This window comes from Streptomyces sp. NPDC005931 (assembly GCF_042871235.1).
In the GTDB taxonomy this organism is placed as follows: Bacteria; Actinomycetota; Actinomycetes; order Streptomycetales; family Streptomycetaceae; genus Streptomyces.
Map to the genome: position 1 here is coordinate 489,018 of NZ_JBIAIG010000002.1, position 226,333 is coordinate 715,350.

Below are 226,333 nucleotides of genomic sequence, written 5' to 3' on the forward strand. Positions count from 1 at the left end.
GGCGATCGTGGCGGCCGTGCGGGAGCACGTGTGGCCGCTGATCGCCGGCGGGCACGTCCGTCCCGTGATCGACCGCGAGATCCCGATGCCGGACGCGGCCGCCGCCCACCGGGTGGTGGAGGACAGCGGCCACGTCGGGAAGGTCCTGCTGGTGACTCCGCGCTGAACCCGCACCCGCCGGGTCGGCCGCCGTCCGCGGTGCGCCGGCCGCGCATGCGCCGGGTCGTCCGCTGGTGGCCGTGTGCCGACCGCGTACGCGCCGGGGTCGGCCGCCGGCCGCCCGCGCCGAGTCCGGTCCCGGGCCGGCCGCCGGACCTGTGCGGATGGCCGCCGCGGGTCGGCGGTGGGGCCCCGGGGCGGTCCGTGGCGCGGCCCCGGGGCCGCGTCGCGACCGGTCGGCAGGAAAGCCGCGGTCGGGCGGGGTCCCGGTCGGCCCCGGTCTCAGCTCGTGCCCTGGCGCAGCCGCAGCCCGACGAAGGCGAGGCCGAAGCCGAGTCCGATGAGCATCAGGCCGCTGCCCAGCGGCAGGATGCGCAGGACGGGCCCGCCGGCACTTCCGTTCCCCGCGGCGGCGTTCGGCACGGGTTCCGCCGACCGTGCCGTGGGCACCGGAACGGCCTCTGCCGCCGCGTCCGGGACGGCCTCGCCGACACCGGCGCTCGGCGTCCCGGGCAGCTCGGGCAGGGCGCCCACGTCCGCGGGCTGCCCGTCCGGTAGGGCACCGACCTCACCGGCGTCCTCCTCGGCAGGCTCCCGCCGCCCGGGCCGCTCCCGCCCCTCACCCGGCCGGCTCCCGGCCCGGGACGGCTCGGCGGAGGGCGCGGGGGAAGGGGAACGGAAGGCGGCCCCGGGGCCGGCGCCGGGCGCCACTTCGGAGCGGGAGTGCGGACCGGGGCCGGCGGCAGGGTCCGCAGGGGTGCGGGATCCGGACCACGCGTCGGAGTCCGACTCCGAGCCGGATGCGGGACGCGAGCCCTCGTGGACACGGGAGCCGGGGGCCGCACCCCGACCGGACCCGGGACCGTCCCCCCGGCGCCCGTCCCTGTCCCCGTTGTCGTTCCCGCCCGCCTCCCCCTCAGCCCCCCGGGCCGTCCCCGCCCCGGACCCGGTGTGCGAGACGGAGCCCGTCTCCGCCGCCCCCTGTGCCCCGTACGCCACAAGCCCGCCCCAGGGCACCATCACCGTCCCCGCCCCAGCACCCAGGACAACCCCCACCCGCAGGGCGAGCCCCACCCACGTCGCCCCCGCTATGCGCAGCCATGGAGTCACGACCGTGACCTCCCGCGCCGGCCGGTGCTCGTGCACACCGTCGGCAAGTTGGGCCGAATGGACGTCAAACAGCCTCCCATTTCCGTGCAATCCCGGCATGTCGGATACCCCCGTCGGGTCGACCCCGCCGGGGACGACGGCGGCTCGGCCTCAGTGGGGGGCACCACACGGAGGAGCGGTCCGCGTGCGCGACAATGGCGGCATGGAGATGCCGAGGAACGAACGGTCGCCGGAGAATCCGCAGATCCTGGTCGTCGGCCAGGACGGGATGGCGCTCAGCGGCGGCAACGGAGACGAGGACTCCCGCGAGACGCCGCTGACGGAGCAGGTGGAGCAGCCGGCGAAGGTCATGCGGATCGGCAGCATGATCAAGCAGCTGCTGGAGGAGGTGCGCGTGGCTCCTCTCGACGAGGCCAGCCGGGCCCGGCTGAAGGAGATCCACGCCAGCTCGGTGAAGGAGCTCGAGGACGGCCTGGCGCCGGAGCTGGTGGAGGAACTTGAGCGGCTCTCCCTGCCGTTCACGGACGAGGCGACCCCGAGCGACGCCGAACTGCGGATCGCCCAGGCTCAGTTGGTGGGCTGGCTGGAGGGCCTCTTCCACGGCATCCAGACCACCCTGTTCGCCCAGCAGATGGCCGCCCGCGCCCAGCTGGAGCAGATGCGCCGCGCTCTTCCGCCCGGCGTCGGCGACGGCCACGAAGAGCCCCACCCGGGCGGCCGCTCGGGCGGCCCCTACCTCTAGGCCCTGCCTCTGGTCCCGCCTTGAGCGCCCGGCGTCCCGTGGTCCCGCCCGGGACGCGCGGTGTCCACCGGGCCCCGCCCGGGACGCGCGGGTCTCCGGCCGACAACGCGAAGGGGCCCGGCATCCGGGCCCCTTTCCCGTGCCTGCCGCGCCTGCACCGGCGGTCACGTGCCTGCCGCGCCCGCGCCCTCCGGTACCGCGCGCCCGGCCTGGATCAGGACGGCGGGTTGCCCGTCGAGACCTTGAGGGTGATCTCCGGCATGTCCGCCGGGTCGACGTCCGTACCGGGCGGTGGGAACTGGTCCCTGACCGAGCCCTCGCCGAAGGTGTTCTCGTCGACCTCGACGACCTTCATCTGCCAGCCGGCGGCCTGGAAGCACTCCTTGACCGACTTGATGTACTTGAACTTGAAGTTCGGGAGCTCGATCTTTTCAGGGTCGTTGTACGACTCCTGCGGCTCGGTGCACTCGTCCTTCTCGATCGTTTTCTTCGTGTCCGGCCCGCGGTAGCCCGGCCGCTTGTCGGGCGAGGCCGAGGCGCTGCTGCTGTTGCTGCCCCCGCCCGCCTTGTCCTCGGTGCCGCCGTTGTTGACCAGCAGCGCCGTGATCAGGCCGCCGACGGCCAGGAGCGACACCACGATCGAGCCGATGACGACCGGCCGGTTGCTCTTCCGGCCGCCCGGGGAACCCTGCCCCGGCCCCTGGGGCGAGATGGTGTACGGCGGCGGGGTCGACGGGCCCGGCTGCTGGGCGTACGGCGACGGGTGGGGCGTCTGGTACCCGCCCTGGTGCGGGTAGCCGTACGCCGGGGACTGGGGACCGTACGGGTTCGGTGCCGGGACCGGCTGGTACGGCGTCTGCACGTTGCCCGTTCCCGCCGGGGTCGCCTGGTCGACCGGCGGGAACACCGCGGAGCCGACGCCCGCGCCGCTCTGTCCCTGCGTGCCGGGGACGATGTTCGGCGGGGCAGGCTGGAAGGACTGGGCCACCCGCAGGCACTCGCCGCGCATCGCGTCCGCGCTGGGGAAGCGCTCGTTCGGGTTCTTCTTCAGGGCACGGGCGATCAGCGCGTCCACGGCCGGCGGCAGCGAGCGGTTGATCGAGGACGGAACCGGCGGCTCCTCCTGGACATGCGCGTAGGCGATCGCCAGCGGCGAGTCGGCGTCGAACGGCAGCCGCCCGGTCACCAGCTGGAACAGCATGATGCCGACCGAGTACAGGTCGGAGCGCGCGTCGACGCCGCGGCCGAGCGCCTGCTCCGGGGAGAGGTACTGCGGCGTGCCGACGACCATGCCGGTCTGCGTCATCGACGTCACGCCGGACTGCATGGCGCGGGCGATGCCGAAGTCCATGACCTTGACCACGCCGCGCTTGGTCATCATCACGTTGCCCGGCTTGATGTCGCGGTGGACCAGCCCCATCTCGTGGCTGATCTCGAGCGCGGCCAGCACGTCGGCGGTGATCTTCAGCGCCTTGTCGGCGGGCATCGCGCCGTACTGCCGCACGTCCTCGTCCAGCACCGAGCCGAGCGGACGGCCCTCGACGTACTCCATGACGATGTACGGCGTGGTCATGCCGTCGACGTCGTCCTCGCCGGTGTCGAAGACCGACACGATGTTGGTGTGCGTGAGCTTCGCCACGGACTGGGCCTCGCGGCGGAAGCGCTCGCGGAAGGCCTGTTCCCGGCCCAGTTCGGTGTGCAGGGTCTTGATCGCGACCTGACGGTCGAGCACGCTGTCGTAGGCGAGGTGCACCGACGCCATGCCGCCCTGGCCGAGCAGGTCCCGCAGTTGGTAGCGGCCGCCGGCGAGCGCCCGCCCCGCGTACCGGCCCTGTGCGCCGTCCTGGCTCATGTTCCGCGTCCCCCGCAGCCTCTCCGGCGCCGCCGACTGTGGCTGATCCGTTGTAGATCCAATGCGCTATTCCCGGCCAAGTCTGCCCCAGGCCACTGACACGTCAAGCGCGGTGCCCGTTCCGTGACCGTACGCGAAAGAAGCGTCGCGGAAGCGTTACAGGGGCCGTACGCCCGGCCCACGGAATTTGCACGACGGTGCGGGGTGCGGGTTTCATGGCCGATCCCGTCTCGTGCCCGTCCTGGCGCCCGTCTCGGACCGGAGGCTTGCGCGGAGGCTGTAGCGTGGCCGACGGAGACCGTAACAACACCGCGCGCACCGCGGGCAGAAACGACGGCGAGGACTGATGGCACAGCAGCAGCGCGCTCAGGGCCCGTCCGACCCCGAGGCGACTGGCGGCGGCACGTCGGAAGCGCCGGACAACTGGGGTAACGGCGGGCTTGTCGGCGACGGCCGGTACCGGCTGACCCACAGACTCGGCCGGGGCGGCATGGCGGAGGTGTTCGCCGCGGAGGACGTGCGGCTCGGGCGCACGGTGGCCGTGAAGCTGCTGCGCTCCGACCTCGCGGAGGACCCGATCGCCAAGGCGCGGTTCACCCGCGAGGCGCAGTCGGTGGCCGGTCTCAACCACCACGCGATCGTCGCCGTGTACGACTCCGGCGAGGACGTCGTGGGCGGCCAGTCGGTGCCGTACATCGTGATGGAGCTGGTCGAGGGCCGCACCATCCGAGACCTGCTGATCAACGCCGAGGCCCCCGGCCCGGAGCAGGCGCTGATCATCGTCTCGGGCGTGCTCGAGGCGCTGGCCTACTCGCACCAGCACGGCATCGTGCACCGCGACATCAAGCCGGCCAACGTCATCATCACCAACAACGGCGCCGTGAAGGTGATGGACTTCGGCATCGCCCGCGCCCTGCACGGCGCGTCCACGACGATGACGCAGACCGGCATGGTCATGGGCACCCCGCAGTACCTCTCGCCGGAGCAGGCGCTGGGCAAGGCCGTCGACCACCGGTCCGACCTGTACGCGACCGGCTGCCTGATGTACGAACTGCTGGCACTGCGGCCCCCGTTCACCGGTGAGACGCCGCTGTCGGTGGTCTACCAGCACGTCCAGGACATCCCCACGCCCCCGTCGGAGGCCTCGGACGCCTGCCCGCCGGAGCTGGACGGTCTGGTCATGCGCTCCCTCGCCAAGGAGCCCGACGACCGGTTCCAGACGGCCGAGGAGATGCGCGGACTGGTCCAGTACGCGCTCCAGATGCTCTACGACCAGGGCGGCCACACCGGGACCTGGAACACCGGCCCGGTGGAGATGCACGAGGGCCGCCACACCCCGGCGGCGGGCTTCGCCGGTACGGCCGTGATGCCGCACCCGGACGCCGCCGGCACGACGGCGATCCCGCAGCCGATCCTGCCCGCCGGTTACGGCAGCGGGGACGACGGCGGCTTCGAGGGCGGCGGCAACCAGGGCAGCGGCCGGGGCAAGCTGTGGATCCTCGCGGTGCTCGCGGTGATTGCCGTCGCCGCCGGTGTCGCCCTGGCGCTGAACAACGCCGGTGGCGGTGGCGGTGGGGGCAAGACGCCCTCCAAGTCGCCGTCCGTCTCGCAGAGCACCGAGGAGGAGAAGCCCAGCGAGACCCCGAGCGACGACCCGACCGAGGAGCCGGTCGACCCCGGCACGGGCGGCGACACCGGTTCGGGCACCGGCGGCAACTGGCCCCCGTCGTACACCCCGTCCGAGGAGCCGTCCCAGCCGCAGACCGAGGAGCCGACCGACCCGCCGACGGCCTCGCAGCCGACCGCGACGGGCGGCACGGACACCGGCGGCACGGACACCGGTGGCACGGACACCGGTGGCACCGACACGGGCGGCACCGACACCGGCGGTACGGACGCGGGCGGTACGGACGCGGGCGGGACCGACGCGGGCGGGACCGACGCCGGTGGGACCGACGCCGGTGGCGCGGTCAACGGCGGCACCGTCGACGGCGGTGCCGGCTGACCGGCGACCGGGCCACGGTCAGTCCGTGAACGCCCCGCAGACCGCCTCGTACTCCCTGGTCCACCACACCGCCAGGGCCGACGCGGCCGGGAACTGAGGGTCCGCACGGGTGTCACCCCGCTCGTAGTGCCAGCGGAGCATCCAGAAGTCGTTGAGGCGTTCCCACCACACGCGGTGTACCGCCGCGGCCAGCTCGGAGGGCGTGGCCCCGGCGGCGCGCCGGTACGCCCGGGCGTAGGACCGCACCTTCGGCAGGTCCAGCGTGCCGGCGGGCCGGACGAAGAAGATCGCCGCCGCGCGGACCGCCTCCTCCGCGCGGGGCTGCACCCCCAGCCGGTCCCAGTCGACGATCGCGGCGGGCGCGTCACCGCGGTAGAGCAGGTTGAACGGGTGGAAGTCCCCGTGCACCCAGCCCACCGCGCCCCCGTGGGGCGGGCGCCGGTCCGCGTGCCGCTCCAGCAGGGCACGCCGCTCCAGGAGCCGGTGGCGGGCGAGCTCGTCGAAGGAATCGGCGGGGCGGTGCCGACGCACGCGCCCGAGCAGGTCGTCGATCAGCGCGAAGGTGTCCGCCGGGTCCGCGCTCTCCGCCGGGGTGGCCCGTGCGCGCCCGTGCGCCGGCATCACGCGCTCCAGTCCCGCGTGCACCACCCCCAGGAGGGCACCCAGTCGCCCGCACTGTCCCGGCGTGAGCTGCCCGCCGTGCCGGTGCCGTCCGTCGATCCACGGGTGCAGGGCGTAGGCGTGGCCCCCGACGACCGCGACCGTGCGCCCGTCCCGGCCGGGCAGCGCGGGGGCCACCGGAACGCCCAGGGCGGCCAGGCGCCGGGTGGCCCGGTGCTGGCGCACGATGGCCGCCGGATCGGCGGTCTCGGGGTCGAAGTGGTACTTGAGGAAGTAGCGGCCGCGGGTGGTGCGCAGCCGGTAGCCGCGGTTGAGCAGGCCCTCGACGACCGGCTCGCAGGTGAGGGCAGAACCGGCGGCGTACCGGCGGAGCAGGGCGCCCAGTGGGGGCGCGTGAGATACAGGGGGTGGTACACGTAGCGGCGACACGCGCCAGATGCTAGGGGAACGCCCGACCCTGTGAGCTGCGCGTTGTCACAAGCTGTCATTTGTGGTCGCGGAGCGTGCCCGAATCGGCGCTCGCTCGGAATTCCGACTCTTCCCGTGCCAGGGGTGCGCGGGATAACGTGCCGTTGCTCCGGCCTCCTGCAAGGCTGTGACCAGCGCGCCTTCCAGGCCCTTCGGATTTACTTGGATATCCAAGCAAAAACGCAGGTCAGAGGGTGTTTCACAGATATGTGGAGCACTGGGTAACGTGCTTGTTGCAGGGCGCTCGCCGGGGCACCTGTCACGCCTGTTCCCGGTCGAGCGGCACCCACCCCGTGCCCGGTGGTCGAGAAACAGGTGAGCCGCACTGGCCTACCGGCAACCCCGGGGGCCGGACCGACGGAGGAGCACACGTGACCGTGGAGAGCACTGCCGCGCGCACACCGCGACGCAGCGCCGGGACCAAGGCCGGCGCCACCGGCACCAAGCGCACCACCAGCACGACCAAGAAGGCCACCGGCGCGGCGAGGAGCGCCGAGCCCGCCCTCGTCCAACTGCTGACCCCCGAGGGCAAGCGCGTCAAGAACGCCGAGTTCGACCAGTACGTCGCCGGTATCACCGCCGAGGAGCTCCGCGGCCTCTACCGCGACATGGTGCTCACCCGCCGCTTCGACGCCGAGGCCACCTCCCTGCAGCGCCAGGGCGAGCTGGGCCTGTGGGCCTCGCTGCTCGGCCAGGAGGCGGCGCAGATCGGCTCCGGCCGGGCCCTGCGCGACGACGACTACGTCTTCCCCACCTACCGTGAACACGGCGTGGCCTGGTGCCGCGGGGTGAACCCGACCAACCTGCTCGGCATGTTCCGCGGCGTCAACAACGGCGGCTGGGACCCGAACGGCAACAACTTCCACCTCTACACGATCGTCATCGGCTCGCAGGCCCTGCACGCCACCGGCTACGCCATGGGTATCGCCAAGGACGGCGCGGACAGCGCGGTGATCGCCTACTTCGGCGACGGCGCCTCCAGCCAGGGCGACGTGGCCGAGGCGTTCACCTTCTCCGCGGTCTACAACGCCCCCGTGGTGTTCTTCTGCCAGAACAACCAGTGGGCCATCTCCGAGCCGACCGAGAAGCAGTCCCGCGTCCCGCTGTACCAGCGTGCGCAGGGCTTCGGCTTCCCGGGCGTGCGGGTGGACGGCAACGACGTCCTGGCGAACCTGGCCGTCACCAAGTGGGCCCTGGAGCGGGCCCGCAGCGGTGAGGGACCGACGCTGATCGAGGCGTTCACCTACCGCATGGGCGCCCACACCACCTCCGACGACCCCACCCGCTACCGGGGCGACGAGGAGCGGCTGGCCTGGGAGGCCAAGGACCCGATCCTGCGCCTGCGCCGCTACCTCGAGGCGTCCAACCACGCGGACGAGGCGTTCTTCGCGGAACTGGAGACCGAGTCCGAGGCGTTGGGCAGGCGAGTGCGCGAGGCGGTCCGTGCCATGCAGGACCCGGACCACTTCGCCATCTTCGAGAACGTGTACGCGGACGGACACGCCCTCGTGGACGAGGAGCGGGCACAGTTCGCCGCATACCAGGCGTCGTTCGCCGACGCGGACGGGGGTAAGTGACATGGCGGAGAAGATGGCCCTGGCCAAGGCGATCAACGAGTCGCTGCGCCGCGCCCTGGACACGGACCCCAAGGTCCTCGTCATGGGTGAGGACGTGGGCAAGCTCGGCGGCGTCTTCCGCGTGACGGACGGCCTCCAGAAGGACTTCGGCGAGAGCCGCGTCATCGACACCCCGCTCGCCGAGTCGGGCATCGTGGGTACCGCGATCGGCCTCGCCCTGCGCGGCTACCGCCCGGTGGTGGAGATCCAGTTCGACGGTTTCGTCTTCCCGGCGTACGACCAGATCGTCACCCAGCTCGCGAAGATGCACGCCCGCTCGCTGGGCAAGGTCAAGCTGCCCGTCGTCGTGCGCATCCCCTACGGCGGCGGCATCGGCGCGGTCGAGCACCACTCCGAGTCCCCGGAGTCGCTCTTCGCGCACGTCGCCGGCCTGAAGATCGTCTCGCCGTCGAACGCGTCGGACGCGTACTGGATGATGCAGCAGGCCATCCAGAGCGACGATCCGGTGATCTTCTTCGAGCCCAAGCGGCGCTACTGGGACAAGGCCGAGGTCGACACCGACGCCATCCCCGGTCCGCTGCACACCGCGCGCGTGGTCCGCGAGGGCACCGACCTGACGCTGGCGGCCTACGGCCCGATGGTGAAGCTCTGCCAGGAGGTCGCCGACGCGGCGGCCGAGGAGGGCCGCTCCCTCGAGGTGCTGGACCTGCGCTCGGTCTCCCCGCTCGACTTCGACTCCATCCAGGCGTCGGTGGAGAAGACCCGCCGTCTGGTCGTCGTCCACGAGGCGCCGGTGTTCTTCGGCTCCGGCGCGGAGATCGCCGCGCGGATCACGGAGCGGTGCTTCTACCACCTGGAGGCCCCGGTACTGCGGGTGGGCGGCTACCACGCCCCGTACCCGCCGGCCCGCCTGGAGGAGTCCTACCTCCCGGACCTGGACCGGGTGCTGGACGCCGTCGACCGCTCGCTGGCGTACTGAGGAGAAGGTCGTGACGACGATGACGAACGCGTCCGTACGCGAGTTCAAGATGCCGGACGTGGGCGAGGGCCTCACCGAGGCCGAGATCCTCAAGTGGTACGTCCAGCCCGGCGACACGGTCACCGACGGCCAGGTGGTCTGCGAGGTCGAGACGGCGAAGGCGGCCGTCGAGCTGCCCATCCCCTACGACGGCGTGGTCCGCGAGCTGCACTTCCCCGAGGGCACCACCGTGGACGTGGGCACGTCCATCATCGCGGTGGACGTCTCCGGCGGCGCGGCACCGGCCGAGGAGGCGCCCGCCGCCGAGACGGCGGCCCCACAGCAGGAGGAGGAGCCGAAGGCCGAGGGTTCGGGCCGCCAGCCGGTGCTGGTCGGCTACGGCGTGGCGACGTCCTCCACGCGCCGCCGTCCGCGCAGGACCGCGGAGGTCCCCGCCCAGGCGGCGGCGGCCGTCCCGACGGAGCTGAACGGCCACGGCCCGGCGCCCGCCCCGGCCGCGGCTGCCGCCGCGGCCCCCGCCCAGCAGCGCCCGCTGGCCAAGCCGCCGGTGCGCAAGCTGGCGAAGGACCTCGGCGTCGACCTGGCGTCGGTCGTCCCGACCGGCCCGGACGGCATCATCACCCGTGAGGACGTCCACGCGGCGGTGGCCCCGCCCCAGGCACCTGAGCCCCAGGCACCGGCGCCCGTGTCCGCCCCCGCGGCCCCGGCGGCCCCCGCGCCGGTGTCCTACGACACCGCCCGCGAGACCCGCGTCCCGGTCAAGGGCGTGCGCAAGGCCACCGCGGCGGCGATGGTCGGCTCGGCGTTCACCGCACCGCACGTCACCGAGTTCGTGACGGTCGACGTGACGCGCACGATGAAGCTGGTCGAGGAGCTCAAGCAGGACAAGGAGTTCGCGGGCCTGCGCGTGAACCCCCTGCTGCTGATCGCCAAGGCCCTGCTGGTCGCCATCAAGCGCAATCCGGACATCAACGCGTCGTGGGACGAGGCGGCCCAGGAGATCGTGGTCAAGCACTACGTCAACCTGGGCATCGCGGCGGCCACTCCGCGCGGTCTGATCGTGCCGAACATCAAGGACGCGCACGTCCAGACGCTGCCGCAGCTGGCCGAGTCCCTGGGCGAGCTGGTGGCCACGGCGCGGGAGGGCAGGACCTCGCCGTCCGCGATGCAGGGCGGCACGGTCACCATCACCAACGTCGGCGTTTTCGGCGTCGACACCGGCACGCCGATCCTCAACTCCGGCGAGTCCGCGATCCTCGCGGTCGGCTCCATCAAGCCCCAGCCGTGGGTGCACAAGGGCAAGGTGAAGCCCCGTCAGGTCACCACCCTGGCGCTGAGCTTCGACCACCGCCTGGTCGACGGCGAGCTGGGCTCGAAGGTCCTGGCGGACGTCGCCGCGATCCTGGAGCAGCCCAAGCGGCTGATCACCTGGGCGTGACGTCGGGCCCGGGTCCGCGCCGGACCCGGGCCCGACGACGAGGGGCGGCCCCCACCACCGGTGGGGGCCGCCCCTCGCGTTGCAGCGGGTCACCAGGGCCCGGAACACCATCACGAGCCGGCGCGCGTCCGCGCGGAAACTCTCGTCGCTCGGCAGCGCCGCGCTCACCGCCCGCGAGCCCGTGGGACAGTGCGCGGCCGGCGCCTGCAGGGCCCTGGGCAGATGGGCGGTCATGTCCTCCGGCGGGGCGTCCTCGCGCACGCCCAGGTCGGCCGGACAAGGGCTGACCCGCACCAGCCCGTCCCGGCACTCCACGACCCGGCGGCAGCAGTGCCGGGTCGTCACCCACGCGGACAGCACCTCCCGCGGGGTCACCGCCCCGCCGGTTCCACCCCCACGAGGACGAACAGCCGATTCGGCAGGTCGATCCCCGGGAGCATCGCCGCGAGGCCCGGGAACGGTGGGCGACCCGCGGGCGGGGCTGCCGAATCCTCCACGGCAGCGGCCCGCGGCACCGCACGACGACGTGCTGGACACCGGCAGGCGGGCCGCCCTGCGCGAGGCCACCGAGCAGTTGCCGGCCCGGTCCGCGGTGGCCTGATCACCCCTCGCGTCACGGCGCCCGCGCACCGGCACGCGCCGGAGGCCGCCGACCCCGTCGGTCGGCGGCCCCCGGGCGGATGCGGGCGGGCGGGCCGGCGGCCCGGATCCGCGGGTCTCAGATCCTGGAGAATCCGTAGGTCATGAGCTTCTTGGCGTCCGTCTCGCGCTGGGTGGCGGAGGAGGAGGCCAGGACCGTGCCGATGACCGTCTTGCCGTTGCGGGTGGCGGCGAAGACCAGGCAGTACTTGGCCTCGGGGCCCGAGCCGGTCTTCACGCCGATCGTGCCGCTGTAGTTCTTGAGCAGCGTGTTCGTGTTGGTCCACGGCGCCATCACGCGGGTGCTGCCCGTCTTGGTGATCGTCTTCGCCGTGTACGACTTGGTCTTCACGATCGAGCGGAACGTGGAGCTCTTCATCGCGCTGGAGGCGATCTTCGTCAGATCGCGCGGCGTGGAGTAGTTCGCGCCGTTGCCGATGCCGTCGAACGAGTCGAAGTGGGTGTTCTTCAGGCCCAGGCTCTTCGCGTCGGCGTTCATCTTGCCGATGAAGGACTTCACGCGATCGGCGCGGGTCGTGCCCGTGCCGAACTTGTCGGCGAGCGCGTACGCCGCGTCGCAGCCGGACGGCAGCATCAGACCGTACAGCAGCTGGCGCACGGTCACCTTGTCGCCGACGATCAGCCGCGCGGACGACGCGTTCTTCGACACGATGTAGTCGCTGTACGCCTTCCGGATGGTGACCTTGGCGTCGAGGTTCAGGTTCTTCTGCGCGAGCACGACCTTCGCGGTCATGATCTTCGTCGTCGAGCCGGTCGACCGGCGTGTGTCCGCCGCCTTCGAGTACAGCGACGCGCCGCCCGAGTTGTTCATCACGTAGCCGCCCTTGGCGACGATCGTGGGAGCGGTGGCGGCCTGCGCGGGCGCCGAGTAGAGGGCTCCGGAGGCGAGCATGGCGCCGGTGGTCATGGCGACGCCGGCGGCTCTGCGAAGGCGGACGCCCTGAATGCCGTTCTTCAAGTGAGGTACCCCGATTACGTTGAATGCCCCAGTGCTGCGGCGAAGTTGAGGTGCGACCGCAGACGGCCGCATGAGTCTGACTCGCGGGTGGTGCGGATGGTTGTGCGGGAAGAGGGGTGCAATTGCGCCGACTTAGGGGCCCCGCGGTCCGCATGGCGGACGGATCCGCCCATGCGTACGTGTTGTATCTATCCTGTCGGCATGAGCCTGGCCGCAGTGAAGCAACCCCCCGCCGCCGACCGCGTGTACACCCACGTCAAGGACGGCGTCCTGGAGCGCCGTTACGAGGGCGGGATCCTGCTCACCGAGGGGGAGCTGGCCGAGGCCGTCGGCGTGTCCCGCACCCCCGTGCGAGAGGCGCTGCTGCGGCTGGAGGCCGAGGGACTGATCCGGCTCTACCCGAAGAAGGGCGCCCTCGTCCTGCCCGTCTCCGCGCAGGAGATCGCGGATGTCGTCGAGACCCGGCTGCTGGTGGAGGAACACGCCGCCAGGAAGGCCGTGCCCGCGCCACCCGGACTCATCGAGCGCCTCGAGCACCTGCTCGCCCGGCAGCAGGAACAGGCCGCCGCCGGGGACTTCGCCGCGGCCTCGGTCACCGACCGCTGCTTCCACGCCGAGATCGTCCGCAGCGGCGGCAACGAGATCCTCTCCCGCCTCTACGACCAGCTCCGCGACCGCCAGCTGCGCATGGGCGTCGCCGTCATGCACTCCCACCCCGACCGCATCGCCAAGACCCTCGCCGAGCACGAGGAGATCCTCCGGGCGCTGCGCTCCGGTGACGCGGAGGCGGCCGTCGCGGTCGTCCACCGGCACGTCGGCTGGTTCTCCCACCTGGCCCGCGGGGAGGTGCGGTGAGCGCCGCGAGCGGCACCGCCCCGGCCGGTGATCCCCCGGGCGGGCGGCGCGCCCTCGCCGTGTGGGGGATCGGCGTCTGCGTCTACTTCGTGGCGGTCATCTTCCGCACGTCCCTGGGCGTGGCCGGCCTCGACGCCGCCGACCGCTTCGGTGTCAACGCCTCGGCGCTGTCCACCTTCTCCATCCTCCAGCTGCTGGTCTACGCGGGCATGCAGATACCGGTCGGCCTGCTCGTGGACCGGCTCGGCACCAAGCGGGTGCTGGGCATCGGCGTCGTGCTGTTCACTGCGGGGCAGCTCGGCTTCGCCTTCTCCCCGTCGTACGGCATGGCGCTCGCCTCGCGTGCGCTGCTCGGCTGCGGGGACGCGATGACCTTCATCAGCGTGCTGCGGCTGGGCACCCGGTGGTTCCCGGCCCGGCGCGGACCGCTGGTCGGTCAGCTTGCGGGGCTGGCCGGCATGGCGGGCAACCTCGTCTCCACCCTCGTCCTCGCCCGGTTGCTGCACGGCGTCGGCTGGACGGCGGCCTTCGCGGGCAGCGCGGTCGCGGGCGCCGTGGTGTTCGTGCTGCTGGTGCTGTTCCTGCAGGACCACCCCGAGGGCCACGAGCCTGCCTCCGCCCCGCACCGGGGCGCCGCCTACGTACGCCGCCAGATCACCGCCTCCTGGCGCGAGCCGGGGACGCGGCTGGGGCTGTGGGTGCACTTCACCACGCAGTTCCCGGCGATGGTGTTCCTGCTGCTGTGGGGCATGCCGTTCCTGGTCGAGGCGCAGGGGCTGTCCCGGTCCACGGCGGGTGAGTTGCTCACCCTCGTGGTGCTGTCCAACATGGGCTTCGGGCTGCTCTACGGCCAGATCGTCGCCCGGCACCACGGGGCGCGCCTCCCGCTGGCGCTGGGCACGGTGGCGGCGACGGCGCTGCTCTGGGCGGCCACGCTGGCCTACCCGGCCGACACGGCGCCGATGTGGCTGCTGGTCGTGCTGTGCGCGGTGCTGGGTGCCTGCGGCCCGGCCTCGATGATCGGCTTCGACTTCGCCCGCCCGGCCAATCCGCCCGAGCGGCAGGGCACGGCCTCGGGGATCACCAACATGGGCGGCTTCGTCGCCTCCATGGTCACCCTGTTCGCGGTCGGCGTGCTGCTGGACGCCACGGGCGGGGCGTACTCGGTCGCCTTCTCCGCGGTGTTCGTGATCCAGGCGTTCGGCGTCGCCCAGATCCTGCGACTGCGGCGGCGGGCGGCGCGGCGGGAGCGCGAGCGGCTGGTGGCGAGCCGGGTCGAGACGGTGCACGTGCCCGCGTAGGGAACCGGCGGGGCGGGGGCGTTCCGGGGGCTGCCGCCCCCGGACCCCGCCGGCGGCCCGCACGGCACCTGCCTCGAGCGCCGCACGGGCTGCCTACCCGGGCCGCTGGGGCTACTTGGTCACCGCGAAGTGCCGCAGGATCGCGCCCGCAAGGTCCGGGTCGCCCTCCGTCTTCACGCGGTCGGACACCGCCTCCGGGGTCACCCGGCCGCAGGCCAGGCGGACGTAGGTCTCCCAGTCGAGGGTGAGGGTGGCGGCGGGGCCCAGCGCGGGGGCGGTCTCCAGGGTGCCGCGGCCCTGGATGTCCACGCGGATGGTGCGCAGGAACTCCACCGGGCCGTGCACGTCGACGACCACCGCCGAACTGCGCGGTGCCTGGGCGAGCTCGGCCACCACGCGGGGCAGCTCGGCCAGCAGCACGTCGCGGGCGACGTGGGCGCCGGGGGAGTCGAGGTGGCCCGGGCGGCCCAGGGCGGTGCGCAGGTCCTGCTCGTGCGCCCACACGTCGAAGGCGTGCCGGCGCATGGACTCCTCCAGCGTCAGCTCCGTGCCGAGGGGGCCGCGCACCTTGGCGCCGGGGTCCCGCGACTCGTTGCGCAGCTGGCGGTTGCGGCGGATGATCATGTACTCCAGCTCGGAGGTCATCTCCGGCGCCGTGTGGTGGCGGCGCACGTCGACCTGCATCTCCGTGTACCGCTGGTGGTCGTTGGTGACATGGAAGAGGTCGCGCGGCAGGGTGTGGATGGGACGCGGGTCGCCGAGCATCTCGGAGTCCAGGCCGATGACGTGCGAGACCACGTCACGGACCGACCACCCCGGGCACGGCGTCCGCCGGTTCCAGTCGGCCTCCGCGAGCGGCTGCACGAGTTCGGATATCGCTTCGATGGAGTGGGTCCAGGCGTCGGCGTAGGGCTGGAGGGTGGGATGCAGACTCACGGAACGGGACCCCTCGGCGGTCGGTACACGGGCAGGTTGTGGCGGCGGTGCCAGTGGGCGGTGGCTGCACTCGGCGGGTGTCTCGGGAGGCTAAGTTACGCTGCTGCGAGGCACCCCGGCAGTGCTTTCGTGTGACGATCGTAGGCCCGTGTGGACGGCTCGAATGCCAGGACGGTGGTAGTGTGCGCGCCTCTTTGCTCCAGATCTCCGTGGACGAGGGCGAATCGGTCGCATCGCGCCGGCGCCGGACAGCGGATCTGGTACGGGATCAGGCCGCGTCCGACCTGGTGGTGCTGCCGGAGCTGTGGACCACGGGCGCCTTCGCCTACGAGCAGTTCGGGCGCGAGGCCGAGCCGCTCGAGGGGCCGACCTTCGAGGCGATGGCCGGGGCCGCGAGCGACGCGGGCGTGTGGCTGCACGCGGGCTCGATCCCCGAGCGGGACCGGGACGGCACGCTCTACAACACCTCGCTCGTCTTCTCCCCCGCCGGTGACCTGGCCGCGCGCTACCGCAAGATCCACCGCTTCGGCTTCGACAAGGGCGAGGCCGTGCTGATGGGCGCCGGCGAGGCACGGGTGACGGTGCGTCTGCCGCAGACCACGCTGGGCGTGGCGACCTGCTACGACCTCCGTTTCCCCGAACTCTTCCGCTCTCTCGTGGACGACGGCGCCGAGACCCTGGTGATCCCGGCGGGCTGGCCGGAACGGCGCCGGACCCACTGGACACTGCTGGCACGGGCCCGGGCCGTGGAGAACCAGTCGTTCGTCCTCGCCTGTGGAACGGCCGGGACGCACGCGGGGGTTCCGCAGGCCGGTCACTCGATCGTGGTGGATCCCTGGGGCGAGGTCCTGGCCGAGGCGGGCGCCGGCGAGGAGGTCCTCACCGTGGACTTCGACCCGGCCCGCGTGGCGGCGACCCGGGAGCAGTTCCCGGCGCTCAAGGACCGCGTCCTGGGCCTCGAGGCCCCGCGGCGTCAGGACCCCGGCGCTCCCCCCGGCACGTGACGGACAGGCAGAACGGGTGCCCGGCCGGGTCGGCGAAGATCCGCCAGCCGCGGCCCTGCGGCAGACCGTCGTCCAGCACCCTGGCACCGAGGGCCGTGACCTGCTCCTGCGCGCGGTCGAGATCCGGCACGCCGAAGTCCAGGTGGAACTGCTGGGGCACGGCCGGGTCCGGCCAGGTCGGCGGGCGGTGGTCCGCCGCCCGCTGGAAGGCCAGGACCAGCCCCGACGGCGTGTGCAGCGTCGACCAGTCCGCGCCCAGCCCCCACCACCGCGGGTCCGGCCGGTTCACCTCGCCTCCGCACAGCTCACGGTAGAACGCGGCGAGCCGCACCGGGTCGGGACAGTCCAGCACCACGCACTGAAGGTCGGCGATCACGGAGCCAGCCTATGCGGCACACCCCGCCCGGGCCGCTATTCCTCCCGCTCCCGGTCCGCCAGGTGGATCACGCACACCGCCACCGCGAGCAGCAGCGCCGGGTCCGCGTCCTCGCGGACGATGTCGACGCCGTAGGTGTCCCGGACGTGGAGCCACCGGCGGGAGACCACGGCCAGCAGTTCGCCGTCGTACTCCACGGCGAACTCCCGGTCGAGGATCCTGCCGCTGACGTCCAGCTCGGTGCCGTCGGCCAGGGACACGCGGTAGTGGTTGCGCAGCAGGGACAGGTGCTTGCGCCGCAGCGTCGCCAGGGGCTCGCCGCCGCGTTCGATCACCATCGTGTCCCGCAGGGCGAACATCTTCTTGTGGATGTCGACGAGGACGCGCCCGTCGGCGTCCTTCAGCTCGAAGGTGTCCCGCAGCCGCAGCGCCTTGCCGTCGACGAGGAAGACCCTCTCGCCGTGCTCGTCCTCGATCCAGTAGTCGTCGCCGACACCGAGGATCCGTTCCCGCACCAGGAGTCTCATGGGACCAGGGCTTCCCCGCCCGCCGCCGGGAAACGCCGCCGATAGGCCGACGGACTGAGTCCCGTCTCGCGCCGCAGGCGCACGCGGAGGTTCGCCGCGGTGCCCAGACCGCTGCGGGCCGCCACCACGTCCAGCCGCGCCTCGCCCCGCTCGATGAGCCGGCAGGCCAGCGCCACCCGCTCCCCCGTCAGCCACGCCAGCGGAGTCGTCCCGAGCTGCGCACGGAAGCGCCGGTGCAGGGTGGCCGGGCTGACCGCGGCGCGGGCCGCCAGGTCGGCCACGGTCAGTGGTTCGCCGAGGCGTTCCTGAGCCCATGCCAGCAGCGGTCCCAGCGACTCGTCCGGCACCGGCGGAACGGGCCGCTCCACGAACTGCCGCTGCCCGCCGTCCCGGTGCGCGGCGAAGACCAGCCGCCGGGAGACCGCGCCCGCGACCTCGGCGCCGTGGTCCGTCCGCCACAGGTGCAGGCCCAGGTCGAGCGCGGCCGAACTGCCCGCGGCGGTCAGCACGTCACCGTCGTCCACGAACAGCACGTCCGGCTCCAGCAGCACGTTCGGGTGCAGTTCCCGGAAGGACCGCGCCCACATCCAGTGGGTCGTCGCGCGGCGCCCGTCGAGCAGGCCCGCCTCGGCGAGCGCGAACGTGCCGGTGCAGAAGCCGACGACGCGGGCGCCCCGCGCGTGCGTGCGCCGGATCGCCTCGAGGACGGGCTCACCGCGCGGTACGACGTTGTCCGGCCGTCCCGGCACGACGAGCGTGTCGGCCTCGTCCACGGCGTCCAGGCCCGCGATCCCGGTCATCGTGAAGAAGCCGTGGTTCATCGGCACCTCGGGCGTGGGAGCGCACAGCCGCACCTCGTACAGCGGCCGTGGATGTCCCAGTTCGGGCCGCGGCAGACCGAACAGCTCGGTGGCCACGCCGACCTCGAACGGATTGGTGCCCTCGTCGACGATCACGGCGACCCGGTGCGGGCGCGGCGGCTGAGAGGATCCTTGCGGCATACGCGATTTCTAGCACTCGCGGTGCCCGTGCACCACGGCCGACGATGACCGCATGACACGAGAACCCGTCGCTCTCGACCGCGCCCTCGCCTCCTTCGACCAGCGGTGGAGCCCCCGCATCGTCACCACCGTCAACGACTACGACGTACGCGTCGCCAAGGCCGAGGGCGAGCACGTGTGGCACGTGCACGACCACACCGACGAGTTCTTCCTCGTCCTCGACGGCGAACTGCACATCGCCCTGCGGGAGCCCGCCGGCGAGCGCACCGTCGTCCTGCCCAGGGGGTCCCTCTTCACCGTGCCGCGCGGCACGGAGCACAAGCCGTACGCCCCCGTCCCCACCGCCCTGCTCGTGTTCGAACCCACCGGCACCCTCACCGTCGGCGACCGCCACGACGACGTGCCCGGCCACGTGGACGCGACGACGGGCCACGCGCTGGACTGAGCACGGGCCGCGCGCCGGACTGAGCACGGTCCACGCGCTGGACCGAGCAGGGGCACGCGCCGCACTGAGCACGGGGCACCGGTGACGTCCGGGACAACGGCGAGGGCGCGGGAGCCGATCGCTCCCGCGCCCTCGCACTCGACCCCGCCGCCGGGGAAGAGCCGTGGGTCCCGCACGCCGTCAGACGCCGTACCCGTCGCTGTAGCCGTCACGGTGCGGCCGGGTGTCGTCGACGACCGGCGTGGCGGGCGGTACGACGACCCGGCGGCGCCGGGCGATGCTGCTGAAGGTCGCGACGCCGATCAAGCCGACGATCATGAAGATGATGCCGACCAGGTCCAGGTTGACTCCCTGCATGTCCCAGTCGGTCGCGAACGTGAGGATTGCTCCCACGGCGATGAGGATGATGCATCCGCCGAGGCCCATGAGTGTCGCCTCCCTGTCCGGTCTCTCCGGTCGTCACCGGGTACCCGGACCGCCCGCACTCATGCGCCGCGGCGGAGCACGCCGGTCGCCGGCTAGCCGTCCAGGAACGCCAGCAGCGCGTTCGCCAGCAGGAACGGGTCCTGGGCGCCGCACAGTTCGCGCGCACTGTGCATCGACAGGATGGCCACGCCGATGTCGACGGTGCGGATGCCGTGCCGGGCCGCGGTGATGGGGCCGATGGTGGTGCCGCAGGGCATGGAGTTGTTGGAGACGAACGACTGGAAGGGCACGCCCGCCTTCTCGCAGGCCGCCGCGAACACCGCCCGGCCCGAACCGTCCGTCGCGTAGCGGTTGTTGACGTTGACCTTGAGGATGGGCCCGCCGTCGACGCGCGGGTGGTGCGTCGGGTCGTGCCGTTCCGCGTAGTTGGGGTGCACCGCGTGGCCCGTGTCGGAGGACAGGCAGACGGTGCCGGCGAAGGCACGCGCCCGGTCCTCGTACGAGCCACCGCGCGCGAACACCGACCGCTCCAGTACCCCGCCGAGCAGCGGCCCGTCGGCGCCGGTGTCCGACTGGGAGCCGTTCTCCTCGTGGTCGAAGGCGGCGAGCACGGGGATCCCGGTCAGCTCGGCGCCGCGCGCGGCCGCCGCGGCGAGCGCCGCCGTGCCGGCGTGCACGGACAGCAGGTTGTCCATGCGTGGCCCGGCCACCAGCTCCCGGTCGCGGCCGAGGTAGGCGGGCGGCTCCACGGAGTGCACCATCAGGTCCCAGCCGGTGACCTCGCCGGCCGGGAGACCGGCGGTCTCCTCCAGGAAGGCGATCAGGTCGCCGTCACGCACGTCGTCGCCCAGGCCCCAGACCGGCTGCGTGTGGCGCTGCTTGTCGAGCTTGAGGCCGTCGGAGTTCACCGCGCGGTCCAGGTGGATGGCGAGCTGCGGGACGCGCAGCAGCGGCCGGTCCACGTTCACCAGCCGGCTCGAGCCGTCCCGCAGCGACAGCCGGCCGGCGAGGCCGAGATCGCGGTCGAGCCAGGAGTTGAGCAGCGGCCCGCCGTAGATCTCCACGGCGAGCTGGCGCCAGCCGTGTGCCCCGCTGTCGGGCCGCGGCTTGACCCGCAGGTTGGGGGAGTCGGTGTGGGCACCGACGATCCGGAACGGCGTGTGCGGGGCGGCGCCCTCGGGGACGTACCAGGCGACGATCGCGCCACCGCGCAGCACGTACTTGCCGCCGCTGGTCCCGTCCCAGGCGTCCGTCTCGGCGACCTGCCGGAAACCGGCCTTCTCCAGCCGCTCGGCGGCGTTCGCCACGGCGTGGTACGGCGTGGGGCTCGCCGCGAGGAAGGTCATGAGGTCGTCGGTGTGACCGCGGTCGAAGCGGGAGGGTTCGCTCATGGGTTCACCTTAACGAGGACGAGGGCCCGCTCCCCGGTATGGGAGCGGGCCCTCGTGGGCCTGGTGCGGGGCGGGCCTAGAAGGCGGCCTCGTCCAGCTCCATCAGGTCCAGGTCGACACCCTCGGCGACCTTGCGGGCCAGGGTGACGCCGGGCAGCACGTTGGCCGCGAAGAACTTCGCCGCGGCGATCTTGCCGGTGTAGAACGCCCGGTCCTTGGCGGAGGCGGTCTCGAGCTTCTCGGCGGCGATCGCGGCGCCCTTGAGCAGCAGGTAGCCGACGATCACGTCACCGGAGGCCATCAGCAGGCGGGTGGTGTTGAGGCCCACCTTGTAGATGTTCTTGACGTCCTGCTCGGTGGCCGCGAGGTCGGTGAGCATCAGGCCGACGATGGCCTCCAGCTCGACGGCGGCCTTGGCGAGGTGCTCGCGGGCCCCGGCCAGCTCCTCGCCGCCGGTACCGAGCGCCAGGAACTTCTTGATGTCCTCGGCGAGGGAGTTCAGCGCCGCGCCCTGGTTGCGGACGATCTTCCGGAAGAAGTAGTCCTGGCCCTGGATCGCGGTGGTGCCCTCGTAAAGGGTGTCGATCTTGGAGTCCCGGATGTACTGCTCGATCGGGTACTCCTGGAGGAAGCCGGAGCCGCCGAAGGTCTGGAGCGACTGGGCGAGCTGCTCGTACCCCTTCTCCGAGCCGTAGCCCTTGACGATGGGCAGGAGCAGGTCGTTCAGCGCGTGCTCGGTGGAGACGTCCTCGCCCGCGGCCTCCTTGACGGCAATGGCGTCCTGGATCGAGGCGGTGTAGAGGACGAGGGCGCGCATGCCCTCCGCGTACGCCTTCTGCGTGATCAGCGAACGGCGCACGTCGGGGTGGTGGGTGATGGTGACCTTGGGCGCGGTCTTGTCCATGAAGTTGGCCAGGTCCGGGCCCTGGACGCGCTCCTTGGCGTACTCCAGCGCGTTGAGGTAGCCCGTCGACAGCGTCGAGATCGCCTTCGTGCCGACCATCATGCGGGCGAACTCGATGATGCGGAACATCTGGCGGATGCCGTCGTGCTTGTCACCGATCAGCCAGCCCTTGGCGGGGTGCTTGTCACCGAACGTCATCTCGCAGGTGTTGGACGCCTTCAGGCCCATCTTGTGCTCGACGTTCGTGGCGTAGACGCCGTTGCGCTCGCCCAGCTCGCCGGTCTCGAAGTCGAAGAGGTACTTCGGGACGAGGAAGAGCGACAGGCCCTTGGTGCCGGGGCCGGCGCCCTCGGGACGCGCGAGCACGTAGTGGAGGATGTTTTCCGACATGTCGTGCTCACCGGAGGTGATGAAGCGCTTCACGCCCTCGATGTGCCAGGAGCCGTCCTCCTGCTGCACGGCCTTGGTGCGGCCGGCGCCCACGTCCGAGCCGGCGTCCGGCTCGGTGAGCACCATGGTGGAGCCCCACTGCTTCTCGACCGCGATCTGGGCGATCTTCTTCTGGACGTCGTTGCCCTCCTCGTGGAGGATGCCGGCGAAGGCCGGGCCGGAGGAGTACATCCACACGGCCGGGTTGGCGCCCAGGATCAGCTCCGCGTAGGACCAGATCAGCGACGGGGGAGCGGTGGTGCCGCCGATGGCCTCGGGCAGGCCGAGGCGCCAGTACTCGGAGTCCATGAAGGCCTGGTAGCTCTTCTTGAAGGACGCGGGGACCGGCGCGGTGTTGGTCTCCGGGTCGAAGACCGGAGGGTTGCGGTCGGCGTCGGCGAAGGACTCGGCCAGCTCGTTCTCCGAGAGGCGGGTCATTTCTTCGAGGATGCTCTTCGCGGTCTCGACGTCCATCTCCTCGAACGGGCCGGTGCCGTACAGCTTGTCGCGCCCGAGTACTTCGAAGAGGTTGAACTCGATGTCGCGGAGATTCGACTTGTAGTGCCCCATGGCAGACGGCTCCGTTAGAGAAGGATCGGCGAGGGACGGTGCCTCGCGCCTAGTTCACGTACCAAACAAGTGGCTCCGATGATGCTACCCGTCGGTAATAAGAAGCAACCCCGATCCGGACATCTGTGACCCAGCCCTCTCGGGGGTCAGTAGTCTGTGGGGCATGTACGGCTACGACCAGAACGTCGGTGCACAGCAGGGCTACGTCCCGCCGCAGCAGCAGATGCCGGGCGGGTACGGACAGCAGCCGCCGCTGTACCCGGAGCCGTCCCCGCCCTCGCTCGCCGACGCGGTGCGCGCGTTCACCACGGGCCAGATGGCCGCCGAGGACTTCCAGCAGGTCTTCGCGACGTCCAAGGTGTACTGCCCGCGCGGCGACAACCCCGGATTCCTCGCCCTGCACAACACCCAGCAGCCGGTGATCCCCATGTTCACCTCGCTCAAGGAACTGCGTCGGTACGCCGGCAAGGAGTCCAAGTACTTCGTGATCACCGGCGCCGAGGTGATCGACCTGCTGCCGACCGGCTACGGCTTCGTCCTCGACATGGAGGGCGAGCACCGGATGGTGTTCGACGCCAAGGCCGTGGAGCAGATGGTCGAGTTCGCGATGCGGCGGATGTACGGCTAGCCGTCGCGTGCGTGTGGCGGACGGCCGGTTCAGGACGCCCGGCGAACCGTGGAAGCCCGGAGGGAATGCCCTCCGGGCTTCCTCTGTTGGGGGTGGCAGAAAGTTCAACGCTCAACTAAACTGAGCGTACCCGAGGAGGTACCGACATGCCCGCAGTGACCGTCGAGAACCCGCTGACGCTGCCCCGAGTGACCGCGCTCGCCGATGCCCCGGCACGTCCCGTGCTCGCCGTCACGACCGCCCCGAGCGGTTTCGAGGGAGAGGGCTTCCCGGTGCGCCGGGCGTTCGCGGGGATCAACTACCGCCATCTCGACCCGTTCATCATGATGGACCAGATGGGCGAGGTGGAGTACGCGCCGGGCGAGCCCAAGGGCACTCCCTGGCACCCGCACCGCGGCTTCGAGACCGTCACCTACATCATCGACGGGATCTTCGACCACCAGGACTCCAACGGCGGTGGCGGCACCATCACCAACGGCGACACCCAGTGGATGACCGCCGGCGCGGGCCTGCTGCACATCGAGGCCCCGCCGGAGCACCTGGTGACGTCGGGTGGCCTCTTCCACGGCCTCCAGCTGTGGGTGAACCTGCCGGCCAGGGACAAGATGATGCCGCCGCGCTACCAGGACATCCGCGGCGGCAACGTCCAGCTGCTCACCACGCCCGACGGCGGCGCGCTGCTGCGGGTCATCGCCGGTGAGCTGGACGGCCATCAGGGTCCCGGCATCACGCACACGCCGATCACGATGATCCACGCGACCCTGGCGCCGGGTGCGGAGATCACCCTGCCGTGGCGGGAGGACTTCAACGGGCTGGCGTACGTGCTGGCGGGCAAGGGCTCCGTCGGTGCCGAGCGCCGCCCGATCCACCTCGGCCAGACGGCGGTCTTCGGCGCGGGCGGCTCCCTGACCGTGCGGGCGGACGAGAAGCAGGACTCCCACACCCCCGACCTGGAGGTCGTCCTCCTCGGCGGCCGACCCATCCGGGAGCCGATGGTCCACTACGGCCCGTTCGTGATGAACACCAAGGACGAGCTGATGCAGGCCTTCGAGGACTTCCAGAAGGGCCGCCTGGGCACGATCCCCGCGGTGCACGGGATGACCGAGGGCGGACTGTAGGACCTCGCGACCCAGGTGTGGGAAAGCCCCGTCCGGTGCCGACGGGGCTTCTCCCGCTCGTCGGGAGGCCGGTGGAGGAGTGGCGAGCCGTCCGAGGCCGCCTGTCAGCGGGGTGGTCGCAGGTGCTGGGGGCAGGCGCTCCATCCGGACGGCAGGCCCCTAGCGGTCCCCCGGCCCGTCGCCGTCGGGCCCGTCGCCGTCGGGCCTGTCCCCGTCCGGCTCGTACAGCTCGAACCAGATGCTCTTGCCCTCGCCGCGCGGGTCGACGCCCCAGGCGTGGGCGAGGAGGTCCATCAGGACCAGACCACGGCCCGAGGAGGCCAGTTCTCCGGGGCGGCGTTTGTGCGGGAGGTCGTCGCCCGCGTCGGTGACCTCGATGCGCATGCGGCGGCCGTCCCGGTCGCCGGTGACCTCGGCCACCAGCAGCGCGTCGGCGTCGGTGTGGACGAGGACGTTGGTCAGCATCTCCGACAGCAGCAGGACCGCCGAGTCCACCTGGTCCGGCGAGGACCAGTCGTGCAGCAGTTCCCGTAGTTGCTGCCGGGCCGCCGCGACCCGCTCCGGCTCGGCCTGGGCCACGGTCAGCGCGGTGCGCCGCACCGGCGGCCGTACCGTGTCCGCGTCGGCGCCGCAGCCGCACCCCTCGCCCTGCCGGCACAGCAGCATCATCGCGATGTCGTCCTCGCGACGGTCGGCCAGCGGACCGGTGCTGTGGTGGGAGGAGGGGCCGTGCACCGCATGGACCAGGGCGTCGGCCAACTCCTCCAGATTGCCCCGGTGCTCCTCCAGCACCCGGCGCAGCCGCTGCCAGCCGCTCTCCAGGTCGTGGCCTCCGGTCTCGATCAGGCCGTCCGTGCAGATCAGCATGGTCTCGGCGGACTCCAGGATCAGCCGGGTCGTGGGGTAGTCGGCGTCCGGGTCGATGCCCAGCGGCAGCCCGCCCGCCGTCGGCCGGGTCAGCACCGTCGCGTCGGCCATGCGGATCACCGGGTCCGGGTGACCGGCGCGGGCGATCTCCAGCACCCCGCTCACGGGGTCCACCTCGATGTACAGACAGGTCGCGAAGCGCGGCTCCGCGGGGTCCGCCTCGCCGATCCCGTGCAGGAAGCGGGAGGCGCGGGAGAGCACCGCGTCGGGCCGGTGCCCCTCGGAGGCGTATGCCCGCAGAGCTATCCGCAGTTGGCCCATCAGCCCGGCCGCCCGGACGTCGTGGCCCTGCACGTCCCCGATGACCAGTGCGAACCGTCCGCTCGGCAGCGGGATCACGTCGTACCAGTCGCCGCCGACCTGGAGCCCGCCGCCGGTGGGGACGTACCGGGCGGCGACGCTCATGCCGGGGATGCGCTGCGGGCCGACCTTCGGCAGCATCGAGCGCTGGAGCCCGTCGGTCAGCGCCCGCTCGCTCTCGGCCGTGCCCGCCCGGGACAGGGCCTGGGCCAGCATCCGCGCCACGGTGGTCAGCACCGAGCGCTCGTCCGGGGTGAAGGCCACCGGGTAGGCGAAGCCCGCCATCCACGCACCCATCGGCCGTCCGGCCACGGTCAGCGGCAGGAACGCCCAGGACTGGCGGCCGAAACGCTGGGCCAGCGGCCAGGTGAGCGGATAGCGGGCCTTGTACTGCTCGGGCGAGGACAGATAGACCGCACGGCCCGTCCGTACCACCTCGGCGGCCGGGTAGTCCGTGTCCAGCGGCATGTACGTGAAGGGGCCCTCGTCGCCCGGCTCGTGCCCGTGGTGGCCGATGATCGTGAGCCGGTCGCCCTCCACGCCGAACACCGCGAGCCCGTCCGGGGAGAACCCCGGCATCGACAGGTTGGCCGCGACCCGCAGCACCTCCTCGGTCGACCGCGCCTCGGCCAGTGCCCGGCCCGCGTCCAGCAGGAACGCCTCCCGCGACCGGCGCCAGTCCCCGGTGACCGCGCTGCGCCCGGCGGCCGTGCCCGGTCTCGGCTCGGTGACCTCCTGGAGCGTTCCGGTGAGCACGTACGCCTTGCGCCCGGTGTCGAAGGACGGCTTGGAGCGGCTGCGCACCACGCGGACGACCCGCCCCTGGGCGTCCATGACCCGGATCCGTACCTCGGCGAGCGTACCCTCGGCGACGGCGAGCTGGATCACCCCGGTGATCTCGTTCCAGTCGACCGGGTGGAGCCGGGACCGCACCTGGGGTTCGGTGAGCGTGACCCGCGCCGCGGGCAGCCCCAGCAGCCGGGCGGCCTCGGCGTCGACAGTGACCTGCCCGGCCGCGGTGTCCCAGTGCCACAGTCCGGTGTCGAGGGCGGTGAGGACGTCCTCCACCGAGGGCAGGGGCTCAGTGCGCATTGCCCCACTTTATGGAGAGTGCGTCGAACGGTGCCACCGAAGTGGCGCACATGCTCGAAAGAAAGGACGGGGAGGCGATCTTGGGGCGGCCGGTAGGCTTGGGGGGAGTTTCACGTGAAACAACGACCCCGATCCGCGAAGACTGGATGAACGACGATGCATCGGTACAGGTCCCACACCTGCGGCGAGCTCCGCGCCTCTGACGTCGGCACCGACGTCCGGCTGAGTGGCTGGCTGCACAATCGGCGCGACCTGGGCGGCATCCTCTTCATCGATCTGCGCGACCACTACGGCATCACGCAGCTTGTGGCCCGTCCCGGCACGTCCGCCTACGAGGCCCTCGACAAGCTCTCCAAGGAGACCGTCGTCCGGGTCGACGGCGAGGTCGTCTCCCGTGGCGCCGAGAACATCAACCCCGACCTGCCGACCGGTGAGGTCGAGGTCGAGGTCGGTGAGGTCGAGGTGCTGGGCGCCGCCGCCCCGCTCCCCTTCACGATCAACACCGAGGACGGGGTCAACGAGGAGCGGCGCCTGGAGTACCGCTTCCTGGACCTGCGCCGCGAGCGCATGCACCGCAACATCCTGCTGCGCACGGCGGTCATCTCGGCGATCCGCCAGAAGATGACCGCGCTGGGCTTCAACGAGATGGCGACGCCCATCCTCAGCGCCACCTCTCCGGAGGGTGCCCGCGACTTCGTGGTCCCCTCCCGTCTCCACGCGGGCAAGTTCTATGCGCTGCCGCAGGCTCCGCAGCAGTTCAAGCAGCTGCTGATGATCTCCGGCTTCGACCGCTACTTCCAGATCGCGCCCTGCTTCCGTGACGAGGACGCACGGGCGGACCGCTCGCCGGGCGAGTTCTACCAGCTCGACGTCGAGATGAGCTTCGTCGAGCAGGAGGACGTCTTCCAGCCCATCGAGCAGCTGATGACCGAACTGTTCGAGGAGTTCGGCAACGGCCGCCATGTGACGTCCCCCTTCCCGCGGATCCCGTTCCGCGAGGCGATGCTGAAGTACGGCTCGGACAAGCCGGACCTGCGCGCCAAGTTGGAGCTCGTCGACATCACCGACGTCTTCGAGGGTTCGGAGTTCAAGGCGTTCGCCGGCAAGCACGTGCGTGCGCTGCCGGTGCCGGACGTCTCCGCACAGCCCCGCAAGTTCTTCGACCAGCTCGGTGACTTCGCCGTCGCGCAGGGCGCGAAGGGCCTGGCGTGGGTGCGGGTGGCCGAGGACGGCTCGCTGTCCGGCCCGATCGCCAAGTTCCTGACCGAGGAGAACGTCGCCGAGCTGACCAAGCGCCTGTCGCTGGCGCCGGGTCACGCGGTGTTCTTCGGTGCGGGTGAGTTCGACGAGGTCTCCAAGATCATGGGCGCGGTCCGCGTCGAGGCGGCCAAGCGGGCCGGGCACTTCGAGGAGAACGTCTTCCGCTTCTGCTGGATCGTCGACTTCCCGATGTACGAGAAGGACGAGGACACCGGTGCGATCGACTTCTCGCACAACCCCTTCTCGATGCCGCAGGGCGGTCTCGAGGCGCTGGAGACCCAGGACCCCCTGGACATCCTGGGCTGGCAGTACGACATCGTCTGCAACGGCGTCGAGCTGTCCTCCGGCGCGATCCGGAACCACGAGCCGGAGATCATGCTGAAGGCCTTCGAGATCGCGGGCTACGACCGCGAGACGGTCGAGGAGAAGTTCGCCGGCATGCTCCGCGCGTTCCGCTTCGGCGCCCCGCCGCACGGTGGCATCGCGCCGGGTGTGGACCGCATCGTCATGCTGCTCGCGGACGAGCCCAACATCCGCGAAACGATCGCCTTCCCGCTCAACGGCAACGCCCAGGACCTGATGATGGGCGCGCCGACGGAGCTGGACGAGGCCCGCCTGAAGGAGCTCCACCTCTCGGTGCGCAAGCCCCAGCCGAAGTAGTTCCACCGGCGAACGGCCCGGAACCCGCCAGGGATTCCGGGCCGTTCGCCGTGTGCGGCCTAATAAGTCGGGCCATCTTCTTCAGCGAAGAGGTCTTCTGCGCGCTCCACGGTGCCGGACCGGTCGAGCCAGTCGTTGAGGACGTCGAGGTCGGTGCAGGTGGTGATCCGCTGCCGAACGCCGTCGGAAACGGGGAGGCCGCGCACTTCCAGTACGCGCAGGATCCCCTTGGCCTCGCCTCTGGCCTCGCCCTCGGCCACGCCCTCCAGGTACTTCTCCTCGAAGAGCGTTCCGTGTCCCGGGAAGTGGGTGACGACGTTCTGCATCAGCTTCCTCCAGTTCTCCCTGGCCGGAGTGGACTCCAGACCGACTTCCACCACCTCGAACCAGTACTTCGTGATGTCCGGCTCGAAGGACATGAGCCCGCGGGCGACCGTCTCCAGTATGGCGGCCGCCCTCGGACTCTCGCTGTGGACAAGGGCCGAGAGGGCGGCCAAAGCGGGCTGCTGCGCCACCACTGTCTCGTCGGTGACGTGCGGGACGGTCTGTGGCCCCAGGACGAACGGGCGGGTGACCTGTGTCGTCCATGGGCCCACGGCGCAAGGGAAGGGTCCCGTCGCCCAGGCGGCCGTGGACCGATCCCGGCACACCACGACGAGCAGCACGGGCATGTCGTATTTCGCGCGCAAGTACGCGACGTAGTACGACCAGTTCTTGGCCTTGTCCGGATCTCTCTTCGTCTGGGACTCCACCGCCAGAACGAAGCTCTCCCCCGTGTCGGGCTCGAACTTGAGCACCGTGTCCGCGCGGCGCTCGACCGGCCGGATCTCGGTGGTGTCCGGGGACAGCTCGTGGAAGTCGGGCTTCGCGGGCGGCGGCAGGCCCAATGCCTCGAAGACGGGCGCGAGGGCCTCCGGATGGTCCTGGAAGAGCCGGTGGGAGGCCTCGTGGGTGGAGGTGACCATGCGGCAAACATGGCTGGTCGGCGGGCCCGGCGGAGGGCTCTTTCGGTGCGATCACTCGTTCGAGTGGTGCATGAACGTTCTTGCCGGGCTCCGGGCGAAGGCCCTGGTGCACGCGCGTCGCATGATGCGGTTCTCCGGCTCCAGCGCTTCGTCCAGTACGGCGGTCAGCTCCCCGAGAGCTTCTCCGGCGACGGCGGGATCCTCGTCCTCCATCCTGCTCTGCGTGCGCTCGAAACGGGCGGACAGGTCGGGGCGGCGTGCGATCTCGATGTCCCGGCCCAGCGGAGGCCCCAGCTCCGTACGGGGCTCACGGACTGCCACTCGACCGCCTCGGCGAACGCCTCGTCCTTCGTGGCCTGCATCTCCGTGAGCCGGCCCGGGGCCACGACGGCGAGCGCCACGCGAAAGGGCGTCGGGCGTCTGCTCGGGGCGGGGGATCAACTCATCCGGCCACGCTGTACTCGGCCCGGCAGTCGCGGCAGCGGCCTGGAGCCGGTGCGCGGAAGGCACGGTCGCAACCGTCGCAGGTCTGGAGGGGGTGACGGGGGTCGGGGGCCGGTGCGGCCGGGGGCCTGGGCGGCGGGGGCGGCAACTGGGCGGTCAGGCGGTGGGCGAGGAGGGCGGCCGGGCGGATCAAGGGCTCGTCCGGCAGGTTCGCGGTGAGGGCGTGGCGTACGGCGGTGGGGGTGAGGTCGCGTTCCAGCCAGGCGGCGACGCCGGGTGCGAGGTGTTCGGCGTCGGTGGCGGAGAGGAGCAGGCGGGGGTCGTGGCGGCGCAGGCTGCTGAGGACCTCGAGGGCCGTCCGGAGCAGGGCGGGCCAGGGGCGCGACGGCTGGGGCACGGCGGGCAGCCGCTTGCGCGGCGCGGGCTCGTCGGGTGCCGTCCGCCGCGCGGGCCTGCGGGCGGCCTGCTCCCGGGCACCCCGGTGACCTGGCCGGTTGCAGGACACCGTGCGGGTGACGATCCGGCCGGTGGGCGTGCGCTCGCGGGTGCGGCGCAGATAGCCGTGCGCTTCGAGCTCCCGCAGCGCGGCGGCGATGCGGGTGGGGCCCTCGGGGAAGCGGGTGGCGAGCGTCTTGATGTCGACGGCCGTGCCCCGCCGCACGGACTGGATGTAACAGGCCAGTCCGATGGCGAGCAGGGACAGCTCCGGGTGCTGGGCCAGGTCGTTGCCGATCACCGTGAAGTTCTCGGTGTGGCGGACGTGGTCGTGGACGACGCCGGCGACCGGCTGCCCGTCGGGGTGGTTCTTGCCCCGGATACGGGACTGGGCGCGCGCGGGAGCGCTAGGGTTTTCTGTATCCATCGGGAAGCGCCTATCTTCCTCGGTGGTCAGGCCCTCGCACTGGGATGCCAGTCCCGGCGGGGGCCGTCGCATGTCTGGGGTGGTGTGCGTCCTGCTGGCGCTGAGCGTAGGGCAGGCAACCGGTCCCGCATCCAGCTCAGTTGGGCATATTCACTCGCGGGAGTGAGTTTGCCCGGCGGGAGGGAGGGGTGGGGCTTGGTGGGGTGCTTTCTCCCCAGTGGGTAGTACGGAGGGAGGGCAGGTCCGGCCGGAGCGTGGGCGTCCAGGTTCCGGTGACTGCGGGGCGGGGAGGGTGAGTTAGACCGTCTTGCGGGGCGGCAGGTCGTGGGTGACGCCCCAGCGGTCGGCGAGGGCGGCCAGGAGGGTCGGGCCACGGCCGAATTCGGCGGCCGGGTCCGAGGGCCGGATGTGCGGAAGCCGGTCACCGCGCGTGTCCGTGACCTCAATGCGGAGAGTGCCGCCGACCACGTGGAGCAGGAGCCGGAGTTCCGGCCGGGGACGCGGCCGTGGGTGACGGCGTTGTTCGCCAGTTCGGCCACGATGAGCTGGCCGGGTCCAAGGGCAGTCCGCAGGTGCGCAGTTGTTCGGCGGCGAACAGGCGGGCGAGACGTGCGCCCCTTGGGGTGGGGGACAGCAGGACACCGAAGTTCCGGACGGTGTGTCCGGGGGCGGTGATTTTCTGGTTCACGTCACTCAGCGTGGCCGGATGTGCCTACCGTGGGGAGTGACGCCGTGGTTGCGTACGGTGACGGTTCTGCGGTTGTCCGGTGGTGTCCGGGCTTGTCGGGGCGGCGCGTACGGGTAGGGCGTGGCTGGTACGACGCGGTACGACGGAGGGGCGCGCGCATGTCGGTGGACGGCGAGGTTCGGCAGCTGAGGACGGAGGCTGACGAGCCGGGGTGGGAGGTGGACCCCGACGACGAGTGGGGCGTGGCCGTGGTCGCCACCGTGGGGCGGCAGTTGAAGCTGCGGCGCGAGGCGGTCGGGATGCGCGCCGGCGAGTTCGGCAAGGCGGTGGGGTACGGCGAGGACCTCGTCTACAAGATCGAGAGCGGCAAGCGGATTCCCCGGCCGGAGTATCTGGACAGGGCGGACGAGGTGCTGGGGGCGGGTGGGCTGCTCACGGCGATGAAGGAGGACGTGGCCAAGGTCCGGTATCCGAAGAAGGTGCGGGACCTGGCGCAGATGGAGGCCAAGGCGGTCGAGATCGGGGTGTACGAGGTCTGCAACATCCCAGGTTTGGTGCAGACCCCGGACTACACGAGGGCGTTGCTGGAGTCGTGGCTGCCCGCCTACACGCCGGAGGACTTGGAGCGCCGCGTAGCCGCCCGTGTTGCTCGGCAGGCCATCTATGAGCGGTGCCCTGCACCGGCGCTGAGCTTCGTCCTGGAAGAGGCGACGCTTCGACGCAAGGTTGGAGGCACAATGGTCCGGCGGCAGCAATTCGAACGCTTGCTGGAGGTGGGGCGGTTGAGCAACGTCTCCCTCCAGGTGATGCCGATGGACAGTGCGCCACACCCCGGCATGAGCGGCAGGATCGAGTTGCTGAAGTTCGAGGACGGCACTGCTGTGGGGCGCTCCGACGGGGCGTTTATCGGCCGCCCGGTCACTGACCTGAGGCAGCTCCGCGTCCTTGAGCTGCGGTATGGCCATCCGGGCGCAGGCTCTTCCACCAGGAGAGTCGCTGGCTTTCATCGAGCAACTGCTGGGAGAGACATGATCCGCAAGGCCTCCGCCGGGGACGCCTCCGAACCGGCGTGGTTCAAGAGCAGCTACAGCAGTGGCCCGGACGGCGACTCCTGCGTCGAGGTCGCCACCACCCCCGGCACCGTCCACGTCCGCGACTCCAAGTACCGGGACGCCGGCCCTCGCCTCGTCCTCGCACCGGAGGCATGGGCGGACTTCGTGGCGTACGCGTCCGACAGCTGACTGCCCAACCGACGTGCCCCGCACCTGGTTTTCGCCGGGCGCGGGGCACTGCCGTGCGGCAAAGAAGCGCGCGTCGGGCTGAGCGAACAGCGCGCCGTCGTCGAAGCTCTCCGGGGCGGTGCCGGACTTACGCGCGGCAGCACGCCGCCGCTTGGGCATTCCCCGACCTGTCCCCCCCCGAGCGATCCCAAGAGGTCGAAGGGGGGACGTGGACGCCGATGTCCGTCTTTCGGGTCGCCGGGGGTGTCCCCCGGGCGGTTACCTGGCCACGAACTGGGTGAGGATGGCCTGGACCTCGTAGATGTCGACGCCCTTGGTGAAGGTCTTCTGCAGCGGGGCCGGGGAGCCGGAGATCCAGATCTTCAGCTCGGCGTCCAGGTCGAAGGTGCCGGCGGTCTCCACCGCGAAGTGGGTGATGCTGCGGTACGGGACGGAGTGGTACTCCACCTTCTTGCCGGTGATGCCCTGCTTGTCGACCAGGATCAGGCGGCGGTCGGTGAACAGGATGGTGTCGCGGATCAGCAGGTACGCGGCGTGCACCTGCTCGCCGTGGCCGAGCAGGCGCGCGTAGTCCTGCTGCGCCTGTGCCGGGTCGACGGTGTGCGCGTTGCCGAAGAGTGCCATGGATGGTCCCCCCCACGTCAGTGGCGGCGGCCGGACGGCCGCCTGCACGTGATCTTCGCAAAGGGGAGCGGCCCGGGAGAAGGGGGCACCTCCTCCCGGGCCGCTGCTGTAGCGAGCGCGTTACGCGGTCGGCTTCTCCTCGAGACGCGGGAACAGCACCGCGCCCTTGGTGACGGTCGAACCGGCCGGCAGCCGGCCCCAGTCACCGGCCTCCTGGACCCGCTGCTCCGCGAGCGCCCCCAGGGTCGCCTCTGCGCCGAGGGAGTCCCACAGCTTCTGCGAGGTCTCCGGCATGACCGGGTTCAGCAGCACCGCGACCGCCCGCAGGGCCTCCGCCGCCGTGTACAGGATCGTCGCCAGGCGGGCCCTGCCCTCCTCCGACGTGTCCTTCGCGACCTTCCAGGGCTCCTGCTCGGTGATGTAGCCGTTGACCTGCTTGACGAACTCGAACACCGCCAGGATGCCGCCCTGGAAGTCCAGCTCGTCGCCGATCTTCCGGTCCGCCTGCGCGACCGCCTTCGCCAGGCCGTCGTGGATCGCCTTCTCGGCCTCCCCGTCGGCCGTCGACGCCGGCAGCTCGCCGTCGAAGTACTTGCCGACCATCGCCGCCACGCGGGAGGCGAGATTGCCGTAGTCGTTGGCCAGCTCGCTGGTGTAGCGGGCGGAGAAGTCCTCCCAGGAGAAGGAGCCGTCCTGGCCGAAGGCGATGGCCCGCAGGAAGTACCAGCGGTACGCGTCCACGCCGAAGTGCGACGTCAGGTCCTGCGGCTTGATGCCGGTCAGGTTGGACTTGCTCATCTTCTCGCCGCCGACCATCAACCAGCCGTTCGCGGCGATCCTCCCGGGCAGCGGGAGGCCCTGCGCCATCAGCATGGCGGGCCAGATCACCGCGTGGAAGCGGAGGATGTCCTTGCCGACCAGGTGGACGTCGGCCGGGAAGGTCCCGTCGAACTTCTCCTGGTTCTCGTTGTAGCCCACCGCCGTCGCGTAGTTCAGCAGCGCGTCGACCCACACGTAGATGACGTGCTTCGGGTCCCACGGGATCGGGATGCCCCAGTCGAACGTCGAGCGCGAGATGGACAGGTCCTGAAGGCCCTGGCGGACGAAGTTCAAAACCTCGTTGCGCGCGGACTCGGGCTGGATGAAGCCGGGGTTCGCCTCGTAGTGGGCGAGCAGTTTCTCGCCGTACGCGCTCAGCTTGAAGAAGTAGTTCTCCTCGCTGAGGATCTCCACCGGCTTCTTGTGGATCGGGCAGAGCTTCTGGCCCGCGTACTCGCCCTCGCCGTCGAGCAGTTCGCCGGGGAGCTTGTACTCCTCGCAGCCGACGCAGTACGGGCCCTCGTAGCCGCCCTTGTAGATCTCTCCCTTGTCGTGGAGATCCTGGACGAACTCCTGGACGCGGTCGGTGTGACGCTTCTGCGTGGTGCGGATGAAGTCGTCGTTCGCGATCTCCAGGTGCTCCCAGAGGGGCTTCCAGGCTTCGGTGACGAGCTTGTCCGCCCATTCCTGCGGGCTGACGCCGTTCGCCTCCGCGGTGCGCATGATCTTCTGACCGTGCTCGTCCGTGCCGGTGAGGTACCACACCTTCTCGCCGCGCTGACGGTGCCAGCGCGTGAGCACGTCCCCTGCGACGGTCGTGTAGGCGTGGCCCAGGTGAGGAGCGTCGTTGACGTAGTAAATGGGGGTCGAGACGTAGTACGCCTTCGCCCCCTGCTTCTCGGATCCAGTGGCCGCCATGGTCGAAATCCTACTGGCCCGACGAAGATCGACTCACACAGGTTTCAGGGGGTGGACGGGGTCGGAGACCGTCCACCCCCGGTCGCGGCTACGGGCGCCAGGACGCCAGTACGGCCTCGTAGAGCTCCTTGTCCGTGAGCTCGCGCGGGGTCTCGCCGGCGAGGAAGTACGACGTGTTGCCGGTCTTGAGCTTGCGGAGGTAGTCGAACGCCTTGTTCTCCGGGTCACCGAAGGCGACGAAGGAGAAGAACACGCCGGGGTGGGTCTGCGCGGCCTCGGTGAGGGCCTGGGTGGCGGGGGTCTTCGCGTCCGGGGCGCCGTCCGTCTGGAAGATCACCAGGGCGGGGGTGTCGGGGGTGGCGGCCTTGTCGTGGAGGGCGAGGACCTCCGTCACGGCGGCGTGGTAGCTGGTGCGGCCCATGCGGCCCAGCGAGGCGTGCAGGGTGTCGATCTTGTTCTCGTGGTCGGCGAGGGTGAGTTCGCCGGTGCCGTCGAGCTCGGTGGAGAAGAAGACGACCTTGACCGTGGCCTCGGGGTCCAGGTGGGCGGCGAGGGCGAGGGTCTGCTCGGCGAGGGCCTGGGCGGAGCCGTCCTTGTAGTAGGGGCGCATGGAGGCGGAGCGGTCGAGCACGAGGTAGACCTTGGCGCGGGCGCCGGTGAGGTCGTTCTTCTTGAGGGTGGCGGTGGCGGCCTTGTAGGCGGTGGTGAGGGTGGGGGCGGTCGCTCGGACGCGGGTGGCGGGGGTGGCCGGGGCGGGCGTTGCGGCCTCGGCTTCGCCTTCGGCCTTCGTGTTCCCACCCGCACCATCCATGCGGCTCTCGTGGTCGGGTGCGGGTGGCCCCTGCGGGGCGTCCTCGCCGTCGGCGGCCGCGGGTTCGGGGGACGGCTGCTCGTCCGGTTCGCAGGCCGCTGCCGGTGCGGTGGTGGGCTCCGGCGCCGCTTCTTCGACCGCTTCCGGCTCGGCGGCCGCTTCCGGCTCGGGCTCGGGGTTGTCCGTGGGCTCGGCCTTGGCCTCGGGCGCGGAAACCTGCGGCGCGGTGTCCGTCTTCGGCTGCGTCTCGGACTTGGGCTGCGCCTCGGACTTGGGCTGCGCCTCGGACACGGGCTGTGCCGCGGCTTCCGGGTCCGGCTTCTCCTCGGTGACCGCGGCCTTCGGCTCGGGCTCGGGCTCGGTGACCGCGGCGGGCTCGGGCTCGATCACTGCGGCGGGCTCGGGCTTCTCCTCCGCCCCGCGTGGCGCCTCGGCCTCGGGCTCGGGCTCCGGCTCGGTCACTGCGACGGGCTCCGGCTCGGGCTCGGGCTTCTCCTCCGTCACCGGTGCCGCCTCGGCCTCGGCCTCGGCCTCGGGCTGGGCTTCGGGCTCGGGCTGGGCTTCGGGCTCGGGCTGGGCTTCGGGCTCGGGCTGGGCTTCGGGCTCGGGCTGGGCTTCGGGCTCGGGCTGGGCTTCGGCCTTGGGCTGGGCTTCGGCCTTGGGCTGGGCTTCGGCCTTGGGCTCGGGTCCGACCTCGGGGTGGGCTTCGGCCTTGGGCTCGGGTCCGACCTCGGGCTGGGCTTCGACCTCGGGCGCGGCCTCCGCCTCCGGCTCCGTGGTGGGCCGCTCCGCCGTCTCCGTCGGCGCCTTCGGCTGGTCGTGCGCGTCCGAGGGGGTCGGCCTCGGCACCGTCACGTGGTCGAAGGCCGCCGAGACGAGGTCGTGCTCGTCGCGGGGTTCGGGGACGTGGGGCGTGGGGGTGGGAGTGGGTTCGGGAGACGGGGAAGGGAGCTTGGGTGCTGCCGGGGCCGTGGTCGCCGCGGGCTCCGGGGACGTCGTCTCCGTGGGCTCCGGGGCCGGGGCGGACGGGGTCCGGGGGGCGGCCTCGGGCCCGGTGCCCGGCGTCGTGCCCTCCGTCCCGGCGGCCTGCGCCGTACCCTCCGCCTCCGCGGCCCTCGCTTTGCGGGACCGTCCGAACGCGTTCCGCAGGAGAGTGAGAATGCCCATGTGCGCAACCCTTCGCATGAGGTGAAGCCCGTCAATCCCTGGCCAGGACGGACACGTAAGGTTAGCGGCCCCCGTGGGTGATCTTGGGCAGGGTCGGGCGTCCGGTGCCGCACCTGTCAAGGGCGCCATCCGGTCCCACGGGCGACCGCTTCGTGAACCGGGGCAACTTCCTTGGCGCCGCCGCAGGTTCACCCGTCGTTCACGCGGGCGCCCGGCTGCCGCACATATGTGCTCCTACGGTCGCGCTGACACCACGGGCACCCAAGGAGAGAACATCGTGCGCAAGCTGCTGCCGTTGATCGGAACGCCGTCCGGTTCGCATCCTGGCGGCCGGTCCGCCCTGACCTGTCGTTACCGGTGTGGTGACGCCTGCTTCCACGAGGTGCCCAACACCAGTTCGAACGAGTACGTCGGCGACGTGATCGCCGGTGCGCTCAGCCGCCGGTCGATGATGCGGGCCGCCGCGGTCGTCACGGTCGCCGCGGCGGGTGCCGGCGCCGTCGGCGTCGCCGCCGCGCCCGGGGCAGCCGCGGCCACCGCGGCCGGGGCAGCCGCGAACACCTCGGCCAAGGGCGGTCACCACCGGCCGAACGGCGCCCGCGGGCTGCGCTTCACCCCGGTCCCGCCCAACACCACCGACGCCGTCACCGTGCCGGAGGGCTACCGGCAGAACGTCGTCATCCGCTGGGGTGAGCCCATCCTGCGCGGGGCGCCCGCCTTCGACCCGGAGCGGCAGACCGCCGCGGCGCAGGCCGGACAGTTCGGGTACAACTGCGACTTCCTGGCGCTGCTGCCCCTGCGGGGCGAGCGGGGCCGACAGGTGCTCGTCGCCAACCACGAGTACACCGACGAGACCCTGATGTTCCGCGGCTACGACCCCGCGAACCCGACCCGGGAGCAGGTCGAGATCGCCTGGGCCGCGCACGGGCTGTCCGCGGTCGTCGTCGAGGAGGAGCGTGGGAGCGGGAAGCTGACGCCCGTCGCCCGGCACCACCTCAACCGGCGCGTCACCGCCACCTCCGAGTTCCGGCTCACCGGGCCCGCTGCCGGGTCCGACCTGGTGAAGACCTCGGCCGACCCCAGCGGCACCAAGGTGCTCGGCACCCTCAACAACTGCTCCGGCGGCACCACCCCCTGGGGCACGACCCTGCACGGCGAGGAGAACTTCAACCAGTACTTCGCGAACGGCGACCGGGCGACGGACAAGCGGTACGGGATCGGCACCGGAGCCACCGAGCGCAAGTGGGAGCGTTTCGACAAGCGGTTCGACATCGCCCAGGAGCCGAACGAGGTGCACCGCTTCGGCTACGTCGTCGAGTTCGACCCGTACGACCCGGCCTCCACGCCGCGCAAGCACACCGCGCTCGGCCGGTTCAAGCACGAGGCCGCGACGGTGCGGCTCACCCACGACGGGCGGCCGGTCGTGTACTCCGGTGACGACGAGCGCTTCGACTACTTCTACAAGTTCGTCGGCAGCAAGCGGATGCGGCACGGCAGCAGCCGCGCCGTGCGCGAACACAACCTGTCGCTGCTCGACGAGGGCACGCTGTACGTCGCCAGGCTCACCGGTGACTCCCCGGCCATCGAGATCGACGGCACCGGCAGGCTCCCGGGCGACGGCGAGTTCGACGGCAGCGGCGAGTGGATCCCGCTGGCCACCGCCACCGCCGGCGGCGCCGTCTCGCACGTCGAGGGCATGACCGCCGAGGAGGTCTTCGTCTTCACGCGGCTCGCCGGCGACAAGGTGGGCGCCACGAAGATGGACCGCCCCGAGGACATCGAGCCCAGCCCGGTCACCGGCAAGGTCTACGTCGCGCTCACCAACAACTCCAACCGCGGCAAGGCCGGCTACCCGGCCGCCGACGAGGCCAACCCGCGCAGCCTCAACAAGCACGGTCACGTCCTGGAACTGACCGAGCGCCGGAACCGGCCGGAGAGCACGAGGTTCGCCTGGTCGCTGTTCCTGGTCGCGGGCGACCCGCAGGACCCGGCGACCTACTTCGCCGGCTTCCCCAAGGACGCCGTCAGCCCGATCTCCTGCCCGGACAACGTGGCCTTCGACGACCACGGCAACCTGTGGATCTCCACCGACGGCAGCGCCCTCGGCTCGCACGACGGCCTCTTCGGCGTCGCCACGCGCGGCGAGCGGCGCGGTGAGCTGAAGCAGTTCCTGACCGTGCCGACGGGCGCGGAGACCTGCGGCCCGATCATCCAGGACCGCCGGGTGCTGATCGCGGTGCAGCACCCGGGCGAGGTGGACGGGGCGTCGGTGGAGAAGCCGGCCAGCACCTGGCCCGACGGGCCCGGCAGCCACGTACGGCCCGCCGTGGTGGCGGTGTGGCGCGCGGACGGGCGGGACATCGGCGTCTGACCTCGGCGTTCCGGATCCGGTCGCCGGGGTAGGTGTGCGTCACGGAGGGCCGGTACGGGTGACCCCGACCCATCGCGTTCCAGGCCGTCCCGGGTATCCCGGGGTCGTGCCGGCCGTGCGGCGGTCACCGCCGGCCGTGCAGCGTGAGGTCGACGACCAGGGCGCGGTGGTCGGTGTCGGCGAGGTCGAGGAAATGGGCCCGGCGCGCGGCGAACTCCTCGGACACCAGCACGTGGTCGATCTGGGCGCCGAAGAACGGGGCGGTCCGGGCCGGCCACGTCGGTGTCCGGTCGGCCCCGGTCAGCCGGGCGGCGTCGCGCAGACCGGTGTCGAGGATGCTGCGGAAGGCGGCGTGGTCCTGGGTGGCGTTGAAGTCACCGGCGAGCACGGTGGGTGTGGTCCGGTCGGCGGCGGCGTGGTCGCGCAGCCTGCCGAGCTCCCGCTGCCACAGGGCCACCTGTCCGGGGAGCGGCGGCATCGGGTGGGCGAGCTGGAGCCGTACGGCGTGCCCGTCCACGTCGGCGACGGCGCCGGGCATGCCCAGGGTGCCGGGGACGCCGTCGGCCGGACGGAGGGGCAAGCGGCTGAGGATCACGGAGCCCTCGGAGCCGCCGCCCCCCACGGCGCGGCGGTGCGGATAGGCCGCGGCCAGCTCCCGCCGGAGCGTGGCGTCACAGGTGTACTCGCACTCCTGGACGAACACCAGGTCGGGTTTCTCACGGCGCACGGCGTCGACCAGCGCGGGCGTGCCCCGGCCGAACTCGACGTTGGAGGTCAGCACACGCAGATCGGCGACGGGTGGCCCGGAGGGCTCGCCGGTCCTGCCGTAGGGCTCGATGTACCAGGCCAGCAGCCCGAGCAGGACGACGCCCCACACCGCGCCGGTCCACCGGCGGGCGAGCAGGGTGAGCAGCAGCCCGACGCCGGTGGGCACCAGCAGCCAGGGCAGGAAGGCGATGACCTGGGGCACCGGCGTGACGCCGTCGACCCCGGCGACCCGGCAGCCCACGACCACGCTCACGCCGGCGAACAGCAGTCCGGCGCACCAGGCCCGGAACCGCCGCCCGCCGCGGCGGCCGTCCTCGGCCCCGGTGGCCGCGCTCTCGTCAGCCGCACTGTCCACTGTCCCGGCCTTCCCCTCGGGGACGAACGCCCGAATCCTCCCTCCAAGACGAGGGCGGAGGGCGGAAGGTTGCCGGTTTCCGTGCCGGGGGAGCCGGCCGCGACGGTGGGCGGGGTCAGGCGTGGGCCCCGGGCGGATGCACCGGTGGGTCGGGTGCCGGGGGTGCGGGGACCGGGTCGGGGGCGGGGCGCGGGATGCGGCGGCGGGTGGTCAGCCAGGAGGCCAGGGCCACCGTCAGGCCCAGGGCCAGCAGCAGCCACGACGCGGTGCGCAGGGTGGCGGTGAGGGCGTCGTAGACCGCGGCCGCCGCCGGGCGGTGGATCCCGTCGGGCAGGTCGGCCAGGGTGAGCCGGCGGCCGACGGCGACGGCGAGGGCGAGCAGCGCGCCGCCCAGGGCGGCGCCCAGTCCGGTGGCGGCGAGCGCGCGGCGGCGGCACGCGGCCACCGCGATGCCGGTGACGGCGAGGGCGACGGCCGCCAGCGGCAGCCAGAAGGCGGCGGTGTCCAGCGCGCGGTAGCCCCTGCGGAGTCCCGCCACCTCCTGGGCGGGCAGCACCGCGACCTCGGTGCGCGCGACTTGGACCGGGACCCGGTCGGCCGACGGCACCCGGTCGGCGGTGAGGTGCCGCTGCACCACGGCGGCCACGGGGGCCAGGTCCACGGTCACGGGACCCCGGGCGGCCCGTTCCTCGCGCACCGCGCGCAGCACCGCCTCGTGCACGGCACGGTTCCCCGCCACCCAGGCGGTGCGGAACGCCTCGGTACGGGTGAAGGAGCGCACCGCCTCCCGCGCGAACGGGCCGAGGGCGCCGCGCGTCGGCCCGGTGTCCAGCTCCCGCTCGACACCGTCCCCCACGGCTTCGGCGACGGCGTCGCGCACGTCCGGGTCGGTGGCCAGCGGCGCCATGGCGGTGACGTAGCGGCCCGTGTCCGCCAGTCCGTACGCGGCCCACGCCGCCACGGTGGCACAGGGCGCCGACAGACACGCCAGCGCGACCAGGACCGCCGACACGGCGTTGCGCAGGCGCGTGGTCCGGGCCGCGCGGGAACGCGGTCCGGTGGACGTCGGCCGGTGGCGGGGCGGATCCGTGGGGCGGGACACCCCTCCAGGCAAAGTGCCCCGGACGGGCCGCGCGAGCGCAGGGCGTGCGGACGGGTGCGTCCGGTGCCGGCTTCACTCCGACGGGTGCCGGGCCGGTGCCCCTGCCCCGCCGGATCACTCGATGCGGTTGCCCGCGGCGTCCTCGTGCGTGTAGTAGCGGTAGAACATCACCGCGAAGACGCCCGCCGCGACCAGCAGGCCCGTCACCGTGGCCCGCAGCACCGTCGCGGTGCTCTGGCTGTACAGGAAGCCGACCGCGGCGCCGGCGAACGCGGCCCACAGCAGCGCGTGCAGCTCGCGGGTCAGTTTCGGGGCGATTGCGCGCAGGGCCACGTAGAGCACGACGAACGCGAGTGCCGTGAGGAAGCCGAACAGGACGTTCCAGCCGGTGACGGGACCGCCGTGACGGCGGTTGGCCGCGACCCAGTAGCCGAACACGAGGCCGGCGACCACGGGGACCACCCACCTGGCGGCGGTGTGCACCCGGGCACTGAAGACGTCGGTCGTGCCGTCCCGTCCGCTCGTCCCGCGGGGCGCGGGTGCCGCATGAGCCATCAGAGCGCTCCTCTCAGTCCGACCCCCGCATTCCAGGGCACACCTGCCGGGGGCCGCGGGCAAGTCGGCGTCGCGCGCCGTCGTCCGCCGGGGCCTCCCCGGGCCGCCCGCCGACGGGGTGCGGGCCCCGTCACCCCGTGTTTCGCTGGGGCCGTGAGTCGCAGCATCGGGGGGCACGGCCTGCACGACCGGAACCGCCGCGCCCGGCGCCGGGACGTCGCGCACCGGCACGACATGCTGCGGGTACGGGGCCGCAGCGTCGCCTGGGTGCCGCCGCTGCTGCTGCTCGTGGCCATCGCGCTGGTCGACTACAACACCAGCGGCGACATCCGGGTCATCTCCTGGCTCGTCCTGGTGCCGGGGATCTCCGCCGTCCTGTGCGGGGTGTGGGCCACGGCTGTCTTCGCGGTGCTCGGGCCCCTCACCTACGCCGCCGTGGACAGCGCCCTGCCGAACATCGACCGGCTGGGGCTGTCGGACTTCGTCCTTGTCGTCATCGGTGGCGTGCTCGCCACCCTCGCCTGCGTGGTCCGGGTGCGCGAGGAGCACCGCATGCTGCACATGCGGGACGTCGCCGACACCGTCCGCCGCACCGTGCTGCGGCCGCTGCCGTCGGCCTGGGGCGGTCTGGAGCACGCCGGTGTCTACCTCACCGCGGACGTCCAGGCCCGCATGGGCGGCGACTTCTACGACATCCAGCCGGGCCCGCACGGCACCCGCGTCCTGGTCGGCGACGTCCAGGGCAAGGGCCTGGGCGCGGTGGAGACGGCGGCGGCGCTGCTCGGCACGTTCCGCGAGGCCGGCTACCACGAGCCGGATCTGGCGACCGTGGCCGACCGGCTGGAGACCCGGATGCTGCGCCACCGGATCCACAGCACGGCCCTGGGCCGGGGCGACGGCGACCGTTTCGCCACCGCCGTGCTGCTCGCCTTCCCGGCGGACCCGGCGTGGGAGACGGTGCAGGTCGTCGTCTTCGGTCACGAACCCCCGCTGGCCGTCGGCCCCGGCGGCGTGCGGGCCCTGCCGGCGTCCGGCGGCCTCCCGCTGGGCTACGGCGGACTGGCCCCCGGGCCGCCGCCCCTGCACCGGCTGCCGGTGGCGGCCGACGAGACCCTGTTACTGGTCACCGACGGGGTGACCGAGGCCCGGGACGGCGAGGGGGCGTTCTATCCGCTGGCCGAGGAGGTGGCGCGGGCGGTCGCGCGGGATCCCCGGCTCGTCGAGCCGGCGCGTCTGGTGGCCCTGGTGCGGGACGGGACGCTGCGGCACTGCGGTGGCCGGCTGGCCGACGACACCACGGTGTTCGCGGTGCGGCGGGCGCCGGCGGAGGGGGGCGAGGTCCCCGAAGGGGGACGTTCGCCGCACTGAGGCTCCTCTTTGCAGCCGCAGCGGTTACGGTGCTGCCGTGGCTGATCGACAGGGGGAGGGGACCATGCCCGGAACCGTGCTGCTGCTGGCGGCCTCGCCGCTGGGCCGGGGACGGCTGGTGGACGCGGCGTCCGTGCTCCCCGTCCTCGCGGCGGTGCCGCCCGCCGTGCTGTCCGGGGCGGACACCGCGAACGTCGTCGAGCTCGCCGACCCGCTGGAGCCGCAGGCCGTGCTCACCCGGCTGCGCGCCGCCGCGACCGCCTCCGGACCGCTGACCGTGTTCGTCACCGGCCAGCTCCAGCTCGACCGCCGCCAGCGCCTGCCCCATCTGGCACTGGCCCGGACGACCGCGTCGACCGTGCGCTACACCGCCTTTCCCTGGCACTGGCTCCGCGAGGAGCTGCGGTTGCGGCCGGGCGGCGGCACGACCCTGTTCCTGGACCTGCACGCGGACACCGCGACGTGGCAGTGGCTGACCTCGCCGGAGGCGTCCCCGGGGCCTGCGGCCGCGGCACCGCCGAAGGTGCCCTCCCCGGCCGCCGCCCCCATGGCGCCGATGGTGCCCTCCCCGGCCGCCACCCCCGCGGCGCCGATGGTGCCCTCCCCGGCCGCCACGCCCGGGACGGCCGTTCCGTGGTCCCCGCAGGAACCGCCCGTGGAGCCACCCGGCGGGCCCGCCCGGCCGCCCGGTCCGGCGGCCTCACCACCGTCCGGGTCCACTGCCCGATCCGCGCTGGACTGCGGCCGCGACATCGCCGTTTACGGTCGCATCGCCCCGCCGCCGTCCCGCCGTACCGTCGCCGCGCCGGCGTACATGAAGGCCGTCGCGACGATTCTGCGCAGTGGACGGCGTCCGGCCGACGAGGAGCTGCACCAGCAGGCGCTGGCGCGGATCGCGCCGCAGAGCGCGGGCACCGATCTGGTGCTGGCCCGGCCGGGGCCCGCCCCCGGTGATCCCCACGCGGCCATCACCGCCGCCGTGCGCTCCGGCCGGCACGCCGACGCCGACGCGCTTGCCGCCCGGCACGAGCACGCCGCCGCCCTCGCGTACGGGCCCGCCTCCGAGGAGGCGCTGCACTGGACCGAGGTCCGGGCGGACCTGGCGATGCTCGCCGGGGACGCCGCGCGCAGCTGCCGCACCTGGCTTGCGGTGGCCGCGGCCCGGCTGAACGCCGGCCAGACGCCGGACGCGCCCGCGGTGGAGACGGCCGTGGACCGGGCACACCACCAATGGGGACACGTCCGCGACTCCGCGCGGGCCCGCGAACTGGGCGAGGTGCTCGTCGAGTTGCGCGGACGGGTCCCCGGTGGACGGGAGGGGGCGCTGGACCATGTGCAGCGCCGGTTGCGCCGGTTGCGCCCGTTGCAGACACAGGGCTGAGTGGCTGACGAACCCTCCCCAGGAAGCAATGGCGGTGCCATGATGGTGAGTTATGGCTGAGGGGGACGGTGTGGCCAACCAGGGGATCCGGGTACGGCTGGACGGAACGGCCAGCGAGAGGGACGTCGGCGCGCTGCGCAGGTGGCTGGAGCGGGAGCAACCGCTCGACGAACTCGTGCGCGAGGGCCGGCTCCAGATCCGCGAGCGGCGGCGGACGGACGAGACCGGTGCCCCGATGGGTGCCGGCATGGAGATCGTCGTCGTGATCGTCGGGGCGGCCGCGACCGTCGTCTTCCAGGAGCTGCTGGACCGGGTCAAACGGGCCGTGTCGGCCTGGCAGGCCAACCGGCGCGACGTCGAGGACGGCGAGCCGCCCGAGGACAGAGTCGAACCGGTGACCCTCGACGACAGGTAGGCCGGTGAGCCGTTTAGACCCGCGCGGGCTGCAGAACCGGGCGCTGCTGGTCGGGGTGTCCGAGTACGACCTCACGGAGCCGCCGCACGGCGTGCCCGGCGACCTTCCCGCGGTCAAGCACAACCTGAACCGGTTGCGCGAAGTGCTGCCGCGCGGGCGGGTGTTCGCCGAGCACGAGATCACCGTGGCCCCCTCGCCCTCCCTGGACGACTTCGGCCGTGCGCTGCGCAGGGTGTCCGACGAGGCCGAGGGGCTGCTCCTGCTGTACTTCGCCGGGCACGGGGCCATACCCAGCGCGGGCGACGAACTGTTCCTCCAGATGCGCAACGCCAGTGTGGTCGCGGGCGGGCACGCGGTGTTCCCCGGCGCGGAGACGTTCACCACCGTGCTGACCGTGCTCGCGGCCGGCCCGGCCCGCCGCGTCGTGGTGATCCTCGACTGCTGCTTCGCGGGCAACGCGGCCTGGATCTGGGAGACCTTCCGCGAGAAGCGGCGCGTGCTGCTGCTGATGGGCGTGCAGGCCAACCACCGGATCGACGCGGGCGATCCGCGGACGCCGACGCCGTACACCGCGGAACTCGTGCGGCTGCTGGACGAGGAGGGCGAGACCGGTCTGCTCGACCTGTCGACCCGGTTGCGGGGGCGGATGGCCGACCTCGGCCTGTGGACGGTGCGGGGGGAGCCGTGGGTGCCGCAGCACCGTGCGGAGACCGACGAGGACGTCCTCCTGGCGGCGAAGGCACCGCGCCTGCGGGCTGCCCGGTACGGGGATCACGGCGTGCCGGTCGGTCTCGCGGGACCGTGGGGCGGACCGGAGCACACGGGGCAGTCGCGTACCGATGGCGCGGGCAGCGCGGAAGGCACCGGAAGCCGAGGCCCCCACGGGGGCACGGGCACCGGGGGCCACGAGCCCGGGAGCGCGGGTGGCCCGGGGCACTCCCGGGACTCGGACGGCGGCATCGGCGGCCGGGGCGACGCGGGCGGCGATGCGGGCCGCGCGGGCGGCGACGGCGGCGACTTGGGCCGCCGGGGAGTTGCCGCCGGCCTCGATGACGCCGGCAGCCACGGCGACCACCGTGGTGACGCGGGGTCCGGTGGTCATGACGGCACGGGTTCTCGCGACCGTGGTGACGCGGGGTCCGGTGGTCATGACGGCACGGGTTCTCGCGACCGTGGTGACGCGGGGTCCGGTGGTCATGACGGAACGGGTTCTCGGCACCGCGGCGACACGGGACCCGGCCGTCACGACGGCGACGGCACCGGTGCCGGCCCCGACGGTCGAGGCGGCACCGCGGTCGTTCGGTCCGGGTCCGGGTCCAGGTCCAGGTCCGGGGACGGTGCCGGTACGGCGCCCTTGCCGTGGGGTGCCCGCCTCACCGCCCTCCTCGGGGTGTGGCGCGGCCCCTCCCGGCCCTACGGACCGCCGGACCCGCCCGGCACGGGCGACCCGGCCCGGCGCCCGCGTCGGCGGACGGCGGCTCTGGTCGCCGTCGTGGCGGTGCTCGCCCTGCTCGCCCTCGGTGTCTGGGTGGTGCTCCGGCTGATCGGCGGCGGTGACGGCCGGGCCGCCTGCCGCCCGCCGCTGGAGCTGCGCGTACTGACCGACCCCGACCTGGAGCCGACGGTGCGCGCCGCCGCCGACGCCTACCTCACGTCCGACGCCAACACCACCGACGACGGCTGCCGCCGTTCCGGCATCACCGCCTACAGCTCGGGCTCCTCCGACGTGGTCGCCGCCCTGCACAAGGAGACCGGCGCCTGGCAGGAGCCCCGCGACGAGGACACCAATCCCCAGCGGGACATCGGCCCGCAGCCGGACGTCTGGATCCCCGCCTCCCGCGCCGACGCGGCCCGCGTCATGGACGGCCAGGACACGGACGCCGTCGCCACCCTCGAGCCGGCCGGCGAACCGCTCGCCTACTCCCCGGTCGTGCTGGCCGCCCCGCAGAACATCGCCGGCGAAGCCCTGCACGAGCGCACCAACCTCCCGCTGACCGACATGGTCGCCGCCCTGGCCGAGCGGGACGAGAACGCCGAAGTGCGCCGCCCGGACCCGGAGTTCACCGACGTCGGCCTGCTCGCCACGATCGGCCTCCACGGCGAGGACGCGCGCGCCGCCGTCCGCGGGGAACGCCTGGTGGCCCAGCCGGGCCCGCCCTCCCCCACGGCGGCCGAACTGCTGTGCACGCTCCCCGACGACGACGCCGTGGACGACCGCACCGCCGCCCTCGTCCCCGAGTTCCTGATGCGCAGCGGCGTCGGCTGCGACCGCACCACCCGCAGCCCGCGCGTCGCCCACTACCCCGAGGACGTGCCCGGCGTGGAGCCGCTGTTCGTACGGGTCCGCTGGCGCGGCGGCCACCGGGACGCCGACGCCCGCGACGCCGCGGTCGGCGCGTTCCACGCCTGGCTGGCGGGTGAACAGGGCCGTGCGGTGTTCGCCCGGGACGGCTTCCGTTCCGCGGACGACCGGGAACTGCTGGACGGGAAGAACATCGCGCGCGGCGTGCTGCACGCGCCCTCACCGCTGCACCAGTCCGCCGGGCAGAACGCGATGGAGCGGGCGCTGGCGGAGTACCGGGAGGCGGGCGGCCCGGGCCGGGTGCTGTTCCTGCTGGACAGCTCCGGCTCGATGGCCGGGCTGTGGAAGGGCCCGAGTGGTGGGCCCGGGCTGCTGAAGCAGTCGCTGGGCGGCCTCGGCGGGCGGGACGAGTACGGGGTGTGGGCGGTGGCCGGCACCGCGGAACGGCCCTACGGCACCCTGCTGCGCCTCGGCCGGCACCGGCACGCCGACGCAGAGCGCGCCGTCGACACCGGGGCCCGGGTCAAGGACGCGGAGGCCGATCCGCGCGCGGCCCTGCTTGCCGCGTTCGACGCCATGGAGCGGCGGGGCGCCGACGACCGGCCCCAGTTGATCGTGCACATCACCGACGGCGAGGACAACGGCCGGCTGGCCGGTGACCGCCTCGACGCCGTGCTCGCCGCCGCCCGGGAAAGCGGGGTCCCGGTGACCGCGGTGTCCCTGGAGAACGGGGGCTGCGACCGGGACCGGCCGGACCGGCGGATCGCCGACGCGAGCGGCGGGCGCTGCCTGGACACCGGGGACGACCTGGGCGCGGCCCTGCACGACGAGGTGGCCCGCACCGGAACGGGGGAGGGCTGATGCTCCGACGGTTCGCCGTGCTGCTGGTCCTGCTGCTGGTGGCCGCCTGCACCGGGGATGGAACGGCGCGCGACACCCCGTCGGCCGCGGCCTCCTCCGCCGATGTGAAGGGTGTCATCGTGGTCGCCAGCGGCCGGGACGTCACCGGCAAGAACGGCATCCGCCAGCAGCTCATCGACGCCTGGAACGCCCGCCAGCAGCGGGAGGACTCCGGTTTCAGCGCCCGTCTGGTGGAGCTGCCCGGCAGCGCCGACGAACAGCGGGGCCAGTTGCTCGGCGCCCTCCAGTCGGGCAGCGCCGCCTACGACGTGGTCAACCTGGACGTGACCTGGGTGCCGGAGTTCGCCGAGGCCAGGCTGATCCGGCCGCTGTCCGAAAACCTCATCGACGACGACGTCGTCCCGTCCGTCGCCGCGACCGCCCGCTGGGAGGGGCAGGTGTACGCCGTCCCGTTCAACAGCGACGTCGGCCTGCTCTACTACCGGCGCGACTACCTCCGCGCGGTGGGCGTCGAGCAGGCCGATCTGGGCGACGGCCTCTCCTGGAACGGGCTGCGGGCCCTGGTGGACACCCTCGAGAGCCGTCCCGCGCGGGGCGCGTACGACAAGGGCTGGACCACGCAGCTCGCCCCCTACGAGGGGCGGACGGTCAACGCGGTCGAGGCGTTCGCGTCCGCGGTGAAGGACTTCTCGCCGGTCGACGGGGAGGGCCGCTACTCGGCCACGGTCGGGGAGCTGACCGCCGGGATCGCGGAGCTGCGCCGGCGCACCGAGACGTCGTACACCCTGCAGGACGCCGTCACCTCCGACGAGGCGTCCTCGCTGAGCGACTTCGCCGAGGGCCGCACGGCCTTCCTACGGCACTGGCCGTACGTGTATCCAACGCTGTACCGCACCTTCACCGAGGAGCAGCTCGGCGTGGCCCGGCTGCCCGGGCGGGCGGTGCTCGGCGGGCAGAACCTGGCGGTGACCGGGTCGTCGCAGCGGGCGGGCAAGGCGGCCGACCTGATCCGGTTCCTCACCGGGCGGGAGAGCGAGCGCTGCCTGCTGGAGGCGGGCTTCGCGGCGACCCGCACCTCGGCCTACGGCGACGGGGTGCGGTGCACGACGGCCACCGTCGGGACGTCGTCCTCGGGGTCACCGGCCGGGGAGGGCGCCGACCGCGTCCCGCGCGAGGACGGGCGCCCCGCCTACGCCCGCTCCGTCCTCCTGCCGGCGCTCGAGAACGCGGTGCACCGGCCCAGGACCCCGTTGTACGGGGCGTTCACCCAGACGTTCACCGCTCAGCTCTCGCCCCTGTTCGGGGACGATCCGCCCAGCGACGAGAAGCTGGCCGGGAGGCTGGACGCGGCCCTGCGCAAGGTCCTGCCGGACTGATCTCCCCCACCCGTGCGGCGGCCGGGCGGCCGGATCGCCGATGTGCCGCCCGCGCGGGACCGGAGCCCCCGGGCGAGGTCCGCCTGCTCGCTTCCCATGTGATCGATTGCTTCGGTGAGCGCCGCCCGGTCCGACGGTCCCCACTCGTGCCGATGACCGAGCACGGAAACCGAGCACAGAAGCGGCCGACTCGGCCGCCCACCGGCCGACCGCAGCGCCCCATCGCAGCCGGCGTGATGACGATCCACGGCTGGAGTACTAGGGCGCCGCGGCCTCGACCGGCTCGGTGGAAGAGCGGGCGGGTCCGGGGTCGGCCGCCTTCGCCGGGGCGGCGTTGGCCGCCAGGACCAGGGTGGCGACCGCGACGACCGCCGCGGCGACACCTCGGGCACAGCGCGCGGTGAAGCGTGTGCGTTCCAGCACGGCGACCTCGCAACAGCGACGGGTTGAGCACGTTCGATGCGCCGTTCAACCTAGGGGCTGCCGGACTCGAACGGCAAGGGGCACAAGGGGAGTCGGCCGTGGGGCAGCGAGACGGCCCGGCACCCGTCGGGCGACGGCCGCAGGTGCCTGGAACACCGCACCCCACCACGCCGCCGGCCCCCCGGGAGCTCCGTGCCCGGTGCCGCGACCGGTGCGAGGGAGTGAGGAGGCCGGTCACGGTCGTCGCGGCGGAGCCCGCCCGGAGCTTCGACGGTCGGCTCGTGCGCGGTCCGTGAAGGGGCGGTGGGGGCGGTGGGGGCGTGGTTTCGGGGTGACCGGGGCGGGTAGTCGGGGCTCGTTTCCGGCGTGGTTTCCGGGCGTGGCGTGCGAGGGAGGCGGTGGCCGTGCGGCCCAGCGGCGATCCCGGCGGCGACCCGGGTCCGGGCCGCGCCCGAAGTCCCGCCGACCGCGGGTACGAGCGGGCGGCCGACGTGATCGCCGCGGGAGTGCGCGGTGCCGAGCCGGCGGAGGTGCCGGGGCGGCTCTGCTCGGTGGCCGTGGAACTCCTGCCGGTGGACGGCGCGAGCGTGTCGCTGAGCGGCGACGGCATCCCCGTACAGCTCGGCGCGAGCAGCCCGCATGCCGCCCACCTGGCCCAGCTGCAGGCCACCCTGGGCGACGGCCCGTGCCGGCGGGCCCTGGAGACCGGTGCCCCCGTGCTCGCCCGCGACCTCACCACCGGGCACGACGCGCACCGCTGGCCGGTCTTCGCCGAACAGGCGCTCGCCGTCGGCGTACGGGCCGTCTACGCCGTCCCCCTCGGCAGCGACACGGTCTGTGTCGGGACCCTCGACCTCTACCGCGGCACCCCCGGCGGGCTCACCGACGGCCAGCTGCGGGTGGCCCGGCTCGTCGCCGGGGTCATGACGGTGGCGCTGATGGCGCTCCCGCGCGGGGAGGAATCCGGGCTGCCGGGCGGCGAGCCCTGGCTCAGCGGGCTGGCCGCGGACCACGACAGGATCTACCAGGCCGTCGGCATGATCATGGCTCAGCTGGGCGTCGACGCCGACGAGGCCCTGGCCCGGTTGCGCGGCGACGCCTTCGCCCACGGCCGCACCGTGCTCGACGTGGCGCGGGACGTGGTCGCGCACCGCCGGCGCTTCGACACCCCCTGAGCGGAGCGGCGCCGCCGGCCTCCGTCCGGTAGCCCGCGCGACGAGCGGGGCGGGGGCCGCCGCACCGGGGCACCCGGCCTCAGACCTCCACCCTGACCTGCCGTCTGACCTCTGCCAGCCGTTCCGCCCCCAGGTGCGCCACCGCCCGGGTGATCTCGTGGAGGACCTGCCCGAATCCGCCGTTGGTGAGGGTGATGGTGTCCTCGCCGACCCGGACCGCGGCGAGGTCCACCGTGAGGTACGTCTGCTCCCCGTCACCGGTCTCGCCGGCCACGGTGACCCGCAGCGCGGCGCGCGCGTCCCCGGCCTCCGGCAGCGGCAGTTCGTCCACCTCGACCCCCTGCACACCGGCCCCCGTGGTCGTCGCCTCGAAGTGGCCGCACTTCTCCGGCAGGGTGGTCAGCCAGGACAGCGTGCGGTCCACGTCCTCGGGACGGTGCGGGGCGACCTGGTAGCGCATCTGCGTGTCGTTGTACGCGTCGTCGAGCGTGACCGCCGCGCCCGGCCCGGTCGGTGTGCCGAACAGTTCCTCCGTGTAGAGGGCGTCGAGCAGGCGCCGGCAGTCGGTGTTCTCCGTGGTCGCCTTCAGCAGCCCGTCCCGCCAGGTCGCCGCGCCCCGCGACGGCATCCACGGCTCCCCCAGGTCCGTCTCCGTGATCAGCGCGGCCCGGACCTGCGCCTGGGTCAGCGCGGACGCGGCGGGCGGCGCCTGCCCGGTGGCCGTGGCGGAGGCCGACGGTGCCGAAGCGGACGAAGACGCGGAGGCCGCACGGGCCCCCTCGGGTGACTCGGCGGAACAGGCGGCCGAGGTCAGCAGGGCGGTCACCGAGAGCGCGGAGGCGAACAGGACGCGGGTGGCGGCCGGGGGTCGGGTCATCGGGGTGCCTCCTGGTGGGGCCGGGCAGGTCCAAGATCGGGTACCTGCTCCTACGGCACCACCCCGTGGACGGCCCCACCAGCGCGGCGACCCGTCCGGGTGAGGACGGGGCGAACCGGCGGGCGCCGTACAAGCTTTGGGAGATCCGGGCGGTTCGGAGGGCGACGCGTTGCCGACGAACAGGAGATGACGATGAAGGCTTTTCGCGCGGGCGGCGCTCTCGCCGCGATGCTCGTCACCGCCGGGGCCTGCCGGCCGCCCGGGCTCCCGCCGCGCACGCGGCCGGCTCCGGCGTCCGGGCGGAGGTCGACGGGGACGGGTACCGCTCCGTGGATCACCCAGCTGCGCGGTTCCGCCGGCGGGACCACGACCGCCTCGGCCGTCCGGTTCGACGCGACGAGCCCGGAGCGTGCCCTCCACGGGGTGACGAGCGGAACGGAAGGCGGTCCCCACGGGACGGACGGGACGGACGCCGCGCGAACACGGCGCCGCGGAACACCCGGCGGTGCCGCCCGAATACGTTCGCGTGCGGCCCCGTCCACTGTTAGCGTCCACGGCATGAAGCGCGCGCAGCCGTCCCGCACGACGACGCCGGAGAGTGTCCCGGCGCGCTGACCCACGACCAGATGTGAAGCCCCGGGGCGAGTGCCCCGGGGCTTCGTCGCGCGTGGTGCTCGCCTCCCGGACCGCGAGGAGACCACCGTGCACGACCACCGCCGACTCGGCCGCGAACTCGGCCTGTTCGACACCGACCCCCTGATGGGCGCGGGACTGCCGTACTGGCTCCCGGACGGCGCCGTCGTCCGGCACGTCCTGGAGGAGTACATCCGCGAGGCGGAGCGCGCGGCCGGCTACCGGCACGTGTACTCGCCCGTCCTCGGCAAGCGCGAGCTGTACGAGATCTCAGGGCACTGGGACCACTACGCCGACGACATGTTCCCGCCCATGCGACTGGGCGCGGAACAGGTCCTGCTGCGCCCCAGCCTGTGCCCCCACCACGCCCTCATCTACCGCTCCCGCTCCCGTAGCTACCGGGAACTGCCCTTGCGCATCGCTGAGTTGGGAGGCATGTACCGCTCGGAGCCGTCCGGGGCCCTCGGCGGCCTCACCCGGGTACGGGCCATCCAGCTCAACGACGCGCACGTCTTCTGCACCCCGGACCAGGCCGCCGAGGAGGTGCGCGGCGCGCTCGGCCTGATCTCCCGCGCCCACGCCGATCTCGGCATCCGCGCCGCCCGCCACCGTCTGTCCCTGCCCGGCAGCGGGGGCCGGTACGTGCCGGACCCGGCGCTGTGGGAACGGGCCACCGCCCTGCTGCGGGAAGTGCTCGACTCCCTCGGCCTCGCCTACGAGGAGGCCGAGGGCGAGGCCGCCTTCTACGGCCCCAAGATCGACGTGCAGATCGCCGACGCGGCCGGCCGCGAGTCCACCCTGTCGACCGTGCAGGTCGACTTCCACCAGCCCGCACGCTTCGGCCTGCGCTACATCGGGCCCGACGGCCGCCGGCACCGCCCGGTCATGGTGCACCGCAGCGTCGTCGGCAGCGTGGAACGGGCGGTCGCGCACCTGCTCGAGGAGCACGGCGGCGCCTTCCCGGTGTGGCTGGCACCGGTGCAGCTCGCGGTGCTGCCGGTGGGCCCGGCGCAGGAGGAGCGGGCCCACGAGGTCGTGCGGCGGGCGGACGGGCTGGGGCTGCGGGCGGAGGTGGCCGGCCCGGAGCGGGGCAGTCTGGGGGCACGGATCCGGGCGGCGCGGCCGGTGCCGTACCTGGCGGTGATCGGGGAGCGGGAGGCCGAGGGCGACCTGGCGGCCGTACGGCTGCGGGACGGGCGGCGTCCCGGGGTCCTGCCCGTGCGGGAACTGCTGCGACGGATCGCCGACCGGGCGGCCCGACGCGGCACCGGTCTGTGGGACCCCGCGTAGGGTCGCGGACGCGGGCAGGGCGCGGGCGCGCCGCGACCGGTACCCGCGACCGCGAGAGGAGCCCCGCCGTGACGAACGTCCGCCCCATCCCGGTGCTCATGGACTGCGACACCGGTGTCGACGACGCCCTGGCCCTGCTGTTCGCCGCACGGCACCCGGGCATCGACCTGCGCGCGGTGACCTGCGTCGCCGGGAACACGGACGTGGACGGCGTCGTGCGCAACACGCTGACCGTGCTGGAGCGGGCGGGCGCGCCGGACGTCCCGGTGGCCCGGGGCGCCGAGCGCCCGCTGATCGAGGCGCCCCGCTCCGCGCGCCACGTCCACGGTCACGACGGCATGGGCGACCTCGGCCTGCCCGCGCCGGCCCGTACCCCGGCCGACGTGGACGCGGTGACGCTGCTGCGCCGCGAGATCCTGGCCTCCCCGCGCCCCGTCACGCTGGTCGCCACCGCCCCGCTGACCAACATCGCCCTGCTGCTGCGCACGCATCCGGGGGTGACCCGCGGCATCGAGCGGATCGTGTTCATGGGCGGCGCGGCGGGCGCGGGGAACGCCACGCCGGTCGCGGAGTTCAACGTCTGGCACGACCCGGAGGCGGCGGCGGTCCTGCTCACCGCCGGAGTGCCGATCACCATGTACGGCCTGGACGTGTTCACCCGGGTGGTGGTGCCGGGGGCGGACGTGCGGCGGCTGCGCGCGAGCGCCGAGCCGGGGGCCCGGCTGGCCGGGGACCTGCTCGCCCACCGCCCGGCGGGCCCGGGCAGCCGCCCCGGCGACCCCGACGAGAGCGCCGGCGGCCTCGGTGACGCGGGTGCGGTGTGCGCGGTCGCCGACCCGGAGGGCCTGACCACGCACCGCCTCCCGGTGGAGGTCTCCCTGGCCCCCGGCCCCACCCGCGGTCAGACCGTCGTCGACCTCCGCCCCCGCGCCGGCGAGGCCGAACTCCACGAGGGGACCAGGGAACAGCCCCTGGTCGACGTGGGCCTGGACGTGGACGTAGAACGGTACGTGGCGCTGTACCTGGACACGGTGGAGCACGGCCCGGCCGAGCACGGGCCGGTGACGACCGCCCCGGCCGGTGGCGGACCGGTGCACCGCTGAGGCCGGCCGCACGGACCCCGGGTCCCGGGGACGGAGAGGCGGATCCGCCCGTCCCCGGGCTCCGGGGCCCGCCGCCGTCAGGCGCGCTGGGCGCGCTTGCGGCGGGTGGCGACCACGATGCCCGCGCCGCCGGCCAGCAGGACGGCCGCGCCGATGGCGAAGGGGACGGTGTTGCCGTCGGCGCCCGTCTCCGCGAGGTCACTGCCGCCGTTCGACGAGGGCGCGGGGGCCGGGGCCGAGGAGGACGGCGCGGGGGCGGACGGGGTGGCCGTGCCGGTGGCCGGGGGCGACGACGGCTCGCCCGGGGTCTGCGAGGCCGGCGGCGTGGTCTCCTCGCCGGGGGTGGACGGCTCCGGTGCGGAGGGGGTCGGCTCGGGCGGCGGCGTGGTGGCGGTGCAGTCGTTGGTGCCGCCGTTCCAGGCCGCGATCAGCTTGTCCTTGATGACCGGGCGGTCCGGGCCCTTGGGCAGCTCGCCGTGTTCGAAGCCGTCGTGGGCGTCCGGCCTGCCGTCGAATCTCACCGCGCCCCGGTAGAGGTCGATCTGTGCGAAGCAGCCCTTGTCGGGGATGGCGATGTCGAGGGAGTCGGTCTGCCCGGGCCCGACCGTCACCGTGTCGAAGTCGACGAAGACCTGCTCGCCGGGGGTGGCGAAGGTGGCCCCGTGCGCCAGGTAGGAGGCGAGCGAGGCGGTGCAGGTGGTCGCGTCCCCGGCGGTGCGCACGGTGATGTGGACCTTGCCGTCCTCGGTGGGCCTCAGGTTCTGGTCGTCGACCTTGACCGCGTCGGAGAAGGCTGTCCCGTCGAGGGAGAACTGGCAGCGGTCGGTCTCGGTGACCGTGCCCGCGCCCGTGCCGGGCCGGTAGCCGCCCCCCGAGGTCCAGCCCTCACCGCCGGGCGTGCCGGTGGCGGCGGTGGAGGCCGCCGCGGCGACGGAGGCGGCGCAGAGGGCGAGGGTGGCGGCGCCCGTCCCCAGCAGGCGGCGTGCGGGGACCCGTCTCGCAACGGACATGCTCATCCCATTTCTTCGCGTGAAGCCGGAACCGGGCACGGCGGCGGCAGGCAGCGCGCGGCGGCAGGGCAGCACGGGGCGGCCGGACGTGCCGGGGGTGAATTGGTCGAAGAAACAGTGGGCTCATTGGTCACATGAGCCACGTGGGCATCATGGCGCTCGCGCCGCCCAGCCCTGTCAACCTGCGGCGATGCAAGGGGAGTTACCGCGTCTCCACATGTTCGCCACACCGGGAAGCTATGGCTCCGCTTGGTCCGTGTGTTCACTTTTACGGTGGTGTGGACAGATTCCTGCCGTCACCCGCACACGCCCACAGGAGACCGCGTGACCGATCGCACCTTCGCGCCCGATCCGATGCCCGACCCCCGGCCGCCGCACCCCGCCCCCGACGCCACGCCCGACCTCTCCTCCCGCAACCCCGACTGGTGGCGCCAGGCCGTCGTCTACCAGATCTATCCCCGCAGCTTCGCCGACGCCGACGGCGACGGACTGGGCGACCTGCGGGGCATCACCCGGCGCCTGACGCACCTCGCCGCCCTGGGCGTGGACGCCCTCTGGCTGAGCCCCTTCTACCCCTCCGAGCTCGCCGACGGCGGCTACGACGTCGCCGACCCGCGCGACGTCGACCCACGCCTCGGCACGCTCGACGACTTCGACGAGCTGGTCGCCGAGGCCCACCGCCTCGGCCTGAAGGTGATCGTCGACATCGTCCCCAACCACACCTCCGACCAGCACGTCTGGTTCCGGGAGGCGCTGCGCTCGGGGGCCGGCTCCCCGGCCCGCGACCGCTACGTCTTCCGCGACGGCCGCGGCCCGCACGGCGAACTGCCGCCCACCGACTGGCAGTCGGTCTTCGGCGGCAGCGCCTGGAAGCGGGTGCCCGACGGGCAGTGGTACCTGCACCTGTTCGCCGCCGAGCAGCCCGACCTCAACTGGGGCAACCAGGAGGTCCGGGCCGACTTCCGCACCACCCTGCGGTTCTGGTCCGACCGGGGCGTGGACGGCTTCCGCGTGGACGTCGCCCACGCCCTCACCAAGGACCTGGACGAGCCCCTGCGCGACCTCGGTGCCCCCGAGCTCAGCCGGGAGAGCGCCCTGCCGGAGTTCGCGCCCGGCACCCATCCGTTCTACGACCGGGACGAGGTGCACGAGATCTACCGCGACTGGCGCAAGATCCTCGACGCCTACTCCCCGCCCCGCATGGCGGTCGCCGAAGCCTGGGTGCCCGGCGCCCGGCGCGCGCTGTACGCCCGGCCGGACGAACTGGGCCAGGCGTTCAACTTCGAGTACCTCCAGACCCCCTGGGACGCCGGTGCCCTGCGCGAGGTCATCACCGAGTCCCTCGCCACCGCCCATGCGGCCGGCGCCTCGGCCACCTGGGTCCTCTCCAACCACGACGTGGTCCGCCACGCCTCCCGGCTGATGCTCCCGCCGGGCACCGACGAGAACGCCTGGCTGCTGTCCGGCGGCCGCGCCCCGGCCGTCGACACGCGGGCCGGTCTGCGCCGGGCCCGCGCGGCGACCCTCCTGATGCTGGCACTGCCCGGCTCGGCGTACGTCTACCAGGGCGAGGAACTCGGCCTGCCCGAGGTGGCCGACCTGCCCACCGAGGTCCTCCAGGACCCGATCTGGGAGCAGACCGGGCACGTGCGCAAGGGGCGCGACGGGTGCCGGGTACCGCTGCCCTGGACCACGACCGGACCGTCGTACGGCTTCGGCCCGGGCGGTGCCTGGCTGCCGCAGCCGCCGTCGTTCGCCGCGTACGCCGTCGAGGCGCAGGACGATGCCGAGGGCTCGACCCTGGAGCTCTACCGCAGGGCGCTGCGGCTGCGCCGCAAGCTGCTCGGCGGCGAGACGCTGACCTGGGCGCCGGACACACCGGCCGGGGTGCTCCGGTTCGACCGCGGCGACGGCTGGCGCTGCGTGACGAACCTGTCCGCCGAGCCGGTGTCGCTCCCGGCGGGCGAGGTCCTGCTGACCAGCGCACCCCTGGAGGACGGCCGCCTGGGCCCGGACACCACGGCGTGGCTCGGCCTCTGAGCGGCGGCACCCCCGCGCGCTGCCCGGCCGTCGAGGCGCCCCGCGCGTGGCACGGCTGGTCCCGGCCGCCCTCCCCGGGAGGGCGGCCGGGACCCGTGTGTCACGCCAGGTCCCCCGGGCGCCGCGACGCCGGCTGCGGCTCCCGCGCCGGCTGCGGATGGCCGCCGGCCTCCAGCAACGGAGCCAGATGGCGTTCGGGGCGGTGCGGCGCGTCCGCGGGGACGCGGTCGCGCGGAGCGCCGGCCTCGCCCGGCAGCGGCACGGGACGCCGGGCCACCAGCCGGCCGACCCAGTGGCGTCCGCAGTACTCGCAGGGCGGAGCCCCGTCCGGGGTGTACGGGGACGGGGCGGCGGCGTTGTCCCGGTAGAAGTACTCCCACTCGTCCCCGCGCTCGTCCAGACTGCGCTGGACGTCGTAGTCCACGCTCCAGCGGTGCCAGCACCCACCGCAGGTGAACTCGACCCGTTCGACGGCAAGCTCGGTGATCACGTCGGAACACCTCCTGTGCCTGCTTCTCTCCTCCCTGCCCCCACGCCGGCGTGCTCCGCGCCCGGCGGCCGGGGCGGACCGGCGGCGCCGGTCACACGTGGCCCGGGCCTCCGCTGCCGAAGGCGCCGCTGGAGCCGGGGAGCCAGCGCCGCCGGCTCTGGTCCTTGCCGGTCCTGGTACCCGCGTGGTGGAGCTCGTACGGCATGAGCCGTGCACCGTCCTTCGGCATGAGCGGGATCTCGTCCGGCTCGCGCATCTCCCGCGTCTCGCGGACCGCTCCGGTCTCGGGCAGCCTGGGCTGCTCCTCGGGGAGGGGACGGTGCTCCTCCTGGTCCATGACTCTCATACCGACACGTACGGCCCAGATCAGCGCGCCGGCCACGACCAGCCCGCCGATGAAGGCCGCCGTCAGGTTGAGGACGTCCTGTCCCGCGGCCAGCAGTTCATACGTTGCCGTGCTCATGGTCCGATTATCACTCCGAAAAAGTCAGAAAGCGCCCGGAATGTCCGTCCGGCCTCTCGGCCCGTGAGGGGCCCGCGACCTGAGCGGGCACGAACAGCGGGACACCGGCCGCCGGAGGACCCCTCGCCCCCCCGTTCGGCCGCCCCGGCGGGCGGGGTGCCCTGGAGGGTGGCAGATTGCGGCCGGAGGGAAGGCCGGAACGGGCCGTCGCGTCCCCACGTGTGCAGCTCGGGATCCCGTCCCGGCCTTCCCGACCCGAGGAGCAGGCCGCACGCGGAGCCCGGGTTCGTCCCCGAGATCGACGACACCGTCGACCGCTCCGCTCCGGCCCGGCGGCCCCACCGCCGGACGGCCCGTCTTGCCTCACCGCCCCACAGCCGCCCACCCGGACCCACCCGTATGGGGAGATCTGTGTCCGCCGCGGCAGGTTTTCCGGTGAGGCGACTAGAGTTCCGGTGTGGGGAACCCGTTCCCGCGGCGGGCCGTGTCCAGGCGGTCCGCGGAAAGGTGTGTATGCCCTCGGACAGCCAGCCGTACGCCGACGGACGGCAGCCGGACGACCAGCGACTGCCCGTCGCCGACCGGCTCGACGACGACCACTTCCCGGCCTACACGATGGGCAGGGCGGCGGAGCTGGTCGGGGTGACCCCGGCCTTTCTGCGGGCCCTGGGTGACGCGGGACTGATCACACCGACGCGGTCGGAGGGCGGTCACCGGCGCTACTCGCGCCATCAGCTCAAGCTCGCCGCCCGCGCCCGGGAGCTGGTGGACCAGGGGACGCCGGTGGAGGCCGCGTCCCGGATCATCGGCCTCGAGGACCAGCTGGAAGAGGCCGTGCGCACCAACGAGGAGTTGCGCCGCGGGCACGGGACGGCCGTGCACGGGGAGAGATGAAAATCTACGCCCGCCGGAACAGATATTCGCCCATCGCTGTGAAATATCTTTTCCCAAACGTGCTCCCGGCGATTTCCTGCCGTGATTTTCCTCGCTTGCCGCGCATATCTTTCATGCTAGGCTGACGTCAGTTGCAGTTGTGGTTGCCAGTTTGCTACCGGTTCTCCGGGCAGGTGATCATCGCGACGATGAGGGGATTCGTGAAGTGCGAGTTCCCAGCACTGTCTCAGGAGATTTGATATGGCCACCGGTACCGTGAAGTGGTTCAACTCGGAAAAGGGCTTCGGCTTCATCGAGCAGGACGGCGGCGGCGCTGACGTCTTCGCCCACTACTCGAACATCGCCAGCCAGGGCTTCCGTGAGCTGCACGAGGGCCAGAAGGTGTCGTTCGACGTCACGCAGGGCCAGAAGGGCCCGCAGGCCGAGAACATCGTTCCCGCCTGACCTGCCTGACGGCACGCAGGGATTCGGCAGGGGCCCGCACTTCGGTGCGGGCCCCTGTTCTGCTGTTCACCCCTTGTTCGCCGGCGTGTGTTTCCGGGCGCGTCACACGTGAATTCGGCCACGCGAATCCGCCACGGGAATTCCTTCCCCGTCGGCGTCAGCGCGCCCGCAATGCGTCGACCGCGAGGCGTGCCGCCGTTCCGATCACCGCGTCCGCCGCCGGAAGAGTGGCCGCCGTGTGGGCGGTACGGGTGAACACCGCGACGGCGTAGCGGCCCCCGTCCGGGTATTCGACGACGCCCACCTCGTTGCGCACGGTCGGCAGAGTGCCGGTCTTGCCCGCGACATGCACGTCGTCGAAGGGGAAACCGGAGGCCAGCCGGTGCGGCCAGACCTGGAGGCCCAGGATGCGCCGGATGGCGGCGCCGTGCTCCGGCGGGCACGCCTCGTCCCGCCACACCGCCCCCAGCAGCCGGGTCATGTCCCGCGGCGTGCTGCGGTTGGTCCGCTCCGGATCGAGCGCCCGCAGCCGGGCGACGACGTGCGGGTCGGCCAGCGCGCGGGCGCCCTCCGGCCCGGCGTCCTCCCTGATGGTGGCCAGCATCCGCCCGAAGCTGTGGACGGCGCGCGTACGGGTGAGGCCGAGCCGGGCCGTCACCGCGTTGACGGCGTCCAGGCCGACGCGGTCCAGCAGCAGGTCTGCGGCGGCGTTGTCGCTGACCGTCATCATCAGCAGCGCCAGGTCGCGCAGCGACAGCCGGGCCGCGTCGAGCATGGCGGCGAGTCCGGTGGGGCCCTTGGTTCGGTCGGCCCGAGGGCACTCCACCTGCTCGGTGAGGTCCAGGCCCCCCGCCGCGGCCTGCTCGTGCAGCGCGACCAGCACGCACAGCTTGTGGACGCTGGCCGTGCACACCGGCTGGTCCGCGCCGGCTTCGAGCTGCGCGCCGGAGTCGATGTCGAGGGCGTGCAGCCAGCCGGTGACTCCGGCGTCGGCGAAAGCCTCCCGGATGCGGACGGGGGCGTCGATCACCACGCCGCCTCCCCGGCACCCCTGCGGCGTCCCTCGCTCGCGCGCCGTGGGGCCGGATGTGTCCGGTTTCCGGTCGGCGGCCGTGCGCTGTGCCGTGCGTACTGCGCGGTCGCGGGCCGTGCACCTGGTCGTGCGTGGTCCCGGATCGCGGGCCGTGCGGGGTCCCGGTGCGGGCGCGGTGTGTGCTGCCGTGCGTCGTTCGCGGTGGCGGGCGGTGTGTGCTGCCGTGACTCGTCCCTGTTCGCGGGCCCTGCGCCCGGTCGTCCGTGCTCCTCGTTCACAGCCAGAACTCCGATGCCGGGCGCAGGTGGAGCGGACGGGTCGGCGCGTCGGGCACGGCGCCGGCCGTCGCGCGCAGTGCGTGGGTGGCTGCCTCGGCGAAGGCCTGCACGGCGGCGTCCCCGCGGCCCTTGGGCCAGGCCGCGGACTGCCGCCAGGCCGGCGGTGCCCCGGTGAACGGACGCCATACGACGTCCGGGTCCCCGTTGTCCCCGCCCGCCCCCTCCGGCTGGGTGTCCCGCGGGCACAGGGCGACCGCCCCGCCGGACAGGACCAGCCCGCGGACGAAGCTGGCGCCCCTGCCGTGCCGGACCGCGGCCGGGGTCCAGCCGCCGCGGGCGCAGGTGGTCAGCAGGTCGTCGTGGAGCGCGGGGGCGTCGGCGCGGGGGAAGAGGACCAGGTCGTAGGGGGCGAGGGCGCCGAGGGGGACCTCGCGGAGCCCGGCCGCCGCGGCGCCGGGCGGCAACAGCACACCGAGCTCGCGGCGCAGCACCGGGCCGAGATCCAGGCCGGAGACGTCGCACGGGTGGTGGACGATCCCCACGTCCAGTTCGTGCGCGGCGAGCCGGACGAGCTGCTGGGCGGTGGACAGTTCGTGCAGCTCCAGCTCCATGCCGGCGTGCCGGTGCCGGAAGTCCGCGAGCAGGGCGGCGACGGTCTCCCCGGAGATGTCCGGTGGCAGCGCGGCGCGCAGCAGTCCGGTCTCGCCGTCCCGGACGCGGCGCGCCGCGGCCAGGAACGACTCGGAGCGGCCGAGGAGTTCGCGCGCCTCCGCCAGCAGCAGCCGCCCCGCCTCGGTGATGGTCACCTGCCGGCTGGTGCGCTCGAAGAGCCGGACGCCCAGCTCCCGCTCCAGGCGCCGGATGCGCTGCGACAGCGGCGGCTGGGCCATGCCCAGACGGGCGGCTGCGCGGCCGAAGTGTGACTCTTCTGCAACAGCCACGAAGCACTCCAAGTGCCGCACCAGGTCCACGACCAGTCATCATATCGAGTGTTGATCGATCCATGATCGATACGGGACTTGGACGGATCCCCCGGGGCACTGCTGTGCTCGAGGCATGGACACCCAAGTCGACTTCACCCAGCCCGGTCCCCCGAGAAGCCGTCCGCCCGGGGCGGCCAAGGTGCTGACGGCGCTCGCGGTGGTGACCGCGGTCGCCGCGGGCGGAGCCTGGGCGGCCGGGCTCGGTCCCTTCGAGCGGGGCGGGGACGGTCCCGATCCCGAGGCGGTGGCCGAGGCCCGTGCCTTCCTCGCCGACTGGTCCGCCGGGCGCCTGCCGGCCGCGGCGGCCCGTACGACCAGCCCGGACCGGGCCGGCCAGGTGCTGCGCAGCTTCACCTCCGGGCTGGACCTGGGCCGGCCGAAGCTCACCGCCGCCGACGCCGAGGAGCAGGAGGACGGCACGGTCACCGTCCCCTTCACCGCCCGGATGCCCGTGTCGGACCTGGGCACCTGGCGTTACGGCTCCGCCCTGCCGCTGCGGGAGCAGAAGGACGGCTCCTGGAAGGTGGAGTGGAAGCTGTCGCTGGTGCATCCCCGGCTCAGCGGCACGGACAAGTTCCGTCTGGAGCGCGAGGAGACACCGCCCGTCCGGGCCGCCGACCGCAACGGCGTGGCCCTCACGGCCGCCGAGCACCCCTCCCTCGCGCCGCTGCTGGCCCGGCTCGCGGGCGGCCCGGACGGGAGAGGGCCGCGCGGTGCCGTGCAGCTCGTGGACCGGGTCACCGGGGAGGTGCGGCGCACGGAGGCGTCCTTCGGCGGCAGGGCCGCCACCACGTCCGACGGCCCGGTGCGCACCACCCTCGACGCGGCCTGGCAGTCCGCCGCCGAGCGCGCCCTCGCCAGGGCCGGGGGGAAGAACGCCGCGCTCGTCGCCCTGCGCGTCGAGGACGGCGAGATCCTGGCCGTGGCGAACTTCCCGGTCTCCGGTTTCAACCGCGCCCTCTCCGGCACCTACGCATCCGGCTCCACCTGGAAGATCGTCACCAGCAGCGCCCTGCTGCTCAAGGACGCGGTGGCCCCGGACGACGTCGTGGACTGCCCCAAGTACCTCACGGTCGGCAAGCGGTTCCAGAACGTGGAGACCTCGGCGTACCCGGGCGCCACCTTCCGCAAGGACTTCACCGAGTCCTGCAACACCGCGTTCATCAGCCTGCGCGACCGGCTCGGCGACGGCGAGCTCGGGGACGTCGCGCGGAAGTACTTCGGTGTCGGCCAGACCTGGCACGTGGGGGTGCCCTCGTACGACGGCTCGGTGCCGGTGCCGCGCGACGAGACGGAGAAGGCCGCGTCGATGATCGGGCAGGGCCGGGTGCAGGCCAACCCGCTGATCATGGCATCCGTCACCGCGACGGCCGTGTCCGGCACCTTCCACCAGCCCTCGCTGGTGGAGGGCACCGAGGACACGACCTCCACCGCGCCGCTGCCGCGCGGGGTCGTCACCCAGCTCCGGTCGTTGATGCGCGCGACGGTCACCGGCGGCACGGCACGTCTGCTGTCCGGCCTGCCGGGCGACGTCGGCGCCAAGACCGGCACGGCCGAGGTCTCCGACGACCAGGACAACAACGGCTGGTTGGTCGCCCACCGGGGCGGCGTGGCCGTCGCGTGCGTCGTCGAGGAGGGCGTGACCGGGGGCGGCTCGGCGGGTCCCGTCGTCCGCGACCTGCTGACGTCGGTGCCGGGCTCGTAGGCCGGGTCCGGGTCGCCCCCGCGTCGGAACCGGGGGCGACCCTTCTCCTCGAGTCAGCGGGTCAGCGGGTCAGCGCTTCCACCACGCGCCGGTGCCGTCCCTGAGGGTGTTGGTTCCGCAGTGCACCTCGCCCATGCCGAGGTGGTACGTGTACCAGTCGTCGATGTACGACACCTTCATCCCGGCCCGCCGGTACGCCGCCGTGACCGCCTCCGTGAAGACGTCCTTGCCGCCGATCACGGGCCCCCACTGGCGGGGCGCCAGGTACCGGTCCCGGGCGAGCACCACGCCGTTCACCGCGCCCGGCACGTACGCGCTGGTCATCACGGTCTCCGCGGCGCCCGCCCGCTCGCCCCGCGCACGCTCGGCGTCCCGCGCCAGCCACTTCTGCTGGCCGCGCTCCCGGAGCGTGTCCACGAGCGGAGCCTTGCCACCCATGCGGGTCAGGCGCGGCACGGGCACCTCCTGCCCGTTCTCGGCCGTCATCTCCGCCTCACGGGTGTACAGGGCCGGCACCCGCACCACCTCGGTGTCGGTGACGCCCGTCTCGCGCTGGAGGATCTCCAGGTTGGCCGCGATCCGCCGGGCCGCCATCCGGTTGTCGGCGACCAGGTGCCGGGAGGCGAGCGTCTGGTCGATGGTCTCGCGGGGCGCCTGCTGGCCCGCGTAGCCCGGGACCGAGAACATCTTGGTCCGCCCGTGCCCGGCGCGCTGCGCCTCCCGCAGCAGTTCCAGCCCGGCCTCCGGGTCGGCGACGGCGATCCGCCAGCCGCGCGGGGTGTCGGCGGGCAGGAACTGCACGAACTCGTCGACGTGCCCCACGCCCAGCCACGAGGTGTCCAGCAGCAGCGGATCCTGCAGACCCTGGGACTTCAGCAGCGTCCGCACCGCCTTCGACGGCTTCTCCCCGCTGTCCTTGCGCCAGCCCATGATGATCCGGCCGGCCGGGAAGGAACGGCCGTTGTGGGCGTACGGCGGGACGGTCTCCAGGTTGCCCATGGAGTTCAGCGACCAGTCCTCCGGCTCGGAGCGGTCGAAGGCCTGGACGACTCCGACGTCCCGGCCGCGCACCTTCTCGAACAGCTCGCGCCCCGCCGCCCGGTCCGGCTGGGCCGAGCGCAGCATCACCCGCAGCACCTGCCGCTTCCCGCCCGGCCCGGTCATGGCGGTGTACGCCGGCTCGACGAAGTCCTGCGCCCAGGGGTCCCCGTACCTGTCGAAGGTGACCAGCGGCCGCTTGATGCCCGCCCGCTCGACCTCACCGGCCAGACTCTTGACGAACCGCCGCTGCGCCTTCGCCCACGGGTCGTTGCCGGGCACCTTGGTGACCATGACCTGCTGGGCCCGCTGGAGGTGGTGGTGGGTCAGCAGCGGGGCGACGCGCAGGGTCACCTCGTCGGAGGTGGTGCGGCTGCCGGACGTCACGGTCAGCCGGATCACCGCCCGCCCGTCCCACACCTTGCTGTCGCGGATCACGTCGGTGGCCTCGACGCCGAACTCCACGCCCGCGCGCAGTTCACCGGCGGTCAGCCGGGTTCGTGAGGTGACCCGTTCCCAGCCGCCGGACCGCTTCACGAAGACGTGGGTGTGCTTGGCACCGGCGGTGACCTTCACGCTGCCCTTGGCGCCGGACGGCAGCTTCGCCATGGGCACCGACCGGATCCGCGCCAGGTCGGCGGCGTCCGCACCGCCGTTGACCTTGGTGTCGGAGGCGTCGTTGCAGGCGGCGAGCCTGGCGTCGGAGAGCCGTTTGCCGCCCGGGCCCTTGACCGGGCAGCGCCGGGTGTCGTCGTCGATGTTCGGCAGCATCACCGCTCCGCGTCCCACGGACCAGGTGTTCTCGCCGGCCTTGTCGCTGTCGCCGGTGACGTCGACGCGTCCGTCGCGGTTCACGTCCGCGCGCAGGTCCGCGCGAGCGGGGGTCTCCGCGGCGTGCGCGGGGGAGAGCGGTGTCGCCAGGGACCCTGCCGCGACGAGGGCGACGAGCACCGGTCCTGCGGGGTTCGTGCGTATACCCGTACGTCTGCGCACGGCGCATTCCTCCTCAGGTGGGGGGTGGTTGTGTCGCCGTGCAAGAGGAGGAGGACGGGCCGTGCGTTCCCGGTGAGGCGGCGGAAATCGGTCATGTCGCTTCAGCGGACGGTCCGGTGACGGTGCGTCACGTCACGGCCGACCGGCATGGGGACGGCCGGTGCGGGGCGGATGCCGCACCGGCCGCCGGGTGCTCGTGAGGGCGGGGTCAGTCCCGCTTGGGCGCCGCCTGCTGGACGACCTCGAAGGACCACAGCGTCGCGTCCGTCGCCGCGGGCCGGGGACGCTCGGCCTCGGCACCGCCGCCCCCGCCACCGCCGTGCGCCGCCTGGCCGCGGCCGGCCATCCAGCGCTGGAAGTCCTCCTCGGTCCGCCAGCGGGTGTAGACGAGGTAGGTGTCCGTGCCCTCCACCGGGCGCAGCAGTTCGAACCACTCGAACCCGTCCGAGCCCTCCACCGCGCCCGCCCGCGCGGCGAACCGCTTCTCCAGCGTCTCGCGCTGGTCCTCCGGAACCGTGAGTACGTTGATCTTGACGATGCTCATGCCCGCGATTGTTCCGCAGGGCGGACGTCGCCGGGACGCAAGCCCCGCCGTCGATGTCGCACCGGTCCGACGGGGCCGGTCGTGAGGTGCGGCGGTGCCGGTCGTGAGGTGCGGCGGTGCCGGTCCCGGGCGGAACTCACGGCCCGGAACCGGTGCCGGGAGCCGTTACACGTCCGAGTACCCGATGGCCCCCACGGTCCAGGCGCTCACGTCGGCGAGGGCGACCCGGTACATGCCGCCGGTCTCCGGGATGCCGTAGCTCCCCTGGAGGATCTGGGCAACGTGGAAGTGCAGATGGGTGGGCGGTGACGGTTTCCCGCCCCTGCCGTCCTTGGTGAACGGGCGGGCGAAGTGCCCCAGCTGCTCGGAGTCCCGCAGCACTTCGGCCACGCGCTCTCTCCACATGGCCTCGGGGGCCAGCCGTCCCGTGATGACGGCCCCGGGGACCACCACGGTGAGGGACATCTGACTGTCGTGCTCCGCCTCCACCATCGCAGCGATGTCGACGAGCAGATCATCAGGGTGCGACATGGTGGAAGAGCGTAGCCGAGCGCGGGCCCCGCGCGGGGGCCGGGATCACTTCGACGTGCCGGTCGATTTCGCCGCGACGTGACAACCGCGGACCCGTCCGGGCGTGCCGGGCGGGCCCGCGGCCGGGTGCCGGGGCGTCGCTGTCACCGGGGCCGGTGGCTCGCCAGTTGCCCCGAAGGTGACGACCAGGCGGCCGTCCGAGGCGAAGGACCAGTTCAGCGCGCCGGAGCAGGAGGCGCACCGGGAGCCGTTCGAGCCGGTCCGGAGCTGGTTGGTGCCGTCGGCGTTTCCCAGCGTCTTGTCGCTGGTCCGGTCGCCGCGGCGGCACGAGACGTTGCTGCGGAACACCGAAGTGCCCGCGTCGAACGAGAAGTTGTGCTCGGCGATGTCGATCGCGACGTGGCCCAGACGGTCATGGTGCCGGGGTCGCGGTTGTAGGTGACGCCGCGCTTGCCGTTGTCGTAGGCGATGCTGCGCCGGATGACGTGATCGACCGCGATGTCCTCGCCGCCGAGCTTGTAGCCGTTGCGGTCGCCGTTCCCCGCCCGGGAGTCGTCGGAGAGGGTGCCGTTCTCGTGGACGAGGGCGTCAGGACACCGGGGACCGATTCACGTTCCCGGGGTTGAGCGATGGTGACCGGGGCGTCGACCCGGGGTGGCTCGGCCTGGCCCTGTCGGCGCCCTGTCCGGGGCGGGTGGCCCCTTGCCCAAACATACCCCATGGGGGTATATAGTCGCCGCTATACCCCCAAGGGGTACCGGAGGCCGACACCCGTATCGATCACAGGAGGACGCAAATGTCCGGTTGCTGCACCCCCGAGGGAAGCTGCCACACCCCCGCGCGGACCACGACCGTCTATCGCGCGGACGGCATCGCAAGCGCGCACTGCCAGGACGTCGTCGCCCGGGCCGTGGCCGCCCTGGACGGCGTCGTCGCCGTGGAGGTCGAGGTGGGCTCCGGGCTCGTCACCGTGACGACCGACGGCGAGCCCGACGAGGCCCTCGACGCGCTGATCGCCCAGACCGTCGACGAGGCGGGCTACGACTTCGCCGGGCGCGTCCCCGCCTGAGCCGACGGCCCGGCCGGCCGGACGGGCCGGGGCCGGCACCCCCGGCCCGGACCGCGCCCCCGTCACACTCCCTAGTTCCGAGGAGCGGACATGACCACCACCACCCCGGGTGCCGCCGAAGCAGAACTCGCCATCGGCGGCATGACCTGCGCCTCGTGCGCCGCACGCATCGAGAAGAAGCTCAACCGCATGGACGGGGTCGAGGCCACCGTCAACTACGCCACGGAGAAGGCCAAGGTCAGCTTCCGCGAGGGCGTCACCGTGGCCGACCTCATCGCCACCGTCGAGGCCACCGGGTACACCGCGCAGGAACCGGCCCCGCCGGCCCGGGCGGAGAGCGCCGAGGAGGAGGACGGCGAGGAGGGCGAGCCCGCCGAACTTCGCTCCCTGCGCGGGCGGTTGACCACCGCGGTGCTGCTCTCCGTGCCGGTGGTGGCGATGGCGATGGTCCCTGCCCTCCAGTTCGAGTACTGGCAGTGGCTGTCGCTGACCCTGGCGGCGCCCGTGGTGACGTACGCGGCCTGGCCCTTCCACCGGGCCGCCTGGACCAACGCCCGGCACGGCGCCGCCACCATGGACACGCTGATCTCGGTCGGCACCTCGGCGGCGTTCCTGTGGTCCCTGTGGGCGCTGTTCTTCGGGACGGCCGGCACCCCCGGCATGACGCACCCCTTCGAACTGACCATCGCCCGCGGCGACGGCGCCGGGAACATCTACCTGGAGGCGGCGGCCGGTGTCACCGCCTTCATCCTGGCCGGCCGGTACTTCGAGGCGCGCTCCAAGCGGAAGGCGGGCGCCGCGCTGAAGGCGCTGCTGCAGCTGGGCGCCAAGGACGTGACCGTGCTGCGCGGGGGCCGCGAGGAGCGCATCCCGGTCGGCCGGCTGAAGGTCGGCGACCGCTTCCTGGTCCGGCCCGGCGAGAAGATCGCCACCGACGGCACGGTCGTCGAGGGCTCCTCCGCCGTGGATGCCTCGATGCTCACCGGCGAGTCCGTCCCGGTCGAGGTCGGCACCGGGGACGCGGTCACCGGGGCCACGCTCAACGCCGGCGGCCGGCTGGTGGTCGAGGCCACCCGGGTCGGCGCCGACACCCAGCTCGCCCGGATGGCGAAGCTGGTGGAGGACGCGCAGAACGGCAAGGCCGCGGCCCAGCGGCTCGCCGACCGGATCTCCGCCGTGTTCGTGCCCGTGGTGATCGGCCTCGCCCTCGCCACCCTGGGCTTCTGGCTCGGGAACGGCGCAGGACTGACCGCCGCATTCACCGCCGCCGTCGCCGTCCTGATCATCGCCTGCCCGTGCGCCCTCGGGCTCGCCACGCCGACCGCGCTGATGGTCGGCACCGGGCGCGGCGCCCAGCTCGGCATCCTCATCAAGGGCCCCGAGGTGCTGGAGAGCACCCGCGAGGTCGACACCATCGTCCTCGACAAGACCGGCACCGTCACCACCGGCCGGATGACCCTGCTGGCCGTGCACACCGCCGACGGCACCGAGGAGAAGGACGTCCTGCGCCTGGCCGGTGCCCTGGAGCACTCCTCCGAGCACCCGATCGCCCGGGCGATCGCCGCCGGGGCCACCGCCCGCGTCGGCGCCCTGCCCGCGCCGGAGGACTTCGCGAACGTGCCCGGTCTCGGCGTCCGGGGCATCGTCGAGGGACACGAGGTGCTGGTCGGGCGTGAGCAGCTGCTCGCCGTGCGGGGGAGCGCGACGGAACTGCCGGCGGACCTCCGGCGGGCGAAGGCCGAGGCGGAGGCGGCGGGGCGTACGGCCATCGCGGTGGCCTGGGACGGTGAGGCGCGGGCGGTGCTCGAGGTCGCCGACGCGGTCAAGGAGACCAGCGCCGAGGCCGTGAGCCGGCTGCGGGCGCTCGGCCTGACGCCCGTCCTGCTGACCGGCGACAACCGGGCCGTGGCCGAGTCCGTCGCCGCGGAGGTGGGCATCGCGCCGGAGCACGTGATCGCGGAGGTGCTGCCGCAGGAGAAGGTCGACGTCGTCAAGCGGCTCCAGGGCGAGGGCCGTTCGGTCGCCATGGTCGGCGACGGCGTCAACGACGCGGCCGCCCTCGCACAGGCCGACCTGGGCCTGGCCATGGGTACCGGTACGGACGCGGCGATCGAGGCCGGCGACCTGACCCTGGTCCGCGGTGACCTGCTGGTGGCCGCCGACGCGATCCGGCTCGCCCGCCGCACCCTCGGCACCATCCGCACCAACCTGTTCTGGGCGTTCGCCTACAACGTCGCCGCCCTGCCGCTCGCCGCGGCCGGCCTGCTCAACCCGATGATCGCCGGAGCGGCCATGGCCTTCTCCTCGGTCTTCGTCGTCGGCAACTCCCTGCGCCTGCGCGGCTTCCGGGCGGCGGGCCGATAGGCCCGGCCTCCCCGGGGCTGCCGTGCGGACGCCCGGCGTACCGGGCCCGGGCGGACAGCCCACCGGGCGGACACCCGCGGTGTCCGCCCGGTGCCGCGTGAGCGCCGTCCCCTTTCCGTAAGGTCCCCTGCCCCCAGGCCGGACTAGGCTCGCAGTGACGGACACATCGGGCGCATCCGAGGCAGGAGGTACGACCGTGTCGACTCTCGAAGCGCGGCAGGCGCCGCCGGAGCAACCGAAGCAGACGCAGCCACCGGATCAGCCGGTCCAACCGGATCAGCCGGAGCAGGACGCGCGGGAGGCGTTCGCCGGTGAGGTGCTCGACGTGCTGAACAAGAGCGCGCTGGGCCTGCTCACCAGCGTCGGCCACCAGTGCGGCCTGTTCGACACCATGGCCGCCCTGCCGCCGTCGACCGCCGCCGACATCGCCGGGGCGGCGGACCTCGACGAGCGGTACGTGCGGGAGTGGCTGGGCGGCATGACCGTCGGCGGATTCGTCACGTACGACCCGCAGGCCGGCACCTACGCCCTGCCGCCCGCCCACGCCGCCTCGCTCACCACCGCGGCGGGCCCGGACAACCTCGCCGGCATGATGCCGTACATCGCGCTCATGGGAGAGGTGGAGCAGCAGGTCGTGCGCTGCTTCCGGGAGGGCGGAGGCGTGCCGTACTCGGCCTACCCCCGCTTCCAGGCGCTCCAATCCGAGGAGACGGCCCGCGTCTACGACCAGGCGCTGGTGGACGTGATCGTGCCGCTCGTGCCGGGGCTCACCGAGCGCCTGCGCGAGGGCATCGACGTCCTCGACGTGGGCACCGGCCAGGGACACGCGCCGCTCGTGCTGGCGAAGGCGTTCCCCGCCAGCCGCTTCCACGGGCTGGACCGGTCGGAGACGGGTATCGCGGCCGCGCACGCCGAGGCCGCCCGCGCGGGGCTGAAAAACCTCCACTACGTCGTGGCGGACTCCACGGAGATCAGCGGCGCGTACGACCTCGTCACCGCCTTCGACGTCGTCCACGACCTGGCCCGCCCCGCGGAGACGCTCACGGCGATCGCCCGCGCCCTGCGCGACGGCGGCACCTTCCTCATGGGCGACATCGCCGCCTCCAGCCGGCTGGAGCGGAACATCGGCCATCCCTTCGGCCCCGCGCTCTACGGCTTCTCCGTCTTCTACTGCATGACCACCTCCCTCAGCACCGGCGGAGCCGGCCTGGGCACGGCCTGGGGCCAGGAGACGGCCGTCCGGATGCTCCGGGACGCCGGATTCGCCACCGTCGACGTCAAGTCCGTCGAGGGCGACCCGATCAACGCGTACTACGTCGCGGCCAAGGGCTGACCGGGCCCCCGGCCTCCGGTGCCGCGCGTCGCCGGCCGCGGGGACCGACCGCCCCTCACTTGGGCGGTAGGCCCGCCGCGAAGGCGCGCCCCTCGTCGAGCCAGGCGCCGAGCGCGTCGTCCTCCGCGACCGCGGCCCCGTCGACCACCACCCACCCGCGCATCGGCCGGCCGGTCATGTCGAACACCCGCGCCCCCGGCCGGCCGAGCGCCGCGTCCGCCGCCTCCGGACCGACCCGCACCATGAGGTCCTCCCCGGTGACGCCGACGGCCATGTTGCCGCGGTACAGGAAGGCGACACCACCGAACATGTGCCGCTCGGTCACCTCGGGGTCCGTTCCCCACCGGTCCCGGATCCGCCGCGCCAGCCCCTCGTCGTACGCCATCGCCGCGTCAACCCTGCCCTTCGTCGTCCCGCCCGGCCCGTTCCAGGAGTCGCGTCTCCAGATCGTGCAGGTCCCTGACCAGGTTGCCGCGCACCTGCCGGGCCAGCAGCGGCGCCGCCAGCCGGTAGAAGCCGCCCTCGCCGCCGCGCACCCGGATGCGGGCACGGGTGCCGGCGGGGTGCGGCTCGAAGCCGTACGTGACGTGCATGGGCATCGGACCGGCCACGGACACCATGTCCAGCAGCCGCGGGGGCCGGTACGCGACGACCCGCAGCACGTAGTCGATGCGCCGGCCCAGGAAGTACGCCGTACGGGTGACCTCGGCCCCGGTCCCGAAGCCGCCCCCCGGCGCCTCCCGGGTGAGTTCCGCCGAGCGGATGCCCTGGGTCCAGTCGGCGTCGTGGCGCCAGTCCATGGCGTACGCCGCCACGCGCTCCAGCGGCAGCGGGAGGACGCGCTCGGCGGTCACATCGACGGTCACGTCTCCAGCGTGCGTCAGGAACGGCGCGGCGACCGCCCGGGCGCGGGACGACCGGGACCGGGGGCGGGACCGGGGGCGGGGCCGGGACCGGGGGTCAGACCGGGGACGGGGAGGAGCGACGAGGAGGACGGCCGGCCCTCGCCCCGCACCGCCCCTCACAGCCACCGCACCCTCCGCGTCACCCGGTTCACGAGCGTCGCGTAGCCGATGCCGACCAGCAGGGAGGCCAACAGGGCCGTGACCGGGAAGTCGTCCTGGAGGTACGGGTAGACCTGATAGTGCGTCAGGTATATGTACAGGGAACTGCTCGCCAGCACGCCCGCGAGGGCGTTGAGCGGGGCGAGGCTGGGCAGGGAGGGGACCCAGATCAGGAGGGTCACGCCGGTGACCACGACGGCCGTGCGCCAGGGCTGGTCGGGGAACAGGCCGGGCACGCTCAGCAGCGGCACCGCCGTCAGCAGCAGGCGTTGCCGGACGGTGACCGCCCGCGCCGCCGCCCAGCCCAGCGCGAACAGCCAGAACACCACCGTGGGGCTCAGATACGGGCGCGCGGACGCCAGCCCCAGCAGGTCGTAACGGCCGGCCAGGCCGACGGCCGTGAGCGCCAGCGGCACCCCGAACGCGTACCGCCGCTCCAGCCGGTCCAGCAGCGGTACGGACATGAGCGCCACCAGCACGACGAGGAAGTAGACCAGGGCCTCCACGAACCAGTACGCCCATTCGAAGCGGTCGTCGCCCTGGTCCAGCACGCTGTTGAGCAGCACCGCGTTGGCGGGGTCGTAGAAGTCCGTCAGCAGCACCGCCCCGGTGATCCACACCATGCTCGGGACCGCGATGCGGGCGATGCTGCGCCCCATGTGCCGCACCCGCTCACGGCGTGCGGCACCGGTGAGCTGGAAGCGGGCGAAGTTGAAACCCGCGACGCACAGGAGGACGTGGGCGAAGCCCCTGATGTCGAAGAGCAGGATGTGCGACCCGGCGATCATCACGATCCCGACGGCGCGCAGCGCGATGCCGGTCTCCAGGGTGCGGCGGGTCCGCCAGGACCGCGGGGTCACCCAGGCCCGCAGCGCGCTGCCGAGCCCCGGCCCGCCCGGACGCGCCCGCCGGGACGCCGGGGACGCCGGGATCCCCGCGGTGTCCGGGGACCCGGGAGGGCTCACCCTCCCGTGCGGCTCCTCCGCTCCTTCGGGGCCCCGCGCGACGCCTCCGTGTCCCGCGCCGGCGTCCGTGCCCATGCCGCGCAGCTCGCGGATCGTCCGCGTGTGCCAGTCGGGTGGCAGATGGCCGAGCAGCTCCTCCAGGTGGAGGGACATCTCGACGTAGCACAAGGAGTCACCGCCCAGCCCGACGAAGCTGGAGTCGTCGCTGACGTCGTCGCGGTCGAGGATCTCCGCGTAGAGACGGACCAGATCCGTCCCCGGCTGCTCACGGGATTCCTCCCGGGCCTCCTCCGCCGGGCGGGTCAGCCGCCGTACCGTTTCGTAGTCCGGCTTGCCCGTGGCCAGCCGGGGGAGCCGGTCGAGCACCCGGACCCGCACGGCACGGGGCGGCAGCCCGCACTCCTCGGTCACCAGCCGCCGGATCCGCGCCTCCTCACCGGCGCTCCCCAGCGCCGCCACCGCCAGCGCCTCCCCGTCCGCCGCGCAGAACGCGCCGGTCCCGTGCCGCTCCAGCAGCGTCTCCACGCGCTGCGGGTCGATGCGCAGCCCGAGGATCTTCGCGAAGCGGCTGCGGCGGCCCACGATCTCGTACAGCCCGTCGGGCGCCCGGCGGGCGAGGTCCCCGGTGCGCAGTTCCGTCACGGTCCGGCCGAGGGCGAGGTCGGCCGGGTCCTCGGCGTAACCGAGCATGACGTTCGGCCCCGAGTAGACCAGCTCCCCGGTGCCCGGTCCGTGGCCGTCGACCGGCCGGAGCCGGAAGGAGCCGCCGGGGATCGGCACGCCGACCGCCTCGGGACGCTCGGCGGCGAGGTGCGGCGGGAGGTAGGCCATGCGCGCCGTGGCCTCGGTCTGGCCGTACATCACGAACAGTTCCCAGCCCGAGCGGCGGCCCAGTTGCGCGTAGTGCGCGACCCGTTCGGGCGCCAGCCGCCCCCCGGCCTGGGTGACGCGGCGCAGGTGCGGCAGCTCCATCCGGTCGAAGCCGACCCGGTCGAGCAGGTCGAACGTGTACGGCACCCCGGCCAGCGAGGTGCCGCGTCCGGCGCGGAACTCCTCCCAGAAGGCCGCGTCCGACACCGAGCGGTCGGTGAGGATCAGCGCGGCGCCGCACCGCAGATGGCTGTGCACGACGGACAGGCCGTAGCAGTAGTGCATGGGCAGCGTGGTGGCCGCCCGGTCGGTGTCGTCCAGCCCGAGGTACGCGGCGATGGACTCGGCGTTGGCCTGGAGGTTCTCCTGCGAGAGCCGCACCAGCTTGGGGGAGCCGGTGGAGCCGGAGGTGCTCAGCAGCAGCGCCAGGTCCGGGTGCAGGGTGTGCGCACTGCCCGGGTGCCGTTCGTCCAGGGACCACGTCCCGTCGGCGCCGGGGCGGGCCACGACGTCGGGTGCGTACGCCTCGGTCAGTGAGCGCACGGTGTTCTCGCTGTCACCGGGGACGAGCAGCACGGGATGCCCGGCGGACAGCGCCGCCAGATGCGTGACGAGCGCGTCCACCCGATTGGCGCCGGCCAGCAGCACCAGCCGCCGGACCGGGCCGAGACGTTCGGCGGTGCGGGCCACCCGTGCGGCCAGGTCCCGGTACGTCAGCTCACCGTCCGGTGTGACGAGCGCGACCCGATCGCCGTACGCGGCGAGCCGCCGCGCGAAGGGCACGCCGTCCGGCCGCGGCGCGCCGGCCGGGCGGGGAGCCGGCATGGCGGGCAGCGACAGCGGAACCGAAGAGGAAGAAGCGGGGTGGGCGAGGGACGGAGCCGGAGGCAGGGATCCGGAGGTGTGAAGCACGGGGCGCGCCCCTTCCGCGGCACCGTCCGCTTTCGAGCACGGTGGTCTTGACGATTAGGTAAGGATTACCTTATTCATGACTTGGTCATAATCAAGCCACAGCAAAGACACAGGACAGCTTCGCCCACCCGCTCTCGACCGGCACGAACGACGGCACCAAGGCAAGCACCCGCAGGAAGGCACCCACCATGCGACGCCCCTCGCTCCGCCGGACAATCGCGCTGGTCACAGCCGGTTTTCTGCTTCCCTCCCTCGCCGCGTGCGGCGCCGACGAGCAGGCCGGCGGGAGTGAGGGCGGCGACTCCTCCCTCGTCATCTACTCCGGCCGCAACGAAAAGCTGGTTCAGCCTCTTCTGGACAAGCTGGAGAAGGCCGTCGGCACCAAGGTCGAGGTCCGGTACGGCGACAGCGCGGAGCTCGCTGCGCAGATCCTGGAGGAGGGCGAGCGCACCAAGGCCGGGCTGTTCTTCTCCCAGGACGCCGGCGCGCTGGGCGCCCTCTCCAAGGAGGGCATGCTGGAGAAGCTGCCCCAGGCCACCGTCGAGAAGGTCGACCGCGCCTACCGCGGCTCCGACGGCGACTGGGTCGGCCTCTCGGGACGGGTCCGCGTCATCGCGTACAACCCGGACAAGGTCGCCGCGGACGACGTCCCCGACAGCGTCTTCGACGTCGTGGAGCCCCGGTGGAAGGGCAAGGTCGGCTTCGCGCCCACCAACGCCTCGTTCCAGGCGTTCGTCACCGGCATGCGCGTCCTGAAGGGCGACGACGCCACCCGCGCGTGGCTCGAGGACCTGAAGGCCAACGGCGCCAAGACCTACGCCCACAACCTCGCCACCCTGGACGCCGTCGAGGCCGGCGAGGTCTCCCTCGGCCTGGTCAACCACTACTACTGGTACGAGCGGGTCGCCGAGAAGGGCGAGGACAAGGTCGACGCCAAGCTGCACTTCCTGCCGGGCAAGGACCCCGGCGCGCTGATCAACGTGGCCGGCGCGGGCGTCCTGAAGGGCAGCGGGCAGAGCGAGGCGGCCCGCAAGGCCGTGGACTACCTGCTGTCGAAGGACGCGCAGACCTACTTCGCCGACAAGACCAAGGAGTACCCGCTGGCGGCGGGCGTCACCAGCACCGTGGAGGGCCTGCCGGCGTTCGAGTCGCTCGAATCCCCGGACATCGACCTCGGCGAACTGGACTCCCTGCAGGAGACCCTGGCCATGCTCCAGGACGTCGGACTGGTCTGAGCGCCGTGCCCACACCACCGTCCACCCCGCACCCGGGCGGGACCACCGCCCCGGACAGCCCCGGGCGCGGGATGGACCGGGGCCCTCTCCCCGGGACGCTCCCGCCCTCCGGGCCCGCGAGCCCCGGCGCCGCCCGCCGCACCCCCACGGCCGGCCGGCGACCGCCCCTGGTCCTCCTCGTCCCGGCGTGCCTGGCCGCCCTCTTCGCCCTGCTGCCGCTCGGCTACCTGGCCGTCCGCGCGCTGGAGCGCGGACCGGCCTTCGCCTGGCAGGTCGTCGCCGACGAACGCACCCTGGACCTGCTGGCCCGCAGCCTCGGCCTGACCGCCGTGGTCGTCGCCGCCTCCCTGGTCCTCGGGGTGTCCCTGGCCTGGTTGACCGTGCGCACCGCGCTGCCCGGCGCCCGCGCCTGGTCGGTGCTGGCCACCCTGCCGCTGGCCGTGCCCAGCTACGTCGCCGCCTTCGCCTGGCTGTCGGCCGAGCCGGACCTCGCCGGGTTCGGCGGCGCCGCGCTCGCCCTGACCCTGGTCAGCTTCCCCTACGTCCACCTGCCGGTCGCCGCCGCGCTTCGGGGCATCGACCCGGCCCAGGAGGAGGCCGCCCGCTCCCTCGGGCACGGCCCGCTGCGCACGTTCGCCAGGGTCACGCTGCCGCAGCTGCGCCCCGCCGCGGCGGGCGGCGCGCTGCTCGTCGCCCTGTACGTGCTGTCCGACTTCGGCGCGGTGTCCCTGATGCGGTACGACACCTTCACCCGCGCCATCCACACCTCCTACCGAGCCTCCTTCGACCGGACCCCGGCCGCCGCGCTCAGTGTCGTGCTGGTCGTGATGACCATCGCGCTGGTCGCCGCCGAGGCGCGGACGCGCGGACGCGCCGGCCACGCCAGGACCGGCGCGGGCACCGCCCGCCCGCCGGTCCCCCTCGCCCTCGGGCGGTGGCGGCCGCTCGCCCTGCTGTGGTGCGCGGTGGTGGTGGCGGTGGCCGTCGCCGTCCCGCTGGGCACCCTCGGCTACTGGCTGGCCGTCGGCAGCTCGGCCGGGCGGGACCTCGGCACCCTGGTGGAGACGGCCACGGCGACCCTCGGCGTCGCGGCGGCCGGCGCCGCCCTCACCACGCTGCTCGCCCTGCCGGTCGGCGTGATCGCCGCCCGGTACCGGGGGCGCGGCGCCCGCCTGCTCGAGCAGTCGGCCTACGCGGGCCACGCCCTCCCCGGCATCACGGTCGCCCTCGCCCTGGTCTTCTTCGCCGTGCGCTACGCCTACCCGCTCTACCAGCAACTCCCGCTGCTGGTCTGCGCGTACGCCGTGCTGTTCCTGCCGGTCGCGGTGGCCGCCACCCGCGCGGCCGTGCTCCAGGCGCCGCCCGTCCTCGAGGACGTGGCCCGCTCGCTCGGCCGCCGCCCGTGGCAGGTGCTGCGCGAGATCACCGTGCCGCTGGCCGCACCCGGTGTGGCGGCCGGGGCCGCGCTCACCTTCGTGGTGTGCATGAAGGAACTGCCGGCCACCCTGCTGCTCCGCCCCACCGGCATGGACACCCTGGCCACCCGCCTGTGGACCGAGACGGGCGCCGGCTCCTTCGCGGCCGCCGCCCCCTACGCCGCCGCGCTGATCCTGCTGGCGGCGGTCCCGTCGTACGTGCTGGGGAGGCACCGCACATGAACGAACTGCGCGTGGAGGGACTCACCAAGTCCTACGCGGCCGGGGCGCCGATCCTGCGCGGCCTGGAACTCACCGTCCCGGCGGGCGCGCTGGCGGCCGTCCTCGGCCCCTCGGGCTGCGGCAAGACGACGATGCTGCGGATCGTCGCCGGATTCCTGCGCGCCGACGGGGGCACGATCCGGCTCGGCGACCGCCTCCTCGAGGGCCCCGGCGCCCACGTCCCGCCGGAACGCCGCCGGGTCGGCATCGTCCCCCAGGAGGGCGCCCTCTTCCCGCACCTGAGCGTGGCCCGCAACGTCGCCTTCGGCCTGACCGGAGCCGACCGCGCGGAGCGGCGCCGCACGACGGAGGAGATGCTGGAGCTGGTGGGCCTGGCCGGCTACGGCGACCGCATGCCCCACGAACTCTCCGGCGGCCAGCAGCAGCGGATCGCGCTGGCCCGCGCCCTCGCTCCCCGGCCCGACCTGGTCCTGCTGGACGAGCCGTTCAACGCTCTGGACAGCGCCCTGAGGGCCGGGGTCCGGGCGGACGTACGAGCGGCCCTGCGGGCCACCGGAGCCACGGCGGTCCTGGTCACCCACGACCAGCAGGAGGCCCTGTCCACCGCCGACCTGGTCGCCGTCGTCCGCGACGGCCGCGTCGCGCAGTGCGCCACCCCCCAGGACCTCTACCGACGCCCCGCCGACCCCTGGATCGCCGGTTTCGTGGGCGACGCGGTCCTCCTCCCCGCCACGGTCGGCACCGACGGCACGGCACACACACCCCTCGGTACGGTCCCCCTGACCACCCCGCCCGACGGGCTGGGCACCGGTACGGTCCTGCTCCGCCCGGAACAGCTCGTGCTGACCGCCGCGGACGCCGAGGAGACGACCCGCGGCACGGTGACCGACATCGCCTACTACGGCCACGACGCCATGATCACGGTGACCGTCGAGACCCACGCCACCCCGATCACGATCCGCGTGGCGGGCCCGCTGCCGGTCGGGCCCGGGGAGCGGACGGGCATCCGGGTGGTGGGCGAGGCGGCCCTCCACCCGTAGGGGCGGCGCCGCTGCCGGCGCGGACCCGCCCGCTGCCGGCCGGCTCGGCCGGCCCGGTGCGCCGTCGGCCGGCGGGCCGGCGGGCACCTCGTCTTCCCTCCCCCGAGGAGGCGTAGGTGCCGCCCTCCCGTCGCACCACCGCCCGAGCCACCGGGCGGCCCCGCACGGCCGCATCCCCTACACCGCCGCACGCCCGTCGCACGCCCCGGCCCACCCGGCCGGGGCGTAGTCGCGCGCAATTACCCCCTGCGAACTCGCGATGAACGCCCCCATCGGCCGCCCTTTTGCCGGGAAAGCACGCCATTTAGCACGATGAACAATCTACTCGATCATACCTGGCAAACCGGTCAGGCAATTGATACCCATATCAACGCGGCTGTTTTCGCGAAAAAAGGGCGGGCTCCCGTTCTCCGCGGGGCGGCCGCGGGTGGCACTGGCCACGTCGGCGGGCATGGTGGCCCTCGGGTTCCTCGCCGTGCCGGGAGCTCTCCATGCGTCGCCACGGGCGACGACCTCGGTGATCCACGGGCCACGTCCGCACCACGACGCCGTGGGAACCGGGGACCGCGCCGGCGCGCCACCCCGAACCGGTCGCGCCCCGAGTGCTTCCCCGCCCGGACGCGACCCGCGGGAGCGCCCCCGCCTCCGGCCCGCACAACCCGCCCCGTGATCCTTCCGTCTTCCTCTCCCGGCGGGCCGTTCTCCATGGGGAAGAATGCGCCCGGTCGGCACCGCCGAAAAACAACACCATTGACTGTGCGGGCAACAAGAAAAAATGTGGCCAAAACCGAACAAATCGAATAAAGAATGAGTTCAATGCCATCAAGGGAGCTTTCGCGAATACCTCGCACGAGACTCTGGGCCGTGGCAGGCGCGGCGGTCCTCGGGTTCCTCGTCGTGCTGGAGTTCGCCGCGCGTCGCTACGACGTTCCGGGACCGATCACACATCAGGCGAGAGAGGTGGTGTTCGCCCCCACATCAGGGCCGCTGCTGTACGCCAGCATGGCGTTGATGCTGGTCGTGCTCACCTGGCGGCAGCGGTTCGTCGCGCTCGGCGCGGCGATCGGCATCGACGTCGTCTTCGCCCTGGTCCGGTGGGTCACCGGCACCGGGACGCCCGACGGCCACTCCTTCGGCAACGGCGCGCTGTGGGTGATCCTGGGCACCGCGGTCGTCGCCGTCACGCGCCGCACCGGCCGCGAACGCGTTCTGCTGCTGAAGGGCGTCGGGCTGGGCCTGCTGCTGGTCGCCGGCCGCAAGACGGGTGACACCTGGCTGCTGATCACGTCGAAGACCCGCCCGGCGGTGCTCGACCAGTACGTGGCTGTCGCCGACCACGCGCTGGGCAGTCCGTCCTGGGTGGTGGGCCGCCTGGTCGAGGCCGCGGGGCCGGCCGGCGCGCACCTCCTCGACTGGGTCTACACCCAGCTCGCGGTGGCCGCGGTGGCCGTCGCGCTGTACCAGCTGCGTCACGTCGCGGCCGAGCGCCGCTTCCCGCGCCACCACCTGGTCCGCACCTTCCTGACGATCGGCCTCGTCGGACCGGCCGTCTACATGATCTACCCCGTGGTGGGACCGGTCTTCCTCTACGGCACCGGCGCCTTCGGCACGGGCGGCGCGGAGTGGGCGGTGGCCGACCTCTGGCCCCACACCCCACCGCCGATCACCACGCCGCTGCCGGTGACCTACGACGAGGTCACGCCCCGCAACTGCATGCCCAGCCTGCACACGGCCTGGGCCACCGCCATCTTCCTCCACTCGCGCAGGGGGCCCCGTGCCCTGCGTTACGCAGGAACGTTTTGGCTCCTCACCACCCTCGGCGCGACGCTGGGATTCGGCTACCACTACGGCATAGACCTCGTGGCCGGCGTGGTCTTCACCCTCACGATAGAAGCGGCCCTGCGCACGTACGACCGCGGCTGGGACCGCTCCGGACTCTGGTTCGTCGCGTACGGAGCGACGGTCTTCGCCGCGATCCTGCTGTCGTCCCGCCACCTCTCCCTCGAGATGGCACACCACCCGTGGGCCTCCGGCCCCCTCCTCGTCCTGGCGATGGCCTCGGTGATCCACGGCTACGTGCGCACCACGAGCCGCTGGCAGGAACAGCCGACGACGCCGACGCGGCCACGGGAGCCGCAACTGGAGCCGATCTGAGCCGCCTGAGCCGCCCGAGCCGGCACGCCGGCCGCCGGCTCCCGGCCGGCCGGGCGGCTCCACCGCGTCCCCGCGGGCGGCGTGCCCCGGGTAGGCCGGCCTCGGGGAACCGGAACCCGGCGGGATCGCACACCACCCGCGTCGGCGGCCGCGTCGGCTTCGAGCCGCCGACCCTCGCCCTCGTGCGGTGCTGCCGGACCCCGGTCCGCCGCGTCGTGTCGGCCGTGGGCAACTCCATGGCCGGTCGTGACCCGCGTGAGGGCCACGACCGTCGCGAAGGCCCACGCATCACCGGGTTCCCCGGCGGTGACGGCGACGGCCGGGGAGGACCTGGTCCGGTGCCGCCCGCCGAAGGGCCAGAAGGGCCGTGCCACCTCGGTCGGTGGGCAGCCGTCGCGCGTCGGGGAGGGACGACGGCCTGACGGCCGGGCGAGGCCGTCGGGTAGTTCAGATGGCCTCGGGCCGCGCCGCACGCGTGCCCGGAGCGGGCGCCTGCGCATCCTCGGACGAGAAGATCTCGTCGTCTCCGAAGTCCGGGGCCCGGAACGGTTGTGTCGTCGGACGCGGCGACACGGCAGTGGGCCGGCCGGGCTGCCCTTCGGGGGCGGAGAACAGTGACGTCGGGTCGATGGGAGGTCTGCCTTTCGTTACAGGCCCCTGCAGGGGCCTGGGGTGCCCTGACCGGGCACTACGGAGCTACAGCTTGGTCATTTTCGCGTACGGGCTCAGGATGCGCATGCGCGCCGAGCCGAAGTCCACGAGCGCGGCGACTCCCTCCTCGATACCGAGGACCCGGCCGAGGCCGTACACGTCGTGGGTGACCTGGTCGCCCACGTCGAAGTGCTTGGGAGCCGGAATGACCGGTGCCTTGAAGGGGCTGGTGGGCAGGTGACGCTTCGGTGCCGCAGGCTTTGTCATGACTCAGTATGAGCCTACGCCGGTCCTCCTTGCTGTGGCCGGCGGCACAAACCCGACCAGAGCGACCACGTCACGCCGTGGCATCGGGTCTTTCGCGAAGCCGAGAACGGCGGGGGACTCAGCGCCAGTCGTCGATCACGTAGGCGTCCGGGTGGCTGTAGCCGGGTTCGTTGGCCTTGTGCATGGTCACCCCTTGCAGCCAGGTGCGGAAACCGCGGTCGACCATGCGCCGGTAGGCGTCCTGGGGGGCCAGGTTCATGCCGGCGTCCAGTTGCCCGAGTCCCTTCTCGGTGGCCAGTTGCTCGCACGCGCTCAGCAGTCGTTCGAACCGGTCCGCGGCGTCCGGGCCGGGGCGTACGGCGCCGAACTTGACGAAGCACACGTCCTCACCGGCCTCCGACCCCGCTCCGCAGTGGCAGACAGCCAGACCGTCGAAGTCGGAGCCGGTGCCCTCGAGGAAGACGGTGTCACCGAGCCCCTGCGCCTGTGTGGCAATGATCTCGCGCTCCAGGCTCAGGCCCTCGTACACGGCCCCCGTCAGCGCACGACTGAGACCCAGTGCATCGAACTGCTCGGCGGCGGTCAGCTCGCCGTACAGGACGCGCCCGGGGACTGCGGAGCCGGCGGTGACCTGTTTCTTCATGATGGCGGTGAGGAATCGGGGCCAGAAACCGTACCGGCGGTAGAGCTCGAGGTGCTTGGGACTGTGCGAGAAGGTGAACAGGCCGAGGTGGCGGCTCTCCCAGGTGTCGAAGCAGGCCATGACCGGTTCCATGAGGCGGCTGCCGATGCCCCGGTCCCACAGGTCCGGACGCACGGTCAGCGGGCCGAAGAACCCGACGCTGCCCCAGTCGGTGGCGAAGTTCGATCCGACGACCTCGCCCTCGACGGTCGCTGCGAAGGCCGCGTGCGGATCTGCCGCCCAGCGCGTGCGGACGTAGTCGGCGGTCCCGAAGAACGTCTCCGGCTCAGGGGCCCCGAGGAAGGTCCCGAAGGCGACCCTGAAGATCTCGTCGGCCCGGTCCAGGTCCGGCTCGACCAGCGGGCGGACCGACACCGAGGCGGCGACACTCGTGCGCTTCTCCGCGGACATGTTCGCTCTCCTTTCCGCCCCCGGTTCCATGGCACCACGGACGTGCTGAGCGGGCGAAGCGACCGGTCCGGCGGTACCTCAAGGATCGAGCGGCCGCGTTCCCCGACGACCGGGCGGACGTCTTCCCGTCGCTCGACGACCCGCTGGGCCACGGTCCGCCGGGGCCTCCGAGGAGCCGGAGGAACGAGTCTCAGCCATGGTCACTGAACGGCCATGCCGAGTGCCGCACCCCGGGGATTCCGGTGAACCGCCCCAGGCCGAGCTCGTCCAGTACTAAAGTTCCGCCGTGCGCTGCGTGTGCTGCACGTCACACAGGGTCATCCCGCCGGATGGTGAGGAGCGACAGCCTGTCGCCTGGGGCGTGCGTTGTCGGGGTGGGGGGTCATGTACGAGTTGATCAAGGGTGCCAACGTAGGTCTGGCAGCCCTCAGCGGGAGCGTCGACTCCGTGATCGTGAGTCTGGCCTGGACCAGCCCGACGGGAGAGGGCGACGCGGATGTCTCCGTCCTGCTGCTGAACGCAGACGGCAAGGTGCGCAGCGACGCCGACTTCTACTTCTACAACAACCCGGTCGCCGTGGACGGGAGCGTGCAGCTTCTGGGCAAGACGCCGACGGGGAGCGGTAGCAAGGACCGGATCAGCTTCGACCTGACCGCAATCCCGGACGACATCCATCGGATCGTGGTGGCCGCGAGCCGGTACGACGGAGCGGAGTTCGGGGAACTGGACGATCTGCAGCTGACGTTGGCCGACGGCTCCGGCGAGACCCTGCTTCGGTTCGCCATCGAGGATGCCGGCCCGGTGAGCGCGTTCATCTTCGGTGAGCTCTACCGCCGCGGCGGAGAGTGGAAGATACGGGCCGTCGGACAGGGCTACGGCGCCGGACTGGCGGGTCTGGCGACGGATTTCGGCGTGGACATCGAGGACGACGCGGCGGCAGAGGAGTCGTTGGAAGGTGCGGCGGACGACGAGCAGGCGGACACAACGTCCCCCGCTCCCGCCGCCGATCGCGCACCCCGAACGACCCTGGAGGCCATTCCGGCACCCCGGCAGCCTCACGAGGACGCCGAATCCAGGAAGCCGCCTGCACGGCCCCGCACCGCGAAGAAGAAGGTCACCCTGCCCAAGGCGGCCAAGAAGTCCCTGGCGGAGAACGAGTCCTGGAAGGCGGCCAGGCTCTTCCCGGTCTCCGCGCTCAAGAGCGATCGGGACCGCGAAATGCGGGCCACCTCCGTGTTGCTGTCGGTCATGAGCCAGATCCCGGAGTTCGGCCGCAGGCTCACCGCCGCGTTCGGAGCGCCCGCGGGCCGCATGGAGACGTTCACCGAGGTCTCGCTGCCGCACGGCGACAGCCCACGGCGCCCTGACGGGGTGATCCGCGTCGAGCGGGCCGGCAAACTCTGGACGGCGTTGGTGGAGACCAAGACCAACGGCAACGCCATCAAGGCCGAGCAGGTGCAGGCGTACATGGACATCGCTGCCCGCAGGGGCTACGAGGCCGTGATCACCCTGTCGAACGACGTCGCACTGGAAGGCAGCCCGCTGGTCGACGTCAGGATCGACGGGCGGCGCAAGCACAAGGTCGCTCTCTGGCACCTCTCCTGGGCTGAAGTGGCCCACCAGGCACAGATGCTGATCCGGCACGAGGGCGTGGGCAACGCGGCGCACGCGTGGCTGCTCCAGGAACTGCTGCATTACCTGCAGCACGAGAACTCCGGATGCCACGGGTTCCAGAACATGGGCGCGGCCTGGGTCCCCGTACGCAACGGAATCGACGACGAGACCCTGTGCCAGGGAGACCCCCGAGCCCTTGAGGTGGTGGAGAGCTGGGAGCGGCTCATCCGCCAGGTCTGTCTCAGCCTCGGGGGCGAACTCGGGCGCAAGGTGCTGCCGGTCCAGCGCTCCAGGCGCGGAGCCGATCCCGGGGTCCGTCGGACCCACCTGGCCGACCAGCTCTGTCTGGAAGGAAGACTCCAGGCCGAGCTGCGCATCGAGGGCACACCCGGCGTTCTCGCGATCACAGCGGACCTGCGTACGGGCAAACTCCGTACGTCCATCGAGATTCCTGCGCCCGAGCAGGGCTACCCGCTCACGCGGGCGAAACGGCTCGTCCGACGCCTCGCGGACGCTCCCGCCGACCTCCACATCGAGACCTTGGTGGAGGGCGAGGCAGGAGGCCCACGGGGCACACTGGAACGGCTGCGCCCGGAGCCGGCGGACATGCTGCCGAAGAACGGCACACAGATCACCGGTTTCCGCCTGTCCCTGTTCAAGGGCATGGGCAGCAGCCGTGGCAACGCCGAGTCCGGCTTCATCCGCAGTGTCGACGACGCCGTGCACCGGTTCCACGCCACGGTGGTGGCCCACCTGGACCGCCCGGCACTTCGACGACCCCAGCCCTCAGAACGAACTGCCACCGGATGAGAGTGCCCGGTGTGCCCGCTTGCCCGATGTTCCCGACGGTTTCCCGCACCATCCGGCACGCGACTGGGCGCCGCTTCTTCGTCTGAGCCACCTGTCGGCAGGTAGGCCCAACCGATATTTCCGGCGGGGACGTGCGTCGTGTCCTAGCCTCCTGCCTGATGAAGAGACGCCCCCACATCACCCCCTGACGTGAAGGAACATCTACCGCTCTTCCTGAAGCGTGAACAGCAGAGAGGCCCAGGTCTCGACCTGGGCCTTCCTCATGGAGCGGGTGACGAGAATCGAACTCCGCTCTCAGCTTGGGAAGCTGGGATCATTTGCGGTCGGTTCAAGTGCTGACCGTGGGTGAACGGCTTCGGCGTGGCCTCCTCGTGCCCGACCGCTTCAACCGTGGTTCCCCGCTGTTCCCCGCTCGATCTGCTGCGTTTGTGGTGCGGTAGCGGTGCGACGCTCAGTGGGCTGTGCGTCCCTACCACTTCCGCTACTCGTCCGTGAGCTGGTAGCGGCCCAGCGCGTGGCGACCCAAACGGTCACCGGGGCCGAAGCCGATGGATGACCGGCTGTGCATGCAGGGCATTTTGCTTCTTGTACCAGAGATATTGCCTGGCAACGCCTGCTCCACGGATCATGATCGAGTTGCGTGCTCCCAGAAGGCCGGCGTACGACCAGACACACTCGCCCTTACACGTGAGCCGTGCAGAGCGAATACTGTGTTTGCCCTGCACATGGCCGTGGCGCCGGGTAGATTTCCGTGCCTTGGGGATGCCGGGAGCCGTCTGCGCCCGGCCGCACGGGGAGGTGCGGGAGCGGTGGGTAAATCGGCAACTGAGCTCGGCCGGGAGATCGGCAAGACCGGTCGACAGATGAACCTGCTGCTGCACAGGTATGGCTACCTGACGGGCGAGCCAGGCGCGTACTCCCTAACCGACAAGGGAGAGGAGTACGGTACCCAAGAGGATCATTACAGGGGAAACGTCAGGTCCCTGCACTACTACCGTCAGTGGACTACAACGACCTGGAGCGATGAGACTCTCGCGGCTCTGCTGAACGACATGGCCGATGCGCCGACTCCGCCCGAGCCCGCCGAGTCGTTCCCTGACGATGGCGTGACCGTCTTCGAAGCCGAGCCGGTCGATGCCACTGACCGGGGTACATCCGAGAGCACCAGTGAGCGAGTCGATCTGCGAATGATTACGATCGCCGCCGCGCTGCTGGTTGGGGCGAAGGCTGTGCAGATTGCGGCTCCGCACGCGCGACGCTGGTGGTCTGAGACTGCTGCGCCCGCGACATCGCGCGTGTTGAAGCGAGTGAAGCGACAGGACCCGGCGGACAACGACGACGAGACGGAAGCCTAAGACCGCTGTCGCGGTAGAAGGCATCAACAACACGGGGCCCCTCCGAGCCGATCAGGAACGGTACCGCTAGAGGCGGGAGCTCAACGGCGGATGGGAATCTCGTACACGATCTCGCAGACTGCGGCGGGCACGACGATGTCCGCGGTCTTCACGGGCCGCCCCTGGTCGCTGTAGTACGTCCGCCGGATGTGCGTGACGAGCGCGCCCTTGTGAACGCCCAGGAGTGAGGCCTCCTCGGCGGTCGCCTGCCTCGGCTCCGGTTGCTCCACGGCGTGGCTGACGGTGATGCCGATCTCCGCCATGCGGTTCACGACCCCTGTCCCGGAGTGCGGCCCTCCCTCGGGGAGGACGACGAGCGGGCCGGCGGTGAGGTCGTACGGCTCCCAGCTCGTAGACAGCTGCACCAGCCGGCCGTCGGCGAGGAACTCGTACGCCGTCCGCACGCACAGTGCACCCTCGGCGAACCGAGGCGCGTGGCGATCTCCGCCGGTGCCGGAACCTTGGCCTCGGTCCGGCTCTCCCAGTCGCCCTGCTTGCCCACGGCCTGCAGTGTCCACCGCTGTCCGGCCCTGTTGGTGTCAGGTACTGGTGTCAGCGCAGAGCGCCGCCCTTGGCATGCGCAACTCAGCGTACGGGGGCCTGTCGCGAAAGTGGATCGTCTGTCAGACCTGCCTGGGAGGCTCCGAGCATGGAGATGACAGTGCAACTCACGATCGATTGCTCCGATCCGCAGAGAATGGTGACTTTCTGGGCCGAGGCCCTGGGCTACGTGCCTGAGCCTCCGCCGGGCGGGCACGCCACGTGGCGTGCTTACTGGGCGGCGGTGGGGGTGCCTGAGGCAGAGTTGCCGGCCGGTGCTGGGGATATTCCGGAGTCGATCATCGATCCCGCGGGACGTGGACCGAGGGTGTGGTTCCAGCAGGTTCCGGAGCCGAAGGTCGCCAAGAACCGGTGGCACTTCGACCTGAAGGTCGGTGGAGGCCGTGACGTCCCACTGGACGTCCGCACACAGCGGGTCAGGGCTACGGTGGAACGACTGGTCAAAGCTGGTGCCACCGTGCTGCGGATCAAGGATGAGCCGGACATGGGGCTCTATGCCGCCGCCATGCAGGACCCCGAGGGCAACGAATTCGACGTCGTCTGAGGATCGCCGCCGGACTGGACGACCTCGTACGCGCCGAACGTGCGAAGCACCACACCGACGACCGTGCGCACCACAGGGAGGAACTGTCGGCGGGCTAATGGTGCGGTTGTGGTGCGGCACCTGCTCGCCGGTCTGGACAACAAAGAACCCCCGGGTCGATGACCTGGGGGTTTCACATGGAGCGGGTGACGAGAATCGAACTCGCGCTCTCAGCTTGGGAAGCTGATGTTCTACCATTAAACTACACCCGCGTAACACAGCCGCCCGAGCGTCGATCTTCATCGGTGTCCGGACGCCCGCTCACTCTACCTCATGTCAGGCCCTCGGTGCTCGAAGCCCGGGGGCCTGATGGTGTTTCAGGGGATGGATGCGGCTGCGGTGGGCAGAAGTTGGGGCGTACGGTGAAGGGGGTGCGGCAAGGGCCGGGTGGGTGCGGAGTGCCGCCTGGAGGGTCGTCTCTTTGATCCCGTAATGTGGCTTTTGTCGTCAGGGCAGCAAGCCAGACGCGGCTCTTGGGGAAGGGACTCTTGGACTTGATGGAGCGCACCGTCGTCCGCTGTGCCGATGGGCACGTGTTCACCGCCACCTCGTTCCCGATGCAGCAGGCCGAGCGACTCGGTCCCGGTCGGCTTCTGCGGTGTCCGCGCTGTGCGCGGCTCCGCAGTGTCGTTCCGGTCACGCTCGAGAAGCGGTAGGGGGCACAGAGGCAGCGAGCGGGCGGCGAACAGGCAGCACAGCGGCACGCGACCTGGCGCGTGGGGCGGCGCGATGGTGGCCGGTCCGCGCGCCTTGCGTATTCTCGGGGGGTGCTTCTCTCTGACAAGGACATCCGGGCCGAGATCGACGCCGGGCGCGTGCGCATCGATCCCTACGACGACTCCATGGTGCAGCCGTCCAGCATCGACGTGCGTCTCGACCGCTACTTCCGGGTGTTCGAGAACCACCGCTACCCCCACATCGACCCGTCGGTCGAGCAGGCGGACCTGACCCGGCTGGTGGAGCCGGAGGGGGACGAGCCGTTCATCCTGCACCCCGGGGAGTTCGTGCTGGCCAGCACGTACGAGGTCATCACGCTGCCGGACGACCTCGCCTCCCGGCTGGAGGGGAAGAGCTCGCTGGGGCGGTTGGGGCTGGTGACGCACTCCACCGCCGGGTTCATCGACCCCGGGTTCTCCGGCCACGTGACCCTTGAGTTGTCGAATCTCGCGACGCTGCCGATCAAGCTGTGGCCCGGGATGAAGATCGGGCAGCTGTGCATGTTCCGGCTCAGCTCACCGGCGGAGGCCCCCTACGGCAGTGAGCGCTACGGGTCCCGCTACCAGGGACAGCGCGGCCCGACGGCCTCGCGGTCCTACCTCAACTTCCACCGGACCCAGGTGTGAGCGGCAGGAGTGACATGAGCGAGGCGCGGGAGAACCTGACCTACGAGAAGTTCGGCATCGCCGTGCGCGAGCTGGCGCAGACGATCGCCGACGACGGTTACCGGCCCGACGTCGTGCTGAGCATCGCCCGCGGCGGTGTGTTCGTCGCCGGCGGGCTCGCGTACGCCCTCGACTGCAAGAACATCCACCTGGTGAACGTCGAGTTCTACACCGGTGTGGGGACCACGCTCGAGATGCCGGTCATGCTCGCCCCCGTCCCCAACGCGATCGATTTCACCGACAAGAAGGTGCTGATCGCCGACGATGTCGCCGACACCGGCAAGACGCTCAAGCTCGTGCACGACTTCTGCCTCGACCACGTGGCCGAGGTGCGGTCCGCCGTGATCTACGAGAAGACGCAGTCGCTCGTGAAGTGCGAATACGTCTGGAAGCGCACCGACGAGTGGATCAATTTCCCGTGGAGTGTCCTGCCTCCGGTGCACGCGTCGGGCAGCGCGCCGAAGGAGAACAGGGAAGCGATCTGACGCGGGGCTTCGGGTGTCGGCCCGCGCGGGGAGCCTGAGCGGCTCAGGGCCTCGTTGACGCCCTGGTCCCTCCGTGCGTCGACGTCTCCCTCTTTTCCTGCACACGCAGCGGTGCATTGCGGCGGTCTTGTGATGTTTTATCCAGACTTTATGGGTACCCGGGGGTCGATCATTCAGATCGCGAACCCGGGAGACAAGAGTGACCAGTCACACGCAACCCACCATGGAAACGCACCCGGACATCCTCGAGATGCGGGCACGCCACGAGCGGGCGGCCACCACCCCGCGTGCGCAGGCGATCGAGGCACTGGGCGTGGTCACCGGTGTGTACCTGGCGGCCTCTCCGTGGATCGTGGGGTTCAGCGGCTTCTCGACCCTGGCCGTCACGAACCTCATCGTGGGGCTGACGTACGCGCTGCTCATGGGTGGCTTCGGCCACGCCTACGAACGCACGCACAGCATGGCCTGGGCCGCCGCCGTACTTGGCGCATGGACCGTCATCGCGCCCTGGGTGGTGTCCGGCGACGTGGACACCACGAGGACGGTCACCAACAACATCATCGTCGGGCTGATCGCCCTCCTCCTGGCCCTGGCCGCGGCGTCCAGTGCCGGCATGCGCTCCGACCGCGAGATGCGCGGTGCGTCGTCCGGGTACGGAGGCCGCACCACTTCCTAGGCGCGCAGAACCCGCTCAGCCGCAGTGACACGAGAAGGGGCTCCGAAAGGAGCCCCTTGTCCGTCGTGTGCGGTGGCTGGTGCGAGGTGCCTCAGAACGTGCCCAGCTTCACGATCGACAGCAGCGCGATCAGCTGGATCGCCGACGCGCCCAGGGCCTTCGGCCAGGGCAGGTCGTGGGAGCGGCTGACCATCAGGGTCAGCAGGGCACCGGCCGCCACCCAGGTGGCCCAGCCGAGGAGCTGGACGAAGGTCGCGTCGCCGCCGGCGAACATGGCGAAGATCAGGCGCGGGGTGTCCGTGATGGGCATGATCAGCATGGAGAGGCCGACCGTGGGCTGCCAGGCGCCGTCGCCGCCGAGCTGGCGGGCCACGGTGTGGGTCACCACGCCCAGGATGAAGGCGCTGAGCACCATCGCCACGGCCGTCGTCAGGACGATCGGGATCGCGTTCGACAGAGTGGCGTTGATCGCGTCCTCGCGGGCGCCGTCGAAGCCGAAGACGGCGAGCAGGCCGTAGAGGAACGTGACGATCAGGGCGGGGCCCCACATCGTGTAGTCCCGCATCTGGAGGAACGTCCGGGCCGGGGACAGGACGATGCCCTTGAGCAGGTCCTTCCAGTGCAGGCGTGGGCCGACAGGGCCGGGGGGCGGGGCCGAGCCGGCGCGGTACGTGTCGCCCTGGTTGTAGGGGTCCTCACCGACGGAGAAGGCCTGGGTGTGACCCGGGTTGTTGGCATACGGGTCGTGCGGGCCCTGGTGGCCCGACGGGTACGCCCCGTCGCCGCCGAAGTACTCGGGCTCACCGTGACCGCCGTGGCCACCGGGGCCGTGTCCGCCGTGCGCGTGCGGCCATGGGCCGCCGGCACCCCCGCCGGGGCCGCCGCTGTACGGCGGCTGCTGCGGGTACGGCTGCGGCGCCTGCGGGTAGCCGTACGACGGCCCCTGCGGTGCTTGCTGTCCGTACGGGGGGTGTTGCGGTCGCGCGTGAGGAGCGCCGTTGTTGTTGTCCCGGCCGCGTCCGATCCTGAATCCAGCCACGCCTTCGAACGTACCTGGTCCCGGAGGGTGACGTGCCGGGCCTCCGCTTCCGGGCCCGGGTTTGCGGCCGAGCTGTGACATCCCCTAAGGGGTAGTCAGGTTCCCGTGCCCGTGACCCGGGAGGGTTGCGCCCTACGGGTCGTCGCGCGCGGGGAGTTGTCGGAGCCCCGGACCGCCCCGGACCGCCCCGGACCGCCCCGGTCCATGAGCCCGCCGCCGCACTCGGGCGGGGACGAGGCGGCCCGAACCGCCACGGACCAGGGGGACACCCGGACTGCCGCGGACGCCCGAACCGCCGTGAGGATGCGGACGCCCGAACCGCCGCGGACGAGGTGGACGCCGCCCTGGTCCGCCGTGCCCTCGACGTCCGGACGAGGGGGGAACGCGGGGCGCGCCGGCCCGGTGACCGCCGGTCGGCGGGTCCGCCCCGCCGGGCCCCGGGTGGGACGGGGGCCCGGCGAGGCCGGCGGGCGGAGTGCTCCCCGGCGAGCGAGGGCGGTGGTGTGCCGCTCAGTCGGCGAAGTTCGCGCCGAAGTAGGGCAGGCCCGCCGTGGAGACCCCCGAGCTGCTCGGGGAGATCATGCGGGCGCCGGTGGTGACGATCTTCGTGCCGCCGGAGGGCAGGTAGGTCACGGCGCCGTCCCCGGCGTTCTCCGCGGAGCCGACGACCAGGTCGGCCTTCCCGTCACCGGTGAGGTCGTCGAGCTTGACGTCCAGGCCGAACCTGTCGCCGTCCTCGTCACCGCCCGGGACGCCCGTGCTGTTCTGGGTGAAGGACTGGGCGCCGGAGGTGGTGTCGAGGCCGTTCGCGGTGCCGTACAGGAGCGTGACCGCGCCGGTGTCGGCGGCGGCGCCGATGTTCTCGCCGGAGACGCCGACGGCGAGGTCGAGGAAGCCGTCGCCGTTGATGTCGCCGAGGTCGAGTTCGTAGCCGAAGTAGTCGTCGCCCTCGGCGGCGCCGGGGACGTTGCCCGTGTCCTGGGTGATGCCGGTGACCGCGCCGGGGCCGGCGGCCGAGCCGTAGGTGACCCAGACCTTGCCGCCCTTGCCGGAGTCCGGGACGGGGGTGCCGTCCTCGGTGGTGGGGTTCCAGTAGGCGCCGCTGACGATGTCGCCGAAGCCGTCCCTGTCGATGTCGCCGATCGCGGTGATCACGCCCGGCTTGAGCGCTTCGGCCGCGGCGGTGCTCAGACCGCTCGGCGAACCGGGGACGAAGTAGTTCCGGTTCCAGCCGTAGGACGTGTCGAGCTCGAAGCCGTCGACGACCAGGTCGGTGCGGCCGTCGCCGTTGACGTCGCCGGCGGTGAGGTTCAGCGGGCCGTCGGCGTCGCTGCCCATGATCGGGGGCTTGAGGGTGTACCGGCCGCCCGAGGCGCCGGAGGTGGTGAAGCCGCCCTTGAAGACGTGGAGGGTGGCGTTGTCGCTGCCGACGGCCAGGTCGGCCTTGCCGTCGCCGTCGAAGTCGCCGGCGGCGAGGGTCTTGCCCCACAGGTCGTGGGAGGAGGGCGCCGGGTCGACGACGTTGATCGCCTTGCCGGTGATGCCCGACGGCGAGCCCCACAGGATGGCGACACCGCCGGCGTCCCGGTCGGTGCCGACGTCCTCCAGCGGGGAGGAGACGGCGATGTCGTCGTAGCCGTCGCCGTTGAAGTCGGCGTACGCGGCGTCCGTGCCGAAGGCGTCGTCGGCCTCGGCGGTCCCGGGCACGCCGGTGGTGTTCTGGCTGAGCGTGTGGCGCCGGGTGGCGGACACACCGGTGGACGTGCCGTAGAGGACGACGAGCTGGCCGGCCTCGGACTTGCCGCCGACGTAGGCGTTCTGGGCGGAGACGGCCACGTCGCCGCGGCCGTCCCCGTTGAAGTCGGCCTCGGCCACGTGGGTGGAGTCGGCGGCGGTGGCCGGCGTGGCGGCGAACGTGAGCAGACCGCCCGTGAGCGCGCCGGCGGTGGCCGTCGCGAGGGCGAGTCGCAGTGTCTGGTGCATGCGGTTCTCCAGCGGCATGCGGGGGATGCCTGGCGGGCATCCGGCGTCGATGAGGTGCCGGTGCCGTCGGGTTCGCCGGGAGCCGAGCCCTGGTTCACCGTCCGGTCGGCGATCAGGAGACCGTCGGCAACCGGCCAGGGTTGTACGTGACTTCGGCGTGATGCCGGCGCGGTCGGCCGTTCCCGACGCCGCGGAGCTGTGCGGCCGTCGCCGCGGGGTCGTCCGTGGACCGCCGCAGGTGTGTCGGTGCGGTGGCACGACGACGCCCCCGTACCCACGAGGGGCCACGGGGGCGTCGGTCGTGCCGGGGGACCGCAGGAGGGCCGTTACTTCACCGGCTCCGGCTCCGGGGCGTTCTCGGAGTCGGTCGTGCCCGCAGGGGGCTCGTCGTCCGGGACCGGGGTCTTGACGGAGTCCAGCAGCAGCTGGGCCACGTCGACGACCTGGATGGACTCCTTGGCCTTGCCGTCGTTCTTCTTGCCGTTGACCGAGTCGGTGAGCATGACCAGGCAGAACGGGCAGGCGGTGGAGACGATGTCCGGGTTCAGGGAGAGGGCCTCGTCGACGCGCTCGTTGTTGATGCGCTTGCCGATCCGCTCCTCCATCCACATCCGGGCGCCGCCGGCGCCACAGCAGAAGCCGCGCTCCTTGTGGCGGTGCATCTCCTCGTTGCGCAGGCCCGGGACCTTGCCGATGATCTCGCGCGGGGGCGTGTAGATCTTGTTGTGGCGGCCCAGGTAGCACGGGTCGTGGTACGTGATGATGCCCTCGACCGGGGTGACCGGGATCAGCTTGCCCTCGTCGACGAGGTGCTGGAGCAGCTGGGTGTGGTGGATGACCTCGTAGTCGCCGCCGAGCTGCGGGTACTCGTTGCCGAGCGTGTTGAGGCAGTGCGGGCAGGTGGCGACGATCTTCTTCGCCGACTTCGGCTTCTGCGACTCCGCGGTGACCTTCCCGTCGTCGTCCAGCTCCTCGCCGAACGCCGTGTTCAGGGCCATCACGTTCTCCATGCCGAGCTCCTGGAACAGGGGCTCGTTGCCCAGGCGGCGGGCGGAGTCACCGGTGCACTTCTCGTCGCCGCCCATGATCGCGAACTTGACGCCCGCGATGTGCAGCAGCTCGGCGAAGGCCTTGGTGGTCTTCTTGGCGCGGTCCTCGAGGGCGCCGGCGCAGCCGACCCAGTAGAGGTACTCGACCTCGGACAGGTCCTCGATGTCCTTGCCGACGACCGGGACCTCGAAGTCGACCTCCTTGGTCCACTCCAGGCGCTGCTTCTTCGCCAGGCCCCAGGGGTTGCCCTTCTTCTCCAGGTTCTTGAGCATCGTGCCCGCCTCCGAGGGGAAGCTGGACTCGATCATCACCTGGTAGCGGCGCATGTCGACGATGTGGTCGACATGCTCGATGTCCACCGGGCACTGCTCGACACAGGCGCCGCAGGTGGTGCAGGACCACAGGACGTCCGGGTCGATGACGCCGTTCTCCTCGGCGGTGCCGATCAGCGGGCGCTCGGCCTCGGCGAGGGCCGACGCCGGGACGCCGGCGAGCTGCTCCTCGGACGCCCTCTCCTCGCCCTCCATCGTCTTGCCGCCGCCCGCGAGCAGGTACGGCGCCTTGGCGTGGGCGTGATCCCGCAGGGACATGATCAGCAGCTTCGGGGAGAGCGGCTTGCCCGTGTTCCATGCGGGGCACTGCGACTGGCAGCGACCGCACTCGGTGCAGGTGGAGAAGTCCAGCAGGCCCTTCCAGGAGAACTGCTCGACCTGGGAGACACCGAAGACGTCGTCGTCGCCCGGGTCCTCGAAGTTGATCGGTTTGCCGCCGGAGGTCATCGGCTGGAGCGCGCCGAGGGCGGTCTCCCCGGTGGCGTTGCGCTTGAACCAGATGTTCGGGAAGGCCAGGAAGCGGTGCCAGGCCACACCCATGTTGGTGTTCAGACTGACCGTGATCATCCAGATCATGGTCGTGCCCAGCTTGATCATCGCGAAGAGGTAGACCAGGTTCTGCAGCGTGGCCACGCTCAGGCCGTCGAAGGCCAGGATCAGCGGGTACGAGGCGAAGTACGCGGCCTCGTAGTGCTCCACGTGGTGCAGCGCGCCCTCCAGGCCGCGCAGCACGTAGATGGCCAGGCCGATGGTGAAGATGACGTACTCGACGAAGTACGCCTGGCCCATCTTCGAGCCGGCGAAGCGGGACTTGCGGCCCGGGCGCGAGGGCAGGTTCAGCAGGCGGATGACCATCAGCGTGACGATGCCGAGGGTGGTCATCGCGGCGATGAACTCGATGTACAGCTCGTACGGCAGGAAGCCGCCGATCACCGGCAGGGTCCAGTCGGCCTGGAAGAGCTGTCCGTACGCGGTGATGATCGTCGGCGGCAGCGTCAGGAAGCCGATCGCCACGAACCAGTGGGCGACGCCGACGATGCCCCACCGGTTCATGCGCGTGTGGCCGAGGAACTCCCGTACCAGGGTCACGCTGCGCTGGTAGGGATTGTCGGTCCGGGTACCGGCCGGGACCGGCTGGCCCAGCTTGAAGTACCGGACGAACTGGCCGATGGCGCGGGCGAGCAGGGCGACGCCGACCACGGTCAGGGCCAGCGACACGATGATCGCGGCGAGTTGCATGGGGGCTCCTCGGGCCTGCGAGGGGTTTCGTCGGGGGCTCCGTTGCGGGTACCCCGAAATTACTAAGCGGTAACTTATGCAGTCCGTCTGAGACTACCCCTATCTTCGGCCGCACTGTAGCCGGGCGCGGGGTGATCTGAATCGCTGAGGCTTGCCTGAGATGGCATCCGGGTGTGGCGGTCGGGTGGCGCTCGGGATCTGATCGTGTTATTCGCGCTAAATCGTCACATACACCCCTAACTTATATCCGTGCTCTATGGGATCGCCGCCGCCATCGCGGCCCTGTCGCTCTGTGCCCTCCTCGCCGGACTGTTGAGGGGGGTGCCGCTGTCCCGCGGATTCGCCGTCGTGCTGGTGACCGGCCTGGTCGCGGGGGTGGGCGACCGGACCGGGGTCGCGCCGCTCGGCGCCGGTGTCGGAGGCCTGTTGGCCGCCGGGGCCTGCGTGGCCGTGCTCGGGCCGCTCCTGGACGCCGGGCGGCTGCGCTGGTGGGTGCCCGTCGCCGGTACGGCCGTGGCGGCCGCGTGCGTCGTGCCGTATGAGGAGACGGGGGTCGCGGGCGGACTGCTCGCGGTGGCGTGGATCGTGGGGTTCACCACCGCCTTCCGCGGACTCGGCCGCGGGGGTGGTCCGGCCGGTGCCGTGGGGGTGGTGACCGCCTTCGGGCTCGCCGCCTGCGCGGCGGCCGAGTTGATGGACGGGATCGCGGTGCTGCTGACCGTGCTGGGCGCGGCGCTGGCCGGGTTCCTGCTCGCTGCCCGACCGCGCGACCTTCCGCGGGACCGGCCGCACGACCCTCCGCAGGACCGGTCGCACGACCGGCCGCGGGACGGGGCGCACGACGGACCGCACGTCCGACCACCTCACGTCCGGCCGTCTGCCCGGCCGGACGACCGTCCGTACACCCCTCCGCACGCCCGGCCCGCCGCGCGGATCGCCCTCGGGGCGAGCGGCTCCCTGTTCACCGGGTTCGTGCTCGCCGCGGCAGCGGTGTTCGTCCGGGCCGGGCAGCCGGTCGTCCCGAGTGCCGGGGTGCTGTTCGCGCTCGGCGCGGTGGTCTGCGCCGACGGGGTGCTGGTGCTGCTCTCGCGGCGGCTGAACCGGCGACCCCTCACGCGCGGCGCCCCGGATCACCTCCCGCACCGGCTGCGCCGGCTCGGCCTCGCCCCCCGCGCGGTGACCGCGCTGCTCTGCATCGGTGCGCTGGGCGGGGTACTCGTGGCGGTGCTCGCGCACCTCCGGGGGGCCGGCGCGGGCGGGGCGCCGTGGGTGGCGGCGGTGGCCCTGGTGGTCGTGGTCGCGCTGTTGCGCGTCCCGGTGTACGGGAATTTCCGGCCCCGTAGAGGGTCTCCGGTTGCGTCTTCCCAGGTCAGCGCGCGGTTGCGCGTAAGGAGCGGATAAGAGTTGAGTCGAGTGGACTCAGCTCTGTTGACCCTGCGCCGGGCGTCAGGCATGCTTGAGTCCGTTCCACTCAAGTCAGCTGGAGGAATCGAAATGGCACGTGCGGTCGGCATCGACCTGGGCACGACTAACTCCGTCGTCAGCGTTCTGGAGGGCGGCGAGCCCACCGTCATCACCAACGCCGAGGGCGCCAGGACCACGCCTTCCGTCGTCGCCTTCGCCAAGAACGGTGAGGTGCTGGTCGGTGAGGTGGCCAAGCGTCAGGCCGTGACCAACGTGGACAGGACCATCCGGTCGGTCAAGCGCCACATGGGCACCGACTGGAAGATCGAGCTCGACGGGAAGCCCTTCAACCCGCAGCAGATCAGCGCCTTCGTGCTGCAGAAGCTGAAGCGGGACGCCGAGGCCTACCTGGGCGAGAAGGTGACCGACGCGGTCATCACCGTCCCGGCCTACTTCAACGACGCCGAGCGCCAGGCCACCAAGGAGGCCGGTGAGATCGCCGGTCTGAACGTCCTGCGCATCGTCAACGAGCCGACGGCCGCCGCGCTGGCGTACGGCCTCGACAAGGACGACCAGACCATCCTGGTCTTCGACCTCGGTGGCGGCACCTTCGACGTCTCGCTGCTCGAGATCGGCGACGGCGTCGTCGAGGTGAAGGCCACCAACGGCGACAACCACCTCGGTGGTGACGACTGGGACCAGCGCGTCGTCGACTACCTGGTCAAGCAGTTCCAGTCCGGGCACGGCGTGGACCTGTCCAAGGACAAGATGGCGCTCCAGCGTCTGCGCGAGGCCGCCGAGAAGGCGAAGATCGAGCTGTCCTCGTCCACCGAGACCTCGATCAACCTGCCCTACATCACCGCCTCCGCCGAGGGCCCGCTGCACCTCGACGAGAAGCTGACCCGGGCGCAGTTCCAGCAGCTGACCGCGGACCTGCTCGAGCGCTGCAAGACGCCGTTCCACAACGTCATCAAGGACGCCGGCATCTCCATCAGCGAGATCGACCACGTCGTCCTCGTCGGCGGCTCCACCCGCATGCCCGCCGTCGCCGAGCTCGTCAAGGAGCTGACCGGCGGCAAGGAGGCCAACAAGGGCGTGAACCCGGACGAGGTCGTCGCCATCGGCGCCTCGCTCCAGGCCGGTGTCCTCAAGGGCGAGGTCAAGGACGTCCTGCTGCTCGACGTCACCCCGCTGTCCCTCGGCATCGAGACCAAGGGCGGCATCATGACCAAGCTGATCGAGCGCAACACCACGATCCCGACGAAGCGTTCCGAGATCTTCACCACGGCCGAGGACAACCAGCCGTCGGTGCAGATCCAGGTCTACCAGGGCGAGCGTGAGATCGCGGCGTACAACAAGAAGCTCGGCATGTTCGAGCTGACCGGTCTGCCCCCGGCGCCGCGCGGTGTCCCGCAGATCGAGGTCTCCTTCGACATCGACGCCAACGGCATCATGCACGTCACGGCGAAGGACCTCGGCACCGGCAAGGAGCAGAAGATGACCGTCACCGGCGGCTCCTCGCTCCCGAAGGACGAGGTCGACCGCATGCGTGAGGAGGCCGAGCGCTACGCGGAGGAGGACCACAAGCGCCGCGAGGCCGCCGAGACCCGCAACCAGGGCGAGCAGCTCGTGTACCAGACCGAGAAGTTCCTCAAGGACAACGAGGACAAGGTCCCCGGCGAGATCAGGACCGAGGTGGAGTCCGCCGTCGCCGAGCTGAAGGAGAAGCTCAAGGGCGAGGACACCGCCGAGATCCGTACCGCCACGGAGAAGGTCGCGGCCGTCTCCCAGAAGCTGGGTCAGGCGATGTACGCCGACGCCCAGGGCGCCCAGGCGGCCGGCGGTGCCTCCGCCGGTGCCGGCGCGGGTGACGCCAGGGCCGACGACGATGTCGTCGACGCCGAGATCGTCGACGACGAGCGCAAGGACGGTGCCGCGTGACGGAGGAGACCCCGGGCTTCGACGAGCAGCAGCCCGACGTCCCCTCCGGCGCCCCTTCCGACGACGCCGAGCCGAAGGCCGCCTCCACCCCCTCGCGGGAGGAAGGGGCGGCCCCGGCCGGGGACACGGGTCAGAACGCCGGTCTGGTGGCCCAGCTGGACCAGGTGCGCACCGCGCTCGGTGAGCGCACCGCGGACCTCCAGCGCATCCAGGCCGAGTACCAGAACTACCGCCGCCGGGTCGAGCGCGACCGGATCGCGGTCAAGGAGATCGCCGTGGCGAACCTCCTGACCGAGCTCCTGCCCGTGCTCGACGACATCGGCCGCGCGCGGGAACACGGCGAACTGGTCGGCGGGTTCAAGTCCGTCGCCGAGTCGCTGGAGACCACCGTGGCCAAGATGGGCCTGCAGCAGTTCGGCAAGGAGGGCGAGCCCTTCGACCCGACGGTCCACGAGGCCCTGATGCACTCCTACGCCCCGGACGTCACCGAGACGACGTGCGTGGCGATCCTGCAGCCCGGGTACCGCATCGGCGAGCGCACCATCCGCCCCGCGCGGGTGGCCGTGGCCGAGCCGCAGCCGGGCGCGCAGACGGTCAAGCCGGCCGAGGAGGGCACCGAGGCGCAGGCGGACGCCGCGGAGAACAAGGAGAACGGTGGCCCGGAGGAGGGCTGACGTCACGACGCACGCAGGGAAGGAGGGGCGTCGGGGATGAGCACCAAGGACTTCATCGAGAAGGACTACTACAAGGTCCTCGGCGTCCCCAAGGACGCCACCGAGGCCGAGATCAAGAAGGCGTACCGGAAGCTCGCCCGCGAGTACCACCCGGACGCCAACAAGGGCAACGCCAGGGCGGAGGAGCGCTTCAAGGAGATCTCCGAGGCCAACGACGTGCTCGGCGACCCCAAGAAGCGCAAGGAGTACGACGAGGCCCGCGCCCTCTTCGGCAACGGCGGCTTCCGCCCGGGGCCGGGCGCGGGCGGGGGCTCCTTCAACTTCGACCTGGGCGACCTCTTCGGGGGCGCCCAGGGCGGCGGGGGAGCCGGCGGCTTCGGCGGCGGGCTCGGTGACGTCTTCGGGGGCCTGTTCAACCGCGGCGGCGGTGGCACCACGCGCACCCAGCCGCGGCGTGGCCAGGACATCGAGTCCGAGGTCACACTGAGCTTCACCGAGGCGATCGAGGGCGCGACCGTCCCGCTGCGGATGTCGTCCCAGCAGCCCTGCAAGGCATGCTCCGGCACCGGCGACAAGAACGGCACGCCGCGCGTGTGCCCGACCTGCGTCGGCACCGGGCAGGTCGCCCGGGGCAGCGGCGGGGGTTTCTCGCTCACCGACCCCTGCCCCGACTGCAAGGGCCGGGGCCTGATCGCGGAGAATCCCTGCGACATCTGCAAGGGCAGCGGCCGGGCCAAGTCCTCCAGGACCATGCAGGTGCGCATTCCCGCGGGCGTCAGCGACGGCCAGCGGATCCGGCTGCGCGGCCGGGGCGCGCCGGGCGAGCGGGGCGGCCCGGCGGGTGATCTGTACGTCGTCGTGCACGTCGGCAGTCACCCGGTGTTCGGCCGCAAGGACGACAACCTCACCGTCACCGTCCCGGTCACGTTCGCCGAGGCGGCTCTCGGCGGCGAGGTGCGGGTCCCGACCCTGGGCGGGCCACCGGTCACGCTGAAGCTGCCGCCGGGCACGCCCAACGGCCGTACGATGCGCGCCCGGGGCAAGGGAGCGGTCCGCAAGGACGGCACCCGCGGTGATCTGCTCGTCACCGTCGAGGTGAGTGTTCCCGAGCACCTGTCGGGGAAGGCTCGTGACGCGCTGGAGGCGTATCGCGAGGCGACCGCGGACGAGGATCCGCGGGCGGAGCTGTTCCAGGCCGCGAAGGGAGCTTGATCTCAGATGGAAGGCCGTCGACGCAATCCCTACGAACTGACCCAGGACACCCCGGTCTACGTCATTTCGGTGGCGGCCCAGCTCTCCGGCCTGCACCCGCAGACGCTGCGCCAGTACGACCGCCTGGGACTCGTGTCGCCGGACCGCACCGCCGGCCGGGGCCGGCGCTACTCGGCCCGTGACATCGAACTGCTCCGCCAGGTGCAGCAGTTGTCACAGGACGAGGGCATCAACCTGGCTGGAATCAAGCGCATCATCGAACTGGAGAACCAGGTCGCCGCGCTCCAGGCCCGGGTGGCCGAGCTGGAGGACGCCCTCGACGGCGCGGCGGCGGCGATGCGTCAGCGCGAGGCCGCGGTGCACGCCTCGTACCGCCGTGACCTGGTGCCCTACCAGGAAGTGCAGCAGACCAGCGCGCTGGTGGTGTGGCGGCCGAAGCGGCAGCAGCAGTCGGACTGACGCGGAATGTGAAGTTCCGCACGGGGCCCGGAGGTTCGCCGAACCGCCGGCCCCCGCCGCTGTGCGGGGGCACCGTCCGTGACCGGCGTGTGGATGCCCGTCCGGCGGATCCGCGCCGGTCGTGCGCGGGTTCCTCACGAGGTCAGCGCAGCGTGTCGTGTCCATCTCGTTAAGTGGTGGCCCTTGACTCCGGTGGTGGCTGACGCGTTGGCTTTTCAGTCACATGGGCCGCAATGTTGTGCCCACGTCCGGAACGCACCTGAAGTGAGCCCCCGCATGCGTCGTATCGCCATATCCGTGGCCGCCACCTCCATGTCCGTCATGCTCGCCGGATGCGGCGTGCTCAACGCGACGGGCAGCAGTGACGACGCGAGCCCGTCCAAGGGGAACGATGTCACCGTCGGGCTGCTGCTCCCGGAGAAGGCCAACACGCGCTACGAGCAGTTCGACTACCCCATCTTCAAGAAGAAGGTGGAGTCGCTCACCGACGACAGGGGCAAGGTCCAGTACGCCAACGCCGAGGCGAGCGCCGACAAGCAGGCGAGCCAGCTCCAGCAGATGATCGACGACAAGGTCGACGTCATCGTGCTGGACGCGGTCGACGCGCACGCCATCGCGGACGGCGTGCAGAAGGCCAAGGACGCGGGCATCCCGGTCATCGCCTACGACCGGCTGGCCGAGGGCCCGATCGACGCGTACATCTCCTTCGACAACGAGCTGGTCGGCGAGGTCCAGGGGCGTTCCCTGCTGGAGTCGCTCGGCGACGAGCTCAGCATCACCAAGAAGATCGTGATGATGAACGGCTCGTCGACCGACCCGAACGCCAAGCAGTTCAAGGCGGGCGCACTGTCCGAGCTCAAGGGCAAGGTGACGATCGCCAAGTCCTACGACACCAAGGACTGGAAGCCGGAGAACGCCGAGGCCAACATGGCCGGCGCGATCCAGGCGATCGGCGCGGACGACATCGCCGCGGTCTACTCGGCCAACGACGGCATGGCGGGCGGCATCGTCGAGGCGCTGCAGGCCGCGGGCGTCACCGAGCTGCCGCCGATCACCGGCCAGGACGCGGAACTGGCGGCGGTGCAGCGGATCCTGGTCGGCCAGCAGTACATGAGCGTGTACAAGTCCTACCCGCAGGAGGCCGAGAGCGCCGCGGAGATGGCCGTGGCGAAGGTCCAGGGCCGGGACATCCAGTTCGACGCGCTGACCCGCGAGCGGGTGGACAGCCCCACTCACCAGGACATCCCCGCGCAGCTCGTGCCGGTGGTCGCCCTGACCAAGGACAACATCGAGGACACGGTCGTCGCCGACGACATCTACACGGTCGAGGACATCTGCACGGCCAAGTACAAGGCGGCGTGCAGCGCGGCGGGCCTGAAGTAGGCGACTGACCCCCCCGGCGGATTCCGGCTCGAGCGCGGCCCCGGCCGTGGCAGGGCCGGAACCGCGCGGTCATGGGTGGCGGACCCGCTCCGCCTCGGCCGGCTGGAGACTCGGCACGAGAACGGCGCGCCGACTGTCGGCCAAAGCCGGGAGAAGGCCCCGCACTCGGCGAAGGGGATGCGGGTCGAATCCGATCGTCGACCCGTCGAGCGGCCCGTCCTGGGCGCCCACAGGGGAATGACCGGGAGGCTCGTCGGCGAGGAGTGCGAGGATCTGGCGCTCTCGGTCCGTCAGCGGATGCGGATCGGAAGCGTGCGAGCGGCGGGTGCGGTCCTCCTCGTCCTGAGGGGTTCCGGCGTCTCCAGGGGTGGTGGTGCTGCCGGCGCCGGCGTTTTCCTCCGCCGGAGCCGCGCGATCGGCTCTGCCGGTCGACTGGTCGACATCCCACCTGGTCACAGGGGTGTTCCCGGCCCCGGGGTGCGCGTCGGCGCAGCGATCACCGCCATGGCCGCGGCGGTACCAGGCGCCTGGCGGTCCCTGAGTGATCCCGACCATCGCACCTGCGCATGCGGTGCACCGCCCTCATGGTGCTGCGATGCGTCATTCAGAGGGGGTGGCCATGTAAGGAGCAATATGGCCAAACGGGGCGGTGGGGTGCCTGAGCCGTGTTGCGGACCACGTTCCGTCCGCGCATAGTTGCGCTGCGGAAAGTGGCTGAACCGGGGGTGGGATGGGCGATGGCCGGGCACGGGACGGACGAGCATCCGCATGGTGCTGACCGACTGTGCGAGGCCGGGGATCGCGTGTATTCCCGGGCCGTACGGCGCGGAAGGGTGCCACGCCGGGACGCGGAGCCGGTGCCCTGCCTGATGGAGCTGGCGCTCCTGCATCCGGACCCCGACGACATGGACTGGCTGGTGCCGACCTCCCCGCAGGAGGTCATGACCCGGCTGCTGCGCGGGATGTACGACGAGATCAGCGCGAGCCAGCGCAGGGTCGGCTCGGCGGTCGAGGCGTTCGAGTGGTACGCGGGTCTCGGCCGCCAGGTGCGCCAGGCGGCCCTGTCGGCGGCACCGGCGGCAGAGGGTCCGGCGATCCGGGTGCTGGACGGCCTGGCCCGCATCCAGGCCGCGATGGACGAGGCGACGCAGGCGTGCACCACCGAGGTGCTCACCGTCCAGCCCGGCGGCATCCGGCGCGAGGCGGAGCTGGCCGAGGGCCTGCACCGGGCGACCGCGCTGCGCGGCCGCGGCGTGCGGATGCGGGACCTCTACACGCACGTGGCCCGGCACGGCCACGGCCTGCTGACCTACCTGGAGCTGATGGGCGACGCCGTGGAGGCCCGCACCCTGGACGAGGTGATCGAGCGGCTGATCCTCTTCGACCGCACCGTCGCCTTCATCCCGGCCAACGCCGAGCGCACGATGGCGCTGGAGCTGCGCCACCCGGCACTGGTGGAGTACCTGGGCACGGTGTTCGAGCGCCTGTGGCGGCTGGCCATCCCGCTGACCGCCCCGCTGCCCGACACCGGCATCGAGGGCATCTCGCACCGGGAGCAGTCCATCGCGGCGCTGCTGGCGGAGGGCCACCAGGACGCGGTCATCGCGGAGCGCCTGGGCATCAGCGTCCGCACCTGCCGCGCCCACATCGCCCGGCTCTCGGAGACCCTGGGCGCGGCCAGCCGCACGCAACTGGGCGTCCGCATCGCCCAGGCCGGCCTCGACGGCCCGCCCCGCACAGCGGCGTCCCTCACGGTTCCCGAGCGAGGATCCCCGACTGCGCGATGAGGTAGCCCAGTTGCGCCCGGCTCTGACTGCCCAGGGTGGCCGCGAGCTTGGCGATGTGCACGCGGGCGGTGCGGATGTTCATGCCGAGGCGGTCGGCTATGACGGCGTCGGTGTGGCCTTCGACGAGCAGCGCGGCGATGGCGCGCTGGCGGGGGGTGACGCCGTCGACGCTGGGACGGCGGGCGGCGCGTGGGTAGACGGGGGTGGCCAACTGCCACAGGCGGTGGAAGGCGTTCGCCAGGAAACCGACGATGGCCGGCTGGCGGATCTCGATGGCCACGGAGCCGTCCTTGTCGGCGGGGAGGAAGGCGACGGCCCGGTCGATGAGGATGAGCCGCTCCGTGACCTCGTCCAGCGCGCGGACCTCGAGGTCGCCCCGCAGGCGTTCGTGGCGGGCCACGACGGTGGGGAAGTGGTGGACCGTGGCCTGGTACAGGGTGCGTATCCGGCCCCCGCGGTCCAGCAGCCTCCGGTCCCGGTCGAAGGACGCGGCGTCCGCGACCTCGCCCCGGCGCCCGGTGAGCCCCGTGCGCGGCTGCACGGTGAGCACTTCCCGGGCTGCCTGGTCCATGGCCTCCGTGATGGCGTCGTTGATCCTCCTGGTGCCGCTGAGCATGGTGAGCGTCGGTGTCCCGGCCCCCGCGGTGCGGGTGCCGTCGATGAGCATGAGCGGCTGGAACGTGCGCACCAGCTGGTCCTCGCGCTGCCGCACCTGCGTGATGTGCTCCGCCGAGTCACGCAGGAACCGCTGGAGGGCCACGACGGGGGCGACCGGTTCCAGGCGCTGGAGGTCGTCGACGGCCGGGTGCAGCATGCCGGAGTCGACGAGGCACGGGACCGCCTGTGCCTCCCGGGCGTCCACCGCTCCTTCGCGCAGGGCGCGTTCGTACAGTGCCGCGCCGGCGGGGCAGAGTTCGCCCGGTTCGTGCTCGGGGTGCGGCACCGACGTCACTTCAGTGCCCCTTCTGGTCCAGAATTCCCGACTGGGCGATGAGGTACCCCAGTTGGGCGCGGCTGCCGCTGCCGAGGGCGGAGGCCAGTTTGGCGATGTGGGCGCGGCAGGTGCGGACGTTCATGCCCAGACGGCGGGCGATGGCCTCGTCGACGTGGCCCTCCACGAGGAGTTTGGCGATGGAGTGCTGGATGTCGGTGAGGCCGTCCAGGGCCGGTTCGTACGGGGTGCCGGCGTTCAGGGGGACGGCGCGGGTCCACATGAACTCGAAGACCTTGATCAGGTAGCGGACGAGCCCGGGGTGACGCAGTTCCAGGGCGACCTGGCGGTCGTCGCGGGTGGGGATGAAGGCCACGGTCTCGTCGCAGATGATGAGCCGTTCGACGAGTTCGTCGATGGTGCGGTACTCCACCTTGCCGGTGGTGAACCGGGCCACGTAGGCGAGTGTCTCGGGGCTGTGGCGTGCCGTGTGCTGGTAGAGGGTGCGGATGCGTACCCCCCGCTCGGTCAGGTGCTGGTCGCGCTCCAGCGCCTGGGCGAGGGTGTGTTCCAGACGACGGCCGCCCGGCTGGACCGTGAGCATCTCGGACCGGCACTGCGAGGTGGCCAGGTCGAGGGCGGCGTTGATCCGGTCGAATCCCTCCAGCACCGTGAGCGAGTGGGTGGACGCCGTCGCCTGGGCGCTGAGGGCCATGAACGGCTCGAAGGCGTCGGACAGCTCGATCGACATCCGCCTGCGCTCGGTGATCTCCCGTTCCAGGGGGTTGAGCCGCTGGGCCAGGGCCACTGCCGGGGGGACGGGGCGCAGCCAGGTGGGGTCGTCCGGGTCGGGGTGCAGCAGGGCGAGTTCCATCAGGCAGGGGGCGGGCTCCGCGTCCGTGCGGGCGATGCGGCCCGCGCGCAGAGCGTCTGCGTAGAGGCGGCTTCCGAGCTCGCACAGATCGGTCACCGCATGGGGATGTGTCTCGTTTGCCTGATCTATTGTCAAATCTCCACCCCCCAGGGTCCTGAACATGCAGGAACATGATGCACCGATTGTGTGGCCATGACGTGTCTGAATGAGCCATCGTCTTATCGGACGGGGGAAGAGGGGACCTTCAAGTGAGGACGAAGCCGACTATGCGCAAGACAACGCTTCGCTCGGTGCTTGTCGCCGCCTTCTCCGCCGTCGTGGCCTTCGGAGTGCTGAGTGGCCTGACCGGCGAGGAGGGCGACGCACGGGCGGACAGCAGTTGGGGACCGGTTGTGGGCGCCAAGTCCGGCGTCCCGGACAGCAGCTGGGGCCCGTCCGCTCCCGCTGCGACGGACGACAGCAGTTGGGGCTGAGTGATGACCACACCACCCGACGACCGCTCCTTCCGTCGTGAGATGGCCACCGCCTACCGCTCCGGCTGGCACTTCATCGACCTGGTCACCGCCATCCCCCACAGCGGTGACTCGCTGATGGTGACCGTGTTCGGGGAGCCGGTCGTCGTCACGCGGGACGAGGACGGAGACGTACGGGCTTACCGGTGCCTGCGCCGGCCCCGGGGGGCTCCGCGGCCCGTGCGGTGTGCCATCCGGTACGGAATGATCTTTGTGAACCTGGACCAGCGGGACCACCGGCAGGTGGACGTCGACGCACCCGCTGCCCGGACTGTCTCTGCCACCCCCCGCAGTGCCTGACGCGATTCCCCCGTCGTAAAAGATCGCTCAGGTGCTTCCCCCCGCAGCGGCGTCACCGTGACCTGAACACGGTGACGCCGCTGTGCCTTTCCCGGACATGTCCCTGTTTGCGGCGCGCCGGGCGATGGCCGGAAACCGGTCGTCCGGCCGGAGCCGGATCCGCCCCGCGTCAGGCCCGCCCCATCGCCCGGGTGAGGGCGATCTCGATCACCACCCGGGACGGGTTCGGTGACGGCGTGCGCCCGTAGCGCTCCGCGTAGCGCCGTTCCGCCTCCGCGACCCGCTCCCGGTCCGTGCGCACCACGGCCAGGCCCTCCAGCGTCGCCCAGCGCCCGCCGTCCACCTGGCACACGGCGACCGGCGCCCCCTGTTCCCCGGCGGCCAGCACGTGCCGCACCTTCGCGCTGTTCTCGTTGGTGATGACCCGAGCCAGCCGCGCCCCGGGGTCGTATGTCACTCCGACGGGTACCAGGTGCGGGGTGCCGTCCGGGCGAAGGGTGGTCAGCGTGCACAGGTGCTTCTCGCGCCAGAAACCGAGGAACGACGCGTCCGGGTCGCCCGGGTCTACCGAGTACGTGGTGGCCATGCCCCGGAACTTAGCCGCCCCGGATCTCCCGGACCCCGCCTTGAGTGGAATAGACTCAAGTTTATGGACGTTGACCGAGTCAGCACTGAAGGACGCTGAAGGGTCGCCGCAAGGAGGAGAACGGACACGTGGACGCCGAGCTGACCAACCGGAGCCGGGACGCGATCAACGCCGCCGGCAACCGGGCCGTGACCGAGGGACACCCCGACCTCACCCCCGCCCACCTGCTGCTCTCTCTGCTCGAGGGCCAGGACAACGAGAACATCACGGACCTGCTCGCCGCGGTCGACGCCGACCAGGCGGCCGTGCGCTCCGGGGCCGAGCGCGTCCTCGCCGGGCTGCCGAGCGTGACCGGGTCCACCGTCGCGCCGCCCCAGCCCAACCGCGAGCTGCTCGCCGTCATCGCGGACGCCCAGGCCCGCGCCCGCGACCTGGGCGACGAGTACCTGTCCACCGAGCACCTCCTCATCGGCATCGCCGCCAAGGGCGGGGCCGCCGGCGAGGTGCTGGAACGGCAGGGGGCGAGCGCGAAGAAGCTCCAGGAGGCGTTCCGGCGGGCGAGGGGAGGACGCCGGGTGACGACGGCCGACCCCGAGGGCCAGTACAAGGCCCTGGAGAAGTTCGGCACCGACTTCACCGCCGCCGCCCGCGAGGGCAAGCTGGACCCCGTCATCGGGCGGGACCAGGAGATCCGGCGGGTCGTGCAGGTGCTGTCCCGCCGCACCAAGAACAACCCGGTGCTCATCGGCGAGCCCGGCGTCGGCAAGACCGCCGTCGTCGAGGGGCTCGCCCAGCGGATCGTCAAGGGTGACGTGCCCGAGTCGCTGAAGGACAAGCGGCTGGTCGCGCTCGACCTCGGCGCGATGGTCGCCGGCGCCAAGTACCGCGGTGAGTTCGAGGAGCGGCTCAAGACCGTCCTGGCCGAGATCAAGAACTCGGACGGGCAGATCATCACCTTCATCGACGAGCTCCACACCGTCGTCGGCGCGGGCGCCGGCGGCGACTCCGCCATGGACGCCGGCAACATGCTCAAGCCGATGCTCGCCCGCGGTGAGCTGCGCATGGTCGGCGCCACCACGCTCGACGAGTACCGTGAGCGGATCGAGAAGGACCCGGCGCTGGAGCGGCGCTTCCAGCAGGTGCTGGTCACCGAGCCGACCGTCGAGGACACCATCGCGATCCTGCGCGGCCTCAAGGGCCGCTACGAGGCGCACCACAAGGTCCAGATCGCCGACAGCGCGCTGGTGGCCGCGGCGACCCTCTCCGACCGCTACATCACCTCCCGCTTCCTGCCCGACAAGGCCATCGACCTCGTCGACGAGTCCGCCTCGCGGCTGCGCATGGAGATCGACTCGTCCCCCGTCGAGATCGACGAGCTCCAGCGTGCCGTCGACCGGCTGAAGATGGAGGAGCTCGCGCTGAGCAAGGAGACCGACGCGGCCTCCCGCGAGCGCCTGGACAAGCTGCGCCGCGACCTCGCCGACAAGGAGGAGGAGCTGCGCGGCCTGACCGCCCGCTGGGAGAAGGAGAAGCAGTCCCTCAACCGCGTCGGTGAGCTGAAGGAGAAGCTCGACGACCTGCGCGGCCTGGCCGAACGCGCCCAGCGCGACGGGGACTTCGACACCGCCTCGAAGCTGCTCTACGGCGAGATCCCGGCCCTCGAGCGAGACCTTGAGGCCGCGTCCGAGGCCGAGGAGGAGGTCGCCCGCGACACCATGGTCAAGGAGGAGGTCGGCGCCGACGACATCGCCGACGTCGTCGCCTCCTGGACCGGCATCCCGGCCGGCCGCCTGCTGGAGGGCGAGACGCAGAAGCTGCTGCGCATGGAGGACGAGATCGGCAAGCGGCTGATCGGGCAGGGCGAGGCCGTGCGGGCCGTGTCGGACGCGGTGCGCCGCAGCCGCGCGGGCATCGCCGACCCCGACCGCCCGACCGGGTCGTTCCTGTTCCTCGGACCGACCGGCGTCGGCAAGACCGAACTGGCCAAGGCGCTCGCCGACTTCCTCTTCGACGACGAGCGGGCCATGGTCCGCATCGACATGTCGGAGTACAGCGAGAAGCACAGCGTGGCCCGCCTGGTCGGCGCCCCGCCCGGCTACGTCGGCTACGAGGAGGGCGGCCAGCTCACCGAGGCGGTGCGGCGGCGGCCGTACAGCGTGGTGCTGCTGGACGAGGTGGAGAAGGCCCACCCGGAGGTCTTCGACATCCTCCTCCAGGTGCTGGACGACGGCCGGCTGACGGACGGTCAGGGCCGCACGGTGGACTTCCGCAACACGATCCTGGTGCTGACGTCCAACCTGGGCAGCCAGTTCCTGGTCGACCCGATCTCCACCGAGGCGGAGAAGAAGGAGCAGGTGCTGGAGGTGGTCCGGGCCTCCTTCAAGCCGGAGTTCCTCAACCGCCTCGACGACCTGGTGGTGTTCTCCGCGCTGACCAGGCCCGAGCTGGAGCGGATCGCGAAGCTGCAGATCGACCGGCTGGCCAAGCGGCTCGCCGAGCGGCGCCTCACCCTGGACATCACCCAGGAGGCACTGGCCTGGCTGGCGGAGGAGGGCATGGATCCGGCCTACGGTGCGCGCCCGCTGCGCCGCCTGGTGCAGACCGCGATCGGCGACCGGCTCGCCAAGGAGATCCTCTCCGGTGGGATCAAGGACGGCGACACGGTCCGCGTGGACCGCTCAAGCGAGGGCCTGCTCGTGGGACCGGCCACGGGTGCGTCACTCTGAGTCACCCAAGGGCGTGATTCCGGATCCGGGCCCGCCGTCCCCGAGAACGGTGGGCCCGGCGCTCGTGGGGTACCCGCGGATTGACCGGATCGAGTCAGCCCAGGGCTGACAGGCCCCGTCTGGGCTTGCCACCCCCCTCCCCGCATGGGGGAGGATGGCGGGATCCGTACGAAGGGAAAATCACGGTGAGCATCGACCCGTCCTCGATTCCGAATTTCGGGGGCCAGCCCGAGCCGCAGCCCCAAGGACCGGCGGGCCCCGTCGTCCCGGATCAGGACCTCGTGAAGCAGCTCCTCGACCAGATGGAGCTCAAGTACGTCGTCGACGACGAGGGTGACCTCGCGGCGCCGTGGGAGCAGTTCCGCACCTACTTCATGTTCCGTGGGGAGGGCGACCAGCAGATCTTCTCCGTGCGCACGTTCTACGACCGGCCGCACGAGATCGGTGAGAAGCCGCAGCTGCTCGAGTCCGTCGACGACTGGAACCGGCGCACCCTGTGGCCCAAGGTCTACACCCACACCCATGACGACGGCACCGTCCGTCTCATCGGTGAGGCCCAGATGCTGATCGGCATGGGCGTCAGCCTGGAGCACTTCGTCTCGTCGACGGTCAGCTGGGTGCGGGCCGCGATCGAGTTCGACAAGTGGCTCGTCGAGCAGCTCGGCCTGGAGCAGGAGATCAACGAGGCGGACAAGCCCGACGACGAGTAGGCATCGCCCAGCGCGGCGAACGGCGGACCCGCGCCGCTCGCGGGCGGAGCCCGGCCCGGACACCGGCCACCACGGCCGGCGGCCCGGGGCCGGGCTCTTCGCATGCGGTGCCGCGCGCCTGCCGATGCGTACGGGGCGGAACCGGTGGGCGGAACCGGTGGGCCGCACCCACCTGCCCCGGCCGCGGCAGGCGCGGCGGAGACGACTGGTGTGTCCGGCCCTGGTACCCGGCCGGACGGGAGGGACGGAACATGTTCGGCAACAAGGAGACCCATCTGATCGCGCTCAGCGACCTCGACGAGGCGCGGGAGGCCGTGCGGCACGCGCTGGCCGGCGCCTCGGCGACCGACGCCCCCGGACTGCGGGCCGCGCTGAGCATCCTCGACGGGTTCACCGCCTCCGACCCGCGGGTGCGCTGGGTCCGCAGCGTCCTCGAGGAGCGGGGGATCGACCCGCGCACGCACGAGGTCGCCGCTATCAAGGCGGTGCGCGACGAGCTGCCCGGACTCGGCCTGGTCGCCGCCGTGACGCTCGTGCGGGAGGCCAAGCCGGCGCAGACCGCCTGACCCGCGCGGGCGTCCACCGGACCAGGAGATCCGCCGTCCGGCGCGGCCGGCCGTGGCGGCGTTCTCCCCGCCCCGGTCCTGGCGGACGTCGATTCCGGGCAGGAACACGTCCCTCCTGCGTCCCCCCGGCCGACGAACCGCGTCCTTCGGGCGCCGGCCGGACCGTCGCGGCGCCCGCCGTCCGCCGCTCCCCTCAGGCCGCGGCGCCCTTCAGCCGCCGCGCCGCCTCCTCCAGCACGCCCTTGCGCTTGCAGAAGGCGAACCGCACGAAGGGGGCGCCCTCCTCCCGGTGGTCGTAGAACACCGCGGTGGGGATGGCGACGACGCCCGCGCGTTCCGGCAGGGCACGGCAGAAGGCGATGCCGTCGCTCTCGCCGAGCGGGCGGATGTCGGCGGTGACGAAGTAGGTGCCCGTCGGGCGGAAGACCGTCAGGCCCGCCTCCTCCAGGCCCGCCGCCAGCAGGTCCCGCTTGGCCCGCATGTCCTCGCGGAACGCGGTGAAGTACGACTCGGGCAGCGCGAGGGCCTCGGCGACCGCGTACTGGAACGGGCCCGCGGAGACGTACGTCAGGTACTGCTTGGCCGAGCGCACCGCCGTGACCAGCTCCGGCGTCCCCGTCACCCAGCCGACCTTCCAGCCGGTGAACGAGAACGTCTTGCCGGCGCTCGAGATGGTCACCGTGCGCTCCCGCATCCCCGGGAAGGTCGCCAGCGGCAGGTGCTCGGCCCCGTCGAAGACCAGGTGCTCGTACACCTCGTCCGTCACCACCAGCAGGTCCCGCTCCACGGCCAGCTCGGCGATCGCCGCCAGCTCCTCGCGGGTGAGGACGGTGCCGGTCGGGTTGTGCGGCGTGTTCACCAGCAGCAGCCGGGTGCGGTCGGTCACCGCGTCGCGCAGTTCGTCGAGGTCCAGGCGGAAGCGTCCCTCGCGCGGGCGCAGGGTGACGGGTACCCGCCGGCCCCCCGCCATGGCGATGCAGGCGGCGTAGGAGTCGTAGTACGGCTCCAGGGCGATCACCTCGTCGCCGGGCTCCACCAGGGCGAGCAGCGCGGCGGCGATGGCCTCGGTGGCGCCGGCGGTCACCAGGACCTCGGTGTCGGGGTCGACGGACAGGCCGTAGCGGCGCTTCTGGTGCGCGGCGACGGCGGTGCGCAGCTCGGGGACGCCCGGACCGGGCGGGTACTGGTTGCCGCGGCCGTCCCGCAGCGCCCGCACGGCCGCCTCCCTGACCTCCTCGGGCCCGTCGGTGTCGGGGAAGCCCTGGCCCAGGTTGATGGACCCGGTCCGCAGGGCCAGGGCCGACATCTCGGCGAAGATCGTCGTCCCGAACTCGGCGAGCCGGCGGTTCAGCAGGGGGCGCACGCTGGAGGTCATGCCGGCCATCCTCCGCCGAAGCTCTGGAGTTCCTCAACTCTGCTTTGGGCCGCGGGGCCGCCGGGCATCTCCCGCTCACACACGTGAGCGAGGCGCCCACGGGGGGAGCTTCGGGGGATCACGGGGGAACGAAAGGAGGGTGACGCCATGGTCATCGGCATCATCCTGGTTCTGGTCTTCGCGCTGTTCGTCACGGCCGTGGTGGCCGGGGTCCGCAGGGCCGCGCGCAGCACGGCCCGCGTCCGGTCGCCCCGCGGCCGCGGCGGATCGGGCGGCGGTCACCGGAGCGACAGCGGTGACAGCAGCTGGTGGGCCGCCGGCGGAGTCACCGCCGCGGCCTGCTCCTCGTCCTCCGACAGCGGCTCCGAGGGGGGCGACAGCGGGGGCGGGGGGAGCTCCTGCGGAAGCAGCTCGTCCTGCGGAGGCGGGTCGTCCTGCGGGGGCGGGGGAGGCGGATGCGGCGGGGGCAGCTGACAGGGGGCAGCCCGCCCCCGTCACGGGGGACACGCATCCGCGACGGCGGGGCCCGCGCCTGGGGCGGGCCCCGCCGTTCCGTCGCCGTCGGGCGAGCGGCTCGAGGGGCGCCGGGTGCGGGTAGCCGGCCTGGGGGGCGCTCCGCGTTTGAACAGTTGAGCTGAGGGGCCCTCTGAGGGATGGAAAGCCCCCGAAGTTGGGTAAAAACGCTGTGGCGGCGCCACAGTTCATGATTCCCTCTCAATCACCAACGCAGCCCCCGGACTCCGCGCGGACACCATCCCGACCGGCCGGCCGGGCTGCCGGGCCGTATCCCCCGGTGCGACCGGGGAGCGCCGGACCACACCTTCCTCTCCATGTGCGCTTGCTTGCGGAGCCGATCCATGCTCACGACCCTGAACACCGCCTACACCGACACGCGCGCGGACGACCTCGCCTGGGCCCTGGGACGCGAGCCGCTGCCCGCCCTGGCCACGCTCGATCTCGAACTGCTGGGTGCCAAGCTGCAGTTGCGACTCCTCGGCGCGTCCCACCAGGTGCTCGTGGAGGAGGAGCGGGGCGTGTGCTCGGAGACGGTGGCGTGCCTCCCGGGCAGCAGCACCCCCCTCCCGCTGGGCGTCGCCAAGCGGGTGGGCGACTGGGAGTACGAGTTCGCCGCCCGCGTGGAGGTGCTCTCCCCGGGCACCTTCGCGGGCCGCGCCCAGGAGTTGCTCGCCCTGGTCTCCGACCATCCGCACGGCCTGGCCGGGGTGTTCCCCGGCAGCCCGCACGCCTTCACCGCGCTGCTCGCCCACCGCCACGAGGGCCAGCTGCACTGGCGGACCTGGCACGCCTATCCCCAGGACGGGCAACTGGTCGCCACCCGGACCAAGGTGGGCGTGCGCGTCGCGGCGGCGGCGTAACCGAACACCACACGTGTGGGTGACCCTGCGCACGGGAGGCGTGACGTAACGTCTCAGCGTGATCGAACCGCACGCCCCCGCCCCGCCGGGCTTAGCGCAGCCGTCGGAGGCGGTGGGCGGATCCGGCGGTTGTGCCCGGCTGCCCGTCCGGCAGGACACCGGGCGGTTCCTGGTCCTCGCGGGCGTGTTCGTCTGCGCCGCCTGCGGACTCGTGTACGAGCTGGAACTCGTCGCGCTGGCCACGTACTTGATGGGCGACTCGGTCACCCAGTCCTCGGTCGTGCTGTCCGTCATGGTGTTCGCGATGGGCATCGGCTCCCTGGCCGCCAAGCGGTTGCGCCGGCACGCGGCGGCCGGCTTCGGCGCCGTGGAGGCCGCGCTGGCCCTGGTCGGAGGGTGCAGCGCGATGGCGCTGTACGCCGTGTTCGCCTGGACCGGTGACTGGGGCGGTGCGTGGGCCGACGGCTCGCGCTGGCTCCTGGTCGCCTTCTCCCTCGCCACCGGGCTGCTGATCGGCGCCGAGGTCCCGCTGCTGATGGAGCTGATCCAGCGGATCCGGCGCCAGGACGCGGGCGGCGCGGTGGCCGACCTGTCCGCCGCGGACTACGTCGGCGCGCTGGTCGGCGGCCTCGCGTTCCCCTTCCTCCTCCTGCCCTTCCTCGGCCAGTTGACCGGCGCGCTGATCACCGGCGGTGTCAACGCCGTCGTCGGCGGGGCGCTGGTGCTGGGGCTCTTCCACCGGGACCTGTCCCGCCGGGCCCGCCGGCTGCTGGTGGCCGCCAACGTCTGTGTGCTCGCGGTCCTGACCACGGCCGCCGTCCTCGTCGACGACTTCGAGCGGGCCGCGCGCCACGCCCTGTACGGACCGGACGTCCGCGTGGCGGTGCAGACCGACGTGCAGGAAGTGGTGCTCACCGGCGGCCGCGGCGGGCGGCCCCTCGACCTGTTCCTCGACGGCCGGCTGCGGGTCAGCGGTCACGACGAGCTCCGGTACCACGAGGCGCTGGTGCACCCCGCCATGGCCGGACCCCACGCGCGCGTGCTCGTCCTCGGCGGCGGTGACGGACTCGCCGCCCGCGAGGTGCTGCGGTACCCCGGTGTGGACCGGCTCGACGTCGTCGAACTCGACGCGGGCGTGGTCCGGCTGGCCCGCCACGACCCCGCGCTGTCCGCGCTGAATCGTCACTCCCTCGGCGACCGGCGGGTGCGCGTGACGACCGCGGACGCCTTCGACTGGCTGCGCGCGGCGCCCGCGGGGGCGTACGACGTGGTCGTGTCGGACCTGCCGCACCCCGGGATCACCGCGAGCACCAAGCTGTACTCGCAGGAGTTCTACGGGCTGGCCCGGCGGGTGCTGGCCCCCGGCGGGCGGCTCGTGGTGCACGCCGGGCCGGTGGCCTCGCACCCCCGGACCTTCTGGACCGTGGACTCGACGCTCCGCGCGGCCGGCCTCCGCACCGCCCCGTACCGGACCGGCGGCCGACGGGCCGTTTTCGCTGCCGGCCCCGACCGCGGGCCCACGGACGCCGCCGCCCACCGCGACTGGGGTTTCGTCCTGGCCGCGCGCACCCGCCCGGTCCTGCGCCTTGACCCCGCCGGCCCCCGCCCGCGCACCCTCACCGATGCCTCGCTGGCGGCCGGCGCGCGGGCGGTGGCGCACACCCGCGTGGGCGGGTTGCCGGCGTCGACGCTGGTGCATCCGCGCTACGCCGACTGAGCCTCTACCGCACCCGGAACCGACGCGCCGGGACTTCGCGCCGACGGGGGTACAGTCCCGCGTCCCGTGGGTAGGCTCCGCACTCATGGAGCACGAGGTGTCCGTTCCGGTTCCGGTCGAGCTGCTCAGGGAAGTGCTGGACGACCCCGCACGGGTCGCCCGGGCGGTCCCCGGGCTGCAGCACGACGCCGGGTCCGACGACCCGGTCGCGGGCCGCCTGAAGGTGCGTGTCGGCAGTCACTCCATCACCTACCGGGGCGCCGTACGGATCTCCGCGCGGGAGGACGGTTCCTACGCGGTCGAGGGCGACGCGACGGAGACCCGCGGCAGTGGCACGGTGGCACTGGCGCTGCGGCTGACCCCGTGGGCAGCGGAGGGCGGCGCCGCGCTGGCCGTCACCGGCACGGCGACCGCCGACGGCCGGATCACGGAATTCCCGCCGGAGGCGGTGACCTCGGCGGTGTCCCGTCTGTTGACCCGTTTCGCGGAGGGCCTGGCGACGGTGGCGGCGGAGACCGCCGAGACGGCGGACGCGGCGGAGACGGCGGAGGTGGATGAGACGGCGGGCGGTGCTCCGGTCCGGGGGACGCCCGACGGCCCCGAGTCACCCGAACTCCTGGCGGTGGGGGACTTCGAAACCAGGGCCACCACCGACTTCGAGACGACCCCGGACGCGGACGACACCCCACCGCCCCCCGGCCCCACGCAGGCCGCCGGATCCGCCGGGCCCACCGAATCCGCCACGCCCAGCGAATCCGGCCCGCCCGCCGAACCCGCCCCCGACCCCTCCGTCTTCGACACCGACGTCCCCCCGCCCTCCCTCGATCCCTACGCGGACGAGGACCGGAAGGACGCCGACGACGCCGAGGACGACCCGGACCTCGCGGACGACCGGGACCTTGCGGACGGCCGGGACCTTGCGGACGACCATGACCTCGCGGGCGCGAGTGGCGACGCGGACGCGGACGCGGTCGCCGAGGCCGCTCACGCCCGACGGACGATGATCGGCCGGAGCGCGGAGGAGGTGGACCACGCGCCGCCGCGCGGACGGTACGCGCCCGTGCCCGCGCCGCAGACCGTCTCCGCGCCCGCCCCGCTGCGCTGGGCCGCCCCCGCCGCCGCCCTCGCGGTGGCCTCCGCCGTCGTCGTGGTCCGGGTCCTGCGCAGACGGCGCTGACCAGGGCCGTGCGGGCGGGACGCCGAGGCCCCCTTGATCACCCCAGTAGGGTCGTCCCGTGAGTAACGAAGACATCACGCTGACCGCGGGCGACGCGGAGGTGACCGTGCTGCCGGGCCACGGCGGGCGGGTCGGGGGGCTGCGGCTCGGGGGCGTCGAACTGCTGCGGCAGGGCGAGCGGTTCGGCTGTTTCCCCATGGTTCCCTGGTGCGGGCGGGTCCGCGACGGCCGGTTCCGTGACGGCGCCACCGTCCACCAGCTGCCGCTCAACGCCCCGCCGCACGCCATCCACGGCACCGCCCGCGACGCCGCCTGGCGCACCGCCCGTACCGGCACCGACGAGGCGGTGATCACGTACGACCTCGTCGAGCCGTGGCCGTACCCCGGCCGGGTCACCCAGCAGATCGCGCTCGCCGAGGACTCCCTGACGCTGACGATGGCCGTGGAGACGTACCAGTCGTCCTTCCCGGCGCAGATCGGCTGGCACCCCTGGTTCCTGCGCAACCTGGGCGGTGAGGACGTGCGCCTGGACTTCGCGCCCGCCTGGCAGGAGGAGCGCGGGGCGGACCACCTGCCCACCGGCAACCGCCTGGACCCGAAGCCCGGCCCCTGGGACGACTGCTTCGCCATGCCCGGCGGCGTGGACGTCACCCTCACCTGGCCCGGCCAGCTGGAGCTGAAGGTCACCAGCCGTGAGGAGTGGGTGGTGATCTACGACGAGCAGCGGGAGGCCGTGTGCGTGGAGCCGCAGACCGGCCCGCCCAACGGCCTGAACACCCACCCGCGCCTGGTCACACCCCTGGAGCCGCTGGAGGCCACGACGACCTGGTCCTGGCGGCGGCTTTAAGCTGGGCGCCATGACGGACACACGCGGCGCGCTGCTGCAGCAGATCAAGGACAAGGCCGTGGTGCACGGCAAGGTGACCCTCTCCTCCGGTCTGGAGGCCGACTACTACGTCGACCTGCGCCGCATCACCCTCGACGGCGAGGCCGCCCCGCTGGTCGGTCAGGTGCTCCTCGACCTGACCGCGGAGCTGGACTTCGACGCGGTCGGCGGCCTGACCATGGGCGCCGACCCGGTCGCCGCCGCGATGCTGCACGCCGCCGCCGCGCGGGGCCGCCGGCTGGACGCCTTCGTGGTCCGCAAGGCCGCCAAGGCGCACGGCCTCCAGCGGCGCGTCGAGGGCCCGGACATCAAGGGCCGCCGGGTGCTGGTCGTCGAGGACACCTCCACCACCGGCGGTTCCCCGCTCACCGCCGTCGAGGCCGTGCGCGAGGCCGGTGCCGAGGTCGTGGCCGTCGCGACCATCGTCGACCGGGCCACCGGGGCCGCCGAGAAGATCCAGGAGGGCGCCGGCGTGCCGTACCTGTTCGCCTACTCCAAGGATGAGCTCGGCCTCGACTGACGCCCCCGGCGCGGTCCGCTGCTGCCGCGGCCCCGCATTCCGGCATCCCCCGACATAACGACTTGACCTGCGCCGTCGACCAGCCGGACAAGTCTGGGAAGATGGGCCCGACAATGACGTCGCATCCAAGGTTCCAGGTCAGGGCCGACAGCACGCAGTACGCCAACCCGCAACGCTAAGGAGCGGACAGATGCCCATCGCAACTCCCGAGGTCTACAACGAGATGCTGGACCGGGCAAAGGCAGGAAAGTTCGCCTACCCGGCCATCAACGTCACCTCGTCCCAGACCCTGCACGCGGCTCTGCGCGGCTTCGCCGAGGCGGAGAGCGACGGCATCGTGCAGATCTCCACGGGCGGTGCCGAGTTCCTGGGCGGCCAGCACAAGAAGGACATGGTGACCGGTGCGGTCGCCCTGGCCGAGTTCGCGCACATCGTCGCCGAGAAGTACGACGTCAACATCGCCCTGCACACGGACCACTGCCCGAAGGACAAGCTGGACGGCTACGTCCGCCCGCTGCTCGCGGTGTCCGAGGAGCGCGTCAAGGCCGGCCGCAACCCCCTGTTCCAGTCCCACATGTGGGACGGCTCCGCCGAGACCCTGGCCGACAACCTGTCCATCGCCCAGGAGCTCCTGGAGCGCACCCGCGCGGCGAAGATCATCCTCGAGGTCGAGATCACCCCGACCGGCGGCGAGGAGGACGGCGTCTCGCACGAGATCAACGACTCCCTCTACACCACGGTCGACGACGCGATCCGCACCGCCGAGGCCCTCGGCCTGGGCGAGAAGGGCCGCTACCTGCTCGCCGCGTCCTTCGGCAACGTGCACGGCGTGTACAAGCCGGGCAACGTGGTGCTGCGCCCCGAGCTGCTGAAGGAGCTCAACGAGGGCGTCGCCGCCAAGTACGGCAAGCCGGCCGAAGCCCAGCCGTTCGACTTCGTCTTCCACGGCGGCTCGGGCTCCTCCCCGGAGGAGATCCTCACCGCGCTGGAGAACGGCGTCGTGAAGATGAACATCGACACGGACACCCAGTACGCCTTCACGCGTCCGGTCGTGGACCACATGTTCCGGAACTACGACGGTGTCCTGAAGGTCGACGGCGAGGTCGGCTCCAAGAAGACCTACGACCCGCGCACCTGGGGCAAGCTGGCCGAGGCGTCGATGTCGCAGCGCGTCGTCGAGGCCTGCCAGAACCTGCGTTCGACGGGTACGCGCATCAAGTAAGGCCCGCACGTCAGGAGCCCGGCACCTTGCCCGGTGCCGGGCTCCGCGCCGTTCCGTATGCTCCCTGCATGGCCGATGTCCGGCTGGCCTCCGCGCAGGGCAAGTGGATTCTGCTGACCACGGTGCTCGGCTCGAGCATGGTCCTGCTGGACTCCACGGTCGTCAACGTCGCCCTGCCGCGCGTCGGCCGCGCGCTCGACGCCGACCTCGCCGCCCTCCAGTGGACGGTCAACGCCTACCTGGTCACGCTGGCCGGACTGATCCTGCTCGGCGGTGCGCTGGGAGACCGGTTCGGGCGCCGCAGGGTGTTCGTGCTCGGGGTGCTGTGGTTCGCGGTGGCCTCCCTGCTGTGCGGGCTGGCCCCGAACGCGGGGGTGCTGATCGCGGCCCGCGCGCTCCAGGGCGTCGGCGGCGCGCTGCTCACGCCCGGCTCGCTCGCGCTCATCCAGGCCACCTTCCACCCCGAGGACCGGGGCCGCGCGGTCGGCCTGTGGTCCGGCTTCGGCGGGATCGGCGCGGCGGTCGGCCCGTTCCTCGGCGGCTGGCTGGTGGACGGCCCCGGCTGGCGCTGGGTGTTCCTGCTCAACGTGCCCCTCGCGGCGCTGTGCGTCCTCGCCGCGGTGCGCCATGTGCCGGAGTCGGCGAGCGGCCGGGCGCACGGCCGGTTCGACGTCCTCGGCGCCGCGCTGGGGGCGGTCGCCCTGGCCCTGCTGACCTACGCGCTGATCGAGGCGGGCGGGGACTCCCCGGTGGTCGCCCCGACCGCGGTGGCCGGTGTCGCCGCCGCCGTCGCCTTCGTGCACGTCGAGCGGCGGCGCCCGGATCCGATGATGCCGCCGGACATCTTCGCCTCCCGCCAGTTCACGGCCGTCAACCTGGTCACGCTGTGCGTGTACGCCGCCTTCGGCGGCTTCTTCTTCCTGGCCGCGCTCCAGCTCCAGGTCGTCGTCGGCTACTCGGCGCTCGGCGCCGGTGCGGCCCTGCTGCCCACGACCGCGCTGATGCTGCTGCTGTCCGCCCGCTCCGGCGAACTCGGCGACCGGATCGGCCCGCGCGTCCCGCTCACCGTGGGGCCGCTGCTGTGTGCCGCCGGGATGCTGCTGATGCTGCGGGTCGGACCGGGCGCCTCCTACGCCGCCGACGTGCTGCCCGCGCTGCTGGTGCTCGGCCTCGGGATGGTCACCCTGGTGGCGCCGCTGACGGCGACCGTCCTCGCCTCCGTGGACACCGCGCGGGCGGGCCTGGCCAGCGGCATCAACAACGCGGCGGCCCGCGCGGCCGGACTGGTGGCGGTGGCCGCGCTGCCGCTGCTGGCGGGCATGGGCCCGGAGGCGTACCGGCGGCCGGCCGCCTTCGACGGCGCCTTCGAGCGGGCGATGGCCTGGTGTGCGGCCGTCCTGGTGGCGGGCTCGGCGGTCGCCTTCGCGACCGTGCGCCGCCCGGTCCCGGACTGCCGCCACCCGGAGTGCCGCACGCACGGGAGCGTGGCGGTGCCTCCCCTGGAACCGGAGAGCGAGCCGGGGCGCCGGGGCCCTCGGGCGCCCGGCGCCGGGCGAGGGTGAGGTACTACCGCTTCAGCTCGGCGTAGGCCTCGGCGCTGCTGTCCTGGAGGAACTGCCAGCACCGCTCCGTCTCCTCCTTCTCGTCGATCGCGCCCGCGGCGCGGGCAAGTGCGGCGAGGCAGCGCAGGAAACCGCGGTTGGCCCGGTGGCTCCAGGGGATGGGGCCGTGCCCCTTCCACCCGGCCCGGCGCAGCCCGTCCAGTCCGCGGTGATATCCGGTGCGTGCGTAGGCGTACGACTCGACCACGCGCCCCGCCTCGAAGGCGTCGTCCGCGAGCAGTGCCCAGGCGAGCGAGAAGGTGGGGTGCTGCGCCGCGACCTCGGCCGGCGTGAGCGACTCCTCCCCGAGCAGACGGTACGCCTCTTCGTTCTCCGGCAGATACGTCGGCTCCGGGCCGCCGAGCAGGTTCTTGTGCGTCGTCATGGAAGCAGTCTGCCACTTACGGGCCGAGGTCCCCGCGGCACGGAATTTGTGATCTTCACCTGGCGTCCGCTTGACGTGCACATTCTCCTACGGCCATGATCAACTGCGTTTTTGATCTTGTTCTCAGCCCTCCCCCTCGGGGTAAGGGCCACACCCTGGAGCGCTCATGAGCCTCACCCATGCCCGAATACGCCGTGCCGGCGTGACGACCCTGCTGGCCGCGCTGGCCGTCGGCGCGGTCGCCACCACCGCGTCCGCCGCGACGTGGAGCACGTCCAACCGCTACCTCCGCTCCGCGACGGCCGGCGACGAGACGAGCAACTGGTACGCGGTCGGCAGCAACACGCAGTACATCACCCAGAACCTGTGCGTCACCCGCTACGGCGGCCGCATCGCGTACGACTTCAAGAAGTCGGTCACCGGCTTCGACGAGTGGGTCGCCTGGCGGGACTGGTCGTGCGACAACGACCCGTACACCAAGAGCTACGCCGGCAAGGGCAACGGCTACTACTACGCGAAGGTGGCCTCCACCCCCTCCGGCGGCGTGGTCGACGAGCTCAACCTCAAGATCTACCGCGTCACCTCCTGACAAGGAACCTCGATGACAGCCGTTCTCTCCTGCCGCGGTGTGGTCAAGACGTACGGTCGGCGCACCGTGCTGGACGGCGTGTCCCTGAGCGTGGAGGCCGGTCGGGTGACCGGCCTCCTCGGCCTCAACGGGGCAGGCAAGACCACCCTCATGCGCATCGCCACCGGACTCGTCGCCCCCACCGCCGGTGAGGTGCGGGTCCTCGGACAGGCGCTGCCGGTTCGGCCCCCCGTACTGGCGCGCGTCGGCGCCGCCCTGGACGCCCCCGCCTTCTACCGCTGGATGACCGGCCGGGGCATGCTCCGGGTCCTCCTGGACACGGCCGGGCTTCCCGACGACGGCCGCACCACCCGGGCCCTGGAGCGCGTCGGCCTGGCGGATGCCGCGGGCCGCCGGATCCGGACGTACTCGCAGGGCATGCGCCAGCGGCTGGCGATCGCCGCCGCCCTGATGAAGGAACCGGACCTGCTGATCCTCGACGAACCGACCAACGGCCTCGACCCGGCCGGAGTGCGCCTGATCCGCGGGATCATCGCCGCGGAGACCGAACGGGGAGCCGGCATCCTCATCTCCAGCCATCAACTGGACGAGATCGCCCGCCTCTGCGACAGCGTCGTCATGATCTCCCAGGGCGTGGTCAGCGCGTCGGGGACCGTCGAACAGCTCGGGCTGGGAGCGGCGGACGGGCAGCAGAACCTGGAGGACTGGTTCTTCGCCCAGCAGCGGCCCGCGGCCGACGCGTCCACCGGGGAGGGCGCGGCCGTATGAGCTCCTGGCTGCGTCTGTTCGGCAGCGAACTGCGCCGTACCCTCCCCCGGCTCCTCTCCGTGACGCTGCTGCTCCTGCTGGCGGTCGGCATCACCCTCCAGACGCTCAATGTGCAGCGCGTGTCGCACAACAACCTGGAGAACGTCCGCATCGGGCTCGCCAAGCTGACCCCGGAAGGCTGTGCCGAGGACACCAGAAACCGCCCGGCCGACGTCCCCGCCGAGCCGTTCCTCAAGGAGTGCCTGGCCGGCCTGGAGAGAACGCGCGCGGCATACGCGGACATCGAGGCCGGTTTCGCGGCGACCGCGGACCACATGGGACTGGCGCAGCACCCCCTGGGCGCCCTCGGCTGGGCGTTCGGCTGGCTCGCCACCACCCCCGGTCTGATCGCGGTCCTGCTCCTCGCCGCCTTCTTCACGGCCGGTGAGTGGTCACGCGGTACGGCCGTGCCGCTGCTGCTCCACGAGCAGAGGCTGTGGCGCCTGCTGTCCGCCAAGGCCGCCGTGCTGTGGCTGTGGTGCCTGCTGGCCGCCGCCGTCACCTGGCTCGGGGTGTGGCTGCTCGCCGTGTCGCACGCGCGTCGTGCCTTCCCGCTGTACCGGACGGTCACGTCGGACGAGGCCGTGTCCTTCGCCCTCCAGCGCGGCGGCACCGGCGTGCTCGTGCTCGCCGCGGCCTGTGCGGGCGCGGTCGCGGTCGCGGCGGTCGTACGGATGCCGTTGCGCACGGTCCTCGTGGGTGTCCTGCTCCTGGCCGTCGTCACGCTGCCGCTCACCTCGTGGCTGCCCGGTCCCATCGTGGCCGACGGTCTGGACCTGTCGTCGGGGCGCAACGCCTACGACCACCTCTGGACCGCGGTGACGGACTCGTCGGCTCCCGCCGCCGTACGGGCCCTGCCGTGGACGGGGCTGTTCTCGCTGGCGCTGTGGCATGCCTGGCGCACCCGTCCGCGTGACCTGGTATGAGGGGCGGGAGCATGACACGCATCACCGCCCCGCTGCGGGCGGAGCTGCGGCTGGCCGGCCAGCCGGCCGTGGTCCTGACCGTGCTGATCGCCGCTGCCGCCACCGTGCGCGCCGTGCTCTGGTACCTGGACGCCGTCACGCGCGGAGCGGCGCAGGAGGAGCCGGGCCTCGTCGCGCTCACCACTCCCGCCGGAGCCCTGCAGGCGGCCGCATGGCACCATGCGTCCCTGCCGGGCCTGGTGCTCGCCGCGCTGCTCGGCGGTGTGGTGCTGGCCGAGGGGCTGGAGAGCGGAACATGGCCGCTGGTGCGGCTGTACCAGGGCCGCGTGGGCCTGCTCCTGGTGCGCAAGCTCGTGGCCGTCCTGTTCCTCGCGGTGCTCAGCACGGCCGTGACGGCGATCGTGCTGTGGACGGCCGTCAAGATCGGGCACATCGTGGAGCCTCCGGGCGGGCCGCGGCCGCTGACGGCCGCCTCGGAGCCGGGAGCACCGCGGATCCACCCGCCCGGATGGGGGGACGCGTCGGCCGCCTGCGCCAGGGCCCTGCTCGTGGTGTCGTTCTTCGCGGCTGTCACGCTGTGTGCGGCCGCCGCCTCACGCTCCGTCATCACCGCAGCCGTCCTGGGAGCGGGCCCCCTGACGGCCACCCTGCCCCTCGTGACCACGGACTTCCGGACCTGGACGCCGCACTACTGGATCGCGGCGTGGACGGAGTTCCCCGAGGACGCGCAGTGGAATCTGTACTGGTGGAGCTCCACCCCCTCATCGCCGGACACCGGGACGGCACTGGCCGTGCTGTGCGGCTCCGGCGGCGTCCTGCTCGTGGCGGCCTGGCTGCTGCTGCGCGCGGAGCGGTCCCTCTCGGCCCGCCTGTGACCCGGGGCCCGCCTGTGAGCAGGCGGGCCTTGCGGTGGTGGGGGACCATTGCGGAGGATGCACCGTGGGGACCGGGGCCCCCGTGCCGGTAACGGCAGGGGCGGACCGCTACCCGGAGTACATAGCAGGAGACAGCGATGTCCCACCAGGCCCACGAGCCGGAGACCCCGCATCTCGACTTCCAGGGCACGACCCCGTACGAGGACTACGTCAAGGCCGACGTCCTCACCCACCTCCAGCACACCCTCTCCGACGATCCCGGAGAGATGGTCTTCCTGGTCACGACCCAGGTGATGGAGCTGTGGTTCACCGTCATCGTGCACGAGTGGGAGACGGCGGCGACGGCACTGCGGAGCGACGACGTGCCCACCGCGATCGAGGCGCTGCAGCGGTCGGTGCGGGAACTGGAGGCGCTCAACGCCTCCTGGAAGCCGTTGGCCCGGCTCACCCCCGCCCAGTTCAACGCCTACCGCGGCGCCCTCGGCGAGGGGTCCGGCTTCCAGTCGGCGATGTACCGGCGCCTGGAGTTCCTGCTCGGTGACAAGTCCGCGTCCATGCTGGTCCCGCACCGGGGCGCGCCGCGCGTCCACGCCGAGCTGGAGAAGGCACTGCACGAGCCGAGCCTGTACGACGAGGTGCTGCGGCTGCTGGCGCGGCGCGGGTACGCCGTCCCGGAAGCGGTGCTGCGCCGTGACGTGTCGCAGCGGTACGAGCCGTCGCCGGAGGTGGAGGCGGCCTGGACGGCCGTCTACTCGGGTGACGCCCAGGACGAGGTCTCCCGGTTGGGCGAGGTGCTGACCGACGTGGCCGAGCTGGTGTGGCGCTGGCGCAACGACCACCTGGTCGCCACCCGCCGCGCGATGGGCGCCAAGGCCGGCACGGGCGGCTCCGCCGGCGTGGCCTGGCTGGAGAAGCGGGCCCGGAAGAGCGTGTTCCCCGAGCTGTGGACGGCGCGGTCCTATGTCTGAGCTCGCGTCGAAGGCGGAGAAGCTGGACGGGGCCGACGAACTGGCCGCCAAGCGCACCGAGTTCGTGCTGGACGAGGTGGTGTACCTCGACGGCAACTCGCTGGGCGCGCTGCCCGCCGCGGTTCCCGGCCGGGTCGAGGACGTGGTGCGCCGCCAGTGGGGCGAACTGCGCATCCGCTCCTGGACGGAAGGAGGCTGGTGGACGGCGCCGGAGCGGATCGGCGACCTGATCGCCCCGCTGGTCGGCGCGGCGGCCGGGCAGATCGTGGTCGGCGACTCGACCAGCGTCAACGTGTTCAAGGCACTGGTCGGCGCGGTGCGCCTGGCGCGGCTTGCGGACCCCGGGCGGGACGAGATCGTGGTCGACGCGACCACCTTCCCCACGGACGGCTACATCGCCGAGTCGGCGGCCCGGATGACGGACTGCGCGCTGCGACCGGTACCCCCGGCCCAGGTGCCGGGCGCGCTGGGCGAACGCACGGCCGCGGTGCTGCTCAACCACGTCGACTACCGCACCGGCCGGCTGCACGACCTGCCGTCGCTCACGGCCGCCGTGCACGCGGCGGGCGCGTACGCCGTCTGGGACCTGTGCCACAGCGCGGGCGCGCTGCCGGTGGACCTGGACGAGCACGGGGTGGACCTGGCGGTCGGCTGCACCTACAAGTACCTCAACGGCGGCCCCGGTTCACCGGCGTACCTCTATGTACGCGCCGGTCTCCAGGACCGGTTCGACTCCCCGCTGCCCGGCTGGAACTCCCACGTGGAGCCCTTCGGGATGCGTCCGGACTATCAACCGGCGCCGGGCGCGCTGCGCGGGCGGGTCGGCACCCCGGACATCCTGTCCATGCTCGCGCTGGAGGCGGCGCTGGAGGTCTGGGACGGCGTCCCGGTCGACGCGGTGCGGGCCAAGTCCCTCGCGCTGACGGACTTCTTCCTGGAGTGCGTGGAGGCGTACGTTCCGGAGGGCCGGGTCGAGTGCCTGACGCCGCGGGCGCACGCGGAGCGGGGCAGCCAGATCGCCCTGCGCTGCGAGGACGCCGGTGCGGTGATGACGCGGCTGATCGAGCGCGGGGTGGTCGGCGACTTCCGCCACCCGGACGTCCTCCGTTTCGGCTTCACGCCGCTGTACGTCGGGTTCGCGGACGTGGAGCGGGCGGCGCGGGCGCTGGCGGAGGTGCTGGGCGGGACCCCGGGAGCGGGCGGCGCCTGACCCGGTGTTTCCGGGACGGCACGGGCGCGGGGCGGCTCGGCGGGCGCACCGGAACCGGTGCGCCCGCCGTCCCCTCACCGAGCGTGACATCCCCATGTCGGCGCCCGTCTCCCGCCTGATACCGTCCCGGCCAACGGCACCGCATTCCTCTGGTTCGCCGAACTACGTTTCATCGCTGAGAGGTTGGAGCATGCCGGACGACGTCGCCGCAGCCCGGGCAGCCGCCGAGGAGGAGTCGGCCTTCTCCCACCCGCCCGTCGAACCCGACGCCACCGCGTCCTACGGCGACCATCCCGACCAGGTGATCGACTTCTACGCGCCGCGCGGCCCGGCGGGCCCCGGCGGACCCGCGCCCGTGATCGTCGTGCTGCACGGCGGTGCCTGGCGCGCCCCCTACGACCGGCGCCACACCAGTCCGTTCGCCGGATTCCTGGCCCGCAGGGGCTTCGCCGTGGCGAACGTCGAGTACCGGCGCGGTGCGGTGCGCACGGGCGGCCGGGATCCGGTCGCGGGGCGCTGGCCCGAGACCTTCGACGACGTCGCCGCTGCGCTGGACGCCCTGCCGGCGCTGGCCCGTCGGCACCTTCCGCAGGCGGACGCGCGCCGCGTCGTGGTCACCGGGCACTCCGCCGGCGGCCACCTCGCGCTGTGGGGTGCCGCCCGGCACCTCCTCCCGGCGGACGCGGCCTGGCACACGGACGGTCCCGCGCCGCTGCGGGGGGTGGTCGCGCTGGCCCCGATCGCGGACTTCGCGGTGGCCGACAAGCTGGACGTGTGCGGGGGTGCCGTGCGGCAACTGCTCGGCGGGGACGAGGCGTTCGCCGAGCGGCAGCCCTGCGCCGACCCCGCGCTGCTGCTGCCGACCGGTATCGCCACCACGCTCGTCCAGGGCCGCGCCGACATCGACGTCCCGCAGGCGGTCGCCGAGGCGTACGCGGACGCGGCGGCGAAGGCGGGCGAGGTGGTGGGGCTGACGCTGCTGGAGGACGTCGGGCACTTCCCGCTCATCGATCCGGCGGCGGACGCCTGCGCGGTGGTGGCCGAGGAGATCGCCCAACTCGCCTGGTGAGCAAGCGAGTCGACACGTTCGCCGCGCGCGACCCGGTCATACCCGTAGTACCTGAGGACTACCTCGCAGGTGAGTCCCGCGGCGTGACGCGGGCTACCCCCCACGCTCCGTAACTTCCCTTCTCGACAGGCCCGATGGGCGGGCGTACGGGGGAGGGGCGGAGATGACGCCGAGGCTGGGGCCGCGCCGACGGCTGCCGCACGGCACGCGGTCGGCCGGGGCCGCCGGGGGCACGCCGAGGCCGGCCGACACATCGCCGACGGCCGGCGCGCAGTGGGTGACGCCGGGTGGTGAGGGCCTGGCGGGTCCGGGCGGTGGGGGTCCGGCGGGTCCGGGTGGTGAGGGCCTGGTGGGCGGTGGCGTTCGTGTGACCGCACCGGAGGTGCCCGTCGGCGGGGGCGCCGTTGCGGCGGTCGTGTCCGCCGGCGAGCGCACGGTGGCGCCGGCCGTCCCCGTCGGCGGGGGCGTGGCGAGCCCGCTCGCACTCCCCGGCGGGCGTCCGACGCGGAGGCGGCGTCTCCCCGGGCCGGTCCGGGCCGTGCTCGCCGTGCTGGTCGGTGCCGCCGTCGTGGTGCCCCTGGCCGGTGCCGTCCAGCCCCGTACCCCAGCACCGCCGCCCGCCGTCCTCGCCCCGCCGACCGCGGCCACCCTCGACGAGACCTACGCGGCGCACCGGGCCAACGCCCGGGAGGCGGCCCGGATGGCGGAGCGGCACGGTGACCGGGGGCGGGCGGCGGCCGACCGGGCGCTGGCGCGGCCGGAGCGGCACCTGCTGGCCTTCGACGGGCGGGGGAACGGGCTGGTCACCGAGGTGCTGGGCGAACTCGCCGGCGCCGACCGCGTCGCCGTCCTGGTCCCCGGTTCCGACGCCGGGCTCGACACCTACGGCCGGTTCCGCGCCGCCGCCCTCGCCCTGCACGAACGGCTCACCCGGGAGGCACCCGCCGAAACCCGCACCGCCGTCGTCGCCTGGCTCGGCTACGAGACGCCGGGCACGGTCAGCACCACGGTCGCCACCACCGACCGGGCCGACCGCGCGGCACCCGGACTGCGCGCGCTGACGGACGATGTCCGGGCCGTCGCCGGACCGCGGTCGCGCATCTCCCTGCTCTGCCACTCCTACGGCTCCGTCGTCTGCGGACGCGCCGCCCCCGGCCTCGGCGCCGACGACATCGTCCTCCTCGGCAGCCCCGGAACCGGCGCCGGAACCGCCGCCGAGCTGGGCACCCGCGCCCGGATCTGGGCCGCCCGGGGCGCCGACGACTGGGTGGAGCACGTCCCTCACCTCGGCGCCGACCTCTTCGGCACCACCGTCGGCTTCGGCACCGACCCCGTGTCCCCGGCCTTCGGCGCCCGGGTCTTCGCGGCCGGCGACGGCGGCCACAGCGACTACTTCGCCCCCGGCTCCACGTCCCTGACCAACCTGGCCCGGATCGTCCTGGGCGAGACCGGGGCGGTGAGCCATGACTGACTCCACGACCCCAAGGCGCCTGCGCGCCGCGGTGCGTCACGCGGCCGCCCGCGTCGACGCCGCCACCCCCGCCCACCGCGACCGCACCGTGGACGCCCTGCGCGCCGGCGCCATCCTCGGTGTGGTCCTCGGTCACTGGCTGGTCACCGCCCTGGTCAAGGACGGCCGCACCCTGCACACCGCGAGCCCCCTCCAGCACCTGCCGTGGCTCGCCCCCGTCTCCTGGGTGTTCCAGACCCTCGCCGTGTTCTTCCTGGTCGGCGGCCATGTGGCGACCCGCGGGTACGCCCTCGCCCGCGCCCGTGGCGTCCCGTACCACCGCTGGCTGCGCGGCCGGCTGGCCCGGCTGTTCGGGCCGGTCGCCGCCGTCCTCACCCTGTGGGCGGCGGTCACCGTCGCGCTGCTGCTGTCCGGGGCCGACCTCACGACCACCCGGGCGCTGGTCAAGCTGGCCCTGTCCCCCCTGTGGTTCCTGCTGGTGTTCGCGGTCCTCACGGCCGCGACCCCGCTGCTGACCCGACTCCACCCGCTCTGGCCGCTCGCGGTCGTCCTCCACGTGGACCTGCTGCGCTTCGGCCTCGGCGCCCCCTCGTGGCTCGGCTGGACCAACCTCGCCGCCGGCTGGCTGGTCCCCTACACCCTGGGCGCCGCCTGGGCCCGGGGTGAGCTGGAGCGGCGCCGCTCGGGGTGGATCCTGCTCGTGGGCGGTACGGCCGCCACGGCCGCGCTCGTCGCGTGGGCCGGCTATCCGGCGTCGATGGTCGGCGTCCCGGGCGCCCCGGTCTCCAACCTCGATCCGCCCACCCTGGCCGCCGTCACCTTCGGACTCGCCCAGTGCGGACTCGCCCTGCTGCTGCGCGACCGGCTGCGGGGCGCGATGCGCCGGCCGGTCGCGTGGGCGGCGGTGGCGCTCGTGAACCTCTCCGCGATGACCGTCTTCCTCTGGCACCAGACCGCCCTGATGGCGACCACCGCCACTGGACTGCTCACCGGCCGGCGTCTGCCCGGCCTGCACACCGTCCCCGACGACCTCGTCTGGGTCGCCGCCCGCCTCGCCTGGCTCCCGGTGCTCACCCTCGCCCTGGCGCTGTGCTGGTCCGCCTTCCGGTCCCGGGAGCGCGGCCGAGGGCGGCACGGGGGGCGGCGCGGAGGACGGCGCGAACGGTCCCGGGTGGTCCGCCACCACCGGCCCCCGACCACGGAATCGGCGAACGGTGTACCGCGTGTCTAGGCTGAACTCCGTGGCGCACACGGGGGTTGAGACGGTCCTGCGGTGGCTGCGGGTGCTGCGGGACGACCTGTGGACGGTCCGTCCGGACCCGCTGCCCCCGTCGCTGTGGCTGCGCCGGCTGCCGCACGGGATCGTCTGCCTGGCCGCGTTCGGGGCGTTCATCGGCGACCTGCCGCAGCTCCGGGACCACGGCAGGCTTCCCTTCGAGCTCGCCTTCCTCGTCGCCTTCGCCCAGAGCGGCGCGATGGTGCTCGCGCTGCGTCGGCCGATCCCGGCGTGGTGGCTGTCGATGGCGGCCATGCTGGTCGGAGCGATGGCCGTACGGGAACGAATGGTGGTCGACGACTACAAGTTCACCTGGCCCTGGACCTCGTCCGGGGTCGTCGGGCACCTGTTCGTTCTGCTGCTGCTCGCCCTCAGGGTCCGCACCCGGGTGTCGGTGGCGGCGCTGGCGCTGACCGCGCTGGTCACCTATGTCGTCCAGGGCCTGGTGGGCGCGCCGGACTACCAGCCCACCGGGCAGGTCCTCGTCACCCTGGCCGCCGTGGTCGTCGTCCTCGGCACCGCCCTGCGCGGCCGCCGGGAGGCCCGCGCCGAGCTGGTGGAGCAGACCACGCTCACTGCCGAGGAACGGGCCCGGCGCACCCTGCTGGAGGAACGCAGCCGCATCGCAAGGGAGTTGCACGATGTGGTGGCGCACCACATGTCGGTGATCTCCATCCAGGCCCAGGTCGCCCCGCACCTCGTCCCCCACCCCTCCGAGGAGCTGAAGGAGAATCTCGCCGGGATCCGCCAGAACGCCGTGGAGGCGCTGACGGAACTGCGCCGCGTGCTGGACGTGCTGCGCTCCGAACACCCCGGCGGGCAGGAGGCCGACGCCGGTCCGGGCACCGCCCGGCACGCCCCGCAGCCCACCCTGGACCGGCTGGAGGCGCTGGTGGAGAACACCCGGGCCGCGGGACTGAGCGTGACCACCGAGATCACCGGTGAGCGGCGGCCGCTGCCGCCCGGCGTGGAGCTGTCGGCGTACCGCATCGTGCAGGAGGCGCTGAGCAACGTGCTGCGCCACGCCCCCGGCGCCACCGCCCGCGTCGCCCTCGCCTACGACCCGGACGGGCTGCGGATCGAGGTCGTCAACACCGGCCCGACCCGCGAGGCGCCGCCGTCCTCCGGCGCCGGGCACGGGCTGCTCGGCATGCGCGAACGGGCCGCGATGCTCGGCGGCAGACTGACCGCCCATCCCTGGTCCGACAGGGGCTTCAAGGTCTCCGCCCACCTCCCGGCCGCGCCCCGCAGCGGCCCCGCAGAACCGGCTCACCCTCCCAAGGACGGCACCGCATGATCCGCGTACTCGTCGCCGACGACCAGCAGATGGTCCGGCAGGGCTTCACCGTGCTGCTCGACACGCAGCCCGACATCGAGGTGGTCGGCCAGGCGGTGGACGGGCTGGACGCCATCGCACAGGTCGCCGAACTCGCCCCGGACGTCGTGCTGATGGACATCCGCATGCCCGAACTCGGCGGCATCGAGGCCACCGCCCGCATCACCGCCACCACCCCGCACACCAGGGTGCTGGTGCTGACCACCTTCGACCTCGACGAGTACGTGTACGAGGCACTGCGGTCCGGTGCCTCCGGGTTCCTGCTGAAGGACGCGTCGGCGGATCAACTGGCCGACGCGGTAAGGGTGGTGGCGGCCGGGGACGCGCTGCTCGCGCCGGGCATCACCCGCCGGCTGATCACCGAGTTCTCCCGCCTGGACGCCCGCCCCCGCGGCCCGCTCCGGCAGCGCGTCGGCGAGCTGACCGAGCGCGAGACGGAGGTGTTGACGCTGATCGCGCAGGGCCTGTCGAACGCCGAGATGGCGCTGCGGCTGGTGGTGGCCGAGCAGACGGTGAAGACGCACGTGGGCCGCATCCTGGTGAAGCTGGGCCTGCGCGACCGGACACAGGCGGCGGTGTTCGCGTACGAGTCGGGGCTGGTGCGCCCGTCGGGGTACTGACGACGCGGGTACCGACCACGGGGGCAACTGATGTCGCGGGTACCGCCGACGCGGGCAGGGCCGACCACCGACCACGCGGAGCCACGCCGGCACCCCCGCGCGTGGTACCTGGGCGCGCGTAGTACCTGAGACGGACGCCCGGGAACCCTTCTCACCGGGGACGACCGCGACCGTGCGGGGGTCCTACGGTGTGAGCGTGACCGACACGACGCACACCACCCCCGCGGCCCCGGGGCCGGCCGCGGGCGGCGCCAAGCGCCGCAGCCCGGAGTACCGGCTGGCCCAGGACGCCCTGCGCGGACTGCGGCAGGACCTGTTCCACGACGCGTTCGCCTATCGCCCGCTGCCGCCCATGGCCCTGGACGGTCCCCTCACCCGCCGGCTCGGGGATCGCGCGCGGTACGCCCCGCACGCGCTGGTGGCGGTGGCCGCGCTGTTCGCCCTGTGGGGCGGCTCGGTGGCCAGCACCGGCTACGACGGCCCGGTGGCGCTGCTGACCGGTCTGGTGTGCGCGGTGCCGGTGCTGGCCACGCTGGTCCGGCCGGTCGGTGCCTTCTGGCTGTCGATGGCGGCCACCCCGGTGGTGGCGGTGCTCGGCAGCAGCTGGGGCGACTGGCCCTGGCTGCCGGGCGCGTTCATCTGCCATCTGACGGTGCTGGTCGTCGTGGCGATACGCACCCGGCCGCGCACGGCCGCTTGGATGTGGGTGCTGACCGCCGGTTACGGCTTCCTCGCGGAGACCTTCTTCGGCAGCGGCCACTACTACACCAACACCGCGCCGCTGATGGTCGTTTCGGCCCTCGCCCTGCTCGCGATCTCCGTCGGGCACATCCGCCGCGAGGCCGAGCAGGAGGTGACCGCCCAGCAGACGGTCACCGCGCACGAACGCTCCCGGCGCACGCTGCTGGAGGAGCGCACCACCATCGCCCGCGAACTGCACGACGTGGTGGCCCACCACATGTCGGTCGTCGCCATCCAGGCGGAGGCGGCGCCCTACCGGGTGGAGAACCCGCCGCCGGAGCTGGAGCGGGCCTTCGCCACGATCCGCGAGAACGCGGTGGCCGCCCTCACCGAGCTGCGCCGGGTCCTCGGCGTGGTCCGTGCCGAGGACTACGAGGCCCCCGACGCCCCGCAGCCCACCCTCGCCGACCTGGACGCGCTGCTCGCCAATGTGCGCGACGCCGGTCTCGACGTGGAGAAGGCGGTGACCGGCGCGGTGCGCGAACTGCCGCAGGGCGTGGAGCTGTCGGCGTACCGGATCGTGCAGGAGGCGCTGAGCAACAGCCTGCGGCACGCGCCCGGGGCGGGTGCTCGCGTGGAGATCGGGTACGTCCTCGGCGGCTTGGGCCTGCGCGTGGTCAACGGCCCGGCACCCGAGCCGAGCCTGGTGAAGCCCTCCCCGGGGGCCGGGCACGGCATCACCGGCATGCGCGAGCGGGTCGCCATGCTGGGCGGCGAGATGACGGCGGGCCCGACCGGCGACGGCGGCTACGAGGTCGCGGTGTTCCTGCCGGTCGCCGCGGTGGACGACGGGAACGAGGCGGGGGCATGACGATCCGCGTCCTGATCGCGGACGACCAGATGATGGTGCGCGAGGGCTTCTCCGTCCTGCTGAACGCGATGCCGGACATCGAGGTCGTCGGCGAGGCCGTCAACGGCCGGGAGGCGGTGGAGCGGGTGCGCGAGCTCGCCCCCGACGTCGTCCTGATGGACATCCGCATGCCGGAGCTGAACGGCATCGAGGCGACCCGGGAGATCGTCGCCGCCGACGGCGACGCGAAGGTGCTGGTGCTGACCACCTTCGACCTCGACGAGTACGTCTACCAGGCACTGCGCGCGGGCGCCTCCGGCTTCCTCCTCAAGGACGCCTCGGCCCGTCAGCTCGCCGACGGGGTGCGGATCGTCGCGTCCGGCGAGGCGCTGCTCGCCCCGTCGGTGACCCGGCGTCTGATCAACGAGTTCTCCAAGCTGTCCGAGGGCCCGCGCCCGATGACGCCCGCGCAGGGGGCGTACGGCGAGCTGACCGAGCGGGAGACGGAGGTGCTGGTGCTGATCGCGCAGGGCCTGTCGAACGCGGAGATCGCCGGGCGGCTGGTGGTCGCCGAGTCGACGATCAAGACGCACGTCAGCCGCATCCTGGTGAAACTGGGCCTGCGCGACCGCACCCAGGCGGCGGTCTTCGCCTACGAGGCCCGCCTGGTGACACCGGGCTGACCCTGGTCAGTGGGCCGGGTGCCGGGCTACCGTCCGTTCATGGCAGCCCTTCCCGACCTCGCGTTCGACCCCTGGGACCCGGCGTTCGTCGCCGACCCCTACCCCGCCTACGCCGAGCTGCGGGCGCGGGGGCGGGTGCTGTACTTCGAGCCGACCGACCAGTGGCTGGTGCCGCACCACGCGGACGTCTCGGCGCTGCTGCGGGACCGGCGCCTGGGGCGGACGTACCAGCACCGCTTCACCCACGAGGAGTTCGGCCGGACGCCGCCCCCGCCGGAGCACGAGCCGTTCCACACCCTCAACGACCACGGGATGCTGGACCTGGAGCCGCCGGACCACACCCGCATCCGGCGCCTGGTGTCGAAGGCGTTCACCCCGCGCACGGTGGAGCGGCTGAAGCCGTACGTGGAGGCACTGGCCGGCGATCTCGTCGCCACGCTGGTCCACGCGGGCGGCGGGGACCTGTTGACCGATGTCGCCGAGCCGCTGCCGGTCGCGGTGATCGCGGAGATGCTGGGCATCCCGGAGTCGGACCGGGCGCCGCTGCGGCCCTGGTCGGCGGACATCTGCGGGATGTACGAGCTGAACCCGTCCGGGGACGCGGCGGCCAGGGCGGTGCGGGCGTCGGTGGAGTTCTCCGACTACCTGCGTGAGCTGATCGCGGCCCGCCGCAAGGAGCCTGGCGACGACCTGATTTCCGGTCTGATCGCGGCGCACGACGAGGGGGACCGGCTCACCGAGCAGGAGATGATCTCGACCTGCGTGCTGCTGCTCAACGCGGGCCACGAGGCCACCGTGAACTCCACGGTCAACGGCTGGTGGGCGCTGTTCCGCAACCCCGGCCGGCTGGCCGAGCTGCGCGCGGACCACTCCCTCGTCCCGTCCGCGATCGAGGAGCTGATGCGCTACGACACCCCGCTGCAGCTCTTCGAACGGTGGGTGCTGGACGAGATCGAGATCGCCGGCACCGTCCTCCCGAGGGGCGCGGAGATCGCCATGCTCTTCGGTTCCGCCAACCACGACCCGGCCGTCTTCACCGACCCGGAGCGGCTGGACCTGGCCCGCGCGGACAACCCGCACATCTCCTTCAGCGCCGGCATCCACTACTGCATCGGTGCCCCGCTGGCCCGCATCGAACTGGCGGCGTCGATGAGGGCACTGCTGGAGAAGGCGCCCACGCTCCGGCTCGCCGCGGAGCCGGAGCGCAAGCCGAACTTCGTGATCCGGGGCCTGGAGGGCCTGGAGGTCGAGCTCTAGGCGCCCGTGCCGGACCGGATCCCGTGCCCGTCCACGACAGCACGCAGGTGCCGCGCTTGACGGCGACCCCGGCGCGCGTGCCGTCGTGCCGCACGGGCGGCCGGCCGTTCGCCGGGGCGTGGACGCGGCGGCCGGGGCGGCGACCGGCGAACAGCGCTCCGCGGTGCCCTACTTCGTCTCCAGGTCCCGCCTCCGGAACCCCGCCAGGCCCAGCCGCACCAGGCCGGCCGCGACCAGGGTGAGCAGCAGCAGCGGCGTCCAGGACAGCTCCGCCGCGGGGAGCCGGGGGACGTGGCCGAAGGGGGACAGGTTGTTCATCCAGTCCGGGAACCGGAGCAGCTGCCCGAGGTAGCCGACGACGAAGGCGTACACCGGCACGATCCAGGCGGCGGCGCTCGCCCTCGGGAACCAGCCGAACAGCACCGCCGCCACGCCCACGGTGACCCACAGCGCCGGTGCGTAGGCGAGGGACGCGCCCGTCAGCTCCGCCACCAGACCGGCGTCGCCGGTCGAGGCCGCGCCGGAGATGCCGAAGCCGAGCCCGGCCAGCAGCAGGACGAGCGTGCCGCCGACCGCCGCGACGGCGAGGTGGGCGCCGACCCAGCGACCTCGGGAGAGCCCGGTGGCCAGCAGCGGCTCGGCACGGCCCGCGGTCTCCTCGGCGCGGGGCCGCAGGGCCGCCATCACCACGTACACCGCGGCGACGGCCGTGATCACCACCATGACCATCGAGGCGAACGACTCGGCGACGCTCGCCCCGCCGATGCGGTCCAGGACCTCCTGGAGCTGGTCGATGTCCTTCAGCATGTCCTCGGCGTCCCCGAGGATCGACCCGTACATCGCCCCCATCAGGAACAGGCCCGTGCCGAAGCCGACGAGCGTGCCCCGGTGCAGCCGCAGCGCGAAGCCGAGCGGGGTGGCGAGCGCGTCGGAGGCGACCGGGCGGCCCAGCTTCTCCGGGCGCAGCCCCGCGCCCACGTCCCGCCTCGTCGACAGCACGAACCCGGCCGTCGCGCAGGCCGCGGCGCACGCGAGGCACAGCAGCAGCGGCCACCAGTCGTCGTCCACGTAGACGTACGTCCGCTGCACCCAGCCGATCGGGGACAGCCAGGACAGGACGCCGTTCTCGCCGGCGTCGCCCGCGGCGCGCAGCACGTAGGCGATGCCGATGACCGCCAGGGCCGTGCCGCTCGCGCCGCGCGTGTGCCCCGTGAGCTGCACGGTCACCGCGGCCACGGCGGCGAAGACGATCCCGGCGGCGGCGTGGGCCGCGCCGTACAGCAGGGAACCGGAGGCGTCGATGCCGTCGATGCCAGGCCCGGCCAGTCCGGTGGCGAGCAGGAGCGCGAGGACGAGGTTGGCGAGGAGGGCGACGGTCAGGGCGGAGGCGAGGTGGGCGTGCCGGCCGACGACCGTGGAGCGCACCAGTTCGGCGCGGCCGGTCTCCTCCTCGGCGCGGGTGTGCCGGGTGACGACCAGCACGCTCATCAGGCCGACGAGGACGGCCGTGAAGCCGAGCATCTGGTGGCCCAGCATGGCGCCGAAGGTGTAGTCGTCGAGGTAGTGGCGCGGGCCGGACATGGCGAGTCCGGCGGGGCTGTCCATGGTGCCGACGACGTTCGCCCGGTCCTCGGCGTCGGCGTACAGGGTCTGGAAGTTCCGGGCGGTCGAGACGGTGCCGAGGAACAGGGCGAGGAGCCACACCGGGATCCTGACGCGGTCCCGGCGCAGTGCGAAGCGCACGAGGGTGCCGGTCCCGGCCAGGGCGGCGCCGCCGGTGGCCGGTCCGGCGGGTGCGGTCGGCCGGGTGGCGGTCGTGGTGCTCATCGCACGTCTCCGTCGACGTGACCGTTGGCGGCCAGTTCGTCGCCGTAGTGGCGGAGCATCAGCTCCTCCAGCGTGGGCGGGTGGCTGATCAGGCTGCGGATGCCGAACTCGGTGAGCCTGCGGACCGCGCCGTCGACGTGCCCGCCGTCGACGGCGAAGCGCACCCTGCCGTCGGCGCTCTGCAGGTGGTGGACGCCGGGCAGGGTGTCCAGGCCGGTGGCGGGGCGTTCGGTCTCGGCCTCGATCGTGGTGCGGGTCAGGTGCCGGAGTTCGCTCAGGCTGCCGGACTGGACGGTCCGGCCGAGGCGGATGATGCTCACCCGGTCGGCGAGCTTCTCGACCTGGGCCAGGATGTGGCTGGAGAGCAGCACCGTCTTCCCGGCCGCCTTGGCCTCGAGGATGACGTCCTGGAAGACGACCTCCATCAGCGGGTCGAGGCCTGCCGTCGGCTCGTCGAGGAGCAGCAGTTCGGCGTCGGACGCGAGCGCGGCGACGATGGCGACCTTCTGCCGGTTTCCCTTGGAGTAGGCGCGGCCCTTCTTGGTCGGGTCGAGGTCGAAGCGTTCGATCAGGTCGGCGCGGCGCCGTGCGTCCAGGCCGCCGCGGAGCCGTGCGAGCAGGTCGATGGCCTCGCCGCCGGTGAGGCCCGGCCACAGCTCGACGTCTCCGGGTACGTACGCGATGCGGCGGTGGAGCTCCACCGCGTCGGCCCAGGGGTCGCGGCCGAGCACCTGCGCGCTGCCCGCGTCGCCGCGCAGGAGGCCGAGGAGGATGCGGATGGTGGTGGACTTCCCCGAGCCGTTCGGGCCGAGGAAACCGTGGACCTCGCCGGTCTCGACGTCCAGGTCGAGCCCGTCCAGTGCGCGTGTCCGGCCGAAGGACTTGTGGAGCCCGGACACCGTGATGGCCTTCGTCATGCTCCGCAACGTACGCTTCTTTCAGAAATTTGTGAAGTTATAGAACTTCATAAAGGACCGGTTAGACTGGCCGAAAGCGTGTGAGCAGGGAGGATGATCGGGGCATGGCGGAAAGGACCGGGACCGGCCGGGACCCGGAGGCGGTCTCCCGGTTCGTGGAGCACTTCGCCGCGCAGCTGGTGGAGGCGGGGCTGCCGCGGATGCCGGCCCGTGTCTTCGCGGCGCTGCTCGCCTCCGACACCGGCGTCCTGACCTCCGCCGAGCTGGGGGAGCGGCTGCGGATCTCGCCCGCCGCGGTCTCCGGTGCGGTGCGCTACCTGGCCCAGGTGCACATGGTCTCCCGCGAGCGCGAGCCCGGGTCCCGCCGGGAGCGGTACCGGGTGCACGGCGACCAGTGGTACGAGGCGGTCACCAACCGCGAGGCGATCATCAGACGGTGGGAGGACGCGCTGCGCGAGGGCGTCGTCAGCCTCGGCGCGGACACCCCGGCGGGGCGCCGCCTGGCGGAGACGCTGGCCTTCTTCGAGTTCATGGAGAAGGAGGTCGAGGCCCTGATGCAGCGCTGGCGCGACCACCGGGAGAAGACCTTCGGCAGGCCCGAGAGCACGTCGGCCGACGCCTGACGCCGTCGGCGCGCACGGACCTGCGGGGGCGGTCCCGGGCGCGGTCGCCTCGCGCGGTTCAGGTGCGCGGACTTCTCGCGCGGTCCGGCGCAGGGACCTCCGGGACGGTCGCGTGCAGGGCTCTGCGGACGGCCCTGTGCTGGGACTCCGAGCAAGGTCCCGCGTACAGAGCTGCGGGCACGGTCCCGGGCGCGGAGTTCCGGGCCGTGCCCCGTGCCTGGATTGCCGCGCGGTCGGGCGCGCGGTCGCCTTGCGCGGTCCGGCGCAGGGTCGCCTCGCGCGGTCCGGCGAACCCGAGCAGAGACCCGAGCAGGGGACCCGAGCAGGGGACCCGAGCAGGGCCCCCGCGCACGGCCCCGTGCACGAACCTCCGAAGACCGCCGCACCCCCGGCACACGCGCCCGGACGCTCACCGCTCCGGCAGGACCAGTCCCAGCGCCGCCTCCTGGACCGTCCACGTCCGGGTCCGTACCGGCCCCGACACCGTGGCGTCGGCGCGGTAGCGGAAGTGGGCGCCGGAGACGGTCACCGTACGGCCCTCCGCGAGCAGCGGGGACGCCTCCGCACCCACCGACGTCGGGCGGACCTCCACCAGGGCCGTGCCCGGGGCGCCCGGCGTCACCGACACCGCCTCCACCGGCAGGTCCAGGTCGACGAGGGTGCTCCCGTCCACCTCCACCCGCAGCCGTGCCGGGCCCGCCTCGGAGGCCGCGGCGACGCGGGACGGCCGGGCCGGCACCAGCGTGCGCACCAGGGACTGGCAGGTCCGCAGCCAGGGGTGCCCCACCTCCGCCGGTCCCGGGGCCCGCAGCGGCGCCGTCGGCACCGGCGGGATCCGCAGCGCGCCCAGCACCACCCCGTCGCTGTCGTCCACCAGCAGGTCCAGCCGCCGCTCGGTCCCCTCCAGCACGGCCCGCGCCGCCGCCACCGCCCCCGTGGGCACCCCCAGCGACCGGGCGAGACTCAGCGCACCCCCCACCGGGACCAGCGACAGCGCGCATCCGGCCAGCTCCCGCTGCCGGTGCAGCAGCCCCACCGCCCGCACCAGTGCCCGGTCGTCACCGACCACCACCGGCCGCCGCGAGCCGCGCCGGGCCAGTGCGCGGGCGAACTCCTCCGGTCCGTCCGGCAGGCACAGCTTCGTCGCCGCACCCGCGCTGAGCACGTCTTTCGCGATGCGCACGGACTCACCGTCCCCGCGTCGGGCGACCGGATCGATGACCACCAGGAGCTGATCGGACGTCGCGGAAGTCGCCACCTCGGCCATGCCTCGCTTCCTCGGGTAGCATCTTTGTGCAAGAGCCCCTTGCGCTATTGCGCCAGGGGCTTCGTCTATTCCGGGGCATCCGGTCCGACGGTTGGCGGCCAACGGTGGTCGCGGTGCACGCGGCGGAGATCCTCCGTGTGCGCCCCTGACCCTGGACATGCCCCGCCCGGAAGGGGTGTACGCGCGTGCCCGCACTTGTGCTGCTCGGTGCTCAGTGGGGTGACGAAGGCAAGGGAAAGGCGACGGACCTGCTCGGTGGATCCGTCGACTACGTGGTGCGCTACCAGGGCGGCAACAACGCCGGCCATACGGTAGTCGTGGGCGACCAGAAGTACGCCCTCCACCTGCTCCCTTCCGGAATCCTGTCCCCCGGCTGCACGCCGGTCATCGGCAACGGAGTCGTCGTCGACCCCTCGGTCCTGCTCTCCGAGCTGAGCGGTCTGAATGAGCGCGGCGTCGACACGTCCAAGCTCCTGATCAGCGGAAACGCGCACATCATCACGCCGTACAACGTGACGGTGGACAAGGTGACCGAGCGCTTCCTCGGCAAGCGCAAGATCGGGACCACCGGCCGCGGCATCGGCCCGACCTACGCGGACAAGATCAACCGCGTCGGCATCCGCGTCCAGGACCTGTACGACGAGTCGATCCTCACCCAGAAGGTGGAGGCGGCGCTCGACGTCAAGAACCAGATCCTCACCAAGCTCTACAACCGCCGCGCGATCGCCGTGAACCAGGTGGTCGAGGAGCTGCTGGACTACGCGGACAAGCTCGCGCCGTACGTGGCCGACACGGTGCTGGTCCTGAACCAGGCCCTGGAGGACGACAAGGTCGTGCTCTTCGAGGGCGGCCAGGGCACGCTGCTGGACATCGACCACGGCACGTACCCCTTCGTCACCTCGTCCAACCCGACCGCGGGCGGCGCCTGCACGGGCGCCGGCGTGGGTCCGACGAAGATCAGCCGGGTCATCGGCATCCTCAAGGCGTACACGACCCGCGTCGGCGCCGGCCCGTTCCCGACCGAGCTGTTCGACGAGGACGGCGAGGCGCTGCGGCGCATCGGCGGCGAGCGCGGCGTCACCACCGGCCGCGACCGGCGCTGCGGCTGGTTCGACGCGGTCATCGCCCGCTACGCGACCCGCGTGAACGGCCTGACCGACTTCTTCCTCACCAAGCTCGACGTCCTCACCGGCTGGGAGCAGATCCCGGTCTGCGTGGCGTACGAGATCGACGGCAAGCGTGTCGAGGAGCTGCCCTACTCGCAGTCGGACTTCCACCACGCCAAGCCGGTCTACGAGATGCTGCCGGGCTGGAACGAGGACATCAGCAAGGCGAAGAGCTTCTCCGAACTGCCGAAGAACGCCCAGGCGTACGTCAAGGCGCTGGAGGAGATGTCCGGCGCCCCGATCTCCGCGATCGGCGTGGGCCCGGGCCGCGACGAGACGATCGAGATCAACTCGTTCCTCTGAGCCCTCCTTCCCGGGACCCGGGGACCCGGGGACCCGGGATCCCGGGGCTTGAGGGGACGGCCGGCGCGGTGAACCCGGCCGGCCGTCCCGCCCGGGGGAGGCGACCCCTGGTCCGTCGTGGCCGCGCTCGGTGCCCTCTTCACCGCCGTACGCCTGCGGCGCATGTGGCACACCCACGAGCGCCGCACCCTGCCCGCATGGACCCGCTTCCTCGGACTGCTGCTCGCCCTGTACGGGCTGTACGTCGCCTACCGCGTCCTCGACGGGATCACCGGACAGCAGGGCTGCCCGCCGCACCGGTGGCCACGAAGCCGGGCTCGGTCGCCGGGCTTCACCCAGGGGCATAGCCTGAGGTCGTACGCCGCGTGCATCGGCCGGAAGAACCGGAAGAAGGTGAGTGCGATGCGCGTACTGCTCAAAGCCTCCATGGACACGGAAAAGGCGAACCGGGTCATTCAGGAAGGCGGTATGCCGAAGCTGATCCAGGAAACGGTGGAGCAGCTGAAGCCCGAAGCGGCCTACTTCACCTCCGAGCACGGCAAGCGCACCGCTTACCTGGTCTTCGACATGCAGGACAGCTCGCAGATGCCGGTGATCAGCGAGCCGTTCTTCATGCAGCTCGGCGCCGAGATCACGTACACCCCGGTGATGAATCTCGAGGACGTGCAGAAGGGGCTGTCCCAGCTGCACTGATCCTCAGCTGAACACGATCATCGACCCTTGCGCCAGACTCCGCGTCGCCGCCGCGTGCAGGCCCAGCCACACGTGGCGTTCGCGGGCGAAGGGGCTGGGGTCGTACGGGGCCGGGTCGGCCGGCTCCTCCAAGTCGGTGGGGCCGAGCGGGGGTTCGGGCGCCGTCGGGGGATTCGCCGGATCGATGCCGAGGGACGGTGCGACGAATTCCAGTTCCCGCAGCAGGGCGTGCGAGGAGCCCAGGGGGCCACCGCCCGCGAGGAGTTCCTCGCTGGAGAGCGGCTGGGGGAAGTCGACCGGGACGTAGGCGCCGGCGTGGTCGTAGTGCCACACCAGGTGGGACTGCTGGGCCGTCGACTCGAACATCTCCAGCAACTGCTCGTAGTCGCCGCCGAGTTCGTCCACCGGCGTCACCGGCAGGCCGCACACCTGGAGCAGGTAGGCGCGGCGCAGGAAGTGCAGTGCGTCGTAGTCGAAACCGGCGACCGGGGCGACCTCGCCGGACAGCCCCGGCATGTACTGGTACACCGGCACCGGTGGCAGCCCGCCCTCGGCGAGCACCCTGTTGTACTGCGCGAGTTCCTCGGCGAACGGATTGTCGGGCGTGTGGCACAACACGTCGACGAGCGGTACCAGCCACAGGTCACAGGCCAAAGAGGGCTCCTCACACAGCACGGTGGTCAGCACGGTGGTCAGGGAAGGGTATCCGCGCCCCGCGAGGGGGGCGCCCCCCGTGCAGGTCCCATACCCGTACGGCCACGGACGACGCCCGCCCGGCCCGGATCTCCCCGCGCCGGTTCAGCCGGCGGTGACGCGTTCGACGAGGGCGAGGGAGTGGGCGTCGTACGACTCCACGATCGAGCGGGCCGCGTCGGTGTCGCGCCGCGACAGCGCGTCGACCAGCTCGGTGTGCCGGGACCACAGCCGGCCGCGCAGCTCGGGCAGCCGCCGCAGCTGCTGGACCACGCACACCCAGGTCTGGACGCGCAGCCGGTGCAGGAAGTCGGTGAGATAGCTGTTGCCGAACAGCGCGCCCAGCTCCCGCCAGAACCGCAGGTCGTAGCCGATGAGGACGGTGAGGTCCCCGGCGAGCGCCGCCCGCTGGGCCTCCTCGCCCCGCCGCCGGACCCCGGCGAGCGCGGCGGAGACCCGCGTGCCGTCCGGCCGGAGGTGGACCGGGCGGCCGCCGGTGAGGGCCTGGAACATCCCGTCGGTCACCAGGCTGCGGGCCTCGATCATGCCGCGGAAGTCCTCGACGGAGTACTCGTGCACCCGGAAGCCCCGGTGCTGGTCGGCGTCGAGCAGCCCCTGCGCCGACAGGTCGACCAGCGCCTCCCGCACGGGCGTCGCGGACACCCCGTACTGCTCGGCGATCTCCTTGACGGTGAACTCCTGCCCCGGCTGGAGCCGGCCCGCGAGCACCTCGTCACGGAGCGCGTCGGCGATCTGCTGCCGCAGGGTGCTGCGGGTCACGGCGCCGCTGAGGCCGGGCATGGTCGGGGCGTCTCCCTCGTCGCGTTCGAGTGACGTGCACGGACAGGTCCACGGGCACGCCACCTTACGCGTTCCGGTGACCGGCGGGCCGCCGGAGCGGGCGCAGGACGGGGCACCCCGCGCGCACCCCGCGCGCCCGCCTCCGGCCCGGTCACGGCGTGAGCCCCCGCCGGTTACACCACGTAGCCGTCGGCGACGGTCAGTGCGGCGTCCAGCACGGCCAGGCCCTCCTTCAGCTCGGCCTCGCTCACGTTGCACGGCGGCACGACGTGGGTGCGGTTCATGTTCACGAAGGGCCACAGGCCGCCCTCCTTGGCGGCGGCGGCGAAGGCGGCCATCGGGGCGTTCGCCGCGCCGGTGGCGTTGTACGGGACCAGCGGTTCCCGTGTCTCGCGGTCGCGCACCAGCTCGACCGCCCAGAACATGCCGACGCCGCGCACCTCGCCCACGCAGGGGTGCCGCTCGGCCAGTGCGCGCAGTCCGGGGCCGAGGACGGAGGCGCCGAGCCGGGCCGCGTTCTCGACGACGCCCTCCCGCTCCATGACGTTGATCGTCGCCACGGCCGCCGCGCAGGCCAGGGGGTGGCCGGAGTAGGTCAGCCCGCCGGGGTAGGGCCGCTTGCCGAAGGTCTCGGCGATCGCCCCGGAGACGGCCACGCCGCCCAGCGGCACGTATCCGGAGTTCACCCCCTTGGCGAAGGTCATCAGGTCCGGCACGACCCCGTACAGGTCCGCCGCGAACCACTCGCCGGTGCGTCCGAACCCGGCCATGACCTCGTCCAGGACGAAGACGATCCCGTACTTGTCGCACAGCTCCCGCACGCCCGCGAGGTACCCGGCGGGCGGTGTCATGATCCCCGCCGTGCCGGGGATGGTCTCCAGGATGATCGCGGCGACGGTCGACGGGCCCTCGAAGGTGATCGTCGTCTCCAGGTGCTCCAGCGCCCGCGCGCACTCCTGCTCCTCGGTCTCGGCGTAGAAGCGGGACCGGTAGAGGAAGGGGGCCCAGAAGTGCACGACCCCGGCCGTGCCGCTGTCGGAGGCCCAGCGGCGGGGGTCACCGGTGAGGTTGACGGCCTGCTGGGTGCCGCCGTGGTACGAGCGGTAGGCGGAGAGCACCTTGGGGCGGCCGGTGTGCAGCCGCGCCATGCGTATGGCGTGCTCGACGGCGTCGGCGCCGCCGTTGGTGAAGAAGATCCTGTCGAGGTCGCCCGGGGTCCGCCCGGCGATGAGCCGCGCCGCCTCCGAGCGCGCCTCGACGGCGAAGGCGGGCGCGAACGTCGTCATCCGCGCCGCCTGCTCCTGGATCGCGGCGACGACCTCGGGGTGCTGGTAGCCGATGTTCGTGAACACGAGCCCGCTGGTGAAGTCGAGGTAGCGCCGGCCGTCGTAGTCCCAGAAGTACGACCCCTGTGCCCCGGCGACGGCGAGCGGGTCGATGAGCTCCTGCGCGGACCAGGAGTGGAAGACGTGGGCACGGTCGGCGGCCTTGACGGCGGCCCCGGCCTCGGGGTTCGGCTGAGGGGTCATGCGCCCGAGGGTAGGTCGCGGCCGGGCACCGGCGACATCGGCGCCCTGTCTGCGGTCGCGGCCTTTCCGCGACAGTCTGTCGACAGCCGGGCGCCGGGGGCCGCCCCGCAATTGACAGCATGCTGCATTAATGACAGGATGCTGTCATAGCAACGGCGTGAGGAGAGAAGCCATGAGCAGCAGCACTCCCGGCACGACCGGCACCGGTGCCGACGGCGACGCCCGCAAGCCGGTCCACCTGGCCGTCTACGACACCTTCGCCGACTGGGAGACCGGGCACACCACCGCCCACCTGGCCCTCGCCGGCTACGGCATCCGCACCGTCGCGCCCACCCGCGAGCCGGTCACCAGCATCGGCGGACTCCGCGTCCAGCCGGACCTGGCCCTGGCCGACCTGCGCCCCGAGGACAGCGCGCTGCTGATCCTGACCGGCGCGAACCTCTGGGACGAGGGCGACGCGCTCGCCCCCTTCGCCCGCACCGCCCGCGCCTTCCTGGACGCCGGCGTGCCCGTCGCCGCGATCTGCGGCGCCACCGCCGGACTGGCCCGCGAGGGCCTGCTCGACGACCGCGCGCACACCGGCGCCGACTCCGGCTACCTGGCGGCGACCGGATACGCGGGCGCGGACCGTTACGTCGAGGCGGACGCCGTCACCGACGGCGTACTGGTCACCGCCGGGCCCACCGAGCCCGTCGCCTTCGCCCGCGAGGTCTTCCGGCTGCTCGGCGCCTACGACGAGCCGGCGATCGACGCCTGGTACCGCCTGTTCCACGACTCGGACCCGCTGGCGTACGCCGACCTCGAGAAGGCGCTGGGCCGGTGAGCCGGGAGCGTCAGGACCTGCTCAGCCGCAGCGCGCTCGGCGTCTTCCGGCTCAACGGCCAGTTCCTCGCGGTCGCCGACGAACTGGCCCGCCCCGCCGGCCTCACCGCCGCCTGGTGGCAGGTCCTCGGCGCGGTCCTCACCGAGCCGCTGCCCGTCTCCGGGATCGCCCGCGCCATGGGCATCACCCGCCAGAGCGTCCAGCGCATCGCCGATCTGCTGGTGGAACGCGGCCTCGCCGAGTACCGCCCCAACCCGGCCCACCGCCGCGCCAAACTCCTCGCCCCCACCGAGGAGGGCCGCGCCGCCGTCTCCCGCATCGACCCGGGGCACGCGGCCTTCGCCGACCGTCTGGCCGAGGCACTCGGGGAGGCCGACCTGGCGCGGGCGGTGCAGGTCCTGGAACGCCTGTCCGAGACCCTCGACGCGCTGGGTCCGCCTGTTACGGAACCGTAGACGGCATCCCACGCGCCCCGTCGGGACCCGCACTATCCTCGATCTGTTGCTCACTGGGGGGAAGGCGGCGCAGCGATGGAGAAGCTCGGGCCGGGGGACCCGCTGGGCGTCACCGGGAGCATGGGGGCGTACCGGCTGCTCGCGCGGCTCGGGGCCGGGGGGATGGGGCAGGTCTACCTCGCCCGGTCCGACCGGGGGCGCACCGTCGCCGTGAAGCTGGTGCGGCCGGAGCTGGCCCGGGAGGAGGAGTTCCGGGCCCGGTTCCGGCAGGAGGTGCGGGCCGCGCGGCAGGTCGGCGGTGACTGGACGGCACCCGTGCTGGACGCGGACACCGAGGCGCCGGTGCCGTGGGTCGCCACGGGATACGTCGCCGGGCCCAGCCTCCAGCAGGTCGTCGGGCAGGACCACGGGCCGCTTCCGGAGCGGTCGGTGCGCATCCTCGCCGCCGGGCTCGCGTACGCGCTGAAGGACATCCACGCGGCCGGCATGGTCCACCGCGACCTCAAGCCGTCGAACGTCCTCGTCACCATCGACGGGCCCCGCGTCATCGACTTCGGCATCGCACGGGCGCTGGAGACCGTCACCGACGGCGGGCTCACCCGCACCGGCGCGCTCGTCGGCTCGCCCGGTTTCATGGCGCCCGAGCAGGTGCGCGGCGACCGCGTCACCCCCGCCTGCGACGTCTTCTGCCTCGGCTCGGTGCTGGTCCACGCCGCCACCGGCGAGCTCCCCTTCGGCACCGCCAACAGCGGTGTGCACGCCCTGATGTTCCGCATCGCCCAGGAGGAACCCGACCTCGAGCGCGTCCCCGAGGGGCTCGCCGACCTGGTGCGCGACTGCCTGAAGAAGGACCCCGCCGCCCGTCCCACCCTCGACGAGGTCCTGGAGCGCACCGGCGCCGAGGACACCGTCGCCGACGGCCGCGCCCGCGACCCGTGGCTGCCCAGCGCCCTGGTCGCCCAGCTCGGCCGGCACGCGGTGCGGTTGCTGGACGCGGAGGACCCGGAGTCCTCCTCGCGGCCCACACCCACCGCGCTGTCGGAGAACGCGCCCGCGTCCCCGGCCACGCCGGCCGTTGCCCCCGCGTCCCCTGCCGCGTCCCCTGCCGTGTCGCCCGCGGCGCCGCCCCACGCCGCCCCGCACAACGCCGCGCCGTCGAAGGCCACTCCGCCTGCCGGGAGCCCGAACCCCACCCCGGCCGCGACCGGACCGAACGCCACCCCGCACGACCCGCCCGCGACCCCTGCCCCGCCCGCCGGGCCCGCCCCCGCCGCCACCCCCGAACACGCCCCCGCCGCCGACGACTCCGTGCCCGGACCCCCTGCGGCACCCCCCGGTGCAGCTCCGCCCGCGCCGGGGAGGCCGGGCGGCGGTGCCCCGTTCGACCGCCTCCCCACCGTGGTCGTGGGCCAGAACACCCCGCCCCCGGGCCCCACCTCCGCCGCCCCTCCCGGGTACGGCCACCCCCAGCAGCACCCGCAGCCCGCCGCCTACGGTCACCCGTACACCGGTCACGGCGCCCCCGGCTCCACCCCGCCCTACGGGCCTCCGCCGTTCGGTCCCGCCCCGGCCTACCTCCCTGCCCAGGAGCCGCCCCACAGGGCCGGCCGCTCCACCGCCCTGCTCGTCGTGATCGCCCTAGTCGTCGCGCTCGCCGCGGGCGGCACGGTGTACGCGCTCATGAGCGGCGGCGGGGACACCCGGGCCGGCGGCGACCCCACCGCGTCCCCGACCGGTGTCCCGCAGAGCGGGGGCTCCGCCACCCCCGACGCGAAACAGCCGACGCGGACGGACCGTCCGACGTCCTCGGCGCCGTCGGACGGGGCGATTCCCACCGCGTACCTGGGCAGCTGGTCCACCACCATCGACAACGCGGGCGGAACGCACACCCGCCGGCTGACGCTCCAGCAGGGCGGGGCCGGCGACAAGGTCATGTCCCTCGTCGCCGACGGGCCCACGGACAGCGGCACCTACCACTGCGTGTTCGAGGCCGAACTGACCGCCGACCCCGGTGCCGGCGACCGCCTGGAGATCGGGCCGTCCAGGGTGACCGTCGGACAGCCGCGCAGCGCCTGCACACCGGGCGCCGCCACCGAGATCACCCTGCTGCCCGACGGCTCCCTTGAACGCCTGAACACCGGCAACGGCGAGCGGCTCACCTACACGCGGGAATGACCCCGCGGGAATGACCCCGCCGGGCCACCCGGGAGGGAGGCGCCTGCCCGGCGCCGTACGACCCGGTGGGCCGCCCAGGGCGCACGGGCCGGCTGGGGCGCAGGGGCCACCCAAGACGCATGGTCACCCAGGGCACACGGGTCACCCCAGCGCACGGGTCACCCCGAGCGCACGGGCCACCCGCGGCTCACCGCGGCTCGGGCGGCCGCTGCCGCGGCATGTTCGGCCGGGCCGGACCGGGTGGGGCCGGGAAGCGGCCCGGGGGCACGGCCGGGTCCTGGCGGGTCGAGCCCGCCATCGCCGACTGGATGCCCAGCGGCGCGCCCCCGGTGCGGAACTCCAGCATCCAGTCCGCCGTCTCCACCCGCACCAGTTCCGTCACGTCCTCCGAGAACCGCCGCAGCACCGACAGGCACCGCTCCGCCGCCTCGCTCGCCGTGCCCTCCGCCGGGCCCAGCACCTCGCGCACACTCTCCGAGGCCCAGTCGAACTGGAGCACCTGGAGCCGCCGCTGCACCGCCTGGGCCGTCGCCACGTCCCGCATCCACCCGGACGTCATCCCGAAGAACCGGTCCGCGGCCACACACGCCACCCCGAGGAGCAGCGCCAGGTAGCCGTAGGAGGCGGCGCCTCCCGCCACCCCGGTGAGATCGAGCAGCGGCAGCGCCGCCCCGGTCACCGTGCCCAACGCGGCCCCGCCCCGCAGCACCCGCGCGCACCGTCGCTTCCACACCCGGTCCGCGACGTACCAGGCCGCCGTCTCCAGCGCCCCGCGCTCCACCCACCGGTACAGCTCGTCCAGCCGGACCGCCGGCTCGCCCCAGTCCCCGAGCGGGAACGCCCGCCCGGTCAGGTCGCCCGGCCACGTCCCGGCCGCCCCCTCGCCGTGCCCGTCCCGAGGACGGCCCTCGGGCTGCATCTCCGGCTGACCCACCCGGTACTCCCTACTGACCCCTGCTGATCCTGCGGACGCCGACTGCCTCCGGTCGGTCCCCGGCCGACCCCCCGCTGATGTGCCGGACCCTTCCTACCGCCCAATGGGTGGCGGAGTCGGGGGTTCGCTCCCTTTTACGCCCGGATGGTGGCCGTGATCAGGTATAGGGCGCGACCGCAACTCACTCGAAAGAGTGGCGGGGCGACGGCCCTCCCGACCACGTAGGCTCGTGCCGAACGGAAAATCCCGGATCGACGGAGTGAGCCGACCGGCCGACCGACCCGACCGGCCGACTCGACCGACCAAGGAGCTGAATCGTGATCCCCGGTGGTGGCCAGCCCAACATGCAGCAGCTGCTCCAGCAGGCCCAGAAGATGCAGCAGGACCTGGCGAGGGCTCAGGAGGAACTCGCGCGCACGGAGGTCGAGGGCCAGGCGGGCGGCGGTCTGGTGAAGGCCACCGTCACCGGCGCCGGCGAACTGCGTGCACTGAAGATCGACCCGCAGGCGGTGGACCCGGAGGACACCGAGACCCTCGCCGACCTGATCGTGGCGGCCGTCCAGGCGGCCAACGAGAACGCCCAGAACCTCCAGCAGCAGAAGCTCGGCCCGCTCGCCCAGGGTCTGGGCGGCGGCGGCATCCCCGGTCTGCCTTTCTAAGACGGGCCGCGGACCTCTACCGTACGTAGTGCAGGAACCCCAGGAAGGACGGCAGTCCGTTGTACGAAGGCGTGGTGCAGGACCTCATCGACGAACTCGGGCGGCTGCCCGGCGTCGGTCCCAAGAGCGCCCAGCGGATCGCCTTCCACATCCTCCAGGCGGAACCGACCGACGTACGGCGTCTCGCGCACGCCCTCATGGAGGTCAAGGCGAAGGTCCGCTTCTGCGCGACCTGCGGCAACGTCGCGCAGGAGGAGCTGTGCGCCATCTGCCGCGACACCCGCCGCGACCCCGCGGTCATCTGTGTCGTGGAGGAGCCCAAGGACGTCGTGGCCATCGAGCGCACCCGGGAGTTCCGGGGCCGCTACCACGTCCTGGGCGGGGCGATCAGCCCCATCGACGGAGTGGGCCCCGACGACCTGCGCATCCGGGAACTCCTGGCGCGCCTGGCCGACGGCACGGTCACGGAGCTCATCCTGGCCACGGACCCGAATCTCGAGGGCGAGGCCACGGCCACGTACCTCGCCCGCATGATCAAGCCCATGGGCCTGAAGGTCACCCGCCTGGCCAGCGGCCTCCCGGTGGGTGGCGACCTGGAATACGCGGACGAGGTCACCCTCGGCCGCGCCTTCGAGGGGAGACGACTCCTAGATGTCTGACGCCACGCTGCACGCGACCCACCAGAACCCGGACGACTTCGCCGTCCAGATCGCCGACCAGATCGAGAGCTTCCTGGTCGCCGTCACGGAGGTCGCGAAGGGCGACGAACCGGACTCGGCCGTCCCCTTCCTCCTCCTGGAGGTCTCCCAACTGCTGCTGGCCGGCGGTCGGCTGGGCGCCCACGAGGACATCGTCCCCGACGAGCGCTACGAGCCCGACCCCGGCCCGGAGGCCGACGTGGACGACCTCCGCGAGAACCTCGCCCGGCTGCTGGAGCCGATCGACGTCTACTCCGAGGTCTTCGACCCCTACGAGCCGCGCAAGGCGCCCGTCCCGGCCCGCATCTCCGACGACCTCACCGACGTCATCACCGACCTGCGTCACGGCATGGCCCACTACCGTGCGGGCCGCACCTCGGAGGCGCTGTGGTGGTGGCAGTTCTCCTACTTCTCCAACTGGGGCTCCACGGCGTCCGCGACCCTGCGCGCCCTCCAGTCCGTGGTCGCCCACGTCCGCCTGAACCAGCCCCTGGCCGAACTCGACGGCCTGGACACGGACCAGGGAATGGGCGACGACACCCTGGAGTTCGAGGCGGGCAAGGTCATGGCGGAGGAGATCGCGGGTCCCCTGGGCCTGCGCTCACCGGTCCAGTAACGGGCGAGCACCGCACACCGCTCCACACGCGCCCTCTCATCCCCCGGGACGACCTCCCAGCACCGCCAGCAGCCGCTCCGCCGGGACGTACGGCGCGGTGGTCGTGGGTTCGCTGTACCAGCGCAGCGGCCAGGTGTTGCCGGCGAGCGCGGGGACGCCGAGGTAGGTGACCGACCGGCCGTCCCGGCCGCCGAGCTGCTGCACCCCGAGCGGCCAGTCGTGGCGCCGCACGGCCCCCGGCGGCAGCAGGAAGTACACCCAGCGGCTCCGCGCCGCCTCGCACACGATCGGCCCGGCGTCCTCCTCCGTCGCCTCGATCAGATGCTCGGCGACCAGCTCCCCGCGCAGCCCCTCGATCCGCACGGCGTCGAAGTGGACGCCCACGACGTGCAGTTGGTGGCCGAGGAGGGGGACCCATTCGGGTCGGTGAAGTGCGTTCGTCACGGTCACACCATGTCGAGCGACACGCTACGCTCGGTAGCGACTGAGGTGATACACGCCGGGGTGTATCCGTCGGAGGTGCGTGCCGTGTCGGGCCAGTACAACGTCCAGCCCCCCGCCGCCTGGCGCTACAGCGGCAACCAGATGAAGCGCTGGCGCACGAAGGCGAACGTCAGCCGCGAGCAGCTCGCGGCCGCGGCCAACTACTCACCCGACACCATCAAGTCGATGGAACAGGGGGTACGGATGCCGACCCCGCGGGTCCTGGACGTCGCCGACGAACTGTGCCGTGCCGAGGGCTTGTTGAGCGCGGCGAAGGACTACTTGCAGCGGGAGAAGTTTCCGGCGCGGGCGCAGGACTTCATGGAACGGGAGAAGGAGGCGATCAGTCTCTGGTGGTACGAAGTCACCCTGATCCCCGGCCTGTTGCAGACACTGGGCTACGCCCGCACGCTGATCGAGAACCGCTATCCACCGCTGGACGAGGAGACGATGGAGGAGCGGATCGCGGCCCGCATGGAACGGCAGGCGATCCTGACCAGGCGCAAGCCGCCGGTCGGACTGAGCTTCGTCCTGTACGAGGCGGCGCTGCGCAGCCCTTTGGTGGACGAGGAACAGCTCAGTCGTCTGCTGGACGTCTCCCGCCTGCGGAACGTCGCCTTGCAGGTGCTCCCGTTCGACCGGGCAGTCCCCGCGGCTCTCCTGGGATCCATGGTGCTGTTGGAGACCCGTGACCACGAGCGTTTCGCCTTCGCGGAGGGGCCCCTCGCCAGCGAATTGTCGGCCGATCCGGGGGTTGTCAACCGCGTGTCGGAGCGGCTTAGCATGATCCGCACGCAGGCTCTCAGCCCTGCTGAGTCGGTCTGCTTCATCGAGGGGATGGTGGATCACCCATGAGCGACCAGCTGAACTGGATCAAGTCGAGCCACAGCGACGACGAGGGCGGCGCCTGCGTAGAGGTCGCCGTGAGGAGTGCCGTCCACATCCGCGACTCCAAGAACCGCACGGGCCCCGAGCTCCACGTCTCCGCCCCCGCCTGGTCGGCCTTCGTCGCCGCGGTGCGGCCCGGAGCCTGAGCTGCCCGTGACGCCGTCCGTCTCCCTGGTGAGCCTCTCGTGATCCACCAGAGAGGCACTGGCTGATACCTCGTTCGGATCGCGCTGTCAGCAGTGCTCGTCGGCTTGGTCTTCGAGGGACCGCTCCGTGAGAGTTCCGACGAGGGCAGAGGCGACGAGGGCGACGGCGCTGTCGTCGTCGTGGGCCAGCCGGCGCAGGACCTCCCGCGCGGTGGTTCCGGCAAGCTCGACCAGCGCCTGGGTGAGGCGGATCCGCGTCGCGGAATCCGCAGTGGGCGCGGCCAGTTCGTCGACCAGGGCGGCCGTGATCCGATCCGTGCACCCGGGGTCGAGGGACAGCCTTCCCAGAAGCTCCGCGGCCTCCACGTCGTGGGAGCCCTCCACCACCATGCTGACGAGTGTGGGCACGACCGCGGCCACGCCCTGCCTGCCCAGAGCCAGAGCAGCGTGCCTGCGCACCGTCGCGTCAGGGTCCCCGAGGGCGTCCGCGAGCACCGCGGTGGCACCCGGAGCCTCGGGCATCTCGGCGATCGCCAGCACCGCGCGCCGCCGGATGGCGGCGTCCTCCGAGTGGGTGCCGGCGTGCAGCGTCGCCACGCCGTCGCCGCCCGATCGGGCGAGCGCCCAGCGCAGGGCGCCCGCGACGTGCGGGTCGGATTCGGTCAGGACGGCCCCGGCCAGCAGTTCGGCGGGTACGGGCACGTCCTTCGGCCGAGCCAGGACGGCCTGCTGTCGGCGCGCGGCGCTGGTCGAGTTGAGGTCCCGCATGAGTTCGACGATGCGCAGTACTCCCTGCCAGTCGGTGGGCGCCGACGCGTCGATCGCACGGAGCCGCTCGAGCAGCTCCTGTTCTCGCGCCAGGCGGTCCTCCGTCTGCCGGATGAGGTCGCTGACCAGGGCGGACGGCGTGAAGGCGGGGTCCTCGAGCGCACGCCCGATCTGCTTGAGCGAGAGCCCGAGGGACCGCAGGCTCTCCACGTGGAAGATCCTGCGGACGTCCTCGGCCGAGTACTCGCGGTAGCCACCGACAGTGCGGCCCGTGGGCCGCACCAACCCCAGGGCGTCGTAGTGGCGGAGCATCCGGGTGCTCACCCCGGAGCGGCGGGCCACGTCGCCGATCAGCACACCGCGCCCTCCGAGGCATCCCCGGCCTTCGGGGCCTCCGTGGGCTCGGTCTCCGCGGGCTCGGAGGCCTCCGAGGTGTCGGTGCCTGCCGACGCAGCCGCAGCAGCTGGTTCCGGGCCGAGGGCGACCGCGCGCTTGGCCTCGTCGAGGGCGGCGGTCAAGACGGCCTCCGGGTTCTGCCGGAGCAACTCGGTGGCGCGGGCGTGCGCGGCCACCGCCGGGTCGGAACTCCTCGCGGCCCTTTCCAGGGCGGGCTCGATCACGTCACCGAGGTTGGCCAGGGCCCGGCTCAGACCCCGCTGCACAGCGCTGTCGCCGCGCCCGAGCTGCAGAATCAGATCGGCTGCCAGGTCCTTCTCCTCGTCCTCGGGCACGAGGCCGACCGCGACGCGCCAAGCAGTCCGCGCCACCTCGTCGTCGGCGTCCCGCAGCATGTCGCGGGTGATCCAGGCCCACGTACTCCTGTCGCCGATCTTGGAGAGTGTGTGCAGCGCCTGGCTGCGGGCCTGGGTCCGCTCGGAGCCGAGCTCCTGGCGGATCCGGGGCAGGGTGATCTCGGGCGGGAGACGGGTCAGCGCCCAGGACAGCATGTCCCGTACGAAGAGGTCCGGCTCGACCGCGCACCGCTCGACGAGCGCCTCCAGGAACACGGGGTCGGGATTCGAACCGACCGCCATGGCCGCCCGAAGCCGGACCGACGGGTCCTCGGCGCCCAGGGCGTCGGTCACACGGGTGTGGTGCGGGGGTACGTCGGTCGGGTTGATCGGGACCACCTCCTGCGCCCAAGTGAAGACCTTGTCATCGTGTCAAGGTCAAGTCGTCCGGTGAGGCAGGCCCGCCTCCCTCGCCTGCGACGAGGCCTCGACCCCTCACCCACGACCTGGGCGGCGTCGGGGCCCTGGCGACCGCGCCGACCGGAAGCACCTCGTCATCGAGCGTCCGTGAGCGCCCCGGCGTCTTCGTGACACTCCACGAGCCCGTCGGGGTCATCCTCGCCACCGGGTCGGCGTGTGACGCGAATCGCTTTTCCGAGTGCACGGCCGCAGGCTGGGAATGAGCCCCCCTGCACGGGCGCCGGGGTCTCACCATGCGATACCGCGGAAGGGATTTTCGGACGCTCGATAGACTGAGCCGGCCACGTCTCGCACACCTGTGTGCGGAGCGTGGGACAACGACGGACTGAGCGAGGAGCGCACGTGGGCCTTGTCGTGCAGAAGTACGGAGGCTCCTCCGTAGCCGATGCCGAAGGCATCAAGCGCGTCGCCAAGCGAATCGTGGAAGCCAAGAAGAACGGCCACCAGGTGGTCGCCGTGGTTTCCGCGATGGGCGACACGACGGACGAGCTGATCGATCTCGCCGAGCAGGTTTCCCCGATCCCTGCCGGGCGCGAGCTCGACATGCTGCTGACCGCCGGAGAGCGGATCTCCATGGCCCTGCTGGCCATGGCGATCAAAAACCTGGGCCACAACGCCCAGAGCTTCACCGGCAGCCAGGCAGGTGTCATCACCGACTCGGTCCACAACAAAGCCCGCATCATCGATGTCACGCCGGGCCGTATCCGGGCCTCGGTGGACGAGGGCAACATCGCCATCGTCGCCGGCTTCCAGGGCGTCAGCCAGGACACCAAGGACATCACCACGCTCGGCCGCGGCGGCTCCGACACCACCGCGGTGGCCCTGGCCGCCGCCCTCGACGCCGAGGTGTGCGAGATCTACACCGACGTCGACGGTGTGTTCACCGCCGACCCGCGCGTGGTGAAGAAGGCCCGCAAGATCGACTGGATCTCGTTCGAGGACATGCTCGAACTGGCGGCCTCCGGGTCAAAGGTGCTGCTCCACCGCTGTGTGGAGTACGCCCGCCGGTACAACATCCCGATCCACGTCCGCTCGTCCTTCAGCGGGCTCCAGGGCACGTGGGTCAGCAGCGAGCCGATTCAGCAAGGGGACAAGCAGGTGGAGCAGGCCATCATCTCCGGTGTCGCGCACGACACCTCCGAGGCCAAGGTCACGGTCGTCGGTGTCCCGGACAAGCCCGGCGAGGCCGCCGCGATCTTCCGCGCCATCGCCGACGCCGAGATCAACATCGACATGGTGGTGCAGAACGTGTCCGCCGCCTCCACTGGCCTGACGGACATCTCCTTCACCCTGCCCAAGACCGAGGGCCGCAAGGCCATCGACGCCCTGGAGAAGGCGAAGACCGCCATCGGCTTCGACTCCCTGCGGTACGACGACCAGATCGGCAAGATCTCCCTCGTCGGCGCCGGCATGAAGACCAACCCGGGCGTCACCGCGGACTTCTTCACCGCGCTGTCCGACGCGGGCGTCAACATCGAGCTGATCTCGACCTCCGAGATCCGCATCTCGGTCGTCACCCGCAAGGACGACGTCCCGGAGGCCGTCCGCGCCGTCCACACCGCCTTCGGGCTCGACTCCGACAGCGACGAGGCCGTCGTCTACGGAGGCACCGGCCGCTGATGGCCGCAACCGAAGGGTCCGCCCGGTCCGCTCGGGCCGGGCGGTCCGCACGTCCGACGCTCGCGGTCGTGGGAGCGACCGGTGCCGTCGGCACCGTCATGCTCCAGATCCTGTCCCAGCGGGCCGACATCTGGGGCGAGATCCGGCTCGTCGCCTCCCCGCGCTCGGCCGGCCGCAGGCTGGTCGTGCGCGGCGAGGAGGTCGAGGTCGTCGCGCTCACCGAGGACGTGTTCGACGGCGTCGACGTCGCGATGTTCGACGTGCCCGACGACGTCGCCGCGCGGTGGGCGCCCCTCGCCGCCGCGCGCGGCGCGGTGGTGGTCGACAACTCCGCCGCGTTCCGCATGGATCCGCAGGTCCCGCTCGTCGTTCCCGAGGTGAATCCGCACACCGTGCGGATGCGGCCGCGCGGACTCCTCGCCAACCCCAGCTGTACCACCCTGTCGATGATCGTCGCCCTCGGCGCGCTGCACGCCGAGTTCGGCCTGCGCGAGCTGGTCGTCTCCTCGTACCAGGCGGTCAGCGGGGCCGGGCACGCGGGCGTGCGGACCCTGCGCGAGCAGTTGTCCCTGGTCGCCGGCACCGAGCTGGGGACCAGCCCCGGTGACGTGCGGCGGGCCGTGGGCGACAACACCGGGCCGTTCCCCGAGCCGGTCGCGCTGAACGTCGTGCCCTGGGCCGGGACGCCCCGCGAGGACGGCTGGTCCTCGGAGGAGATGAAGATCCGGGACGAGTCCCGCAAGATCCTGGGCCTGCCCGCCCTGCCCGTGGCGGTCACCTGCGTTCGCGTACCGGTGATCACCACGCACTCCCTCACCGTGCACGCCCGCTTCGAGGGCGAGGTCACCGTCGACAAGGCCCGCGAGATCCTCGCCACGGCACCCGGCGTCGTCCTCTTCGACAACCCGGACGCCGGGGAGTTCCCCACACCCGCCGACGTCGTGGGCACCGATCCGACCTGGGTCGGGCGGGTCCGCCGGGCCCTGGACGACCCCACGGCGCTCGAACTCTTCGTCTGCGGGGACAACCTGCGCAAGGGTTCCGCCCTCAATACCGCACAAATCGCCGAACTCGTGGCCGCCGAGGCGTAAAAAGCACGGCGTAAAGAGCATGGGTCATACAGGATTCATTTGTAGGATCTCTGTGAGTCGAGGATTTACCTCCCCGCCCTCCGCAACCACGCGGAGGGCGGGGAGCGTCTTTGCGAACACCTCTCTCGGGGCGTGAGGACGCGGTCTTGCGGACGTGGGGACGTCCGGTCCGGGCGTGGGGACGCCCGTTCACATAGGGCTAGGGGAAGAGCGGGACGCATGAGGGCATTTGCTGCGCTGTCGGTTGTGCTGCCTGACGCCGGAGCGAGACGGGCAGACGGCAGACGGGCGACGCCGGATTGCGCAAAAGTGACGCCCGGCATGTACAACCCTTACGGGGGGAAGCGTGTCCAACTGGCGTGGCAGAGGTTCTCGACTTCACAGCGCCGCGTGGCACGGCCTTCCGGCCGCCCCGCCAGGCCATCCGACCCCGCATGCCCGGTACGCCCGGTGGCATGCCGGTGATCGCGCCCATGCCCGCAGCGCGGCCGGCCCGCATCCCCAGTCAGCGCGACAGCGCCACCGACGACGCCGTGGCGGCCGGTACCACTGTCGACCACCTCACCGAGACCTACCGCGCGCACTACCGCTCGCTGCTCGGCCTCGCGGCGCTCCTCCTCGACGACACCGCCTCCTGTGAGGACGTGGTCCAGGAGGCGTTCATCCGCGTCCACTCCGCCCGCAAGCGCGTGCGCGACCCCGAGAAGACGCTGGCGTACCTGCGCCAGACGGTGGTCAACCTCTCCCGCTCGGCCCTGCGCCGCCGCATCCTCGGCCTGAAGCTGCTGTCCAAGCCCATGCCGGACATGGCGAGCGCGGAGGAGGGCGCGTACGACCAGCTCGAGCGCGACTCCCTCATCAAGGCGATGAAGGGCCTCCAGCGCCGCCAGCGCGAGGTGCTGGTGCTGCGTTACTTCGCCGACATGACCGAGGCGCAGGTCGCCGAGACGCTCGGCATATCGCTGGGCTCGGTGAAGGCGTACGGCTCGCGCGGCATCGCGGCGCTGCGGCTTGCCATGGGGGCGTCGGCATGACCGACGGCCACGACGCGCGGCGCGACGGACGGGAGCAGGGGACCGCGCGGGACGCGGACGCCTCCCGGACGGCGGACCAGGGCCGCAGCGCCGACGGCCCGAGCGGGGCCGGGGACCGGAACGGGACCGCGCCGACGGGGGAGCGGACGGAGCCCACACCGGTCGACGCGCCGGGCCCCACACCGTTCGACGAGCCGGGACCCACACCGGTCGACGAGCCGGGGTCCGCGCGGGTCGACGAGTCGGAGTCCGCGCCGACCGGCACGGGGGAGCGGCCGGCATCCGACGACGAGCCGTCGGAACGCACGTCGGGCGGTGAGCGGAGGGGAACCGCTTCGGCCGACGAGCCGTCGAAACCCACGCCGGGCGGCGAGCGGCAGCAGTCCCCGTCCGGGGGGAAGGGGGATCCGTCCGGTGGGGAGGGGGAGCAGTCCGCGTCCGGCGACGAGCCGGTCGAGGCCGCGCCCGCCGGCGAGCCGTCCGCATCCGCGTCGGCATCCGCGTCCGCGTCCGGTGACGACGCGGCGTGGCTGCGCGGGCTGCTGACGTCGTACGGGCAGGAACCGAAGCCGCACACGCAAGAGCGCAAGCAATCGCACGCTGGGAACGGAACTGTGAACCACGGCCCCGAAGACCAGGGCCCCCAAGGGCTCGACTCGGACGAGCTGGACCTGCGCAGGATGCTGCACCAGGCGGTGCAGGAGGTGGAGCCGAGCGACGGCACGCTGGACTACCTGCGCCGGGCGGTCCCCGCCCGCCGGGCACGCAAGCGGCAGGCCCTCGTGGGCATGGCCGCCGCCGCCCTCTTGATCGGCACCGCCGTCCCCGCCCTCGTCCACGTCTCCACCTCCACCGGCCCCGACGCCAACCCGTCCGCCATCGGTCACGCCTCCGAGGCCCAGGGCGGCACCAGTGAGGGCAAGGGCCCCACCGGCACGGAGAGCGGCGACGCCGGCGGTCCCTCGGACAAGGTCGAGGGCACCGGCAAGGGCAACAAGAAGGGCGACGAGGACAAGGGCACCGGTGCCGGTGCCGGTACGGGCGCGACGGAGGGCGCCGACCCGTCGTCCAGCACGGCCGCCGAGACCCCCGCCTGCACGGCCGCGCAGCTCGGCCCCGCCGCGGCGAGCAGCGCCGCGCCGGACGCCATGGGCACGGTCTACGGCTCGTTCCGGGTCGTGAACGGATCCGGCGGGAGCTGCGCCGTGACAGCCCCGGGCAGCGTGAGCGTGGCTCCGCAGGGCGCGGCGGACCCCGCCAAGGTGGTCGCCACCCGCCATGTCGCCGGGGACGCGGCCGCCGGCCTGCCGGACCCGTCCCTGGAGGCGGCCCGGCTTGTCCTCGAGGCGGGGGAGGCGTACGAGGTGCGCTTCGCCTGGGTGCCCTCCGAGACGTGTCCCACCAGCGGCGGCACCACGGACGGCGGCACCGGCGGCCCCTCGCCCGACCCGACCCCCACCGGCGACCCCACGACCACCAACGGCACGTCCACGGGCGGCGAGACGGGCATGACGACCCAGCTCCGCACCGAGGACGGCACGGTCGACGGCAGCGTGACGGTGACCTACACCCCGGAGACCGGCTCGGGCGCGGCCACCACGACGATCAGCAACGCCTGCGCCGGCACGGTCTACTGGACGGGCCTGCACGCGGCCATGTGATCCGCCCCCGCGCCGGCTCCCGCACGACGGGGCGCCGGCCGGGCCGGGGCGTCACACCCCCGACGGACTCGGCTGCCGCCGCTCGCCCTCACCCTCGCCCTGGTCCTCGCTCGCGTCTGCGCCCTTCGGGTCCTGGGCATTCGCGTCTGCGCCCTTCGCGTCCTGGGCCTCGCCCTCGCCGCCGGGGACGACGAGGCCCAGCTCCGCGTCGCGGGCGAACTCCAGCTCGCGGCGCAGCAGACGGAACCACATGAAGACCACGAAGCCCGCGAAGGCGAACCACTCGGCGGTGTAGCCGAGGTTCTGGAACGCCTTCAGGTCCAGTCCCGTGCCGCTCGGGGCGCTGGCGGGCACCGCCTTCATCCCCGCGTCGCCCCGGTTGAGCGTGACCCACGCGTCGTACACGTCGTGGGGCACGAGGTTCACCAGCGAGGCCGCGCTGATCGCCGCGGTCTGCCCGGCGGGCAGCCCGCTGAGGGCCCTCACGCCGTTGTCGCCGGGCGTCTCGGACGCCTGGAGCGCTCCGGTGACGGTGACCTCACCGGCCGGCGGCGCGGGTGCCTTGCGCGCGTCGGGCTCTCCCGGCAGCCAGCCCCGAACGACGGGCAGCACCTTGCCGGAGTCGGTGCGCAGCAGGGTCAGCACGTAGTGGCCGCGCCTGCCCTCCAGGTCCCGCTCCGGCACCAGCAGCTGGTCGGCGTACCGGCCGCGCGCGGTGACCTGCTTGCCCCAGGTCGCCTTGGTGACCGGCAGCAGCTCGTCCAGCGGCCGGGCAGCCTCCCGCCGGCCGGAGGAGACCTGTTCCCGTGCCGTGCGGTGGTCGTCGACGCGGTCCTCGAACCGGCCCAGCTGCCACGAACCCATGAACACGCAGAAGGGGATGGCGAGCAGCAGGAAGACGTTGATCGCCCACCATCGGGGCGTCAGCAGAAACCGGTACACGCCCTCCACGGTACGGGGCCGCCGGGCGTCGACGGGCCGCGGGGTCGCCCGCCCGGCCGATTCTCGCGCCTCTCCTCCACAGGTACGGGTGAAAGATCCGGTGGAGGTTGTCCACAGGCTGGGGACACCGGCCGCACAAGGTCCCTCCGGCCAGGCAGTATGGGGCCATGACTGAGAGCAACGGGTCCGACGCGCTGGACCGGCGGAACCAGACCGAGCGAGTGGAACAGGGCGAAGGGACGCCCGACTGGGAGAAGCGCTTCCGGGCGCCCCGGGTGTCCCTGCCCGAGTGGGCGGAGGACGCGCCCGACCGCTCCCTGTTCGTGTCGAACGCGACGGGGACGTACGAGCTGTACGCGTGGGACCGCTCGACCGGCGAACAGCGCCAGGTGACGAACCGGCCCAACGGCACCACGGACGGCGTGCTCTCGCCCGACGGCGAGTGGATCTGGTGGTTCGACGACAAGGACGGCGACGAGTTCGGCGTCTGGCGCCGCCAGCGGTTCCCCGGCGGCGAGGACGAACTCGCCGCCCCGGGTCTGGACCCGTCGTACCCGGCCGGCCTCGCCCTCGGCCGGGACGACCGCACGGCGGTCGTCGGCCGCTCCACGGACGAGGACGGCACCACGATCCACCTCGTGCGCACCGGCGAGGAACCGGTGGAGATCTACCGCCACCGCGAGTCCGCCGGCGTCGGCGACCTCTCCCACGACGGCACCCTGATCGCGATCGAGCACACCGAGCACGGCGACGCGATGCACTCCGCGCTGCGCGTCCTGCGCCCGGACGGCACGACGGTCACCGAACTCGACGACACCGAGGGCGGCACCCGCGAGCTGGGCCTGGAGGTGCTGGGCTTCGCGCCCGTCGCGGGGGACACCCGCCTGCTCATCGGCCACCAGCGGCGCGGCAGATGGGAGCCCCTGGTCTGGGACGTGGCGACGGACGAGCGGACGGACCTCGCCCTGGACCTGCCCGGTGACGTCAGCGCCGTCTGGTACCCCGACGGCTCCGGCCTGCTGATCGCCCACAGCTTCGAAGCCCGCAGCCAGCTGTTCCGCTACGACCTCTCCGTCCGTGAGCTGGTCGAGGTCCCCACCCCGCCCGGCACCGTCTCGGGGGCCACGGCCCGCCCGGACGGCAGCGTGGAGTACCTGTGGTCGTCGGCGGCCGAACCGCCGTCGGTGCGTTCCACGGCGGGCGGGGTCGTCCTGGACCCGCCCGGGATGAAGTCGCCCGGTTCGGTACCGGTGGAGGACGTGTGGGTGGAGGGCCCCGGCGGCCGCATCCACGCCCTGGTCCAGAAGCCGCGCGGCACGACCGGCCCGCTGCCCACGGTCTTCGACCTCCACGGTGGGCCCACCTGGCACGACAGCGACTCCTTCGCCGCAGGTCCGGCGGCCTGGGTCGACCACGGCTACGCGGTGGTCCGCGTCAACTACCGCGGCTCCACGGGCTACGGCCGTGCCTGGACCGATGCGCTGAAGCACCGGGTCGGCCTGATCGAGCTGGAGGACATCGCCGCGGTCCGCGACTGGGCGATCACCTCCGGCCTCGCCGACCCCGGCCGCCTGATCCTCACCGGCGGCTCCTGGGGCGGCTACCTCACCCTCCTGGGCCTCGGTACCCAGCCCGACGCCTGGGCCCTGGGCATCGCGGTGGTCCCGGTGGCCGACTACGTGACGGCGTACCACGACGAGATGGAAGCGCTGAAGGCCATGGACCGCACGCTGCTCGGCGGCACTCCGGAGGAGGTCCCCGAGCGCTTCGAGGCGTCGTCCCCCCTCACCTACGTCGACCGGGTCAAGGCCCCCGTGTACATCTCGGCGGGCGTGAACGACCCGCGCTGCCCCATCCGCCAGATCGAGAACTACGTCAAGCGCCTGGAGGCGAGGGGCGCGGTCCACGAGGTCTACCGCTACGACGCGGGGCACGGATCCCTGGTGGTGGACGAACGGATCAAGCAGGTGCGACTGGAGCTGGAGTTCGCGGAGCGGCACCTGGGGATGTAGACCCGCCCGGGCGGGCCTGGGCGCGTCGGGCCGGGTGGGCGTGGCTGCCGGTGCGGGCGGGCGTGGGCGCCGGTCCGGTGCCGGTGTCGCCGCGGGCCCGGCGGGGGCGGGGCCTCCTGTGCGGGTGGGGGCGCGGGCGCCGTGCGGGCGGGGCGGCCGGACTGCGTGGTCGCGCCGGGTGGGCGTGGCTGCCGGTGCGGGCGGGCGTGGGCGCCGGTCCGGTGCCGGTGTCGCCGCGGGCCCGGCGGGGGCGGGGCCTCCTGTGCGGGTGGGGCGGCCTGAACGCGTGAATCGGGGCAGGGGTGAGTGCCACCGCCGGATGGTGCGGGCTGCTGGGTGGTGCCGGGTGCCGGGTGCCGGGTGGCGCGGGGTGCCCGGGTCGTGCGTCACGTGGGTCAAGTGTCGCGCTGGGGCACGTGTGCCGCTGGGGCATGCGTCGCCGTCGGTCAGTTCGAGTGCCGCACGCGCAATCGTGCCGAGCCGGGTGCCGGGCGGCGCGGGGATACGCCGGGATGGGCGGTCAAGGTCCGAGCCCTCGTGCCGGGCCGAGCGCATGCCCGGCCGAGCCTCGCGCCGGGGCGAGCGTCGTGCCGGGCACGGGATGCGCCGGGCACGGGATGCGCCGGGCACGGGAAGCGTCGTGTCCGCGGAGCGCCGTGCCTGGGAAGCGCCGTGCCCGGGAAGCGTGCCCGGGGAGCGGCCGCCGTCACGCCCCGGCTCGCTCCCGCCGTCCCCGTCGGCCCAGGAGTTCCGCGAGGCCGCGGCGGGTGGCGGCGAGGACGACCCGGTCCTCGGGGCGCAGGACGTAGGTGTCGGGCAGGTCCCACACCAGCCCCGGCCGCACCGGCTCCGCCCCCGGCTCCCCGTCGGCCACCGCGCGCCGCTCCTCCGACGCCGCCGTGTCCAGCGCCAGCACCCGCCACGCCCCGGCCCGGAACGCCTCGCCGACCGTCCTGCCCTCCAACTGCGGATGCCCGCCGACCTCCACCGCCGCGAACAGCAGCACCCGTCGCTCCACCGGGATCGCGCCGAGGATCTGCCGGCCCATCATCGCCCCGGCGAACGCGGGCGCCGCCAGATGGGTCACACTCCGGCTCCGGGTCAGCGCCCCGGGGTGCGCGGCGCGCAGGGTGCGGTACACGGCCGTCGCGAAGTCGTCGTCGTACAGCCGCAGCACCACCCGCAGATCCGGCCGCACGGAACGCGCGTACAGCACCGCCTCCAGGTTCGTGGTGTCCGCGCTGGTCAGCGCGAGCAGCGCGTCCGCCCGGTGGATCTTCGCGGCCTCCAGGACGCCCTCCTGGGTGACGTCCCCGACCACCACCGGCACCCTCAACCGCCGTGCCGTGGCCATGCCCCGCGCCTCCGGATCCGCCTCGACGCACACCACCGGGATGTGCAGCTCCCGCAGCCGCGTCAGCACCCGCGTCCCGATCTTGCCCAGGCCCAGCAGCACCACGTGCCCGCTCAGCCCCCGCGGCGGCTTGCGCAGCGCGGAGGCGGTCCGGAAGGTCCCCAGCGCCTCCAGCACCGCCGCCAGCAGTACCGGCAGCAGCAGTAACCCGACCAGGCCGGACAGCAGTTGCAGGACCTGACGGCCGGTGGAATCGTGGTGCGCGGGTTCGTTGATCGCGAAGAGGTCGAGCAGGGTGACGTAGGTGGCGTGCAGCGGATGGTCCCGCGTCACCAGCGTCAGCGCCACGGCGAGCGCGACCACGGCCGCCACCAGCCCCGCCAGCGACCACCGCAGCCGCCGCGAGAACAGCGAGGCGAACGGCGGTACCGATGCCCGCCCGGGCGGCAACGGCGTTCCCGAGTACGAGACCTGCTCCAGCACCACCGTCCCGCGTCCCGTCGCCGCCGCCACGGCCGCCTCGTCCGGCAGCAACTGCGGCCCCTGCTCCCCGCTGTTCTCCGAACCCTCCGCACCCGCGGGGTCGTTGCTCGTCGCCGACAGCAACGCCAGCGTGCACAGCCCCGGATCGGCCACCTCACCCGGCCCCGGTGGCCGCCGTTCCACCGCGCGCAGCAGCAACCCGTCCGTGTCGACGACCTTGCCCGTGCCGACGAGAGCGGTGGCGACCAGCGCGGGCGCGGCCGTGTCCGCGTCCGACAACACGGTCGTCGAGGCGTCGATCCCGGCGCCGCCGTCCCCCGCGACGTCACCACCGGCCAAGTCCGCCGCCTGGTCCAGCAGTTCCTCGATGTGCTGCCCCAGACGCCGGTTGTACAGCCGCAGCACGAGCCGCAGCCGGGGGTTGAAGCGGCGGGCGGTGAGGGCGGCGCGGATGTTGGTCTCGTCGTCGTCGTAGACGAGGGCGAGCGCGGCGGCCCGTTCCACACCCGCCTCGGCGAGCACCGCCTCGGTCGGCTCGGCGGCCTCCACCACCCGTTCCACCGGGGCCGGTTCGGGCGGGGCGCTGCCGCGGTTGACGGCGGCGTTGACGACCCGGTCGAGGAGCGCGGCGGCGGCCCGGGCGCGTCCCACGACCGGCTGCCGCACCCGGCGCCCGGACGGCGGCACGACGAGTGTGACCTGTTCGCCGTACACGTTCCGCAGTTCCGCGGCCAGCCGGTGCACCAGCCCGTCGTCCCCGCACACGACCATGTGCGCGGACGGATCGCCCGGCGTCCCCTGATTCGGAAGGCTCACCACGGGGGGAAAGACTGCCTCATCCGGACGTCGGGTTCCATACATGATCGACAACGGTACGGTGGCGGCAGGCTGAACGCCGGTGCCCTGCCCTCCGTACAGGGGAGGGGGGACCCGAGCACCCCCGGCCGCTCGCGTGCGAAACCCGGAGGTAGCCGGCCCGTGGCCATCACCAAGCCGAATCCGGAACCGGCGTCGGGATCGGCGCCGGCGTCTGCACCGCGGTCGGGGTCGGGGTCCGAGCCGGGGTCGGGGTCGGGGCCGAAGGCGGCGTCCGAGCCGGGAGGGACGCCGGAGCCGGTGTCGGTGTGCGAGCCGCCGTCGGACTCGAGGTCGGCGTCCGAGCCGGGACCGGCGTCGGAGCCGCTGCCGCTGCCGCAGCCGCAGCCGGCGTCCGTGGCCCCGGCGGCCGAGGACTCCCGGCACCAGCTCAACTCCCCGCTCCTCCTCACCCTGCTCCTCCTCACCGGGGTGATGTTCCAGGACCTGATCCGCGGCGCCCTGGCCGCACCGGTGCTGCAGAGCTGGATGACGGTCTTCGTGGCGGTGACCGTCCAGGCCCTCCCCTTCCTCGTGCTCGGCGTCCTGCTGTCCGCCGCGATCGCCGTGTTCGTCCCGGCCTCCTTCTTCGCCCGCGCCCTGCCGAAGCGCCCCGCCCTGGCCGTACCGGTCGCGGGTGCCGCGGGCGCGGTGCTCCCCGGCTGCGAGTGCGCCTCCGTGCCCGTGGCCGGGGCGCTCGTCCGCAGGGGAGTGGCCCCGGCGGCGGCCCTCGCCTTCCTGCTGTCCGCCCCCGCGATCAATCCGATCGTCCTGACCGCGACGGCCGTGGCCTTCCCGGGCAACCCGGAGATGGTCCTCGCCCGCTTCATGGCGAGCCTGCTGGTGGCGTGCGCGATGGGCTGGCTGTGGCAGCGCCTCGGGCGTACGGAGTGGCTGCGCCCACCGGCCCGTTCCGGTCATGAAGGAGACGGCAAGGGGGCGGCGTTCTGGGGCTCGGTGCGGCACGACATCATGCACGCGGGCGGCTTCCTGGTGGTCGGCGCGATGGCCGCGGCGACACTGAAGGCGGTCGTCCCGGCCGAGTGGCTGCGCGCCGCGGCCGACCACCCGGTGCTGTCGGTGCTCGCGCTGGCGGTCCTCGCCGTACTGTTGTCGATCTGCTCGGAGGCGGACGCGTTCGTGGCGGCGTCGCTGACCCAGTTCTCGCTGACGGCCCGGCTCGCGTTCCTGGTCGTGGGCCCGATGATCGACCTGAAACTCTTCGCGATGCAGACGGGCACCTTCGGCCGGTCCTTCGCCCTGCGCTTCGCCCCGGCGACCTTCGCGCTGGCGGTGGCTGTCTCGGCCGTGACGGGGGTGATCCTCCTGTGAACGGAACCCGGACGACCCGAGGAACCCGTCGGCCCCGCCTCCTGCCCCGGCCCCTGAACCACCAGGCCCAGGCAGCCGTCCTGTTCCTCCTCGGGGCGACCGTCCTCCACACCGCACTGACCGACCTGCACCTGCGCTACGTCAAGGCCGGCCTGCGCCCCCTGCTCCTGCTCTCGGGCGCGGTACTGATCGCGACGGCCGCGGCGACGGTCTGGTACGCGTGGCGCCACCGCACGGACGAGGAGCCCCACCAGCAGGCGGACCAGGGGCCCCACGAGCAGGCGGACCAGGAGCCCCACCAGCAGGCGGACCAGGGGCCCCACCAGCACCTGGAACCCCGCGTCGCCTGGCTCCTGACCCTCCCCCTCCTCGCCCTGATCCTGGTGGCCCCACCGGCCCTGGGCTCGTACAGCGCCACCCACACGGGCACGGCCCTCCAGAAACCCCTCGGCTTCCCGGACCTCCCCGCCGGGGGCCACGGCCCGCTGCGGCTGGGGGTGGAGGAGTACGCGGCCCGCGCGGTCTACGACGAGGGCCGCCACCTGCGGGGCCGCGCCATCCGGCTCACCGGCTTCGTGGCCGTGGACCGCACCGGCACCCCGTACCTGGCACGGATGTCGCTCAACTGCTGCGCGGCCGACGCCCGCCCCGTCAAGATCGCCCTGACCGGCGCCGTCCCCCCGGTCCTCCGCCCCGACAGCTGGCTGGAGCTCACCGGCACCTACACCCCGCGCCGCACCAAGGACCCGGTCAACGCCGGCCCCGTCCCGTACTTCGAGGTCACCGGGGCCAAGCCGATACGGCCCCCGCGCGACCCGTACGACGACCCGTGGGCCGGCTGAGGACGCCGGCCCCGAGGACGTACGCCGGCCCTCAGGACTGGTACGGCTGCTGCTGCGGCTGTCCGTACCCGTGGCCGCCGGGCCCTCCCTGACCGCTCGCGGCCTGCGCCTGGAACTGTTCCGCCTGCTCCTGGGTGACCCGCTGTTCCGCACCGCAGAACGTGCACTGCGTGGCGTACTTCGTGGAGACCGGGAAGAGCGGCACGAAGAACAGCGTGAATTTCGTGACCCGCTTCCTGAGGGTGTGCGCGGAGGGATTGCCGCACTGCCCGCAGACCAGTGTGAGGATCGCGAGCTGGTACAGGTACCCCTTGGTGCCAAAGATGATCATGCTGTTCGTCCTTCCCGAGCCGGTGTCCGCCGGACCGCCGCCGAATGGCCGCGCCCCTCAGTGGAACTCGTGCACGACCTCGATCGTGCCGACGATGTGGGCGTTGAACTCGTCGAGCTCCTCCGCGGGTACCCACAGCTCGAGGATCGTCCGCCCACCCGCCCGCTGAACCGGGTACCGCCGCAGGAAGTCCGACTCGACCTCGAACCGGGTGACGAAACCGGCACCGTCGTGCTTGACGTTCCAGTCACGGGCGATCTTGACGGCGTACTCCTCGTTGAGCACGGGATAGAAGATCGGCTGCTCGGGCAGGCGCGGCGGCCAGGCCCGCCACCCGAGTTCGCGCACCAGTTCCAGCTCCTTCGGCCCAGTGGGCCGCCACAGGGTGGTCGTCGCCACCGCACGCGTGCCGTTCACGGTTCCTCACTCCCGTACCACCCGCCCAGCCGCCGCCGATGCCGCACCGCATCCGCGACCAGCGCGGGCCCGAGAACCGGTCGGGTCCGGAGGGACGCCCCGCGCAGAGCCCCCGACGCTATCGACGGACCCCGTGTGGTGACCACCGAGTTCCGAGCGAGCAGCCCACTGGGCAGGGCGTCCCCCCGCCGGGCAGGTCCTCCCGGTCCCGACGAGCCGCCACCGACGGGCGGCCGGCCCCGGCAGGGGGGAGGCACCTCACCGAGGCGGACGGGGCCTCACCGAAACTTCTTGCGCCCGCCGGGGGCGAGCCTGGAAGATCGCTCGGGTATGTCTACCGGACCCCTCAACGGGGCTCCAGCAAAGGGGGGTTCATGCACAACGGACACCGCGCCGCGTTCGTGGCGCTGGGTGCCGCAGTGCTCTCACTGACACTGGGCACGCTGCCCGGTGCCGCCCACGCCGCCGGCCACGAGCACGGCGGCCGTGCCGGAGAGACGGCGCTGAGCAGGGAGGGCTACTGGCCCATGGAAGAGGCGCCCGGCGGGATCGCCCCCAACCTCGAGCCGGGCGGTCTGCCGCTGACGCTGAACGGCGACGCCCGGATCTACCGCGCCGAGGACATCTTCCAGGACGCCGCACTGGTCGACCAGGGCGACCTCAGGCTGGACGGCGACGGCGACTGGGCCGAGACGTCCGCGCCTCCGGTCGCCGGGGACGGCAGCTTCACCCTGGCCGCTCGCGCCCGCCTGACCGCGGCCGACGCCAGGACGCAGACCGTCCTCTCCCTCCCCGGTTCCGAGACCGACCGCCTCGCGATCCGCTACCAGGCGGCGAGCGGGAAGTGGGAAGTCGTGGTGGCCACCAAGGACAAGGCGAAGGCTCCGCGCGTGGTCGTCACCGAGGAGCAGGCCCTGCCCGACGACGACCCCTACGGCGTGGGCGACCACTTGGCCGTCGTCTTCGACGCCCCCGCACACGAGCTGCGCCTCTATGTGAACGGCCAGTTGGCCGACACGTCGGTTGCCGTGGACACGACCTCGTGGACGGCTTCGGGCGGCCTCCAGGTGGGCCGCTCGGCGACGCACGGCGACTACTTCGACGGCACCGTGGACGAGGTGCGCGCCTACTCCGGCGTGGCGAGTCCCACGATGATCAGCCAGATGTCCGCGCTGACGGGGTTGCCCCACCTCTGAGCCCATGGCGGGCGGTCACGCGCGGAGCGTGTGATGCCCGCGGGGCACCCACGGTCGGCACGGGGCCGCCGTATCCACGAGGAGGGCACGGCGGCCACGAAGTGCACGCGGCCACGCGGCCACGCACCGCACCCGGCCACGCACCGCACCCGGCCACGCACCGCACCCGGCCACGCACCGCATGTGGCCACGGCCGCGATCCGCATGCGGTCAGGCTTCCAGCGCTCCCAGCTGCCGCAGCAGCCCCAGATCGTCCAGGTTCCACCAGCTCTCGGCGACCTTGCCCCCCTCGAAACGGAAGGTGGCATGCCCGGTCCCGCTGAACTCGCGGTGGGTGGGCTCCATCCCCTGGTAGGGACCCGTGTGCCGACCCCGGTAACTGATCCGGCAGGTGACCAGGTCACCCTCGGCGATCATGCTCTCGACGGTGAGCCGGGGATTGAAGGCATCCATGACCTCGCCGTTCTCCTGCTTTGCCTGGGCAAGATCCAGGTCGTAGGAGGAGAGACCGGGGTCGTGCTCCCGGTAACCGTCGGTGCACAGCTCGTCGGCCAGGTCGAGGTTCTTGGTGTTGACGACCTCGTCGAAGAAGCGACGGACGACGATCTTGTTGAGCTGTTCGTCCCGTACGACATCGAGGTCCGTGAAGGTGGGCGTCTCCTCGCAGACGGCGACCAGTTCCTCGAAGACGCGGCTGGTCTCGGGGAGTTGGGAGTTCTTCATCGCCTCCTCATAGGACGGGAACTCCACGATCTCGACGACATGGGCCGAGTCCGAGCGGTCCCGCCCGACGATCGAATGCGTGGCGGTCCGCTTGCCCTGGGTCGCCTCGACCCAGGTGTCCATCAGCCGGTTGAGCTGTTCCGTATTGCTGGTCTTGCAGTCGATGAGCTGGACGAAGGTCATGAGCCCTCCCGTCGGACGAGCGACGTACATGGACAAACAGCGCACATGAACAAAAAGGGCCCTTCAATCCTAAGTCCGGCCCTCCCGCCCCGCCTCCCGCGCTGACCTCCCGTGCTGCCGTGGCCGTTCGGCTCGCCCTGCGGAAGGTAATGGTGCACGCCGGGGCGACACGGGGCACCTGCTCGTCGGCGGTGACACGGGCAGAAGGGAGGGCTGCCGGCTTCTCCTGAAGCTCAAACGTGTAGCGGGCGGTGATGAAGGATCCAGATCCCTGAAAACCGCGTAGTTCACCGAGCACCGTGCCGAATGCAACGCTTTGCAAGCGCCCAGGTTGGGCCCCGTGGCGCCCAAAACCGCCGACAAAGGGCTCGCATCTCCTTGGGGTTCTCTGCGAGGTCGTCTCTGATGCCAGGGTCCCTCAGCATTGTGAAGATCCTCCAGCCGGCCGGACGACGCGTCTTCACTGTCCGCTGTGCGCCGTCTCTTTGGATGCAACTGCATCCGGCGTATCTGGTGCCCCAGGGAAGGCGCCGATCCATAGGCGATGTGTCATGCTCGTACACTCAGGCGCCAACCACGCAGGGGGGCTGCATGGTTGGGCCGTGTGATCGCTGAACCATGGGGGCACCAGGTGATCCAATTCGTCGTGCCAGTCGCCATCTCCGTCGGCATGGCTCTCCTGAATCGTGGAAATTCGAGCGGAAATCGCTGGGAGCTTGCTGATAGGGCTGCCTACGGAAACGACCAGGAACTCGACTCGGTTGAGCGTGTTGGTGTGTACGCAAACAGCACCAACGCTGCCATTAGGTTTGAGAGGACGGTTTCGCGACAGTGGCAGCGCTCCGTGGCGTGGGACATCAAGGCGACGGTGCAGGCGGCAGCAAAGGCAAAAATTCCGGTCTCCGAGGCTGAGTTGACGGCCTCTCTTGAACTGCACCGCGGCACGGTGACCACGGAGCAGTACGCCTCGTCCCAGCGAATTGTCGTGGACATTCAGCCTGGCTCATGTGTTGAGATCCTCGTGAACTGGTATCGGCAGATCCAGACAGGCACGCTTTCCCTGATCAAACAGGCGGCCACCTCGTCCAACGCCCGGCCGGCTCACCTGACGGTGCCGTATCGGGAGGTTTCCGGGATGATCGCAGAGGTGCACGTCAGGGATGTTCCCAGGCTCCACTGACTGCACGGCGCAGGCGCCCGTTCACGATCACGTGAACGGGCCTGCCTGTGTCGGAGTGGCGGAATTGAAGCCACAACTTCCGCGCTGAGTCCCAGTCGACCACGCGCTCTCAAGGTTCAGCCGCGCTCTGCCCGCACACGGTTGAAGAAAAATCTCTCCTGGAAGCTGCGACCTGGGCCCACGCCTCCATCAGCAGCTCCACAGTCCTGGCGCGCGTCTCACTACGCTTGCTTGGGTACTGTCCCAAGAGGGCGTTTGCCTCACCAGTGGTGGTTGCTGGAAGCACCCCCTGCGTCCACAGGGGAAGGAACCGACCAACACGCTTTCCAACTGTGGGGTGTGGCCTTGGGCTGGGTGCAGGGGCGTTCAGCCGCGTTCATGGGCGGTCCGATCGTGGGGCGAGTCTGGCCGAACTGCTATCAGGCGTGGACAGTGGGTTCTTTCGATGCGGACACGGACAGGGGTCGCCGGTACGTAAGTTCTGCTACTTGCATTTTGGCGACTTACTGATCGACGATCGCATATCGTGGGAAAAAACCGTGTCGAATTGAACGCCAAAGGCGTATACGGGTGCTTTTCCCTTGCGGGAAGCGTCCCAGTTGACTGGGATGCTCTTCTTGAATGTTTCTGCCCCCTGAGAGTACCAGGCCTGACCTGATCGGTCTTCAAAGTAGGCCACTTGCCCTTTATGGGTAGCGATGAACTTTGTGCCCCACTGATCAAATTCAGGAATTGTGATCCTGGAGCATGCCGGCAGTAGGCGTTGCGCGAGCTCAGGAGGAAGTATTGTTGAGAAGGCTTGCGCTCGGAGTCATAAAAAGCGGCCGACAGGACGACATTGCTGATCGGGAAATCGTTCGGATTCTCCAGTGTCATACTGGCAGAAGGGCCGGGAATGAATTCCACTCTCTGTGCAAAGTCGGCTGCGGCGACCTCTTCATCCTTCGCCTCCTGCTCTTGCTGGTCTTGATAGGTGACGACAGCTACGTAGGATGTTGCTGCGGCGGTAAAGACAGTCATCAAGGCTGCCAGGCCTGTAAATAATGTACCCCATGCGGATAGCCCTGAATGGCGGCGCTCTGAATTGGGGCTGGCATTGTTTGTTACTCGATCCGCTTCTGAATCTTGTGCTGCGTTTTCATCATCTGACGTCGCGCATTCCCTTGCCATATAGCCCCCTCCGTAGACCGTGGTCCTACCCAGGAAGGCGCTGGCAGCAACCTCGGAGTGGGGCTGCAGACGCCGTTTCTTATAGCGTCATCGTTCGTTGAGCAGTACATGACCGATCTGGTGGAGCGGAGGTGCCGGACGAGTTGTGGGCGTTGTTCCGGCGGGTGGTCCCGCCGACAGAGGCATACGTCCGCAGGGCGGCGGGCGGCGGCGGACTGGTGACCGTGAATGCCTGGCGGCGATCGTTTTCGTGGGCCATCTCAAACTGCACCGGGCGGCAGCTGCCACCCGTGTTCGGGCCGACCTGGCCCACGGTCTACCGACGCTGCGCCCAGTGGAGCCGGGCCCGGGACGGCCGTCCAAGGCGCTCCCTTCGCCCGGGCTGAGGCAGTCCTCAAGGCCGCCGAGGGCACCTCGATGCACGCGTACATCGTCATCGCCCTCCTGACGGGTGCACGGACTGAGGAGCTGCGCGCTCACACCTGGGACCACGTCTTCCTCAAGGGGGCCCGGACGCCGATCCGCCGCAGCCCCCGCACATCGCCGTGTGGCGCTCGGTCCGGCGCGGCGGGGACACCAAGACCAGGACATCCCGGCGAGCGCTCGCCCTGCCGGCGCGCTGCGTCGAGGTCCTCTGGCAGCACTTCGAAGACCAGGGCTGGGACCGGCTCGCCGCTGACGACAAGTGGGAGGAACACGGACTCGTCTTCTCGTCGGCCGTCGGCAAGCCCCTTGACGCGACCAACGTCCGCCGCGCCTTCCGCCAGGCGCTCAAGGATGCCAAAGGGATCAACGCCGATGAGTGGACGCCTAGGAAGCTGCGGCACAGCTTCGTGTCCCTGCTCTCCGACCGTGGCGTCCCGCTGGAGGAGATCTCCCGGCTCGTCGGCCACTCCGGTACGGCCGTGACCGAGGAGGTCTGCCCGACCTGCCAAACGCACCTGACCGACGCCGCACCACCTGGTGCCCGGAGGGCTTCGAACTGCCAGATCTGCCGCAGCGCCGGCGCGCATGGAACCTCGTGCCGTCCGAGTTGCGGACCTTAGTCACGCAGATAGACACGCACACAAAACAGGTGAGGCGCCTACCAAAATTGGTAGGCGCCTCACCTGGTGTTTCTCTGTCGGGGTGGCGGGATTTGAACCCACGACCTCTTCGTCCCGAACGAAGCGCGCTGCCAAGCTGCGCTACACCCCGATCGTCGCTGCTGTCGCGGCGACGACGTTTACTTTAGCCCACTGGTGGCTGGAGACGAAATCCGGTTTCGCGGCGGCGACGGACGGGGTTGGGACGCGCGTGGTCCAGGGCCACCAGGAGGACCGCCAGGGCGTAGAGGGCGAGGCCGAGGAGGAGCGCGTTGCCCAGGACGCCGCGGTAGCCGTGCTGGTCGACGTCCAGGAAGGGGTAGAGGTAGCGGGCCGGGGTGCCCGGCAGCAACTCCCCCCGGGCCAGGACGAAGATCAGGTAGACCAGGGGGTAGAGCAGCCAGGGCGCGGTCTGACGGAGGCGCATGCGGCCGGGTGGGGAAAGCAGGAGCCAATCGAGCAGGGCCGCGAGCGGGACGACCGTGTGGATCACGAGGTCGGCGGCCGACGTCGGCCAGGGGGCGGGGTGGGTGGCGTCGGCCGTCGGCGCATAGGCGGGTGCCGCGTCCGCCAGGAGTGTGTGGTGGACCAGGAAGGCGAGCAGGGTGTACAGCAACGCCGCGCCGGCCAGGGAGCCCGGCAGGGGGTGACGGGCCGACCACGCCCGGCGGGCCGACATCAGTAGGACCAGGGCCAGGAAGAGCGTGCTCTGGACCGCGAAGTCGCTCAGGACGCGGGCGGGGCTGCCGCGCAGCAGGGTGATCGTCACCGCGGTCAGGGCCGCCACGGCGGTCAGCATGCGGTACGCCGCGGCCAGAGGGCGACGCACGCGGGGGACCACGGCCGTCGCGGGGACCGGGGAGGGCAGCAGTGAGGAGGCCGTGCCCGGAAGGGCGGGGAGGTCCGGGAGGTCCCTGGGTATCGGGGCGGTCATGTCCCCAGCGTGGGGGCGTGCCCGGTTCAGGGCGATGTGAGTGGGCTGTTCGGGTTACCGGGCCCGGGGTCGTGGGGTACGTCGCCGGTCGCTTGGGTGCCCTCCGGCTTGCCCGTGCCCGTGCCCGTACCCCTCCCACCTTCCACCTTGCCCCGCCTTGCCCTGGCTCGAGTGCCCCCGCCGGGCCGGCCTTCTGTTACTGCCGCCCCACCAACGTCAGCAGCGTCGCCTCCGGGGGACACGCGAAGCGGACCGGGGTGTACCTGTTGGTGCCGCAGCCCGCCGAGACGTGGAGGTACGCCGTCCGCTCGTGCGACGTGTGGGTGGACAGGCCCTTCACCCGGTCCGTGTCCAGGTCGCAGTTGGTGACCAGGGCGCCGTAGAAGGGGATGCACAGCTGGCCGCCATGCGTGTGACCGGCCAGGATCAGGGGGTAGCCGTCGGCCGTGAACGCGTCCAGGACGCGCAGGTACGGCGCGTGGACCACGCCCATCGAGAAGTCCGCGGCGTCGGACGGGCCGCCCGCGACCTGGTCGTAGCGGTCGCGCTTGATGTGGGGGTCGTCCAGGCCGGTCAGCTCGATCGAGGCACCGTCGATCTTGAGGGTGCCCCGCGTGTTGGTGAGGTTCAGCCAGCCCGCCGCGTCGAAGCCGTCCCGCAGGTCCTCCCAGGGGTTGTGGATCGCGCCGACGGCCGGGGCGTTGCCGTTGAGGCCGTGGCGGCCCTGGGCCTTCTCGATCAGGTAGCGGGCGGGGTTGCGGAGCTTGGGGCCGTAGTAGTCGTTGGACCCGAAGACGTACGCGCCCGGGAACTCCATCAGCGGTCCCAGGGCGTCCAGGACCTCCGGTACGCCCTCGGGGTCGGACAGGTTGTCGCCCGTGTTGATGACGAAGTCGGGGCGCAGGCCGGCCAGCGAGCGGAGCCAGCGCTGCTTCTTGCGCTGGCCGCCGACCAGGTGGATGTCGGAGACCTGGAGCACGCGCAGGGGGCGCATCCCTGAGGGCAGAACGGGGACCGTCACCCGCCGGAGGCGGAAGGAGCGGGCCTCGAAGCCCGCCGCGTACACCAGTCCGGCGGTGCCGACCGCCGCAATTCCCAAGGGGATTCCGTATAGCGTGCGCATACGCCCATCGTGTCAGACCGCGCAGGTGTGCCATGCCCGGCGGCGGTCGTCCTCACGGGCCCGTCCCCTCCAAGGCGATACGCCCCCGGCGTCGCCCGTCGCCCGTCATCCATCGCCCGCCCGTCGCCCGTCGCCCGCCCATTGCCCGCCCGTCGCCGGTCCTGCCGGGCGTCCGGACGGTGGCCGCCTTCGTGTCTCACCGTCACGCGCCGGCGCTCCCGTGAGCGCGGCACCGTAAATCGACGGCGCCCTTCCCTTCGTACCTGCGACAATCAAGCCATGACCATGCTCAAGTCGAAGCTGCAGGAAGACCTCAACGCCGCGATCAAGGAGCGCGACGAGCTCCGCTCCTCGACGCTCCGGCTGACGCTCGCCGCGATCACCAAGGAGGAGGTCGCGGGCAAGGAGAAGCGCGAGCTCTCCGACGACGAGGTCCTCAAGGTGATCACCCGCGAGGCGAAGAAGCGCCGGGAGGCCGCCGACGCCTTCGCGCAGGGCGGTCGCAGCGAGCAGGCCGAGCGGGAGAAGGCGGAGGGCGAGGTGCTCGCCACCTACCTGCCCCAGCAGCTGTCCGACGACGAGCTCCAGCGGATCGTCGCGCAGGCGGTCGAGGAGGCGCGGGCGGCCGGTGCAGAGGGGCCGCGTGCCATGGGCCAGGTCATGAAGATCGTGAATCCGAAGGTCGCGGGCCAGGCAGAGGGCGGCCGGGTCGCGGCGGCGGTGAAGAAGGCTCTCGCGGGCTAGCTGCACCGCCCCCCTTGCCGGGGTGCCGACGCGTCCGGGGCCATGCGCGGCGCCGGCCGCGGCGGCGCGCACGCCGCGGCCGGCGTCGTGATCACGGCCCGTACGCACAGTTCGGCCCCTGCTCCCGTACGACGACGGCACCATCGGCCGTACGGAAGCAGGGGCCGATCTCGTCGGCTGCCGGCGGCGTCTTCGCCGCCCATCAGACGCGCCTCAGCGCCCCATCGGTCCCGAGTCAATCGGAGCCAGCCGCGACTCAGCCGCGCCCTCCGTTGCCGTTCCCCCCGTTGCCCGGGCCCTGGAGGAATCCCTCCGGGATGGAGAAGCTCGGTTCCGGGAAGGCACCGTCGTCGCCGTTGCCCCCGTTGCCGCCGCCGATCAGGCCGCCGATGAAGCCGTCGTCGCCGTTCCCGTTGTCCCCGTCGCCGTCGCGGTCTCCCTTGTCCCGGTCGCGGTCCTTCTTGCCGGGGCCGTCCGGGATGTCGACGAGGTTGAAGGACTCGACCGGCCTGCCGGCGAGGGCGCCGGTCATGGCGTCCTTCCAGATGGGGCCCGGGACCGCGCCACCGAAGACCAGGTCGTGCCAGACACCGCCGATCGAGATGCTGGTCATCTTCACGTTCTGCTTGGCGCTGCCGACCCACACCGCGCCGGACAGGTTGGGCGTGTAGCCGACGAACCAGGCGTTCTTGCGCTCGTCGGTGGTACCGGTCTTACCGGCGCTCTCCCGGTCGGTGAGGCCGGCCTGCCGGCCGGTGCCGGAGTCGACCACGCCGCGCAGCAGCGTGTTGATGGTGTCGGCGGTCTTCTCGGACATCGCCCGCGAGCAGGTCGACTTCGGGACCTTCAGCGACTTCGGCCGCTCGCCGACCTTCTGGGTGATCGACTCGATCGCGACCGGGGTGCAGTACATGCCCCGGTTGGCGAAGGCCGCGTACGCGCTCGCCATCGTGAGCGGGGAGAGGCCGGTCGAGCCGAGCGTCATCGACGAGGGCACCTCGGGGATCTTGTCACCGTTGCCCTGGACCGCGCCCAGCCGGTCGGTCATCTTCACCACGGGGCACATGCCGATGTCGCCGATCATCTGCACGAAGTACGTGTTGACCGACTTGGCCATGGCCTCCCGGAGGTCGTAGGGCCCGACCTCCGACTCGTTCTCGTTCGTGAGCTTGTAGTCGCCGTCGTTGACCCAGGGCCTGCCGCTGCACGTCTGGACCGTCTTCGGGTAGGGCATCTCGTACGGGGCGGGATAGACCTGGTTCGCGGGCTTGCCCGCCTCGATCGCGGCGGCGGCCACGAACGGCTTGAAGGTCGAACCGGTCGGGAAGCCGAAGTTGGAACCGCCCATGTCCGCGTCGACCGAGTAGTTGTACTCGGTCTCGTTCTTGCCGTAGCCGTACGGCTTCGACTGGCCCATCGCGAGGATCTTGCCGGTGCCGGGCTCGACGAGGGTGGCCGCCGCGGCGACCTTGTCGGACTTGTAGACGTGGTTCTTGATCGAATCCTGCACGGACTCCTGGGCCTGCGGATCCAGCGTCGTACGGATGGTCAGCCCGCCCTGGTTCCAGATCTTGGCGCGGGCCTCCCTGGTCTTGCCGAAGACGGGATCGCTGAGGAACACCTGGCGCACATAGGCGCAGTAGAAGCTCGCGCCCTTGGTCGCCGTGATGCAGCCGTTCTTCGGCTGGCGGACCTTCAGCCCGAGCGGCTTGCGCTTCGCCGCGTCGGCCTGCTCCTGGGAGATGTCGCCGACCTCGGCCATGCGCTGGAGGACGACGTTGCGCCGCTTCGTGGCCTCCGCCTCGTCGTTCACCGGGTCGTAGCGGCTGGGCGACTGGACGATGCCGGCGAGCAGGGCGGACTCCTGGAGGTTCAGCTCCTTGGCGGACTTGGAGAAGTAGCGCCGGGCGGCGGCCTCCACGCCGTAGGCCTGCTGGCCGAAGAACGTGATGTTCAGGTAGTTCTCGAGGATCTTCTTCTTGCCCAGCTCCTCCTCGACCTGGATCGCGTACTTCAGCTCACGGATCTTGCGGCCGATGGTCTGCTGGGTGGCCTGCGCGACCTTCGTCGGGTCGTCGCCGGCCTCCTCGACGAAGACGTTCTTGACGTACTGCTGCGTCAGCGTGGACGCGCCCTCGGCGACCCCGCCGCTCTGCGCGTTCCGGTTGAGTGCGCGCAGCACGCCCTTGAGGTCGACCGCGCCGTGCTGGTAGAAGCGCGAGTCCTCGATCGCGACGATCGCCTTCTGCATGTGGGGCGAGATGTGCTTGAGGTCGACCACCGTGCGGTCGCGCGAGTAGACGGTTGCGATCTGGCCGCCGTTCGCGTCGAGGATGGTGGTGCGCTGGCTCAGTGGCGGCGTCTTCAGATTGGCCGGGAGCTCGTCGAAGCTCTCGACCGATCCCTTGGCGGCCAGCCCCAGCGCGCCCACGGCGGGCAGCGCGATGCCGGCCAGGACGGCTCCCGCGAGGACACTGACACCGAGGAACTTGGCGGCCTGCTGCGTTGGCGACAGACCACCGGCCGAGCGCTTCTTTGGCATGAGAGCAGCCTACGTTCTCATTCGCCGGACACGCGTATATGCCTTGGCCTAAGCTGCTCTCAACTGTCACAGCAGTGAGGCCACGTATCAATACGTCCGGCGACCCCGAATCGTTCCGGATCTTCTCGACTTTCTTCGTCGGGGTGTGTTGGGCGCGTGTCCACATTCGCCTTGTGTGTCGCTCAGTGTCCCTTGTGACGCCATGGAACTGACCCCATATGCCGGGATTGTCCCACATGTCGCCAGCTCACTCCCCCGGGTGATCTGCCACTAACCCATAGTCCGTTCGGACCATTCAAGATTGGGCCCGCTGGGGGTGTTGCGCCGTGCCCACCTTCCGTAACGTCCTCAACTGGCGGCGGTGAATATGCCGCTGCCGCCGTGGGGGAGCCTCGATTCGGGAGAGGACGGCGCCGGTATGGGCTGGGTTACCGACTGGAGTGCGCAGGCTGCCTGCCGCACTACCGATCCGGATGAACTGTTCGTTCAAGGAGCAGCGCAGAACAGGGCCAAGGCGGTGTGCACCGGGTGCCCGGTACGCACCGAGTGCCTGGCGGACGCGCTCGACAACCGCGTCGAGTTCGGCGTGTGGGGAGGCATGACGGAACGTGAGCGCCGCGCACTGCTGCGCCGGCGACCCACCGTGACCTCCTGGCGCCGGCTGCTGGAGACCGCGCGCACGGAGTACGAGCGGGGGGCGGGTGTCGTGCCCCTCAACGACGACGAGGTCTACGAGAACTACGCGGCGGTGAGCTGAGGACCCTCGGGGGGTCCTCGGTCCCACCCGGTTTGTTCTTCGGGGCGTGAGTGCCTTCGGCATGGACGCGTGCGCCTGCGTCGTGCGCGGGCCCGCAGGGCCGCAGCCGCGGGGTCTGCTGCGCGTCCGCGGGGTGCTTGGGTACTGCCTCGGTAGGTGCTGTCCGGTGCGGTGCGGTGCGGTGTTGTGCCTGCTGCGGTGCCCGGTGCGGTGACGTCTGGTGCGGTGCTGTGTCCGGGTGGCGCGTCGGCCGGTCGACGTGGGCTTCGGTCGGCGTACCGGCTGCGGTCGTCCGCCGTTTTCCGCGGCCCCGGTCGCCGCTTCCGTGACCTCGTTTCGCCGTTTCGGTGACGTCGTTCGTCGACCCTGTGACGCCGTCCACTTTCACGACGTCGTTCGTCGATCCTGTGATGCCGTCCGCCGTTCACGACGTCGTTCGTCGACCTGACACAGTCCCGGTGCCGACAGGTCGCTCGGCGACTGCCCGCTCGCTCGGGCTCTGCCGTCGGTGTCTTCCTGCCGACCTCCTCGGCACCGGTCGTGACGCCGGCCCCGAGCCCACGGGGCACGCACCGCCGCCTACGCCGCCAACACCGCCTACGCCGCACGCACCGCCTACGCCGTCACTCGCCCGTCTCGGGCAGCTCCAGCCGGTTGTTGGCGAGGCGGTCGCCGATGTCGCGCAGGCCCGCCAGGTCGTGCACGTCACCCGGCAGCGCGGCCACCTCGGTCACCGCGACCTCGGGGTGGAGCGCGGTGAAGCGGTCGCGCGTGCGCTGCTCGCGCGCGAGCAGCTGCATACGTTCGGCGTGCAGCCTCAGCAGTCCCGCGGTGAGCCGGTCGACGGCCGTTTCCGCGTCGTCGCCGGTGACGTCGCCGGTGTCGTCCGCGGTGGCGGGGGAGCCTCCGCCGGGAGCCTCACCGGCTGGTGTTCCGGAAGTGGGAGAGCCTGAACTGTCGTACGAGTCGGGAGAGTTACGAACTCCAGCTTTCCCGTCCTCCTGATCCACAATGCGGGGCTCCTCAAGATTTTCCGCGGCGGCGAGCGCCCGCTCGGCCGACAGCCGATCGGCGCCGCTGCCGTGCACCCGGTTGAGGACCAGACCGGCGAGCGGCATGTCCTCGGCGGCCAGCCGCTCCACGAAGTACGCCGCCTCGCGCAGCGCGTCCCGCTCCGGGGCCGCGACCACCAGGAACGCCGTCCCGGGCGCCTGGAGCAGCTTGTACGTGGCGTCCGCGCGCGTACGGAAGCCGCCGAACAGGGAGTCCATCGCCGCGACGAACGTCTGAACGTCCTGGAGCAGCTGGCCCCCGAGCAGCTTGCCCAGGGCGCCGGTCATCATCGACATGCCGACGTTCAGGAACTTCATCCCCGCCCGCCCGCCGACCTTCGCCGGGGCGAGCAGTACGCGGATCAGTTTGCCGTCCAGGAACGAGCCGAGCCGTTTGGGCGCGTCCAGGAAGTCCAGCGCCGAGCGTGAGGGCGGGGTGTCCACGATGATGAGGTCCCACTCGTCCCGGGCCCGCAGCTGACCCAGCTTCTCCATCGCCATGTACTCCTGCGTGCCCGCGAAGCCCGCCGAGAGCGACTGGTAGAAGGGGTTGCCCAGGATCGCGGCGGCCCGATCGGGGTCCGCGTGCGCCTCGACGATCTCGTCGAAGGTGCGCTTCATGTCGAGCATCATCGCGTGCAGCTCGCCACCCGCGGAGTCGTCGATGCCCTTCACCCGGCGCGGGGTGTTGTCGAGCGAGTCGATGCCCATGGACTGGGCGAGCCGGCGGGCCGGGTCGATGGTGAGGACCACGACCTTGCGTCCCCGCTCCGCCGCGCGCAGGCCCAGAGCGGCCGCGGTGGTCGTCTTGCCGACGCCGCCCGAGCCGCAGCACACCACGATCCGGGTGGCCGGGTCCTCGATCAGCGGGTCGACGTCGAGCAGGCGCGAGGGGGAGAGGTGGTGGCGGGCCGGATCGTGCGCGTGCGTCGGTTCCGGACGACGACTCATGACATCCCCTGCTTCCGAAGCTTCCGACGCGTGACAGGCCCGAGGGGGCCGCTGGAGCCACTGCAGTCACTGCAGCCAGTGGGGCCGACGGGGGCGCGGCGGCAGGGACTCACGGGGCGGCCGGGACCGCCCCTGTCCGGCCCGACGTGGCCGTCGTTGACCAGGTGCCCGGTCGCACGGCCCGTGACACGTGCCGACGGGGCGCCCGCCGACGTGACGCTTCCCGCACCCGCCTCATGTCCTGCCCCGCCGCGTCCTGCCGCGCCGTGTTCCGCCATGCCATGTCCGGTGAGGACACGACCCGCCCCGCCACGTCCGGTCATGAGACGTCCTGCTCACGCAGTTCGTTGGCCAGTTCGTACAGACCTGCCAGGTCCATGCCGTCCACCAGGAGCGGCAGTTCGTGCAGCGGCAGCCCCAGCTCGGTGAGCACGGCGCGCTGTTCGGCCTCCAGCGCGTACCGCTCCGCGTACTCCTCCGCCTGCGCGAGCAACGGGTCCACCAGCCGCTCCGCGTGCCCACCGCGCCGCGCCCCACCGAGCCCGGCGGAGGACAGTGCCCGTGCGATGGAGGAACGCGGCACGGCGCCCACGAGTTCCAGCTCGGTCTCGTCCAGCACCCCGGGCCGGACCATGTTCACGATGACCCGGCCCACGGGCAGCCGCGCAGCCCGCAGCTCGGCGATGCCGTCCGCGGTCTCCTGGACGGGCATCTCCTCGAGCAGCGTCACCAGGTGCACCGCCGTCTGCGGGGACTTCAGCACCCGCATCACGGCCTGCGCCTGATTGTGTATCGGGCCGATCTTGGCGAGACCGGCGACCTCGTCGTTGACGTTGAGGAAGCGGGTGATGCGCCCGGTGGGCGGGGCGTCCATCACGACGTAGTCGTAGGTGAACCGCCCGCTCTTGTCCTTGCGTCGCACGGCCTCGCACGCCTTGCCGGTCAGCAGGACGTCGCGTAGTCCCGGCGCGATGGTGGTGGCGAAGTCGATCGCGCCGAGCTTCTTCAGGGCCCGTCCGGCGCCCCCCAGCTTGTAGAACATCTGGAGGTAGTCCAGAAGGGCCTGTTCGGGATCGATGGCGAGGGCGTACACCTCGCCGCCTCCCGGCGCTACGGCGATCTTCCGCTCCTCGTACGGCAGCGCCTCCGTTTCGAAGAGCTGTGCGATTCCCTGGCGGCCCTCGACCTCGACGAGGAGCGTCCGCTTCCCCTCCGTGGCCAGGGCCAGCGCTAGGGCCGCGGCCACCGTGGTCTTGCCGGTTCCGCCCTTGCCACTGACGACCTGGAGCCTGCTCACGCCTTCGAGCCTAATTCCTCCCCGCGTGCCCCGGCGGCTCCGGGGGACGGTTACGGGGATTCGCGTTCCCCGGAGGAGGGCCGCCCCGGGGCGAACACTGGGTCCGGTCGGCCCTCGGACCCGGCAGGGACACGGGCTAGAGTCGGCCACATGACCAAGTGGGAATACGCAACCGTGCCGCTGCTCGTCCACGCCACGAAGCAGATTCTGGACACCTGGGGCGAGGACGGCTGGGAGCTCGTCCAGGTCGTGCCCGGGCCGAACAACCCCGAGCAGTTGGTGGCCTACCTGAAGCGGGAGAAGCAGGCGTGAGCACCGTCGAGGCGAAGCTGGCCGAGCTGGGGCTGAGCCTGCCGGAGGTGGTACCGCCGCTGGCCGCGTACCAGCCGGCCGTGCAGTCGGGGCCGTACGTGTACACGGCGGGCCAGCTGCCGATGGTGGGGGGCAAGCTTCCGGTCACCGGCAAGGTCGGTGCGGAGGTCACGCCGGAGGAGGCCAAGGACCTGGCGCGGACCTGCGCGCTGAACGCGCTGGCCGCCGTCAAGTCCGTCGCCGGCGACCTGGACCGCATCGCGCGCGTGGTGAAGGTCGTCGGGTACGTGGCCTCCGCCGCGGACTTCACCGGCCAGCCGGCCGTCCTCAACGGCGCGAGCGAGCTGCTGGGCGAGGTCCTCGGCGACAGGGGCGTCCACGCCCGCAGCGCGGTGGGCGTCGCGGTGCTCCCGCTGGACGCCCCGGTGGAGATCGAACTCCAGGTGGAGCTCACGCAGGCGTAGTCCCTCGCGGGCGGAGGAACCGTCTTCTCCGCCCCCCGGACCATTTCTCCGCCCCCCGGACCATCCGTCCGGAGCGGTGGGCGGATGGTCCGGGCGGTCCCGACCCGGCCGACGTCGCGTGGGCGCGTGCCGCGCCGCGCGGCCCGCCGTCCCGGGAGGCGGCACGCGCGCTGCGCCTGCGGCAAGCGGCACGCGCGCGGGGCCTGCGGCAAGGGGTGACGTGCCGCGACGTCCCTGGCTGCGCGCCCCAGCGGCGCGACCGGCACCGGACGGGACGCGGACACGATCGTGGCTGCGGCGCGGCCGCACGAACGGGCGCGGCCGCATGGACGCGGTTCCCCCGCGGTGACCCACCGAGGTACGGCTGTTGCGGTGTTCGCGCGGATCACGCCGAGGCGGGTGCTTCAGTGCCGGTGCGGTGTCACGCCGGGCCGGGCCGCCTCCTTGTCCCGGGTTCTCTCACTGTCCGGGCGGGTGACGCGAGGCCGGGCTGTCCGGCGTCTCCTCGCGTGCCGGTGCCCCTACGATGCGACGCGACCGCCGGCCGTACCACCGTTCCCGCGTGGCCACGACGCCAGGCTGTTCGCATCCCCCGCGGGACCCCCGCACCCCCGTCCGGCCGCCTCTCCGCAGTCCCCGACCCCGCGCTCTCACCTCCCGCACCCTGCCCTTCCCCAGCCCGACGCCCCGCCCGGCGTTCCCCTGTCCGCCTCCCTGGCCACTCGAACATCCGCCCGCCACGGGATAGCCTCCGGCCATGGCGAATGCGCAGGCGAATGGGCAGTGGTACCCGCCGGAGTGGCCGGACCGTATCCGTGCGCTGGCGGACGGCAGGCTCACGCCGGCCGTGCCGAAGCGGGCGGCCACCGTCATGCTGCTCAAGGACACCGGCGACGGACCCGCCGTGCACATGCTGCGCCGCCGCGTCTCCATGGCCTTCGCCGGGGGCGCGTACGCCTACCCCGGTGGTGGTGTCGACCCGCGTGACGACGACCGGCACGTCCGCTGGGCGGGCCCCACGCGCGCGTGGTGGGCGCAGCGGCTCGGCGTGGACGAGACGGGCGCCCAGGCGATCGTCTGCGCGGCCGTGCGGGAGACGTACGAGGAGGCCGGTGTCCTGCTCGCCGGCCCGACCCCCGACTCCGTGGTCGGCGACACCACCGGCGAGGACTGGGAGGCGGACCGTGCCGCGCTCGTCGCGCGGCAGACGTCCTTCGCGGAGTTCCTGGACCGCCGCGGCCTCGTCCTGCGCTCCGACCTGCTCGGTGCCTGGACGCGGTGGATCACTCCCGAGTTCGAGCCCCGCCGCTACGACACCTGGTTCTTCGTCGCCGCCCTCCCCGAGGGCCAGCGCACCCGCAACGCCTCCACGGAGGCCGACCGCACCGTGTGGATCGCCCCGCGCGAGGCGGCCGCCGGGTACGACAGGGGCGAGCTGCTGATGATGCCGCCCACCATCGCGACGCTGCGCCAGCTGACGCCGTACGACACGGCCGCGGAGGCCCTCGCCGCCGCCCCCGGCCGTGATCTGACGCCCGTGCTGGCCACCGCCCGTCTGGAAGAGGGCGAGGTCGTCCTCTCCTGGCCCGGCCACGACGAGTTCACCAAGCACATCCCGACCGGTGGAGCCCCGGCATGACGGACGCAGCAGCCCTCCCCGGCCGGCCCCGCGGTGGCGTCCTCTCGGGACCCGCCACTCCACGGGCCGTCAACGTCCTGGCGCCCAACGCCTCCGCGATGACCCTGGACGGCACCAACACCTGGATCCTGTCGGAGCCGGACTCCGCGCTCGCGGTCGTCGTCGACCCCGGCCCGCTGGACGAGGGCCACCTGCGCCGCGTCGTCGACACCGCCGAGCAGGCCGGCAAGCGCGTCGCCCTCACCCTGCTGACACACGGTCACCCGGACCACGCCGAGGGCGCCGGCCGTTTCGCGGAGCTGACCGGAACCCACGTCAGGGCACTGGATCCGGCGCTGCGCCTGGGCGACGAGGGGCTGTCCGCCGGGGACGTCCTCACCGTCGGCGGCCTGGAGCTGAGGGTCGTGCCCACCCCCGGGCACACCGCCGACTCCCTGTCCTTCCACCTCCCGGCCGACCGCGCCGTCCTCACCGGGGACACCGTGCTCGGGCGCGGCACGACCGTCGTGGCCCATCCCGACGGCCGCCTCGGCGACTATCTGGACACCCTGCGCCGACTGCGCTCCCTCACGGTCGACGACGGCGTCCACACGGTCCTGCCCGGCCACGGGCCCGTGCTGGACGACGCCCAGGGCGCGGTCGAGTACTACCTCGCCCACCGCGCCCACCGCCTCGCCCAGGTGGAGACCGCCGTCGAGAACGGCCACCACACCCCCGCCGAGGTCGTCGCCCACGTCTACACCGATGTGGACCGCTCCCTGTGGCCCGCCGCGGAACTGTCGGTGCGGGCCCAGATGGAGTACCTCGAGGAGCACGGGATCATCTAGGGCGTACGCGCCCGCGTCGTCGCGCGTGGGTGCGCCCGGGACCCGGCGTCAGCGGGACCGCTTGGCCAGACGTTCGACGTCCAGCAGGATCACCGCGCGGGCCTCCAGGCGGAGCCAGCCGCGCTGGGCGAAGTCCGCCAGGGCCTTGTTGACCGTCTCGCGGGACGCGCCGACCAGCTGGGCCAGCTCCTCCTGCGTGAGGTCGTGGACCACGTGGATGCCCTCCTCCGACTGCACGCCGAAGCGGCGGGAGAGGTCCAGCAGGGCGCGGGCGACACGGCCCGGGACGTCCGAGAAGACCAGGTCGGACATGGCGTCGTTGGTCTTGCGCAGACGTCGGGCGACGGCCCGCAGGAGGGCCGAGGCCACCTCCGGCCGGGCGTTCAGCCAGGGCTGGAGGTCGCCGTGGCCGAGGCCCAGCAGCTTGACCTCGGTCAGTGCCGTGGCGGTGGCGGTGCGCGGACCCGGGTCGAAGAGCGACAGTTCGCCGATGAGTTCACCCGGGCCGACCACGGCGAGCATGTTCTCGCGGCCGTCGGGAGACGTGCGGTGGAGCTTGACCTTGCCCTCGGTGACCACATAGAGCCGGTCTCCGGGGTCCCCCTCGTGGAACAGGGAGTCGCCCCGTGCGAGAGTCACCTCACTCATGGAGGCGCGAAGCTCCGCGGCCTGCTCGTCATCGAGCGCCGCGAAAAGCGGGTTCCGCCGCAGAACGTCGTCCACGAGTTCTCTCCTTGTCGACCTGCTCAGGGGATGATGCTCCCCCACGTACCAGGGGACCGTGGTGCCCATTTTGCCGGACGGTCCAAACAGTGTGATCTGTCACAAGGATGCCGCACCGGCCTGTCGGGGTAAGCGGCAGGGGTCCAATTGGGCGCCGATCTTCAAGGTCCGGGGCGGATGTCCGCGCCGGGCCGTAGGCTGGCCGGGTGTCCAAATCGCCGGTGAGAGCACAGGCCTAGGGGGCTGCGCGAGTGGTGGTACGTCGCGATTCCGCTGTGGGCGAACAGGGCCCCGATGGCGGTAGGGAAACGGCGAAAGCGGCAAAGCGGGCTCCGGTGAGGGGGAAACCGGCGACGGACGAGGGCACGGGGACTGCGGAGGCCCCCGGGGAGCCGGAGAAGAAGACGGCGGCGAAGCGGGCTGCAGCGAAGAAGCCGTCGGCCAAGACGCCCGCCAAGAAGACGCCCGCCAAGAAGACGTCGGCCGTCAAGGCGGCCGCCCGGAAGACGTCCGTGGGCACGGCAGCCGTCGGCAAGGCGCCCGTCAAGCGGTCCGCGCCCGCCAAGAAGGCCCCGGCCGAGGAGGCCCGGAAATCGCAGGCCGCGAAGGCGCCCGCCGTCAAGAAGGCCCCGGCCGCGAAGAAACCGCTCGTGGCCCCCAAGAAGGCCAGCGCCCCCGTCAAGGGCGTCGGTCCCGTGAAGACCCTCGTCATGCCGCCGAGGGGTGAGACCCGTACCGCCCTGGTGCGGCGGGCCCGGAGGATCAACCGGGAGCTCGCCGAGGTGTATCCGTACGCCCACCCCGAGCTCGACTTCGAGAACCCCTTCCAACTGGTCGTCGCCACGGTGCTGTCCGCGCAGACCACCGACCTGCGCGTCAACCAGACGACTCCTGCCCTCTTCGCGAGGTACCCCACTCCCGAGGACCTGGCCGCGGCCAACCCGGAGGAAGTGGAGGAGATCCTGCGCCCGTGCGGCTTCTTCCGCGCCAAGACCCGCTCGGTGATGGGGCTTTCCAAGGCGCTGGTGGAGGAGTTCGGGGGCGAGGTGCCGCGGCGGCTCGAGGACCTCGTCAAACTGCCCGGCGTCGGCCGCAAGACCGCCTTCGTCGTGCTGGGCAACGCCTTCGGCCGGCCCGGCATCACCGTGGACACCCACTTCCAGCGCCTGGTGCGCCGCTGGCGCTGGACCGACGAGACCGACCCGGACAAGATCGAGGCCGCCGTCGGCGCGCTCTTCCCCAAGAGCGACTGGACCGACCTCTCGCACCACGTGATCTGGCACGGCCGCCGCATCTGCCACGCCCGCAAGCCCGCCTGCGGCGCCTGCCCCATCGCGCCGCTCTGCCCGGCGTACGGCGAGGGCGAGACGGACCCGGAGAAGGCGAAGAAGCTGCTGAAGTACGAGAAGGGCGGCTTCCCGGGCCAGCGTCTGAAGCCCCCGCAGGCCTACCTCGACGCGGGTGGCAAGCCGGCCCCGCCCCTGGGGGCCGGATGACGCGGCGCACACGGCCCGGCCGGCGGCCCGCTCCCGGTACCGGGCACCCCGCCGGTTTCCCTGGGCACCCCGCCGGTTCCGCCTGGCAGCCCGCCGGTTCCCCTGGGCACCCCGCCGGTTCCGCCCGGCGCTACATCCCCGCTCTCCTCCCGGCGGAACGATCTGGGGCACCTCAGGCGTTGGACGCGATGGACTGGGCAGGACGACGGGGGTGGGAATGACGCGTGCGAGCCATACCCGGGGTGGCCGGGTCGCGCTCAGCGAGAAGGGGCTGCCCGCCTGGCTGGACCCGGTGGTGCGGGCCGTGGAGTCCGTCGCGCCCGGCCAGCTGAGCCGCTTCCTGCCCCCGGAGGACGGCGCGGGTCGGCAGTCCGCCGTCCTCGTCCTCTTCGGCGAGGGTGAGCACGGCCCGGAACTGCTCCTCATGGAGCGGGCGAGCTCGCTGCGCTCGCACGCCGGCCAGCCGTCCTTCCCCGGCGGCGCCCTCGACCCCGAGGACGGCGACCCCCAGGGCGACGGCCCGCTGCGGGCGGCCCTGCGCGAGGCCGAGGAGGAGACCGGGCTCGACCCGGCCGGCGTCCAGCTGTTCGGCGTGCTGCCGAAGCTCTACATCCCGGTCAGCGGCTTCGTGGTCACCCCGGTGCTCGGCTGGTGGCGCGAGCCCAGCCCCGTCGGGGTGGTGGATCCGAACGAGACCGCCCGGGTCTTCACCGTCCCCGTGGCGGATCTCACCCATCCGGACAACCGTGCGACCGCGATCCACCCCAGTGGCTTCCAGGGCCCGGCATTCCTGGTCGAATCGACCCTCGTGTGGGGCTTCACCGCGGGGCTGATCGACCGGTTGCTGCACTTCGCGGGGTGGGAGCGGCCCTGGGACCGGGACAAGCGGGTCCCGCTGGACTGGAGGTCATGACAGGGTGGGCGCCGTGCCGTGCGGTCCGGGGACCGGTGGTGACGGCGGTTCCCGCCGTACAGGCGTGCCCCGGGACAGCGGCCGGGCGGGAGCGAGCGGAATGACGAGGCGAGGCTTGAAGCGGTGAACGTGCTGGACATCCTGTTGCTGGTCGCCGCCGTGTGGTTCGCGATCGTCGGCTACCGCCAGGGGTTCGTCGTCGGCATCCTGTCGGTGATCGGGTTCCTGGGCGGCGGTCTGGTGGCCGTCTACGTGCTGCCCGTGATCTGGGACGCGCTGACCGACAACGCGGAGGTCGGCACCACCGCCGCCGTCGTCGCGGTGGTCGTGGTGATCGTCTGCGCCTCGGTCGGCCAGGCGCTGACCACTCACCTCGGAAACAAACTACGCCGCTACATCACCTGGTCGCCGGCCCGCGCCCTGGACGCCACCGGTGGCGCGCTGGTCAACGTCGTCGCCATGCTGCTGGTCGCCTGGCTGATCGGCTCCGCCCTCGCCCAGACCACACTTCCGACGCTGGGCAAGGAGGTCCGCAACTCCAAGGTGCTGCTGGGCGTCTCGGAGGCGCTGCCCGCCCAGGCCGACACCTGGTTCCAGGACTTCACCTCGGTGCTCGCGCAGAACGGATTCCCCCAGGTCTTCAGCCCGTTCTCCAACGAGCCGATCAAGGAGGTCCGGCCGCCGGACCCGGCCCTGGCGAACAGCGCCGTGGCCGCCCGCGCGCAGCGCTCCATCGTGAAGGTCACTGGTACCGCCCCGAGCTGCGGCAAGGTCCTGGAGGGCACCGGCTTCGTCTTCGCCGAGCGGCGTGTCATGACCAACGCGCATGTCGTGGGCGGCGTGGACGAGCCGACCGTGCAGATAGGCGGCGAGGGCAGGAAGTACGACGCGACCGTCGTCCTGTACGACTGGGAGCGGGACATCGCGGTCCTCGACGTGCCCGACCTGAAGGCGCCCGTGCTCCGCTTCACCACCGAGGACGCGGCCAGTGGCGACAGCGCGATCGTCGCCGGCTTTCCCGAGAACGGCGCCTACGACGTCCGCTCCGCGCGCGTGCGCGGACGCATCACGGCCAACGGCCCGGACATCTATCACCGCGGCACGGTCCGCCGCGACGTGTACTCGCTGTACGCGACCGTCCGTCAGGGCAACTCCGGCGGACCACTGCTGACACCCGACGGCCGGGTCTACGGCGTGGTGTTCGCGAAGTCCCTGGACGACGCGGAAACGGGGTACGCGCTCACCGCGGACGAGATCCAGGAGGACATCACCCGGGGCCGCACCGCCAGGCAGCAGGTCGACAGCGACAGCTGCGCTCTCTAGGCCCTGTCCGGCGCCGGACCCTGCCGGCGCGCGCCCTGGTGCCACACGTCGGGCGCGCACCGGTGCGCAGGCGTCGTTGCCGGGAGTCGGTGCGGTGCGGGGAATGATGCGGGCCCTGCCGAGGAAGGGCCCGGGCCCGGGGGAACGGGCTGTGGCTCAGCCGCGCGGGTGGCGCAGGCGCACCGAGACCCAGCGGGCCCGGCGGCGCAGGATACGCGGGATTCCCACCCTGAGTTCCGTACCTGCCATCTGCGGTGCACCGCCTCGCTGGTGGGAACCCACACCGCCCGCCGAACGGCGGTTGCGGCTTGCGTCACTGTAGTCGTGCGTCCAGCCCATACCCCGACGTCTGCCCCCGCCCCAAGGTCGATAACCACCTCACGGGCCCTCAATTGGCCTATGCGCGAGGCAATTGGCCGCTCATGGAACAGGCGTTCACACCAGCGTGCCGGAAGCGCCACCGAGAGCGATGCGGGGGCGCTGCGCAGGGCGACGCGAAGGACGCGGGGAGGACGGTGCGTCGGCCAACCGGTGGCGGTGCGGGGAGTGTTCGCCGGGTGACGGATCAGGTCCGCACCGGTCACCGGTCGGGTTCCGGATCCTTCAGCCAGTTGATCAGTTCTGTGGAGAAGGCGACCGGGTCCTCCTCGTGCGGGAAGTGACCGAGCCCGTCGAACAGCCGCCAGCGGTACGGCGCTTCCACGTACTCCCCGGAACCGGCGGCGCTGCGCGTGCGCACCACGGGGTCGAGCGAACCGTGCAGATGCAGCGTCGGCACCCGCACCGGCCGCTTCATCCGGCGGTTGAACTGGATGCCGTCGGGGCGGGCCAGGGAACGCACCATCCAGCGGTACGGCTCGATCGAGCAGTGCGCCGTGGACGGGATGCACATGGCGCGCCGGTAGTTCTCCAGCGCCTCCTCGTCCGGCGGGCACGGCCCCGACCATTCCTGGATCAGCCTGGCCACCAGCGCCCCGTCGTCCGCGGTGAGCTGCCGCTCGGGGATCCAGGGACGCTGGAAACCCCAGATGTGGGAGAGGGCCGCCGACTGCTTGACGTCGGCGAGGATGGCCGCCCGCCAGCGCCGCGGGTGCGGCATGGACGCGACAGCGAGCCGTCGGACGAGCTTGGGGCGCATCGCCGCCGCCGTCCACGCCAGGTATCCGCCCAGGTCGTGGCCGACCAGCGCGGCGTCCGGCTCGCCGAGCGAGCGGATCACCCCGGTGATGTCCAACGCGAGGTTGGCCGGGTCGTAGCCGCGCGGCGTGCGGTCGCTGCCGCCGACGCCCCGCAGGTCCATGGCGACGGCCCGGAACCCGGCGTCGGCCAGCGCGGTCATCTGGTGTCGCCAGGTCCACCAGAACTGCGGGAAGCCGTGCAGCAGCAGCACCAGCGGCCCGTCGCCCAGTTCCGCGATGTGGAAACGGGCGCCGTTGGCGGCGACGTCCCGGTGGGTCACCTCGGCGCCGCCGGGGACGTCGAGGCGCACGACCGAGGCGGGTTGCGCCGAGGGGGATTGACCCGCAGGGGTGAAGGAGCCCGTCATGAGGACGAGCGTGCCACAGCCTCGATGGCCTCGGGGGCCCGGTCCTGCGGCAGCGCGGGCCGCGGGTGCGGCTTGGCCTTCTGCAGGACACCCGCCGTCTCCTTCATCGAGGCGGCGACCTTCTGCGCCCCACGCCCCTTCTTCGCCTTCTTCGCGAAGACCACGCCGATCAGCGCGAGACCGCCCGCCACCAGCACGTTCGCCGCGAAGGACAGCAGGAAGCAGAGGGCAAGATTCCACTCGCTCCAGGTGCGGATGCCGTAGGCGAGGGCGAAGTTCAGCATCGGCAGCGAGAACAGGAGCAGCAGGCCGGCCGCGGTGAACGCGCCGCCGCTGGTCGCGCCCCGCTTGACGTCCTGCCTGAGCTGCGCCTTCGCCAGCGCGATCTCGTCGTGCACCAGCGCCGACATTTCCGCCGTCGCCGAGGCGAACAGCTGGCCGATGCTGCGTTCGGCGCCGACCGGGCTGCCGTCGGGTGCGCTCATCGCGGTCTCCCTCTTCTGCTTGCGTACTGCGTGCCGCTGCGTACGGTTCAGTCTGCCGTCCGACGGTCCGTGTCCGACTGGTTGCGTCCGACTGGTTGCGTCCGGCTGGCCGCGTCCGACTGCTTGTGCGGGCAGGCGCGGTGCCTTTCTTTTGTACCGTCTCGTCAGATCATGCCGGACCCTCGTGGTCCTCGCCTGCCCCGCCGGTCACTTCGGCAAGCGCGCGTCCCCCTCGGCGGCCTTCTCCCTGGCGATCCGCCGGTGCTCGGCGGCCTTCCGCTCGTGGATGGCTGCCATGCGCAAGTGGTACGCCGGGTCGTCCTCCTCGTAGATGTCCGGGACACCGCTGAGGTCGTCGTCGCGGTTCTCCTCCTCCCACAGCCTGCGGTACTTGGCGTTCCGTACCTTCAGCAGGACCGCCGCCAGGGCGGTGGCGATCAGTGAGCCGCTCAGGACGGCCGCCTTGACGCTGTCGGTCATCGCGGCGTCCCCCTCGAAGGCGAGTTCACCGATGAGCAGGGACACGGTGAAGCCGATGCCCGCGAGGGTGGCCACCGCGAACACGTCCGCCCAGGCAAGGTCGTCACTGAGCGAGGCCCGGGTGAAGCGGGCCGTCAGCCAGGTGCCGCCGAAGATGCCGAGGGCCTTGCCGACGACGAGGCCGAGTACGACCCCCAGCGTCTCCGGCTGGGTGAACACGTCCCCGAGCGCGCTGCCGGAGACCGCCACACCAGCGCTGAACAGCGCGAACAGCGGCACGGCGAGCCCCGCCGAGAGCGGACGCACGAGATGCTCGATGTGCTCGCCGGGGGAGTGGGCCTCGCCCTCGTGCCGGTGGCAGCGCAGCATCAGGCCCATCGCGACACCGGCGATGGTGGCGTGGATGCCGCTGTTGTACATCAGCCCCCAGACGGCGACGGCGAGCGGCACGTACACGTACCAGCCGCGCACGCCCTTGCGGAGCAGCAGCCAGAAGACGACGAGCCCGGCGACGGCACCGCCGAGCGCGGCGAAGTTCAGGTCGTCGGTGAAGAAGACCGCGATGATCAGAATGGCGAAGAGGTCGTCGACGACGGCCAGGGTGAGCAGGAAGGCCCGCAGTGCGCTGGGCAGGGAGGTGCCGATGACGGCCAGCACGGCGAGTGCGAAGGCGATGTCGGTGGCGGTGGGCACGGCCCAGCCGGCCAGGGAGCCACCGCCCGCGGTGCTGGTCAGCGTGTAGACGAGAGCCGGCGCGATCATGCCGCACAGGGCCGCGACGACGGGCAGCGCGGCGGCCTTGGGGTCGCGCAGGTCACCCGCGACGAGTTCCCGCTTGAGTTCGATGCCGGCGACGAAGAAGAAGATGGCGAGCAGTCCGTCGGCGGCCCAGTGCGCCACGGACAGGTCCAGGCCCAGGGCCTCGGGACCGAAGTGGAAGTGGCTGACGCTCTCGTAGCTGTCGTGCAGGGCGGGCACGTTCGCCCAGACCAGCGCCGTGACAGCGGCGAGGAGGAGCAGGACACCGCCGACGGTCTCGGTGCGCAGGGCGTCCGCGACGAACGTCCGCTCGGGCAGGGAGAGGCGTCCGAAAACCTTGCCGGAGGTGGAGGTGCGGGGAGAGCGGGGCGGGGCGGTCACGGGGAGTCCTTCGGTTCGCGGGCAGCGCAAAGCACCGCCGACCAGACTTCCCGGCACACCATGAGATCGCTTTTTCTTAGCTTAGCTAACGTGCTCCGGGGACGCACCCCCTGGCGAGCGGCGCTGGAGCGGCGGGAGTGCCGCGGGACGCCTCGGGGGCACCCGGCGCGTGTGACGCCGGGTGCCCCCGCCGGACGCGATCAGTCGACCCGGCCGACCGCGGCCGCCGCTCAGTCCTCGCCGGGCGCCTGGGGCAGCTTGGCCTGGATCAGATCCATCACCGTGGAGTCGGTGAGCGTGGTGACGTCACCGAGCTGACGGTTCTCCGCGACGTCCCGCAGCAGCCGGCGCATGATCTTGCCGGAGCGGGTCTTCGGCAGCTCGGCCACCGGCAGGATCCGCTTGGGCTTGGCGATCGGGCCGAGGGTGGCGCCCACGTGGTTGCGCAGCTCCGAGACCAGATCCTCGCTCTCGGCGGCCGTGCCGCGCAGGATCACGAACGCGACGATCGCCTGCCCGGTCGTCTCGTCCGCCGCGCCCACGACGGCCGCCTCGGCGACCGACGGGTGGGAGACCAGCGCCGACTCGACCTCGGTGGTGGAGATGTTGTGCCCGGACACCAGCATCACGTCGTCGACCCGGCCGAGCAGCCAGATGTCGCCGTCGTCGTCCTTCTTGGCGCCGTCGCCGGCGAAGTACCGGCCCTCGAACCGTGACCAGTACGTGTCGATGAACCGCTGGTCGTCGCCCCAGATGGTGCGCAGCATCGACGGCCACGGCTCGGTGAGGACCAGGTAGCCACCGCCACCGTTGGGCACCTCGTTCGCCTCGTCGTCGACGACGGTCGCGGAGATGCCGGGCAGCGGGGTCTGGGCGGAGCCTGGTTTCGCCCCGGTCACGCCCGGCAGCGGCGAGATCATCATGGCGCCCGTCTCGGTCTGCCACCAGGTGTCCACCACCGGGGTGCGGTCCGCGCCGATGTTCTTGCGGTACCAGATCCACGCCTCGGGGTTGATCGGCTCGCCCACGGAGCCCAGGACCCGCAGCGAGGACAGATCGAACTTCGCGGGGATGTCGTCGCCCCACTTCATGAACGTCCGGATCGCGGTCGGCGCGGTGTAGAGGATCGTCACGCCGTACTTCTGCACGATCTCCCAGAAGCGCCCCTGGTGCGGGGTGTCCGGCGTGCCCTCGTACATGACCTGCGTCGCGCCGTTGGCCAGCGGGCCGTAGACGATGTACGAGTGCCCGGTGACCCAGCCGACGTCGGCGGTGCACCAGTACACGTCGGTCTCCGGCTTGAGGTCAAAGACCGCCCAGTGCGTGTACGCCGTCTGGGTGAGGTAACCGCCGGAGGTATGCAGGATGCCCTTCGGCTTACCCGTGGTGCCGGAGGTGTAGAGGATGAACAGCGGGTGCTCGGCCTCGAACGCCTCCGGGGTGTGCTCGGTGCTCTGCCGCTCGACCAGCTCGTGCCACCACACGTCGCGGCCCTCGGTCCAGGCGACGTCCTGCCCGGTGCGGCGGACGACGAGGACGTGCTCCACGCTCTCCACCCGCCCGACCGCCTCGTCCACGGCCGGCTTGAGCGCGGACGGCTTGCCGCGCCGGTAGCCGCCGTCGGCCGTGATGACGACCTTGGCGTTGGCGTCCTGGATTCGGGTCGCCAGCGCGTCCGCCGAGAAGCCGCCGAACACCACGGAGTGCGCGGCGCCGATCCGGGCGCAGGCCAGCATCGCGATCGCGGTCTCGGGGATCATCGGCATGTAGACGGCGACTCGGTCGCCCTTGCGCACGCCCAGCTCCAGCAGGGCGTTGGCCGCCCTGGAGACCTCGCCCTTGAGCTCGGCGTAGGTGATCGCGCGGCTGTCGCCGGGCTCGCCCTCGAAGTGGATCGCCACCCGGTCTCCGTGCCCGGCCTCGACGTGCCGGTCCACGCAGTTGTAGGCGACGTTGAGCTCGCCGTCCTTGAACCACTTGGCGAACGGCGGGTTCGACCAGTCGAGCGTCTCGGTCGGCTCCTTGGCCCAGGTCAGCCGACGGGCCTGCTCGGCCCAGAAGCCGAGCCTGTCAGCCTTGGCCTGTTCATACGCCTCCGCCGTGACGTTGGCGTTCGCGGCCAGCTCGGCGGGAGGTGCGAACCTGCGTTCTTCCTTGAGCAGGTTGGCCAGGCTTTCATTGCTCACGGCATCTGCCTTTCCCAGGGTGTCCGTTGTGTCCCACGCCACAGCTCATCAGACCGGGGGGTGCGCTGACAAGGGTCGTCGGCGTATTGGTTTAGACCTGTGCGTCGTAGGGCTGGGCGCGGTTACTCCCTCCCACGGGCACCGGGGCGAGCCGGTTCAAGAGGTGTAACGGCTCTCACACCCGGACACCCGCTCACGTCGCCAGATCCATCGCGCGGACCCGGTCGAACACCTGGCGTCCGTCCGCCTCCGTGAGGAGATAGGCCTGGGCCTCGCCCACGTGGAAGTACAGCCCGTGCAGCTCCAGGGCTCGGGCCGAGAGCGCCCGGGCCACCGACTCGTGGGCACGCAGATGCTCCAGTTGCTGGATCACGTTGGTGAGGCAGAGCTCCTCCACGGCGTCGGCGGGCACCCGCCCGGCCAGCCGGGCTCGGGGTCTGCCCGCGTCGGCCACGCGCTCCAGACTCGGCAGTCCGTGCCGCAGCCACCGTCTCAGCGGGGTCGGGCCGCCCTCCGGCTCGGAGTCGAGCAGGGCCTGCATCGCTCCGCAACCGGAGTGCCCGCAGACCGTGATGGACCGGACCCCCAGGACCTCCACGGCGTACTCGATCGCTGCGGCCACCGAGTCGTCACCACTGTCCCCGCTCTCCTCACCGGGTGCCGGTACGAGGTTGCCGACGTTGCGCACCACGAACAGGTCGCCCGGGCCACTGGAGGTGATCATCGAGGTGACCAGCCGTGAGTCGGCACAGGTGAGGAACAGCTGCGTGGGGCGCTGCCCCTCGCGCGCCAGCCGGGCGAGCTCACCGCGCACCAGCGGCGCGGTGTTCCGCTGGAACGCGCTGATACCCCGCACCAGTTCATCGCCGGCGGAGTGAGGGCCGGAGGCGGAACCGGAGTGAGGGCCGGATGCGGGGCCGAAGGTGATGCCGGTGCCGGTGCCGGTGCCGGTGCCGGTGCCCGTGTCCGTGCTGGTGCTGGTGTCGATGTCCGTGCCGGAGTCGGAGGTGATGGGGGTGTCGGCGTTCGGTTCGGCGTCGTGGCCGGCATCCGTGACGCGGTGGCGCGCGGCGCGGGACGGCTGTGCCTCGCCCTCGTCGTCGGGCGTGCCAGGTGGAACGGCGGGGGGCGTCGCGGGCCGTGGACGCTCGCACTGGTGGTTGCGCCAGGCGGTCCAGGGCCGACAGCGGCAGCCGGCGTCCGGTGGGGTGGGCGCGTCCGCCCCACCGGCCGAGTCGCCGGTGAGGACCGCGGGTTCCGCGATCCGGATTCCGTTGCGGCGGCCGGTGATCTCCACGGTGCCGCCCCGCGCGGTGTGTGTGCTCCGCCAGTCCTGCAACGTCTCGTAGGCCGCGTGGTCCATGAACGATCCGTCCAACGCGACCACGACGCGGGCGCCCTGGGGCACGAGATGCAGGGCCCGGCTGAGCCGTGGCACCGCGAGGAACGTCAACTGTCCCCGAACGTGTACGTAATGGACTCCTTTCTCCTCGTCGTGCGTGATGCGGGTGCGGGTGAGGCGGTGCAGGGCGACTCCGACCGCCATGGCGATCCCGAGCGCGACGCCCTCGAGGACGCCGAGGGAGACCACGCCGAGGGTGGTGACGGCGTAGACCAGCACTTCCCGGTGGCGGGTCACCGTGCGGATGTGGTGGAGGGACACCATCTGGATGCCGACGGCCATCACCAGGGCGGCGAGCGAGGCGAGCGGGATGAGCTCCAGGATCGGGACCATCAGCAGCGCGGCGACTACTACGAGAACGCCGTGCAGCATCGTGGAGTTCCGGCTCACGGCACCCGCGTGCACGTTCGCCGTACTGCGCACGGCCACCCCGGCCACGGGCAGCCCGCCGAGGGAGCCGGAGACGATGTTGGCGGCGCCCTGCCCGAGGAGTTCCCGGTCCAGGTCGGACCGTCCGACGTGCACCGGCCCGGGGCGGGCGGCCGCGAGCTTGTCCACGGCGACCGCGCCGAGCAGCGACTGGACGCTGCACACCAGCGTGGTGGTGAGGACGGCGACGGCCAGGCCGAGCACCGGGCCCTCGGGGAACCCGGCCAGGGCGTGGCTGCTCCAGGAGGGCAGGTCGACCTTGGGCAGGACCAGCCCGGCCAGGGCGGCGATGGCGGTCGACAGCGTGATGGCGACCAGGGCGGCCGGGGCCAGACGCAGCAGGCGACCGATCCGGCCGGGGAGACGTGGCCACAGCAGCAGCGGGGCCAGGGTCAGGATGCTCACCGAAACGGCCGCCGGGTCCAGGTCCGCCAACTGGGTCGGCAGTGCGCGGAGGTTGTCGGGGACGGAGCTCTGCGGGGTACCGCCGAGGACGATGTGCAACTGGGCGACGGCGATGGTGACGCCGATGCCGGCGAGCATGCCGTGCACGATGGCGGGGCTGACGGCGAGGGCGCCGCGCGCCACGCGCAGACAGCCGAGACCCAGCTGGGCCAGACCGGCGAGCACGGTGATGACGCAGGTCGTGCGCCAGCCGTAACGCTGGATGAGGTCGGCGGTGACGACGGTGAGTCCCGCGGCCGGTCCACTGACCTGCAGCGGGGAACCGCCGAGCCGTCCGGCGACGAGACCGCCCACGGCGGCGGCGACCAGACCGGCCTGGAGCGGTGCGCCGGTGGCGAGTGCGATGCCGAGGGACAGGGGCAGGGCGATCAGGAAGACCGCGATCGAGGCCGACACATCGGCGCCCGCGATGCGGAAGCGCCGGTGCCGGACCGGTGGCGGACTCTGGGGTGGACGGGTGCGCTCGGCGCTGTCCGAGTCGGTGGCGCGGGTGGGAACGCAGGCTGACATGTCTTCCCGTCTCCTCCGGGGTGCGCGGTCGCGGAACTGTGGGGGTCCCCGCCGACGGCGGGGCGTGGCGCGGCCGTGGGGCACGGCGTCATATGGCGGGATGCGTCACTATCAGTAAACGAATCGTAATGCAGAGTAAAGGCAAGGCATAGGCTTTTCGGGCGAATGGCCTAATCAACCGCCCCTGCGGGTGAAGCCGGTATTTCGTCGGCTTGTCGTACAAATTTCTTCTCGGCTGCGTGTGAATGTGGCGGCGCGCTGTCGGCACGGCCCGGCACGGCGCGAGACATCGCCCTCATCTGGTTGGCCCGAGAGAAGGAAGAAGGTGGGCCGGACATGGCCGCCACCCACAGGATCGCCGCGGGCACCGTGATCGCCGCGGTCTGCGCCGCCTCGCTCGCCGGCTGCGGAACCGGTGCGGAGCGCTCCGAGGCCGAGCGCCCGGGGCGGGACCCGCTGAGCCAGAAGGAGGCGAAGCCGGCCCCCGCGCCGGAGAACGCGGTCCGGCTGATCGGTGACGGCTCCACCGCGTACACCGGCGCGCAGCCGAGACTGCCCCGCCCTGAGCGGCTGAAGCCGGGTCAGAAGCCCCCGCAGTTCGTCGTCTTCTCGTGGGACGGTGCCGGCGAGGACGGGCAGAAGCTCTTCTCCCACTTCCGCAAGGTCGCCAGGGAGAACAACGCGACCATGACGTACTTCCTGAGCGGCGTGTACCTCCTTCCCGAGGAGAAACGCGATCTGTACCGCCCGCCGCTGCACTCCCCAGGCCGCTCCGACATCGGCTTCAACGATCGGGACGGCATCGCCGCCACCGTGGAACAGCTGCGTCTGGCGTGGCTGGAGGGCAACGAGATCGGCACCCACTTCAACGGCCACTTCTGCGGCAGCGGCGGGGTCGGCGAGTGGTCGGTGGCGGACTGGAAGGACGAGATCGCCCAGGCCAAGCGGTTCGTCAAGAGCTGGAAGACCAACACCGGCATGAGGAACACCGCCCCGCTGCCCTTCGACTACGACAAGGAGCTCATCGGCGCCCGCACCCCCTGCCTCGAGGGCCAGAAGAACTTCATGGCGGCCGCCCGGGACCTCGGCTTCCGCTACGACACCAGCGGCGTCAACAACCAGGTGTGGCCCAGCAAGAAGCACGGTCTGTGGGACCTGTCGATGCAGCTCGTGCCCTTCCCGGGGCACTCGTTCGAGCAGCTGACCATGGACTACAACTTCATGGTCAACCAGTCCGGCACCGCCACTCAGGGAGACCCGGCGAAGCACGAGTTCTGGGGCGACCAGATGCGCGACAGTCTCCTGCAGGGCTTCCGCCGCGCCTACGACGGCAACCGTGCCCCCCTGATCATCGGCAACCACTTCGAGTCCTGGAACGGCGGCACCTACATGCGCGCGGTCGAGGAGGTCGTCGAGACGGTGTGCAACAAGCCCGAGGTGCGCTGCGTCTCCTTCCGGCAGCTCGCGGACTGGCTGGACGCACAGGACCCGTCGACGCTGGAGAAGCTGCGCACCCTGAACGTCGGCGAGCCCCCGAAGCAGGGCTGGAAGGCCTTCCTCTCCGCCAGGCCCGCCCCGGCCCCCAAGGGCGTGCCCGGGGCGAGGGGGGCCAAGGGATGAGCCGCGGGCGGTCGCGCAGGGGCGAGCCGGGGTCGAGGTGAGCCCCGGCCCGCTCGTGAGACGGCGAGCCTGGCGCCACAGGGGCGTGCGGCTCAGGCGGTGGCCGTGACGCTCTCGCCGAGCACGAAACCGGGGTCGACCTGAGCCGCCAGGTCGGCCCCGGTGCGCTCGTTGCCCCATGACCGGGCGTTCTTCAGGTGGAAGTGCACCATCTGCCGCGTGTAGCGCTCCCAGTCACGGAGCCCATAGGTGGTGTCGGCGGCAGTGTGCAGCTCGCGCAGGGCGCGGCGGTTGGGCTCCTCCAGATGCTCGAACCGGGGCGGTCGGCCCTTCTCCATGGCCCGGACCCAGTCCGAGTGCCCCACCGTCACCAGCAGGTCATCCCCGGCCTCCTCGCGGAGGAAGTCGAGGTCGTCCTGACCCTGCACCTTGTTGCCGACGACCTTCAGGGCGACGCCGAAGTCGCGGGCGTACTCCTTGTACTGGCGATAGACGGAGACCCCCTTCCGGGTCGGTTCGGCAACGAGGAACGTGATGTCGAACCGGGTGAACATGCCGGACGCGAAGGAGTCGGAGCCGGCCGTCATGTCCACCACGACGTACTCGTCGGGCCCGTCCACCAGGTGGTTCAGGCACAGCTCCACCGCTCCGGTCTTGGAGTGGTAGCAGGCAACCCCCAGGTCGGCATCCGTGAAGGGGCCGGTGACCATCAAACGGACGGCGCCACCGTCCAGTTCCACCGGCCGGGCACAGGCCTCGTAGACCGGATTGTCCTCGCGCACCCGCAGCAGCCTCGAGCCCTCGCCGGGCGGAGTGGTCTTGATCATCGTCCCGGCGGACGCGATGCGCGGGTTGGTGCCGCGGAGGTAGTCCTTGATCAGGGGCAGGTGCTCGCCCATCGCGGGCAGTGCGGCCGCCTCCGCCTCGTCCAGCCCCAGAGCTGCCCCCAGGTGCTGGTTGATGTCGGCGTCGATCGCCACGACCGGCGCACCCTGAGCCGCGAGATGGCGGATGAACAGGGAGGACAGGGTGGTCTTGCCGCTGCCGCCCTTCCCGACGAAAGCAATTTTCATGTTCACCAAGCGTAGTGGAGCGATAGCGGCAGGTGGCGACGGTGCGTGAAGAAGACCACTCCATCGTGGGGTGGGCGGCCGAGGTGCGTACTGTCGTACTCATGAGTACGACAGGCGCGACCGCCGATCCGCTCGCGGCCCTGGGCTCGCTGCCCGGTGTGGCCGAATCCGTGGAGTCCGTGCGCAAGGCCGTGGACCGGGTCTACGGGCACCGGGTCATGCGGCGGCGCAGCAACGAGATCACCTCCGAGGCGGCGCTGCGCGGCGCACGCGGCTCGGCGGCGCTGGCCGGTGCGGACTGGGCCCTGGAGGAGGTGCGCCGACGCAGTGACTTCAGTGGCGACGGCGAGGACCGCACCATGGGCGCGGCGCTGCGGCTGACGGCGGAGGCGGGCCAGCTGCTGTCCATCTGGCGGCAGTCGCCCCTCAGGGTGCTGGCCCGGCTGCATCTGGTGGCCGCGGCGGACAAGGCCGAACAGGTGGGGCGGCCCCGCCAGGCGGGCGAGTCGGTCGACGAACCCCTGATCGGGCTGCCCCTGCCGAGCGCGGCGGAGGCGCACGGCCGCCTGGAGGGGCTTGCCGAACTGATCATCGCCGGCGGTTCCGCCCCGGCGCTGGTGACGGCGGCCGTCGTGCACGGCGAACTCCTGGCGCTGCGCCCGTTCGTCTCCCACAATGGGCTGGTCGCGCGCACGGCCGAACGCATCGTCCTGGTCGGCAGCGGCCTCGACCCGAAGTCGGTCTGCCCGGCCGAGGTGGGACACGCCGAGCTGGGTGCCGACGCGTATCGGACGGCTCTGGAGGGCTACGTCTCCGGCAGCCCCGAGGGAGTGGCCGCCTGGATCGCCCACTGCGGGCGGGCAATCGGACTGGGGGCGCGCGAGTCGATGGCGGTGTGCGAGGCACTTCAGCGCGGCGCGGCGTGACGCGGGAAGGCGGCACGGCCCAGGGCGTGCGGCGCGGGGTGTGCGGCGTGACAGGCCCGTGAGGGGTGGCGGCGCGCGGGGGTGACCCGTGGGGGGGGGGGGGGGGGGCGGCGAGATCGCCGGTGCGCGGGGCGCCGCGACCTGCGCGTGCCATGGACGGGAAAAGGGGCCCGGTAGGGGCCCGCAGAGATGCGGCGGTACGAGCACTCGTACCGCCGCTGGCACGTCCACCGAGTTACCAAGCGTCCTCGATATGTGCCCATCAGGTCGGGGACTTTGCCCGTCACCTGGTGCGGCTGGCCCGTAATCGACGGGTCGACGTCGCGTGGGTGCCCGGTGTTCATGCTCGGTCCGTGGGGCCAATTGCGTTGTGAAGGTGATCCTCTCGGATGTCCTTGGTCTCGCGGGCCGTTGAGTCCTTTGTACTCCAGGACCGAAGCAAGCGGAAGTGGTGACCGCGCTTCTTTACTTTTGGGTTCACATAAGCGCCAAAGGGGCGCCGATATCCCGAACGGGGCGAGGGGGGTGCCGACGCCCCGCACGGGTGGGAGGTCAGGCCACCGTCGCCCGGCGTCGGCTCGCGTACCAGACCAGCCCCGCGGTGGCGGCCGCGGCGCCTATGGCGGCCGCCGCGACCAGGGCGGGGCGCGGCGGCACGGAGAACGCGGGGATGCGCTGTTTGAGCCGGACCGGCCGGTGGAAGTCCAGGATCGGCCACCCGCGCGCCAGCGCCTCGCGCCGCAGTGCCCGGTCCGGGTTCACCGCGTGCGGATGGCCCACGGCCTCCAGCATCGGCAGGTCGGTCGCCGAGTCGCTGTAGGCGTAGCAGCGGGCGAGGTCGTACCCCTCGGAAGCGGCCAGTTCCCGGACCGCCTCGGCCTTCGTCGGGCCGTACGCGTAGTACTCCACCTCTCCCGTGAAGCACCCGTCCTCGCCCACGACCATGCGGGTGGCCACGACCCGGTCGGCGCCGAGCAGTTCGCCGATGGGCTCGACGACCTCGGCGCCCGATGTGGACACGATCACGACGTCGCGGCCGGCGGTGTGATGCTCCTCGATGAGGGTGGCCGCCTCGTCGTAGATGATCGGGTCGATCAGGTCGTGCAGCGTCTCCGCGACGAGTTCCTTGACCAGCTCGACGTTCCAGCCGCGGCACAGCGCGGAGAGGTACTTGCGCATCCGCTCCATCTGGTCGTGGTCGGCGCCTCCGGCGAGGAAGACGAACTGGGCATATGCGGTGCGCAGGACGGCCCTGCGGTTGATCAGACCGCCTTGGTAGAACGACTTGCTGAAGGTGAGCGTGCTCGACTTCGCAATGACCGTCTTGTCCAGATCAAAGAAGGCCGCTGTGCGGGGCAAGGAGTGGTTTTCCACGACCCTGAGCATAGGCGCAGCCCATTCGGCGTAAGGTGGGCGTGTGGGTTTGCCTGAGAGGGCTCTCGGGTACACCATGGAAGTCACGGATCGTTCGCGACCGTGCTAACCCGGTCCGACTCCTCCCCCCCCGAGTCGGCCGTGGAGACGACCCCCGCTCTCCCCCCCGGCGGGGGTCGTCGCATGTCCGGGTGGGTTTTCTTCTCCTCTGCGCGGCCGTGACGCCGCTTCGCCGCCGACTCGGCCGGACCCCCGCCCTCCCCTTGATCCGTGACCGTCCGTAGCCGCCGGACTGCTCTGCGGGTTTCGTACACAGGATGCGGGCGGTTCCCCTGTTTGGGTGACGGCGATATTCACAGGCCCCGTCCCGTCCACAGATTTCGACCAAGATCCACATCATTTTCCGGATCGCTGCACCGTGATTCCAGCGCGTCCCGCTCGCCGCGAGTTCCGGGCCGGTTCCGTTTGCCGGGTCGCGTATGGCTGGTTTTCGACGCCCGTCCACAAGAGGGCTGCTTGCCGGTTCTTCACACGTTTGGGATTCGCGGGACCGCAGGGGCCGCGCGAGAGAAGCAGCAAAAGGGGATGAAATGGCCGGAACCGTCACACACGACCCGCCGCCCGCCGCGGGAGGAGGCCGCACGGGCTCGCCACTGATCGTCACGGAGGACGCGGGCCTGCTCGACGACCTGCTGCGCCTGTGCGCGGCGGCCGGCGCAACGCCCGAGGTCCACCACGGGATGCCGGAGCGCAGGGGCAGCTGGGAGTCAGCACCGCTCGTCCTCGTCGGCGACGACGCCGCGCGGCGGGTGCGCGGCGCCGCGCGCAGACGAGGGGTGGTTCTGGTCGGGCGCGACCAGGACGACCCCGGGGTCTGGCGGCGGGCCGTCGAGATCGGCGCCGACCATGTGCTGATGCTCCCCGACGGCGAGCAGTGGCTCGTCGACCGCATCGCCGACGTGGCGGAAGGCGTCGGCAGGCCCGCCCTGACCGTCGGTGTCATCGGCGGCCGGGGCGGGGCCGGAGCGTCCACGCTCGCGTGCGCGCTGGCCGTCACCTCCGCGCGGGAGGGGCTGCGCACCCTCCTCGTGGACGCGGATCCACTGGGCGGCGGACTCGACGTGGTGCTGGGCGGTGAGACGGCGGAGGGGCTGCGCTGGCCGGCGTTCGCCGCCTCCCGGGGGCGAGTCGGTGGCGGTGCCCTGGAGGAGTCGCTGCCGGAACTGCACTCCTTGCGGGTGCTCAGCTGGGACCGCGGTGACTGCGTCGCCGTACCGCCCCAGGCCGTACGGGCAGTGCTGGCCGCAGCCCGGCGCCGGGGCGGGACGGTCGTCGTCGACCTGCCGCGCCGGGTCGACGACGGGGTCGCGGAGGTCCTCACCCAGCTCGATCTCGGACTCCTCGTGGTCCCCGCCGAGCTGCGCGCCATCGCGGCGGCGGGGCGTGTCGCCTCCGCCGTGGGCATGGTCCTGGGCGATCTGCGGGTGGCGGTCCGCGGACCCCACGCGCCCGGACTCGACGACCGTGAGGTGGCCCGGCTGCTCGGACTGCCCCTGGCCGGTGAAGTGCCCGTGGAGTCCGGCCTGCTGTCTCCGCACGGGACGGGCCGGCCGCCCGGCGCGGCGGCCCGGGGCCCGCTGGCCCGCTTCTGCAAGGAGTTCTGGGAGCGGGCCCTGCTCGAGGCGAGGGCGGCATGAGGAACACACCGGTGAGCGGATCCGGAATGCCCGCCGGACTGCTGGACGGAGTGCGGCGGTGGCTGGCGGAGAGCGGGGCCGAACCGACGCCCGCGCGGGTGGCGCAGGCCCTGCGGGAGCAGGGGCGGGTGCTCGGGGACGCCGAGGTCCTGGGAGCCGCCGAGCAGTTGCGGTCCGAACTGATCGGCAGCGGACCGCTGGAACCGCTTCTCACCGACCCGTCGGTCACCGACGTGCTGGTCTCGGCACCGGACCGGGTGTGGGTGGACCGGGGCGGGGGACTGGAGCTGACCGACGTCCGCTTTCCCGACGCGGCCGCCGTACGGCGCCTCGCGCAGCGGCTCGCCGCGGTGGCCGGCCGCCGCCTGGACGACGCCCGTCCCTGGGCCGACGCGCGGCTGCCCGACGGGACCCGGCTGCACGCGGTGCTGCCCCCGGTAGCGATCGGCTGCACCTGCCTGTCGCTCCGGGTCGTACGGCCCCGCGCCTTCACCCTCGGCGAGCTGGTGGCCGCGGGCACGGTGCCGCCGGGCGGGGACCGGGTCCTGCGGGCGCTGATGCAGGCACGGCTGTCCTTCCTCGTCAGCGGCGGCACCGGCAGCGGCAAGACGACGCTGCTGAGCGCGCTGCTGGGGTCGGTCGGACCGGACGAGCGGATCGTCCTGGCCGAGGACTCGGCGGAGCTGCGGCCCGATCACCCGCACGTCGTGCGTCTGGAGACGAGGCCCGCGAATCAGGAGGGCGCGGGCCTGGTCACCCTCGAGGACCTGGTGCGCCAGGCGCTGCGGATGCGACCGGACCGGCTGGTCGTGGGCGAGGTGCGTGGCCCCGAGGTGGTCCATCTGCTGGCGGCCCTGAACACGGGACACGAGGGCGGCTGCGGCACTGTTCACGCCAACGCGGCGGCGGACGTGCCCGCCCGGCTGGAGGCCCTCGGCACGGCGGCCGGGCTCGACCGGACGGCGCTGCACAGCCAGCTGGCGGCTGCCCTGTCGGTGGTCCTGCACCTGGCGCGCGACCGGTCCGGGCGGCGGCGGATCGCGGAGGTGCACGTGCTGGAGCGGGACGGATCGGGCCTGGTGCGGACGGTGCCGGCCCTGCGGTGGGAAACGGGGGCCTTCGCCCGTGAGCAGGGGTGGGAGCGGCTGCGGCGGCTGCTTCGGAAGGCGGGGTGCGACGGAGAACCGCGCGAGGGACCCGGCAGGGACGACGGGGTACGGGCGGGCCGGGCCGCGATGGCGGGACCGAGGGGGTCGAGCTGTGACGGTGCTCTACGAGAGGTGTGTGAGGCGTGAACGGGCCGGCGGAGACGTCGACGGGAGTGGCCCTCGTGTGTCTGGGGACCGCGGCGTGGCTGATGGGTGCCAGGCGATCGGGACCCGCCAAACGGGCGCGGCTGCTGCTGGCCGATGGGCCGGTGGTCGGCAGCGGGCCACCGGACCGGCCACCGCTGATGCCCGCGTGGGACCGGATCCGCGGACGGTTGCGGCCCGAGTGGTGGTCGGCGGCCGTCGGAGCGGTGTTGGCGTTACTGGGTTCGTCGGTGCTGCCGGTCGTCGCGGGGGCGGCCGGGGTGCCGCTGCTGCGACGGGTCCGGGTGGCCGCACGGGAGCGCCGGGCGTGTGAGGGCCGAGGAGACGCGGTGATCGCGCTGTGCGCGGCACTCGCCGGGGAGGTGCGCGCCGGACGGCAGCCGGGGGAGGCGTTGCTGCCGGCCGCGCGGGACTCCGGCGGGCTGGGCGACGCCCATGCGGCGGTGCTGGCGGCGGCGCGGTTCGGCGGGGACGTCCCCGGCGCGTTGGAGGCGGCGGCACGGCAGCCGGGTGCCGAGGGGCTCCGGGGACTCGCCGTGTGCTGGCGGGTCGCCGTCGATCAGGGCGCGGGGCTCGCCGCCGGACTCGACCGGCTGGAAGGGGCGTTGCGTGCCGAACGGGACCAGCGTGCCGACCTGCGTGCCCAGTTGGCGGGCGCCCGCGCCACGGCGCTGATGCTCGCCGGGCTGCCGGTCCTCGGCCTCGGTCTCGGTACGGCGCTCGGCGCCGACCCGCTCCGCATCCTGCTGCACACCCCGTCGGGGCTGGGCTGTCTGGCGGCCGGCGGGGTGCTGGAGGGGCTGGGACTGTGGTGGGTGATCCGGATCGTGCGGGGAGCCGAGGAGGCGGCGGCATGAGCGGGGAGATCGTCCACAGGCTGGGGGTGGCCGTGGCGACGGCGCTGGCGCTGGGGTGGCCGGTGCGTTGGCTGGACCAGGCGCGGCACCTGCGGAGGACGCGGCGGAGGCTGGCGGGCGTACTGGGACTGGAGCCGACGGCCCCGGTTCCGCGCTGCACGGCACTGCGTCGTGCGCGGGGGTGGCTGCCCCAGGTGGGTGTGGCCGGTGCGGGCTGGGCCCTGGTCGGTGGAATCGCCGGCGTGGCCGTCGGACTGGCCGCGGCGGTCGGGCTGTGGCGGTGGCGACTGCGCCGGACGGCGTCCGGCGCGCCGGCGCGGGAACGCGAGGCGGCCGCTGCGGCACGCCGGCTTCCGCTCGCCGCCGATCTGCTGGCCGCCTGCATCGCTGCGGGCGCCGGTCCGGTACCGGCCGCGCATGCGGTGGGCGAGGCCCTGGGCGGGCCGATCGGGGACGCGCTGGTGCGGGGCTCCGCGGAGGTGCGGCTCGGGGGTGAACCGGGGGACGCCTGGCGGCGGCTGGCCTCCGTACCGGGCGCCGATCGCTTGGCCCGGCTGCTGGAACGGGCGGACGTGTCCGGGCTTCCCATGGCCGCCCCGGTCGCCCGGCTCGCCGCCGACGCCCGCGCCGACTGGACCCGTGCCGCGACGGCCCGGGCCCGGCGCGCGGCCGTCATGGTCACGGCCCCGGTGGGCCTGTGCTTCCTGCCCGCCTTCATCGCGGTCGGTGTGCTGCCCGTGGTGATCGGACTGGCGGGCGGCGTGCTGGGAGGGGGTGGTGGATGACGTGAGGGACCGGGCCGGCGGCGTGAGCCGGCCGGCGGGCGGTGAGAGGGCCAGCGGGCAGCGAGCGGGCCCGCAGGCAGCGACAGGACATTCAGTGGTTCGACAGGACATTCCTTACGGGGGTCGAGATGTATCAGGCGGTACGGGCACGGCTGCGTGCCCTGGTGTGCAGGGCGCGCGCGGCGCGCAGGGACGCGGGAATGGTGACCTCGGAGTACGCGATGGGAATCGTGGCGGCGGTGGCGTTCGCCGTCGTGCTCTACAAGGTGGTCACGAGCGGGCCGGTGAGCGCGGCGCTGCAGAACATCGTCAAGCAGGCGCTCGATGGCCGGATGTGAGCGGCGCGCCGACCAGGGCTTCGTGACGGCGGAGTCGGCCGTGGTGCTGCCCGTGCTGGTGATGTTCGCGACCGCGCTGGTGTGGGGGCTGCTGGTGATCGCGGCGCAGATCCAGTGCGTGGACGCCGCCCGCACGGGCGCGCGGGCTGCTGCCCGCCAGGATCCGACCGACGCCGTCGTCGGGGTGGCCCGTGAGGCGGCGCCGCCCGGCGCGCGGGTCACGGTGAGCCGGGAGGCGGAGCAGGTCCGGGTGACCGTCGTGGCCAGGCCCCCGGTGCTGCGCGGGTTGCCGTTCGATGTCCGGGAGGAGGCCGTGGCGGCGGTGGAGGGGGCGGCGGTGGAGGGGACATGAGAGGTGACGGCCGGGGAGGGGGCGTGCAAGGAGACGGCGGGGGAGGGGGCGGGAGGGGCACAGAGCCGGGAGCGGGATCGGAAGCGGGATGGGCCGCCATGCCGAGCCGGTTCAAGGGTCGGCGGCCCGTGGGTGGCCGACCTGGTCGGGGCGCCGACCGGCGCCTTGATCGGTGTTCCGACCGGTGGCCTGACCGGCGTTCCGACCGGTGGCCTGACCGGCGCTCCGGCCGACGGCCTGGCCGGTCGCCTGACCGACCCCTTGGCCGGTGCTCCGGTCGGGGCTCCGACCGCGGTTCCGCGGCGGTCTGGAGCGTCGGGGCGATCGCCGTGCTGTGCGTCGTGTTCGGTGCGGTCCTCGCCCTGGGCCAGGCCGTCGTGGTCCGGCATCGTGCCGCCGGGGGCGCGGATCTCGCGGCGCTCGCGGCGGCCGACCGCTGGTCCGAAGGCCGCGCGGGGGCCTGTGCCCGGGCGCACCGGGTGGTCCGGGCGCAGGGTGCGAGGCTCGTCCGGTGCGCGATCGACGGTGAGGTCTCGGACGTGACGGTGGCGTCGGGACGGGGCCCGTTCACGGCGGAGATCAGGGCACGGGCGGGTCCAGCCGGTCCGGCGGTGCCCCCGCCCCGGGATGAGCCTCGCCCCCCGGCCCCAGGGTGAGACTCACCGGTCCCAGGGTGAGACTCACCGGTCCCAGGGTGAGACTCACCGGTCCCAGGGTGGGGCTCACCGGTCCCAGGGTGGGGCTCGCAGCTCCAGGGCGGGGCTCACCCAGCGCCGGGGCGAGCCCCGCCCCCTGCCCCAGGATGTCGCGTGCCCTCCCGCCCAGGATCGGTGGCGGCCTCATCCGGACTTGTCGCGTCCCCGGCCGCAGGGCGTGTCTCGCCCCCCGCTGCCCGATGCGCACCCTCCTCCGAGCGGTCGCCGGTCCGGGCTTCCTGCTCTGCCGTCCTCGGCGCCGGCGCTCCCTCCAGGAGCACCGTGAGCAGGCGTACCGCCCCCCGCTTGTGCAGTGGGTCGTTGCCGTTGCCGCACTTGGGGGACTGGATGCAGGAGGGGCAGCCGGCGTCGCACTCGCAGGAGGCGATGGCCTGGCGGGTGGCCGTCAGCCAGGCATGGGCGGTGTGGAAGGCGCGCTCCGCGAAGCCCGCGCCGCCCGGGTGACCGTCGTAGACGAAGACAGTGGGCAGGAGGGTGTCGGGGTGGAGCGGGACGGACACGCCGCCGATGTCCCAGCGGTCACAGGTCGCGAAGAGCGGCAGCATGCCGATCGACGCGTGCTCGGCGGCGTGCAGGGCGCCGCCGAGGATCTCCGGGTTGATCCGGGCACGGTCCAGCTGATCCTCGGTGACCGTCCACCACACCGCGCGGGTGCGCAGCGTACGAGGAGGGAGGTCGAGCTTCGTCTCGCCCAGGACTTCGCCGGTCATGACCCGTCGGCGCAGGAAGGAGACGACCTGGTTGGTCACCTCGACGGAGCCGTAGCACAGGCGGCCGTCCCCCCACGGGATCTCGGTGTCCGTCTCCAGCACGGAGATCGACGTGGTGTCGCGGGCGACCGTCGTGTAGGGCGGGTCGGCCCACTCGACCAGGGCGACGGAGTCCTCCAGGTCCAGGGAGCGGACCAGGTAGGTGAGCCCCTGGTGCAGATGGACCGCGCCCTCGTGGACGCTCGCGTGCGCGGCACCCGCGTCGACCGTGCCCAGCAGCCTGCCCGTGCCGGCCTCGACGACCTGGACCGGCCGGCCGCCCTGCCCGCGGATGTCGGCGAGGTCGGCGGCCCGTTCCCGGCGGGTCCAGTGCCAGGCCCGCGTGCGGCGGCGGAGCAGCTTCGCCGCCTCCAACTGCGGGAGCAGCTCCTCGGCGGCCGGGCCGAACAGGTCCAGGTCCTCATCGGTCAGGGGCAGTTCCTCGGCCGCCGCGCACAGGTGCGGGGCGAGCACGTACGGGTTGTCGGGGTCCAGGACGGTGGACTCCACGGGCCGGTCGAACAGGGCCTCGGGGTGGTGGACGAGGAAGGTGTCCAGGGGATCGTCGCGGGCGACCAGGACGGCGAGGGCGCCCTCCCCCGACCGCCCGGCGCGGCCCGCCTGCTGCCACAGGGACGCGCGGGTGCCCGGATATCCGGCGATCACCACGGCGTCCAGGCCGGAGACGTCCACACCGAGTTCGAGGGCGTTCGTCGCGGCGAGGCCGAGCAGTTCGCCGGAGTGCAGGGCACGTTCGAGTGCGCGGCGCTCCTCGGGGAGGTAGCCGCCCCGGTACGCGGCGACACGCCGGGCCAGTGAGCGGTCGACCTCGGCGAGGCGTTCCTGGGCGATGACCGAGATCAGCTCGGCGCCGCGCCGGGAGCGCACGAAGGTGACCGAGCGGATGCCCTGCACCGTGAGGTCGGTGAGCAGATCGGCGGCCTCGGCGGTGGCGGTACGGCGGACCGGAGCGCCCCGCTCACCGTGCAGCTCGGTCAGCGGGGGCTCCCAGAGGGCGAACACCAGTTCACCACGGGGTGAGGCGTCGTCGTCGACCTGCACCACGGGCAGGCCGGTGAGCCGGCCGGCGGCGACTGCGGGCTCGGCCGCGGTCGCGGAGGCCAGCAGGAACACGGGAGAGGCGCCGTAGCGGGCGCACAGGCGGCGCAGCCGGCGCAGCACCTGGGCGACGTGCGAACCGAAGACGCCCCGGTAGGTGTGGCACTCGTCGACGACGACGTACTTCAGCGACTTCAGGAAGGAGGACCAGCGGGGATGGGAGGGGAGAATGCCCCGGTGCAGCATGTCCGGGTTGGTCAGGACGTAGTTGCCGTACTGGCGGATCCACTCGCGTTCCTCGAAGGGCGTGTCGCCGTCGTAGACCGCCGCGCGCACCGAATGGCCCAGTGGATGTGAAAGTTCCTTCACCGATCGGCACTGGTCCGCGGCCAGGGCCTTCGTGGGGGCCAGGTAGAGGGCCGTGGCGCCGCGTCCGTTCGGGGCCTCGGCGCCGTCCAGGAGTGTGGACAGGACCGGCATCAGGTAGGCCAGGGACTTGCCGGAGGCCGTGCCGGTGGCGACCACCACCGACTCGCCGTCCAGGGCGTGCTCGGCGGCCCGTGCCTGGTGGGCCCAGGGATGCTCGATGCCCGCCGCCCGCGCGGCGGCGATCACCTCCGCGCGGATCCGGTGCGGCCAGACGGCATGGCGACCCGCGCGCGGGGGCAAGTGCTCCGTATGAGTAATGCGCGAAGCCCGGCTCGGTCCGGAGGCGAGCCGGTCCAGGACCGCGCCCGGCGCGGGTCTGGAAGCGGTGTCCGCCGGGGGTCGTTCGGATCGGTGATTCTTGGCCATCGGCACCGAGTGTGTCACTGGCGTGACGGACAATGGGGCCAAGGCGTCGTGCACGCCTGCCGGTAAGTGATTGAATGCCATCGCGGCTGGCGAACCGTCCCGGGGGCTGAGCCGAGATGCCCCAAGGGCGACCGCTCGATAGCAAGGTGCTGGAGGATCCGTGGACCTGTCCCTGTCGACCGAGACCATGGGCGATCGCACGATCGTCAGGGTCGGTGGCGAAATCGACGTATATACCGCGCCCAAGCTGCGCGAGCAGCTGGTCGAGCTGGTGAACGACGGCAGTTTCCACCTTGTCGTCGACATGGAAGGCGTGGACTTCCTCGACTCCACCGGTCTCGGCGTGCTGGTCGGCGGCCTGAAGCGTGTCCGGGCCCATGAGGGCTCGCTGCGCCTGGTCTGCAACCAGGAGCGCATTCTGAAGATCTTCCGCATCACCGGTCTCACCAAGGTGTTCCCGATTCACACCTCGGTCGAGGAAGCGGTGGCGGCCACCGACTGACCACAGGCCCGGGCCGGCGCGCCCGGGCGGCAGGAGTGAAGCACGAGGAGGGACCGGGCGGTTCGGCAGCCCGGCCTCTTCACGGCACGCCCGAAGTTGCGAGGGGGATGCATGGCCACTGTTGAGCTCCGCTTCAGCGCGCTGCCCGAGCATGTCAGGACCGCCCGCCTGGTGGCGGCAGCGGTGGCGCGCAGGGCCGGAGTGGACGAGGCCGTCCTCGACGAGGTCAGGCTCGCCGTCGGCGAGGCGTGCACACGGGCCGTCGGACTGCACCAGAACGGCGGCATCTCGGCACCCGTGAAGGTGCTGCTGATCGAGGAGGAGAAGCAGTTCTCCATCGAGGTCGGCGACGAGGCCCGTCATGCGCCCCCCGGTGCGGGGACATCCGGCGACGCGTCCGGTGACGTCGAGGAGACCGAGGAGGACGAGATGGGCCTCGCGGTCATCAGCGGCCTCGTCGACGACGTGGAGGTCAGCGCCGGGGAGCACGGCGGACTGATCCGCATGAGGTGGCCCACCACGCCGCCGGCCACCCTCCTGCCCTGACCCCGTCAGACGCCGAACCGAACAGCGACCGTCATGCCGAAGGGCCCCACCCGTGGGGCCCTTCGGCATGTGCGGGTGCCGGTGCCCGCGCTTACAGTGGTCTCGTGCGGTTGATCGCGTGAATTCCTTCACGATCGGCCTGCTCGAGGAAAAGCGATCACGTGAATGCGTCAAAGGCATTACCGACCACTGCCGATTTTCGGGTTCTGGCCGCCCGGCGATCATTACGGCAAGAGTGCGCATTGGCCATTTACATTTAACGCGCTCTGTTTTGATCAGGTTCCGGTACCTACAATCCCGTCCACATCTTGAGCTCAGCCCAAGCGTCAAGGAGGACGAATGGCGGGGCTTTCCATCTCATACGAGTCGGGCCGACCCACATCCCTCGCGGCCGCCGTGCTGACCGATGACAACCGCCTGCTCGTGGTGGTCATCGGGGTCGTGGCGCTGGCGGCTCTGGTGGTCGCGGCGGTCCTGGTGCGCCAGGTACTCGCGGCCGGCGAGGGCACCGACAGCATGAAGAAGATCGCGGCCGCGGTCCAGGAGGGTGCGAACGCCTATCTGGCCCGTCAGCTGCGCACCCTCGGCGTATTCGCCGTGGCGGTGTTCTTCCTGCTCATGCTGCTGCCCGCGGACGACTGGAATCAGCGTGCCGGACGATCGGTGTTCTTCTTGATCGGAGCGGCGTTCTCGGCGGCCACCGGCTATATCGGCATGTGGCTCGCGGTGCGCAGCAATGTGCGGGTCGCCGCGGCGGCCCGTGAGGCGACTCCGGCGCGGGGCGAGCCGGAAAGGGATCTCACCGCCGTCTCCCACAAAGCGATGAAGATCGCTTTCCGTACGGGTGGCGTCGTCGGCATGTTCACGGTGGGGCTCGGCCTGCTGGGCGCCTCCTGCGTGGTGCTGGTGTACGCGGCCGACGCGCCCAAGGTGCTGGAGGGGTTCGGCCTCGGGGCCGCGCTGATCGCGATGTTCATGCGAGTCGGCGGCGGCATCTTCACCAAGGCCGCCGACGTCGGCGCCGACCTGGTCGGCAAGGTCGAACAGGGCATCCCGGAGGACGATCCGCGCAATGCCGCGACCATCGCCGACAACGTGGGCGACAACGTCGGCGACTGCGCGGGCATGGCGGCCGACCTCTTCGAGTCGTACGCCGTCACCCTGGTGGCCGCGCTGATCCTCGGTTCGGCGGCGTTCGGCGACGCGGGGCTCGCCTTCCCGCTCCTGGTGCCGGCGATCGGCGTCCTCACCGCGATGATCGGCATCTTCGCGGTGGCGCCCAGGCGTGCCGACCGCAGCGGCATGAGCGCGATCAACCGCGGCTTCTTCATCTCCGCGGTGATCTCGCTCGTCCTGGTCGCGATCGCGGTGTTCGTCTACCTGCCGTCGTCGTACGCCGACCTGGACGGCGTCACCGACGCCGCCGTCCAGGGAAAGGACGGCGATCCGCGGATCCTCGCGCTGGTCGCGGTGGCCATCGGCATCGTGCTCGCCGCCCTGATCCAGCAGCTCACCGGGTACTTCACCGAGACCACCCGGCGTCCCGTGCGGGACATCGGCAAGACCTCGCTGACCGGCCCCGCCACCGTCGTACTGGCCGGTATCTCCGTCGGTCTGGAATCGGCCGTCTACACCGCCCTGTTGATCGGGCTCGGCGTCTACGGGGCGTTCCTGCTCGGCGGCACGTCGATCATGCTGGCGCTGTTCGCGGTGGCGCTGGCCGGCACCGGTCTGCTCACCACCGTCGGTGTGATCGTCGCGATGGACACCTTCGGGCCGGTCTCCGACAACGCGCAGGGCATCGCCGAGATGTCCGGCGACGTCGAGGGCGCGGGCGCCCAGGTGCTCACCAACCTGGACGCGGTGGGCAACACCACCAAGGCCATCACCAAGGGCATCGCGATCGCCACGGCGGTGCTCGCAGCGTCGGCGCTGTTCGGGTCGTACCGGGACGCCATCACCACCGGCGCCCGGGACGTGGGCGAGAAACTCAGCGGTGAGGGTGCGCCGCTGAGTCTGATGATGGACATCTCGCAGCCGAACAACCTCGTCGGTCTCATCGCGGGCGCGGCCGTCGTCTTCCTCTTCTCCGGGCTGGCGATCAACGCGGTGTCGAGGTCGGCGGGTTCGGTGGTCTTCGAGGTGCGGCGGCAGTTCCGTGAGAAGCCCGGGATCATGGACTACACGGAGAAACCGGAGTACGGCAAGGTCGTCGACATCTGCACCAAGGACGCCCTGCGCGAGCTCGCCACCCCCGGACTGCTCGCCGTCATGTCGCCCATCTTCATCGGGTTCACGCTCGGCGTCGGGGCCCTCGGCGCCTTCCTCGCGGGCGCGATCGGCGCGGGCACCCTGATGGCGGTGTACCTCGCCAACTCCGGTGGCGCGTGGGACAACGCGAAGAAACTCGTCGAGGACGGCCACCACGGCGGCAAGGGCAGCGAGGCCCATGCGGCCACCGTCATCGGCGACACCGTCGGCGACCCGTTCAAGGACACCGCCGGCCCCGCGATCAACCCGCTGCTGAAGGTGATGAACCTGGTGGCGCTGCTGATCGCGCCCGCTGTCATCAAATTCTCCTACGGGGCGGACAAGAGCGTCGGGATGCGGGTGCTGATCGCGGTTCTCGCGCTCGTGGTGATCGTCGGCGCGGTGTACGTGTCCAAGCGGCGCGGAATCGCCGTGGGGGACGAGGGCAACTCCGAACCGGAGCCCAAGTCGGCCGATCCGGCGGTGGTTTCGTAGCGAGGGGTGTGAGCCCCGGCCCAAGGTGCGGGCGGACGGCGCGCTTTGACGCGGCGGCCGCCCGCTCCGTCGCGTGCGCGCCATGCCGTGAGCCTTCTCTCTCTTGGTGCAAATGGTTACAAGACGGTATTAAACGGACGTCCGACGGGTGGCTGTAGTCCGTCCGGCGTGTATGTTCCGGGGCCGAGAGCCATGTGAAGGGACCAATCCGGTGAACAAGAAGCTCGCGGCCGCACTGTCCGGCGGTGCGGTACTGGTACTGGCGCTGACCGGATGCGGCGGCGACGACGGCAACGACCAGCTGGACTCCTGGGCGAAGGAGGTCTGTGACGCGGTGCAGCCGCAGGCCCGGAAGATCGAGGCCGCCAACGCCGCGATCCAGAAGGAGACCTCGGACAACAGCACGCCGGAGGAGGTCCAGAAGACCGACTCCAAGGCCTTCCAGGACATGTCCGACGCGTACAAGGCGATCGGCGCCGCCGTGAACAAGGCCGGGGCGCCGGACGTCGACAACGGCGAGAAGAAGAAGACGGACGCGGTGAAGGAGCTCAACGGCATCTCCTCGTCGTACGCCTCCCTGAAGACGCAGGTCGACGGTCTCGACACCAAGGACCAGGCGAAGTTCGCCGACGGCTTGAAGGACATCGCCACCGAGCTGGAGAAGCTGAGCAAGAGCGGCAGCGACGCCCTGCGGACCCTGGAGGAGGGCGAGGTCGGCGCGGCGATGTCCCGCCAGCCCAGCTGCAAGTCCGCCACGGCGTCGGCGACGGCGCCGAAGAGCTGACGCGACGGGGGAGTTCCTCCCGGCGGTGACGGCGGCATCGTGTCGCCCTAGGCGCGACCGCGGCGGCAGGTACGCGCGTGGTGCGAAGCGCTGCGGCACGACGCGTGTGGCCGGAAGTGGTGACGCCGCGTACGCCGGGAGCCGAAGGGGGCGACGGCGCGGAGCGGGGACCGGTGGGGGCGGCCACAATGGGGGCGTGAGTACTGCCAGCCTGCCGCCCCTGCCCTCCTCCGACCGCCCCGACGTCGCCGCCCGTCTGCGGGACGCGCTCCTCGGAGCCTCCTTCACCGCCGACGGTCTGCTCGAACTGCTCGGCGCCCCCGCGTACGCGGCGCTGGCCCGCAGCGAGACCGTGCCCGCGCTGCGGGCCACGCGCGGCGACACGCCGCTGGAACTGCTCGTGCGGCTGTTCCTCTTGCAGCAGCCGGTGCCGCACGCGGGCGTGGCGGGCGTACTGCCCGTCGACGCCTGCCTGGAGAGCGGCTGGCTGGCACGGGCCGGCGCGGACGAGCTCGTCGCCACCGTGGACGTACGGCCGTACGGCGGGCCCGGCGGCGAGGACTGGTTCGTCGTGTCGGACCTGGGGTGCGCGGTCGGCGGCGCCGGGGGGATCGGCAGCCGCGACGAGGGCGTCGTCCTGGGCGTCGGCGGCGCCTCCACGACCCTCGCCGGGATCACCGTCCGTACGCCCGTCGCCTCCGCCCTCGACGTCGGCACCGGATCCGGCATCCAGGCGCTGCACGCAGCCCGGCACGCCACGCGTGTGACGGCGACCGACGTCAACCCGCGCGCCCTGCACATCACCTCGCTCACCCTCGCCCTCTCCGGCGTGCCCGCCGCCGATCTGCGCGAGGGCTCGTTGTTCACGCCGGTGCGTGAGGACGAGAGGTACGACCTGATCGTGTCGAATCCGCCGTTCGTGATCTCTCCGGGCGCGCGGCTCACCTACCGCGACGGCGGGATGGGCGGGGACGATCTGTGCCGCACGCTCGTTCAGGATGCGGGTGACCGGTTGAACGAGGGCGGGTTCGCGCAGTTCCTCGCCAACTGGCAGCACGTGGAGGGGGAGGACTGGCAGGACAGGCTCAGGTCGTGGGTGCCCCGCGGCTGCGACGCGTGGATCGTGCAGCGCGAGGTGCAGGACGTCACCCAGTACGCCGAGCTGTGGCTGCGGGACGCGGGGGACCACCGCGCTGACCCGGCCGAGTACCAGGCGCGGTACGACGCGTGGCTGGAGGAGTTCGAGGTGCGCAAGGTGCGTGCCGTGGGCTTCGGTTGGATCACCCTGCGCCGGTCGGGTTCCGCCGTGCCCTCCGTCACCGCGGAGGAGTGGCCGCATCCGGTTGAGCAGCCCCTCGGGGAGGCCGTGCGGGCGCACTTCGCCCGGCTCGACTACCTGCGCGGGCACGACGACGCGGCGCTGCTCGAGGCGCGCTTCCGGCTGGCCGAGGAGGTGGTGCAGGAGCAGGTCGGGCTGCCCGGCGCGGAGGATCCGGAACACGTGCTGCTGCGGCAGAACCGGGGCATGCGCCGGGCCACCAAGGTGGACACCGTGGCCGCGGGTTTCGCGGGCGTGTGCGACGGCACGATGACCGCGGGCCGCATCCTGGACGCCATCGCCCAGCTCCTCGGCGAGGACCCGGTCCTCCTCCGCGACCGCACACCGGCGCAGATCCGGCTGCTGGTGGAACAGGGGTTCCTGGAGCCGGTGGGCTGAGGGCCGGGAGCCGGGAGCCGGGAGCCGAGGGCCGAGGGTGCCGCAGGCCGTGCTGAGGGCCGAGTCTCAGGGCCGACGCACCACGGGCGGGGCCGGGCGGCTTCCGGGCGGCCCGGCGCGCTGGGTGCGCGGCACGGCCCGCAGCGCGGACCACGAGGGCTCGGGCCGCACCGCGCGTGTGTGCCCGGTGGACCGGGGCGGGCCGTCGCGCGGAGCGACCGGGGTGCCGTACCGATGGCGGTGAGGCGGGTCCGGGGCGCCATCGACCCGGCGGGCGGGCGCGTGGCCGGCCTGCGGCCCACGCGCCGACCGATGGCCCCGTGCCCCGGTCGCCGTGCTGCAGTCGTCGGGCTTCGGTCGCCGTGCCCCGGTCGCCGTGCTGCAGTCGTCGGGCTTCGGTCGCCGTGCCCCGGTCGCCGTGCTGCAGTCGTCGGGCTCCGGTCGCCGTGCCCCGGTCGCCGTGCTCCGGACGTCGGGCCCCGGTCGCCGACCGTTGGGCTCGGGGCGCGCGGTCGTGGGACTCGAGCCCCGGTCCGTGTGAGACGCGACAATAAATTCGCGTCGATCTACGGTCGTCGAAGCCGTGCCTCCGCTCTCCCGGAGGGCCGGCGTCCGCCCCGGCGCCGGTTCCTCGGTCCCGCGTTCACCTCCGGTTCGCCTGCGCGCCGCCCGCGCGTGGCAGCCTCCTCCCGGCTGGGCACACGGGACGGGAGAAGAGGAGCGCTGGAGAGCATGGAGAGCGGGCCGGCGATCTTCACGGGGACGGTGTTCTGCCTGTTCGGGACCGGTCTGCTGACTTGGACCGCCAGCCGGGTGCGGCAGCGCATGCCCGTCGCCGAGGGTGTGAACCCCGTCGCATCGATCACCCTCGCCGGCATGGTCGCGGTGATCTTCCTGGCTCTCGGCGCATGGTGCTTCACCCGCCTCTGAGGAGCGGGGCGGGCCGTCGGTCCGGGTAACCGGGAGATCGCGCTCCGCATGGCCGGGCGGGCTCCGGACACTCCGGGCGGCAGGAATAGTGGTAGTCGGGTTACCGTTCGAGTGGCCGTTGCGGGCTTTTCCCGTTTGACACGGGGGCGGGATGTACCGTCACACTCCGCAGCGTCAGGCGAGTGAGCCGAAGGGGTGCGCCGGTGGCGAGGGCGCGAGCGAGCGGAGGTCCGAAGGGCTGAGCACGGTCGCGGCCGAGGCACCGGCTGGAGCGCCCCACGGCGGAACGAGCCACGAATGCAGTCCCGACCCCGGGAAGACCGCCTGGGGAGGCCCCAGCGTCGACCGGAGAGAAGAGCGAAGTTGTCCCCGACCAGCGAGACCGCAAAGGGCGGCCGCCGACTCGTCATCGTCGAGTCGCCTGCCAAGGCGAAGACGATCAAGAGCTATCTCGGCCCTGGCTACACCGTCGAGGCGAGCGTCGGACACATTCGCGACCTTCCCAACGGCGCCGCCGAGGTCCCCGAGAAGTACACCGGCGAGGTCCGCCGCCTCGGTGTGGACGTCGAACACGACTTCCAGCCCATCTATGTGGTCAACGCGGACAAGAGGGCCCAGGTCAAGAAGCTCAAGGACCTGCTGAAGGAGTCCGACGAGCTCTTCCTCGCGACCGATGAGGACCGCGAGGGCGAGGCCATCGCGTGGCACCTTCAGGAAGTCCTCAAGCCGAAGATCCCGGTCAAGCGGATGGTCTTCCACGAGATCACCAAGGACGCGATCCGCGAGGCCGTCGCCAACCCGCGCCAGCTCAACCAGAAGCTGGTCGACGCCCAGGAGACCCGCCGCATCCTCGACCGCCTCTACGGCTACGAGGTCTCGCCGGTCCTGTGGAAGAAGGTCATGCCCCGGCTGTCCGCCGGCCGTGTGCAGTCCGTCGCCACCCGGCTCGTGGTGGAGCGGGAACGTGAGCGCATGGCGTTTCGTTCCGCCGAGTACTGGGACCTGACGGGCACCTTCTCGGCCACGCCCGTCGTCGCCGGCGCGGGGGACGCGTCGGACCCGTCGTCGCTGGTCGCACGCCTCCAGACCGTCGACGGCCGGCGGGTCGCGCAGGGCCGCGACTTCGACTCCCTGGGACAGCTCAAGAGCGCGAACACCCTCCACCTCGACGAGGCGAGCGCCCGCGCCCTGGCCGCCGCCCTGGAGAGCACGCGGTTCGCCGTGCGCTCCGTCGAGTCCAAGCCGTACCGCCGCTCGCCGTACGCCCCGTTCCGTACGACGACGCTCCAGCAGGAGGCGAGCCGCAAGCTCGGCTTCGGCGCGAAGGCCACCATGCAGATCGCGCAGAAGCTGTACGAGAACGGCTACATCACCTACATGCGTACGGACTCGACGACCCTGAGCGAGACGGCGATCGCCGCCGCCCGCGCCCAGGTCACGCAGCTGTACGGCGCCGACTACCTGCCCCCGCAGCCGCGCACCTACGCGGGCAAGGTCAAGAACGCCCAGGAGGCGCACGAGGCGATCCGCCCCTCGGGCGACCGCTTCCGCACGCCCGCGGAGACGGGGCTGACCGGCGACCAGTTCAGGCTCTACGAGCTGATCTGGAAGCGGACCGTCGCCTCCCAGATGAAGGACGCCACCGGCAATTCCGTCACCGTCAAGATCGGCGGCACGGCGGCCGACGGGCGGGACGTCGAGTTCA

General features: G+C 72.3%; 194 protein-coding genes, 2 tRNA genes and 7 pseudogenes (2 of these 203 only partly in view). 123 read left to right on the forward strand and 80 right to left on the reverse strand.

Translation table 11 applies throughout. The annotated features are described in order from the left end of the window. Window positions 1-166, forward strand: partial view of an NAD(P)H-quinone oxidoreductase gene (locus tag ACFYOV_RS06205; RefSeq protein ID WP_389083407.1) — the final stretch only. It extends 818 nt beyond the left edge of the window; the window shows 166 of its 984 coding nt (coding positions 819-984); the start codon falls outside the window, past its left edge; the stop codon is at window positions 164-166. 275 nt (window positions 167-441) lie between these two features. Here the strand turns inward: ACFYOV_RS06205 and ACFYOV_RS06210 are convergent, their stop codons facing one another. Next, window positions 442-693, reverse strand: a complete 252-nt coding sequence (locus ACFYOV_RS06210; RefSeq protein WP_389083409.1) for a hypothetical protein — start codon at window positions 691-693, stop codon at window positions 442-444. Between the two features lie 778 nt (window positions 694-1,471). Between ACFYOV_RS06210 and ACFYOV_RS06215 the strand changes: the two genes are divergently transcribed. After that, a complete protein-coding gene (locus tag ACFYOV_RS06215; RefSeq protein ID WP_389084085.1) occupies window positions 1,472-2,011 on the forward strand; it encodes a bacterial proteasome activator family protein in 540 nt (179 codons plus the stop codon). 214 nt (window positions 2,012-2,225) lie between these two features. On the opposite strand, the gene ACFYOV_RS06220 is transcribed toward ACFYOV_RS06215, so the two are convergent. Then, complete coding sequence (locus tag ACFYOV_RS06220; protein WP_389083411.1) at window positions 2,226-3,863, reverse strand: protein kinase; 1,638 nt, start codon at window positions 3,861-3,863, stop codon at window positions 2,226-2,228. A 346-nt stretch (window positions 3,864-4,209) separates the two neighbouring features. Here ACFYOV_RS06220 and ACFYOV_RS06225 point away from each other — a divergent pair, with 346 nt between their 5' ends. Beyond that, window positions 4,210-5,868, forward strand: a complete 1,659-nt coding sequence (locus ACFYOV_RS06225) for a protein kinase (protein WP_389083413.1) — start codon at window positions 4,210-4,212, stop codon at window positions 5,866-5,868. An 18-nt stretch (window positions 5,869-5,886) separates the two neighbouring features. On the opposite strand, the gene ACFYOV_RS06230 is transcribed toward ACFYOV_RS06225, so the two are convergent. Further along, a complete protein-coding gene (locus ACFYOV_RS06230) occupies window positions 5,887-6,918 on the reverse strand; it encodes a phosphotransferase (RefSeq protein ID WP_389083416.1) in 1,032 nt (343 codons plus the stop codon). Window positions 6,919-7,328: 410 nt separating this feature from the next. Between ACFYOV_RS06230 and pdhA the strand changes: the two genes are divergently transcribed. From pdhA to ACFYOV_RS06250, 4 genes are all read left to right on the forward strand, one after another. Continuing rightward, window positions 7,329-8,534 carry a pyruvate dehydrogenase (acetyl-transferring) E1 component subunit alpha gene (gene pdhA / locus ACFYOV_RS06235; RefSeq protein ID WP_389083419.1) on the forward strand — a complete coding sequence of 402 codons (1,206 nt, stop codon included), beginning with the start codon at window positions 7,329-7,331 and terminating at the stop codon, window positions 8,532-8,534. A gap of 1 nt (window position 8,535) precedes the next feature. Further along, window positions 8,536-9,513 (forward strand): alpha-ketoacid dehydrogenase subunit beta, encoded by a 978-nt coding sequence (locus ACFYOV_RS06240; RefSeq protein ID WP_389083421.1) that lies wholly within the window; start codon window positions 8,536-8,538, stop codon window positions 9,511-9,513. 10 nt (window positions 9,514-9,523) lie between these two features. Continuing rightward, the gene (locus ACFYOV_RS06245) at window positions 9,524-10,951 is read left to right on the forward strand and encodes a dihydrolipoamide acetyltransferase family protein (protein WP_389083423.1); all 1,428 of its coding nucleotides are present in this window, start codon (window positions 9,524-9,526) and stop codon (window positions 10,949-10,951) included. A 460-nt stretch (window positions 10,952-11,411) separates the two neighbouring features. Next, window positions 11,412-11,552 (forward strand): hypothetical protein, encoded by a 141-nt coding sequence (locus ACFYOV_RS06250; protein WP_389083425.1) that lies wholly within the window; start codon window positions 11,412-11,414, stop codon window positions 11,550-11,552. Window positions 11,553-11,669: 117 nt separating this feature from the next. On the opposite strand, the gene ACFYOV_RS06255 is transcribed toward ACFYOV_RS06250, so the two are convergent. Next, window positions 11,670-12,569, reverse strand: coding sequence for a D-alanyl-D-alanine carboxypeptidase family protein (locus tag ACFYOV_RS06255; protein WP_389083427.1), 900 nt, complete (start codon window positions 12,567-12,569; stop codon window positions 11,670-11,672). Window positions 12,570-12,770: 201 nt separating this feature from the next. Between ACFYOV_RS06255 and ACFYOV_RS06260 the strand changes: the two genes are divergently transcribed. After that, window positions 12,771-13,424, forward strand: coding sequence for a GntR family transcriptional regulator (locus ACFYOV_RS06260; protein WP_389083429.1), 654 nt, complete (start codon window positions 12,771-12,773; stop codon window positions 13,422-13,424). Next, entirely contained in the window at window positions 13,421-14,725 is a 1,305-nt protein-coding gene (locus ACFYOV_RS06265; protein WP_389083432.1) for a nitrate/nitrite transporter, read from the forward strand. Before ACFYOV_RS06260 ends, ACFYOV_RS06265 begins: the two co-directional genes overlap by 4 nt. A gap of 111 nt (window positions 14,726-14,836) precedes the next feature. On the opposite strand, the gene ACFYOV_RS06270 is transcribed toward ACFYOV_RS06265, so the two are convergent. Then, window positions 14,837-15,661, reverse strand: coding sequence for a maleylpyruvate isomerase family mycothiol-dependent enzyme (locus ACFYOV_RS06270; RefSeq protein ID WP_389083435.1), 825 nt, complete (start codon window positions 15,659-15,661; stop codon window positions 14,837-14,839). A 182-nt stretch (window positions 15,662-15,843) separates the two neighbouring features. Between ACFYOV_RS06270 and ACFYOV_RS06275 the strand changes: the two genes are divergently transcribed. Beyond that, window positions 15,844-16,665, forward strand: coding sequence for a carbon-nitrogen family hydrolase (locus ACFYOV_RS06275; protein WP_389083437.1), 822 nt, complete (start codon window positions 15,844-15,846; stop codon window positions 16,663-16,665). Here ACFYOV_RS06275 and ACFYOV_RS06280 read toward each other — a convergent pair. From ACFYOV_RS06280 to ACFYOV_RS06290, 3 genes are read right to left on the reverse strand one after another with little or no spacing between them, the layout of a single operon-like run. Continuing rightward, window positions 16,598-17,041, reverse strand: a complete 444-nt coding sequence (locus ACFYOV_RS06280; protein ID WP_389083440.1) for a VOC family protein — start codon at window positions 17,039-17,041, stop codon at window positions 16,598-16,600. The two genes, ACFYOV_RS06275 and ACFYOV_RS06280, sit on opposite strands and share 68 nt — an antisense overlap. A 35-nt stretch (window positions 17,042-17,076) precedes the next feature. After that, on the reverse strand, window positions 17,077-17,568 hold the full coding sequence (locus ACFYOV_RS06285) for an LURP-one-related/scramblase family protein (RefSeq protein WP_389083442.1): 492 nt from the start codon (window positions 17,566-17,568) through the stop codon (window positions 17,077-17,079). Beyond that, a complete protein-coding gene (locus ACFYOV_RS06290; RefSeq protein ID WP_389083445.1) occupies window positions 17,565-18,569 on the reverse strand; it encodes a GlxA family transcriptional regulator in 1,005 nt (334 codons plus the stop codon). The genes ACFYOV_RS06285 and ACFYOV_RS06290 overlap by 4 nt, the downstream gene beginning before the upstream one ends. Before the next feature lie 52 nt (window positions 18,570-18,621). Between ACFYOV_RS06290 and ACFYOV_RS06295 the strand changes: the two genes are divergently transcribed. Further along, window positions 18,622-19,014, forward strand: coding sequence for a cupin domain-containing protein (locus ACFYOV_RS06295; protein ID WP_389083448.1), 393 nt, complete (start codon window positions 18,622-18,624; stop codon window positions 19,012-19,014). Window positions 19,015-19,194: 180 nt separating this feature from the next. Here the strand turns inward: ACFYOV_RS06295 and ACFYOV_RS06300 are convergent, their stop codons facing one another. The 3 genes from ACFYOV_RS06300 to ACFYOV_RS06310 all read right to left on the reverse strand — a co-directional run bounded on the left by ACFYOV_RS06300 (window position 19,195) and on the right by ACFYOV_RS06310 (window position 22,734). Next, window positions 19,195-19,440: a DUF6458 family protein gene (locus tag ACFYOV_RS06300; protein WP_389083450.1), complete on the reverse strand. Its 246-nt coding sequence runs from the start codon at window positions 19,438-19,440 to the stop codon at window positions 19,195-19,197. A 92-nt stretch (window positions 19,441-19,532) separates the two neighbouring features. Then, entirely contained in the window at window positions 19,533-20,831 is a 1,299-nt protein-coding gene (locus ACFYOV_RS06305; protein ID WP_389083453.1) for a M18 family aminopeptidase, read from the reverse strand. A gap of 76 nt (window positions 20,832-20,907) precedes the next feature. Beyond that, window positions 20,908-22,734, reverse strand: coding sequence for an acyl-CoA dehydrogenase (locus ACFYOV_RS06310; protein ID WP_389083455.1), 1,827 nt, complete (start codon window positions 22,732-22,734; stop codon window positions 20,908-20,910). A 163-nt stretch (window positions 22,735-22,897) separates the two neighbouring features. On the opposite strand from ACFYOV_RS06310, the gene ACFYOV_RS06315 reads away from it, so the two are divergent. Further along, window positions 22,898-23,362, forward strand: a complete 465-nt coding sequence (locus tag ACFYOV_RS06315; protein ID WP_389083458.1) for an SseB family protein — start codon at window positions 22,898-22,900, stop codon at window positions 23,360-23,362. A 146-nt stretch (window positions 23,363-23,508) separates the two neighbouring features. After that, window positions 23,509-24,480, forward strand: a complete 972-nt coding sequence (locus ACFYOV_RS06320; protein WP_389083460.1) for a pirin family protein — start codon at window positions 23,509-23,511, stop codon at window positions 24,478-24,480. Window positions 24,481-24,639: 159 nt separating this feature from the next. On the opposite strand, the gene ACFYOV_RS06325 is transcribed toward ACFYOV_RS06320, so the two are convergent. Beyond that, on the reverse strand, window positions 24,640-26,799 hold the full coding sequence (locus tag ACFYOV_RS06325) for a SpoIIE family protein phosphatase (protein ID WP_389083462.1): 2,160 nt from the start codon (window positions 26,797-26,799) through the stop codon (window positions 24,640-24,642). Between the two features lie 156 nt (window positions 26,800-26,955). Here ACFYOV_RS06325 and aspS point away from each other — a divergent pair, with 156 nt between their 5' ends. After that, a complete protein-coding gene (gene aspS, locus ACFYOV_RS06330; protein WP_389083464.1) occupies window positions 26,956-28,719 on the forward strand; it encodes an aspartate--tRNA ligase in 1,764 nt (587 codons plus the stop codon). 59 nt (window positions 28,720-28,778) lie between these two features. Here aspS and ACFYOV_RS06335 read toward each other — a convergent pair whose 3' ends face one another. From ACFYOV_RS06335 to ACFYOV_RS06350, 4 genes and pseudogenes are all read right to left on the reverse strand, one after another. After that, window positions 28,779-29,684 carry a hypothetical protein gene (locus ACFYOV_RS06335; RefSeq protein ID WP_389083466.1) on the reverse strand — a complete coding sequence of 302 codons (906 nt, stop codon included), beginning with the start codon at window positions 29,682-29,684 and terminating at the stop codon, window positions 28,779-28,781. Window positions 29,685-29,735: 51 nt separating this feature from the next. Then, entirely contained in the window at window positions 29,736-30,005 is a 270-nt protein-coding gene (locus ACFYOV_RS06340; RefSeq protein WP_389083468.1) for a hypothetical protein, read from the reverse strand. Window positions 30,006-30,126: 121 nt separating this feature from the next. Then, window positions 30,127-30,990 (reverse strand): helix-turn-helix domain-containing protein, encoded by an 864-nt coding sequence (locus tag ACFYOV_RS06345; protein WP_389083471.1) that lies wholly within the window; start codon window positions 30,988-30,990, stop codon window positions 30,127-30,129. Between the two features lie 297 nt (window positions 30,991-31,287). After that, window positions 31,288-31,678, reverse strand: a pseudogene (locus tag ACFYOV_RS06350) (ATP-binding protein). 158 nt (window positions 31,679-31,836) lie between these two features. Here ACFYOV_RS06350 and ACFYOV_RS06355 point away from each other — a divergent pair. Together ACFYOV_RS06355 and ACFYOV_RS06360 are read left to right on the forward strand one after the other, a co-directional pair. Beyond that, window positions 31,837-32,710: pseudogene (locus tag ACFYOV_RS06355) on the forward strand (helix-turn-helix domain-containing protein). Then, window positions 32,707-32,919: a DUF397 domain-containing protein gene (locus ACFYOV_RS06360; RefSeq protein ID WP_389083474.1), complete on the forward strand. Its 213-nt coding sequence runs from the start codon at window positions 32,707-32,709 to the stop codon at window positions 32,917-32,919. Before ACFYOV_RS06355 ends, ACFYOV_RS06360 begins: the two are co-directional and overlap by 4 nt. A 258-nt stretch (window positions 32,920-33,177) precedes the next feature. Here ACFYOV_RS06360 and ACFYOV_RS06365 read toward each other — a convergent pair whose 3' ends face one another. The 3 genes from ACFYOV_RS06365 to ACFYOV_RS06375 form a co-directional block, all read right to left on the reverse strand. Beyond that, the gene (locus ACFYOV_RS06365; protein WP_389083476.1) at window positions 33,178-33,543 is read right to left on the reverse strand and encodes a PH domain-containing protein; all 366 of its coding nucleotides are present in this window, start codon (window positions 33,541-33,543) and stop codon (window positions 33,178-33,180) included. 120 nt (window positions 33,544-33,663) lie between these two features. Then, on the reverse strand, window positions 33,664-35,280 hold the full coding sequence (gene metG, locus ACFYOV_RS06370; RefSeq protein WP_389083479.1) for a methionine--tRNA ligase: 1,617 nt from the start codon (window positions 35,278-35,280) through the stop codon (window positions 33,664-33,666). An 88-nt stretch (window positions 35,281-35,368) separates the two neighbouring features. Continuing rightward, on the reverse strand, window positions 35,369-37,258 hold the full coding sequence (locus ACFYOV_RS06375; protein WP_389083481.1) for a VWA domain-containing protein: 1,890 nt from the start codon (window positions 37,256-37,258) through the stop codon (window positions 35,369-35,371). Window positions 37,259-37,535: 277 nt separating this feature from the next. Here ACFYOV_RS06375 and ACFYOV_RS06380 point away from each other — a divergent pair, with 277 nt between their 5' ends. Beyond that, on the forward strand, window positions 37,536-39,629 hold the full coding sequence (locus tag ACFYOV_RS06380; protein WP_389083484.1) for a PhoX family protein: 2,094 nt from the start codon (window positions 37,536-37,538) through the stop codon (window positions 39,627-39,629). Window positions 39,630-39,753: 124 nt separating this feature from the next. Here the strand turns inward: ACFYOV_RS06380 and ACFYOV_RS06385 are convergent, their stop codons facing one another. From ACFYOV_RS06385 to ACFYOV_RS06395, 3 genes are all read right to left on the reverse strand, one after another. Next, window positions 39,754-40,752 carry an endonuclease/exonuclease/phosphatase family protein gene (locus tag ACFYOV_RS06385; RefSeq protein ID WP_389083486.1) on the reverse strand — a complete coding sequence of 333 codons (999 nt, stop codon included), beginning with the start codon at window positions 40,750-40,752 and terminating at the stop codon, window positions 39,754-39,756. 115 nt (window positions 40,753-40,867) lie between these two features. Then, window positions 40,868-41,776, reverse strand: coding sequence for a hypothetical protein (locus tag ACFYOV_RS06390; protein ID WP_389084087.1), 909 nt, complete (start codon window positions 41,774-41,776; stop codon window positions 40,868-40,870). Between the two features lie 192 nt (window positions 41,777-41,968). Next, complete coding sequence (locus ACFYOV_RS06395; protein WP_389083489.1) at window positions 41,969-42,409, reverse strand: hypothetical protein; 441 nt, start codon at window positions 42,407-42,409, stop codon at window positions 41,969-41,971. A gap of 234 nt (window positions 42,410-42,643) precedes the next feature. On the opposite strand from ACFYOV_RS06395, the gene ACFYOV_RS06400 reads away from it, so the two are divergent. The 5 genes from ACFYOV_RS06400 to ACFYOV_RS06420 all read left to right on the forward strand — a co-directional run bounded on the left by ACFYOV_RS06400 (window position 42,644) and on the right by ACFYOV_RS06420 (window position 50,112). Then, the gene (locus ACFYOV_RS06400) at window positions 42,644-43,777 is read left to right on the forward strand and encodes a PP2C family protein-serine/threonine phosphatase (RefSeq protein WP_389084089.1); all 1,134 of its coding nucleotides are present in this window, start codon (window positions 42,644-42,646) and stop codon (window positions 43,775-43,777) included. A gap of 64 nt (window positions 43,778-43,841) precedes the next feature. After that, complete coding sequence (locus ACFYOV_RS06405) at window positions 43,842-45,158, forward strand: hypothetical protein (protein ID WP_389084091.1); 1,317 nt, start codon at window positions 43,842-43,844, stop codon at window positions 45,156-45,158. A 52-nt stretch (window positions 45,159-45,210) separates the two neighbouring features. Further along, window positions 45,211-45,573: a hypothetical protein gene (locus ACFYOV_RS06410; RefSeq protein ID WP_389083491.1), complete on the forward strand. Its 363-nt coding sequence runs from the start codon at window positions 45,211-45,213 to the stop codon at window positions 45,571-45,573. A gap of 4 nt (window positions 45,574-45,577) precedes the next feature. Continuing rightward, window positions 45,578-48,736 (forward strand): caspase family protein, encoded by a 3,159-nt coding sequence (locus tag ACFYOV_RS06415; protein ID WP_389083494.1) that lies wholly within the window; start codon window positions 45,578-45,580, stop codon window positions 48,734-48,736. Continuing rightward, complete coding sequence (locus ACFYOV_RS06420) at window positions 48,736-50,112, forward strand: extracellular solute-binding protein (protein ID WP_389083496.1); 1,377 nt, start codon at window positions 48,736-48,738, stop codon at window positions 50,110-50,112. The genes ACFYOV_RS06415 and ACFYOV_RS06420 overlap by 1 nt, the downstream gene beginning before the upstream one ends. 258 nt (window positions 50,113-50,370) lie before the next feature. Here ACFYOV_RS06420 and ACFYOV_RS06425 read toward each other — a convergent pair whose 3' ends face one another. Further along, complete coding sequence (locus ACFYOV_RS06425) at window positions 50,371-50,535, reverse strand: hypothetical protein (protein ID WP_389083498.1); 165 nt, start codon at window positions 50,533-50,535, stop codon at window positions 50,371-50,373. A gap of 398 nt (window positions 50,536-50,933) precedes the next feature. Between ACFYOV_RS06425 and ACFYOV_RS06430 the strand changes: the two genes are divergently transcribed. Beyond that, a complete protein-coding gene (locus tag ACFYOV_RS06430; protein ID WP_389083500.1) occupies window positions 50,934-51,710 on the forward strand; it encodes a GAF and ANTAR domain-containing protein in 777 nt (258 codons plus the stop codon). A 79-nt stretch (window positions 51,711-51,789) separates the two neighbouring features. On the opposite strand, the gene ACFYOV_RS06435 is transcribed toward ACFYOV_RS06430, so the two are convergent. Continuing rightward, complete coding sequence (locus tag ACFYOV_RS06435) at window positions 51,790-52,587, reverse strand: hypothetical protein (RefSeq protein ID WP_389083502.1); 798 nt, start codon at window positions 52,585-52,587, stop codon at window positions 51,790-51,792. A gap of 645 nt (window positions 52,588-53,232) precedes the next feature. On the opposite strand from ACFYOV_RS06435, the gene thrS reads away from it, so the two are divergent. Beyond that, window positions 53,233-54,510: a threonine--tRNA ligase gene (gene thrS, locus ACFYOV_RS06440; RefSeq protein ID WP_389083505.1), complete on the forward strand. Its 1,278-nt coding sequence runs from the start codon at window positions 53,233-53,235 to the stop codon at window positions 54,508-54,510. A 98-nt stretch (window positions 54,511-54,608) separates the two neighbouring features. Further along, window positions 54,609-55,613 (forward strand): nucleoside hydrolase, encoded by a 1,005-nt coding sequence (locus ACFYOV_RS06445; RefSeq protein WP_389084093.1) that lies wholly within the window; start codon window positions 54,609-54,611, stop codon window positions 55,611-55,613. Window positions 55,614-55,690: 77 nt separating this feature from the next. On the opposite strand, the gene ACFYOV_RS06450 is transcribed toward ACFYOV_RS06445, so the two are convergent. Continuing rightward, window positions 55,691-56,623, reverse strand: coding sequence for an LAETG motif-containing sortase-dependent surface protein (locus ACFYOV_RS06450; protein ID WP_389083507.1), 933 nt, complete (start codon window positions 56,621-56,623; stop codon window positions 55,691-55,693). Window positions 56,624-56,977: 354 nt separating this feature from the next. Here ACFYOV_RS06450 and ACFYOV_RS06455 point away from each other — a divergent pair, with 354 nt between their 5' ends. Further along, window positions 56,978-58,663, forward strand: a complete 1,686-nt coding sequence (locus tag ACFYOV_RS06455; RefSeq protein ID WP_389084096.1) for an alpha-amylase family glycosyl hydrolase — start codon at window positions 56,978-56,980, stop codon at window positions 58,661-58,663. Window positions 58,664-58,763: 100 nt separating this feature from the next. Here ACFYOV_RS06455 and ACFYOV_RS06460 read toward each other — a convergent pair whose 3' ends face one another. Together ACFYOV_RS06460 and ACFYOV_RS06465 are read right to left on the reverse strand one after the other, a co-directional pair. Next, on the reverse strand, window positions 58,764-59,153 hold the full coding sequence (locus ACFYOV_RS06460) for a hypothetical protein (protein WP_389083509.1): 390 nt from the start codon (window positions 59,151-59,153) through the stop codon (window positions 58,764-58,766). A 91-nt stretch (window positions 59,154-59,244) separates the two neighbouring features. Beyond that, the gene (locus ACFYOV_RS06465; RefSeq protein ID WP_389083511.1) at window positions 59,245-59,616 is read right to left on the reverse strand and encodes a DUF6479 family protein; all 372 of its coding nucleotides are present in this window, start codon (window positions 59,614-59,616) and stop codon (window positions 59,245-59,247) included. Window positions 59,617-60,129: 513 nt separating this feature from the next. Here ACFYOV_RS06465 and ACFYOV_RS06470 point away from each other — a divergent pair. After that, the gene (locus ACFYOV_RS06470) at window positions 60,130-60,510 is read left to right on the forward strand and encodes a MerR family transcriptional regulator (protein ID WP_389083513.1); all 381 of its coding nucleotides are present in this window, start codon (window positions 60,130-60,132) and stop codon (window positions 60,508-60,510) included. Between the two features lie 240 nt (window positions 60,511-60,750). After that, entirely contained in the window at window positions 60,751-60,954 is a 204-nt protein-coding gene (locus ACFYOV_RS06475) for a cold-shock protein (RefSeq protein WP_389083515.1), read from the forward strand. Between the two features lie 157 nt (window positions 60,955-61,111). Here the strand turns inward: ACFYOV_RS06475 and ACFYOV_RS06480 are convergent, their stop codons facing one another. Together ACFYOV_RS06480 and ACFYOV_RS06485 are read right to left on the reverse strand one after the other, a co-directional pair. Further along, window positions 61,112-61,984 (reverse strand): serine hydrolase, encoded by an 873-nt coding sequence (locus ACFYOV_RS06480; RefSeq protein ID WP_389084098.1) that lies wholly within the window; start codon window positions 61,982-61,984, stop codon window positions 61,112-61,114. Between the two features lie 277 nt (window positions 61,985-62,261). Continuing rightward, the gene (locus ACFYOV_RS06485) at window positions 62,262-63,206 is read right to left on the reverse strand and encodes a LysR family transcriptional regulator (protein WP_389083517.1); all 945 of its coding nucleotides are present in this window, start codon (window positions 63,204-63,206) and stop codon (window positions 62,262-62,264) included. 115 nt (window positions 63,207-63,321) lie between these two features. On the opposite strand from ACFYOV_RS06485, the gene ACFYOV_RS06490 reads away from it, so the two are divergent. Then, window positions 63,322-64,953 carry a penicillin-binding transpeptidase domain-containing protein gene (locus ACFYOV_RS06490; protein ID WP_389083519.1) on the forward strand — a complete coding sequence of 544 codons (1,632 nt, stop codon included), beginning with the start codon at window positions 63,322-63,324 and terminating at the stop codon, window positions 64,951-64,953. Window positions 64,954-65,022: 69 nt separating this feature from the next. On the opposite strand, the gene ACFYOV_RS06495 is transcribed toward ACFYOV_RS06490, so the two are convergent. The 4 genes and pseudogenes from ACFYOV_RS06495 to ACFYOV_RS06510 all read right to left on the reverse strand — a co-directional run. Next, window positions 65,023-66,984: a protein-arginine deiminase domain-containing protein gene (locus ACFYOV_RS06495; RefSeq protein WP_389083522.1), complete on the reverse strand. Its 1,962-nt coding sequence runs from the start codon at window positions 66,982-66,984 to the stop codon at window positions 65,023-65,025. Between the two features lie 208 nt (window positions 66,985-67,192). Next, window positions 67,193-67,528, reverse strand: a complete 336-nt coding sequence (locus tag ACFYOV_RS06500) for an antibiotic biosynthesis monooxygenase family protein (protein WP_389083524.1) — start codon at window positions 67,526-67,528, stop codon at window positions 67,193-67,195. A gap of 165 nt (window positions 67,529-67,693) precedes the next feature. After that, a complete protein-coding gene (locus ACFYOV_RS06505; RefSeq protein WP_389083526.1) occupies window positions 67,694-68,059 on the reverse strand; it encodes a hypothetical protein in 366 nt (121 codons plus the stop codon). A gap of 171 nt (window positions 68,060-68,230) precedes the next feature. Continuing rightward, a pseudogene (locus tag ACFYOV_RS06510) lies at window positions 68,231-68,667 on the reverse strand (silent information regulator protein Sir2); the annotation flags it as partial. Window positions 68,668-68,855: 188 nt separating this feature from the next. On the opposite strand from ACFYOV_RS06510, the gene ACFYOV_RS06515 reads away from it, so the two are divergent. From ACFYOV_RS06515 to ACFYOV_RS06525, 3 genes are all read left to right on the forward strand, one after another. Then, entirely contained in the window at window positions 68,856-69,128 is a 273-nt protein-coding gene (locus ACFYOV_RS06515; RefSeq protein WP_389083529.1) for a cation transporter, read from the forward strand. A 90-nt stretch (window positions 69,129-69,218) separates the two neighbouring features. Beyond that, window positions 69,219-71,492, forward strand: a complete 2,274-nt coding sequence (locus ACFYOV_RS06520) for a heavy metal translocating P-type ATPase (protein WP_389083531.1) — start codon at window positions 69,219-69,221, stop codon at window positions 71,490-71,492. Window positions 71,493-71,688: 196 nt separating this feature from the next. After that, a complete protein-coding gene (locus ACFYOV_RS06525; protein WP_389083534.1) occupies window positions 71,689-72,825 on the forward strand; it encodes a class I SAM-dependent methyltransferase in 1,137 nt (378 codons plus the stop codon). A 55-nt stretch (window positions 72,826-72,880) separates the two neighbouring features. Here ACFYOV_RS06525 and ACFYOV_RS06530 read toward each other — a convergent pair whose 3' ends face one another. The 3 genes from ACFYOV_RS06530 to ACFYOV_RS06540 all read right to left on the reverse strand — a co-directional run bounded on the left by ACFYOV_RS06530 (window position 72,881) and on the right by ACFYOV_RS06540 (window position 76,636). Beyond that, complete coding sequence (locus ACFYOV_RS06530; RefSeq protein ID WP_389083536.1) at window positions 72,881-73,210, reverse strand: TfoX/Sxy family protein; 330 nt, start codon at window positions 73,208-73,210, stop codon at window positions 72,881-72,883. A 7-nt stretch (window positions 73,211-73,217) separates the two neighbouring features. After that, window positions 73,218-73,691, reverse strand: a complete 474-nt coding sequence (locus ACFYOV_RS06535; RefSeq protein ID WP_389083539.1) for an SRPBCC family protein — start codon at window positions 73,689-73,691, stop codon at window positions 73,218-73,220. Window positions 73,692-73,846: 155 nt separating this feature from the next. Next, a complete protein-coding gene (locus tag ACFYOV_RS06540; protein ID WP_389083541.1) occupies window positions 73,847-76,636 on the reverse strand; it encodes an AMP-binding protein in 2,790 nt (929 codons plus the stop codon). Between the two features lie 188 nt (window positions 76,637-76,824). On the opposite strand from ACFYOV_RS06540, the gene ACFYOV_RS06545 reads away from it, so the two are divergent. The 4 genes from ACFYOV_RS06545 (at window position 76,825) to ACFYOV_RS06560 (ending at window position 82,723) form a co-directional block, all read left to right on the forward strand. Then, entirely contained in the window at window positions 76,825-77,871 is a 1,047-nt protein-coding gene (locus tag ACFYOV_RS06545; protein WP_389083544.1) for an iron ABC transporter substrate-binding protein, read from the forward strand. A gap of 71 nt (window positions 77,872-77,942) precedes the next feature. Next, window positions 77,943-79,529, forward strand: coding sequence for an ABC transporter permease (locus tag ACFYOV_RS06550; RefSeq protein ID WP_389084100.1), 1,587 nt, complete (start codon window positions 77,943-77,945; stop codon window positions 79,527-79,529). After that, window positions 79,526-80,569 carry an ABC transporter ATP-binding protein gene (locus ACFYOV_RS06555; protein WP_389083546.1) on the forward strand — a complete coding sequence of 348 codons (1,044 nt, stop codon included), beginning with the start codon at window positions 79,526-79,528 and terminating at the stop codon, window positions 80,567-80,569. Before ACFYOV_RS06550 ends, ACFYOV_RS06555 begins: the two co-directional genes overlap by 4 nt. A gap of 807 nt (window positions 80,570-81,376) precedes the next feature. After that, window positions 81,377-82,723: a phosphatase PAP2 family protein gene (locus ACFYOV_RS06560; protein WP_389083549.1), complete on the forward strand. Its 1,347-nt coding sequence runs from the start codon at window positions 81,377-81,379 to the stop codon at window positions 82,721-82,723. A gap of 696 nt (window positions 82,724-83,419) precedes the next feature. Here the strand turns inward: ACFYOV_RS06560 and ACFYOV_RS06565 are convergent. Continuing rightward, a complete protein-coding gene (locus tag ACFYOV_RS06565) occupies window positions 83,420-83,641 on the reverse strand; it encodes a hypothetical protein (RefSeq protein WP_389083552.1) in 222 nt (73 codons plus the stop codon). 118 nt (window positions 83,642-83,759) lie between these two features. Then, complete coding sequence (locus tag ACFYOV_RS06570; RefSeq protein WP_389083555.1) at window positions 83,760-84,734, reverse strand: GNAT family N-acetyltransferase; 975 nt, start codon at window positions 84,732-84,734, stop codon at window positions 83,760-83,762. Window positions 84,735-85,118: 384 nt separating this feature from the next. Here ACFYOV_RS06570 and ACFYOV_RS06575 point away from each other — a divergent pair, with 384 nt between their 5' ends. After that, window positions 85,119-87,158 carry a TerD family protein gene (locus ACFYOV_RS06575; protein ID WP_389083558.1) on the forward strand — a complete coding sequence of 680 codons (2,040 nt, stop codon included), beginning with the start codon at window positions 85,119-85,121 and terminating at the stop codon, window positions 87,156-87,158. Between the two features lie 809 nt (window positions 87,159-87,967). Next, window positions 87,968-88,513, forward strand: coding sequence for a hypothetical protein (locus ACFYOV_RS06580; protein WP_389083560.1), 546 nt, complete (start codon window positions 87,968-87,970; stop codon window positions 88,511-88,513). Window positions 88,514-88,593: 80 nt separating this feature from the next. Here the strand turns inward: ACFYOV_RS06580 and ACFYOV_RS06585 are convergent. Then, a pseudogene (locus ACFYOV_RS06585) lies at window positions 88,594-89,072 on the reverse strand (UTRA domain-containing protein); the annotation flags it as partial. Between the two features lie 129 nt (window positions 89,073-89,201). Between ACFYOV_RS06585 and ACFYOV_RS06590 the strand changes: the two are divergent. Beyond that, window positions 89,202-89,657 carry a VOC family protein gene (locus tag ACFYOV_RS06590; protein ID WP_389083563.1) on the forward strand — a complete coding sequence of 152 codons (456 nt, stop codon included), beginning with the start codon at window positions 89,202-89,204 and terminating at the stop codon, window positions 89,655-89,657. Window positions 89,658-89,834: 177 nt separating this feature from the next. Here ACFYOV_RS06590 and ACFYOV_RS06595 read toward each other — a convergent pair. Next, window positions 89,835-89,908 (reverse strand) — tRNA-Gly (locus tag ACFYOV_RS06595). Between the two features lie 555 nt (window positions 89,909-90,463). Here ACFYOV_RS06595 and dcd point away from each other — a divergent pair. The 3 genes from dcd (at window position 90,464) to ACFYOV_RS06610 (ending at window position 92,239) form a co-directional block, all read left to right on the forward strand. After that, window positions 90,464-91,039: a dCTP deaminase gene (gene dcd / locus ACFYOV_RS06600; protein WP_389083565.1), complete on the forward strand. Its 576-nt coding sequence runs from the start codon at window positions 90,464-90,466 to the stop codon at window positions 91,037-91,039. A gap of 14 nt (window positions 91,040-91,053) precedes the next feature. Then, a complete protein-coding gene (locus ACFYOV_RS06605; RefSeq protein WP_389083567.1) occupies window positions 91,054-91,563 on the forward strand; it encodes a phosphoribosyltransferase in 510 nt (169 codons plus the stop codon). A 223-nt stretch (window positions 91,564-91,786) separates the two neighbouring features. Then, window positions 91,787-92,239, forward strand: coding sequence for an SPW repeat protein (locus ACFYOV_RS06610; protein WP_389083569.1), 453 nt, complete (start codon window positions 91,787-91,789; stop codon window positions 92,237-92,239). Between the two features lie 91 nt (window positions 92,240-92,330). On the opposite strand, the gene ACFYOV_RS06615 is transcribed toward ACFYOV_RS06610, so the two are convergent. From ACFYOV_RS06615 to ACFYOV_RS06625, 3 genes are all read right to left on the reverse strand, one after another. Continuing rightward, window positions 92,331-93,359 (reverse strand): Yip1 family protein, encoded by a 1,029-nt coding sequence (locus ACFYOV_RS06615; RefSeq protein ID WP_389083572.1) that lies wholly within the window; start codon window positions 93,357-93,359, stop codon window positions 92,331-92,333. Window positions 93,360-93,788: 429 nt separating this feature from the next. Next, entirely contained in the window at window positions 93,789-95,261 is a 1,473-nt protein-coding gene (locus ACFYOV_RS06620) for a VCBS repeat-containing protein (protein ID WP_389083574.1), read from the reverse strand. Between the two features lie 326 nt (window positions 95,262-95,587). After that, window positions 95,588-97,882 carry a (Fe-S)-binding protein gene (locus tag ACFYOV_RS06625; protein WP_389083576.1) on the reverse strand — a complete coding sequence of 765 codons (2,295 nt, stop codon included), beginning with the start codon at window positions 97,880-97,882 and terminating at the stop codon, window positions 95,588-95,590. Window positions 97,883-98,131: 249 nt separating this feature from the next. Between ACFYOV_RS06625 and ACFYOV_RS06630 the strand changes: the two genes are divergently transcribed. The 7 genes from ACFYOV_RS06630 (at window position 98,132) to ACFYOV_RS06660 (ending at window position 106,742) form a co-directional block, all read left to right on the forward strand. Beyond that, window positions 98,132-99,283, forward strand: coding sequence for an undecaprenyl/decaprenyl-phosphate alpha-N-acetylglucosaminyl 1-phosphate transferase (locus ACFYOV_RS06630; protein WP_389083578.1), 1,152 nt, complete (start codon window positions 98,132-98,134; stop codon window positions 99,281-99,283). Between the two features lie 93 nt (window positions 99,284-99,376). Then, window positions 99,377-101,227 carry a molecular chaperone DnaK gene (gene dnaK, locus ACFYOV_RS06635; RefSeq protein WP_389083581.1) on the forward strand — a complete coding sequence of 617 codons (1,851 nt, stop codon included), beginning with the start codon at window positions 99,377-99,379 and terminating at the stop codon, window positions 101,225-101,227. Next, on the forward strand, window positions 101,224-101,901 hold the full coding sequence (grpE, locus tag ACFYOV_RS06640) for a nucleotide exchange factor GrpE (RefSeq protein WP_389083583.1): 678 nt from the start codon (window positions 101,224-101,226) through the stop codon (window positions 101,899-101,901). The genes dnaK and grpE overlap by 4 nt, the downstream gene beginning before the upstream one ends. 36 nt (window positions 101,902-101,937) lie before the next feature. Beyond that, the gene (gene dnaJ / locus ACFYOV_RS06645) at window positions 101,938-103,113 is read left to right on the forward strand and encodes a molecular chaperone DnaJ (RefSeq protein WP_389083585.1); all 1,176 of its coding nucleotides are present in this window, start codon (window positions 101,938-101,940) and stop codon (window positions 103,111-103,113) included. 6 nt (window positions 103,114-103,119) lie between these two features. Continuing rightward, entirely contained in the window at window positions 103,120-103,572 is a 453-nt protein-coding gene (locus ACFYOV_RS06650; protein ID WP_389083589.1) for a heat shock protein transcriptional repressor HspR, read from the forward strand. Window positions 103,573-103,848: 276 nt separating this feature from the next. Continuing rightward, entirely contained in the window at window positions 103,849-104,955 is a 1,107-nt protein-coding gene (locus tag ACFYOV_RS06655; RefSeq protein ID WP_389083592.1) for a sugar ABC transporter substrate-binding protein, read from the forward strand. Window positions 104,956-105,692: 737 nt separating this feature from the next. Next, entirely contained in the window at window positions 105,693-106,742 is a 1,050-nt protein-coding gene (locus tag ACFYOV_RS06660) for a LuxR C-terminal-related transcriptional regulator (protein WP_389084103.1), read from the forward strand. On the opposite strand, the gene ACFYOV_RS06665 is transcribed toward ACFYOV_RS06660, so the two are convergent. Together ACFYOV_RS06665 and ACFYOV_RS06670 are read right to left on the reverse strand one after the other, a co-directional pair. Further along, window positions 106,705-107,694: a LuxR C-terminal-related transcriptional regulator gene (locus ACFYOV_RS06665; protein ID WP_389083594.1), complete on the reverse strand. Its 990-nt coding sequence runs from the start codon at window positions 107,692-107,694 to the stop codon at window positions 106,705-106,707. The genes ACFYOV_RS06660 and ACFYOV_RS06665 overlap by 38 nt on opposite strands. Window position 107,695: 1 nt before the next feature. Further along, window positions 107,696-108,709 carry a helix-turn-helix transcriptional regulator gene (locus ACFYOV_RS06670; protein WP_389083596.1) on the reverse strand — a complete coding sequence of 338 codons (1,014 nt, stop codon included), beginning with the start codon at window positions 108,707-108,709 and terminating at the stop codon, window positions 107,696-107,698. A 104-nt stretch (window positions 108,710-108,813) separates the two neighbouring features. On the opposite strand from ACFYOV_RS06670, the gene ACFYOV_RS06675 reads away from it, so the two are divergent. Further along, window positions 108,814-109,020, forward strand: a complete 207-nt coding sequence (locus ACFYOV_RS06675) for a hypothetical protein (protein ID WP_389083597.1) — start codon at window positions 108,814-108,816, stop codon at window positions 109,018-109,020. Between the two features lie 3 nt (window positions 109,021-109,023). Next, complete coding sequence (locus tag ACFYOV_RS06680; protein ID WP_389083600.1) at window positions 109,024-109,359, forward strand: hypothetical protein; 336 nt, start codon at window positions 109,024-109,026, stop codon at window positions 109,357-109,359. A gap of 169 nt (window positions 109,360-109,528) precedes the next feature. Here the strand turns inward: ACFYOV_RS06680 and ACFYOV_RS06685 are convergent, their stop codons facing one another. Beyond that, window positions 109,529-109,945, reverse strand: a complete 417-nt coding sequence (locus ACFYOV_RS06685) for a pyridoxamine 5'-phosphate oxidase family protein (protein ID WP_389083602.1) — start codon at window positions 109,943-109,945, stop codon at window positions 109,529-109,531. Window positions 109,946-110,073: 128 nt separating this feature from the next. On the opposite strand from ACFYOV_RS06685, the gene clpB reads away from it, so the two are divergent. The 3 genes from clpB (at window position 110,074) to ACFYOV_RS06700 (ending at window position 113,947) form a co-directional block, all read left to right on the forward strand. Continuing rightward, window positions 110,074-112,671, forward strand: coding sequence for an ATP-dependent chaperone ClpB (gene clpB, locus ACFYOV_RS06690; protein ID WP_389083604.1), 2,598 nt, complete (start codon window positions 110,074-110,076; stop codon window positions 112,669-112,671). Between the two features lie 185 nt (window positions 112,672-112,856). Next, complete coding sequence (locus ACFYOV_RS06695) at window positions 112,857-113,381, forward strand: YbjN domain-containing protein (protein ID WP_389083607.1); 525 nt, start codon at window positions 112,857-112,859, stop codon at window positions 113,379-113,381. A gap of 251 nt (window positions 113,382-113,632) precedes the next feature. Then, on the forward strand, window positions 113,633-113,947 hold the full coding sequence (locus ACFYOV_RS06700; protein ID WP_389083609.1) for a hypothetical protein: 315 nt from the start codon (window positions 113,633-113,635) through the stop codon (window positions 113,945-113,947). A gap of 193 nt (window positions 113,948-114,140) precedes the next feature. Here ACFYOV_RS06700 and ACFYOV_RS06705 read toward each other — a convergent pair whose 3' ends face one another. Next, window positions 114,141-115,331 (reverse strand): pyridoxal phosphate-dependent aminotransferase, encoded by a 1,191-nt coding sequence (locus ACFYOV_RS06705; RefSeq protein WP_389083611.1) that lies wholly within the window; start codon window positions 115,329-115,331, stop codon window positions 114,141-114,143. 138 nt (window positions 115,332-115,469) lie between these two features. Here ACFYOV_RS06705 and ACFYOV_RS06710 point away from each other — a divergent pair, with 138 nt between their 5' ends. From ACFYOV_RS06710 to ACFYOV_RS06745, 8 genes are all read left to right on the forward strand, one after another. Then, window positions 115,470-115,796 (forward strand): hypothetical protein, encoded by a 327-nt coding sequence (locus ACFYOV_RS06710; RefSeq protein WP_389083613.1) that lies wholly within the window; start codon window positions 115,470-115,472, stop codon window positions 115,794-115,796. Between the two features lie 383 nt (window positions 115,797-116,179). Further along, the gene (locus ACFYOV_RS06715; RefSeq protein WP_389083614.1) at window positions 116,180-116,698 is read left to right on the forward strand and encodes a DUF2617 family protein; all 519 of its coding nucleotides are present in this window, start codon (window positions 116,180-116,182) and stop codon (window positions 116,696-116,698) included. 58 nt (window positions 116,699-116,756) lie between these two features. Beyond that, a complete protein-coding gene (locus tag ACFYOV_RS06720) occupies window positions 116,757-118,415 on the forward strand; it encodes a polyamine aminopropyltransferase (protein WP_389083616.1) in 1,659 nt (552 codons plus the stop codon). 85 nt (window positions 118,416-118,500) lie between these two features. Continuing rightward, complete coding sequence (locus tag ACFYOV_RS06725; protein ID WP_389083618.1) at window positions 118,501-119,592, forward strand: SRPBCC domain-containing protein; 1,092 nt, start codon at window positions 118,501-118,503, stop codon at window positions 119,590-119,592. A gap of 58 nt (window positions 119,593-119,650) precedes the next feature. After that, complete coding sequence (locus tag ACFYOV_RS06730) at window positions 119,651-120,439, forward strand: aldose 1-epimerase (RefSeq protein ID WP_389083619.1); 789 nt, start codon at window positions 119,651-119,653, stop codon at window positions 120,437-120,439. A gap of 10 nt (window positions 120,440-120,449) precedes the next feature. Next, window positions 120,450-120,998 carry an orotate phosphoribosyltransferase gene (pyrE, locus tag ACFYOV_RS06735; protein ID WP_389083621.1) on the forward strand — a complete coding sequence of 183 codons (549 nt, stop codon included), beginning with the start codon at window positions 120,450-120,452 and terminating at the stop codon, window positions 120,996-120,998. 190 nt (window positions 120,999-121,188) lie between these two features. Then, window positions 121,189-122,220 (forward strand): class II fructose-bisphosphate aldolase, encoded by a 1,032-nt coding sequence (gene fbaA, locus ACFYOV_RS06740; RefSeq protein ID WP_389083624.1) that lies wholly within the window; start codon window positions 121,189-121,191, stop codon window positions 122,218-122,220. Between the two features lie 68 nt (window positions 122,221-122,288). Beyond that, window positions 122,289-123,782, forward strand: coding sequence for an MFS transporter (locus ACFYOV_RS06745; RefSeq protein ID WP_389083626.1), 1,494 nt, complete (start codon window positions 122,289-122,291; stop codon window positions 123,780-123,782). A gap of 4 nt (window positions 123,783-123,786) precedes the next feature. Here ACFYOV_RS06745 and ACFYOV_RS06750 read toward each other — a convergent pair whose 3' ends face one another. Beyond that, window positions 123,787-124,206 (reverse strand): DUF3151 domain-containing protein, encoded by a 420-nt coding sequence (locus ACFYOV_RS06750; RefSeq protein ID WP_389083629.1) that lies wholly within the window; start codon window positions 124,204-124,206, stop codon window positions 123,787-123,789. Between the two features lie 166 nt (window positions 124,207-124,372). Here ACFYOV_RS06750 and ACFYOV_RS06755 point away from each other — a divergent pair, with 166 nt between their 5' ends. The 14 genes from ACFYOV_RS06755 (at window position 124,373) to ACFYOV_RS06820 (ending at window position 138,824) form a co-directional block, all read left to right on the forward strand. Continuing rightward, window positions 124,373-124,795, forward strand: a complete 423-nt coding sequence (locus ACFYOV_RS06755) for a hypothetical protein (protein ID WP_389083631.1) — start codon at window positions 124,373-124,375, stop codon at window positions 124,793-124,795. Between the two features lie 12 nt (window positions 124,796-124,807). Beyond that, window positions 124,808-125,563, forward strand: coding sequence for an ABC transporter ATP-binding protein (locus tag ACFYOV_RS06760; RefSeq protein ID WP_389083634.1), 756 nt, complete (start codon window positions 124,808-124,810; stop codon window positions 125,561-125,563). Further along, window positions 125,560-126,528 (forward strand): hypothetical protein, encoded by a 969-nt coding sequence (locus ACFYOV_RS06765; RefSeq protein ID WP_389083636.1) that lies wholly within the window; start codon window positions 125,560-125,562, stop codon window positions 126,526-126,528. Before ACFYOV_RS06760 ends, ACFYOV_RS06765 begins: the two co-directional genes overlap by 4 nt. Before the next feature lie 11 nt (window positions 126,529-126,539). Further along, window positions 126,540-127,403 (forward strand): hypothetical protein, encoded by an 864-nt coding sequence (locus ACFYOV_RS06770; RefSeq protein ID WP_389083638.1) that lies wholly within the window; start codon window positions 126,540-126,542, stop codon window positions 127,401-127,403. A gap of 137 nt (window positions 127,404-127,540) precedes the next feature. After that, entirely contained in the window at window positions 127,541-128,371 is an 831-nt protein-coding gene (locus ACFYOV_RS06775) for a tryptophan 2,3-dioxygenase family protein (protein WP_389083640.1), read from the forward strand. Continuing rightward, entirely contained in the window at window positions 128,364-129,581 is a 1,218-nt protein-coding gene (gene kynU / locus ACFYOV_RS06780; RefSeq protein WP_389083643.1) for a kynureninase, read from the forward strand. Before ACFYOV_RS06775 ends, kynU begins: the two co-directional genes overlap by 8 nt. A 190-nt stretch (window positions 129,582-129,771) precedes the next feature. Continuing rightward, entirely contained in the window at window positions 129,772-130,650 is an 879-nt protein-coding gene (locus ACFYOV_RS06785; RefSeq protein ID WP_389083645.1) for an alpha/beta hydrolase, read from the forward strand. Window positions 130,651-131,017: 367 nt separating this feature from the next. After that, window positions 131,018-132,121: an alpha/beta hydrolase gene (locus ACFYOV_RS06790; RefSeq protein ID WP_389083648.1), complete on the forward strand. Its 1,104-nt coding sequence runs from the start codon at window positions 131,018-131,020 to the stop codon at window positions 132,119-132,121. Further along, the gene (locus ACFYOV_RS06795; RefSeq protein ID WP_389083650.1) at window positions 132,114-133,352 is read left to right on the forward strand and encodes an acyltransferase; all 1,239 of its coding nucleotides are present in this window, start codon (window positions 132,114-132,116) and stop codon (window positions 133,350-133,352) included. Before ACFYOV_RS06790 ends, ACFYOV_RS06795 begins: the two co-directional genes overlap by 8 nt. Window positions 133,353-133,362: 10 nt before the next feature. After that, window positions 133,363-134,694, forward strand: coding sequence for a sensor histidine kinase (locus tag ACFYOV_RS06800; RefSeq protein ID WP_389083652.1), 1,332 nt, complete (start codon window positions 133,363-133,365; stop codon window positions 134,692-134,694). After that, window positions 134,691-135,353, forward strand: a complete 663-nt coding sequence (locus tag ACFYOV_RS06805) for a response regulator (protein WP_389083654.1) — start codon at window positions 134,691-134,693, stop codon at window positions 135,351-135,353. The genes ACFYOV_RS06800 and ACFYOV_RS06805 overlap by 4 nt, the downstream gene beginning before the upstream one ends. 196 nt (window positions 135,354-135,549) lie before the next feature. After that, window positions 135,550-136,905 carry a sensor histidine kinase gene (locus tag ACFYOV_RS06810; protein ID WP_389083656.1) on the forward strand — a complete coding sequence of 452 codons (1,356 nt, stop codon included), beginning with the start codon at window positions 135,550-135,552 and terminating at the stop codon, window positions 136,903-136,905. Further along, window positions 136,902-137,567: a response regulator gene (locus tag ACFYOV_RS06815; RefSeq protein ID WP_389083658.1), complete on the forward strand. Its 666-nt coding sequence runs from the start codon at window positions 136,902-136,904 to the stop codon at window positions 137,565-137,567. The genes ACFYOV_RS06810 and ACFYOV_RS06815 overlap by 4 nt, the downstream gene beginning before the upstream one ends. Before the next feature lie 39 nt (window positions 137,568-137,606). Continuing rightward, window positions 137,607-138,824: a cytochrome P450 gene (locus ACFYOV_RS06820; RefSeq protein ID WP_389083660.1), complete on the forward strand. Its 1,218-nt coding sequence runs from the start codon at window positions 137,607-137,609 to the stop codon at window positions 138,822-138,824. Between the two features lie 168 nt (window positions 138,825-138,992). Here ACFYOV_RS06820 and ACFYOV_RS06825 read toward each other — a convergent pair whose 3' ends face one another. Both ACFYOV_RS06825 and ACFYOV_RS06830 read right to left on the reverse strand, forming a co-directional pair. Continuing rightward, window positions 138,993-140,651 carry an ABC transporter permease gene (locus ACFYOV_RS06825; RefSeq protein WP_389083662.1) on the reverse strand — a complete coding sequence of 553 codons (1,659 nt, stop codon included), beginning with the start codon at window positions 140,649-140,651 and terminating at the stop codon, window positions 138,993-138,995. Next, window positions 140,648-141,568: an ABC transporter ATP-binding protein gene (locus ACFYOV_RS06830; RefSeq protein ID WP_389083665.1), complete on the reverse strand. Its 921-nt coding sequence runs from the start codon at window positions 141,566-141,568 to the stop codon at window positions 140,648-140,650. Before ACFYOV_RS06830 ends, ACFYOV_RS06825 begins: the two co-directional genes overlap by 4 nt. A gap of 104 nt (window positions 141,569-141,672) precedes the next feature. On the opposite strand from ACFYOV_RS06830, the gene ACFYOV_RS06835 reads away from it, so the two are divergent. Next, on the forward strand, window positions 141,673-142,191 hold the full coding sequence (locus ACFYOV_RS06835; RefSeq protein WP_389083668.1) for a GbsR/MarR family transcriptional regulator: 519 nt from the start codon (window positions 141,673-141,675) through the stop codon (window positions 142,189-142,191). 409 nt (window positions 142,192-142,600) lie between these two features. On the opposite strand, the gene ACFYOV_RS06840 is transcribed toward ACFYOV_RS06835, so the two are convergent. Continuing rightward, entirely contained in the window at window positions 142,601-143,458 is an 858-nt protein-coding gene (locus ACFYOV_RS06840; RefSeq protein ID WP_389083670.1) for a diacylglycerol kinase family protein, read from the reverse strand. A 185-nt stretch (window positions 143,459-143,643) separates the two neighbouring features. On the opposite strand from ACFYOV_RS06840, the gene ACFYOV_RS06845 reads away from it, so the two are divergent. Together ACFYOV_RS06845 and ACFYOV_RS06850 are read left to right on the forward strand one after the other, a co-directional pair. Further along, window positions 143,644-144,927, forward strand: a complete 1,284-nt coding sequence (locus ACFYOV_RS06845) for an adenylosuccinate synthase (RefSeq protein WP_389083673.1) — start codon at window positions 143,644-143,646, stop codon at window positions 144,925-144,927. A 402-nt stretch (window positions 144,928-145,329) separates the two neighbouring features. Next, the gene (locus tag ACFYOV_RS06850; protein WP_389084105.1) at window positions 145,330-145,620 is read left to right on the forward strand and encodes a hypothetical protein; all 291 of its coding nucleotides are present in this window, start codon (window positions 145,330-145,332) and stop codon (window positions 145,618-145,620) included. A 3-nt stretch (window positions 145,621-145,623) separates the two neighbouring features. Here ACFYOV_RS06850 and ACFYOV_RS06855 read toward each other — a convergent pair whose 3' ends face one another. From ACFYOV_RS06855 to ACFYOV_RS06865, 3 genes are all read right to left on the reverse strand, one after another. Beyond that, window positions 145,624-146,274 carry a hypothetical protein gene (locus ACFYOV_RS06855; protein ID WP_389084108.1) on the reverse strand — a complete coding sequence of 217 codons (651 nt, stop codon included), beginning with the start codon at window positions 146,272-146,274 and terminating at the stop codon, window positions 145,624-145,626. A 144-nt stretch (window positions 146,275-146,418) separates the two neighbouring features. Further along, complete coding sequence (locus ACFYOV_RS06860) at window positions 146,419-147,114, reverse strand: GntR family transcriptional regulator (RefSeq protein ID WP_389083675.1); 696 nt, start codon at window positions 147,112-147,114, stop codon at window positions 146,419-146,421. 173 nt (window positions 147,115-147,287) lie between these two features. Then, window positions 147,288-148,643, reverse strand: a complete 1,356-nt coding sequence (locus tag ACFYOV_RS06865; RefSeq protein ID WP_389083677.1) for an aspartate aminotransferase family protein — start codon at window positions 148,641-148,643, stop codon at window positions 147,288-147,290. Between the two features lie 172 nt (window positions 148,644-148,815). On the opposite strand from ACFYOV_RS06865, the gene ACFYOV_RS06870 reads away from it, so the two are divergent. From ACFYOV_RS06870 to ACFYOV_RS06880, 3 genes are all read left to right on the forward strand, one after another. Next, a complete protein-coding gene (locus ACFYOV_RS06870) occupies window positions 148,816-149,466 on the forward strand; it encodes a type 1 glutamine amidotransferase family protein (RefSeq protein ID WP_389083680.1) in 651 nt (216 codons plus the stop codon). Then, on the forward strand, window positions 149,463-149,921 hold the full coding sequence (locus ACFYOV_RS06875; protein ID WP_389083682.1) for a MarR family winged helix-turn-helix transcriptional regulator: 459 nt from the start codon (window positions 149,463-149,465) through the stop codon (window positions 149,919-149,921). The genes ACFYOV_RS06870 and ACFYOV_RS06875 overlap by 4 nt, the downstream gene beginning before the upstream one ends. Before the next feature lie 75 nt (window positions 149,922-149,996). Next, on the forward strand, window positions 149,997-152,096 hold the full coding sequence (locus ACFYOV_RS06880; protein WP_389083685.1) for a serine/threonine-protein kinase: 2,100 nt from the start codon (window positions 149,997-149,999) through the stop codon (window positions 152,094-152,096). 187 nt (window positions 152,097-152,283) lie between these two features. On the opposite strand, the gene ACFYOV_RS06885 is transcribed toward ACFYOV_RS06880, so the two are convergent. Then, window positions 152,284-153,030, reverse strand: coding sequence for an SLATT domain-containing protein (locus ACFYOV_RS06885; protein WP_389083687.1), 747 nt, complete (start codon window positions 153,028-153,030; stop codon window positions 152,284-152,286). Window positions 153,031-153,347: 317 nt separating this feature from the next. Here ACFYOV_RS06885 and ACFYOV_RS06890 point away from each other — a divergent pair, with 317 nt between their 5' ends. The 3 genes from ACFYOV_RS06890 to ACFYOV_RS06900 are packed head-to-tail and all read left to right on the forward strand — an operon-like array spanning window position 153,348 to window position 155,003. Continuing rightward, window positions 153,348-153,689, forward strand: coding sequence for a YbaB/EbfC family nucleoid-associated protein (locus ACFYOV_RS06890; protein ID WP_389083690.1), 342 nt, complete (start codon window positions 153,348-153,350; stop codon window positions 153,687-153,689). A 59-nt stretch (window positions 153,690-153,748) separates the two neighbouring features. After that, the gene (gene recR / locus ACFYOV_RS06895; protein WP_389083692.1) at window positions 153,749-154,348 is read left to right on the forward strand and encodes a recombination mediator RecR; all 600 of its coding nucleotides are present in this window, start codon (window positions 153,749-153,751) and stop codon (window positions 154,346-154,348) included. Beyond that, entirely contained in the window at window positions 154,341-155,003 is a 663-nt protein-coding gene (locus ACFYOV_RS06900; RefSeq protein ID WP_389083694.1) for a DUF5063 domain-containing protein, read from the forward strand. Before recR ends, ACFYOV_RS06900 begins: the two co-directional genes overlap by 8 nt. Window positions 155,004-155,039: 36 nt before the next feature. Here ACFYOV_RS06900 and ACFYOV_RS06905 read toward each other — a convergent pair whose 3' ends face one another. Continuing rightward, entirely contained in the window at window positions 155,040-155,453 is a 414-nt protein-coding gene (locus ACFYOV_RS06905; protein ID WP_389083697.1) for a hypothetical protein, read from the reverse strand. Window positions 155,454-155,588: 135 nt separating this feature from the next. Here ACFYOV_RS06905 and ACFYOV_RS06910 point away from each other — a divergent pair, with 135 nt between their 5' ends. Next, window positions 155,589-156,341 carry a helix-turn-helix transcriptional regulator gene (locus ACFYOV_RS06910; RefSeq protein WP_389084110.1) on the forward strand — a complete coding sequence of 251 codons (753 nt, stop codon included), beginning with the start codon at window positions 155,589-155,591 and terminating at the stop codon, window positions 156,339-156,341. After that, entirely contained in the window at window positions 156,338-156,520 is a 183-nt protein-coding gene (locus ACFYOV_RS06915; protein ID WP_389083699.1) for a DUF397 domain-containing protein, read from the forward strand. The genes ACFYOV_RS06910 and ACFYOV_RS06915 overlap by 4 nt, the downstream gene beginning before the upstream one ends. An 87-nt stretch (window positions 156,521-156,607) precedes the next feature. Here the strand turns inward: ACFYOV_RS06915 and ACFYOV_RS06920 are convergent, their stop codons facing one another. Beyond that, on the reverse strand, window positions 156,608-157,645 hold the full coding sequence (locus ACFYOV_RS06920; RefSeq protein WP_389083701.1) for a MerR family transcriptional regulator: 1,038 nt from the start codon (window positions 157,643-157,645) through the stop codon (window positions 156,608-156,610). Further along, window positions 157,639-158,373, reverse strand: a complete 735-nt coding sequence (locus ACFYOV_RS06925) for a HEAT repeat domain-containing protein (protein ID WP_389083704.1) — start codon at window positions 158,371-158,373, stop codon at window positions 157,639-157,641. The genes ACFYOV_RS06920 and ACFYOV_RS06925 overlap by 7 nt, the downstream gene beginning before the upstream one ends. A gap of 468 nt (window positions 158,374-158,841) precedes the next feature. On the opposite strand from ACFYOV_RS06925, the gene ACFYOV_RS06930 reads away from it, so the two are divergent. From ACFYOV_RS06930 to ACFYOV_RS06945, 4 genes are all read left to right on the forward strand, one after another. After that, window positions 158,842-160,119, forward strand: a complete 1,278-nt coding sequence (locus tag ACFYOV_RS06930) for an aspartate kinase (RefSeq protein WP_389083707.1) — start codon at window positions 158,842-158,844, stop codon at window positions 160,117-160,119. Then, complete coding sequence (locus tag ACFYOV_RS06935; RefSeq protein ID WP_389083709.1) at window positions 160,119-161,210, forward strand: aspartate-semialdehyde dehydrogenase; 1,092 nt, start codon at window positions 160,119-160,121, stop codon at window positions 161,208-161,210. Before ACFYOV_RS06930 ends, ACFYOV_RS06935 begins: the two co-directional genes overlap by 1 nt. A 359-nt stretch (window positions 161,211-161,569) precedes the next feature. Next, complete coding sequence (locus ACFYOV_RS06940; RefSeq protein ID WP_389083712.1) at window positions 161,570-162,244, forward strand: SigE family RNA polymerase sigma factor; 675 nt, start codon at window positions 161,570-161,572, stop codon at window positions 162,242-162,244. Continuing rightward, complete coding sequence (locus ACFYOV_RS06945) at window positions 162,241-163,905, forward strand: hypothetical protein (RefSeq protein ID WP_389083715.1); 1,665 nt, start codon at window positions 162,241-162,243, stop codon at window positions 163,903-163,905. Before ACFYOV_RS06940 ends, ACFYOV_RS06945 begins: the two co-directional genes overlap by 4 nt. A 51-nt stretch (window positions 163,906-163,956) precedes the next feature. Here the strand turns inward: ACFYOV_RS06945 and ACFYOV_RS06950 are convergent, their stop codons facing one another. Beyond that, the gene (locus tag ACFYOV_RS06950) at window positions 163,957-164,847 is read right to left on the reverse strand and encodes an SURF1 family protein (protein ID WP_389083717.1); all 891 of its coding nucleotides are present in this window, start codon (window positions 164,845-164,847) and stop codon (window positions 163,957-163,959) included. Window positions 164,848-165,014: 167 nt separating this feature from the next. Here ACFYOV_RS06950 and ACFYOV_RS06955 point away from each other — a divergent pair, with 167 nt between their 5' ends. After that, a complete protein-coding gene (locus ACFYOV_RS06955) occupies window positions 165,015-166,859 on the forward strand; it encodes a S9 family peptidase (protein ID WP_389083720.1) in 1,845 nt (614 codons plus the stop codon). 706 nt (window positions 166,860-167,565) lie between these two features. Here ACFYOV_RS06955 and ACFYOV_RS06960 read toward each other — a convergent pair. Further along, window positions 167,566-169,467, reverse strand: coding sequence for an NAD-binding protein (locus ACFYOV_RS06960; protein ID WP_389084112.1), 1,902 nt, complete (start codon window positions 169,465-169,467; stop codon window positions 167,566-167,568). Between the two features lie 417 nt (window positions 169,468-169,884). Between ACFYOV_RS06960 and ACFYOV_RS06965 the strand changes: the two genes are divergently transcribed. Further along, window positions 169,885-170,883 carry a permease gene (locus tag ACFYOV_RS06965; RefSeq protein ID WP_389084115.1) on the forward strand — a complete coding sequence of 333 codons (999 nt, stop codon included), beginning with the start codon at window positions 169,885-169,887 and terminating at the stop codon, window positions 170,881-170,883. 53 nt (window positions 170,884-170,936) lie between these two features. Then, window positions 170,937-171,725 carry a TIGR03943 family putative permease subunit gene (locus ACFYOV_RS06970; protein WP_389084117.1) on the forward strand — a complete coding sequence of 263 codons (789 nt, stop codon included), beginning with the start codon at window positions 170,937-170,939 and terminating at the stop codon, window positions 171,723-171,725. 31 nt (window positions 171,726-171,756) lie between these two features. Here the strand turns inward: ACFYOV_RS06970 and ACFYOV_RS06975 are convergent, their stop codons facing one another. Further along, window positions 171,757-172,056, reverse strand: coding sequence for a zinc-ribbon domain-containing protein (locus ACFYOV_RS06975; protein ID WP_389083722.1), 300 nt, complete (start codon window positions 172,054-172,056; stop codon window positions 171,757-171,759). 57 nt (window positions 172,057-172,113) lie between these two features. Further along, window positions 172,114-172,473 carry a hypothetical protein gene (locus ACFYOV_RS06980; RefSeq protein WP_389083725.1) on the reverse strand — a complete coding sequence of 120 codons (360 nt, stop codon included), beginning with the start codon at window positions 172,471-172,473 and terminating at the stop codon, window positions 172,114-172,116. 374 nt (window positions 172,474-172,847) lie between these two features. Between ACFYOV_RS06980 and ACFYOV_RS06985 the strand changes: the two genes are divergently transcribed. Beyond that, a complete protein-coding gene (locus ACFYOV_RS06985; RefSeq protein ID WP_389083727.1) occupies window positions 172,848-173,669 on the forward strand; it encodes a LamG domain-containing protein in 822 nt (273 codons plus the stop codon). A 210-nt stretch (window positions 173,670-173,879) separates the two neighbouring features. Here ACFYOV_RS06985 and ACFYOV_RS06990 read toward each other — a convergent pair whose 3' ends face one another. Continuing rightward, window positions 173,880-174,575, reverse strand: a complete 696-nt coding sequence (locus ACFYOV_RS06990; RefSeq protein ID WP_389083729.1) for an ester cyclase — start codon at window positions 174,573-174,575, stop codon at window positions 173,880-173,882. Between the two features lie 604 nt (window positions 174,576-175,179). Between ACFYOV_RS06990 and ACFYOV_RS06995 the strand changes: the two genes are divergently transcribed. Next, on the forward strand, window positions 175,180-175,755 hold the full coding sequence (locus ACFYOV_RS06995; RefSeq protein ID WP_389083731.1) for a hypothetical protein: 576 nt from the start codon (window positions 175,180-175,182) through the stop codon (window positions 175,753-175,755). A gap of 366 nt (window positions 175,756-176,121) precedes the next feature. Here ACFYOV_RS06995 and ACFYOV_RS07000 read toward each other — a convergent pair whose 3' ends face one another. After that, complete coding sequence (locus ACFYOV_RS07000; protein ID WP_389083733.1) at window positions 176,122-176,925, reverse strand: hypothetical protein; 804 nt, start codon at window positions 176,923-176,925, stop codon at window positions 176,122-176,124. A 131-nt stretch (window positions 176,926-177,056) separates the two neighbouring features. On the opposite strand from ACFYOV_RS07000, the pseudogene ACFYOV_RS07005 reads away from it, so the two are divergent. Both ACFYOV_RS07005 and ACFYOV_RS07010 read left to right on the forward strand, forming a co-directional pair. Then, window positions 177,057-177,275: pseudogene (locus tag ACFYOV_RS07005) on the forward strand (transposase); the annotation flags it as partial. Further along, a pseudogene (locus ACFYOV_RS07010) lies at window positions 177,269-177,845 on the forward strand (site-specific integrase); the annotation flags it as partial. The pseudogenes ACFYOV_RS07005 and ACFYOV_RS07010, both read left to right, overlap by 7 nt. Before the next feature lie 203 nt (window positions 177,846-178,048). Here ACFYOV_RS07010 and ACFYOV_RS07015 read toward each other — a convergent pair. From ACFYOV_RS07015 to ACFYOV_RS07025, 3 genes are all read right to left on the reverse strand, one after another. Further along, window positions 178,049-178,122 (reverse strand) — tRNA-Pro (locus tag ACFYOV_RS07015). 33 nt (window positions 178,123-178,155) lie between these two features. Then, entirely contained in the window at window positions 178,156-178,944 is a 789-nt protein-coding gene (locus ACFYOV_RS07020; RefSeq protein ID WP_389083736.1) for a Pr6Pr family membrane protein, read from the reverse strand. Window positions 178,945-179,140: 196 nt separating this feature from the next. Next, window positions 179,141-180,067 carry a metallophosphoesterase gene (locus ACFYOV_RS07025; RefSeq protein WP_389083738.1) on the reverse strand — a complete coding sequence of 309 codons (927 nt, stop codon included), beginning with the start codon at window positions 180,065-180,067 and terminating at the stop codon, window positions 179,141-179,143. Window positions 180,068-180,346: 279 nt separating this feature from the next. On the opposite strand from ACFYOV_RS07025, the gene ACFYOV_RS07030 reads away from it, so the two are divergent. Next, on the forward strand, window positions 180,347-180,811 hold the full coding sequence (locus tag ACFYOV_RS07030; RefSeq protein ID WP_389083741.1) for a GatB/YqeY domain-containing protein: 465 nt from the start codon (window positions 180,347-180,349) through the stop codon (window positions 180,809-180,811). Window positions 180,812-181,067: 256 nt separating this feature from the next. Here the strand turns inward: ACFYOV_RS07030 and ACFYOV_RS07035 are convergent, their stop codons facing one another. Next, a complete protein-coding gene (locus ACFYOV_RS07035; RefSeq protein WP_389083743.1) occupies window positions 181,068-183,353 on the reverse strand; it encodes a transglycosylase domain-containing protein in 2,286 nt (761 codons plus the stop codon). A 418-nt stretch (window positions 183,354-183,771) separates the two neighbouring features. On the opposite strand from ACFYOV_RS07035, the gene wblA reads away from it, so the two are divergent. After that, window positions 183,772-184,110: a transcriptional regulator WblA gene (wblA, locus tag ACFYOV_RS07040; RefSeq protein ID WP_389083745.1), complete on the forward strand. Its 339-nt coding sequence runs from the start codon at window positions 183,772-183,774 to the stop codon at window positions 184,108-184,110. 623 nt (window positions 184,111-184,733) lie between these two features. Here the strand turns inward: wblA and ACFYOV_RS07045 are convergent. Next, window positions 184,734-186,113, reverse strand: coding sequence for an ArsA family ATPase (locus tag ACFYOV_RS07045; protein WP_389083747.1), 1,380 nt, complete (start codon window positions 186,111-186,113; stop codon window positions 184,734-184,736). A gap of 319 nt (window positions 186,114-186,432) precedes the next feature. Next, window positions 186,433-187,410 carry an ArsA family ATPase gene (locus ACFYOV_RS07050; RefSeq protein WP_389083749.1) on the reverse strand — a complete coding sequence of 326 codons (978 nt, stop codon included), beginning with the start codon at window positions 187,408-187,410 and terminating at the stop codon, window positions 186,433-186,435. A gap of 150 nt (window positions 187,411-187,560) precedes the next feature. Between ACFYOV_RS07050 and ACFYOV_RS07055 the strand changes: the two genes are divergently transcribed. The 4 genes from ACFYOV_RS07055 (at window position 187,561) to ACFYOV_RS07070 (ending at window position 190,652) form a co-directional block, all read left to right on the forward strand. Then, window positions 187,561-187,722, forward strand: a complete 162-nt coding sequence (locus ACFYOV_RS07055) for a DUF4177 domain-containing protein (RefSeq protein ID WP_003975360.1) — start codon at window positions 187,561-187,563, stop codon at window positions 187,720-187,722. Further along, complete coding sequence (locus ACFYOV_RS07060) at window positions 187,719-188,186, forward strand: RidA family protein (RefSeq protein ID WP_389083752.1); 468 nt, start codon at window positions 187,719-187,721, stop codon at window positions 188,184-188,186. Before ACFYOV_RS07055 ends, ACFYOV_RS07060 begins: the two co-directional genes overlap by 4 nt. 757 nt (window positions 188,187-188,943) lie before the next feature. Beyond that, entirely contained in the window at window positions 188,944-189,825 is an 882-nt protein-coding gene (locus ACFYOV_RS07065; RefSeq protein ID WP_389083754.1) for an NUDIX hydrolase, read from the forward strand. Beyond that, complete coding sequence (locus ACFYOV_RS07070; RefSeq protein ID WP_389083756.1) at window positions 189,822-190,652, forward strand: MBL fold metallo-hydrolase; 831 nt, start codon at window positions 189,822-189,824, stop codon at window positions 190,650-190,652. Before ACFYOV_RS07065 ends, ACFYOV_RS07070 begins: the two co-directional genes overlap by 4 nt. Before the next feature lie 48 nt (window positions 190,653-190,700). On the opposite strand, the gene ACFYOV_RS07075 is transcribed toward ACFYOV_RS07070, so the two are convergent. Next, window positions 190,701-191,375 (reverse strand): Crp/Fnr family transcriptional regulator, encoded by a 675-nt coding sequence (locus ACFYOV_RS07075; RefSeq protein WP_031115987.1) that lies wholly within the window; start codon window positions 191,373-191,375, stop codon window positions 190,701-190,703. Between the two features lie 335 nt (window positions 191,376-191,710). Here ACFYOV_RS07075 and nth point away from each other — a divergent pair, with 335 nt between their 5' ends. The 3 genes from nth (at window position 191,711) to ACFYOV_RS07090 (ending at window position 195,107) form a co-directional block, all read left to right on the forward strand. Continuing rightward, window positions 191,711-192,871 (forward strand): endonuclease III, encoded by a 1,161-nt coding sequence (gene nth, locus ACFYOV_RS07080; protein ID WP_389083759.1) that lies wholly within the window; start codon window positions 191,711-191,713, stop codon window positions 192,869-192,871. A gap of 217 nt (window positions 192,872-193,088) precedes the next feature. After that, window positions 193,089-193,784, forward strand: a complete 696-nt coding sequence (locus tag ACFYOV_RS07085; protein ID WP_389083761.1) for an NUDIX hydrolase — start codon at window positions 193,089-193,091, stop codon at window positions 193,782-193,784. Between the two features lie 123 nt (window positions 193,785-193,907). Beyond that, window positions 193,908-195,107, forward strand: coding sequence for a MarP family serine protease (locus ACFYOV_RS07090; protein ID WP_389083763.1), 1,200 nt, complete (start codon window positions 193,908-193,910; stop codon window positions 195,105-195,107). Between the two features lie 156 nt (window positions 195,108-195,263). Here ACFYOV_RS07090 and ACFYOV_RS07095 read toward each other — a convergent pair whose 3' ends face one another. The 6 genes and pseudogenes from ACFYOV_RS07095 to ACFYOV_RS07120 all read right to left on the reverse strand — a co-directional run bounded on the left by ACFYOV_RS07095 (window position 195,264) and on the right by ACFYOV_RS07120 (window position 203,750). Continuing rightward, entirely contained in the window at window positions 195,264-195,446 is a 183-nt protein-coding gene (locus ACFYOV_RS07095) for a hypothetical protein (RefSeq protein WP_389083766.1), read from the reverse strand. A 241-nt stretch (window positions 195,447-195,687) separates the two neighbouring features. Continuing rightward, a complete protein-coding gene (locus tag ACFYOV_RS07100) occupies window positions 195,688-196,653 on the reverse strand; it encodes an alpha/beta fold hydrolase (protein ID WP_389083768.1) in 966 nt (321 codons plus the stop codon). Beyond that, on the reverse strand, window positions 196,650-197,138 hold the full coding sequence (locus ACFYOV_RS07105; RefSeq protein ID WP_389083770.1) for a phage holin family protein: 489 nt from the start codon (window positions 197,136-197,138) through the stop codon (window positions 196,650-196,652). The genes ACFYOV_RS07100 and ACFYOV_RS07105 overlap by 4 nt, the downstream gene beginning before the upstream one ends. A 169-nt stretch (window positions 197,139-197,307) precedes the next feature. Beyond that, window positions 197,308-198,758: pseudogene (gene nhaA, locus ACFYOV_RS07110) on the reverse strand (Na+/H+ antiporter NhaA). Window positions 198,759-198,988: 230 nt separating this feature from the next. Next, window positions 198,989-200,944: an acetate--CoA ligase gene (gene acs, locus ACFYOV_RS07115; protein WP_389083773.1), complete on the reverse strand. Its 1,956-nt coding sequence runs from the start codon at window positions 200,942-200,944 to the stop codon at window positions 198,989-198,991. 193 nt (window positions 200,945-201,137) lie between these two features. Continuing rightward, window positions 201,138-203,750, reverse strand: a complete 2,613-nt coding sequence (locus tag ACFYOV_RS07120; RefSeq protein WP_389083775.1) for a SulP family inorganic anion transporter — start codon at window positions 203,748-203,750, stop codon at window positions 201,138-201,140. 336 nt (window positions 203,751-204,086) lie between these two features. Here ACFYOV_RS07120 and ACFYOV_RS07125 point away from each other — a divergent pair, with 336 nt between their 5' ends. Continuing rightward, window positions 204,087-205,370, forward strand: a complete 1,284-nt coding sequence (locus ACFYOV_RS07125; RefSeq protein ID WP_389083778.1) for a hypothetical protein — start codon at window positions 204,087-204,089, stop codon at window positions 205,368-205,370. A 92-nt stretch (window positions 205,371-205,462) separates the two neighbouring features. On the opposite strand, the gene ACFYOV_RS07130 is transcribed toward ACFYOV_RS07125, so the two are convergent. Further along, a complete protein-coding gene (locus tag ACFYOV_RS07130; protein WP_389083780.1) occupies window positions 205,463-206,443 on the reverse strand; it encodes an ATP-binding protein in 981 nt (326 codons plus the stop codon). 101 nt (window positions 206,444-206,544) lie between these two features. Between ACFYOV_RS07130 and ACFYOV_RS07135 the strand changes: the two genes are divergently transcribed. Further along, window positions 206,545-207,369: an oxidoreductase gene (locus ACFYOV_RS07135; RefSeq protein ID WP_389083783.1), complete on the forward strand. Its 825-nt coding sequence runs from the start codon at window positions 206,545-206,547 to the stop codon at window positions 207,367-207,369. A gap of 552 nt (window positions 207,370-207,921) precedes the next feature. Here ACFYOV_RS07135 and ACFYOV_RS07140 read toward each other — a convergent pair. Next, window positions 207,922-208,755 carry an HAD family hydrolase gene (locus ACFYOV_RS07140; protein WP_389083785.1) on the reverse strand — a complete coding sequence of 278 codons (834 nt, stop codon included), beginning with the start codon at window positions 208,753-208,755 and terminating at the stop codon, window positions 207,922-207,924. A 578-nt stretch (window positions 208,756-209,333) separates the two neighbouring features. On the opposite strand from ACFYOV_RS07140, the gene ssd reads away from it, so the two are divergent. The 7 genes from ssd (at window position 209,334) to ACFYOV_RS07175 (ending at window position 214,741) form a co-directional block, all read left to right on the forward strand. After that, window positions 209,334-210,440 (forward strand): septum site-determining protein Ssd, encoded by a 1,107-nt coding sequence (gene ssd, locus ACFYOV_RS07145; RefSeq protein ID WP_389083788.1) that lies wholly within the window; start codon window positions 209,334-209,336, stop codon window positions 210,438-210,440. Further along, a complete protein-coding gene (locus tag ACFYOV_RS07150; RefSeq protein ID WP_389083790.1) occupies window positions 210,437-211,735 on the forward strand; it encodes a TadA family conjugal transfer-associated ATPase in 1,299 nt (432 codons plus the stop codon). Before ssd ends, ACFYOV_RS07150 begins: the two co-directional genes overlap by 4 nt. A 62-nt stretch (window positions 211,736-211,797) precedes the next feature. After that, window positions 211,798-212,610 (forward strand): type II secretion system F family protein, encoded by an 813-nt coding sequence (locus ACFYOV_RS07155; protein ID WP_389084120.1) that lies wholly within the window; start codon window positions 211,798-211,800, stop codon window positions 212,608-212,610. Then, window positions 212,607-213,395, forward strand: a complete 789-nt coding sequence (locus ACFYOV_RS07160; protein ID WP_389083793.1) for a type II secretion system F family protein — start codon at window positions 212,607-212,609, stop codon at window positions 213,393-213,395. Before ACFYOV_RS07155 ends, ACFYOV_RS07160 begins: the two co-directional genes overlap by 4 nt. 128 nt (window positions 213,396-213,523) lie before the next feature. Next, entirely contained in the window at window positions 213,524-213,733 is a 210-nt protein-coding gene (locus ACFYOV_RS07165; RefSeq protein WP_389083795.1) for a DUF4244 domain-containing protein, read from the forward strand. After that, on the forward strand, window positions 213,720-214,085 hold the full coding sequence (locus tag ACFYOV_RS07170) for a TadE family type IV pilus minor pilin (RefSeq protein ID WP_389083798.1): 366 nt from the start codon (window positions 213,720-213,722) through the stop codon (window positions 214,083-214,085). The genes ACFYOV_RS07165 and ACFYOV_RS07170 overlap by 14 nt, the downstream gene beginning before the upstream one ends. Before the next feature lie 323 nt (window positions 214,086-214,408). Further along, window positions 214,409-214,741, forward strand: a complete 333-nt coding sequence (locus ACFYOV_RS07175; RefSeq protein WP_389084122.1) for an Rv3654c family TadE-like protein — start codon at window positions 214,409-214,411, stop codon at window positions 214,739-214,741. 107 nt (window positions 214,742-214,848) lie between these two features. On the opposite strand, the gene ACFYOV_RS07180 is transcribed toward ACFYOV_RS07175, so the two are convergent. Next, a complete protein-coding gene (locus tag ACFYOV_RS07180) occupies window positions 214,849-217,485 on the reverse strand; it encodes a DEAD/DEAH box helicase (protein ID WP_389083800.1) in 2,637 nt (878 codons plus the stop codon). Window positions 217,486-217,564: 79 nt separating this feature from the next. On the opposite strand from ACFYOV_RS07180, the gene bldG reads away from it, so the two are divergent. From bldG to topA, 7 genes are all read left to right on the forward strand, one after another. Beyond that, entirely contained in the window at window positions 217,565-217,906 is a 342-nt protein-coding gene (gene bldG, locus ACFYOV_RS07185) for an anti-sigma factor antagonist BldG (protein ID WP_003991900.1), read from the forward strand. A gap of 111 nt (window positions 217,907-218,017) precedes the next feature. Continuing rightward, entirely contained in the window at window positions 218,018-218,452 is a 435-nt protein-coding gene (locus ACFYOV_RS07190; protein ID WP_389083802.1) for an ATP-binding protein, read from the forward strand. Window positions 218,453-218,791: 339 nt separating this feature from the next. Next, a complete protein-coding gene (locus ACFYOV_RS07195; RefSeq protein ID WP_389083804.1) occupies window positions 218,792-221,197 on the forward strand; it encodes a sodium-translocating pyrophosphatase in 2,406 nt (801 codons plus the stop codon). Window positions 221,198-221,408: 211 nt separating this feature from the next. Then, window positions 221,409-221,981, forward strand: a complete 573-nt coding sequence (locus tag ACFYOV_RS07200; protein ID WP_389083806.1) for a small secreted protein — start codon at window positions 221,409-221,411, stop codon at window positions 221,979-221,981. A gap of 196 nt (window positions 221,982-222,177) precedes the next feature. Continuing rightward, entirely contained in the window at window positions 222,178-223,698 is a 1,521-nt protein-coding gene (locus ACFYOV_RS07205) for a methyltransferase (protein WP_389083809.1), read from the forward strand. 732 nt (window positions 223,699-224,430) lie between these two features. Further along, window positions 224,431-224,628: a hypothetical protein gene (locus ACFYOV_RS07210; protein WP_389083811.1), complete on the forward strand. Its 198-nt coding sequence runs from the start codon at window positions 224,431-224,433 to the stop codon at window positions 224,626-224,628. Between the two features lie 363 nt (window positions 224,629-224,991). Then, window positions 224,992-226,333: the beginning of a type I DNA topoisomerase gene (gene topA, locus ACFYOV_RS07215; RefSeq protein ID WP_389083813.1), read on the forward strand. Its footprint extends 1,505 nt past the window's final position; 1,342 of the gene's 2,847 nt are visible here — the first part of the coding sequence; the start codon lies at window positions 224,992-224,994; the stop codon falls past the right edge of the window.

What these genes read in the sequence shown, in the direction of transcription:
- ACFYOV_RS06310 (WP_389083455.1), bottom strand. Translation starts at nt 22,734, where the DNA reads ATGGGGCACTACAAGTCGAATCTCCGCGACATCGAGTTCAACCTCTTC.
- ACFYOV_RS07150 (WP_389083790.1), top strand. Translation starts at nt 210,437, where the DNA reads ATGAGGAACACACCGGTGAGCGGATCCGGAATGCCCGCCGGACTGCTG.
- ACFYOV_RS06655 (WP_389083592.1), top strand. Translation starts at nt 103,849, where the DNA reads ATGCGTCGTATCGCCATATCCGTGGCCGCCACCTCCATGTCCGTCATG.
- ACFYOV_RS06715 (WP_389083614.1), top strand. Translation starts at nt 116,180, where the DNA reads ATGCTCACGACCCTGAACACCGCCTACACCGACACGCGCGCGGACGAC.
- ACFYOV_RS06770 (WP_389083638.1), top strand. Translation starts at nt 126,540, where the DNA reads ATGACACGCATCACCGCCCCGCTGCGGGCGGAGCTGCGGCTGGCCGGC.
- ACFYOV_RS07210 (WP_389083811.1), top strand. Translation starts at nt 224,431, where the DNA reads ATGGAGAGCGGGCCGGCGATCTTCACGGGGACGGTGTTCTGCCTGTTC.
- ACFYOV_RS06910 (WP_389084110.1), top strand. Translation starts at nt 155,589, where the DNA reads ATGAAGCGCTGGCGCACGAAGGCGAACGTCAGCCGCGAGCAGCTCGCG.
- ACFYOV_RS06445 (WP_389084093.1), top strand. Translation starts at nt 54,609, where the DNA reads ATGGACTGCGACACCGGTGTCGACGACGCCCTGGCCCTGCTGTTCGCC.
- ACFYOV_RS06490 (WP_389083519.1), top strand. Translation starts at nt 63,322, where the DNA reads ATGGACACCCAAGTCGACTTCACCCAGCCCGGTCCCCCGAGAAGCCGT.
- ACFYOV_RS07100 (WP_389083768.1), bottom strand. Translation starts at nt 196,653, where the DNA reads ATGACGGGCTCCTTCACCCCTGCGGGTCAATCCCCCTCGGCGCAACCC.
- ACFYOV_RS06670 (WP_389083596.1), bottom strand. Translation starts at nt 108,709, where the DNA reads ATGTTCAGGACCCTGGGGGGTGGAGATTTGACAATAGATCAGGCAAAC.
- ACFYOV_RS06320 (WP_389083460.1), top strand. Translation starts at nt 23,509, where the DNA reads ATGCCCGCAGTGACCGTCGAGAACCCGCTGACGCTGCCCCGAGTGACC.
- ACFYOV_RS06680 (WP_389083600.1), top strand. Translation starts at nt 109,024, where the DNA reads ATGACCACACCACCCGACGACCGCTCCTTCCGTCGTGAGATGGCCACC.
- ACFYOV_RS06625 (WP_389083576.1), bottom strand. Translation starts at nt 97,882, where the DNA reads ATGCAACTCGCCGCGATCATCGTGTCGCTGGCCCTGACCGTGGTCGGC.
- ACFYOV_RS06985 (WP_389083727.1), top strand. Translation starts at nt 172,848, where the DNA reads ATGCACAACGGACACCGCGCCGCGTTCGTGGCGCTGGGTGCCGCAGTG.
- ACFYOV_RS06420 (WP_389083496.1), top strand. Translation starts at nt 48,736, where the DNA reads ATGCTCCGACGGTTCGCCGTGCTGCTGGTCCTGCTGCTGGTGGCCGCC.
- ACFYOV_RS06675 (WP_389083597.1), top strand. Translation starts at nt 108,814, where the DNA reads ATGCGCAAGACAACGCTTCGCTCGGTGCTTGTCGCCGCCTTCTCCGCC.
- ACFYOV_RS06975 (WP_389083722.1), bottom strand. Translation starts at nt 172,056, where the DNA reads ATGATCATCTTTGGCACCAAGGGGTACCTGTACCAGCTCGCGATCCTC.
- ACFYOV_RS06285 (WP_389083442.1), bottom strand. Translation starts at nt 17,568, where the DNA reads ATGAGACTCCTGGTGCGGGAACGGATCCTCGGTGTCGGCGACGACTAC.
- ACFYOV_RS06605 (WP_389083567.1), top strand. Translation starts at nt 91,054, where the DNA reads ATGAGCGAGGCGCGGGAGAACCTGACCTACGAGAAGTTCGGCATCGCC.
- ACFYOV_RS07165 (WP_389083795.1), top strand. Translation starts at nt 213,524, where the DNA reads ATGTATCAGGCGGTACGGGCACGGCTGCGTGCCCTGGTGTGCAGGGCG.
- ACFYOV_RS06500 (WP_389083524.1), bottom strand. Translation starts at nt 67,528, where the DNA reads ATGAGCATCGTCAAGATCAACGTACTCACGGTTCCGGAGGACCAGCGC.
- ACFYOV_RS07095 (WP_389083766.1), bottom strand. Translation starts at nt 195,446, where the DNA reads ATGGGCTGGACGCACGACTACAGTGACGCAAGCCGCAACCGCCGTTCG.
- ACFYOV_RS06660 (WP_389084103.1), top strand. Translation starts at nt 105,693, where the DNA reads ATGGCCGGGCACGGGACGGACGAGCATCCGCATGGTGCTGACCGACTG.
- ACFYOV_RS06820 (WP_389083660.1), top strand. Translation starts at nt 137,607, where the DNA reads ATGGCAGCCCTTCCCGACCTCGCGTTCGACCCCTGGGACCCGGCGTTC.
- ACFYOV_RS06260 (WP_389083429.1), top strand. Translation starts at nt 12,771, where the DNA reads ATGAGCCTGGCCGCAGTGAAGCAACCCCCCGCCGCCGACCGCGTGTAC.
- ACFYOV_RS06615 (WP_389083572.1), bottom strand. Translation starts at nt 93,359, where the DNA reads ATGTCACAGCTCGGCCGCAAACCCGGGCCCGGAAGCGGAGGCCCGGCA.
- ACFYOV_RS06840 (WP_389083670.1), bottom strand. Translation starts at nt 143,458, where the DNA reads ATGGCCGAGGTGGCGACTTCCGCGACGTCCGATCAGCTCCTGGTGGTC.
- ACFYOV_RS07000 (WP_389083733.1), bottom strand. Translation starts at nt 176,925, where the DNA reads ATGGCAAGGGAATGCGCGACGTCAGATGATGAAAACGCAGCACAAGAT.
- ACFYOV_RS06305 (WP_389083453.1), bottom strand. Translation starts at nt 20,831, where the DNA reads ATGAGCGAACCCTCCCGCTTCGACCGCGGTCACACCGACGACCTCATG.
- ACFYOV_RS06465 (WP_389083511.1), bottom strand. Translation starts at nt 59,616, where the DNA reads ATGAGCACGGCAACGTATGAACTGCTGGCCGCGGGACAGGACGTCCTC.
- ACFYOV_RS06870 (WP_389083680.1), top strand. Translation starts at nt 148,816, where the DNA reads ATGAGCAGCAGCACTCCCGGCACGACCGGCACCGGTGCCGACGGCGAC.
- ACFYOV_RS06650 (WP_389083589.1), top strand. Translation starts at nt 103,120, where the DNA reads ATGGAAGGCCGTCGACGCAATCCCTACGAACTGACCCAGGACACCCCG.
- ACFYOV_RS06545 (WP_389083544.1), top strand. Translation starts at nt 76,825, where the DNA reads ATGCGACGCCCCTCGCTCCGCCGGACAATCGCGCTGGTCACAGCCGGT.
- ACFYOV_RS06775 (WP_389083640.1), top strand. Translation starts at nt 127,541, where the DNA reads ATGTCCCACCAGGCCCACGAGCCGGAGACCCCGCATCTCGACTTCCAG.
- ACFYOV_RS06860 (WP_389083675.1), bottom strand. Translation starts at nt 147,114, where the DNA reads ATGCCCGGCCTCAGCGGCGCCGTGACCCGCAGCACCCTGCGGCAGCAG.
- ACFYOV_RS07065 (WP_389083754.1), top strand. Translation starts at nt 188,944, where the DNA reads ATGGCGAATGCGCAGGCGAATGGGCAGTGGTACCCGCCGGAGTGGCCG.
- dnaJ (WP_389083585.1), top strand. Translation starts at nt 101,938, where the DNA reads ATGAGCACCAAGGACTTCATCGAGAAGGACTACTACAAGGTCCTCGGC.
- ACFYOV_RS06300 (WP_389083450.1), bottom strand. Translation starts at nt 19,440, where the DNA reads ATGGGCCTCGGCGGATGCATCATCCTCATCGCCGTGGGAGCAATCCTC.
- ACFYOV_RS06565 (WP_389083552.1), bottom strand. Translation starts at nt 83,641, where the DNA reads ATGACAAAGCCTGCGGCACCGAAGCGTCACCTGCCCACCAGCCCCTTC.
- ACFYOV_RS06505 (WP_389083526.1), bottom strand. Translation starts at nt 68,059, where the DNA reads ATGTCGCACCCTGATGATCTGCTCGTCGACATCGCTGCGATGGTGGAG.
- kynU (WP_389083643.1), top strand. Translation starts at nt 128,364, where the DNA reads ATGTCTGAGCTCGCGTCGAAGGCGGAGAAGCTGGACGGGGCCGACGAA.
- ACFYOV_RS07030 (WP_389083741.1), top strand. Translation starts at nt 180,347, where the DNA reads ATGACCATGCTCAAGTCGAAGCTGCAGGAAGACCTCAACGCCGCGATC.
- ACFYOV_RS06400 (WP_389084089.1), top strand. Translation starts at nt 42,644, where the DNA reads ATGCTGCGGGTACGGGGCCGCAGCGTCGCCTGGGTGCCGCCGCTGCTG.
- ACFYOV_RS06705 (WP_389083611.1), bottom strand. Translation starts at nt 115,331, where the DNA reads ATGGCCGGCATGACCTCCAGCGTGCGCCCCCTGCTGAACCGCCGGCTC.
- ACFYOV_RS06555 (WP_389083546.1), top strand. Translation starts at nt 79,526, where the DNA reads ATGAACGAACTGCGCGTGGAGGGACTCACCAAGTCCTACGCGGCCGGG.
- ACFYOV_RS06915 (WP_389083699.1), top strand. Translation starts at nt 156,338, where the DNA reads ATGAGCGACCAGCTGAACTGGATCAAGTCGAGCCACAGCGACGACGAG.
- ACFYOV_RS06395 (WP_389083489.1), bottom strand. Translation starts at nt 42,409, where the DNA reads ATGGCTCATGCGGCACCCGCGCCCCGCGGGACGAGCGGACGGGACGGC.
- ACFYOV_RS07085 (WP_389083761.1), top strand. Translation starts at nt 193,089, where the DNA reads ATGACGCGTGCGAGCCATACCCGGGGTGGCCGGGTCGCGCTCAGCGAG.
- ssd (WP_389083788.1), top strand. Translation starts at nt 209,334, where the DNA reads ATGGCCGGAACCGTCACACACGACCCGCCGCCCGCCGCGGGAGGAGGC.
- ACFYOV_RS07135 (WP_389083783.1), top strand. Translation starts at nt 206,545, where the DNA reads ATGAGTACGACAGGCGCGACCGCCGATCCGCTCGCGGCCCTGGGCTCG.
- ACFYOV_RS06685 (WP_389083602.1), bottom strand. Translation starts at nt 109,945, where the DNA reads ATGGCCACCACGTACTCGGTAGACCCGGGCGACCCGGACGCGTCGTTC.
- ACFYOV_RS06225 (WP_389083413.1), top strand. Translation starts at nt 4,210, where the DNA reads ATGGCACAGCAGCAGCGCGCTCAGGGCCCGTCCGACCCCGAGGCGACT.
- ACFYOV_RS06335 (WP_389083466.1), bottom strand. Translation starts at nt 29,684, where the DNA reads ATGGTCACCTCCACCCACGAGGCCTCCCACCGGCTCTTCCAGGACCAT.
- ACFYOV_RS06935 (WP_389083709.1), top strand. Translation starts at nt 160,119, where the DNA reads ATGGCCGCAACCGAAGGGTCCGCCCGGTCCGCTCGGGCCGGGCGGTCC.
- ACFYOV_RS07025 (WP_389083738.1), bottom strand. Translation starts at nt 180,067, where the DNA reads ATGCGCACGCTATACGGAATCCCCTTGGGAATTGCGGCGGTCGGCACC.
- ACFYOV_RS07120 (WP_389083775.1), bottom strand. Translation starts at nt 203,750, where the DNA reads ATGTCAGCCTGCGTTCCCACCCGCGCCACCGACTCGGACAGCGCCGAG.
- ACFYOV_RS06575 (WP_389083558.1), top strand. Translation starts at nt 85,119, where the DNA reads ATGTACGAGTTGATCAAGGGTGCCAACGTAGGTCTGGCAGCCCTCAGC.
- ACFYOV_RS06610 (WP_389083569.1), top strand. Translation starts at nt 91,787, where the DNA reads ATGGAAACGCACCCGGACATCCTCGAGATGCGGGCACGCCACGAGCGG.
- ACFYOV_RS06220 (WP_389083411.1), bottom strand. Translation starts at nt 3,863, where the DNA reads ATGAGCCAGGACGGCGCACAGGGCCGGTACGCGGGGCGGGCGCTCGCC.
- pyrE (WP_389083621.1), top strand. Translation starts at nt 120,450, where the DNA reads ATGACGGACACACGCGGCGCGCTGCTGCAGCAGATCAAGGACAAGGCC.
- ACFYOV_RS07020 (WP_389083736.1), bottom strand. Translation starts at nt 178,944, where the DNA reads ATGACCGCCCCGATACCCAGGGACCTCCCGGACCTCCCCGCCCTTCCG.
- ACFYOV_RS06865 (WP_389083677.1), bottom strand. Translation starts at nt 148,643, where the DNA reads ATGACCCCTCAGCCGAACCCCGAGGCCGGGGCCGCCGTCAAGGCCGCC.
- ACFYOV_RS06410 (WP_389083491.1), top strand. Translation starts at nt 45,211, where the DNA reads ATGGCTGAGGGGGACGGTGTGGCCAACCAGGGGATCCGGGTACGGCTG.
- ACFYOV_RS07140 (WP_389083785.1), bottom strand. Translation starts at nt 208,755, where the DNA reads ATGCTCAGGGTCGTGGAAAACCACTCCTTGCCCCGCACAGCGGCCTTC.
- ACFYOV_RS06990 (WP_389083729.1), bottom strand. Translation starts at nt 174,575, where the DNA reads ATGACCTTCGTCCAGCTCATCGACTGCAAGACCAGCAATACGGAACAG.
- ACFYOV_RS07035 (WP_389083743.1), bottom strand. Translation starts at nt 183,353, where the DNA reads ATGCCAAAGAAGCGCTCGGCCGGTGGTCTGTCGCCAACGCAGCAGGCC.
- metG (WP_389083479.1), bottom strand. Translation starts at nt 35,280, where the DNA reads ATGGCGGCCACTGGATCCGAGAAGCAGGGGGCGAAGGCGTACTACGTC.
- ACFYOV_RS06435 (WP_389083502.1), bottom strand. Translation starts at nt 52,587, where the DNA reads ATGACCCGACCCCCGGCCGCCACCCGCGTCCTGTTCGCCTCCGCGCTC.
- ACFYOV_RS06960 (WP_389084112.1), bottom strand. Translation starts at nt 169,467, where the DNA reads ATGGTCGTGTGCGGGGACGACGGGCTGGTGCACCGGCTGGCCGCGGAA.
- ACFYOV_RS06295 (WP_389083448.1), top strand. Translation starts at nt 18,622, where the DNA reads ATGACACGAGAACCCGTCGCTCTCGACCGCGCCCTCGCCTCCTTCGAC.
- ACFYOV_RS07125 (WP_389083778.1), top strand. Translation starts at nt 204,087, where the DNA reads ATGGCCGCCACCCACAGGATCGCCGCGGGCACCGTGATCGCCGCGGTC.
- wblA (WP_389083745.1), top strand. Translation starts at nt 183,772, where the DNA reads ATGGGCTGGGTTACCGACTGGAGTGCGCAGGCTGCCTGCCGCACTACC.
- ACFYOV_RS06365 (WP_389083476.1), bottom strand. Translation starts at nt 33,543, where the DNA reads ATGGCACTCTTCGGCAACGCGCACACCGTCGACCCGGCACAGGCGCAG.
- ACFYOV_RS06825 (WP_389083662.1), bottom strand. Translation starts at nt 140,651, where the DNA reads ATGAGCACCACGACCGCCACCCGGCCGACCGCACCCGCCGGACCGGCC.
- ACFYOV_RS06700 (WP_389083609.1), top strand. Translation starts at nt 113,633, where the DNA reads ATGTTCGGCAACAAGGAGACCCATCTGATCGCGCTCAGCGACCTCGAC.
- ACFYOV_RS06795 (WP_389083650.1), top strand. Translation starts at nt 132,114, where the DNA reads ATGACTGACTCCACGACCCCAAGGCGCCTGCGCGCCGCGGTGCGTCAC.
- ACFYOV_RS06475 (WP_389083515.1), top strand. Translation starts at nt 60,751, where the DNA reads ATGGCCACCGGTACCGTGAAGTGGTTCAACTCGGAAAAGGGCTTCGGC.
- ACFYOV_RS06815 (WP_389083658.1), top strand. Translation starts at nt 136,902, where the DNA reads ATGACGATCCGCGTCCTGATCGCGGACGACCAGATGATGGTGCGCGAG.
- ACFYOV_RS06955 (WP_389083720.1), top strand. Translation starts at nt 165,015, where the DNA reads ATGACTGAGAGCAACGGGTCCGACGCGCTGGACCGGCGGAACCAGACC.
- ACFYOV_RS06835 (WP_389083668.1), top strand. Translation starts at nt 141,673, where the DNA reads ATGGCGGAAAGGACCGGGACCGGCCGGGACCCGGAGGCGGTCTCCCGG.
- ACFYOV_RS06215 (WP_389084085.1), top strand. Translation starts at nt 1,472, where the DNA reads ATGGAGATGCCGAGGAACGAACGGTCGCCGGAGAATCCGCAGATCCTG.
- ACFYOV_RS06515 (WP_389083529.1), top strand. Translation starts at nt 68,856, where the DNA reads ATGTCCGGTTGCTGCACCCCCGAGGGAAGCTGCCACACCCCCGCGCGG.
- ACFYOV_RS06520 (WP_389083531.1), top strand. Translation starts at nt 69,219, where the DNA reads ATGACCACCACCACCCCGGGTGCCGCCGAAGCAGAACTCGCCATCGGC.
- ACFYOV_RS06375 (WP_389083481.1), bottom strand. Translation starts at nt 37,258, where the DNA reads ATGGGCATTCTCACTCTCCTGCGGAACGCGTTCGGACGGTCCCGCAAA.
- ACFYOV_RS07195 (WP_389083804.1), top strand. Translation starts at nt 218,792, where the DNA reads ATGGCGGGGCTTTCCATCTCATACGAGTCGGGCCGACCCACATCCCTC.
- dnaK (WP_389083581.1), top strand. Translation starts at nt 99,377, where the DNA reads ATGGCACGTGCGGTCGGCATCGACCTGGGCACGACTAACTCCGTCGTC.
- ACFYOV_RS07055 (WP_003975360.1), top strand. Translation starts at nt 187,561, where the DNA reads ATGACCAAGTGGGAATACGCAACCGTGCCGCTGCTCGTCCACGCCACG.
- ACFYOV_RS07045 (WP_389083747.1), bottom strand. Translation starts at nt 186,113, where the DNA reads ATGAGTCGTCGTCCGGAACCGACGCACGCGCACGATCCGGCCCGCCAC.
- fbaA (WP_389083624.1), top strand. Translation starts at nt 121,189, where the DNA reads ATGCCCATCGCAACTCCCGAGGTCTACAACGAGATGCTGGACCGGGCA.
- ACFYOV_RS06450 (WP_389083507.1), bottom strand. Translation starts at nt 56,623, where the DNA reads ATGTCCGTTGCGAGACGGGTCCCCGCACGCCGCCTGCTGGGGACGGGC.
- aspS (WP_389083464.1), top strand. Translation starts at nt 26,956, where the DNA reads ATGCATCGGTACAGGTCCCACACCTGCGGCGAGCTCCGCGCCTCTGAC.
- ACFYOV_RS06900 (WP_389083694.1), top strand. Translation starts at nt 154,341, where the DNA reads ATGTCTGACGCCACGCTGCACGCGACCCACCAGAACCCGGACGACTTC.
- ACFYOV_RS07190 (WP_389083802.1), top strand. Translation starts at nt 218,018, where the DNA reads ATGGCCACTGTTGAGCTCCGCTTCAGCGCGCTGCCCGAGCATGTCAGG.
- ACFYOV_RS06805 (WP_389083654.1), top strand. Translation starts at nt 134,691, where the DNA reads ATGATCCGCGTACTCGTCGCCGACGACCAGCAGATGGTCCGGCAGGGC.
- ACFYOV_RS06530 (WP_389083536.1), bottom strand. Translation starts at nt 73,210, where the DNA reads ATGGCGTACGACGAGGGGCTGGCGCGGCGGATCCGGGACCGGTGGGGA.
- ACFYOV_RS07170 (WP_389083798.1), top strand. Translation starts at nt 213,720, where the DNA reads ATGGCCGGATGTGAGCGGCGCGCCGACCAGGGCTTCGTGACGGCGGAG.
- ACFYOV_RS07130 (WP_389083780.1), bottom strand. Translation starts at nt 206,443, where the DNA reads ATGAAAATTGCTTTCGTCGGGAAGGGCGGCAGCGGCAAGACCACCCTG.
- ACFYOV_RS06785 (WP_389083645.1), top strand. Translation starts at nt 129,772, where the DNA reads ATGCCGGACGACGTCGCCGCAGCCCGGGCAGCCGCCGAGGAGGAGTCG.
- ACFYOV_RS07160 (WP_389083793.1), top strand. Translation starts at nt 212,607, where the DNA reads ATGAGCGGGGAGATCGTCCACAGGCTGGGGGTGGCCGTGGCGACGGCG.
- ACFYOV_RS06750 (WP_389083629.1), bottom strand. Translation starts at nt 124,206, where the DNA reads ATGACGACGCACAAGAACCTGCTCGGCGGCCCGGAGCCGACGTATCTG.
- ACFYOV_RS06765 (WP_389083636.1), top strand. Translation starts at nt 125,560, where the DNA reads ATGAGCTCCTGGCTGCGTCTGTTCGGCAGCGAACTGCGCCGTACCCTC.
- ACFYOV_RS06570 (WP_389083555.1), bottom strand. Translation starts at nt 84,734, where the DNA reads ATGTCCGCGGAGAAGCGCACGAGTGTCGCCGCCTCGGTGTCGGTCCGC.
- ACFYOV_RS06240 (WP_389083421.1), top strand. Translation starts at nt 8,536, where the DNA reads ATGGCGGAGAAGATGGCCCTGGCCAAGGCGATCAACGAGTCGCTGCGC.
- ACFYOV_RS06345 (WP_389083471.1), bottom strand. Translation starts at nt 30,990, where the DNA reads ATGGATACAGAAAACCCTAGCGCTCCCGCGCGCGCCCAGTCCCGTATC.
- ACFYOV_RS06620 (WP_389083574.1), bottom strand. Translation starts at nt 95,261, where the DNA reads ATGCACCAGACACTGCGACTCGCCCTCGCGACGGCCACCGCCGGCGCG.
- ACFYOV_RS06360 (WP_389083474.1), top strand. Translation starts at nt 32,707, where the DNA reads ATGATCCGCAAGGCCTCCGCCGGGGACGCCTCCGAACCGGCGTGGTTC.
- ACFYOV_RS06755 (WP_389083631.1), top strand. Translation starts at nt 124,373, where the DNA reads ATGAGCCTCACCCATGCCCGAATACGCCGTGCCGGCGTGACGACCCTG.
- ACFYOV_RS06945 (WP_389083715.1), top strand. Translation starts at nt 162,241, where the DNA reads ATGACCGACGGCCACGACGCGCGGCGCGACGGACGGGAGCAGGGGACC.
- ACFYOV_RS06550 (WP_389084100.1), top strand. Translation starts at nt 77,943, where the DNA reads ATGGACCGGGGCCCTCTCCCCGGGACGCTCCCGCCCTCCGGGCCCGCG.
- ACFYOV_RS06725 (WP_389083618.1), top strand. Translation starts at nt 118,501, where the DNA reads ATGGAGCACGAGGTGTCCGTTCCGGTTCCGGTCGAGCTGCTCAGGGAA.
- ACFYOV_RS06745 (WP_389083626.1), top strand. Translation starts at nt 122,289, where the DNA reads ATGGCCGATGTCCGGCTGGCCTCCGCGCAGGGCAAGTGGATTCTGCTG.
- ACFYOV_RS06405 (WP_389084091.1), top strand. Translation starts at nt 43,842, where the DNA reads ATGCCCGGAACCGTGCTGCTGCTGGCGGCCTCGCCGCTGGGCCGGGGA.
- ACFYOV_RS06590 (WP_389083563.1), top strand. Translation starts at nt 89,202, where the DNA reads ATGGAGATGACAGTGCAACTCACGATCGATTGCTCCGATCCGCAGAGA.
- ACFYOV_RS06830 (WP_389083665.1), bottom strand. Translation starts at nt 141,568, where the DNA reads ATGACGAAGGCCATCACGGTGTCCGGGCTCCACAAGTCCTTCGGCCGG.
- ACFYOV_RS07155 (WP_389084120.1), top strand. Translation starts at nt 211,798, where the DNA reads ATGGGTGCCAGGCGATCGGGACCCGCCAAACGGGCGCGGCTGCTGCTG.
- ACFYOV_RS06470 (WP_389083513.1), top strand. Translation starts at nt 60,130, where the DNA reads ATGCCCTCGGACAGCCAGCCGTACGCCGACGGACGGCAGCCGGACGAC.
- ACFYOV_RS06560 (WP_389083549.1), top strand. Translation starts at nt 81,377, where the DNA reads ATGAGTTCAATGCCATCAAGGGAGCTTTCGCGAATACCTCGCACGAGA.
- ACFYOV_RS06455 (WP_389084096.1), top strand. Translation starts at nt 56,978, where the DNA reads ATGCCCGACCCCCGGCCGCCGCACCCCGCCCCCGACGCCACGCCCGAC.
- ACFYOV_RS06880 (WP_389083685.1), top strand. Translation starts at nt 149,997, where the DNA reads ATGGAGAAGCTCGGGCCGGGGGACCCGCTGGGCGTCACCGGGAGCATG.
- ACFYOV_RS06710 (WP_389083613.1), top strand. Translation starts at nt 115,470, where the DNA reads ATGGTCATCGGCATCATCCTGGTTCTGGTCTTCGCGCTGTTCGTCACG.
- ACFYOV_RS07180 (WP_389083800.1), bottom strand. Translation starts at nt 217,485, where the DNA reads ATGGCATTCAATCACTTACCGGCAGGCGTGCACGACGCCTTGGCCCCA.
- ACFYOV_RS06850 (WP_389084105.1), top strand. Translation starts at nt 145,330, where the DNA reads ATGCGCGTACTGCTCAAAGCCTCCATGGACACGGAAAAGGCGAACCGG.
- ACFYOV_RS07070 (WP_389083756.1), top strand. Translation starts at nt 189,822, where the DNA reads ATGACGGACGCAGCAGCCCTCCCCGGCCGGCCCCGCGGTGGCGTCCTC.
- ACFYOV_RS06315 (WP_389083458.1), top strand. Translation starts at nt 22,898, where the DNA reads ATGTACGGCTACGACCAGAACGTCGGTGCACAGCAGGGCTACGTCCCG.
- ACFYOV_RS06760 (WP_389083634.1), top strand. Translation starts at nt 124,808, where the DNA reads ATGACAGCCGTTCTCTCCTGCCGCGGTGTGGTCAAGACGTACGGTCGG.
- ACFYOV_RS07105 (WP_389083770.1), bottom strand. Translation starts at nt 197,138, where the DNA reads ATGAGCGCACCCGACGGCAGCCCGGTCGGCGCCGAACGCAGCATCGGC.
- ACFYOV_RS06325 (WP_389083462.1), bottom strand. Translation starts at nt 26,799, where the DNA reads ATGCGCACTGAGCCCCTGCCCTCGGTGGAGGACGTCCTCACCGCCCTC.
- ACFYOV_RS06290 (WP_389083445.1), bottom strand. Translation starts at nt 18,569, where the DNA reads ATGCCGCAAGGATCCTCTCAGCCGCCGCGCCCGCACCGGGTCGCCGTG.